At 39.5% G+C, this 230,686-nt stretch carries 192 protein-coding genes, 6 tRNA genes and 1 riboswitch (2 of these 199 cut by a window edge); of the genes, 101 read left to right on the forward strand and 97 right to left on the reverse strand.

Annotated features, from left to right (window positions below; translation table 11 throughout):
* A protein-coding gene (locus tag MED217_RS04210) for an adenosylcobalamin-dependent ribonucleoside-diphosphate reductase (RefSeq protein WP_009779239.1) crosses the window boundary here: on the reverse strand, window positions 1-1,955 show its 5' portion. Its footprint begins 604 nt before the window's first position; only the first 1,955 of its 2,559 coding nucleotides appear in the window; the start codon lies at window positions 1,953-1,955; its stop codon lies beyond the left edge, outside the window.
* Window positions 1,956-2,596: 641 nt separating this feature from the next.
* Here MED217_RS04210 and secDF point away from each other — a divergent pair.
* Window positions 2,597-5,611, forward strand: coding sequence for a protein translocase subunit SecDF (secDF, locus tag MED217_RS04215; RefSeq protein ID WP_009779240.1), 3,015 nt, complete (start codon window positions 2,597-2,599; stop codon window positions 5,609-5,611).
* 69 nt (window positions 5,612-5,680) lie between these two features.
* On the opposite strand, the gene MED217_RS04220 is transcribed toward secDF, so the two are convergent.
* The 9 genes from MED217_RS04220 to MED217_RS19320 all read right to left on the reverse strand — a co-directional run bounded on the left by MED217_RS04220 (window position 5,681) and on the right by MED217_RS19320 (window position 14,177).
* Window positions 5,681-6,598 carry a glutaminase gene (locus MED217_RS04220; protein ID WP_009779241.1) on the reverse strand — a complete coding sequence of 306 codons (918 nt, stop codon included), beginning with the start codon at window positions 6,596-6,598 and terminating at the stop codon, window positions 5,681-5,683.
* On the reverse strand, window positions 6,595-7,323 hold the full coding sequence (locus tag MED217_RS04225) for a hypothetical protein (RefSeq protein WP_154648903.1): 729 nt from the start codon (window positions 7,321-7,323) through the stop codon (window positions 6,595-6,597). Before MED217_RS04225 ends, MED217_RS04220 begins: the two co-directional genes overlap by 4 nt.
* The gene (locus MED217_RS04230; RefSeq protein WP_009779243.1) at window positions 7,275-7,760 is read right to left on the reverse strand and encodes a DUF192 domain-containing protein; all 486 of its coding nucleotides are present in this window, start codon (window positions 7,758-7,760) and stop codon (window positions 7,275-7,277) included. The genes MED217_RS04225 and MED217_RS04230 overlap by 49 nt, the downstream gene beginning before the upstream one ends.
* Before the next feature lie 12 nt (window positions 7,761-7,772).
* Entirely contained in the window at window positions 7,773-8,702 is a 930-nt protein-coding gene (gene lgt / locus MED217_RS04235) for a prolipoprotein diacylglyceryl transferase (RefSeq protein ID WP_009779244.1), read from the reverse strand.
* 48 nt (window positions 8,703-8,750) lie between these two features.
* Window positions 8,751-9,017, reverse strand: a complete 267-nt coding sequence (gene yidD, locus MED217_RS04240) for a membrane protein insertion efficiency factor YidD (RefSeq protein ID WP_394330415.1) — start codon at window positions 9,015-9,017, stop codon at window positions 8,751-8,753.
* A 9-nt stretch (window positions 9,018-9,026) separates the two neighbouring features.
* Complete coding sequence (cysS, locus tag MED217_RS04245) at window positions 9,027-10,514, reverse strand: cysteine--tRNA ligase (protein ID WP_009779246.1); 1,488 nt, start codon at window positions 10,512-10,514, stop codon at window positions 9,027-9,029.
* 68 nt (window positions 10,515-10,582) lie between these two features.
* Window positions 10,583-11,263 (reverse strand): GTP cyclohydrolase I FolE, encoded by a 681-nt coding sequence (gene folE, locus MED217_RS04250; RefSeq protein WP_009779247.1) that lies wholly within the window; start codon window positions 11,261-11,263, stop codon window positions 10,583-10,585.
* 190 nt (window positions 11,264-11,453) lie between these two features.
* On the reverse strand, window positions 11,454-12,950 hold the full coding sequence (locus tag MED217_RS04255; protein WP_009779248.1) for an OmpP1/FadL family transporter: 1,497 nt from the start codon (window positions 12,948-12,950) through the stop codon (window positions 11,454-11,456).
* A gap of 30 nt (window positions 12,951-12,980) precedes the next feature.
* The gene (locus MED217_RS19320; RefSeq protein ID WP_009779249.1) at window positions 12,981-14,177 is read right to left on the reverse strand and encodes a hypothetical protein; all 1,197 of its coding nucleotides are present in this window, start codon (window positions 14,175-14,177) and stop codon (window positions 12,981-12,983) included.
* A gap of 131 nt (window positions 14,178-14,308) precedes the next feature.
* Here MED217_RS19320 and proS point away from each other — a divergent pair, with 131 nt between their 5' ends.
* From proS to rpsT, 4 genes are all read left to right on the forward strand, one after another.
* Complete coding sequence (gene proS, locus MED217_RS04265) at window positions 14,309-15,781, forward strand: proline--tRNA ligase (RefSeq protein ID WP_009779251.1); 1,473 nt, start codon at window positions 14,309-14,311, stop codon at window positions 15,779-15,781.
* A gap of 76 nt (window positions 15,782-15,857) precedes the next feature.
* Window positions 15,858-15,929: transfer RNA gene (locus MED217_RS04270), tRNA-Glu, on the forward strand.
* A 43-nt stretch (window positions 15,930-15,972) separates the two neighbouring features.
* Window positions 15,973-16,044: transfer RNA gene (locus MED217_RS04275), tRNA-Glu, on the forward strand.
* A 22-nt stretch (window positions 16,045-16,066) separates the two neighbouring features.
* Window positions 16,067-16,315, forward strand: coding sequence for a 30S ribosomal protein S20 (rpsT, locus tag MED217_RS04280; RefSeq protein WP_009779252.1), 249 nt, complete (start codon window positions 16,067-16,069; stop codon window positions 16,313-16,315).
* A 249-nt stretch (window positions 16,316-16,564) separates the two neighbouring features.
* Here rpsT and rho read toward each other — a convergent pair whose 3' ends face one another.
* Window positions 16,565-18,313 (reverse strand): transcription termination factor Rho, encoded by a 1,749-nt coding sequence (gene rho / locus MED217_RS04285; protein ID WP_009779253.1) that lies wholly within the window; start codon window positions 18,311-18,313, stop codon window positions 16,565-16,567.
* A 210-nt stretch (window positions 18,314-18,523) separates the two neighbouring features.
* Here rho and MED217_RS04290 point away from each other — a divergent pair, with 210 nt between their 5' ends.
* Window positions 18,524-18,934, forward strand: coding sequence for a DUF4293 domain-containing protein (locus MED217_RS04290; protein WP_009779254.1), 411 nt, complete (start codon window positions 18,524-18,526; stop codon window positions 18,932-18,934).
* A gap of 162 nt (window positions 18,935-19,096) precedes the next feature.
* Here MED217_RS04290 and MED217_RS04295 read toward each other — a convergent pair whose 3' ends face one another.
* Window positions 19,097-19,588: a metallophosphoesterase family protein gene (locus MED217_RS04295; protein ID WP_009779255.1), complete on the reverse strand. Its 492-nt coding sequence runs from the start codon at window positions 19,586-19,588 to the stop codon at window positions 19,097-19,099.
* 52 nt (window positions 19,589-19,640) lie between these two features.
* Here MED217_RS04295 and truA point away from each other — a divergent pair, with 52 nt between their 5' ends.
* Window positions 19,641-20,432, forward strand: coding sequence for a tRNA pseudouridine(38-40) synthase TruA (truA, locus tag MED217_RS04300; protein WP_009779256.1), 792 nt, complete (start codon window positions 19,641-19,643; stop codon window positions 20,430-20,432).
* Complete coding sequence (locus tag MED217_RS04305; protein WP_009779257.1) at window positions 20,422-22,191, forward strand: ABC transporter ATP-binding protein; 1,770 nt, start codon at window positions 20,422-20,424, stop codon at window positions 22,189-22,191. The genes truA and MED217_RS04305 overlap by 11 nt, the downstream gene beginning before the upstream one ends.
* Here MED217_RS04305 and MED217_RS04310 read toward each other — a convergent pair.
* Together MED217_RS04310 and cdaA are read right to left on the reverse strand one after the other, a co-directional pair.
* Entirely contained in the window at window positions 22,188-23,036 is an 849-nt protein-coding gene (locus MED217_RS04310; protein ID WP_009779258.1) for a DUF3667 domain-containing protein, read from the reverse strand. The two genes, MED217_RS04305 and MED217_RS04310, sit on opposite strands and share 4 nt — an antisense overlap.
* Before the next feature lie 6 nt (window positions 23,037-23,042).
* Window positions 23,043-23,825 (reverse strand): diadenylate cyclase CdaA, encoded by a 783-nt coding sequence (gene cdaA / locus MED217_RS04315; RefSeq protein ID WP_009779259.1) that lies wholly within the window; start codon window positions 23,823-23,825, stop codon window positions 23,043-23,045.
* Window positions 23,826-24,066: 241 nt separating this feature from the next.
* On the opposite strand from cdaA, the gene MED217_RS04320 reads away from it, so the two are divergent.
* The 3 genes from MED217_RS04320 to MED217_RS04330 all read left to right on the forward strand — a co-directional run bounded on the left by MED217_RS04320 (window position 24,067) and on the right by MED217_RS04330 (window position 27,332).
* On the forward strand, window positions 24,067-24,426 hold the full coding sequence (locus MED217_RS04320) for a BlaI/MecI/CopY family transcriptional regulator (protein ID WP_009779260.1): 360 nt from the start codon (window positions 24,067-24,069) through the stop codon (window positions 24,424-24,426).
* A 1-nt stretch (window position 24,427) separates the two neighbouring features.
* On the forward strand, window positions 24,428-26,671 hold the full coding sequence (locus tag MED217_RS04325) for a M56 family metallopeptidase (protein WP_009779261.1): 2,244 nt from the start codon (window positions 24,428-24,430) through the stop codon (window positions 26,669-26,671).
* A gap of 508 nt (window positions 26,672-27,179) precedes the next feature.
* Window positions 27,180-27,332: a hypothetical protein gene (locus MED217_RS04330; RefSeq protein WP_009779262.1), complete on the forward strand. Its 153-nt coding sequence runs from the start codon at window positions 27,180-27,182 to the stop codon at window positions 27,330-27,332.
* Here the strand turns inward: MED217_RS04330 and MED217_RS04335 are convergent.
* Window positions 27,329-27,889 (reverse strand): adenine phosphoribosyltransferase, encoded by a 561-nt coding sequence (locus MED217_RS04335; RefSeq protein ID WP_316906982.1) that lies wholly within the window; start codon window positions 27,887-27,889, stop codon window positions 27,329-27,331. The genes MED217_RS04330 and MED217_RS04335 overlap by 4 nt on opposite strands.
* A gap of 112 nt (window positions 27,890-28,001) precedes the next feature.
* Between MED217_RS04335 and MED217_RS04340 the strand changes: the two genes are divergently transcribed.
* Window positions 28,002-28,394 carry a DUF423 domain-containing protein gene (locus MED217_RS04340; protein WP_009779264.1) on the forward strand — a complete coding sequence of 131 codons (393 nt, stop codon included), beginning with the start codon at window positions 28,002-28,004 and terminating at the stop codon, window positions 28,392-28,394.
* Window positions 28,395-28,524: 130 nt separating this feature from the next.
* Here the strand turns inward: MED217_RS04340 and MED217_RS04345 are convergent, their stop codons facing one another.
* From MED217_RS04345 to MED217_RS04370, 6 genes are all read right to left on the reverse strand, one after another.
* On the reverse strand, window positions 28,525-30,528 hold the full coding sequence (locus MED217_RS04345; RefSeq protein ID WP_009779265.1) for an autotransporter outer membrane beta-barrel domain-containing protein: 2,004 nt from the start codon (window positions 30,526-30,528) through the stop codon (window positions 28,525-28,527).
* A 360-nt stretch (window positions 30,529-30,888) separates the two neighbouring features.
* Complete coding sequence (tenA, locus tag MED217_RS04350; RefSeq protein WP_009779266.1) at window positions 30,889-31,542, reverse strand: thiaminase II; 654 nt, start codon at window positions 31,540-31,542, stop codon at window positions 30,889-30,891.
* A complete protein-coding gene (gene thiD / locus MED217_RS04355; protein ID WP_009779267.1) occupies window positions 31,529-32,362 on the reverse strand; it encodes a bifunctional hydroxymethylpyrimidine kinase/phosphomethylpyrimidine kinase in 834 nt (277 codons plus the stop codon). Before thiD ends, tenA begins: the two co-directional genes overlap by 14 nt.
* 3 nt (window positions 32,363-32,365) lie before the next feature.
* Entirely contained in the window at window positions 32,366-33,028 is a 663-nt protein-coding gene (thiE, locus tag MED217_RS04360) for a thiamine phosphate synthase (protein WP_009779268.1), read from the reverse strand.
* 2 nt (window positions 33,029-33,030) lie between these two features.
* On the reverse strand, window positions 33,031-33,825 hold the full coding sequence (gene thiM / locus MED217_RS04365) for a hydroxyethylthiazole kinase (RefSeq protein ID WP_009779269.1): 795 nt from the start codon (window positions 33,823-33,825) through the stop codon (window positions 33,031-33,033).
* A gap of 54 nt (window positions 33,826-33,879) precedes the next feature.
* A riboswitch (TPP riboswitch) is annotated at window positions 33,880-33,973 on the reverse strand.
* Between the two features lie 49 nt (window positions 33,974-34,022).
* Window positions 34,023-34,496 carry a hypothetical protein gene (locus tag MED217_RS04370; RefSeq protein WP_009779270.1) on the reverse strand — a complete coding sequence of 158 codons (474 nt, stop codon included), beginning with the start codon at window positions 34,494-34,496 and terminating at the stop codon, window positions 34,023-34,025.
* 110 nt (window positions 34,497-34,606) lie between these two features.
* Between MED217_RS04370 and MED217_RS04375 the strand changes: the two genes are divergently transcribed.
* On the forward strand, window positions 34,607-36,505 hold the full coding sequence (locus MED217_RS04375; protein ID WP_040532577.1) for a tetratricopeptide repeat protein: 1,899 nt from the start codon (window positions 34,607-34,609) through the stop codon (window positions 36,503-36,505).
* Here MED217_RS04375 and MED217_RS04380 read toward each other — a convergent pair.
* From MED217_RS04380 to MED217_RS04430, 11 genes are all read right to left on the reverse strand, one after another.
* Window positions 36,502-38,928: a glycoside hydrolase family 2 TIM barrel-domain containing protein gene (locus tag MED217_RS04380; protein WP_009779272.1), complete on the reverse strand. Its 2,427-nt coding sequence runs from the start codon at window positions 38,926-38,928 to the stop codon at window positions 36,502-36,504. The two genes, MED217_RS04375 and MED217_RS04380, sit on opposite strands and share 4 nt — an antisense overlap.
* A 72-nt stretch (window positions 38,929-39,000) precedes the next feature.
* The gene (locus MED217_RS04385; RefSeq protein ID WP_009779273.1) at window positions 39,001-39,228 is read right to left on the reverse strand and encodes a hypothetical protein; all 228 of its coding nucleotides are present in this window, start codon (window positions 39,226-39,228) and stop codon (window positions 39,001-39,003) included.
* Window positions 39,229-39,381: 153 nt separating this feature from the next.
* Window positions 39,382-39,455 (reverse strand) — tRNA-Arg (locus MED217_RS04390).
* 138 nt (window positions 39,456-39,593) lie between these two features.
* Window positions 39,594-40,463: a M57 family metalloprotease gene (locus tag MED217_RS04395; protein ID WP_040532579.1), complete on the reverse strand. Its 870-nt coding sequence runs from the start codon at window positions 40,461-40,463 to the stop codon at window positions 39,594-39,596.
* 174 nt (window positions 40,464-40,637) lie between these two features.
* Window positions 40,638-40,913: an ATP-dependent Clp protease adaptor ClpS gene (locus MED217_RS04400; RefSeq protein WP_009779276.1), complete on the reverse strand. Its 276-nt coding sequence runs from the start codon at window positions 40,911-40,913 to the stop codon at window positions 40,638-40,640.
* A gap of 25 nt (window positions 40,914-40,938) precedes the next feature.
* Window positions 40,939-41,775: a 50S ribosomal protein L11 methyltransferase gene (gene prmA, locus MED217_RS04405; protein WP_009779277.1), complete on the reverse strand. Its 837-nt coding sequence runs from the start codon at window positions 41,773-41,775 to the stop codon at window positions 40,939-40,941.
* Between the two features lie 8 nt (window positions 41,776-41,783).
* Window positions 41,784-42,533: a triose-phosphate isomerase gene (gene tpiA, locus MED217_RS04410; RefSeq protein ID WP_009779278.1), complete on the reverse strand. Its 750-nt coding sequence runs from the start codon at window positions 42,531-42,533 to the stop codon at window positions 41,784-41,786.
* Complete coding sequence (locus MED217_RS04415; RefSeq protein ID WP_009779279.1) at window positions 42,530-43,012, reverse strand: TlpA family protein disulfide reductase; 483 nt, start codon at window positions 43,010-43,012, stop codon at window positions 42,530-42,532. Before MED217_RS04415 ends, tpiA begins: the two co-directional genes overlap by 4 nt.
* Window positions 43,013-43,067: 55 nt before the next feature.
* Window positions 43,068-44,144: an ABC transporter permease gene (locus MED217_RS04420; RefSeq protein WP_040532582.1), complete on the reverse strand. Its 1,077-nt coding sequence runs from the start codon at window positions 44,142-44,144 to the stop codon at window positions 43,068-43,070.
* Window positions 44,141-45,853: a BT_3928 family protein gene (locus MED217_RS04425; protein WP_040532584.1), complete on the reverse strand. Its 1,713-nt coding sequence runs from the start codon at window positions 45,851-45,853 to the stop codon at window positions 44,141-44,143. Before MED217_RS04425 ends, MED217_RS04420 begins: the two co-directional genes overlap by 4 nt.
* Before the next feature lie 2 nt (window positions 45,854-45,855).
* Window positions 45,856-46,410 (reverse strand): DUF1599 domain-containing protein, encoded by a 555-nt coding sequence (locus MED217_RS04430; protein WP_009779282.1) that lies wholly within the window; start codon window positions 46,408-46,410, stop codon window positions 45,856-45,858.
* A 137-nt stretch (window positions 46,411-46,547) separates the two neighbouring features.
* Between MED217_RS04430 and folP the strand changes: the two genes are divergently transcribed.
* The gene (gene folP / locus MED217_RS04435; protein ID WP_009779283.1) at window positions 46,548-47,384 is read left to right on the forward strand and encodes a dihydropteroate synthase; all 837 of its coding nucleotides are present in this window, start codon (window positions 46,548-46,550) and stop codon (window positions 47,382-47,384) included.
* A 53-nt stretch (window positions 47,385-47,437) separates the two neighbouring features.
* Complete coding sequence (locus MED217_RS04440) at window positions 47,438-48,388, forward strand: calcium/sodium antiporter (RefSeq protein WP_009779284.1); 951 nt, start codon at window positions 47,438-47,440, stop codon at window positions 48,386-48,388.
* 68 nt (window positions 48,389-48,456) lie between these two features.
* Here MED217_RS04440 and MED217_RS04445 read toward each other — a convergent pair whose 3' ends face one another.
* Window positions 48,457-49,473, reverse strand: coding sequence for a glutamine synthetase beta-grasp domain-containing protein (locus MED217_RS04445; protein ID WP_009779285.1), 1,017 nt, complete (start codon window positions 49,471-49,473; stop codon window positions 48,457-48,459).
* A gap of 201 nt (window positions 49,474-49,674) precedes the next feature.
* Here MED217_RS04445 and MED217_RS04450 point away from each other — a divergent pair, with 201 nt between their 5' ends.
* The 11 genes from MED217_RS04450 (at window position 49,675) to MED217_RS04500 (ending at window position 61,665) form a co-directional block, all read left to right on the forward strand.
* Window positions 49,675-51,858: a glutamine synthetase III family protein gene (locus tag MED217_RS04450; protein ID WP_009779286.1), complete on the forward strand. Its 2,184-nt coding sequence runs from the start codon at window positions 49,675-49,677 to the stop codon at window positions 51,856-51,858.
* Between the two features lie 400 nt (window positions 51,859-52,258).
* Window positions 52,259-53,287, forward strand: a complete 1,029-nt coding sequence (locus MED217_RS04455; RefSeq protein WP_009779287.1) for a hypothetical protein — start codon at window positions 52,259-52,261, stop codon at window positions 53,285-53,287.
* 85 nt (window positions 53,288-53,372) lie between these two features.
* Window positions 53,373-53,843, forward strand: a complete 471-nt coding sequence (locus tag MED217_RS04460) for a hypothetical protein (RefSeq protein WP_154648904.1) — start codon at window positions 53,373-53,375, stop codon at window positions 53,841-53,843.
* A 5-nt stretch (window positions 53,844-53,848) separates the two neighbouring features.
* The gene (locus MED217_RS18455) at window positions 53,849-54,622 is read left to right on the forward strand and encodes a CsgE family curli-type amyloid fiber assembly protein (RefSeq protein WP_083777978.1); all 774 of its coding nucleotides are present in this window, start codon (window positions 53,849-53,851) and stop codon (window positions 54,620-54,622) included.
* 4 nt (window positions 54,623-54,626) lie between these two features.
* Window positions 54,627-55,028 carry a curli production assembly/transport component CsgF gene (locus MED217_RS04470; RefSeq protein WP_009779290.1) on the forward strand — a complete coding sequence of 134 codons (402 nt, stop codon included), beginning with the start codon at window positions 54,627-54,629 and terminating at the stop codon, window positions 55,026-55,028.
* Window positions 55,029-55,035: 7 nt separating this feature from the next.
* Window positions 55,036-56,448, forward strand: coding sequence for a CsgG/HfaB family protein (locus MED217_RS04475; RefSeq protein WP_009779291.1), 1,413 nt, complete (start codon window positions 55,036-55,038; stop codon window positions 56,446-56,448).
* A gap of 20 nt (window positions 56,449-56,468) precedes the next feature.
* A complete protein-coding gene (locus tag MED217_RS04480; protein ID WP_009779292.1) occupies window positions 56,469-57,962 on the forward strand; it encodes a carboxypeptidase-like regulatory domain-containing protein in 1,494 nt (497 codons plus the stop codon).
* 78 nt (window positions 57,963-58,040) lie between these two features.
* The gene (locus MED217_RS04485; protein ID WP_009779293.1) at window positions 58,041-59,219 is read left to right on the forward strand and encodes an AIR synthase related protein; all 1,179 of its coding nucleotides are present in this window, start codon (window positions 58,041-58,043) and stop codon (window positions 59,217-59,219) included.
* Window positions 59,220-59,243: 24 nt separating this feature from the next.
* Window positions 59,244-60,242, forward strand: a complete 999-nt coding sequence (locus MED217_RS04490) for a DUF3078 domain-containing protein (protein WP_009779294.1) — start codon at window positions 59,244-59,246, stop codon at window positions 60,240-60,242.
* Between the two features lie 85 nt (window positions 60,243-60,327).
* Window positions 60,328-61,068 (forward strand): hypothetical protein, encoded by a 741-nt coding sequence (locus MED217_RS04495; protein WP_009779295.1) that lies wholly within the window; start codon window positions 60,328-60,330, stop codon window positions 61,066-61,068.
* A gap of 69 nt (window positions 61,069-61,137) precedes the next feature.
* Window positions 61,138-61,665 (forward strand): hypothetical protein, encoded by a 528-nt coding sequence (locus tag MED217_RS04500; protein ID WP_009779296.1) that lies wholly within the window; start codon window positions 61,138-61,140, stop codon window positions 61,663-61,665.
* A 122-nt stretch (window positions 61,666-61,787) separates the two neighbouring features.
* Here MED217_RS04500 and rhaM read toward each other — a convergent pair whose 3' ends face one another.
* The 10 genes from rhaM to MED217_RS04550 all read right to left on the reverse strand — a co-directional run bounded on the left by rhaM (window position 61,788) and on the right by MED217_RS04550 (window position 80,242).
* Window positions 61,788-62,111, reverse strand: coding sequence for an L-rhamnose mutarotase (gene rhaM, locus MED217_RS04505; protein ID WP_009779297.1), 324 nt, complete (start codon window positions 62,109-62,111; stop codon window positions 61,788-61,790).
* 1 nt (window position 62,112) lies between these two features.
* Window positions 62,113-63,405 carry a DUF4861 family protein gene (locus MED217_RS04510; protein ID WP_009779298.1) on the reverse strand — a complete coding sequence of 431 codons (1,293 nt, stop codon included), beginning with the start codon at window positions 63,403-63,405 and terminating at the stop codon, window positions 62,113-62,115.
* Between the two features lie 41 nt (window positions 63,406-63,446).
* Complete coding sequence (locus tag MED217_RS04515; protein WP_009779299.1) at window positions 63,447-64,832, reverse strand: sulfatase-like hydrolase/transferase; 1,386 nt, start codon at window positions 64,830-64,832, stop codon at window positions 63,447-63,449.
* A 213-nt stretch (window positions 64,833-65,045) separates the two neighbouring features.
* Complete coding sequence (locus MED217_RS04520; RefSeq protein ID WP_009779300.1) at window positions 65,046-66,797, reverse strand: RagB/SusD family nutrient uptake outer membrane protein; 1,752 nt, start codon at window positions 66,795-66,797, stop codon at window positions 65,046-65,048.
* A 21-nt stretch (window positions 66,798-66,818) separates the two neighbouring features.
* Complete coding sequence (locus MED217_RS04525; protein ID WP_154648906.1) at window positions 66,819-70,010, reverse strand: SusC/RagA family TonB-linked outer membrane protein; 3,192 nt, start codon at window positions 70,008-70,010, stop codon at window positions 66,819-66,821.
* 20 nt (window positions 70,011-70,030) lie between these two features.
* Window positions 70,031-71,485 (reverse strand): fasciclin domain-containing protein, encoded by a 1,455-nt coding sequence (locus tag MED217_RS04530; RefSeq protein WP_009779302.1) that lies wholly within the window; start codon window positions 71,483-71,485, stop codon window positions 70,031-70,033.
* Window positions 71,486-71,521: 36 nt separating this feature from the next.
* Window positions 71,522-73,210, reverse strand: a complete 1,689-nt coding sequence (locus MED217_RS04535) for a fasciclin domain-containing protein (RefSeq protein ID WP_009779303.1) — start codon at window positions 73,208-73,210, stop codon at window positions 71,522-71,524.
* A gap of 6 nt (window positions 73,211-73,216) precedes the next feature.
* Window positions 73,217-74,710 (reverse strand): RagB/SusD family nutrient uptake outer membrane protein, encoded by a 1,494-nt coding sequence (locus MED217_RS04540; RefSeq protein ID WP_009779304.1) that lies wholly within the window; start codon window positions 74,708-74,710, stop codon window positions 73,217-73,219.
* A gap of 17 nt (window positions 74,711-74,727) precedes the next feature.
* Complete coding sequence (locus tag MED217_RS04545) at window positions 74,728-78,006, reverse strand: SusC/RagA family TonB-linked outer membrane protein (RefSeq protein WP_009779305.1); 3,279 nt, start codon at window positions 78,004-78,006, stop codon at window positions 74,728-74,730.
* A 1-nt stretch (window position 78,007) separates the two neighbouring features.
* The gene (locus MED217_RS04550) at window positions 78,008-80,242 is read right to left on the reverse strand and encodes a fasciclin domain-containing protein (protein WP_009779306.1); all 2,235 of its coding nucleotides are present in this window, start codon (window positions 80,240-80,242) and stop codon (window positions 78,008-78,010) included.
* Between the two features lie 482 nt (window positions 80,243-80,724).
* On the opposite strand from MED217_RS04550, the gene MED217_RS04555 reads away from it, so the two are divergent.
* The 12 genes from MED217_RS04555 to MED217_RS04610 all read left to right on the forward strand — a co-directional run bounded on the left by MED217_RS04555 (window position 80,725) and on the right by MED217_RS04610 (window position 93,828).
* Window positions 80,725-81,951, forward strand: a complete 1,227-nt coding sequence (locus MED217_RS04555; RefSeq protein WP_009779307.1) for a glycoside hydrolase family 88/105 protein — start codon at window positions 80,725-80,727, stop codon at window positions 81,949-81,951.
* Between the two features lie 21 nt (window positions 81,952-81,972).
* Window positions 81,973-82,977 (forward strand): DUF4861 family protein, encoded by a 1,005-nt coding sequence (locus MED217_RS04560; RefSeq protein ID WP_009779308.1) that lies wholly within the window; start codon window positions 81,973-81,975, stop codon window positions 82,975-82,977.
* A 243-nt stretch (window positions 82,978-83,220) separates the two neighbouring features.
* On the forward strand, window positions 83,221-84,054 hold the full coding sequence (gene kduI / locus MED217_RS04565; protein WP_009779309.1) for a 5-dehydro-4-deoxy-D-glucuronate isomerase: 834 nt from the start codon (window positions 83,221-83,223) through the stop codon (window positions 84,052-84,054).
* A 7-nt stretch (window positions 84,055-84,061) separates the two neighbouring features.
* Window positions 84,062-84,823 (forward strand): SDR family NAD(P)-dependent oxidoreductase, encoded by a 762-nt coding sequence (locus MED217_RS04570; protein WP_009779310.1) that lies wholly within the window; start codon window positions 84,062-84,064, stop codon window positions 84,821-84,823.
* Window positions 84,824-84,844: 21 nt separating this feature from the next.
* On the forward strand, window positions 84,845-86,272 hold the full coding sequence (gene uxaC, locus MED217_RS04575) for a glucuronate isomerase (protein ID WP_009779311.1): 1,428 nt from the start codon (window positions 84,845-84,847) through the stop codon (window positions 86,270-86,272).
* A 6-nt stretch (window positions 86,273-86,278) separates the two neighbouring features.
* The gene (locus MED217_RS04580; RefSeq protein ID WP_009779312.1) at window positions 86,279-87,292 is read left to right on the forward strand and encodes a sugar kinase; all 1,014 of its coding nucleotides are present in this window, start codon (window positions 86,279-86,281) and stop codon (window positions 87,290-87,292) included.
* 11 nt (window positions 87,293-87,303) lie between these two features.
* The gene (locus MED217_RS04585; protein WP_009779313.1) at window positions 87,304-87,975 is read left to right on the forward strand and encodes a bifunctional 4-hydroxy-2-oxoglutarate aldolase/2-dehydro-3-deoxy-phosphogluconate aldolase; all 672 of its coding nucleotides are present in this window, start codon (window positions 87,304-87,306) and stop codon (window positions 87,973-87,975) included.
* Window positions 87,972-88,964 carry a TRAP transporter substrate-binding protein gene (locus tag MED217_RS04590; RefSeq protein WP_009779314.1) on the forward strand — a complete coding sequence of 331 codons (993 nt, stop codon included), beginning with the start codon at window positions 87,972-87,974 and terminating at the stop codon, window positions 88,962-88,964. Before MED217_RS04585 ends, MED217_RS04590 begins: the two co-directional genes overlap by 4 nt.
* A gap of 1 nt (window position 88,965) precedes the next feature.
* Window positions 88,966-89,433, forward strand: coding sequence for a TRAP transporter small permease (locus tag MED217_RS04595; protein WP_009779315.1), 468 nt, complete (start codon window positions 88,966-88,968; stop codon window positions 89,431-89,433).
* The gene (locus tag MED217_RS04600) at window positions 89,433-90,719 is read left to right on the forward strand and encodes a TRAP transporter large permease (protein WP_009779316.1); all 1,287 of its coding nucleotides are present in this window, start codon (window positions 89,433-89,435) and stop codon (window positions 90,717-90,719) included. The genes MED217_RS04595 and MED217_RS04600 overlap by 1 nt, the downstream gene beginning before the upstream one ends.
* Window positions 90,720-90,748: 29 nt before the next feature.
* Entirely contained in the window at window positions 90,749-92,188 is a 1,440-nt protein-coding gene (locus tag MED217_RS04605; RefSeq protein ID WP_009779317.1) for a tagaturonate reductase, read from the forward strand.
* Between the two features lie 23 nt (window positions 92,189-92,211).
* Window positions 92,212-93,828: a UxaA family hydrolase gene (locus tag MED217_RS04610; protein ID WP_009779318.1), complete on the forward strand. Its 1,617-nt coding sequence runs from the start codon at window positions 92,212-92,214 to the stop codon at window positions 93,826-93,828.
* Window positions 93,829-93,870: 42 nt separating this feature from the next.
* Here the strand turns inward: MED217_RS04610 and MED217_RS04615 are convergent, their stop codons facing one another.
* Window positions 93,871-94,905, reverse strand: coding sequence for a LacI family DNA-binding transcriptional regulator (locus MED217_RS04615; protein WP_009779319.1), 1,035 nt, complete (start codon window positions 94,903-94,905; stop codon window positions 93,871-93,873).
* Between the two features lie 271 nt (window positions 94,906-95,176).
* Here MED217_RS04615 and MED217_RS04620 point away from each other — a divergent pair, with 271 nt between their 5' ends.
* From MED217_RS04620 to MED217_RS04645, 6 genes are all read left to right on the forward strand, one after another.
* Entirely contained in the window at window positions 95,177-96,628 is a 1,452-nt protein-coding gene (locus MED217_RS04620; protein WP_009779320.1) for a glycoside hydrolase family 28 protein, read from the forward strand.
* 103 nt (window positions 96,629-96,731) lie between these two features.
* Window positions 96,732-97,688 carry an alpha/beta hydrolase gene (locus MED217_RS04625; protein WP_009779321.1) on the forward strand — a complete coding sequence of 319 codons (957 nt, stop codon included), beginning with the start codon at window positions 96,732-96,734 and terminating at the stop codon, window positions 97,686-97,688.
* 92 nt (window positions 97,689-97,780) lie between these two features.
* Window positions 97,781-98,566, forward strand: a complete 786-nt coding sequence (locus MED217_RS04630; protein ID WP_009779322.1) for a rhamnogalacturonan acetylesterase — start codon at window positions 97,781-97,783, stop codon at window positions 98,564-98,566.
* Window positions 98,567-98,589: 23 nt separating this feature from the next.
* Window positions 98,590-99,405 (forward strand): SDR family oxidoreductase, encoded by an 816-nt coding sequence (locus tag MED217_RS04635; RefSeq protein WP_009779323.1) that lies wholly within the window; start codon window positions 98,590-98,592, stop codon window positions 99,403-99,405.
* A 15-nt stretch (window positions 99,406-99,420) separates the two neighbouring features.
* The gene (gene uxuA / locus MED217_RS04640) at window positions 99,421-100,590 is read left to right on the forward strand and encodes a mannonate dehydratase (RefSeq protein WP_009779324.1); all 1,170 of its coding nucleotides are present in this window, start codon (window positions 99,421-99,423) and stop codon (window positions 100,588-100,590) included.
* Window positions 100,591-100,594: 4 nt separating this feature from the next.
* A complete protein-coding gene (locus tag MED217_RS04645) occupies window positions 100,595-100,936 on the forward strand; it encodes a cupin domain-containing protein (RefSeq protein WP_009779325.1) in 342 nt (113 codons plus the stop codon).
* Between the two features lie 34 nt (window positions 100,937-100,970).
* Here MED217_RS04645 and MED217_RS04650 read toward each other — a convergent pair.
* A protein-coding gene (locus MED217_RS04650) for an IS3 family transposase (protein WP_230199236.1) occupies window positions 100,971-102,208 on the reverse strand; the annotation gives its coding sequence in 2 pieces (ribosomal slippage) (window positions 100,971-101,866 and window positions 101,866-102,208; 1,239 coding nt in all).
* Window positions 102,209-102,375: 167 nt separating this feature from the next.
* Between MED217_RS04650 and MED217_RS04660 the strand changes: the two genes are divergently transcribed.
* The 5 genes from MED217_RS04660 (at window position 102,376) to MED217_RS04680 (ending at window position 105,970) form a co-directional block, all read left to right on the forward strand.
* The gene (locus MED217_RS04660; protein WP_154648907.1) at window positions 102,376-103,083 is read left to right on the forward strand and encodes a DsbA family oxidoreductase; all 708 of its coding nucleotides are present in this window, start codon (window positions 102,376-102,378) and stop codon (window positions 103,081-103,083) included.
* A 173-nt stretch (window positions 103,084-103,256) separates the two neighbouring features.
* Window positions 103,257-104,030 carry a molybdate ABC transporter substrate-binding protein gene (modA, locus tag MED217_RS04665; protein WP_009779328.1) on the forward strand — a complete coding sequence of 258 codons (774 nt, stop codon included), beginning with the start codon at window positions 103,257-103,259 and terminating at the stop codon, window positions 104,028-104,030.
* Entirely contained in the window at window positions 104,008-104,427 is a 420-nt protein-coding gene (locus tag MED217_RS04670) for a TOBE domain-containing protein (protein ID WP_154648908.1), read from the forward strand. The genes modA and MED217_RS04670 overlap by 23 nt, the downstream gene beginning before the upstream one ends.
* Window positions 104,424-105,095, forward strand: a complete 672-nt coding sequence (modB, locus tag MED217_RS04675) for a molybdate ABC transporter permease subunit (RefSeq protein WP_009779330.1) — start codon at window positions 104,424-104,426, stop codon at window positions 105,093-105,095. The genes MED217_RS04670 and modB overlap by 4 nt, the downstream gene beginning before the upstream one ends.
* Window positions 105,092-105,970, forward strand: a complete 879-nt coding sequence (locus MED217_RS04680) for an ATP-binding cassette domain-containing protein (RefSeq protein WP_009779331.1) — start codon at window positions 105,092-105,094, stop codon at window positions 105,968-105,970. The genes modB and MED217_RS04680 overlap by 4 nt, the downstream gene beginning before the upstream one ends.
* 65 nt (window positions 105,971-106,035) lie before the next feature.
* On the opposite strand, the gene fbp is transcribed toward MED217_RS04680, so the two are convergent.
* Window positions 106,036-107,043, reverse strand: coding sequence for a class 1 fructose-bisphosphatase (fbp, locus tag MED217_RS04685; RefSeq protein WP_009779332.1), 1,008 nt, complete (start codon window positions 107,041-107,043; stop codon window positions 106,036-106,038).
* Window positions 107,044-107,346: 303 nt separating this feature from the next.
* Between fbp and MED217_RS04690 the strand changes: the two genes are divergently transcribed.
* The 5 genes from MED217_RS04690 (at window position 107,347) to MED217_RS04710 (ending at window position 125,630) form a co-directional block, all read left to right on the forward strand.
* Complete coding sequence (locus MED217_RS04690; RefSeq protein WP_009779333.1) at window positions 107,347-108,615, forward strand: NAD(P)/FAD-dependent oxidoreductase; 1,269 nt, start codon at window positions 107,347-107,349, stop codon at window positions 108,613-108,615.
* A 558-nt stretch (window positions 108,616-109,173) separates the two neighbouring features.
* Window positions 109,174-120,765 carry a T9SS C-terminal target domain-containing protein gene (locus tag MED217_RS04695; RefSeq protein WP_009779334.1) on the forward strand — a complete coding sequence of 3,864 codons (11,592 nt, stop codon included), beginning with the start codon at window positions 109,174-109,176 and terminating at the stop codon, window positions 120,763-120,765.
* A gap of 33 nt (window positions 120,766-120,798) precedes the next feature.
* Window positions 120,799-121,722, forward strand: coding sequence for a PorP/SprF family type IX secretion system membrane protein (locus MED217_RS04700; RefSeq protein ID WP_009779335.1), 924 nt, complete (start codon window positions 120,799-120,801; stop codon window positions 121,720-121,722).
* Between the two features lie 12 nt (window positions 121,723-121,734).
* Window positions 121,735-123,657 (forward strand): OmpA family protein, encoded by a 1,923-nt coding sequence (locus MED217_RS04705; protein ID WP_009779336.1) that lies wholly within the window; start codon window positions 121,735-121,737, stop codon window positions 123,655-123,657.
* A 491-nt stretch (window positions 123,658-124,148) separates the two neighbouring features.
* Window positions 124,149-125,630: an SLC13 family permease gene (locus MED217_RS04710; RefSeq protein ID WP_009779337.1), complete on the forward strand. Its 1,482-nt coding sequence runs from the start codon at window positions 124,149-124,151 to the stop codon at window positions 125,628-125,630.
* 302 nt (window positions 125,631-125,932) lie between these two features.
* Here the strand turns inward: MED217_RS04710 and rpe are convergent, their stop codons facing one another.
* From rpe to tamL, 11 genes are all read right to left on the reverse strand, one after another.
* Window positions 125,933-126,592, reverse strand: coding sequence for a ribulose-phosphate 3-epimerase (gene rpe, locus MED217_RS04715; protein WP_009779338.1), 660 nt, complete (start codon window positions 126,590-126,592; stop codon window positions 125,933-125,935).
* A gap of 250 nt (window positions 126,593-126,842) precedes the next feature.
* Window positions 126,843-127,706 carry a sigma-70 family RNA polymerase sigma factor gene (locus MED217_RS04720; RefSeq protein WP_009779339.1) on the reverse strand — a complete coding sequence of 288 codons (864 nt, stop codon included), beginning with the start codon at window positions 127,704-127,706 and terminating at the stop codon, window positions 126,843-126,845.
* A gap of 193 nt (window positions 127,707-127,899) precedes the next feature.
* Window positions 127,900-130,620 carry an ATP-binding protein gene (locus MED217_RS18460; protein ID WP_009779340.1) on the reverse strand — a complete coding sequence of 907 codons (2,721 nt, stop codon included), beginning with the start codon at window positions 130,618-130,620 and terminating at the stop codon, window positions 127,900-127,902.
* A 210-nt stretch (window positions 130,621-130,830) separates the two neighbouring features.
* A complete protein-coding gene (locus MED217_RS04730; RefSeq protein WP_009779341.1) occupies window positions 130,831-132,030 on the reverse strand; it encodes a glutamate-5-semialdehyde dehydrogenase in 1,200 nt (399 codons plus the stop codon).
* Window positions 132,031-132,085: 55 nt separating this feature from the next.
* Window positions 132,086-132,856, reverse strand: coding sequence for a glutamate 5-kinase (proB, locus tag MED217_RS04735; protein ID WP_009779342.1), 771 nt, complete (start codon window positions 132,854-132,856; stop codon window positions 132,086-132,088).
* 4 nt (window positions 132,857-132,860) lie between these two features.
* On the reverse strand, window positions 132,861-133,667 hold the full coding sequence (proC, locus tag MED217_RS04740; protein ID WP_009779343.1) for a pyrroline-5-carboxylate reductase: 807 nt from the start codon (window positions 133,665-133,667) through the stop codon (window positions 132,861-132,863).
* 382 nt (window positions 133,668-134,049) lie between these two features.
* Window positions 134,050-136,275 carry a polyribonucleotide nucleotidyltransferase gene (locus tag MED217_RS04745; RefSeq protein ID WP_009779344.1) on the reverse strand — a complete coding sequence of 742 codons (2,226 nt, stop codon included), beginning with the start codon at window positions 136,273-136,275 and terminating at the stop codon, window positions 134,050-134,052.
* Between the two features lie 259 nt (window positions 136,276-136,534).
* Complete coding sequence (rpsO, locus tag MED217_RS04750; protein WP_009779345.1) at window positions 136,535-136,804, reverse strand: 30S ribosomal protein S15; 270 nt, start codon at window positions 136,802-136,804, stop codon at window positions 136,535-136,537.
* Window positions 136,805-136,900: 96 nt separating this feature from the next.
* On the reverse strand, window positions 136,901-137,758 hold the full coding sequence (gene accD / locus MED217_RS04755; protein WP_009779346.1) for an acetyl-CoA carboxylase, carboxyltransferase subunit beta: 858 nt from the start codon (window positions 137,756-137,758) through the stop codon (window positions 136,901-136,903).
* 127 nt (window positions 137,759-137,885) lie between these two features.
* Window positions 137,886-138,953: a class II fructose-bisphosphate aldolase gene (fbaA, locus tag MED217_RS04760; RefSeq protein ID WP_009779347.1), complete on the reverse strand. Its 1,068-nt coding sequence runs from the start codon at window positions 138,951-138,953 to the stop codon at window positions 137,886-137,888.
* A 68-nt stretch (window positions 138,954-139,021) separates the two neighbouring features.
* Window positions 139,022-141,616: a translocation and assembly module lipoprotein TamL gene (tamL, locus tag MED217_RS04765; protein WP_009779348.1), complete on the reverse strand. Its 2,595-nt coding sequence runs from the start codon at window positions 141,614-141,616 to the stop codon at window positions 139,022-139,024.
* Between the two features lie 5 nt (window positions 141,617-141,621).
* Between tamL and MED217_RS04770 the strand changes: the two genes are divergently transcribed.
* The gene (locus MED217_RS04770; RefSeq protein ID WP_009779349.1) at window positions 141,622-142,335 is read left to right on the forward strand and encodes a TrmH family RNA methyltransferase; all 714 of its coding nucleotides are present in this window, start codon (window positions 141,622-141,624) and stop codon (window positions 142,333-142,335) included.
* Between the two features lie 50 nt (window positions 142,336-142,385).
* On the opposite strand, the gene MED217_RS04775 is transcribed toward MED217_RS04770, so the two are convergent.
* The 3 genes from MED217_RS04775 to ubiE are packed head-to-tail and all read right to left on the reverse strand — an operon-like array spanning window position 142,386 to window position 144,569.
* Window positions 142,386-143,135: a class I SAM-dependent methyltransferase gene (locus MED217_RS04775; protein ID WP_009779350.1), complete on the reverse strand. Its 750-nt coding sequence runs from the start codon at window positions 143,133-143,135 to the stop codon at window positions 142,386-142,388.
* Window positions 143,135-143,836, reverse strand: coding sequence for a type IX secretion/gliding motility protein PorT/SprT (porT, locus tag MED217_RS04780; RefSeq protein ID WP_009779351.1), 702 nt, complete (start codon window positions 143,834-143,836; stop codon window positions 143,135-143,137). The genes MED217_RS04775 and porT overlap by 1 nt, the downstream gene beginning before the upstream one ends.
* A 4-nt stretch (window positions 143,837-143,840) precedes the next feature.
* Window positions 143,841-144,569, reverse strand: a complete 729-nt coding sequence (ubiE, locus tag MED217_RS04785) for a bifunctional demethylmenaquinone methyltransferase/2-methoxy-6-polyprenyl-1,4-benzoquinol methylase UbiE (RefSeq protein WP_009779352.1) — start codon at window positions 144,567-144,569, stop codon at window positions 143,841-143,843.
* 214 nt (window positions 144,570-144,783) lie between these two features.
* Between ubiE and trkA the strand changes: the two genes are divergently transcribed.
* The 4 genes from trkA to MED217_RS04805 all read left to right on the forward strand — a co-directional run bounded on the left by trkA (window position 144,784) and on the right by MED217_RS04805 (window position 149,372).
* Window positions 144,784-146,133 carry a Trk system potassium transporter TrkA gene (gene trkA, locus MED217_RS04790; protein WP_009779353.1) on the forward strand — a complete coding sequence of 450 codons (1,350 nt, stop codon included), beginning with the start codon at window positions 144,784-144,786 and terminating at the stop codon, window positions 146,131-146,133.
* 6 nt (window positions 146,134-146,139) lie between these two features.
* Window positions 146,140-147,648, forward strand: a complete 1,509-nt coding sequence (locus MED217_RS04795; protein ID WP_040532589.1) for a TrkH family potassium uptake protein — start codon at window positions 146,140-146,142, stop codon at window positions 147,646-147,648.
* Window positions 147,649-147,745: 97 nt separating this feature from the next.
* On the forward strand, window positions 147,746-148,723 hold the full coding sequence (locus tag MED217_RS04800) for a YpdA family putative bacillithiol disulfide reductase (protein WP_009779355.1): 978 nt from the start codon (window positions 147,746-147,748) through the stop codon (window positions 148,721-148,723).
* Between the two features lie 88 nt (window positions 148,724-148,811).
* A complete protein-coding gene (locus tag MED217_RS04805) occupies window positions 148,812-149,372 on the forward strand; it encodes a fasciclin domain-containing protein (RefSeq protein ID WP_009779356.1) in 561 nt (186 codons plus the stop codon).
* Window positions 149,373-149,443: 71 nt separating this feature from the next.
* On the opposite strand, the gene MED217_RS04810 is transcribed toward MED217_RS04805, so the two are convergent.
* Window positions 149,444-150,640, reverse strand: coding sequence for a pyridoxal phosphate-dependent aminotransferase (locus MED217_RS04810; RefSeq protein ID WP_009779357.1), 1,197 nt, complete (start codon window positions 150,638-150,640; stop codon window positions 149,444-149,446).
* 17 nt (window positions 150,641-150,657) lie between these two features.
* Window positions 150,658-151,764: a fatty acid desaturase family protein gene (locus MED217_RS04815; protein ID WP_009779358.1), complete on the reverse strand. Its 1,107-nt coding sequence runs from the start codon at window positions 151,762-151,764 to the stop codon at window positions 150,658-150,660.
* Window positions 151,765-151,905: 141 nt separating this feature from the next.
* Between MED217_RS04815 and rsmG the strand changes: the two genes are divergently transcribed.
* A complete protein-coding gene (gene rsmG / locus MED217_RS04820; protein ID WP_009779359.1) occupies window positions 151,906-152,535 on the forward strand; it encodes a 16S rRNA (guanine(527)-N(7))-methyltransferase RsmG in 630 nt (209 codons plus the stop codon).
* A gap of 48 nt (window positions 152,536-152,583) precedes the next feature.
* Here the strand turns inward: rsmG and MED217_RS04825 are convergent, their stop codons facing one another.
* The 5 genes from MED217_RS04825 to MED217_RS04845 all read right to left on the reverse strand — a co-directional run bounded on the left by MED217_RS04825 (window position 152,584) and on the right by MED217_RS04845 (window position 157,796).
* A complete protein-coding gene (locus MED217_RS04825) occupies window positions 152,584-152,865 on the reverse strand; it encodes a hypothetical protein (protein ID WP_009779360.1) in 282 nt (93 codons plus the stop codon).
* Between the two features lie 156 nt (window positions 152,866-153,021).
* The gene (gene pruA / locus MED217_RS04830) at window positions 153,022-154,647 is read right to left on the reverse strand and encodes an L-glutamate gamma-semialdehyde dehydrogenase (RefSeq protein WP_009779361.1); all 1,626 of its coding nucleotides are present in this window, start codon (window positions 154,645-154,647) and stop codon (window positions 153,022-153,024) included.
* Between the two features lie 230 nt (window positions 154,648-154,877).
* Entirely contained in the window at window positions 154,878-155,264 is a 387-nt protein-coding gene (gene apaG, locus MED217_RS04835; RefSeq protein WP_009779362.1) for a Co2+/Mg2+ efflux protein ApaG, read from the reverse strand.
* 3 nt (window positions 155,265-155,267) lie between these two features.
* Window positions 155,268-156,506, reverse strand: coding sequence for a DUF3667 domain-containing protein (locus MED217_RS04840; RefSeq protein ID WP_195891554.1), 1,239 nt, complete (start codon window positions 156,504-156,506; stop codon window positions 155,268-155,270).
* A 30-nt stretch (window positions 156,507-156,536) separates the two neighbouring features.
* Window positions 156,537-157,796: a type IX secretion system plug protein gene (locus tag MED217_RS04845; protein ID WP_009779364.1), complete on the reverse strand. Its 1,260-nt coding sequence runs from the start codon at window positions 157,794-157,796 to the stop codon at window positions 156,537-156,539.
* A 243-nt stretch (window positions 157,797-158,039) separates the two neighbouring features.
* Between MED217_RS04845 and MED217_RS04850 the strand changes: the two genes are divergently transcribed.
* From MED217_RS04850 to MED217_RS04885, 8 genes are all read left to right on the forward strand, one after another.
* Window positions 158,040-159,392 carry a Na(+)-translocating NADH-quinone reductase subunit A gene (locus tag MED217_RS04850; protein ID WP_009779365.1) on the forward strand — a complete coding sequence of 451 codons (1,353 nt, stop codon included), beginning with the start codon at window positions 158,040-158,042 and terminating at the stop codon, window positions 159,390-159,392.
* 5 nt (window positions 159,393-159,397) lie between these two features.
* A complete protein-coding gene (locus MED217_RS04855; protein WP_009779366.1) occupies window positions 159,398-160,609 on the forward strand; it encodes an NADH:ubiquinone reductase (Na(+)-transporting) subunit B in 1,212 nt (403 codons plus the stop codon).
* Window positions 160,610-160,611: 2 nt separating this feature from the next.
* Window positions 160,612-161,346, forward strand: a complete 735-nt coding sequence (locus MED217_RS04860) for a Na(+)-translocating NADH-quinone reductase subunit C (protein ID WP_009779367.1) — start codon at window positions 160,612-160,614, stop codon at window positions 161,344-161,346.
* Between the two features lie 2 nt (window positions 161,347-161,348).
* Window positions 161,349-161,996, forward strand: coding sequence for an NADH:ubiquinone reductase (Na(+)-transporting) subunit D (locus tag MED217_RS04865; protein WP_009779368.1), 648 nt, complete (start codon window positions 161,349-161,351; stop codon window positions 161,994-161,996).
* Window positions 161,997-162,045: 49 nt separating this feature from the next.
* A complete protein-coding gene (gene nqrE, locus MED217_RS04870; RefSeq protein ID WP_009779369.1) occupies window positions 162,046-162,777 on the forward strand; it encodes an NADH:ubiquinone reductase (Na(+)-transporting) subunit E in 732 nt (243 codons plus the stop codon).
* A 2-nt stretch (window positions 162,778-162,779) separates the two neighbouring features.
* Window positions 162,780-164,087 (forward strand): NADH:ubiquinone reductase (Na(+)-transporting) subunit F, encoded by a 1,308-nt coding sequence (gene nqrF, locus MED217_RS04875; RefSeq protein ID WP_009779370.1) that lies wholly within the window; start codon window positions 162,780-162,782, stop codon window positions 164,085-164,087.
* An 86-nt stretch (window positions 164,088-164,173) separates the two neighbouring features.
* Window positions 164,174-164,536 carry a hypothetical protein gene (locus MED217_RS04880; protein ID WP_009779371.1) on the forward strand — a complete coding sequence of 121 codons (363 nt, stop codon included), beginning with the start codon at window positions 164,174-164,176 and terminating at the stop codon, window positions 164,534-164,536.
* Window positions 164,533-165,549: an FAD:protein FMN transferase gene (locus MED217_RS04885; RefSeq protein WP_009779372.1), complete on the forward strand. Its 1,017-nt coding sequence runs from the start codon at window positions 164,533-164,535 to the stop codon at window positions 165,547-165,549. Before MED217_RS04880 ends, MED217_RS04885 begins: the two co-directional genes overlap by 4 nt.
* Here MED217_RS04885 and MED217_RS04890 read toward each other — a convergent pair.
* The 9 genes from MED217_RS04890 to MED217_RS04930 form a co-directional block, all read right to left on the reverse strand.
* A complete protein-coding gene (locus MED217_RS04890) occupies window positions 165,542-167,629 on the reverse strand; it encodes a T9SS type B sorting domain-containing protein (protein ID WP_009779373.1) in 2,088 nt (695 codons plus the stop codon). The two genes, MED217_RS04885 and MED217_RS04890, sit on opposite strands and share 8 nt — an antisense overlap.
* A 5-nt stretch (window positions 167,630-167,634) precedes the next feature.
* Window positions 167,635-168,402, reverse strand: coding sequence for a class I SAM-dependent methyltransferase (locus MED217_RS04895; RefSeq protein WP_009779374.1), 768 nt, complete (start codon window positions 168,400-168,402; stop codon window positions 167,635-167,637).
* Window positions 168,399-168,938 carry an HNH endonuclease gene (locus MED217_RS04900; RefSeq protein ID WP_009779375.1) on the reverse strand — a complete coding sequence of 180 codons (540 nt, stop codon included), beginning with the start codon at window positions 168,936-168,938 and terminating at the stop codon, window positions 168,399-168,401. The genes MED217_RS04895 and MED217_RS04900 overlap by 4 nt, the downstream gene beginning before the upstream one ends.
* A 20-nt stretch (window positions 168,939-168,958) precedes the next feature.
* Window positions 168,959-169,777, reverse strand: coding sequence for a type I methionyl aminopeptidase (gene map, locus MED217_RS04905; protein WP_009779376.1), 819 nt, complete (start codon window positions 169,775-169,777; stop codon window positions 168,959-168,961).
* A 123-nt stretch (window positions 169,778-169,900) separates the two neighbouring features.
* A complete protein-coding gene (locus tag MED217_RS04910; protein WP_009779377.1) occupies window positions 169,901-171,307 on the reverse strand; it encodes a TolC family protein in 1,407 nt (468 codons plus the stop codon).
* Window positions 171,304-172,662 (reverse strand): HlyD family secretion protein, encoded by a 1,359-nt coding sequence (locus MED217_RS04915; RefSeq protein WP_009779378.1) that lies wholly within the window; start codon window positions 172,660-172,662, stop codon window positions 171,304-171,306. The genes MED217_RS04910 and MED217_RS04915 overlap by 4 nt, the downstream gene beginning before the upstream one ends.
* A 6-nt stretch (window positions 172,663-172,668) precedes the next feature.
* Window positions 172,669-174,336 carry a peptidase domain-containing ABC transporter gene (locus MED217_RS04920; protein ID WP_009779379.1) on the reverse strand — a complete coding sequence of 556 codons (1,668 nt, stop codon included), beginning with the start codon at window positions 174,334-174,336 and terminating at the stop codon, window positions 172,669-172,671.
* Between the two features lie 6 nt (window positions 174,337-174,342).
* Window positions 174,343-175,017 carry a TetR/AcrR family transcriptional regulator gene (locus tag MED217_RS04925; protein ID WP_009779380.1) on the reverse strand — a complete coding sequence of 225 codons (675 nt, stop codon included), beginning with the start codon at window positions 175,015-175,017 and terminating at the stop codon, window positions 174,343-174,345.
* A gap of 128 nt (window positions 175,018-175,145) precedes the next feature.
* On the reverse strand, window positions 175,146-176,006 hold the full coding sequence (locus MED217_RS04930) for a ChaN family lipoprotein (protein WP_009779381.1): 861 nt from the start codon (window positions 176,004-176,006) through the stop codon (window positions 175,146-175,148).
* 159 nt (window positions 176,007-176,165) lie between these two features.
* On the opposite strand from MED217_RS04930, the gene MED217_RS04935 reads away from it, so the two are divergent.
* Entirely contained in the window at window positions 176,166-177,284 is a 1,119-nt protein-coding gene (locus tag MED217_RS04935; protein WP_009779382.1) for a DEAD/DEAH box helicase, read from the forward strand.
* A 155-nt stretch (window positions 177,285-177,439) separates the two neighbouring features.
* Window positions 177,440-178,921, forward strand: a complete 1,482-nt coding sequence (locus MED217_RS04940) for a T9SS type B sorting domain-containing protein (RefSeq protein WP_009779383.1) — start codon at window positions 177,440-177,442, stop codon at window positions 178,919-178,921.
* Here MED217_RS04940 and trxA read toward each other — a convergent pair.
* Complete coding sequence (trxA, locus tag MED217_RS04945) at window positions 178,918-179,214, reverse strand: thioredoxin (protein ID WP_009779384.1); 297 nt, start codon at window positions 179,212-179,214, stop codon at window positions 178,918-178,920. The two genes, MED217_RS04940 and trxA, sit on opposite strands and share 4 nt — an antisense overlap.
* A gap of 170 nt (window positions 179,215-179,384) precedes the next feature.
* On the opposite strand from trxA, the gene MED217_RS04950 reads away from it, so the two are divergent.
* On the forward strand, window positions 179,385-180,032 hold the full coding sequence (locus MED217_RS04950; RefSeq protein WP_009779385.1) for an SDR family oxidoreductase: 648 nt from the start codon (window positions 179,385-179,387) through the stop codon (window positions 180,030-180,032).
* Window positions 180,033-180,044: 12 nt separating this feature from the next.
* Window positions 180,045-180,539 (forward strand): cupin domain-containing protein, encoded by a 495-nt coding sequence (locus MED217_RS04955; RefSeq protein ID WP_009779386.1) that lies wholly within the window; start codon window positions 180,045-180,047, stop codon window positions 180,537-180,539.
* 98 nt (window positions 180,540-180,637) lie between these two features.
* On the opposite strand, the gene MED217_RS04960 is transcribed toward MED217_RS04955, so the two are convergent.
* From MED217_RS04960 to MED217_RS04970, 3 genes are all read right to left on the reverse strand, one after another.
* Window positions 180,638-180,720 (reverse strand) — tRNA-Leu (locus MED217_RS04960).
* Between the two features lie 58 nt (window positions 180,721-180,778).
* Window positions 180,779-180,854 (reverse strand) — tRNA-Lys (locus MED217_RS04965).
* 58 nt (window positions 180,855-180,912) lie between these two features.
* Window positions 180,913-180,985, reverse strand: a tRNA-Lys gene (locus MED217_RS04970).
* Between the two features lie 122 nt (window positions 180,986-181,107).
* On the opposite strand from MED217_RS04970, the gene MED217_RS04975 reads away from it, so the two are divergent.
* Window positions 181,108-181,626, forward strand: coding sequence for a shikimate kinase (locus MED217_RS04975; protein ID WP_009779387.1), 519 nt, complete (start codon window positions 181,108-181,110; stop codon window positions 181,624-181,626).
* Here MED217_RS04975 and MED217_RS04980 read toward each other — a convergent pair.
* The 3 genes from MED217_RS04980 to MED217_RS04990 are packed head-to-tail and all read right to left on the reverse strand — an operon-like array spanning window position 181,618 to window position 183,093.
* Window positions 181,618-182,121 (reverse strand): phosphoribosyltransferase family protein, encoded by a 504-nt coding sequence (locus MED217_RS04980; protein ID WP_009779388.1) that lies wholly within the window; start codon window positions 182,119-182,121, stop codon window positions 181,618-181,620. The genes MED217_RS04975 and MED217_RS04980 overlap by 9 nt on opposite strands.
* Window positions 182,121-182,720 (reverse strand): methyltransferase, encoded by a 600-nt coding sequence (locus MED217_RS04985; RefSeq protein ID WP_009779389.1) that lies wholly within the window; start codon window positions 182,718-182,720, stop codon window positions 182,121-182,123. The genes MED217_RS04980 and MED217_RS04985 overlap by 1 nt, the downstream gene beginning before the upstream one ends.
* Window positions 182,710-183,093, reverse strand: a complete 384-nt coding sequence (locus tag MED217_RS04990) for an RNA-binding S4 domain-containing protein (protein WP_009779390.1) — start codon at window positions 183,091-183,093, stop codon at window positions 182,710-182,712. The genes MED217_RS04985 and MED217_RS04990 overlap by 11 nt, the downstream gene beginning before the upstream one ends.
* Window positions 183,094-183,178: 85 nt before the next feature.
* Here MED217_RS04990 and MED217_RS04995 point away from each other — a divergent pair, with 85 nt between their 5' ends.
* The gene (locus tag MED217_RS04995; RefSeq protein WP_009779391.1) at window positions 183,179-184,081 is read left to right on the forward strand and encodes an FKBP-type peptidyl-prolyl cis-trans isomerase; all 903 of its coding nucleotides are present in this window, start codon (window positions 183,179-183,181) and stop codon (window positions 184,079-184,081) included.
* Window positions 184,082-184,162: 81 nt separating this feature from the next.
* Here the strand turns inward: MED217_RS04995 and MED217_RS05000 are convergent, their stop codons facing one another.
* The 3 genes from MED217_RS05000 to MED217_RS05010 form a co-directional block, all read right to left on the reverse strand.
* A complete protein-coding gene (locus tag MED217_RS05000; protein WP_009779392.1) occupies window positions 184,163-184,747 on the reverse strand; it encodes an outer membrane beta-barrel protein in 585 nt (194 codons plus the stop codon).
* A gap of 111 nt (window positions 184,748-184,858) precedes the next feature.
* Window positions 184,859-185,812, reverse strand: coding sequence for a transketolase family protein (locus MED217_RS05005; protein ID WP_009779393.1), 954 nt, complete (start codon window positions 185,810-185,812; stop codon window positions 184,859-184,861).
* 86 nt (window positions 185,813-185,898) lie between these two features.
* Window positions 185,899-186,744: a transketolase gene (locus MED217_RS05010; RefSeq protein WP_009779394.1), complete on the reverse strand. Its 846-nt coding sequence runs from the start codon at window positions 186,742-186,744 to the stop codon at window positions 185,899-185,901.
* Between the two features lie 197 nt (window positions 186,745-186,941).
* On the opposite strand from MED217_RS05010, the gene tgt reads away from it, so the two are divergent.
* The 9 genes from tgt (at window position 186,942) to MED217_RS05055 (ending at window position 195,742) form a co-directional block, all read left to right on the forward strand.
* Entirely contained in the window at window positions 186,942-188,072 is a 1,131-nt protein-coding gene (gene tgt / locus MED217_RS05015; RefSeq protein ID WP_009779395.1) for a tRNA guanosine(34) transglycosylase Tgt, read from the forward strand.
* Window positions 188,073-189,149, forward strand: coding sequence for an LptF/LptG family permease (locus tag MED217_RS05020; RefSeq protein ID WP_009779396.1), 1,077 nt, complete (start codon window positions 188,073-188,075; stop codon window positions 189,147-189,149). It begins immediately after the preceding gene.
* Complete coding sequence (locus tag MED217_RS05025; protein ID WP_040532594.1) at window positions 189,136-190,050, forward strand: DMT family transporter; 915 nt, start codon at window positions 189,136-189,138, stop codon at window positions 190,048-190,050. The genes MED217_RS05020 and MED217_RS05025 overlap by 14 nt, the downstream gene beginning before the upstream one ends.
* Window positions 190,051-190,136: 86 nt before the next feature.
* Complete coding sequence (locus MED217_RS05030; RefSeq protein ID WP_009779398.1) at window positions 190,137-191,090, forward strand: acetyl-CoA carboxylase carboxyltransferase subunit alpha; 954 nt, start codon at window positions 190,137-190,139, stop codon at window positions 191,088-191,090.
* 170 nt (window positions 191,091-191,260) lie between these two features.
* Complete coding sequence (gene dnaB, locus MED217_RS05035) at window positions 191,261-192,823, forward strand: replicative DNA helicase (protein WP_009779399.1); 1,563 nt, start codon at window positions 191,261-191,263, stop codon at window positions 192,821-192,823.
* A 264-nt stretch (window positions 192,824-193,087) separates the two neighbouring features.
* Complete coding sequence (locus tag MED217_RS05040) at window positions 193,088-194,272, forward strand: hypothetical protein (RefSeq protein WP_040532596.1); 1,185 nt, start codon at window positions 193,088-193,090, stop codon at window positions 194,270-194,272.
* A complete protein-coding gene (locus MED217_RS05045; protein WP_009779401.1) occupies window positions 194,272-194,811 on the forward strand; it encodes a DUF922 domain-containing protein in 540 nt (179 codons plus the stop codon). Before MED217_RS05040 ends, MED217_RS05045 begins: the two co-directional genes overlap by 1 nt.
* Window positions 194,812-194,908: 97 nt before the next feature.
* Window positions 194,909-195,118, forward strand: a complete 210-nt coding sequence (locus MED217_RS05050) for a hypervirulence associated TUDOR domain-containing protein (RefSeq protein WP_009779402.1) — start codon at window positions 194,909-194,911, stop codon at window positions 195,116-195,118.
* A 6-nt stretch (window positions 195,119-195,124) separates the two neighbouring features.
* Window positions 195,125-195,742, forward strand: coding sequence for an L-threonylcarbamoyladenylate synthase (locus tag MED217_RS05055; RefSeq protein ID WP_009779403.1), 618 nt, complete (start codon window positions 195,125-195,127; stop codon window positions 195,740-195,742).
* Window positions 195,743-195,831: 89 nt separating this feature from the next.
* Here MED217_RS05055 and MED217_RS05060 read toward each other — a convergent pair whose 3' ends face one another.
* The 3 genes from MED217_RS05060 to MED217_RS05070 all read right to left on the reverse strand — a co-directional run bounded on the left by MED217_RS05060 (window position 195,832) and on the right by MED217_RS05070 (window position 198,194).
* Entirely contained in the window at window positions 195,832-196,662 is an 831-nt protein-coding gene (locus tag MED217_RS05060; RefSeq protein WP_009779404.1) for an OmpA/MotB family protein, read from the reverse strand.
* A 90-nt stretch (window positions 196,663-196,752) separates the two neighbouring features.
* Window positions 196,753-197,751, reverse strand: a complete 999-nt coding sequence (locus MED217_RS05065) for a glycosyltransferase family 2 protein (protein ID WP_009779405.1) — start codon at window positions 197,749-197,751, stop codon at window positions 196,753-196,755.
* The gene (locus tag MED217_RS05070; RefSeq protein ID WP_040533248.1) at window positions 197,748-198,194 is read right to left on the reverse strand and encodes a type I restriction enzyme HsdR N-terminal domain-containing protein; all 447 of its coding nucleotides are present in this window, start codon (window positions 198,192-198,194) and stop codon (window positions 197,748-197,750) included. Before MED217_RS05070 ends, MED217_RS05065 begins: the two co-directional genes overlap by 4 nt.
* A gap of 102 nt (window positions 198,195-198,296) precedes the next feature.
* On the opposite strand from MED217_RS05070, the gene holA reads away from it, so the two are divergent.
* Entirely contained in the window at window positions 198,297-199,328 is a 1,032-nt protein-coding gene (gene holA / locus MED217_RS05075) for a DNA polymerase III subunit delta (RefSeq protein ID WP_009779407.1), read from the forward strand.
* Here the strand turns inward: holA and MED217_RS05080 are convergent, their stop codons facing one another.
* Together MED217_RS05080 and tsaD are read right to left on the reverse strand one after the other, a co-directional pair.
* Window positions 199,329-200,042 carry a 16S rRNA (uracil(1498)-N(3))-methyltransferase gene (locus tag MED217_RS05080; RefSeq protein ID WP_009779408.1) on the reverse strand — a complete coding sequence of 238 codons (714 nt, stop codon included), beginning with the start codon at window positions 200,040-200,042 and terminating at the stop codon, window positions 199,329-199,331.
* 2 nt (window positions 200,043-200,044) lie between these two features.
* Window positions 200,045-201,082 carry a tRNA (adenosine(37)-N6)-threonylcarbamoyltransferase complex transferase subunit TsaD gene (tsaD, locus tag MED217_RS05085; RefSeq protein WP_009779409.1) on the reverse strand — a complete coding sequence of 346 codons (1,038 nt, stop codon included), beginning with the start codon at window positions 201,080-201,082 and terminating at the stop codon, window positions 200,045-200,047.
* Between the two features lie 267 nt (window positions 201,083-201,349).
* Here tsaD and MED217_RS05090 point away from each other — a divergent pair, with 267 nt between their 5' ends.
* The 4 genes from MED217_RS05090 (at window position 201,350) to MED217_RS05105 (ending at window position 208,877) form a co-directional block, all read left to right on the forward strand.
* Entirely contained in the window at window positions 201,350-205,708 is a 4,359-nt protein-coding gene (locus MED217_RS05090; RefSeq protein WP_009779410.1) for a translocation/assembly module TamB domain-containing protein, read from the forward strand.
* 220 nt (window positions 205,709-205,928) lie between these two features.
* Window positions 205,929-206,915, forward strand: coding sequence for a 6-phosphofructokinase (gene pfkA, locus MED217_RS05095; protein ID WP_009779411.1), 987 nt, complete (start codon window positions 205,929-205,931; stop codon window positions 206,913-206,915).
* Window positions 206,916-206,944: 29 nt separating this feature from the next.
* Entirely contained in the window at window positions 206,945-207,946 is a 1,002-nt protein-coding gene (gene gap / locus MED217_RS05100) for a type I glyceraldehyde-3-phosphate dehydrogenase (RefSeq protein ID WP_009779412.1), read from the forward strand.
* 70 nt (window positions 207,947-208,016) lie between these two features.
* Window positions 208,017-208,877, forward strand: a complete 861-nt coding sequence (locus tag MED217_RS05105) for a BadF/BadG/BcrA/BcrD ATPase family protein (protein WP_009779413.1) — start codon at window positions 208,017-208,019, stop codon at window positions 208,875-208,877.
* Between the two features lie 101 nt (window positions 208,878-208,978).
* On the opposite strand, the gene MED217_RS05110 is transcribed toward MED217_RS05105, so the two are convergent.
* Window positions 208,979-209,359, reverse strand: a complete 381-nt coding sequence (locus MED217_RS05110) for a RidA family protein (RefSeq protein ID WP_009779414.1) — start codon at window positions 209,357-209,359, stop codon at window positions 208,979-208,981.
* Window positions 209,360-209,382: 23 nt separating this feature from the next.
* Complete coding sequence (locus MED217_RS05115; RefSeq protein ID WP_009779415.1) at window positions 209,383-212,190, reverse strand: putative LPS assembly protein LptD; 2,808 nt, start codon at window positions 212,188-212,190, stop codon at window positions 209,383-209,385.
* A 139-nt stretch (window positions 212,191-212,329) separates the two neighbouring features.
* On the opposite strand from MED217_RS05115, the gene MED217_RS05120 reads away from it, so the two are divergent.
* Genes MED217_RS05120 through MED217_RS05140 form a run of 5 tightly spaced genes read left to right on the forward strand, consistent with a single transcriptional unit; the run spans window position 212,330 to window position 217,076 of the window.
* On the forward strand, window positions 212,330-213,427 hold the full coding sequence (locus MED217_RS05120; RefSeq protein WP_009779416.1) for an N-acetylmuramoyl-L-alanine amidase family protein: 1,098 nt from the start codon (window positions 212,330-212,332) through the stop codon (window positions 213,425-213,427).
* Window positions 213,428-213,486: 59 nt separating this feature from the next.
* A complete protein-coding gene (locus MED217_RS05125) occupies window positions 213,487-214,437 on the forward strand; it encodes an MlaD family protein (RefSeq protein ID WP_009779417.1) in 951 nt (316 codons plus the stop codon).
* 5 nt (window positions 214,438-214,442) lie between these two features.
* Window positions 214,443-215,786, forward strand: coding sequence for a 4Fe-4S dicluster domain-containing protein (locus MED217_RS05130; RefSeq protein ID WP_009779418.1), 1,344 nt, complete (start codon window positions 214,443-214,445; stop codon window positions 215,784-215,786).
* A 33-nt stretch (window positions 215,787-215,819) separates the two neighbouring features.
* Window positions 215,820-216,254 (forward strand): LNS2 domain-containing protein, encoded by a 435-nt coding sequence (locus MED217_RS05135; protein WP_009779419.1) that lies wholly within the window; start codon window positions 215,820-215,822, stop codon window positions 216,252-216,254.
* Window positions 216,255-216,284: 30 nt separating this feature from the next.
* Window positions 216,285-217,076: a (Fe-S)-binding protein gene (locus tag MED217_RS05140; RefSeq protein WP_009779420.1), complete on the forward strand. Its 792-nt coding sequence runs from the start codon at window positions 216,285-216,287 to the stop codon at window positions 217,074-217,076.
* 49 nt (window positions 217,077-217,125) lie between these two features.
* Here the strand turns inward: MED217_RS05140 and MED217_RS05145 are convergent.
* Window positions 217,126-218,363 (reverse strand): IS3 family transposase gene (locus tag MED217_RS05145; RefSeq protein WP_230199236.1). Its coding sequence is split into 2 segments (ribosomal slippage): window positions 217,126-218,021 and window positions 218,021-218,363, totalling 1,239 coding nucleotides; the frame shifts between segments, so codons are not numbered across the junction.
* A 385-nt stretch (window positions 218,364-218,748) separates the two neighbouring features.
* Between MED217_RS05145 and MED217_RS05155 the strand changes: the two genes are divergently transcribed.
* From MED217_RS05155 to bshA, 6 genes are all read left to right on the forward strand, one after another.
* Window positions 218,749-219,339 carry a hypothetical protein gene (locus MED217_RS05155; RefSeq protein WP_009779421.1) on the forward strand — a complete coding sequence of 197 codons (591 nt, stop codon included), beginning with the start codon at window positions 218,749-218,751 and terminating at the stop codon, window positions 219,337-219,339.
* A gap of 16 nt (window positions 219,340-219,355) precedes the next feature.
* Window positions 219,356-219,961 (forward strand): hypothetical protein, encoded by a 606-nt coding sequence (locus tag MED217_RS05160; RefSeq protein ID WP_154648911.1) that lies wholly within the window; start codon window positions 219,356-219,358, stop codon window positions 219,959-219,961.
* Window positions 219,962-219,974: 13 nt separating this feature from the next.
* Entirely contained in the window at window positions 219,975-220,601 is a 627-nt protein-coding gene (locus MED217_RS05165) for a hypothetical protein (RefSeq protein WP_009779423.1), read from the forward strand.
* 89 nt (window positions 220,602-220,690) lie between these two features.
* Window positions 220,691-221,176, forward strand: a complete 486-nt coding sequence (locus tag MED217_RS05170; RefSeq protein ID WP_009779424.1) for a hypothetical protein — start codon at window positions 220,691-220,693, stop codon at window positions 221,174-221,176.
* A gap of 8 nt (window positions 221,177-221,184) precedes the next feature.
* Complete coding sequence (locus MED217_RS05175) at window positions 221,185-224,100, forward strand: serine hydrolase domain-containing protein (RefSeq protein ID WP_009779425.1); 2,916 nt, start codon at window positions 221,185-221,187, stop codon at window positions 224,098-224,100.
* Window positions 224,101-224,173: 73 nt separating this feature from the next.
* Window positions 224,174-225,325 (forward strand): N-acetyl-alpha-D-glucosaminyl L-malate synthase BshA, encoded by a 1,152-nt coding sequence (bshA, locus tag MED217_RS05180; RefSeq protein WP_009779426.1) that lies wholly within the window; start codon window positions 224,174-224,176, stop codon window positions 225,323-225,325.
* 82 nt (window positions 225,326-225,407) lie between these two features.
* Here bshA and MED217_RS05185 read toward each other — a convergent pair whose 3' ends face one another.
* Entirely contained in the window at window positions 225,408-225,899 is a 492-nt protein-coding gene (locus MED217_RS05185; RefSeq protein ID WP_009779427.1) for a hypothetical protein, read from the reverse strand.
* A 139-nt stretch (window positions 225,900-226,038) separates the two neighbouring features.
* Between MED217_RS05185 and MED217_RS05190 the strand changes: the two genes are divergently transcribed.
* Window positions 226,039-228,966 carry an FAD-binding and (Fe-S)-binding domain-containing protein gene (locus tag MED217_RS05190; RefSeq protein WP_009779428.1) on the forward strand — a complete coding sequence of 976 codons (2,928 nt, stop codon included), beginning with the start codon at window positions 226,039-226,041 and terminating at the stop codon, window positions 228,964-228,966.
* On the opposite strand, the gene MED217_RS05195 is transcribed toward MED217_RS05190, so the two are convergent.
* Complete coding sequence (locus MED217_RS05195) at window positions 228,963-229,736, reverse strand: aldose 1-epimerase (protein WP_009779429.1); 774 nt, start codon at window positions 229,734-229,736, stop codon at window positions 228,963-228,965. The two genes, MED217_RS05190 and MED217_RS05195, sit on opposite strands and share 4 nt — an antisense overlap.
* Window position 229,737: 1 nt before the next feature.
* On the reverse strand, window positions 229,738-230,211 hold the full coding sequence (locus tag MED217_RS05200) for a hypothetical protein (RefSeq protein WP_009779430.1): 474 nt from the start codon (window positions 230,209-230,211) through the stop codon (window positions 229,738-229,740).
* 133 nt (window positions 230,212-230,344) lie between these two features.
* Here MED217_RS05200 and MED217_RS05205 point away from each other — a divergent pair, with 133 nt between their 5' ends.
* Window positions 230,345-230,686, forward strand: partial view of an OsmC family protein gene (locus MED217_RS05205; RefSeq protein ID WP_009779431.1) — the 5' portion only. 78 nt of this gene lie beyond the right edge of the window; only the first 342 of its 420 coding nucleotides appear in the window; it begins with the start codon at window positions 230,345-230,347; its stop codon lies off the right edge, out of view.

The following is a 230,686-nucleotide window of genomic DNA, read 5'->3' on the forward strand; positions in this document are numbered from 1 at the left end:
AAAACGCCAGAGCGCGAGCCGTCACGATAGACAGTAACACCTTTGCAGCCTGCTTGCCACGCTTCGAGATAGAGCTGCCCTACAAGTTCTTCATCTACATCATTAGGTAAGTTTATGGTAACACTTATGCTGTGATCTACCCATTTTTGAACAGCGCCTTGCATGCGCACTTTATTGAGCCAGTCTACATCATTTGAAGTTGCCTGATAATACGGAGATTTGGCAACGATAACATCAAGCTCTTCCTGACTGTAGTTTTTATCGGTTGCAATGCCATTTATCTGCATCCATTCTTTGAAGCGATGGTGAAAAACAACATATTCTTCCCAAGAGTCACCTACCTCGTCAACAAAATCTACGCGTGCTTCCTTATCGTTAGGATTTACTTTTCTTCGGCGTTTATAGACCGGTAAGAAAACAGGTTCGATACCTGATGTAGTCTGGGTCATTAAACTTGTTGTGCCTGTAGGAGCGATCGTTAGCAAAGCGATGTTACGACGACCGTACTCCAGCATATCGTAGTATAACTTCTCATCAGCATTTTTTATACGCTGAATGAACGGATTATCCTTTTCTCTTTCTGAATCAAAAATTGGGAATGCACCGCGTTCTTTGGCTGCATAAACCGAAGCACGATAGGCTTCTACCGCAATTGTTTTATGTATTTCTACTGAAAATTCATTTCCTGCTTCACTACCATATTTGATGCCAAGAGCAGCAAGCATGTCTCCTTCTGCAGTGATTCCTATTCCGGTACGGCGTCCTTCTTCAGCTTTCTTTTTGATATTTAACCAAAGATTACGCTCTACATTTTTTACCTCGTCATTCTCTGGGTCTGCATCAATTTTGGCCAAAATCGCATCTACTTTTTCCAACTCCAGATCGATGATGTCGTCCATTATGCGTTGCGCTTTGGCAATATGTTTTTTGAACAACTCAAAATTGAAAGAAGCCTCTGGTGTAAACGGCTTTTCTACATAAGAAAATAAATTGATAGCCAATAGGCGACATGAGTCATAAGGACAAAGTGGAATCTCGCCACACGGATTTGTAGAGACTGTTTTATAGCCTAGATCAGCATAGCAATCAGGTACAGATTCGCGAGCGATAGTATCCCAAAATAAAATTCCGGGCTCTGCAGATTGCCAGGCATTGTGAACGATTTTCTTCCAGAGTTTTTCAGCATCGATCTCTTTCTGTTTAATAGGGTTTGGACTAAAAACAGGATATTTCTGCGTATAGGGTTTGTGATCTTTAACTGCCTGCATAAAGCCGTCGTCAATACGTACCGAAACATTGGCGCCGGTAACTTTACCCTGCTCCATTTTGGCGTCTATAAAATCTTCAGCATCCGGGTGATTTATCGAGACCGAAAGCATCAAAGCGCCACGTCTTCCGTCCTGGGCCACTTCGCGTGTAGAGTTTGAATAACGTTCCATAAATGGAACCAAGCCTGTTGAGGTTAAGGCTGAATTTTTTACAGCAGAACCTTTGGGGCGTATATGTGATAAATCGTGACCTACGCCACCGCGACGCTTCATCAATTGCACTTGCTCTTGGTCAATTTTCATAATCCCACCGTATGAGTCAGAGCTACCATCATTGCCAATTACAAAACAGTTAGAAAGTGAACCTACCTGATATGGATTTCCAATACCTGCCATTGGGCTGCCTTGAGGAACGATGTATTTAAAGTTTTTAATAAGATCAAAAACTTCATCTTCTTGCATCGGATTGGGGTAGCGTGCCTCAATGCGCGCAATCTCTTTAGCGATGCGTGTGTGCATATCATCTGGCGTTTTCTCATAAATATTTCCGTCAGAATCCTTAAGCGCATATTTGTTTACCCAAACGCGAGCAGCCAGATCGTCTCCTTTAAAGTATTTTAAAGAGGCTTCAAAAGCTTCATCTTGGGTGTATGTTTTAGCAATGGGGTCGGTGATTTGTGTAGACATTGTGTTTTAGGCTTTAGTGCGGTTAAATGTTTGCTTCGGTTGTGTGAAGTTAGTAGAAATATCGAAATTATAAAACCTGTGATATTCAAAAGTTTACAGTAAAATAATATAAGTACTTGAAAAACAGTATTTTGAAAAATTATCAACATTAAAAAGTTGACAATTTTTTCAATTTTTGATTTTTAAATCTTTGATGTGATGTTTTTATTTGAATGGCTTGATTTGTCGTTTTAATGATTGAAATAGGAGGAGATTTTGAAGAAGTTTTTATCAGGGAGGCCTAGAATATCCAAATCTCATAAAACTGATTTTTGACCGCTGAAAACCTATGGTAAATTGGGCTAATTGATGTATGTGTTCTAATCGTTTTGACTCATTGGTACATCAGAACGGATGAAAATTGAAGGAAATAGATTTAAATGAACCTCTTTTAAGTAGTCTAATCTGGTGTGGTTGAGAGTGTTAAAACTATGAAATTAATTCAATTTTCAGGGGTTATTCTATTGATTGTTAATCCTTTAAAAGGTTAAAGAAATCAAAAAGATATTTATTGGCATTTCTAGGTTGAAACCCTATATTTGCACGTTTTACAAAATCGCCTGAAAAAGGTTCGGGAAGAATTAAATAAATATTAAAGAGTAATGCAAAATAAAGGACTCATTAGAGTATTTGCGATTTTATTTGGGTTGGTGTGTTTATACCAGCTTTCGTTTACGTATTTCACTAATCAAACTGAAGAAAAAGCTGCTGCTTTTGCGGCTGATCAAGTTGCTACTACTGTAGAGGACTATGTTGACAGAAGAGGTGAGGTTGAGCGTCGTTATTTAGATTCTATAGGTAATGATCCAATCGCTTTGGGAATTACGTATAATGACGCAAAAGAGAAAGAGCTTAATAAAGGTCTGGATCTTAAAGGAGGTATGAATGCAATTCTTGAAATTTCTGTTGCAGATATTTTAAGAGGTTTGAGTAACGACAGTACAGATCCTGCTTTTAACCAGGCTTTAGATCAGGCGGCAGAAGCGCAAAAGGATAGTCAAAATAGCTTTTTAGAAGATTTCTTTGATGCTTTTGAAGCGATCCCTGGAGATAACAAATTAGCATCGCCAGATATTTTTGCGAATACGACTTTAGGTGAGAAGGTAAACTTCAATATGACAAATGACGAAGTGGAGCCTATTTTAGCAAAAGAAGTAGAAGAGTCTATCAATTCTGCTTTTGAAGTATTGCGTAATCGTATCGATAAATTTGGTGTTACGCAACCTAACATTCAGCGTTTAGATAATCAATCACGTATCTTGATCGAGCTTCCCGGAGCAACAGATATCGAGCGTGTAAAATTTCAATTAGAAAGTACAGCGCAGTTAGAATTTTATAAAACACATTACGCTTCTGAAGTTGCACCTTATTTATTGCAAGTAAATGCTGAGCTTAAAGAGCTTGTTGCTCCAGCAGAAGAAGAGGAAGCGGTTGCTGAAGTTGATTCATCAGAAAGTACAGATGACTCTATTGAAGAGCTTTTGGCTAGTGAAGAAGATTCTATTAGTCCGGCTCAGGCAAATAACCCATTATTTGAAGTGTTTAGCTTCAATCCTGCTATTCAGCAGTATGCGCAAGCACCTGTTGTAGGATATGCTCAGGTTAAGGATACGGCAACGATCAACCGCTATTTTGCAATGCCAGAAATTGCAAGATTACGTCCACAAGGATTGCGTTTTGCTAAATTCAGATGGGGGATTACAGAAGGGGAAACTGATGTTGTGCCGCTTTACGCATTGCAATCAGATAGAAGTGGATCTCCTGCAATGGACGGTGATGTTGTACAAGATTCACGTCAACAATATACACAAGCAGGTCAGCCTTCTGTAGGTATTGATTTTGAAGGTCAGGGTCCTGGTCAGTGGGCTAAATTAACCGGAGAAGTTGCTACCGAAGGAAATACAATTGCTATTGTGCTTGACGGTACTGTATATTCTGCAGCTTCAGCAAAAGCAGAAATCAAAGGTGGTGCCACTGAAATCTCAGGAAGCTTCACCGTAACAGAGGCACAGGATTTAGCGAATGTTCTCAAAGCGGGTAAACTTCCTGCTTCAGCTAAAATTATTTCTTACGACGTAGTTGGGCCTTCATTAGGTCAAGAGGCAATCAACAGTGGTTTAATGTCATTTGTAATTGCTTTAGTCTTAGTTCTTATTTGGATGGTGTTTTACTATGGTAAAGCAGGTCTTTTTGCAGATGTTGCACTAGCGGTAAACATTCTTTTTATCTTCGGTGTTCTTGCAGGATTAGGAGCGGTTCTAACCTTACCTGGTATTGCAGGTATTGTGCTTACGATTGGTATGTCGGTAGATGCGAACGTACTTATCTTTGAGCGTATAAAAGAAGAGATCGCAAAAGGAAAGTCTCAAAAAGATGCTATAAAGGACGGTTTCAGCAACGCATTGTCTTCAATTCTTGATGCTAACATTACAACCTTCTTAACGGCGTTGATCTTATTCTTATTCGGTACAGGACCTATTCAAGGTTTTGCAACTACTTTAATGATAGGTATTGGTACTTCGTTGTTCACTGCAATTTTTGTAACACGTCTTTTCATTGACGGTTATGGTAAGAATGGTAAGTCATTACAGTTCTCTACAGGAGCAACACGTAATCTATTTACCAACTTCAATAGAGATTTCCTTGCTAAACGTAAGATTGCTTATATAATTAGTGGTGTTCTTATCGTTGTAAGTTTGATCTCTTTATTCACTAACGGTCTGGATCAAGGTGTTGATTTTGTTGGAGGTCGTAATTACACGGTGCGTTTTGAAAACCCTGTAAATGCAACAGAAGTTGAGCAAAAACTTATCGCTGAACTCGAAAGTGCTCAGGCAAAAACGTACGGTGAAGCAAATCAATTAAAGATTACTACAAAGTATCGTATTGATGAAGAAGCTTCAGAAGTAGATGATGATATTCAGCAGAAATTATTTACTGCTTTACAAAGCTATCTTCCATCAGATCTTACCTTCACGCAGTTTGTAAAAGGTGGTTCAACTGAAGATAAAGTAGGTATTTTAGAGTATAACAAAGTAGGGCCAACTATTGCAGATGACATTAAGAAAGATTCTTTCTGGGCTGTTTTAGGTTCGTTAGTAGTTGTGTTCTTATACATTTTATTACGATTCAGAAGATGGCAATTCTCATTAGGAGCTGTTGCGGCAGTATTCCATGATGTTTTAATTGTTTTAGGAATTTTCTCATTGACCTATCAATTTATGCCATTCAATATGGAAATTGATCAGTCATTCATCGCGGCAATTCTTACGGTTATTGGTTACTCGCTTAACGATACCGTGGTTGTTTTTGACCGTATTAGAGAGTTTATGAAAGAATACGGCACAAGCCGTAAAATGGGACTTATAATCAATCAGGCAATCAATAGTACCATTAGTCGTACGTTGAATACGTCTATGACCACTTTAATTGTATTATTGGCTATTTTTATCTTTGGTGGTGCGAGTATAATGGGCTTTATGTTTGCCTTGATTGTAGGTGTCCTCGTGGGTACTTATTCTTCGATCTTTATTGCAACTCCTGTAATGTTTGATACAATACAGAAGAAAGCATTAAAGCCAGAAAAACAAAAAGAGGAAGAAGAGCCAGTGGCTTAACTTGATTAAGTTCGCAAAACAAAAAAGCTCGATTCATTTGAATCGAGCTTTTTTGTTTTTTAACAGTTTCTAAAAAACCGAAATACCTGTTCTGGATGTAAAAAGTTCGAGAACTTTCATTCCTAATTCAGAATTGCCTTTTGCGTTCAAAGGAGGGCTCCAAACCGCGATACAATACTGTTTGGGGTGTAGCGCTACGATGCCTCCTCCTACACCACTTTTGCCGGGAAGACCTACACGGAATGCAAACTCTCCAGATTCATCATAAAAACCACAGGTAAGCATCAAGGCGTTGATGCGTTTTGCAAGAATGGGTTCAAGCGTGCGCGCTTGTTTGCTATGGTCTCCCTTAGGATAGTTTAAAAAAATAGTAAAGGCTTCTGAAAGCTGTTTGCAGCTCATGGCGATGGCGCATTGATGAAAATAAAAATCCAGAACATCATCAACGTTGTGCTGTAAATTGCCAAAGTCTTTCATTAAGTTGGCAAGAGAGGCATTACGAAATTTATGCTTCATTTCTGAAGCTGCGACGCTTTCGTCGTAAGTTATTGTTTGGTCATTTGCGATGTCACGCACGTAGTGTAAAAAGTCTTCTTTTGGTTTTTTGAGGTGTCCCATAAGAATATCTGTGATGACCAAAGCCCCGGCATTGATAAATGGATTGCGGGGAATGCCTTTTTCGTATTCCAGTTGAACTAAAGAGTTGAAAGGGTCTCCTGAGGGTTCAACATCAACACGTTGCCAGATGCTGTTTCCTGCTAATTTTAAAGCGTATGAAAGGCTTATGACCTTAGAGATGCTTTGTATTGAAAAACGCTCTTCTGCATCGCCTAAAGCGAAATGTTCACCAGTTACGCATTGAAGATGTAAGCCAAACTTATGAGCATCCACCTTACCAAGCTCCGGAATATAAGTGGCCACTTTTCCGGTGTTCTTGAATGAGCTTATTTCCTTTTGGATGCTATCTAGAATGCTTTGATAATTCATTCTTTAGGGAAAAATAAATTCCAATTTCTATCTTCTATTAATTGTATTCTGCTGGGAATATATGATTCTCCATTATGAACTAAAGTCTCGCCGTTGGGTTTTATCAAGGCTTGTGAACCGCACCAAGCAGGAGTTCTAAACATTAGTTCTCTTAAAAAATCTTCTTTATCAGAATAGTAGTATTCTGTACTATCATTGGGATTGTTCTCAAGTGTTATGCCTGATTCAAAGAACTCTAGAATAACTATGTTTGGGTAATTTTCTTCGATAAAAGCTTTGCTATTGTCGGTGTAATTTTTCCAGTGTTTTATAACCTTTTTAGTATAGTTGTTTGTTGAATATTGGCTGCACAGATCATTAACATACGTGTAGCAGATGAAAAAAATTGTGCTCTTATCAAACTTCTTGTGCGTGACTTTTTCTAAATACTCTTTGAGTTGATTACGGTTTACAACACCTTGTGTGTATTGCGGGATTAGTCGCGCCACACGGCTGCTGTCTTTAGTTTCATAATCCCACCTTGAATATGCCGAATCGCGATCACGCCAAAGTTTGTCAAATTCCTTTTCTTTTATTTCTTTTCCCTCTATATCAAAATGATATTTTACCCGTTGGGCGGTAGTAGAAATGCTATATAATACAAAAAATAAAAAGAGAATTCTAGAGGTCATATTTGCTATCTCATTAGCTTCCAATCCACCTTGTCGCCTTCTTTGATATCCCAAAGTTCGGCAATACCTGCATTCGTTTCTAAAACATACATTACTGGCACTTCAGAAGGAAGGCTAGTTTCATCCATTGGCTTCGCATTTTCAATGATGGTCGCTATGGTTTTGTCTTTGGTAATGAAAAATAAGTCTAGTGGAATGTAAGTGTTTTTCATGTAGAAGTTGTGCGGGCGCTCATCGTCAAAAATGAAAAGCATAGCTCTGTTTTGTGCCATCGACTCCCGATACATTAAGCCGGTTTCGGTCTCGTACTCCGTTTCTGCTACTTCAATGTTTAAATATACTTTTTCTTGATTCTCTTTAATGATTTGAAGTTTTCCGTCTTGGGTAAAGGTGATTTCTTCCTGAGAAATTTCAGTAGGTTCAGCTTCTTTGTTTTTGCACGAAATGATCGATAAAACTAAAGTAAGCAGGAGAAAGGCTTTTTTAAGCATAGCTGATTAGTATTACGGAGTGTTCTTTTGCTGAAGTGCTCTAATGATTAAAAATACACCTATAATTATAAATGGAATACTTAAGATCTGACCGGTGTTGAAGCCGAAGATCCAGTCTTCACGATTTTCAATTTGGGCACGTTTAAAATATTCTACGATAAAGCGAACGGTCCAGAGTAATACTAGGAAAAGGCCAAAAAGGAAGCCTTCTTTTTTGCGTAAACCGGTTTTCCAGTAAACCAACATAAGAATTAAGAAAACAAAAACGTATCCAAAAGACTCCATCAACTGCCCGGGGAAACGGTAAGGAATATCTGCAATATAATTTGCAAATTGAGGGTCATCAGTCAGCGCTTGATATGCTTTATGTTCGTTAGGAATTCCTGTCAAACGCTGCACTTCATATTTGTTATATTGATCTTGAACAAATTTAATTCCTAGATTCGAATCGGTTATTTTACCCACCATTTCAGAGTTGAAAAAATTCCCAATTCTCACAAAAATAGCGCCTAGTGCTACCGGTAAAATCACACGGTCAAGCAGCCAAAGCACGCTTTTATGCAGTACTTTTTTGTTGTAGAGGTACATCGCAACGATCATTCCTATCGCAGCGCCATGGCTGGCTAAACCTTGAAAACCGGTATACTCGATCTCCGGTACAAATCTAAACGGAAGAAAGACGGAGAGTGGATCTTGCCAAAGCAATTCGGTTTGATAGAAAAAAACGTGCCCCAAACGCGCGCCAATCAGTATAGCTAAAACCGAATAAATGAATAAAGGATCAAGTTTTTCTTCTTCAACCCCTTCATTTTTATAGACCTTTTTCATCAGGTACCAGCCCAAAGAAAAAGCGATGACAAACATTAAACTGTAGTAATGAATTGTGAAAAATCCAAGATCTAAACCTGTTGAAGGATTCCAGGTCATTTTTAAAGGCAGCATAAGCTTTATAAATTTTATGCTGTAAATATAACAAAGCCTAAAAGCTATTTAATCTTTTTTAGGCATTTTATGTGACTTTTCATCACCTGCCGGTGGAACGGGATCGTAACCTGAGCCTCCCCAGGGATTGCAGCTTGCAATGCGCTTTATGGCGAGCCAGCTGCCCTTTAGTGCGCCATGCTGTTGAATCGCTTCTACGCTATATTGAGAGCACGTGGGGGAATACCTGCAGGCAGGCGGGAGAAGCGGAGATAAAAATCTTTGATATAGCCGAATGGGGAAAATGAGTACTTTTTTAGCTAAACTTTTCACCAAACTAGAGTTTTAAGATAGAGTATAGGTTGTTCCTTCACGACCATCCTTAAGTTGAATACCAAGCTCTAATAATTGATCTCTAATTTGATCGCTGGTTGCAAAATCTTTGTTTGCGCGCGCTTCTTTTCTAAGCTGAATCAACAATTCTATGGCTCCGTTTAATTTATCGGTATTGGCTTCGGCGGCTGCATTTACATCCTCTAATCCTAAAACATCAAAAACAAAGGCTTTTATGGTTGTTTTGAAATCTTCAAGATCGGTTTGTGTAATCGCTGCTTTGCTGTCCTTAATTTGATGAATAAACTTAGCAGCTTCAAAAAGTTGCGCAATCAAAATTGGAGAATTGAAATCGTCATTCATCGCATCGTAGCACGATTGCTTCCAGATTTCAACATCTATACTGCTCTTTTCTGAGGTTGGTAATGCTTCTAAAAGGTTTACGGCTTCCATAAGTCGATTGAAACCTTTTTCACTTGCAAGTAAAGCGTCATTGCTAAAGTCTAACACGCTGCGATAATGCGCTTGCATCACAAAGAATCGAGCAACGCTAGGCGAGAAGCCTTTAGTTAAAAACGGACTGTCGCCGGTAAAGATCTGTGCGGGAAAGATGTTGTTCCCGTCGCTTTTAGACATTTTTTTACCGTTAAGTGTAAGCATATTGGCATGTAGCCAATAATTCACAGGATTCTTGCCGTTTGAAGCTTCAGATTGGGCGATCTCACACTCGTGATGCGGAAATTTCAAATCCATCCCACCGCCGTGAATATCAAATTGTTCGCCTAAATATTTGGTGCTCATCGCGGTGCACTCTAAATGCCAACCTGGGAAACCATCACCCCAAGGCGAAGGCCAGCGCATGATGTGTTGCGGTTCTGCTTTTTTCCAAAGTGCAAAATCCTGAGCATTTTTCTTTTCGCTTTGCGCAGTCAATTCGCGCGTATTTGCGATCATATCTTCAAGATTACGACCGCTTAATTTTCCGTAATCGTGACTTTCATTAAATTTTAAAACGTCAAAATAAACCGATCCGTTTTTCTCGTAAGCAAAACCATTATCAATAATCTCTTTGATGATTTCTATCTGCTCAATGATGTGCCCCGTTGCAGTGGGTTCGATGCTGGGAGGAAGGCAATTGAATTTTTGAAGAATCGTATGAAAGTCGATGGTGTACTGCTGCACCACTTCCATGGGTTCTATTTGCTCTAAACGCGCTTTCTTAGCGATTTTGTCTTCGCCTTCATCAGCATCATCGGTTAAGTGACCGGCATCTGTAATGTTTCTCACGTAGCGCACTTTATAGCCCAAATGTTTGAGGTATCTAAAAATCATATCAAAAGACATGAATGTGCGCACGTTGCCCAAATGCACATTGCTATAAACCGTAGGGCCGCAGACATACATCCCAACATTGCCTTCTAGAAGCGGTTTAAAAGTTTCTTTACTTCCGCTTAGTGAATTGTAAACTTTGATTTCTTGCTTCTGGTTTAAAGGCGCCATAAACTTAAAAAGTGCTTAATTTTTTATTGGAATGCGAGTTCTAAAATCTTAAAAATAGAAAAGTAAGATTAAAATGGAGTTTCAAGTTTGATGTAATCTAAAAATTCACGTCTAACCGCTTCTTCTTTAAATTTACCGCCAAACTCACTAGTGACCGTGCTGCTTTCAATGTCGCGAATTCCGCGGCTGTTGACACAAAGGTGTTTTGCATCGATAACACAAGCTACGTCTTCTGTGCCTAAAACTTTTTGAAGTTCTTGAACCACTTGCATTGTTAAGCGCTCTTGAACCTGAGGACGTTTTGCATAATAATCTACCACACGATTCATTTTTGAAAGCCCTACGACGGTTCCGTTAGAAATGTAAGCTACGTGTGCTCTTCCTACGATAGGAAGTAAATGATGCTCGCAGGTAGAATAGACGGTGATGTTTTTTTCTACAAGCATCTCGCCGTACTTATAGTTGTTTTTGAACGTTGACGCTTTAGGCTTTCGTTGAGGATTTAGACCTCCAAAAATTTCGTTTACAAACATTTTTGCAACACGATTAGGAGTTCCTTTAAGACTATCGTCTTCAAGATCCAGACCTAAAGTTTGCATAATGCGTGTCACATCTTCTTTGATTAATTCGATCTTTTCAGAGTCGCTCAGCTCGAAGGCATCGTCTCTTAACGGAGTTTCTGCCGATGTATTGTGGTGATTATCACCTATTTCGTCAATTGCTTTCAATTCTTCGTTCTCAATATTCATTTTCATAGAGCTATTAGTCGCCGCTTGGGCTAAAGGCTTGCAAAGATAGTTAAATTAACAATTTAAAATACTCAAGAAAAAGCACTCATTTTATGAATTACTGCTTTCTAGTTTTTAAGAAGAAAGACCTTCTGAAATTGCTTTCAGAAGGTCTAATTTATCTAATCATAAAAATCTTTTTACTACTTATCTAAAGCTGAAAAGATACCGAAGCCAAAATACTGCTATTTATAGTGTCAATAAATGCTGTATTTGTAAATGCGCCATCATAAAGCGATGGGTTTTGATCTTGTTTTGCCCAGTCGTAAGCTACGTCAATTCTGGTGTTGCCAAAAGAGTATCCAATACCTAAAGAGTACCCGGTGATATCTCCAAGAGTATATTCATTTTCATAAGGGCTTTCAATAAGGCGATATCCTCCTCTAAAACTCCAATTGCTGGCGATGAATTCTCCTCCTAATTTAAAGCTGGAGACTGGTTTTAGTTGGTTGTTGACTTGATTGTTCAGATCATCAAAAAAGGGATCGCTATCAGGTCTAAATCGAATTGAGCCATAATCTTGATAAGAATAATCAAAGCTTAAAAAGCCTCTTTGTCCAAAAACATAAGCGATGCTAGCGGTTAATTTTCCTGGTGTTACTAGATCGTAGTCTTCATAAATATTGATAACATCAGGATCGAGAATAATATTGCCATTTGCTCCTGCCGTCGATAGGTATTGTTCAGTTTCTTCTGAAATCGTGTAAAAGGTAGGTGTGTCATAAGATGCTCCCAAACGCAAGCTGGAAGAAGCGTGATAGATCGCTCCAAACTGTGCAGAAACTCCTGTTCCAAAAGCTCTGTATTCATTATCAAAACGCACGTTAGTTACGGCGTTGTTGGTGCCTGTATTGCTTTCATAAAAAATGGTATTCCTTGTGAAATCAAATGTATGTGCGTTAAGATTAAGTCCTAAATAAAATTGATCACTCAGCTGTGCTGCAGCATTAAACGAAAACTTGCTGCTGTTACCAAAAGTTGTGTATTGATAATCTTGATCAAATGTGTTTCCATTTTGTGCATTGGTGTATTCCGTATTGCTTAGGTCTGAAGAAACAGGATCGATTAAGTAACCCTGATAACCTAGAAAGGCTTGTTGGGCACCAAAACTTGCACTTTCTCCTAGATATTGATATAGATCATCAATGGTTTCGTCAGATTGTAGCTCCAAGAGGTCTAAAGAAGTACCTTGTGCATAACCTAAAAAATAATCAGAAATGGAATTGTTGCTCGTGCCGGAAGCAATAAAGCCATTGTCAAAATCGGTAGTGCGGTCGTAATTAAAGCCGAAAGTCAATTTGCGTAATCCAGCGGCTCCATTCGATACAAATACGCCGCCAAACTGATTCAGGTCAAGATCTGAATCTTCAGTTGCAGTAATGCCATCATTATAATACGTTTGATTATCAAAAGTATCTGAGGATAAGGATAGCGATACAAAACTTCGGTTAAATATTGCAGAACCTGCCGGGTTTACATTAATCGCAGAAACATCACCACCAAGCGCTCCAAAGGCGCCACCGGTACCGCGAAATCGTGCAGTACCTGTGATGTTTTGAGTGCTATAGCGCACGGCGTCTGCTACATTTTGAGCAAAAGTGTATTGAGCACTTATCCCAATAATTAGGAGTGTGAGTAATTTTTTCATCTCTTTAATTTGAAAATATCAAACAGAATTTTATCCGCGACCTCCGCGACCGCCACCTCGTGATGAACCACCGCTACTACGGCCGCCACTACTACGTCCACCACCGCTAGATCTTGCTGGTGAAGCGCTTCGTGTAGGGGTAGAGCTTCTAACCGATCTAGATGATGATCTTGTAGGAGTGCTTACAGAATTTCGTGAGTAAGTGCTAGAGCGTGTTGCGCGTACAGGAGTTGAAGATCTGCTAGAATTTCTGGTAATGGTATTACTAGAGGTTCTTCGGGCATTACTTCGGTATATTGAAGAGTTGCTAGAAGTACGTGTTGCGTTAGTAGCACGAGAAGAATTGCTCGAATTTCTGCTTAATCGGTTGGTATTAACACCAACATTATTTCTGCTGTAAGTTCTGCTGGTTCTTGCATAGTTTACATTAGATCTACGCGAAGATCGTGTTGCAGAACTTCTGGCGTTTGACCTGCTGCTGTAAAGGCTATTTGCACGTCTTGAATTAGAATAAGCGACTCTACCTGTGTTGTATCTTGCGTAGTATCTGTTTCTAATGAATGGAGCTCCAAAATAAATATTGTAGCCATAATATCCATAGAAAGGTGCATTCCAGCCGAAGCCCCATCCACCATATGGATAACCCCAACCGCCAAAGCCCCAGCCGTTGTAAGCATAGCCAAAATATGGGTTACCCCAACCGCCCCAGCCGTAGCCATTGTAAGGATTCCACCAGCCGCCCCAACCAAAGCCGCCATTAGGGTAGCTCCAGCCACCCCAGCCCCAACCGGTATTCCAGAAAGGTCTGTAAAATCCGCCAAAACCTATACGATTATAAAAGTTTGGATAAATGTTTATAGTAATGTCGTCAACGACATCACCCCAACCCGGTTGTGCTTGATAAGCTAAACCTTCATCTAGTATTGCTTCTTCAGTTGTATATTCAGAATTCGAACTGTATGAATCGATGTCTGTAAAAATATCTCCTGACTGTTGTGCAGCATCTAGATCTGCAGCACCTTGATTAAAGTAATTTGCATATACACCGCCATTTGCAGTAGTGCTGGCAACTTCTTGGGTAGGCTCTTCATAAACTGTTGATCGACCGCCGTAAATGCTGTCGTTCATTGTATATTGAGAAGGCCCGCAAGAAATTAACCCTACAAGCGCAAGTAAACCTAAAGCAGGTTTTAAAAGTGTATTTGAAGTAATTGTCAAGCCGCGCATATCATCAGTTATTTATTGTTATACATTGTAAATTTAGCTAGTTTTGCCGTCAATTTTGTGCATTTAACAAACTTGTTGCAAAACTTTAAAATCATTTATAAAGACACAATATTTGTGCCAAAGAAATAATTATGGGAAAGAATTTAACCACAAGAGCAGAAGATTACTCAAAATGGTATAACGAACTGGTTGTTAAGGCAGATCTAGCCGAGAATTCCGGTGTTAGAGGCTGTATGGTAATCAAGCCTTATGGATATGCTATATGGGAAAAAATGCAAGCAGAGCTGGATCGCATGTTTAAAGAAACCGGTCACGAGAATGCGTATTTCCCGCTATTTATTCCTAAATCCTATTTCAGTAAAGAGGCGAGTCACGTAGATGGTTTTGCAAAAGAATGTGCTGTTGTTACGCATTATCGATTAAAGAATGATGAGGATGGAAGTATCATTGTTGATCCGGAAGCCAAGCTAGAAGAAGAGCTTATCGTAAGACCAACTTCAGAAACGATTATCTGGGATACGTATAGAAAATGGATTCAATCGTATAGAGATTTACCAATTAAAGTAAATCAATGGGCAAATGTGGTGCGTTGGGAAATGCGTACGCGTTTGTTTTTACGCACAGCTGAATTTTTATGGCAAGAGGGGCATACTGCTCACGCAACTAAAGACGAGGCTATTGCCGAAGCTGAACAAATGATGCGTGTGTACGCTGATTTTGCTGAGCATTTTATGGCGCTTCCGGTAGTACGCGGTACAAAAACCGAAAGTGAACGTTTTGCAGGTGCTTTAGAAACCTATTGTATCGAAGCTTTAATGCAAGACGGAAAGGCTTTGCAAGCTGGTACTTCGCATTTTTTGGGGCAAAATTTCGCAAAAGCTTTTGATGTAAAGTTTGCTACTAAAGAAGGTGGGCAAGAACATGTTTGGGCAACCAGTTGGGGAGTTTCTACACGATTGATGGGGGCTTTAGTGATGACACATAGCGATGATAACGGATTGGTGCTTCCGCCTAAATTGGCACCTATTCAAGTGGTGATCGTTCCTATTTATAAGGGGGAAGAGCAACTAGATTCTATCTCGCAGGTTGCAAAAGAGCTTAAACGCGAATTACAACTTTTGGGAATAAGTGTGAAGTTTGATGATAGAGATACACATAAACCGGGATGGAAATTTAATGAGTATGAGTTGAAAGGAGTTCCATTGCGTATTGCAATTGGTCCGCGTGATCTAGAAAAGCGTACCGTAGAATTAGCGCGTAGAGATACGCTAACTAAAGAGACGGTTTCTAAAGACGATATTGTAAGCCGCGTACAGGATTTGTTGGTTGAAATGCAGAAGTCCTTGTTTGATAAGGCTAAGAGCTTTAGAGATACGCATATTACCGAAGTAGAAACTTATGATGAGTTTAAAGATATTCTTGAGAATAAAACCGGATTTGTAAGTGCCTTTTGGGACGGAACCAAAGAAACTGAGGAGCGCATAAAGACCGAAACTAAAGCGACAATACGCTGTATTCCTTTGAATGTTAAAGAGGAAGAAGGTGTTTGTGTTTATAGTGGGAAGCCCGCTAAAATGCGTGTTTTATTTGCAAAAGCATATTAATTTAAAAAAAGTTTGTTTTGCTATTGTGCGATAATAAAATATGTGTATTTTTGCATCCGCAATTAAGCAAAATAATGGTCCGTTCGTCTAGGGGTTAGGACGCCAGGTTTTCATCCTGGTAACAGGGGTTCGATTCCCCTACGGACTACGAAAAGATTCACACCTAACGTGTGAGCGTTATTAAACTTAATGGCCCGTTCGTCTATCGGCTAGGACGCCAGGTTTTCATCCTGGTAAGAGGGGTTCGATTCCCCTACGGGCTACAATTTAAAACAGAGCAAGGTAATGGCAAATCACAAGTCATCTTTAAAAAGAATTAGAAACAGCGAGACTAAGCGTTTAAGAAATCGCTACCAAAGTAGAACTACACGTAATGCAATGAAAAAATTACGTGAAGCTGATAAGAAAGAAGCAGAGACTTTATTTCCTTCAGTAGTTTCTATGATCGATAAGTTAGCTAAGAACAATATCATTCACGATAACAAAGCTTCTAACTTAAAGTCTCAACTTGCAAAGCACGTAAACGCGCTTTAATAAGTCCTGTTTAAGAATTAAGAGAACTCCCTCGCAAATTGCGTGGGAGTTTTTTTGTTATCTATATTTTTATATGCTTGTTTTCAGTAATGCGAATTAATCGGTTGCTGAAAGTTATTTTAAATAGGACGGTTGTTTCTATTTTAAGTGGTTCTTGCATTGTACGAATTTTGCTTAGCCTAAATAAGAGCACAAAAAAAGCGGCACCCGATAAGATGCCGCTTTTTATATTTAAGATGAGATTGGTTTCTACCCGTTCATAGAGATTAGAAACTCCTCGTTGTTTTTAGTTTGTTTAATGCGATCGCTGATGAATTCCATAGCTTCAATAGGGTTCATATCTGCAAGATATTTACGCATCACCCACATACGCTGAATGGCGTTCTCATTAAGTAACAGGTCATCACGGCGCGTGCTTGAAGAAGTCAAGTCGATCGCAGGGAAGATTCTTCGGTTAGCGATCTTGCGATCCAACTGAAGTTCCATATTACCGGTTCCTTTAAATTCTTCAAAAATTACTTCATCCATCTTAGATCCGGTTTCAGTAAGCGCAGTAGCGATGATTGAAAGAGAACCTCCGTTTTCAATATTACGAGCAGCACCAAAGAAACGTTTTGGCTTGTGAAGCGCGTTGGCGTCAACACCACCACTCAGAATTTTACCAGAGGCCGGCTGAACCGTGTTGTAAGCACGAGCCAAACGCGTGATAGAATCTAAAAGAATAACCACATCGTGACCACATTCTACCAGTCGCTTTGCTTTTTCAAGAACGATATTGGCTACGCGTACGTGCTCGTGAGCTTCCTTATCAAAAGTTGAAGCAACAACTTCACCTTTTACGTTACGTTGCATATCGGTAACTTCCTCAGGGCGCTCATCGATAAGTAAGATCATTTGATAAACCTCAGGATGGTTGGCTGCGATTGCATTGGCAACATCCTTTAGAAGCATCGTTTTACCGGTTTTAGGTTGTGATACGATCATACCACGTTGTCCTTTCCCGATAGGAGCAAACAAATCCATGATGCGTGTTGAGATCGTGCTTTGACGTTCAGCAATATTGAATTTTTCCTTAGGGAATAGCGGAGTCAAATGCTCAAAAGAAACACGGTCGCGTACCACACTTGGGTCCAAACCATTGATTTTTGAAACCTTGATCAAAGGAAAATACTTTTCACCTTCTTTAGGAGGGCGAATAACTCCAAGAACTGTATCTCCGGTTTTTAAACCGAACAATCTAATTTGAGATTGTGAGACATAAATGTCATCTGGAGACGACAGGTAATTATAGTCACTTGAGCGCAAAAAGCCATAACCGTCTTGCATAATGTCAAGAACACCTTCGCTTTCAATTAAGCCGTCAAACTCATAATCAGGCTCTCTGTAACGGTTACGGGTGTCTTTGTTCCCGTTGTTATTATTCGAGTTATTGTTGTTGCGATTGTTGTTATTGCGGTTGCTGTTCGAATTGTTGTTGTTATTCGAGTTGTTGTCCTTAGAATTTCTATTGTTATTCGAATTATTATTTGAATTCGAATTGTTGTCTTTACGAGAGCGGTTATTTTTTGATCTGTTGTTGTCAGATTGCTTCGTGTTGTCGTTGTCTGAAGAAGCCTTTGTTTGTCTTGGTTTGCGCTGTGGCTTTTCGGTTTTTTCTTCAGTTTTACCGCTGGTTTTAGCTTCGTTTTTTTGAGAAGATTCTTTTTGAGGGGTGTCCTTAGAAGAATCTTTTTTCTCGTCATTAGATGCTGAGCGGGTGTTTTTCTTAGGGGCGCTTTTTTGAGTTTTCTTTTGAGGCGCTTTTGATTTTGTAGGGGTTTCAGAAGAAGTCTCTTCTATAACTTCTGCAACCGCTTTGGGGTCTGCGGCTTGATGATCAAGAACTTTATAAACCAGATCTAACTTCTTGAGCGATCGGTATTTAGGAATGTCTAATCCCTTTGCGATTTCTTGTAATTCAGGCAGCTTTTTAGCTTTTAATTCTGAAATAGTAAACATTAATTATAGGTATGAAATTCTGTAATTGAATTGGTTTGAATGCGAACAAAAAAATTTGAGAGAAGATCTAATAATTTTTTTGGCAAGATAAGTAACCTACATAGAAGCGGTTACCATTATGGATACAAGTATACAACAATATTTTTTAATTATTTGGCTCTAGTCTAAAAGAAGTTTTTATTTTTGTCACCCGCAATGCATACATAAGCAATGATTCAACGTATTCAAAGTATTTACTTATTTCTTGCAGCTCTTGTTGCTGCTGGTTTGCACTTCGCAATTCCGGTATATAGTACAGCAGAAGGAGCGCCTGTTTACGCTGTAGATCATCTAGAGTTGGTAACTATGTTTTTTGGTAGCGCGTTCTTATCGTTAATTGCGATTTTTTTATTTAAAAATAGAAAGCTTCAGTTTGTTCTGGGCAGACTTAATATAATATTGAACTTTATTTTGCTAGGTGTATTGGTTTACCAGTCACAACTCTTATCTGGAGGGGCGGCGGCCCCAGAGAAAGGTATTGGGATGCTTATTCCCCTCATTTCTATCGTTTTTATCGCTTTGGCCAACAAAGCAATCAAGCGGGATGAGGATCTTGTAAAATCTGTTGACCGGTTGCGATAGACCTACTATCTTAGTTAATTAGTGCGAAAAACCTGCTAGTATGCCAACTAGCAGGTTTTTTTATAGGATTCTTCATTGAATTTTAATACGCTCAGATTACTTTAGAATTGAAGATTTGTTTCTATAACGCATGCTTTGAGCGCTTTTTCTGCCGTAATTCATTTAGCGTTTCATCTCAATGACTTCGAGATTATCAATCTTGCCTTGATCTACTGTAAACCGAAGCATCGTACGTACCTTATGAAAACCATGTTTTCCAATAGCTCCGGGATTCATATGAAGTAAATTCAATTTGCGATCTGGCATAACTTTCAAAATATGCGAATGTCCGCAAATAAATAATTTAGGAGGATCAGCCTTTAATTCTTCTCGTATTGCCGGAGAATATCTGCCCGGATAGCCGCCTATGTGCGTAATTAAAACATCAACACCCTCACAAGAAAACCTATTGTTCAAAGGGAACTCCTTCCTGATCTCGTGATCATCAATATTACCAAAAACCGCTCGTAGAGGTGCGACATCTTTTAAAGCTTCAGTCACTGCGAGATCTCCAATATCTCCGGCGTGCCAAACTTCGTCTGCTGCTTTAGCATGTTTTAAAATTTGGTCGTCGATGTAACTATGCGTGTCGCTAAGTAAAAGTATTTTTTTCATAACAAAAGTATCAAGCAGGCTCTACTTTCAGAGCTGCTACAAAGATGTATCTTTGCACCTTCAATCACAAACAAGAGGCTTGCGGTATTTCATTGAGATAGCATACGACGGAACATCATATCACGGCTGGCAAAGGCAGCCGCAAAGTATCACAGTTCAAGAGGTTTTAGAGGAAGCCTTATCAACTTTATTACGGTCTGAAGTTCCTGTGGTGGGTGCCGGCCGAACAGATGCCGGGGTTCACGCGACACAGCTTTTTGCACATTTTGAGATTGAAGAATCCTATTCCTTTGAAGCCTTATCGCATTTAAAGTTTAGGTTGAATCGTTTTTTGCCGGAAGCTGTCGCTGTAAACGCGTTACTACCGGTTTCTGCCGAAGCGCACGCGCGTTTTGATGCGGTACGTCGAAGTTATGAATACAAAATTCATATGGTCAAAAATCCGTTTTTGGTCAATCAATCGTATTACTTTGAAAAACCTTTGAATGTTGATGCGATGAATGAAGCGGCTGCATTCCTTTTGGGAAGACAAGATTTTAAGTGTTTCAGCCGTTCAAAAACAGACGTTAAAACGTACATTTGCGAGATTACTGAAGCGAGATGGGATCAAGATGGTGCGCAATTGAAATTTAGTATTTCTGCAGATCGTTTTTTACGCAATATGGTACGGGCAATAGTAGGCACGCTGCTTGAAATTGGGCAGGGCAAATTAAAGCCTGCAGCTTTAAAAACGATTATAGCTAGCAGAACGCGATCTGAGGCTGGAGCATCGGCTCCGGCGCACGGTTTATATCTTACTGAAGTAGCTTACCCTAAAGAAATTTTTGAAAAATATGGCGAGTAGTAAAGGAAATGCATTTGATTTTGGCTTATTTAAAAAGCTTTTAAGCTATACCAAGCCGTATCAAGTACGCATGTATTTTGTTGCAATATCTGCGGTATTGATATCTATTTGTGCTGTACTTAGACCCATATATATCGAGTATGCGATCGATGAGGGGATGCAGCCCAAAGATATGGATAACCTGATCTACTATATTGGTTTGAGCCTGCTCGTACTTTTGGGCGAATCTATCTTTCAGTTGCTTTTTATCTACTTTGCCAACTGGCTGGGGCAGCAAGTGGTACTTGATATTCGTGCCAAGCTTTTTAAGCATATGATCTACTTCAAAATGCAGTACTACGATAAATCTGCTGTAGGAAGGTTGGTAACTCGTGCCGTAAATGATATTGAAACCATTGCGAGTATTTTCAGTCAGGGGTTGTTTATGATTATAAGCGATCTGCTTAAAATGCTTGTCATTGCAGGTGTGATGCTTTATAAGAGTTGGCAGTTGTCGTTGATCGTTTTTGCGATACTTCCGTTTATTCTTTATGCGACCCGCGTTTTTCAGCAGAAAATGAAAGTAGCTTTTGAAGAAGTGCGTACGCAGGTTGCCAATCTTAATTCGTTTGTTCAGGAGCGTGTGACCGGAATGAAAATCGTTCAGATCTTTTCGCGTGAAGCGGTGGAACGTAAAAAGTTCAATGAGATCAATCAAAAGCATATGAAGGCGTGGAATAAGACGGTCTGGTACAACTCAATCTTTTTTCCCATAGCAGAAATGGTCACTTCAATAACCATTGGTTTGCTCGTGTGGTATGGTGGTTTGCGAGCAGCACAAAGCGATGTGATCACTATAGGTCTGGTAACTGCGTTTATTCAATTTTCTCAAATGCTTTTTACGCCTTTACGTCAAATTGCAGATAAGTTTAACACACTGCAAATGGGAATGGTTGCGGCAAATCGAGTTTTTGGTATTCTAGAAACTGAAGCGCGTATAGAAGATAAAGGTACGCATTTATTAAGCGGCATAAAAGGTGATCTCAGTTTTGAAGATGTGCGTTTTAGTTATGTGCAGGATGAAGAAGTTTTACGTGGGGTCAATCTTGAAGTAAAAGCAGGCGAGACGGTTGCAATTGTAGGTTCTACCGGTGCCGGAAAATCTACGATCATCAATCTTCTTGGACGTTTTTATGAAATAGATAGCGGTACCATTAAGATCGATGGTGTTGACATTCGAGATGTTCAGGTGGCTTCTTTGCGTTCTGAAATTGCAGTGGTGTTACAAGATGTATTCTTATTTGCAGATTCTATATTGAATAACATCACGCTTAATAATCCTGAAATCAGTGAGGAAGATGTCGTTGCCGCCGCAAAGGCCATTGGTGTAGATCAATTTATAAGCAGTTTGCCTAATGGCTATCATTATAATGTAAAAGAACGCGGAGCCATGTTATCTAGTGGTCAGCGTCAGCTTATCGCATTCTTAAGGGCTTATGTGAGCAATCCTAGTATTCTGGTTTTAGATGAAGCGACTTCTTCAGTAGATTCTAACAGCGAATATTTAATTCAGAAAGCAATCAATAAAATCACAAAAGGCCGCACATCTATTGTGATTGCGCACCGTCTTGCAACCATCAAAAAAGCAGATAAAATCATCGTGATGGAAAAAGGTCAGATCGTTGAAATGGGAAGCCATAAAGAACTTCTACAAGTAGAGAACGGTCATTATCGCAATCTGCATGAAGTACAGTTTGCAGCCAATCAAGAGCCGGCTTAAGCTTTGCTAGCTTCGGCTTGCTTTATACTTTCAAAAAGTTCGTCAAACATCCCCATCTTAACCATAATGGCGATGGAGATCACTGAAATTATGATCAAGAAAACACTCCCGATTACAGCAAATAAGGAGGTTTTTAAAATAAGGTTGAAGATATTTAGACGATAAAGGCGCTTGAGTACATAGCAGGTATAGAAAATATAGGCAAACATCGCCAGAAAGCTAAACATGCTATATAAAGATGACGACCACATGGTTAAAATAACCAAAAAATAAAAAGTAAGGTTGATGTGGCTAAAAGCATACAGATAGATCACCATATGCTCTAAGTAATTGAATTGTTTGTAATTCCAGAAAACAAGGCGTGAAATTAAAGCATAAATAGGGATGCTAAGTATGCTCAATAAGGCTTGATATTCTGTTAAGCCAAGGGTTATTTTTTTGACCAAATTCATCTGAATTTGATTTTGAGTAGCGGGTACTGCCATTTCATCAAAAAAATCGTCTATAAAATATTCTTTAATCACAAACACGTAAATACCCGCAAAAGAAAGTGATAAAGCAAAATAGCCAAATGCAGAAATGTATTTTTTTCTTACCCCGTTGATGTAACCTCCAATAACATCTTCAGGTTTGGTAAAAAGCGCTAGAAATGTTTTAGGGAAGGCGCCGTCAATACTCAAAAACCGATCATTAAAATCCTCGAGAAGATTTTTAAAAGTGATGCGATTCTTGATTATTTTGCCACCACAACTGTCACAAAAGGCCGCATTAGGAGGAAGGTTTTTTAAGCAGTTTCTGCAATAATCAACAACCACCAGTTTGCTATCTGATTTTTCGGTTTTCATAGGAGTTTAGCTAAGGTCCTTTCTCAAAATCTCAATAAGTTCGGTTAAGTTTTTAAATAAGACAAACTCACCATCTTTAAGGTAACTAATGTTTCCGGTCTCTTCGCTCACTACCAATGCAACCGCATCTGTTTTTTCAGTAATGCCTACTGCAGCGCGATGTCGTAAGCCAAAACGCAAAGGAATATTACGCTCATTAGAAACCGGTAAAATTGCCCGTGTGGCGACAATCGTGTTATCTTCAATTATGGCAGCCCCATCGTGTAGTGTCGAATTTTTAAAGAAGATACTTTCAAGAATGGGACGATTCACTTCTATATTCATTTGATCTCCCGTTTGCTTGACAAAATCTAATTGTGTGGTTCGCTGAATTACAATTAGCGCTCCGGTACGCGTCTGTCCCATTTTATCGCATGCATCAATAATTTCTTCGACTTTTGTTTTAGAAGTGTCTTGTGCTTCGTCCTGAAGAAATTTGATGTGTTTTAAAAGGCCTGTCTTACGACCAATATTGGTAGACCCAATCATAAGTAGAAACTTTCTGATTTCCTGTTGAAAAACCACAATAAGTGCAAACATTCCAGCACCTATAAACTGTCCCAGAATGGTACTCAGCATTTCCATCTGGAGCAATTGTGTGATTTTCCACATCACCCAAATGATACAAATTCCCAGAAAAATATTTATGGCGACAGTTCCCTTTACCAGTTTATATAAGTAGTAGAGTAGGGTAGCCACCAAAACAATATCGACAAGATCGAGTATTCTGAAATTTTCGAGTAGATCCAAAGGTTAGCTGTTTTTGTAAAAATAGGGTAAAAGTTGCGGTTGTCTAAGTTAAACAATAGGATAATATCTGCTTGAAATAAACCGCATCAAAAACCAAAATCTTAACATAACTATAAAAATAGTTGTGTAACTAATTTTTTCGTTTTATGTTTGTTGAAAGGAAATATGTATAAAGGCTCGTTGAGATTTAGCTCTTTATATTTTTAATTAGTTCACCAAGAATCAACTTAAAAACCTCCAGATGGAAAAATTGACCAATAAAGAAGAAGAGATAATGCACATTATATGGAAGCTTGAGAAAGCCTTTGTAAAGGAGGTTCAGGCAGGTTTAGAGGATGAGAATTTGCATTATAATACGGTTTCTACAATCGTGCGTAATCTTGAAGAAAAGGGTTTTGTAGGGCACAAGGCTTTTGGAAAAACACATCAATATTACCCGGTAATTAGCAGAGAAGCTTATGGGAAACGCTTTTGGAATGAAGCGACCCGACGCTTTTTTGACAGTTCGTACAAAAACATGGTTTCATTTTTTGCAAAGGAAGAAAAAATCACTGCAGATGAACTTCGCGAAATTTTAGAAATCATAGAAAATAAAAAATAAGATGGAAGCACTCATATATCTTTTTAAAGCCGGTGTGATACTGTTGTTCTTTTATATGATCTACATCTTTTTATTGAAAGATGAAACCTTTTTTAGATCAAACAGACAGTTCCTGTTAACCGGAATTATAGCTTCTTTCCTGGCTCCGTTGCTCGTGTTAAAGCGCACGGTCTATAAAGAAATGCCTGCGATGGATTTTGATTTCTTATCTGACGTAAATACACAGGTAGCTGTAAATGCTTCAAATGAACCAAGTATAGATTTCTGGCAAATAGCAGCACTAATTTATGGGGCAGGACTGGCGGTTATGCTGGTCGCTTTTGGGAGAAAACTTTATCAGATTTTTTCATTTATAAAATCATCAAGACAATATACTTCTAATGGTTTTCGGTTTGTACAGGTTGATGGTTTAGATTCTCCGTTTTCGTTTTTCAATACCATTGTGCTTGATGCGCGCGCACATTCTGAAGAAGATCTGGAGATGATCATTATGCACGAGCAGGAACACGCCCGTCAAAATCATAGTATAGACGTTTTGCTGGTACAGCTGGCACTTACGGCACAGTGGTTCAATCCTGTGGCTTGGCTTTATAAAAACGCGGTAATAGAAAATCTGGAATATTTGGCAGATGCAGCGACCGTAAATCAAGTTCAAAATCAAAAGAGTTACCAACTCGCGTTGGTTAAGGTAGCAGCGCCCAAACTGGCGCCGGCTTTGACCAATTCCTTTTATCAATCATTCATCAAAAAACGAATAGTTATGTTAAACAAGCAATCATCAAGCGAATTTAGAAAATGGAAAATGCTCCTCGTCGTGCCCATACTTGGCGCATTTATGTGGAGTTTTAACGTGAAGGAAGAGATCAAGTACACTTCAGAAAAGGCATTGTCGACTACAGAAAACACGGCTGCTGTAATGTATTTAACTTCCTCAAGTAATGTTGAAGAACTGTTGGCAATAGAGCAGTATTTTGAAACTGAAATTCCTCAGGTAGATTTAAAAATACAAGAAGTGCAGCGTGATGCATCAGGCACAATTACCGGCTTTGCCATTTATACGCGATTTGAAGGAGAGAATGATTTTAAAAAGAATCTGGAGTTAAAAACTGAAGACGCGCAAACCGAAGCATTTGAGTATGCTTTAGGTTATGATGATTCGAGTATAGCAATCGTAGACGTCAAAAACGGAATAACAAAAACGCTCATTACAAAAGATGGTGTACAAGGATTTGTATTAGATGCTAAGGTTAAAAATGCCTTGTCTTCGCCTTCTCAAAGTACAGCAAAAATGAGCCTGCCAGAGATTATAGAAGATGCTCCGTCCAAATCATCCAAAGATACCCAGCGATCGGGATCTAAGCCTTTTAAAAAGATTATAACACCGTCAACTTCTGAAAGTGAGATCAAAGCTATCGTGAGTGAGTTAGACACCGAGTATGATGTAGCTATGCGATTTTCTAGACTGAAATATAATGATGCAGGAGAAATCTCAAGAATTAAAATTGAGGTTGAGGATCGCAAAACCGGGAATAAAGCTTCTGCTAGTTACAACAGAGACGAAAACGCAATCGTACCTATCGCTGTTTACAGAAGTGCGGATGGGACTTTTGGAGTGGTATCTGGTCAGAATTCAATAGTGCAGCGCAGTGCAATGGCTAAAGAAGAACTTGAACAACGCCGCGCAGAAATGGAGCTTCGACGTGCGGAGATGGAAGAGCGCAGAGAAGAGATGATGCTGCGTAGAGAGGGGATGATGGAAAAGCTAAAGGATTCTACTGAGTGGAACACAGAAATGAAGGCTAGAATGGAAGAGCGCCAGGCTGAAATGGAAAAACGCAAAGAAGAAATTGAAGCACGTATGGAAGAACGTCGTGTTAAAATGCAGGAGCGTGAAGAAGAACTGCGTATTAGAGTGAAAGAACGGATGCTTCTGGAGGCAGATAGTGTTTTTGTTGAAAGAGAGCGCCCTATAAATGCTTCAGAGTATAGCAATGCTAATAACAAACAAACTCAAAACATATATTACAGAGTGCGCCAACCGCAGCATGCTTCAAACGTAATTTTTGTTATTGATGGTAAGGTAATCGAAGATAAAGACTTTGACTTTAAATCAATAGATATAAAAACCATCGAATCTATAAGTGTTCTAAAAGGAAAAGAGCCAACAAAGAAGTATAAAAAGTATATAGATGATGACACAGAAGGTGTTATTGAGATCAATACTAAGAAATCAAAAAAGGATTAAAATAACCCATTCATCAATCAAAATTGAAAACCGATGTTACACTTACTAACATCGGTTTTTTTGTGCTCAAAAAGATGAAAATCAATTTTTTCAATTAAAAAGAGCGCTTTTTTGCCTTGAGAATTTGAAAAGTACTTAAATAACGTCTTGAAATGTTTTAATTATAAACTTCAACTTCGTTTTTAATTGACGATTGAAATGCGGATTAAACTGTTGGGGTTTTATTTTTTTAGAATACGCATTTTTTTAATTACAATACTGTATTTAAATACATTAATATTTGATGAAAACCTTGTAGATATTGTTTTTACTTCCGTATTTGTGGTCAAATAAATTTTTAACAATCAAAAAATCAATAGTATGGTCACTTTAGTTTTAACAATCATCGAGACAATATTTGGATAATCACAAATAAGTCTTAACATATTCTGGAAGCGCGCACAGAGTACTGTTAAATGTCTAAATTTGAGTAATCTGAATCTCTAATTTGTTAGAAGCTATCGCAACTATGAAAAAACGATTTTTTAAAACATTAGCCAGGATCAATAAAAAAATACTACCTAGCCTTACCAAAAAAGAAGTAGACTTAGCCAAAGCCAGTAAAGTACAGTTGGCTCTTTTTGGTTATAAACTATGGGTCACTAAAAATGCATTAGACTAATAATGCATTAAGCTATGTAAAGCATAATCTTCAAGTTTTGCTCTTCCATCTAGAAAACCTAATTCTAGTAAAAAATTACATTGCACTACGGTGCCTCCACATTGCTCTATCAATTTGCAAGCAGCAGCAGCCGTCCCGCCGGTAGCTAAAATATCATCGTGAACTACTACCTGATCACCTTCTTGAATCGCATTCTCCTGAATTTCGATAGTGTCTTCACCATATTCTAAAGCATAAGTTTCCTTGATAATTGCTCCGGGTAATTTACCGGGTTTTCTAATAGGAACGAAACCAACTCCCATCTTTTGAGCAAGAGCCAAGCCTAGTAAAAAGCCTCTACTCTCAATGCCTACAATTTTTGTCACATTGATTTCGTGTAAACCTTTGGCGAGTTGATCAATCGCATAGTTTGTAGCTTTTGAAGAAGCGAGAAGTGGGCAAATATCTTTAAAAATAATTCCTTCTTTAGGAAAGTCCGGGACGTCCTTGACGTATGTTTTTAAGTTCATATGTAGAATATAGAAATTTTCTAGCTTATGCTTTATAAATTTAATCATAAACTCAGTCAATTGGTAGCGCTGCAGAATAGAAGATTGATTTGTTTCTTTCAAAGCAGCCTTTACTAAATGTAAGCGATTACCTTTGCATTCCTCAAAATTGAAGACTTATATGGAAACTATTTTACTCAGTCAGTTTTTTGCAGCGTTTTACGGTTTTTTGGCCATCGTTCTTGGCGCCTTCGGAGCGCACGCGTTGAAAAAGCGTTTTACAGCCGATCAAATGGCTAGTTTTGAAACGGGAGTGAAATACCAGATGTATCACGCCATACTGCTTTTGATTTTAAGTTTCAATCTAAATTTTAATACCGTATTAGAAGAAGTGATGATCAATTGCTTTGTTTTCGGAACGCTTTTATTCTCGTTCTCCATTTATGGTTTGTGTATAAGTGGAGCTTCTGGTAAGAAATGGAAATTCTTGGGACCGGTAACACCTTTAGGTGGTTTGCTGCTTGCTACGGGATGGCTCTTGCTGCTGTATTCTTTTATTGAAGATTTTTTATAGTAGCCCCTCCAAGCATTCGTAATAAAAAGAATCGATTTTTTAGGAATACTTCGGGATATCAATTTCTAAGCGATATCAATAAAAAAGGCCTCATTTGAGGCCTTTTTCAATTTTAAGAACTACAACTAGTTTAATTGTTGTAAAGATAAAGTGACGAAGCCGAAGCTAATGTATTGTTCACTGAAGGCGCAATATTTCCACTTGTGGTAAGTGCATTACTGAAACCAAGGACTGCACCGGTAGCAATATCTGAAACAAAGATGGTCTTTGTTTTATGATCGTAAGCAACATCGATAGGATTATTCATTAAGGTGCTTAATCCTTCAATGATGTTCTGATCTGCAGTGCTAATCGTTCCACCATCACTGGTCGCATCTATTACCGTTGAAAAATCTGCGATCACGTTAATTCCACCGTCAATGGCACCACCTGCAGCAAGACCAATATCTGTCATTACCAGAACATCATCAGCAGCACTATAAGTAATTCCATGAGTACGCGTGATTCCTGAAATCGTAACACGTTTAGTAGGTGTTATGCTTCCATCCATTGTATTACTGAAGAAATCTTCAAAAATGGCTAGGTCGCTCGTGGTATCAACAACTGCTAGCAAATCGTCTCCTTTGAAGGCAACGCCCCAAACCGGAAATCCGGGATCAAAGGTGTTTTCTAAAGTAAATGAACTACCATTGTAAGAATACACATAGAACATATTTGCAGGATTGTCTGCAACTACTACCTTGTTGCCGTACACCGCAATTTCACGTGGACTTGAAGTCGCTAGATCTGCTGTGAAAGCAGCTGTAGCACTTGCACCGCTGGTAAGGCTTGAAAAATCACTATAATATTGTAACTCACCTTCTGAGCGAGATCCTAACAACAGCGCATCATTTAAAGCATTATAATAAATACCTTCAGAACTTGAGGAAGCACTGCTTATCATATTGACCATAGCACCTGTTTCATCGTAGACTGTAATAGTTCCGTCTGCGGTAGAGGTGGTGTATAAACGCGTCATTTGATTCATTGACGCCATACCTGTATTTCCATCGGTTTCATCGCTTGAAAAGTAAATTGAAGAAGCTGTCGCCAAATCAATCTCTAAGCTTGGACTTATATCTCCGCCATCACCATAATTTGTAAATCCTAGAATTTTACCGTTACCTACTTCTGCAATATAAACTGCACCGGTTTCAGAATCATAAGCGACATCAATAGGATTTCCCATTAAGGTTGAAGCACCTGCAATACGGGTTTGCATCCCTACAGGCAGCACATCTCCATCAGAAAGCGCATCAAATTTTGTTGAAAAGTCATTAATCACGTGGAAGCCTCCATCATCTGTAGCATTAGATGCTGCACCTATGTCGGTCATAATCATTACATCATTGGTTCCATCATAAGTCAGACCATGTGTGCGCACGATACCTTCAATGGTAACGCGTTTGGAAGGATTCATCATACCGTCCATCGCATTTACGATAAAGTCTGAGAAGACTGCAAGATCACTTGTTGTGTCTACTACAGCGTAGAGGTCATTTCCTTTAAAAGCGATTCCCCAAACCGGGAACGGAATTTCAACAGTATAGTAGAGCGCAAAGCTGTTTCCTACTTTATAGTATACAAAGAACTTGTTTTCGCCATTATCTGCAACTACATAATAATCGCCGCTAACAGCCAGTTCACGCGGACTATTCAAATCTGTAAAAGTGCTGAACGAAGCATTTATGGTTGCATTACCAAGAGTACTCGTACCTGCATACGCGTCAAGCATCAAATCCGATCTTGAAGCTTGTACAAGGAGGTCTGCATCTGCGTCGTAATAAATACCTTCAGCGGCTGTTGAGGTTGTGGTGTAGGTTACAATAGAGTCACCAGACACACTATACTTTGTAATGTTCCCATCAGTATTATTGGTTACATAAAGGTCTGCGCGTCTTCCTGGATTGGTTGCCATTTCGCAAGGCATACACGAACCACCGCAATCGACGCCGGTTTCATCTCCATTCATAATACCGTCACTACATGTTGGTTCTTCAATCACGATCGTGTTGGTATCGTCGTCGTTATTACATGAAGTAAGCGTGAAAACCGCGATTGCGATTACGCTAATTTTTGTAAAAATTGTTTTCATAAAATGCTGATTTTGATTAGAAATTTTGAAAAATCTTTTGTTTAATTCAATAAGACTTACGGAATCAGCAGTGAGGTGGGTTTTTGAAGTAATGCTAAAATTAAGTTAAAAGATTAATGTTGAGTGGTTTAAACGATTTAGCCTAATTCTGAATTCCTAAATGAAAAAGCCCCAAGCTAAGTAGCTCGGGGCTTTTGAATATATAATTAACGCTAAATTTAATTTTCAATTCTGATGGCGGCTAATCCAAATAAATAAAATGAAAATCACTTTGTTAATTGTAACACTACTTAAGAGACGCTGCTTTTTGATATGCGTGACAATTTTTTATTTGAATTAATAATTATTTAACAATAGCCGTTAAAATGGCCATTTCCGTAAGGCTGAAGCACTATCCCAAAACATAAATTCTAGTTGGCTCGCAGTGTAAAAAGCAGCGTGCATACGTTCTTGCTGTTGTGAAGTGCAGGTTGCAGCGACGCGATCACAAGTTTTAATGGCCTGATCAACTAGAAGTCCAAATTCTTCACCGGCATAAGTATCAATCCATTTTTGATACGGGTTGTTTTTTGTTTTCTGATTCTTGAGAATTTTATCGCCTACTTTTTTATAAATCCAGAAACAAGGTAAAACCGCCGCCATTGCAACTTCGACCTGATCTAGAGCAGCTGTACTTTTTAAAAAGTGCGCATAATGGTGTGAGGTAGGTCCTATGGGCCCGGTTTTATCAATATTGAATTCCTTGAAAAAAGATTCGTGCAACGCATTTTCAACAACGATGGCACCTTCAGCAAAACGGGTGAATGTAAGTATGTCTTCAACATCGTGTGCACGTGCAGCAATCAAAGCAAGAGCTCGACCAAAATTTTCCAGATAACTGGAGTCTTGTAAAACATAAAATTGAAACTGTTCTAGCGGAAGTGTGCCTTCAGTTAATTGTGTGATAAAAGGCATATTTAGAATTTCGGTATAAATGCCTTCAATACGCTTCCAGCTTTCTTTACTCCAACTCATATTTGACTAATTTTTGAGGATTGAAAAAATGATTTAAAGGTCCGTTGCCTTTTCCGATTTTGACCTCTTTAGCGTGATAAATTGCCTGATGTACATATTCCTGAGCTTTGGTGACCGAATTCAAAAGGCTGTTCTTTTGTGCGAGAAAGGAAGCTATAGCAGAAGAAAGCGTGCATCCCGAGCCATGCATATTTTGAGTTTCAAACTTTTCAAATTCAAACTCATCTACGGTCTTATCAGGACCAAAGAATAGCGAGGTCAAAAGATCAGATTTTAAATGTCCACCTTTGAGAAGTACAGATTTACAACTTAAATCAAGGATTTTGTTTCCTGCGATACGCATGTCTTCAATGGTTTCAACGGGCATCTGAGCAAGAATTGCGGCTTCGTCCATGTTTGGCGTAATCACATCTGCCAGCGGAAAAAGCAGTTCAGTAATACTTTTTATTGTCTCATCTTCGATGAGTTTATGTCCGCTTGTAGCGACCATCACAGGGTCAAAAACCACTGGGATTTTTGGATAATTTTTGAGTTTTGCTGCGATCGTTTCTACCAACTCCGGCGTGTGAACCATTCCTATTTTTATAGCGGAAGGCTGTATATCGTCAAAAATAGAATCGAGTTGTTCTTTTACAACCGAGGTAGGAATACTGAAAATCGATTGAACCCCGGTGGTATTTTGTACCGGAAGCGCAGTAAGAACAGTTGTTGCATAACAGCCCAAAGCAGAAATGGTTTTAAGATCGGCTTGAATACCTGCGCCACCGCTTCCATCAAATCCAGCAATACTCAGAACTGTGGGATACTGATACTTTTTCATAGACTAAAGATTAAGGAGATTGGCTCTGTTTTTTAATCCTTTCTGAATTTCTTTCCGAAGGAGTTGCGCTGCGTTTTTAGGTTTTGGTGCTGCACATATTGCCGAGACCACCGCAATACAGTCAGCGCCGGCTTCTACCACTTGTCTGGCATTAGACGCATTCATATTGCCAATTGCAACCAAAGGTTTTTGTGTAATAGACCTGACTTTTCGCACTCCGTCAAAACCCCAAGTCGTCACCGTATCGGTTTTTGTTGAGGTGCTAAATACCGGACTTATTCCTAAATAATCTGAAGTATAGGTTTGTTCATTATACAGTTGCTCGAGGTATTCTATGGAATAGCCTAAAAGCCTGCAAGATTCCCAAGACTTTCTGATTGTTGTAGGCGGCATATCAGAATTACCTACGTGAATTCCAGCCGCTTTACATTGTGTCGCAATTTCCAGATTATCATTGATAATGAGCGGCACCTCGTAGCGGTCAAGAAGTTCTTTAAGTTCAAAAGCTTTATTCAAAAAGGCTTGAGGCGTATCATTTTTTTCTCGTAATTGAACAAGATCGACACCACCTTGAACCGCAGCTTCGGCAACTTCTAAGAAGTTTCTGCCAAGACAGGCTTCTTCAGAAATAACCAAGTACAACTGGTATGGAAATGGTTTTTCCATAATTAAGCTAAGATTGTAGTGGTATTTAAAAATTCAGTTTCTGAAATGTTGTGCAATTTGTCTAGAATTCCAACTTGCAAACTTCCGGGGCCCGTACTGTTTTGAGCTGCAAGTTCACCAGCAACCGCCATCAAAGCCGTAGCTGCAACAGCTGCTTCCGTTCTATTCGGAATAACAGCGATAAAAGCGGCCAAAAGTGCTGTGGCAGAACATCCCATCCCAGTGATTTTAGTCATCAGTGGATCGCCGTTTTTCAATTGGGTGATGCCTGCTTCAGAAACAATGATATCTACAGCACCTGAAATAACTACAACAGCACCAAATTTTTCATTCAGAAATTGCGCTGCCTCAACGGCTTCAAGACTTGACGAAGTACTGTCTACACCTTTAGTTGCTGTTTTGTTGTGCTTTGCCAAGGCTAGAATCTCTGAAGCATTCCCACGTATCGCTGTGGGTTTCATTGTAAGAAGTTCGCTTAAAACTTCATCTCGGTAAGCGGTCGCTCCAGCACCTACAGGATCCAGGATCCAGGGTTTGTTGTTTTGATTTGCAGCAGTAACTGCAAGTTTCATCGATTCAACCCAATATTCATCAAGGGTACCAATATTGATCACCAGAGCTTGACAAATAGCTTGCATGCTTTGCATTTCGGGATGTGCGTGTGCCATAATTGGTGAAGCGCCTGCAGCAAGAAGTGCATTTGCCGTGTTGTTCATTACTACATAATTGGTGATGCTTTGTACCAGTGGTGCTTGTTTGCGAACGTTTGTGATATGTTTCCAGAGTAACTCTTTCATAGTCTTGTTTTAAAAATAGTAAACGGCTATAGAGTTACTTCAAAGAAGAAGTGAAGATAAAAATATACTTTTCCCTACGCTGGTATTAACCAAACAGGTTCAAAGGGACTCTCTCAATTCTAAATTTAGAATACCCCTAAAGCCAGATCAAATATAAAAGTTATATGCTGAATGCAGCCAGAGATTTTGCAATAATTCTATAGGAGCGCTGCTGAAAGTTGATGAACGGGTTGCTTGTTTTCAAATTCAAAAAGTTTAGAATAGTCCATTACATTCTCAATACCATCAAGCTTACACATAAGCGCAACAGCTTCGCACATACCATTAAACATAACCTCTTTTGAGGTACGGTCAACTTTAGATTCAGAACGTCTTGAAAGTGGCAATTTGTAGCCACAACCTTTTAAAAAAGCAGCTTCAATTTGTAGCAATTCAAGTGGGGCATAGCCTCCAAAAGTTCTACCCAGCGATTGATGCACTTTGCCTACGTAGGTCAATTTGTGACTTCCGTGCCCTTCGGTAAGATGCTTCCAACTGTCTGTGTTGTCTAGAATATTACCCACAGCACAATGTTTGCAACATTCAGGATTGAGACTCTCGTTGTGAAAGGCGGTATAGAGTTTTTGTATAGCCTGATCAAATCTTTTTGAAGCTTGCATCATCTTTTTCATTTTTGATAAAGTTACAAAATTTGAGAGGTATCTTTTTAGCTTTCAGTAGGTCATACTTATAAATTTGCTCTATTTTTGAGTAGCGCTTAACTCAATCCCTAACTTATAGAATGCTTTTTTATAGAAAAATAACCTTCCTTATTGTTTGTTTATTGTTGCTGTCTACCTCTGTTTTACCCGCAGCGGTTGTGCAGGAAGATAACAATGAACAAATAGAACAACTCCTCGAGGAGTCTCAAGCCTTGGCTTATGATAATTTTTCGGCAGCATTATTAAAGCTTCAAGAAGCGTACGATTTATCAAAAAAAGTTGAAGATAACCTTTTAACTGCCGAAGTCTTATACACTTCAGGTTGGGTTTATTATGTAAAGGGGAAATATCAAGAATCATTAATTCATTTTAATGAAGGGCTCTCTTTATTTAAACAACAAGATGCCCAGAAAGGTGTTGCCAAATCCTTAATAGGAACGGGTTTAGTTATACAAGCTATTGACCGTCATAAAGAAGCTATTGCGCTATTTGAGCGCGTTCTAGGTATTTATACTACCATTAAAATGCCAGAGCGAAAGGCGCCAACGTATATAAACCTGGCCATTTCCTACATTGAATTAAAAAACTACATAAAAGCTCAGGAAGTTCTAAATCTCGCTTTTGATCTCGCCAATCAATATGATTTGGAGCAAATCAAACATCATTATCACAATAAAGCAGGAGAGGTCGCTTTTCAGACAGGTCAATATCAAGCAGCGGTAAAGCATCATTTGGCAGTCTTAGAACATCCTACAGAACCCAATGCTTGGGAAAAATCATATGCGCACGCCGGTCTTGCTCAAGCGTATTTAAAACTGAATGCTATTAGCAAGGCAGAATTTCACGGCATAGAAGCGCTAAAGTTTGCGGAAGGATCAGAATCCCTTTGGGAACTTGAACGGAACACGGCAATCTTAGCAGCAGTCTTTGCAGCAAAAGGAGCAACAGAAGAGGCCTATCAGCAATTAAAAGCAAGTCAGAAATACCATGATTCACTTTATGATCTGAAAACTTTGCAACTGGTTAACATTCTTCAATTAGAGGAGAAGGAGAATGAAAATAAACGCTTAACTTCTGAAGTTGCCCTTAAGGAAAGTGAATTGCAAGCCACCCGATGGCAACTTATAGGATTAGTGATTCTGGCATTGTTGCTCTTATTTATCTTGTTTTTACTGTGGAAGAATAACCGGCAAAAAGCATTTTTTGCTAAAGAATTGGCACAGAAAAATAAGACTATAGAACACAACCAAGAGCTCATTCTAAAGCGCAATATTGCTTTAAATAAGATCAATGCTAACAAGGATAAATTTTTTGCGATAATCTCACACGATCTTAGAGCTCCAATGCTTTCTATAAAGCAAATGCTGGATCTGGTAGAACAAGGGGTTCTCAGTATAGCAGACTCTAAAAATCTGGAGCAAGAGTTGAAAATGCAAGTAGAGAAAACACTGGTGATGATTGACAACTTGTTGAACTGGTCGCAATCACAACTTGACGGTGTTTTAGTCAAACCTATTGCCATTGATTTACCCAAAACTGTTGCTGAAATAATTGAAATTCATCAAGTATCTGCCGATTTTAAAAACATTGCGATCATTCACAAAGCAGTAGCAGAAATTCCATTAATACGGGTAGATTCAGGACATTTGTCTGTGATTCTTCATAATCTTATTTCAAACGCTATTAAATTCACTTACGAAGGGAAAAAGATTTTTATTGAATATCACATTACCACAAATAAGGTAAACCTTCATATTCGAGATCAGGGAATGGGGATAGCTCAAGATAAATTAGAGCCGCTTAAACAAACACAAGAACAAATTTTGTCGAGTATTGGTACCGCAATGGAAACCGGTACCGGCTTAGGGCTTATGCTTGTAAAACAGTTTTTAAAACTCAACGATGCTCAGCTCGATGTGCAAAGTATACCCGGTGAAGGATCAGAATTTATTTTGTCATTCAATATGGCCAATCGCTAATTTGAAGTTTTGATTTTAAGCGAAGCGTTTTGAAGCTTTTTGCCTGTAACTTTTAACTCCATTGTTCCTGCTTTATCTGTACTTTCAACAAGCACGACAAGCTTACCACTGAACAATTTCATTTGAGAAGCATAGAAAGAAGTTAAGGACGTTGGGTCGCCGTTGCATACTGCTTTAAAACTTCCTTTTCCCGAAACTTTGAATGCTAACTCGTTTGTTGCTGTAGGGCAGGGGATTCCATTTTTGTCTACTACTGAAACGGTCACAAAAGCAAGATCCTTTCCGTTTGCTTTTAAAGTGGTGCGATCGGCTTCTAGTTTTATTTTATGTGGCTTACCTGCAGTTTTAACGGTTTTTTCGGCAGTTTTATTTCCGTTTTTGTCAAGAGCCACAACCTTTAAGATTCCCGGTTCATAAAGAACATCATTCCACATCAGGCGATAGCGTGTTTGTGGTGTTGAATCATTTTTTACGCGAATTCCCTGGCTTTTTTCATTGACAAATAGTTCTGCACGGTCATAACTTGTATACACAAAAACCGGAGTTTTCTTACCCTCGCGACCTTCCCAGTTCCAATGCGGTAAAATATGCAACGTTTCATCTTGGGTATTCCAACGACTTCGGTAGAGATAATAACGATCCTTAGGAATTCCGGCGAGATCAATCATCCCAAAATAAGAGCTTCGCGAAGGCCAACTCGTATCGTAAGGCGTTGGTTCGCCAAGATAATCAAAACCCGTCCACACAAACTCGCCAATAACCCAGGGTTTGTCATCCTGCATTATAAAATCGGTTTCAGGAAGATTAGACCAACTGCAATATTCCAGATCGTAAGACGAACTTTGAAAATCGGGATATTCTTTCATTTTAGCTTTAACAGCAGGGAATTTATAGATACCTCGCGAACTCACAGTTGAAGCGGTTTCTGATCCTAAAATGAATCCCTGCGGAAATTTCTCATAGGCTTCTTCATAAAGATGCACGCGATAGTTGAGCCCGGGAATGTCAAGAATGGCTCCAAAACCTGATTCCATTGTCGCGTTTACCTGATCCATACCTACGGTTACCGGTCTGGTGGGGTCTTCACGATGAAAAATATTTTGTAACCAAAGCGCACGTTTTACGCCCGCGCTCCCATATTGATCAGGAACTTCGTTGCCGGCACTCCACATCACAATAGAAGGATGATTGCGCGTAGCTCTAACCAGATTTTCTACGTCAAGCTTAGCATACTCGTCAAAAAAGCGATTGTAGCCATTTTTGACTTTGGGCTTTTTCCATTCATCAAAACTTTCTGCTAAAAACATAAAGCCCATTTCATCAGCCAACTCGAGTTGCTCAAAAGAAGGCATATTGTGCGCACTACGAATGGCATCGCAACCCAGATCTTTTAGAATTTGCATTTGACGTCGAAGCGCCGATTTGTTTACCGCCGTTCCTAAAGGTCCCAAATCGTGATGCAAACAAACCCCTTTAAACTTTCGGGTTTTACCATTAAGCTGAAAGCCATTTGCTGCAGAATATGAAATGGAGCGAATACCAAATGTCGTCGAGACTTCATCTTTGAGTTCGTCATCAGCATATAATTTTGTTACTGCCGTATAGAGATAAGGATTTTCAGGACTCCAAAGTTGAGGTGACTGTATCTTTATGTTTTGTTCAAATTGCTTTTGAATCGCTTCGGAAGTTTTACTATTTGCAATTTCCTTACCAGATGCATCATTAATGGTTGTGACTAAACGAAGGTTTTTGCCTGAGAAGTTGGTTTTCACATTTACCTGCGCGACTTCCTGAGTAGCAACCGGCGTAGTGATCGTAGTTCCCCACTGATTGATGCTTTCAGGATTCTTGATAATTAAACTCACAGGTCTGTAAAGACCGGCTCCGGGATACCAACGTGAGGAAAATTCTTTATTTGAAAGTTTTACAGCTAAGGTATTTTTGCCCTCCAGTAATTTGTCGCTTATGTCAAAATAGAAATACGCATAGCCATAAGCCCATTCGCCAACTTTTTTTCCATTGAGATAAACCTCTGGTTCACTCATTGCACCCTCAAAAAGCAGCAGGATTTTTTTATCAAGATCCGCTGCTGGTATGTTGAAATTTTTACGATACCATCCTGTTCCAGTAAATGGAAGCGCTCCTGTGCGTCCTGTTTTTTCCGTAGGAACTTTTTCGCCATTTTGAGTGATGGCAACCGTTTGTTTATCGATCTCTTTATCAAAAGGCCCGTAGATCGCCCAATCGTGAGGCACGGTAACATCCTGCCATTTTGAGTCGTCAAAGGCAGTAGTTTCAGCATCAGAGGCTTCCCCCTTATAAAACTTCCAGCCGTCTTCTAAGTTTAAAACTTTGCGAGGCTCCTGAGCAAAAAGAGCAAGGGAGAGGAGAAAGAAAATGAAGAATGAACTTTTTTTGAGCATAATAGGACTATTTGCAAATAGTGCTCTAAAATAGAAATAATTAAATGTAATAAATACGTTTTATTTATTTTCTTACGGAAACATATCGCAGCGGCAGGCATACCATTGTTTAGTAAAATTTTCGAGCGAGTCGAGGTAGGTGTTGATCTTGGCTTCACCACATAGTTCTTTTCCGTCATCAAGAAGTATAGGCGCTTTAAGCGCTTCATCAATCTTAAATTCTGATGGGATCAATAGCGCAGCGACACGAGCTTCGAGTGTTTTAAACACTTCAGCATTTGGAAGGATCAAAAGCAGCATGAATGAAGTTTGAAATTTTCAAAGCATAAATTAAGAAAGCCAAAGTATTATTTCAAAGAATTTCTACTAAACGCGATGTAAATCTGAGAGGATATCTACTTATAAACAGTTCTAAATGAAAAAAGCCACTCGAGAAGAGTGGCTTTTGTTTTGTGACCTCGGCAGGATTCAAACCTGCAACCTTCTGAGCCGTAATCAGATGCGCTATTCAGTTGCGCCACGAGGCCTTTTGTATATCAAAATAAGTAACCAAGAGTTGCCTTATTTTGCGGGTGCAAATATAAACCTTTTTTATATATCTGCAAGCATTAAATGAAAAAAAGCCGTTTTGTGGAGAAACGGCTTTTAACTTGGCTAATCAGTATCTAGTACATATTGTTTAATGCGGTAATATCATTGGCATTAAATTCGCCATCTTCATTGGCACTAAAGCAAGCTAGCATAATTGAAGTCGAGTCGTAACCTGTTGGGGTTCCCGAAACGTGATTTGCGTCACCACCTTCATAAACGTTCTGTCCACAGCTTTGTCTACTAAACCAATCTGTGTGTCTAAATCCAACCGAATGACCTATCTCGTGCGTCATTACGTGTTCAACAACATTGGTGTCGTAATTAGCGAGCCCATAGATCTGAACAAATTTATAAGGAAGTCCATTACTCGGGAAACCGGCACTACCACCTGCGCCACTTGGGTTATTTACCGTGTTGTTGTAAACTACCATGTCTTTGTTTTGATAGTCGGTACCAAATGTCAAATTGAAGCTGATGCTTACACCGCTTAACCGATTGTAATTTGCAACAGCCCATTGTAAGGCGGTACGCTCTTTTTGGCTTAGCGCCTGACTACCGCCGGTATAACCGATGATAGAAATCGTTCTTCCCTGACTTACCAAAGCAGAAGTGCGATATTGTTTAGAATCACCTTTTCCTGATTTTGATTCTTCAACGTTAGCGGACATTGAGGATAATTGTTCAGGAGTTACGACAACATCTTCTTCTAAAAATAGACGAGGTTCAGAAGAACCATCAGGAAAATAAAAATCATCCCAACGCACATAATTAGCGTTCATGCCTAAATCTTCAACTTGCTGGATAATTTCTGAAGAAACCTCAAGGTTGGAAGTAGGTTGTGCTTCTGGCAACGTAGTTTGCTCAGCATCTTCTGAACAAGAGGTCATCGCCAATGAGAGTCCCAGGCTTAAAAAGCCTACTTTTTTAAATGTTTCTGATAACATATAATAATAGTTAGTATTAATAATACTTGTAAATTATTATAAAAAATCAATAAAACAAATTTTAAACGACAAAATATGATTTTAATCGATAATTATTTTCTTAAATAATTTAATTGGGTAAGAAAAAAGCCTCTAAAATAGAGACTTTGATTGAATTTTATATTAGCAGAATTTTTAAATTATTTCGGCACTTAGACCGGCATCTAGTAATGCTGAACAACGTGGTTCCAGATATTCATAGCTTCCGGTTTTTACTGTGCATTTGCCTTTGTAATGTACTATAAGTGAACATTGCTCTGCTTGAATTGGCGTGTGGTCGCAAACTTCAATCAACGTATCGATCACGTGATCAAAGGTATTTACATCATCATTATATACTACGATCTCATTGTTGCGATCTTCAGCTTCGAGGACATCAACTTCTTCCTGTAACTTTTCTCTTGTGCTCATAGGTAAAAAACTTAGGTTCAGGGAATTAATTTTTTACAAATTTACACGCTACCCAATTATTTTTTTCAAAATTCATGATAAAATTTAGCCCGTGTTGGTTACAAATACTCGTAATTGCCGGGATATCTTGAGTATAAAAACCACTAAGAAGTAAAATTCCATCGTGATTTAGACAGTTAGCGTATGTTGGGATGTCGTTGATTAGGATATTGCGATTAATATTTGCAATGATTAAATCGTAATGTGTGTCACCTAAAATTGAAGCGTCGCCTTCGTAGGCTTTAATAAACCCTACATCATTTCGATCTTTATTCTCCACGGTATTTTCATAACACCAGGGATCGATATCAATAGCGTCTACAGGTTTTGCGCCCTTAAGCGCGGCAAATATTGCTAGAATACCGGTGCCACAACCCATATCGAGCGTGCTTTTCTCTTGAACATCTATTTTAATAAGATGCTTAATCATTAAATGAGTCGTCTCGTGATGCCCGGTGCCAAAAGACATTTTGGGCTCGATCACGATATCAAATTCCATATCAGGTTTGGGATGGAATGGCGCGCGTACCGAGCATATGCCGTCTACTTCAATGGGTTCAAAATTTTTCTCCCATTCCTCATTCCAGTTGACCGGCTCTATAGTATTAACCGAATACGAAATTTTAAATTCGGGATTGTTGAGAATATTGACGTCGTCGAGTATATTCTCCTTATTTAAAGAAGCGAGGATGTAAGCCTTTACACCCTCGTCTGTCTCGTCAAAACTTTCAAAGTCAAGTTGGCTCAACTCTGCAATGAGAATTTCGGCACCGGGATTTACCGGCGCTACCTTAAACTCATATTCAGCATATATTTCTGCCATAGATAAATTTAAAATGCATTTACAATAGCCATAAAGTCTTCTGCTTTTAAAGAAGCACCACCTATAAGGCCACCGTCAACATCTGCTTTAGAGAAAATCTCTTTTGCATTTGCAGGCTTTACACTACCTCCGTAAAGAATGGTCACATTATCTGCAACCTCTTGAGAATACTCGTCTGCAATGGTTTTTCTAATAAAAGCGTGCATCTCTTGCGCTTGCTCAGGACTAGCTGTCTCTCCAGTCCCAATAGCCCAAACCGGCTCGTAAGCCAATACAATATGCTTCCAAGCATCGGCGTCCAGATGAAAAAGCGCTTGACTAATTTGCTTATTTACTACTTCAAAATGCTCTCCAAAGTTTCGGTCTTTTAATTCTTCACCAAAACAGTAGATCACTTTCATTTCATTTTCTAAAGCAGCGTTTACTTTTTCGGCAAGTAAATCTTCTTTCTCACCAAAGTAAGCACGACGCTCACTGTGCCCAAGAATTACCGTTTTAATTCCTACGCCTTTAAGCATTGATGCGCTGATCTCACCGGTAAATGCGCCCGAAGAAGATTGGTGCATGTTTTGTGCCGCCACTTCAATATCAGAATCTTTAAGAGTCTCAAAAGCTGTATAAAGATTGGTGAACGGAGGAGCGATGATCACCTCTGCATCAGAAGTTTTTGCTATTTTTTTAAGACCGCCGATGAGTTCTTGCGTGTCTGCAAGATCGGTATTCATTTTCCAGTTACCGGCTACGATATTTTTTCTCATTGTATTTGATTTAGTAGTTGATTGTCTTTTGTGGTTATTGCTCTGTAAACTTTTATACTTCCGGATGCATCGAGCAAGATGTAACGCGGAATCCAGTCAAGATCGATACTGCTGCAAAGCGGACCTTTCCAGCCAGATTTGATGTAGTAATGATCTCCTTCAAGTTTATATTTTTCGATTCCTGCTTTCCAGCGCGCTTCTTCCTTATCTAGCGAAAGAAATACATAATCAATTTCAGGATTATCTTGTTGAAGTTTTTTAAGATCAGGAAATCCTGCGATGCAATCTTTACACCACGAAGCCCAGATGTCTATAAGAACAGGTTTTCCTTTATGTTGCTCAAGTATTTCTTGAAAGGTAATTTCAGTTCCATCTAAATTCAGTAGATGATCTTGTAAAGCTTCAGCTGAAAATGATTTTTTTTGTGAAAAGGCAACCGAAATAAACAGGATTGCTAAAATTGTAAGCGTATTTTTCATAAAATGAAATAAAACATAAAATTAGGATTAGTCGGCGTATTCTACAACATTTGGACTATCTAATACGCACTTTGGGGTCAAGAATTCCGTAAATAATGTCTACGAGAATATTGATGAGAATAAAAGTGGTGGCGATTACTAAAACCGCTCCCATAATAATTGGTAGGTCTAAGGTGTTGAGTGCATCTACGACTTCTTTGCCAAGACCATTCCACCCAAAAATATATTCTACAAAAACGGCGCCGGCGAGCATAGAAGCAAACCATCCCGAAACAGCCGTTACTACAGGGTTTAGTGCATTTTTAAGCGCGTGACGCCATACGATTTGCGTCTGGCTTAAACCTTTGGCTTGTGCGGTGCGTATGTATTCTTGATTGTAAACTTCGAGTAAGGAATTTCGCATCAATTGAATAACCACGGCTAGCGGTCGTATTCCCAAAACGATCGCCGGTAAAATGATGTTTTTAAGTTGAATATGAATGCCTTCGCCAAAATCGTCCATCTCATAAAGGCTTCCGGTCATATTCAAGTTGGTATATTTATTCAATACAAAACCGAATAACCAGGCAAACAGAATCGCACTAAAAAAACTGGGGACACTCATCCCAAAAGTACTGATCACTTGAATGGTTTTGTCGAGCCAGGTATCTCGCATATTTGCGGAAATGATACCAAGCAGAATGCCTAAACTGATCGCGATAAAAATAGCGCTCACTGCAAGTACAATGGTATTGGGCAAGGTTTCTGAAATGACCTCTACAACCGTTTTGCCGGTTTTCTGAAACGATTCTCTGAGGTATGGTTTTTTTAAAACCAAAGAACGTGTACCAAAATCTATAAGCTTTGTATATGCGTATTTTTCTGAAGTCAAACTCGTATACCCATCTCCGGTATTTTGATGAATAGAAATCGGCGAGAGATCGTTAAGGTAGTATCCGTATTGCGTGAGTACCGGTTGGTCAAAACCATATTTGTGCTTGATGATCGCGAGTTGCTCAGGGTCTTCATTTTGATCGAGCATCATGCGTGCAGGGTCACCCGGTAAAACCGTGAACAATAAAAACACAACGGTGATCACCCCGAAGAGGGTGAGTACTGCGTATCCTAATTTATTGAGTATATAAAAAATCAGAGTCTCTTAATTTCAGAAAGTTTAAGTGCTTTAAACGTGGCATCTTTACCCATCAAGTCGGCTACATATTCTTCGATACTGCGTTCAAAACCTGCAGCTTTTCTACGTTCATTAACCATAGCAACATCTTTGATGGGCCAGATAAAAAAGCCATTGGCGGCTGTGATCTGCGCCTGACTTCCGTAGAGTTGCTCTTTGTCTTGCATCATCAAATATTTGTCTTCAAGAACAGCCACACGGGTTTTGGGAATTTCACCGGCTGCGGCCGCTTTTTTAAACAAATCAATGTATTGCTCAATTTGAATAGGATTGTGCTCAATAACCTCGAGCGCAATAAGGTTTGAAGGCTCGCCTACGACTGATTTGCCGGGATAGCCTTGCGTATCAAGAATTCGTTTTACGATTTTTAAATTACTGGTGTCAAGCATACGCTGTTTCTTCCACAGGTCACCGGAGTAATCTTCAGGTTTTAGGCCTAGTTCTTCAGCAAGTGCTTTGCGTTTTTGCTCATCGGTTTCTTGTAAAATAGGGCGATAGAGTTGATCGTAACGCGCGATACTGTCAAGACGATGTTTCAGTTTAAGATCAAGTGAGGTATTTGCCGAAGGAAGCATTTCGAGTTCAATCTCATCGGCGTCATTCCAGTGTCTTTTTTGAATAATGGTTCCGTTATGCAGTTTTACAATCCCCGGATTGCTGCGTACTATCGTTTTTAAGGTAGTAGCATCAGTGAAGTAAAAATCAAAATTGATGTTTTGCTTTTCTTTTAGATCATTCACTGAAGCATCTCCGGAAGCCGTTAGTCCAATAACCGAATATCCTTTTTTCAGCGCGTCATTCGTTAGCTCTTTGATCACCGGCCAACCATTCCATTCGGTTTTGTTGAGGTCGTAAGCGATGATCACGATGAGGTCGGGCGTGTTTAAGAATTTTTCAGTGAAATTCTCCCCGTCTTTTTCAATTGTGAAATCGTGAATGGGAGGGACGTAGCCTTCTTCTACCACTTCGGTTTCTACGCCTATAAATTCGCCTTCGCTAGAGGGATATTCCCCCTGCGTTGTAATTATTTTTTCTTCTCCGTTAATATTGAATCTCCAGTTGTAATCAAACACGGCTTCTGGCGCACCTTCTGGGATCGTCATTCCTTCGCTGATGTTTACCCCTTCTTTATACGCTCTAAAATCAATTGCCGGTAAGTGCATTAAAACGTAATATCCAAAGCTTAAGCAGGCGATAAACGTCGCAAAGATGATAATAGATCTGCTGAAGTTTGAAAAGAACGGTTTGATGTGTTTGATATTGATGAATAGAAAAACGATCATAATCAGTAAAACCACATCTTTGGTGAAGGATTGCCACGGCGTAAGCGGCAGCGCATCTCCAAAACAACCACAATCTGTCACTTTATTGAAATAGGCCGAATAAAATGTGAGGAAGGTAAAGAAAATGATCATTAATAACAGCAGCCACATTGTGAGGCGCTTGTAGTACCCGATAATCAGCGCTACACCCAGAACGAGTTCGACGATAACGAGAATGATCGCGAGTCCCAATGCAAACGGACTCAAAAATTCAATATTCAGGACATCTGGAGCAAAATACTCTTGAAGTTTAAATGAAAATCCAACAGGGTCATTGAGTTTTACAAAGCCTGAGATGATAAACAGAATGCCTACAAAAACGCGTACAAAGCCGATGAGTTTTTTCAAGATCAAGAGTTTTTTGAGTTGATTTCTTCTAATAATATCAAGGCAAAAACAGCATAATTGATCATATCTTGATAATTAGCGTCAATGCCTTCAGAAACTAAGGTTTTTCCTTTGTTGTCTTCAATTTGTTTTACGCGCAACAGCTTTTGTAAAATAAGATCGGTAAGCGAACTGATGCGCATATCGCGCCACGCTTCACCATAATCGTGATTTTTATTCATCATCAGATCTTTGGTGATCTTGATGTGTTTATCATAGGCCTCTAATGATTCTTCAAGATTGAGATCCGGTTGTTCTACAACACCTTTTTCAAGCTGAACCAATGCCATTATCGAGTAATTGATGATGCCAATAAACTCTGAAGCTTCTCCTTCATCAACTTTATGTACCGCATTTTCCTGTAATCCGCGTATGCGTTGCGCTTTGATAAAAATTTGATCGGTGAGCGATGGCAGTCTTAGAATACGCCAAGCGCTCCCGTAATCACTCATTTTTTTTGAAAATAAATCACGGCAGGTTTTTATTACCGCGTCGTATTGTGCTGAAGTTTTCTCCATTAACTCGTAAATAATGCAATTTATTTCTGAAAAGAAAAAAGATCTAATCCCAAACCTATGCTTTGATGCTTCGAGGTCGTCTAATTTCTGTAAATTTCGCCTAAAATAAGCAATCTAGAAAAACATAGGCTTAATTCATGGTAAGCATTAACTGTAAAGGGACCCTTATAGATTTTGATTCCCCAAAAGTGATGGGGATTTTAAACGTAACTCCAGATTCTTTTTATGATGGGGGATCCTATAAAAACGAAAAAGATATTCTTGCGCAAGCAGAAAAAATGCTGAATGATGGAGCTACGTTTATAGATGTTGGCGCGTATAGTTCTAGACCTGATGCCGAGGATATACGTGTGGAAGAAGAGTGCAACCGACTCATTCCCGTTGTAGAACTGTTGCTGAAGAATTTCCCAGAAGTATTATTATCAATAGACACCTTCAGATCTAAAGTTGCTCAGGAAGCAGTAACCGCCGGAGCAGCTTTGATAAATGATATTAGTGCCGGTTTGCTTGATCCCGAAATGCTACCCACTGTTGCAAAACTGCAAGTCCCGTACATTTTGATGCATATGCGCGGAACGCCACAAACAATGAAAGGTCTTACTGATTATGATGATTTGGTAAAAGAGGTGCTTTTTTATTTAAGTGAACGTGTGGCGGCTGCACGTGCTTTGGGATTGAATGATATTATCGTAGATCCCGGCTTGGGATTTGCTAAAACCATTACGCAAAATTATGAGTTACTCAATGCTACCGAAAAATTACAGATTCTTGATTTGCCTATTTTAATTGGGCTTTCACGTAAATCAATGATCACAAAAACCTTGGGCATTGATGCAGCGTCAGCCTTAAACGGTACCACGGCATTAAATATGGTTGCTTTACAGAAAGGAGCTTCAATATTGCGTGTGCATGATGTAAAAGAAGCTGTAGAAACAGTTAGCTTGTATCAAGCCTTAAAAGCCGAGTCCTTGTAACAACAGCCTTTTTCTAATAGGTTGTTTATATTCGCAGCCACAAAAAAGAATCGATGAGTATTGTATTTGTTTTGTTAGGCTTGATGCTGCTGGTTGTAGGTGGGGAGTTTTTGGTTAGAGCTTCGGTGGGACTTTCTTTCAAATTGAATCTTTCTAAAATGGTCATTGGTCTTACGGTGGTTTCCTTTGCAACTTCAGCACCAGAACTTTTAGTAAGTCTACAAGCAGCTTTAGATGGTTCGCCAGATATCGCCTTAGGAAATGTGATTGGCAGTAATATTGCCAATATTGCTTTGGTTTTAGGGCTCACCGCAATTATTTCAACTTTAGGAATTGACAGTGATTTTTTCAAATTCAACTGGCCGGTGATGGTTTTGTTTTCACTTGGTCTTTATTTGGCTTTGGTCAATGATGCAATGATCTCCAAGTTAGAAGGCTTTATTTTATTCTTTTCGCTCGTGGCCTATCTTGTTTTGCTTATTCGCAGAGCTAAACATTCCCGCGTTACTCAAGAAGTGCAGAATGGCGAGGTAGATGCAAATTTAGCTACAACCTCATATTTCAAGATCGTGATCTGGCTGCTCATAGGGGCTTTTGCGCTTTATTTTGGTTCAGAGTGGTTAGTTGTTGGCGCTAAAGACTTGGCAAAATCTGTTGGAGTAAGCGATTATGCGATTTCGGTAACTGTAATTGCAATCGGGACGAGTGTTCCGGAGCTGGCAGCGTCGGTTATTGCAGCCTTAAAGAAAGAGAAAGCTATTTCTCTGGGAAATCTTATAGGGTCTAACATTTTCAATATTGCTTCGGTTTTAGGGTTGACTTCGATGATCACGCCGATCCAAGTGCTTGATGATAGTATCCTAAACAATATGTTCTGGTTACTAGGCTTTGCAATTGTATTACTTCCGCTAGGATATCTTCCATTAAAATTAGAATTGAATCGCTGGAAGGGCTTTATTCTTTTTGCAGCCTATTGTGTGTTTATAGGTCTGGCATTTAGTTAAAAATTGAAAAATAATATTCAATAAAAAAGCCCGCTATTGCGGGCTTTACTAATTTACATTAGAAAAAATTAGATTTTTTCTTCAGCTCCTTTTACCGTCTTAACGATACGACCAGCTACTTTGTATGGGTCTGCGTTAGATGCAGGACGACGATCTTCTAACCATCCTTTGTATCCTTTTTCAACAGTGATAATTGGGATACGGATTGAAGCTCCACGGTCAGAAATTCCGTAAGAGAAGTCGTGAATAGAAGCAGTCTCGTGCTGACCAGTTAAGCGCTGATCGTTAAACTCACCGTATACTGCAATATGCTCAGCAGTTACAGGGCGGAAAGCTTCACAAATCGTGTCGTAAACTTCTTTAGAACCAGCAGTTCTTAAAGTTGTATTTGAGAAGTTGGCGTGCATACCAGAACCGTTCCAGTCACCTTTGATTGGTTTTGGGTGATATTCGATGTAGTAACCATACTCTTCAGTAAGTCTTTGTAATAAATAACGAGCTACCCAGATTTCATCACCTGCTTTTTTAGCTCCTTTTGCAAAAAGTTGGAATTCCCACTGACCACTAGCAACCTCTTGGTTAATACCTTCAAAGTTAAGACCAGCATCGATACAAAGATCTGCGTGCTCTTCAACAAAAGCTCTACCGTGTGTGTTTTTACCACCTACAGAGCAATAGTACATACCTTGAGGACCAGGATAACCACCTACAGGGAAACCTAATGGTAGCTGAGTCGCTTTGTCCATAATGAAATATTCTTGCTCAAAACCGAACCAGAAATCATCATCTTCATCATCGATTGTTGCTCTTGCGTTAGACTCGTGTGGAGTACCGTCTGCATTAAGAACCTCAGTCATTACCAAGTATCCATCTCTACGAGCTGGATCTGGATATATTGCAACGGGCTTCAATAAGCAATCAGAAGAGCCTCCTTCGGCTTGTTTAGTTGAAGAACCATCAAACGACCAAACAGGACAGTCTTCTAACTTCCCGCTAAAATCTTCTTCTACTTTGGTTTTACTTCTTAGATTGGCAGTTGGTGTATAACCGTCCAACCAGAGATACTCTAATTTTGATTTGCCCATAATAAATTGATTTAAATTTTTTTTGAATTAAACTAATAACAAATATAACATTTCTTTAATATCTGCATCTTGAAAAATATGGGGGTGAGCCTACTTATTAACGGAATAAATTTAATAAGCCCCCTAAAAAGTAGGGGTGTATTGTGAAATCATATATTTTTGCACGGTTCAATTCTGAATTTCATAAAAATTAGCCGAAAAATGGAGACTTTGCGATTTTTTGCCCTTAAGGAAAGCCTAAATAGAAAGCCAAAGCTTGTGTTAGAAACTCAAAAGCGTTCTGAGTTATACGGAAAGCACGTTTTTGGAAAAGATGCGATGCGCCAGGTACTGTCGCAAGACGCCTTTGAAGCTGTGGAAGATGCCATAAATACAGGAGCTAAAATAGACCGACTGATGGCTGATAGTATCGCTGCAGGTATGAAACAATGGGCGCTTGAATTGGGAGCAACACATTATACGCATTGGTTTCAACCCTTAACAGGAGCAACAGCTGAAAAGCATGATGCTTTTTTTGAACGAACTTCAGATGGGCGCGCTATAGAAAAGTTTGAGGGAGCAAAGTTGGTTCAGCAGGAACCCGATGCATCTTCTTTTCCCCACGGCGGAATAAGAAATACTTTTGAAGCTCGAGGATATACCGCCTGGGATCCTACATCTCCGGCTTTTATTTTAGATACGACACTCTGTATTCCTACAGTTTTTGTTTCCTATACCGGGGAAGCGCTTGATAATAAAACTCCGTTATTAAGGGCGTTAAATGCAATTGATCAAAACGCCACTGAAGTAGCAAAATATTTTAATAAGAGTGTGACCAAAGTAACGGCTACTTTAGGTTGGGAACAGGAGTATTTCTTGATCGATTCTGCACTTGCAGCGTCTCGGCCTGATATTATGCAAACCGGTAGAGCTATGTTGGGGCACGCGCCGGCGAAGGGCCAACAATTAGATGATCATTATTTTGGTTCAATTCCTGAGCGTGCACTTAATTTTATGAAAGAATTGGAGCAGGAATGTATGTTGTTGGGAATTCCGGTGAAAACAAGGCACAATGAAGTGGCTCCTAATCAGTTTGAATTGGCACCTGTTTTTGAAGAAGCAAATCTTGCTGTTGATCACAATTCACTCATTATGGATTTGATGGATCGCGTTGCTGGTCGTCACAATCTGAAGGTGTTATTTCACGAGAAACCATTTGCCGGAATAAACGGTAGCGGGAAACACAATAATTGGTCGCTTGCAACCGATACCGGTGTAAACTTGTTGAGTCCGGGAACCACACCGATGAAGAATTTGCAGTTTCTTACCTTCTTCATCAATACAATTAAAGCGGTTCAGGAAAACGAAGAATTGCTTAGAGCTTCCGTCGCTTCAGCCTCCAACGATCACAGATTGGGAGCTAACGAAGCGCCACCCGCAATTATGTCGGTTTTTATAGGAAAACAGCTTACCGCTGTTCTTGATGAACTCGAGAAAGTAACCGATGGTAAATTATCTCCACAAGAGAAAACAGATCTAAAGCTCAATGTAGTTGGTAAAATCCCTGAAATATTACTGGATAATACCGATAGAAACAGAACATCACCTTTTGCATTTACCGGAAATAAGTTTGAGTTTAGGGCAGTAGGTAGTACTACAAACTGTGCGCGGCCCATGGTTGTTTTAAATACTATAGTAGCCAAACAGCTTAAAGATTTTAAGACTGAAGTAGATAAGCTTATTGACAAAGAAAGCATGAAAAAGGATGATGCCATATTTAATGTGCTGCGTGAGTATATCAAGTCTTCTAAGAAAATCAGATTTGAAGGAGATGGTTACAGTGCAGATTGGGAAAAGGAAGCAAAAAAGCGAAAGCTGAGTAACAATAGAACTACTCCCGAGGCACTAAATGTTCAAATAGGTAAACGAGTGATAAAACTGTTTGAAGAAATGGAGGTGATGAATGCCATCGAGCTCAAAGCACGCTACGATATCGAACTTGAAGAGTATATCAAACGCATTCAAATTGAAAGCCGTGTTTTAGGCGCAATCGCCGGAAATCATATAATTCCTACAGCGATTAGATACCAGAATCTTTTAATAAAGAATGTTAAAGGACTAAAGTCGATTTATGACTCAAACTATAAGGATTTTGCTGAAGAGCAAATAGAGCTTGTAGAAAAGATTTCGGGGTATATAAGTACTATTAATCGCGAAATCAATTATATGATTGAAGCAAGAAAGGAAGCCAACGCGCTTGAAACCAAAGATCGAGCAGATTTATACAGAACAAAAGTGCTTCCATTTTTTGATTCCATTCGGTATGCTTCAGACAAGTTGGAATTGGTGGTAGAGGATAAACTTTGGCCACTCGCTAAGAATCGGGAATTACTTAATTTGAATTAAAACGATAGATTTTTTAATTAAGAATCTTATTAAAATGTTAATTTAAATTCATTTAAAGTTTAACCTCTTACAATTCTTGTAGGAAAAGTATTTCAATTCAATTCTTCATTAGAGAAAGGGTATTTTTCCCTTTTAGCCGCTTAGGGCGCATAGGATATGGCTTTGGATACTATAACGTTTTCGCTTCAAGCTTAATTTCATCGAAAAGTTATATTCTTCTTAAAATCTGAGGTTTAGTTTTTTAGAAATTAGCATCGCATTGAGACAGGATTTATAAAGCAGTCTCAACTCCCCTTATAAAATTTCTTTCGGATTGAGTCCCCTCACTCTTAGAAGCCGAGAGACTGAAATAGCATTTTATTAACCATTCTATATATTATTAATTTAAAACTTTTCTATTATGAAAAAAGTAGTTTTATGCGCGAGTGCGCTAATGTTTGGGGCTGTTGCTTTTGCGCAATCCAACGTAAGTGATGTCGTGCAATCGGGAGCAGACAATACTTCAGATGTTACACAGACGGGTACTATGAATGACTCAGATGTAATGCAGTCAGGTACAATTAACCGCTCTTCGGTAAACCAATTAGGTGCAGACAACTATAGCAGCGTTAGCTCTACAGGAAGACTCAACTCATCGCAGGTTCAACAGGTACATAACAATAATGAAAGTTATGTGACTCAAACAGGACAGCAAAACGGTTCAAGAGTACTTCAAGGTTTTGTGAATAGTGGAGGAACAATTTCACGCGTAGGTAACGATAACTATAGTGAAGTTACTCAAACAGGTTTCCGCAACTCATCTTATGTTGCACAACAAGATCTGGCTTCAGACCCAAGTGAATTTAATGATTCTTATGTTGTTCAAATAGGAGATTTAAATAGCAGCTCTGTTGCGCAGTTAGGGGATGTTAATTTCTCAGATGTTATTCAAAATGGTGATGGTAACGAAGGAACAGTTTATCAAAACGGTGATGGTAACTTTTCTTATGCACACCAAGGTGGATTTGGTTTTACAAGTAACGATAATTTAAGTCAAGTATCACAAGTTGGAGACGACAACTATAGCCACGTAGATCAATATGGCACATTAGGAACAGATGGTAGCATGTCTATGGTAGCTCAATTAGGTGATGCAAATCAGGCTCTCGTATGGCAAGATGGAGATAGCCATAACTCTGTTATAACCCAAACCGGTGATGCAAACCTTGCTTATACTCAGCAAAACGGGGATAACTCTGATTCTGAAGTAATGCAAACTGGTGACGCAAACTGGAGTGAAGTTTATCAATTAGGTTCTGGTCATATGAGTATTGTGACTCAAACTGGAGATATGAACTCTAGCTATGTATCTCAAACCGGAATGACCCATATGAGTACTGTTACGCAATTGGGTAACTCTAATGTTTCTTCTGTAGTGCAGATAAACTAAAAGAGTAATCATTCAAATGAGGATGAAGGGAATAGGGATATCTTATTTCCTTCATCTTTCTTTCAGTAAATCAAAAGAATAGACTATGAGTTGCTTTTTTAAAACCATATGCATTGTTTTTTTTCTGATGTTTTCCATAATTGGTAAAGCTCAAGAAGTAGGTCCTAAAGTTTTAAATCAATTAGATCTACTGAGTTCGCAAAGAGCAAATCAAAGTGCTGGCGATATATTTATTGAACAAATAGGAGATAGAAATACGGTGCAAACAATTCTAAGTAGTTCTGAGACCTCTATTAACCTAAGTCAAATAGGTGCAGGCAATGTTATTAATGTATCAGACAATTCTGAAAATTTAAAGTTAACGGTGCTTCAAAATGGAACTAATAATCAAATCTCCAAATACGGCTTATACGCATTGAAGGAGTTCAGTGCAGTACTTATTCAAAACGGAGAATATCAAAATCTAGATATTTTCGGTTCAAACGAACTCTCTAAAAATATGAAAGTAGAGATGCAGGGTTTAGGTCAAAGTATTGTAATAAGAAACTTCAACTAGTCTAAATGTTTAAGAGTAAGCATTTTTTATGGTTTATATGTTGTCTGAGTTCAATGTGTGTATACTCTCAATATTACAATAAAGAAATTCAGGCAAATCTTAATGCGCAAGAAATAAATGGATTGATTCAATTAGATGCTTTTGCTACCAATAAAACTGAAGTTAATTCTAGTGTGCGTTATGTGTTTTCAATCATTTATCCCAACAGTAAAAGCGATACGTTAAAAAAAGAAGTTACCGAAGGTCGCTTAGTTATTAACCCCAATGAAAAAATTGAAGTCTTATCAATCACACTTGATAAGGAAGTCGATGAAAAAAAAATTATTCTATTTCTAATTTATGATACTGAAGATAACATCGTAGGTAAAGCAAGATTAGTGTTTGAAGGAGGAGAGCTTGTAGAAGATGACACAAAAGTAAATGTAATACAACGGCAAAATAACTTAGATGTTCAAGCTTCTAAAGCAGATGGTATAAGCCTTACAGGAATTGTTGTAGAAGATACTAAAACAAAGCCGGGAAGTGATTTCTATAAAGAATTCTACTCCGACTATCTGTCAAAAAATATAAATGGCAAGTTTATCGTAACCATTAAGGAAGTTTTGGCGATAGGCCGAAATACAAAAATAGAGGTGCTCGTTGCCAATACTAAAGTTCTTGAATTTATAGTAAGACCGTCAATGGCTTATTTACGAGAAATGAAAAATTACGCCATTCTTAGGGTAATCAAACAATTAGAATTAATGAATAAAAACCAAAATACTGTTCAACACTATTGAAACCATGAAGTACATACTTTTTCTGCTTTTTTTAATAGCATCTTCCACCACGTTTGCACAACAGCTAACGTATCAACCTAAAAATCCAAATTTTGGAGGTGAGACTTTTAATTATCAATGGCTTTTAAGTTCTGCAAATGCGCAGAATTCCTTTAAAGATCCTGAAGAAAATGCAGCCAAAGACCAATCAGAATTAGAAAGTTTTGCGAGCAATCTGAATAGGCAACTATTAAGTCAAATATCAAGAGGACTATTCACCGCGCAATTGGGAGAAGGGCTAGAGGCAGGGACTTACAATTTTGGCTCTTTAGCTCTAGAAATATACGATTCAAATGAAGGATTGGTGATCAATATTTTAGACACCAATACGGGTGAACAAACCCAGATTATTGTCCCAAATCAATAAGATTACAATGTTAAAACATCATAGTTTATACGTCTTACTTCTACTTATTACCTTAAGCTCTTGTGGATCCTATTTTAACCAACCATTATCTCAGCAGGATGCGCGACTTGGAGAAGTAACCAGTCATACAACAACCTTAACTCAATTTCCTGAACCTGCTGAGCCGGTGGTTGCCGGGGTTTACAACTTTAAAGACCAGACAGGGCAGTATAAGAATGTAGAAAACGGAAGTACATTTAGTACGGCTGTTTCTCAGGGAGCAACCACCATGTTGATAAAAGCGCTAGAAGATTCTAAGTGGTTTACACCTATTGAACGTGAGAACCTGGGAAACCTCCTGAATGAGCGGAATATAATTAGGTCTACACGGGATGAATATAGAAAGAATAACAATCCAAATGAACCTAATTTACCTCCGTTGCTGTACGCAGGTGTTTTGCTTGAAGGTGGAATCATCAGTTATGATTCTAACATAATTACCGGTGGTTTGGGCGCGCGTTATTTTGGTGTAGGCGGTTCAACGCAATATAGACAGGATCGTCTTACAGTTTATTTAAGAGCAGTTTCGACTTCAAGCGGAAGAGTGCTTAAAACGGTATATGTTTCTAAAACGATTCTTTCACAGGCTATAGATGCTAGTTTGTTTAGATATGTGAATTTTCAGCGACTTTTAGAGGTAGAAACAGGGTATACTAAAAATGAACCGGTTCAGTTGGCCATGAAGGATGCCATAGAAAAAGCTGTAGAATCTTTGATTATTGAAGGTATTAAAGATAACCTATGGTCTTCAAAAGAAGGTGTGACCGTAAATGAGGCTTTGATTGAAAATTATGAAAAGGAAAAGGAGCTTGAAGAATCAACGCGTCTTTATGAGCGAGCATTTTTTACACAAGAATTTAAGCAATCTATAGCACTCAGTTTTGCCGGAGCATTACTAGATGGAGATTATGGTAATAAGCAATTTGCTCCATTGGGAGGATTAGGATATACGAGCAGTCTCAATGAGTTTTTAGCTATAAATGTCAATGCCAACCTTTTCAAGCTTTACGGGGGAAGCGATTTTTCTGAAAGCTACGGAAGCGCCAACCTCAATTTAGAATTCAGAATACTTAAAAACGATAAGCTTTCCCCGGTGGTCTATGGTGGAGGTGGCTTGGTCACGAGACTTCAGGGATCAGGAGAAAATGGAAGTGAAGATTTAACAGCGGCAAAAGTTCAATATGGTTTTGCGGTAGATTATCAACTTGCACCAAGGTTTAGTATGAGACTTTTTGCAGAGCACAATTTGACCTTTACCGATGAGTTAGAAGCTGCAGTAAGCGGCAAGCGCGACGACTATTACTATAACGTAGGACTAGGACTCAAGTATCATTTCAATTTTGGTAATAGTTCTGATAAGGAGAATACTTCTATAGAGTGAGATTTAATATAAATCGAAAAATGAAAAAAGCATTACTTATAATTTTAGCTATACTGGCATTTTCTTGCAGTGAGGATCCAATAGAAGATACCGGATTTGGCACCATCTCAGGAAGCGTTGTTTTAGATGGTGAAAACACGCCATTAGCCAATGTGAAAATTAGTACCAACCCTGTTACAAACACAGTTTTTACAGATGCTAATGGGGCATTTATAATTGAAGAAGCTCCGGTAGGAGACTATTCTGTTCAAGCCGATTTGGAAGGGTATATCACTGCATTTGAGGCTGCACGTGTAGAAGAAAATAGAACAAATAATATCGTCTTCGAACTTGAGGTTTCTACGGCAAATAATAAAGCGCCCTTAAAGCCGGTACTCGTGACACCAGAAGATACTAGTGTAGATGTGGCTACAACTGTTGATTTTGTTTGGACCTCTGGCAGTAACGATGAAGACGAACTTACATATACTCTGGAACTACGGAATATTACGGCAAACACTTCAGAGTATTTTGAGAACCTGATAGACACAACACTTACCGTTTCTAGCTTGCAGCGCGGCGCTCAATACATCTGGCAAATAACGGTTACAGATGACATTAATCAAGAAGTTTTGAGTGAAGTGAGTCAGTTCTCAACCATTCCTAATCCTGCAAATGCTTTTCATTTTGCACGGGTAATAAACGGTAATTCTGTGATTTTTTCTTCAGATCAAAACGGGACAGATGTTGTTCAGTTAACGCATAGTTCTCATAACAGTTTTAGACCTCGCAAGAATACACAAGCAGGTAAAGTTGCCTTTTTAAGAACTGTAGGTGGAGATACACATATATTTACAATGAATTTAGATGGTACAGCTACCAGACAGATTACTGCTGCTATTCCTGTAAATGGTTTTAGACTGAGTGCAATCAATTTTGCTTGGGCACAAAACGGGAGTAAGATCTACTATCCTAATTTTGACAAATTATACAGCATAAATCCTGATGGATCTGGTCGTGAACTATTATACCAAACCACAAATGGCTCTTTAATAAGTGAAGTTGCAACAACCGATCTTAATGACAACATTATCGTGTTGAAAACCAACAACACTTTAGGTTATGACACCCGAATTTTTACAGTAAGTCTAAGCGCTGGTACAGAAGAGACCATTATTTTAGAAAATGAAGATGGAGCTTCTGGAGGAATAGATTTGTCAGCAAATGCAGATGAAGTTATTTATACAAGAGATATAAGCGGTTCAGAAAATTCAAGTTACCGAATATTTCAAAGTAGACTTTTTAAATATGATCTAAATTCAAGCACCGAAACTCAAATTCAAACAGATGTTGATCAGGGAGAAAATGATCTTGAGGCAAGATGGTCGCCTTCAGAAGGAGAAATTATTTTAACCCGTAAAGGAAATAATAGTGCTGCTGAACCGGCGGTTTATATGATAGATTTAAACAGTTCTTCCACCAGCGGGAGTGACATACAGCTTTTTCCTAATGCATCTATGCCCGATTGGGAATAGTAATAAAAAGCTTTTTAAAACGTCCTGAAATATCAGGACGTTTTTATTTCTTACTTTTGCCAAATAATTAACAATTCGATGAGTCAAGAGATTTCTAAGCGCTACGCACAACGTGGTGTTTCCGCCGGTAAAGAAGAAGTGCATAAAGCCATTAAAAATGTAGATAAAGGCTTGTTTCCTAAGGCATTTTGTAAGATAGTGCCAGATTATTTAACAGGGAGTGAAGACCACTGTTTGATCATGCATGCTGATGGTGCCGGGACAAAATCTTCACTGGCGTACATGTACTGGAAGGAAACCGGTGATCTTTCAGTATGGAAAGGGATCGCTCAGGATGCGTTGATTATGAATATTGATGACTTGCTTTGCGTAGGTGCTACAGATAATATTTTGCTTTCCTCTACAATAGGTCGAAATAAGAACCTGATTACGGGAGAAGTGATTTCTGCAATTATTAATGGTACTGAAGAATTAATAGCAGACCTTGAGCAACACGGGGTTTCTATTAAAAGTACCGGAGGAGAAACGGCAGATGTGGGCGATCTTGTGCGCACGATTATTGTTGATTCTACGGTAACAGCAAGAATGAAGAAGGAAGATGTAGTTGATAACGCTAATATCAAACCAGGTGATGTGATTGTAGGGTTGGCTAGTTTTGGCCAGGCAACTTATGAAAGCGAATATAATGGCGGGATGGGAAGTAACGGACTTACTTCGGCACGCCACGATGTTTTCAATAAGTATTTAGCTGCAAAATACCCTGAAAGTTTTGATAAAGCTGTGCCTGATGAATTGGTCTACAGTGGGTCAAAAAAGTTGACAGATACAGTTTCAGAAAGCCCTCTTGATGCCGGAAAACTTGTGTTGTCCCCAACACGTACGTATGCTCCGGTGATCAAAAAGATCTTAGCTTCTGTAGATAGAAGCTTGCTTCACGGGATGGTGCATTGCAGTGGCGGCGCACAAACCAAGATTTTACACTTCATAGAAAACTTACATATTATAAAAGACAACCTGTTTGATATTCCACCGCTTTTTAAACTTATTCAAGAGGAAAGTGGTACCGACTGGAAAGAAATGTATCAGGTTTTTAATATGGGGCATAGAATGGAGTTGTATGTAGAGCCTAGTCTTGCCGATGAAATTATTGCGATCTCAAAATCATTCAATATTGATGCGCAAGTAATTGGTCGGGTTGAAAACGCCGATCAAAAAGAGTTGACAATTAAATCACCTTTCGGAACGTTTACTTATTAATACTGAAACCGTAAAGCTATTAATTTGAAAAAAGCACTATTCTTCACGAGTTTAATCGCAATACTTTTATGTTTTGAAGGAATTCAAGCCCAACACGTGGCCTTTCCGCTTCCTTTAAAAAAGAATTTAGTAAAGCGTTTAACTGAACAATTGGCGCCAAAGCCTGAGACCAATTGGAAAAAATTAAACCGTGTAGGAGTAGATTTAAGTGAAGTTGCTTTTGTAAACTGGAATGCCGGTGGTAGTAATTCGATCTCCGGTTTAGCTGAAGTTGTACTTGAACGAAATTATTCTGATAGTAATAAAAAATGGCGTAATAAACTGGTCACGCGGTACGGTGTCAATAGTCAGGAAGGGCAGGAGATTCGTAAGACTGACGATATGTTGGAGCTTACTTCAGATTTTGGTTATCGTAGAGATACTTTATCTAATTGGTATTATTCGGCAAAATTTAGATTTGCTTCTCAATTTACAAACGGTTATAAATATCCAGACACCAGTACGCCTATCTCGCAGTTTATGGCTCCTGGTTATGTCTTTGTCGGAGTAGGAGGTGAGTATGGTCAACGTTTAGATAACCTTTCTATTTATGCATCTCCTTTAACCTACAAATCCACATTTGTTTTAGATCAAAATCTAGCAAATAATGGTGCCTTTGGGGTTACGCCTGCCGTACGGGATGCAGACGGAAACATCATAAGAGAAGGCTCTAATTTCAATAGTGAACTCGGTATTCTACTCCAAAGTTCGCTCAAGGCTAGGGTAATGGATAATATAAATCTTACCAATCTCGTAAATCTCTATACAGACTATTTGAACAGCTTCGGTAATATTGATATTGACTGGCAGCTTAATTTGAATTTTAAGGTCAACAGTTTTGTGCTGGCAAAGGTCGGGTCTCATCTTAAATACGATAACGACATTAAGATCACAGAGACCAATGTAGATGGTGATGAGGTCACGATGGGCGCTCGTACACAGTGGAAACAGCAGTTAGGAATAGGTGTGATAGTTGATTTTTAAAAAAAAAGTCAACTATTTAGAAAACCTCAGTTCCATTTTTTTCGTATGTTTTATTCAATCAAATTCCACTAGTGAACCTAAAACTATGAAGTCTAAATTTAAGCTGGATGATAACAACCTTTTTATCATCTTAATTGTAATAGCCGCCATTATTAATTTGGGGGTTATAGCTTTCATGGAATTAGAATCCAGCAGACTTACACGACTGGTAACTATTGTACTTCTATTTTGCTACTATCTTTTCAAAAAGGAGAAGATAAACCTCTGGACCGTCGTAGCCTTCGTATTTTTTATAAGTAGAGATGTATTCTTTCAATTTTATGAAGAAGCTTGGGGCTATAAAACCTATCTCATTTTGGGGACTCTCTGCTATCTAACTATTGTTTTAGAACGTTTGCCAAAAATTTCAGAAATCAATTTTAAGCCGGGTGTAGTTTTAGTGACACTTTTTCTGGTAGCAGCAAACACGTATACACTCTATGTGATTATGAATATGAGTATGGTTACCTATACCTTTCATGACGGTTTAGAACCTATTCTATTATATGTTTATGGCGCTGCAATGATGATTCTTGGTGTACAGGCGATTGCTTATAATAACAAATACAACAGCAACAGATCGTTGTTGTATATTTTCTTCGCATTCGGGTTTATTTTTTCAGATATCGCGGCTTTATTTGCATACTACTTTGAATTTGGTTCATTTTACTTCCTTGATCGCTTTTTCTTTCTTGGCGCAATGGCGCTTTTTATGAATTACGGTCTCAACTACGAGAGTGTGAAAGAAGAGTATTATCAATATGAAATGATTGATAAAAAGCTCTAAATAGTTGCGCATAATTTCTTTTTTGCTGAACATTGATAGCATCAAAATCAATGAATAAATAAGAACTATATGGCGAGTTTATTAGGAATAGGATCAAGACTAAAACATCACGAGTATGGCTTAGGCGTGGTTACCAATGTTACCTCAAAGCACTATTGGGTTACTTTTATTGATAAGGGTCTGGAAACTATTGACCTGGACGAAGAGATAGAAGTGATCGAAGCTGTCGAAGATGAGGTTGATACGGTAAGCTTTTATGAAGTAGAAAGCACACTTAGAACCTTGCTAAAGAAATATTCCGACATCTCTGAAATTGTACCAATAGCCGATAAATTTAAAGGTGGAACAATTACCTTAAATCCCGCTGATTCCAATTTGACGAGTAAAGAAATTCCCATCGATACGTTTTTTCATAAAATCGTGATGGTGCGGGATCGTGTGCGAGTGATGGAGCAAAAGATCAACTCGAGTAAAAATCTCGATGATCAGGAGAAAGTAGACCTTCAGCAGTATATATCCCGTATTTATGGGAGTTTAACCACCTTTAATATACTGTTTAAAAACAGCTCTCAGAATTTTAAAGGAGCAGGAAAGTAAAAGCTTTATAACAACAAAAAATCCTGAATTCATATTCAGGATTTTTTGTTTGACACCGTCAAAGTGATTAATACCTTAAGCTTGCTTTGAGCTTATTGGTTATGAACTGCTTTAGCAGAAAATTAGTCGTTTTTTTGCAGCTCAAAAACCTCCTTTAGCGGAATTTCCACCGGCGAATGATCTTCGTGGGTTTCCATAATATCAGCCATATAAGCCCACCATTTTTTTACGATAGGGTTTTGTGGAAGCCCCTGAGTGGTATGATTTGCTTTTAGTTTTTGAAAAGCAAAAAGCTTCAGGCTTTTTTCGTCTAAAAAGATATGATATTCTTCAATTCCCGAATCGTTTAAAAGCGCTTGAAGATCTGGCCAGATGAGGTCGTGACGACGTTTATATTCCTCCTCAAAACCGGGTTTAAGTTGCATAGTAAAGGCGTGTACAGGCATTTTATTTGTTTTCTATATTAATGTCAATTGGTGTGAAAAGTTGGTTGGCCAGTTGTTCTACGTAAGCTTTAAAATAAGCTGCATCTTTAAACTTTGGGTTCTGACTAAGTTCCCAACCGGAAACCCCATAATACGTAACGGGCTCTTCGTTTGCTACATTCATTTTTGCCAGATAAGACTGTGTGAATTGTCCAGTCTGGGGAGCTTCGGTGTAGCTGCTATAAGCATCAGCAGGGAGTATTAGTGCTGTGCCCATAATCCATTTTCTATCGTAAGTTAAAGAATCGTGTTGCACCAGTGCAACCCATTTTTCAGTTTTGATTTCTTCAACTCCATTTTGATTATTGATGTTTGAAAGACCAATGGCAAGCGTGTCATTTTCTTTCAATCCACTAATTGAAACAGTATTTTGATAGGCATACATTCCCGGCCAGATCGTTACTGTTTCTTTTGCCTGATATGTGTTTCCGGCTGTATTCCAATTAGAATAGTCAATATGCATCGTAGATTTAACCGGTCCTTTTTCAACAATTTTGAAATGTGTTTTTTCAATATTGCTCAGGGTGTCGGTTACCAGAATTCCCAAACGTCTTATAGTATCGTTTGCGATTACCCCAAAACCGCCTAAGCCGGCCGAATTACCTACCGGAAAAACATCACGTCCCCAAGCTTCCATTGTGTGGTAATTGTCAACAACCGCTTTCGATTCATCTAAACCTACATTCTCAGGAGTGATCGCGGCACTCTTTTTACCGTAAACATCTTTAGCATTACGACCATCCAGATAATGTCTAAAAGCCACTTTATCATTTTCCCAAGTTGGCCCGTCTGTTTGATACTTTTGAAAGCCAAGCGCTTTGGGCATATCTGTTGCTGAAAGTGTCTCTTCTAATGCAGGAGCGACAGGCTCTTCTAGCGCCTCGCGTTTACCAAAGCGGATGTTGGTTTTAACTTTATACTGGGGCGCTTCAGCTATCCACTTAAACTGAATCTTTTTGGTTTCTGAAGGCTCAAAATCAGTAACAAAAAACAACTGATCAACTTTTCCGTTAGCATTGCTGTCAACCAATTGTGAAGCAATAGTGTCTCCTTCAAAAGTGAGTAGGGGATGCATTTCTGCATCAGCTTTATAATCCAATTTGGTCAACCCGATCGCAATGGCCTTATCAGAAAGTGAAGTGTTCTCAGGATTAGTAAGGGAAATTTGAATATTGTCTTCTACATTTTGGTCACAACTTGACAGAAGAAGTATTGTAAGGATGGAAAGAAAATAGGTGCATTTGATTTTAGGCATAGCATAAGTTTTTGATGAAAAGTAGAGAACATCTTGGTTTCCTAGTTTTTTAAGCCAACGTTGACCTCAGGCGTATCTTTACTAAATTCTTGATTTAGGTATGCTGTAAGTTCAGCAACTTCAGCTTGATTTTCTGAAGCAATATTGTTTTCTTCAGAAGGATCTACTTCAATATTATACAATTCAAATTCCGGTGGATCTTTAAGGTGTCGCGTGCGAATGAGTTTAAAAGGTTTCAGAATTATAGATTCTTGTAAATGTCCTCGTGTATAAATTGGTTTTTCACGTGCAACTGAAGCAGTTTTTAGGAGGTGCTGTGCATTTACTCCTTCAACCGTGCTCGGAAGCTCTTCTGCATTTGCCCAATTCAAAAACGTAGGCATCCAGTCGGTCACATTGATATAGTTTGTAGAAGTACCCGAATTGAGATTTTCCGGCCAGGAGATAATCGCAGGAACACGTAGGGCTCCTTCATAATTGGAAGTTTTAAAGTCCCTTAGCGGGAGATTGCTTCCTAACGAATAGTTAGGGCCATATTTACCGTCGTATTGCGTATTAGGAACCCATTTTTCCTGAGCGCCATTGTCGCTTACAAAAAGAACGACCGTATTTTTTTCTAAATCTTTGTCCTTGAGTTTTTGTAGAATTTCCCCAATTCCGGCATCCATATGCGTCATTGCTGCGGCATAAGCCCGGCGTGAAGAATCTTTAATACCCGTGTATTTTTCAAGCCACTCTTGTGGTTCTTGCAGTGGAATATGAGGTGCACTGTAAGCTACTTGTAAGTAAAAATTCTGGTCAGTTTGCAAGGTGTCTATATAATGTACCGCACTTTGCGTAAGGAGATCGGTGACGTGACCTTTTTCAGAAATGAATTTCCCATTGCGATACCACGTGCTGTCACCATTTTTATAGGTGTGTGCGTATTGATCCAGCTGCCCATGGAGAAAACCATAGGAAAAATCAAAACCATAAACCTCAGGGCCGCTTTCAGGTTTTAAACCTAAATGCCATTTACCCATTAAGGCTGTTTTATAATTGAGTTTTGAAAGCGCCTGCGGAAGCGTGGTAATGCTGTCGGGGAGATTGAGTTCGCTTCGGCCACTTATGGGAGCAACAATACCCATTCGGCTAGCAGGTCTACCCGTGAGTAAGCTAGCTCGAGCAGGCGAACAGGTAGGGTAGGTGTAAAACCGATCTAAGGTGAGCCCTTTACCTGCTAATTGATCCAGGTTAGGCGTTTGAATTTCAGAACCATGAAAGCTAAAATCATTCCATCCTGCATCATCTGCAATGATGACGAGGAAATTTGGTGTTTTTTTATCGTCTAAAATTTTATCCTTGTTTTCATTTTTACAAGCTGAAGCCAATACCAGTGCAGAAAGAGCTATAAAAAGATGTTGAAAATGAAAACGGGATGGAATCATATTTAAAGTTAAAACTGTTGATTTATATAGAAGTAAAATGTGCTCTCTCAAAGTTAACCGTACAGCCTGTATAAAGTGTCCTGTTCTAACCTGATTGTAAAAGAGAAGGAGCGTGGCTTGATTCTTTATTAAAACAACAATGCTACGATGTAAACCGTAGCATTGTCCTCTCAAAATTAGAATTAAATCTAAACACAAACAAAGTCGTTATATTTATTCTTCATCGTTCCATATAAACGGTAAATACCAGTTTTCTCTTGACATCAATTTGGTACGTACGGCAGAAGCTTCAGCATTGCCATCGGCGTTAAGCTTGGCATACACGCGGTCTGCAAGAAAAGCAGGGTCGTTACGGTGAATCGCTACACGCACGAGATCACCCCATCGGTTTCCTTCAAAAGCCAGTTCTAAGGCAGCTTCTTCAATTAGATTGTTTTCAATGCTGATCAAACTATCTCCTAAAACCGGAGCGCGTTCGAGATAAGCACGTCCACGTACTCCACCATTACGATGCCAATCACCGCGATAGTATGGGAAATCTCCTTGTCTCGCATCAAAGTTGTATGGGAATGGTAGATTGGTTTGTTCAATATCGGTCACATCTTCCTGGCCCGGTACGGTGTATTCCCCTTGAAGTCCAAAATTTAAAAGTGCATCTGCCAGACGATGTTGGCCGTCTCTGTTGGCAGCTTCGGCATAGCGTAAGTGCAGTTTAGCAGCACGGTAGAGATGCCAGCGCCCGTCTCTTTGAAATACATCTACAGGAAGCTGTGTTGCAGGGTCAAGGTAATTGTACAAATACTTCATAATGACCGGCTGCTCATTAATAATATTATAGGAGAATTTTGAACCTCGAGCATCATATGGAAAACCATTACGTTGCGTTTGATCCTCCCATAAATTCATCACATGCTGAGAAGGTTTAAGTAGATATTCACCATCACGATTTGAAAACAGATCTATAAATGGATTCTCTGGAGCAAAACTTGAGTCAAAAGGTAAAGACCAGATCCATTCTGTATTCCAAAGCGCGTCTGGCTCTCTGGAAAACATAGAGCGCCACCCTTGGTTATTGTTGTTAACTAAAGCTTGTGCATCTTGCTCACGATAACGAATATAACCAACAGCTAAGTCGTTGTTGCTCGCAATGTCTGCATACTTTACGCGATACGTGTCAAAACGCTCTGTGTCACTACCACTGCCTGTAGCAGTCTCCATCACTACTTTGTAATGAGCCGCAGCTTGTTGATAATTACCTTCCCATAACTGTAAATCTCCTAATAAACATTCTTTATTGATAAAGAATTTACCGGTATTGTACCCGTCCACGTCAATAACAAGCGTACTGTTTGTACTGTAAAGATCGGTATACGGTAAAGCTTCGGTAAAGTTTATGAGTTCATCAAGTAACTCTTCAAATGAGATACGTGGAAATTGATTAAGATCTCTTACATCGTCTAGGTTTTCAACAGGCTCAGTGATATAAGGAACGCGCCCGTAGTGAATTCCTAATTGAAGGTATAACCAACTTCTTAAGGTTCCAATATCTGAATAACGCTCGTTGTACTCATTGCTGTCCAGACGGTTGTCTGCACGCATTAAATCAAAGTTCTTAAGAACATCGTTACAGTTATTGATCACTTCGTAAAAATCCTTTGGGCTGGCATATGGATTTTCAGGAGTTACGCGGTGCTCACTCAATTGTTGTAAAAACGGACTAGAATTGTAGGTTGTGCTGGTAAGGTCTGCACGTAGTTCGTTAAGAATAACATATTTTTCGGCAAGTCCCATAAATTGGCCGTAGATACCTACGACTGCTGCATCTGCATCAAATACGTCACGGTAAACCTGGTCTTGATTGAGTTGATCTTTGGGCTCAACATCTAGATATTCTGAACAGGATCCCAGGCTTAATAATAAAGCCAATGCGCCCAATCTTAATGTATGTTTTGTATTTCTGATCATTGTCATTATTTTTTCTCTTAATTATAGTCCTAGTCTTAGTCCCATTTGTATTGTAGTAAATTGTGGCATTAGCCCTAAATCTGCTCCCTGACCAAAGATTGATGAGGTTGCGCTAAACTCAGGATCATAACCTAAATAGTCTGTAAGGGTAAATAGGTTGTTTGCACTTGCATAGAGTTTTACCGACTTGATATACTCAAGATCTAAGGCAATATCATACGCTACTACTAAAGTTTTTAAACGTAAGAAGGAACCATCTTCGATCCAGCGGTCTGAAAAAGAAGCGTTACCTAGCGGATCTCCCCATACCGCACGTGGAATTGTTGTTTGCTGTCCTTCGGCAACCCAACGATTTCTAACTGCGATACTTTGGTTTTCGTAGCCGCTCATTTTTTCAAGATTATTGCGAACCCCATTATACAGATCATTTCCTACTGAGAAGTTGAATAAACCTGAAATGCTTAAACGTTTCCATTTAAAATTGGCACTAAAGCTTCCGAAAAGATCCGGATTGGGGTTTCCTATAACTACGCGGTCATCATTATCTATCACCCCGTCATTATTTACGTCTGTGAAAATCACATCACCACCTGTAAAGGCTTCTAAAGCACCATTGTCTAGGCGTCTGCTTAAACCGGCAGCCTGAGCTTCGGCAGTAGTTGCATAAACACCGTTGGTCTCGTAGCCGTAGAATAAGTTGGCATCCTGACCTTCGTGTGTGATGTAGGTTGCTCCACCAAATTCAGTAACTATAGGTCCGTCAGGTAATCCTGTAACTTCATTTACATATCGAGACAGGTTAAGCCCTAGATCAAGATTAATATCAGCCGTATGAATGAGTCGTGTGTTAAGACTTAAATCAATTCCCTGAGTTTTCATATCACCACTGTTTGAAACCACGTAGTCAAAACCACTTGTAGTATTTACCGGCTCGTAAGTGATCATATCTGAAGTCTTATTTTGGTATACATCAACCGAAGCATTAAAGCGCTCATTGAATAGTGCCAGATCAAGACCAAGATTCAGTTTGCTTACGGTTTCCCATTTTAGTTCAGGGTTTCCGATGTTTCCACGGACTAAACCTTGAATTCCTAACAAGTTTTGAGAAACGTAAAGTTGTTGTGCAGTGAAGTTGCCTATATCATCATTTCCGCTTACACCAAAACTTGCTCTTAGTTTCAATAAATCTAACGCTGAAGCATCTTTTAAGAATTCTTCTGACGAAATTAACCAAGCTCCGGAAGCCGAACCAAGTGCTGCAAATTGCGAATCACCAATGCTGAATCCTCCATTTTGAATATTGTCGCCAAAACGGCTTGAGCTGTCGATAGAACCGTTAAAGGTCAAAAAGTACTTGTTAAGGTAATCGTATTCTGCACTTAGGTAAGCATTTACCCAGTTCCATTCTCCTAAAGAACCTCCTACTACACGTAGCAAGTTGCTACCTGCACCTACAGTTGTAAAATCATCTGTAGCAGAGTTAAAGCCTAAACCTAGATCACTTTCAGACTCGTTGCTTTGGGTACGTAACCCTAATCTTAAGTCAAGACCATGTTTGTAATTAAAACGCTTGCCATAATTTAAATAGGTATCTGTATAGAGTGTGTAAAGACGCTGCACTTCACTACCACTGCGGTTATTTCCTATAGCAGTAGGTAAGATCACATCGGCTACACCAAAGTCTGGTATAAAGAAAGATTCACGCTCTTTATTATACGTAAGACCTGCGAGCATATTCGCTTCAAGATTATCAGAAATCTTATAGTTAAAATCAAGGTTTCCGTAAAAACGATAGTTTTTGTTGATCCCAATACCATTGTCAAGAATAGCGACCGGGTTACCCACATTAAAAAGATCTACATCAGAAAGGTTAGGAGATACTTCACCGCTAGCATTAATTGCATTGATCGCTGTAAAAGGCGCTTTGGTTAATGCTAAATACATTGGGCTTGTTTTGTAAGCTAACCCTTGATCTCTTAGATTTTCAGTATTGTGAATGAACGATAGGTTTGCATTTACTGATAACTTTTCGGTAAGGCGTAAAGCTGCGTTAAGTCGGGTGTTGTAGCGTTCCAGATCTGTTTCTCTAATAATTCCTTCACTTCTAAGATAGCCTACAGAAAGGCCATATTTTGCGATGTCATCACCACCTCTAATCTTTAAGAAATAGTTTTGATTGGCGCTACTTTTAAATACCTGATCTTGCCAGTTGGTTTGATTGTGGTATTGGTAATAGGCTTCGTTCTGTCTATCATCGATCATCCAAGGCATATTTGCAATTTGTTGTTGCGAATCACCACGGGTTGCAATAAGTTGAGATAAATAGGTTCTATAATCTCCGGCACGCATTACAGGCAAATCGTCTGGCTTCTGGTTGATGCCGCCGTACATTGTAAAATCTATTTTAGTACTTAGATCAACCGGGCGGGTAGTGGTAATAATAATTACCCCATTAGCGCCTTTGGTACCATAGATTGAAGAACCATCTTTTAACACGGTTACATCTTCAATATCTTTAACTTCAAGCATTGATAGCGGAGAAGAGCTGGTATACTGAATGATCCCAGAACCATAGTCTTCATCATCGTAGATCATTCCATCTACAATAAGTAAGGGTTTGTTTGTAGCATATAGCGAATTGAAACCTCTTAATGTAAGGTTTGCTCCGGCACCGGGAACACCAGATTTACGGGTACTGTGTAAACCGGCAACACGGCCTTGTAGAAAATCGCCAACCGACTCGTTTACCGGATTTCCCCATTGGCCTTTAGAAAAATCTACTGTTGTCGCAGCTTTAGGATTGGTATACTGCAGCTGCTTACCACCCGGTAGTTCAGACTCTTGATAGAATTGCGAGTAGCTTGTTTCAAAGAGTTCGATCTCCAGGTTGCTAGACTTATTGTTTAAAGGAAACACTTTGGTCTGAAATTCTTGTCCGCTGATGGTGAGTAGTGTATTAAGGTGAGGTACATTAATAGCAAATGTTCCATCCTCGTTACTAATCGCTGCAGAGAAGTTTTTTACCGCAATATTGATTCCCGAGATACCGGTGTTTGTGGCGGCATTTTTTATGATACCGGTAACCTCAATGCCTTTTTGAGAGGTGCTATCTACCGGGGTAGAATCATTGGTATCTTGAGCATACAATCCCTGCGTTACTCCGCTGCAGAGCAGTACACTTAGAATACAGGTTAGTTGTAATATTTTGAGCATAACAATTGGTTTAAAAGACATTACTTAATTACAGGTACTAGTTTTAAATAATCTAAGGTTAGTGTATTTGCACCTGCAGATCCGGTGTTGGCAGCAATAAGTGAGATTAGATCCAGCATACCTGCTTCGTCTAAAGTAAATTCACCTATGTACCGCTCCTGATAATCGTTTGGAGGAACATCGGTATAATCTAAGGTCGCAATAGGATCTGCAACCGTACCATCCTCTTGAAAAGTACCACCGAAACGTAAGCGTTGTGAGAAGGTGTTGTTTTGAATATCGTTAATTGCGCGCCAGTAAACCTGATAGGTTGTGCTGTAAAGGTTATTGGCATTGTAATAAATAGCAAACAAGGGTTCCCCGTGATTCTGAACCATAATGTCATAGAACATTTCTCCGGTAGGATCTTCTTTTTCGCGATAATACGTGTTTCCGCGCTTATCATCCTGACTGAAACCGGAAGGTTCTTCGCCTTCAATCCTTGTTGTAAGCAGGCGTGTTTCTAAAGGAACATCCAGGCTGCTCATCACATACACAATCCCATTACTTAGCTGAACTTCTTCAACAATATTATCTGTATTGATCGGGATTTTTACTCCAAATTTTGACGTAAGCGTGTCGGGTAAATTTTCACGTGCAATAGCTTTGTGCAAAGCCATATCTCTTACCGCAAAATAGCTGGCATATGTAGTTGTAGAATCCTCATTACTCTTAATAAGATAAGGCTCCAGCTTTTCTACTTCAGCATCATAAGCATCATCTTGTAATAAGAAAAAGGTGTATTTATTTTGCTCGTTGTTTAAGTTATAAACGTTTGTGAAAAACGAGTTTGTAAGAGAATCAGCAAACATCCCAGGCATATCTTCAGCATTTGCTTTGGCTACACTATCTCTGCGATATAAATTGAATTCATCAAGTTCAATTAAGAACGAACTCATTTTATTATCGGCAGTTGCGTTGATGTATTCCCAAATGTTTTGCTTAGGCGCAAGGGCTTTATCAACAATATGAAAAAGACCATTGGAAGCATATTGATCTGCGGTTACTACCTGAGCATCAGACATCACCGTACCGTTTTTAAACTCAAGGTACTTGTTAGAAAGCATTTGAACCGTTACTGTATCTGCTTCGGTTACCGATGAAACTGCGGTAAGCGCTATGTGGTTTTCTACAAAAAGTCTTTTTGCAGCATCACTCGCTAAAGCTTCACTCGCAACATTAGATAATGCTTCGTTAGTTGGTGCCCAAACCGTGTAGGTTTTAGAACCGGCCAGAATAGCGTCATAACCGGTTTCTTCTAAAAGTGCTCCAAAATCTGAAGTTTGCGAGCCAGATACGATCCTTTGCGTTAAGTTTTGCCCCAGATTATCATCTGTAGTGCTACTGTGATCTTCCCAAGGGTCTGAGCAAGCTGCTGTAGCAAGAAGTAAAAGTCCTGCTGCAAAAGCTTTAGTATATGTTTGTAATCTTATCATCCTCGTTTGGATTAATTTAGTTTAGTTGTTTTTGATTTATTCATCGATTAGTCCGTCACCACCTGCTTCCATTTTTGGATACAGTTGATCCATATCAACAGGTCTGAACTCTATAACGTCTATCCAAGATGGGCCACCAGCGTATGCCAATGATTCTAATGTTATAGTATGTCTTCCTGTAGTTGGAACTTCAATGATACCTGCTAATCTCGAGTTGAATCTGCTTGTTGTAATATTTAAGTGGCGTTTGTAACCCTGTGATTCTAGTACGCGTTCTGGTAAATCTGTGTTTCCGTACTCTGTGAAATTTATAAGTCTAGGTAAAGCTTCCCCATTAAATAAAGCGCGCACAGAACTTGAGGCACGACCATTTTGACGATAGGAAACCCAAACTTTATAGCGCCCTTTGATAAGTACAGGGGTTGTGAATTCCAAATTATTTATAACTCCGGTTCTATGTCTGAGAAGTTCAACAACGTCACCGTGCCAAGCCTGAGAAAGTTGAGCCCCATCACCTGTGGCAGCAGCTAAGTAACCCAATCTAAATGCTGCGTTTCCTTCCCAAGTTACTTCAGATAACTCTGATCTGGAAAGATCTGCATAGTTACCCGGCTTTCTAAATACCGAGCTCAACTGTCTAAATTCTGGTTGATCTGCAACATCGAAATATACGGGAGCAGGAAAACGTTTTTTGATAAAGAAGTTATCGTTTACATAATGTAGCACTCCGTTTGACGCAGTTACATCACTTTGAGATCTGTTGATTTGAACACCGGGTTCAAAAACGCCATTAAAAGTTTCTTCGTTAAGTAGTAAAGAATCGCTTGCAAGTTTAACGCTTATTACTTCAAGAGGTGCTTTAGTAAGAACCACAGATTTTACAGCAAGATCTGCCAAGTAGTCTAATTCTGGAATTATGCGATAAGCCACATAAAGATTAAGACTGTCAAGCGGGTTTGTAGGGTCATCAAGATGACTATAGCGCTCTTTTAAATCATTTAAAGTATTAAAACCTGCTTCTTGAAAAACCTCGTTTGTTTGAGCCAATACACTCACATGGCTAGAAATACTATCCTGATCGTAAGTTAACGGTTCATCTAAAGTGTCGTACCAGCCTGTTTCTCTGATCAGTTCGGCAAACAGCGATAAAGAAGGGTCTTCGTCAATAGTTTCGGCTAAAGTTTGATCTGCTACTTCCAAAGCTTTGTCAATCACGTGTATTACACCGTTACCCACTTCAACATTAGAAGAAATGATACGCGCATCTTTATTAACGGTAATATTAGACTGCCCGTCACGGTTTACAGCACCGGTGATCAAAAACTGACCTTGTAAACTAGGTGTGGCAATTTTACCATCATTAAATTGAACTGTAGTAAACACTTCATCGATAATATGCAATTTGGCTAACTCTTGCAGGTCTTCCATTGGGACATCTGCAACGTTTGAAGCTCCTAGATCACTTAGGTATTGATTTACTGCGTCATTTGTTGGTAAGAACAGCGTGTAGGTGCCATACGTATTCATAAATGATGCGTAATCTGTTACATCAAGAATTTCTAAGAACAGAGAATACTCTTCTTCATTAGCTCTTAGAAACTCGGTGATGTTCAACGTTTCGTCAGTTGATTCTTTATATTTTTCTTCTGTACAACTTAGAACCAAACCGGTAAAAACAACCAGTAGTGTAAGTGTGTATAACGAGGGTCTGAATAGTGTTTTCATAGCTTTCTAGTTATAAAATGGGTTCTGTGTTAAGGCTTTATTGGTAAACAGTTCAAATGTATTTATAGGTAAATAATGACTGTTGGGATCTCTCAATTTAGCAAGAATACTTTGCTGTTGACTCGCAGGAGCACTACGTAAAGCGACACCGAGTAAAATGTCTAGATTCTCGTAATTGTTCTTACGTGCATTGCGCAATACATCAAACCAGCGTTTACCTTCAAAGGCAAACTCACGAGCACGTTCTGCTAAGATGTATAATCTAATGTTGTCTTGATCTTCTGGAGTAACAAACTCCTGTGTTTGATCGATAGCTTCTCGAGTTTCTCTAAGATTCTCAATAATAGCAATCGCTTCTTCGCCGTTTCCTAATTCGTTGAGCGCTTCAGCTTTCATTAACAGGACATCAGCATAACGGTATACAAACCAGTGGGTGTCTGATTCCTGAAGGGCTTTTCTTTGGTTTTCGTTAAGTCCGGTAAATTTGTAAATCTCATTAGTTCCGGGTACAAGGGAAGCACGCTCACCACGTACATCTTTGTTTTCAGGGTCATCAAAATCAACACCAAAAACTTCTTCCAATACTGGTGGAGCAGCCAAATACTGAGGCTGTTGCAAGAATATTTGATAGAACGGATTACGGTTTTCAGGCGTGTATTGTAGTTCAAAAATACTTTCGGTAGAATTTCCTTGTGCAAACACAATGTTGAACCATTGCGGACTCGCATCAATCAATTCAAACTGTCCAGAATTTATTACTTTATCGGCAGCAACAATCGCTTCCTGATAGTTTTCCATCCATAAATGCACATCGGCTTGCATCGCGTTGATCGCATATTTTGTTATACGCCCTTTATTTTCAGGAACGTTACCATAATCTTCGACACTTAAGCGTTCGGCTTCATTTAAATCTGTTAGAACCTGAGCAAATATCTGATCCTGTGGTGTCGCAGGAAGTTGAAAATTATCACCATCAGACAAAGTTGCATCTAGCTTTAACGGAACATCTTTAAAAGATCTTGCCAGAGTAAAGTAGAGATACGCTCGTATGGCTAATGCTTCAGAGATGTAGTTGTTTAATTCACTTGACTCAATTGTAGGATCAATTTCAAGCACTCCCGGTGCTAGGTCGATTACCGTGTTGCAATAGTTTATGATTCGGTAAAACTGAGACCAGGTAGTGATACTGTTAGAAGGTAAAATATTTGTAGTAATGATATCACTCTGGTCATTTGAGGTAAACGCTCCAGGAGCAACCATACCTCCTCTAAGCTCACCATACATAAAAATGTATTCGGCTAGTGTAAGATCGTTTTCAGACGGAGGTGTATTAAGCATAGCAGAATAAATACCTACTACAGCAGCCTGAACATCTTCTTTGGTTTGCCAAAACTCCTGGCGTACCGTACCATTCTCAGGTCGAAGGTCTAAATAGCTATCGCAAGACAAACTAAGTGCTGCCAGAAGGATAGCGAGTATATGTGTAATTCTAGTGTGCATAGATCAATTTTTTCTAATTAAAATCTTGTTTGTATTCCTAAAGTAAATCGACGTGTTGGAGGCGTACGTGAATAATCGATAGCCATTCCAAAAGGATCACCTCCGCGCATGTTTACTTCCGGATCCTGACCGCGATAGTTTGTGAATGTAAGCAGGTTATCTGCTGTTACATATACACGTAAGTCGTCAAGTTTCCATTTTTTAAGGAAGGGTTTTGTGAAATTATAACTGAAGGTCGCAGAGCGAAAACGTACAAAAGAAGCGTCTTCTACATAGCGGTCAGATCCTAACCAGTTATAACCAGCTCCATAAATCGCACGCGGCATATCGGTTTGATCACCAGGGTTTCTCCATCTTGAAAGTACAGCGGTACTTTGATTATCGTAGGTGTACATATTAGTGGTTAACATATCGGTACCGTTTACGATATCGTAATCAAGGCGATAAGTAAAGAACAATAACAACTTAAACTGATCATTAAATGTTACCGAAGGTCCAAAACCACCGGTGAATTTAGGGTTACTGTTTCCTAAATAAACCACGTCACGACTGTCGATGTTTCCATCTTTGTTGATGTCTTCGTAGATTGCATCCCCAGGTTGAAATACATAATCTGTATTTGGATAGTTAAAACGCATATAAACGGTTTGACCATTAGGACCGGTAATTACATTGCCATTAGCATCACGCGCCTGTGTAGACTCAAGATCCGGGTAAACTCCTTTAAAGCGATATCCGTAGAAAGAACCAAATGGATTATCTGTTTGTAAGAATCTTTTGAATTCTCCATTACGGTCAACGTTACCACGCTCGTTAGGATAGAACTCAGAGATCTCACGAATGATATTCTGGTTACGTGCAATGTTGAAATTGAAGTCTACTTTCCATTTGTCGGTTTTAACCGGAGTGGTATATAAACCTACTTCCCAACCTTGGTTGTCTAGCGTACCTACGTTTTGGTCAGACAAGTTGTTGTAACCTGATACTGTGGTCAAATCAACATTTTGGAATAAAAGATCTTCGGTTCTGTTTTTGTACACGTCTACATCAAGCATTATTCTTCGGTCGAACAGCTGTAGATTTAAACCAATGTTTTGTCCTGTTAAGGTTTCCCAACGCAGATTCTCTAATTCAATATTTTGAGGGTAAACTCCGCTCATTCCTAAATATTCAGAATTGAAGTTTCCGTAGATATTAAAATATCGGTAATCATATCTTGGTGCGCGACCTGACTGCCCGTAACTAGCTCTGAAACTAAAGTCATCAACAAAATCAAAATCTTGCATAAAAGGCTCGCCAGAAACTCTCCATCTCGCTGATGCAGAAGGGAAAAGGGCATAACGGTTACCCGGGCCAAATTTTGAATTCCCGTCGCCACGTACACCTACGTTAAGAATATAACGGTCTAGAAGGCTATACTGCGCGTTTACTAATGCCGCTACGTTACGCGACTGACTGTTATTGTTATAAAGTTGCAATTCGGCATTTTGCGTTCTTGAAGGAACCGAAGGATCTGTAAGCAATGAAGACGCTGTGTTTGAAGTCAATGCTTGGTGTGACTCGTATCTAAAATCATTAGTTTGAATAGAAAGGAGCGTTTGTAAACTATGGTCTTTTCCTATATCTGGAGTATAAATGAAATTGGTTTTAGAAGTCACACTCGCAATATCAACATCTGCATCTGAAGCTTGGTTTACCACCGTTTCAGTAAAAGGTCTTCCAGTCGCATTTTGCGGTAAAAAGGCTTTAGCTTTTGTACTGTTGAAGTCAAACTGTAAGTCGAATGTAGAGATCAAACGACTTGGGATCAAGTCAACTTTCAAGTTAAAGTGCGGTACGATACGTTCACCGGTTTGCTCATTAGAGGCATACTCTGCCATAGCCACCGGGTTATAGGTTCTGCTGTAAGCACCTTGAATGTTTTGAGCAGGGGAGAAGTAGTTAGGAGTTAAGTCTCCTACATCGTCATATTCAAAAATACTCATGTTTGGCATTTTTGTATAAGCGACACTTCTTAAGCGATCTCCATTACCGGTTCCGTTTACGTAGTTACGATCTGTAACCGTATGCGTATAGGCAATATCTGCTTTAAATCGAATACGGTCAGAAACCACATAGTCTAAATTTAGACGACCGTTGATACGCTGAAAAGCGGTTCCCTTAGTAACCCCTTTAGAATCATAATATCCTACAGAAGTATAATATCTTGCTTTCTCACCACCACCTTGTAATGAAAGGTTGTGTTCTCCAGTTAGACCTGTTTGAGAAATAGCATCTACCCAATTGGTGTTGTTTCCGTAATTTTTAAAGAAATACACTTCTTGAGGGTCGTATTGAAATTCTTTAACGGTAAGCGTATTCAAAGGAGTACCATTACGATTCATAAATTCCTCCGGAATCAATTGCGAATATTGATCACCGCTAAGCATAGGGATCGTCTGTGGTAATTGCATATAAGTACCTCTAAAGGTGTATCCAATTTTAGGAGCCCCTATAGAACCACGTTTCGTGTTGATCACAAGTACACCACTTGCTGCACGCGCTCCCCACATTGCAGTAGCAGCGGCATCTTTTAAAATAGTAATACTTTCAATATCAGATGGAGCAATATTCAATAAGGCAGCATAGCCTTGTTCATCTGCTGAACCAAAGTTGAAATCCTCAGGGATTGAAGTTTCGTAGGGCATTCCATCTACAACAACTAAAGGGTCTGAAGAACCTGTAATCGATGAAGTACCACGTATACGTATTTGCATCCCTGCACCAGGGTCACCTGAATTTGCTGTAATATCTACACCGGGTACACGCCCTTGAAGTGCTTCATCAATAGATGCAGCTTGTGTGTTTTCTACATCGGCAGCTTTAACGGTAACCGTACTGGTCGTCATGTTCCGTTCAGAAATGTCTAAAAGACCGCTTTCTGTTGGTTTTTCAACGCTAATCATAACTTCATCCAACTCATCTACAGAAGGTGTAAGGTTGATGGTATAGCTGGATTTACCGGTAAGCGGTATCGTTTGCGAGGTATACCCTAAGGTTGAAATTACCAGTTTGTTGTTTCTGTTTTTTATACGAATTGCAAAGTTTCCATCAAAATCTGCAATCACCCCGGTTACGGTACGATTTTCCGCATCTTGCTCTGCAATCGTTGCTCCGGGAATAGGTTGGTTATTTGAACTATCTAAAATGGTCCCCCGAACTACCATATTGGCGTCTTGCCCATAGAAAGGATTAGCGGCAAAAACTATAAGGAGTACGGTGAAACAATAAAATATAGTTGTGTTAAGTTGTCTCATCTTATTCGGTATATAAAAGGTAGTTGTCTACTAGGTGGATTAAACTTCGGTCTGCGAGATTGTTACTTTCGCTTGGGATATAATTAACGATACGGCCTGCTGAATCGACAAAACTTAATTCTCCCGGACTGGTGACTAAGCCTATGTAAGTCTTTTCTCCAATACCATCACGACGTAAGGTTTCGATTTGGCCGCTTAATAATCCATCATCAGAAGCGGTGCGTGTAGCAAGAATATGGTAGCGTATAAAGTCTGCCACTTGATCTTGTTGGCCCGAAAGTGGAGGATTAAACTCAGGAGTTCCTGTAGCCGGATCGCCGGGCAATATGCCATCGCGTACAGCTTGTTCAATTGCAGCATTATTAGGAATCACAAAAGTATATGAAGTACCTAGTTCTACTCCGGTTATGGTGCCTGCAGCTGGATCATAAAGAGGAGAGTTTCTTAAATAATTGTAGAAATTTGCATATTCAGATCCTGGCTCTTCAGCAAGACGCATAATATCCATTCCTTGAGCCTCTTCACTAAACTGAAGAAGATTGTCTATATAATACGTGCGTCCGTTGCGTTGATCTTCAAAGCCAATGATGTTTACACGATCTCCAATAACTTCATTTCCTGCGGCGTAAACCGTATTGTTTTCCCATTTAATGTATTCTCCAGGAAGATCAAAGTCTCCTGATCGTATAATACCCGAACCAGAAAGGTCATTCAGTTCGTCATTAGGTGTAGGTACGATGCCATTATAAAGAATACGTAGTAAGCGAGATCGAGCTATAGTACCAGTAACAACATTTCCTGTTGCCGGGTCTGTAAACACCCATTCTTCTCTGTTGATATTGTAATCGTATCCTAAATCTCTCAACACGTTGTCAGAAGGAAGAAAAAGCGTGTACCTACTATTAATATTGCTTATGATCTCACGATATCCTGATCCGTCATTATAAAGACGTGTCGCTAAAGTGAATTCAGGATCCAAGTAAGCAGAGGTATAAACGCTAAAAAATAAATTGGACTCTTGTACTTTTGAGGTTCCGTAGAAAAATCCGTTGCTCAGTATTTCAGCCTCCTCAACTTCTGTATTGATGTCAATTCTTATGTCTTCTTCTAAAGCATTACTATAGGCTTCTGCAATCGATGGCCATACAGCATTTTGAACCATATGTGCATTTATAAAGTCTTCAAAAACATATTTTGGAAGTTGATCTAGAGATGGGTAATTTTTTAATAAAACTTCATCAATAAAATCTTGTAAAACATCATTTTGAGGAACAAACAGCGTATACGCATCGCTTTGACCATCATTGTCTGCTTCTTTAATAAAGTTTTCATTATTGGGTGAAAATGATAACGCAGGATCATAAACCTTTACATAAACCTGATCAGTATTTCTGGTGAAATTTTGATAGGTAGTTGTTGCATCCTGATCAAATACATAATTTACCAGATTGTCTTCGAGAAGACTTCTAAAAATACTGTAGTTGGGAGATTGTTCTAGTTTCTGATCTAAATTAACAAGAGGAAGTGAAACCTTATCTACCTCGTGAATTATTCCGTTTTCAGCAATAATATCTGCTGCGACAGTTTCTGCTGCTAATACATTAAAACCGGTGTAGGTTTCTTCAGGAAAGAAAAAATTATAGTCATAAGCACCTAAATTGTTGGTTGCCATGAATTCATCTACAAAGTAAGTAAGATACTTGTTATTGTTATCCCCCGGAATATAAGGATCACCTCCCGGCGCATTATTCCTATTAGAAGAAGCGACAACGATTTCGTTTCCATCTACTGTTTTAGTTTCAAAACCGTCATAATAAGCAGTTCTTCTTCTAAAGGCGTTATCTTCTTCCCAGCCTACGTTTGATTGGTAATCAGAAAGACGTTCTGTTCTAAATGCGTTATAAATAAGAGCGTATCTCACGATCTTATTTGCCATAACGGAATCGATTTCATTAACGTCTGAAATTCCTTGTTCTTGAAAGAAACGTTCAAAAGCCTCGTCGTTAGGCGCCATCATGGTCCAATATCCGGCTTTACCCAGAATATCTTTGTAATTGGCTTTTTCGATCAGACGCGTAAGGTTTGTAAAATTGCCCTGCGCTTCAAGTTGTTGATAGATAGGATCTTCAAGATCATCAGGCCTTGCATAGTACTCATCAAATTCCTTAGAGCTACAACCCGCGATAACGATTGCGCAAAATAGGTACGATAAGTACGAGAGTAATGGTCTATTCATTTAGTTGTTGATTATAGTAGTTATACTATGAATACAATTTAGCGTAAAATTAAATTGATTCAATATTATTAATCAGGATGTTAAATTAATTAACACTCAAATTTATAATGATGATCTTTTTTAAGTATCCTGCTCTAACCTGCTTATGCTTAACTAAATCCTTTAAGTATAGTTATTTGTTGAATCCTGAATCCTAGCTAAAGCCTTTGTTTGGTTGAGATACGTGTAAATTTTACATTAATAAAAAAATTAACAACTTTTTAGAGTTCAAGACTATATGATGATTAAAATGCCAATTTTAGAGTGTATTTGGAGTGGTTTTTTGGTCAAAATTGAGGGGCAAAATGATAAATCAGACCAATAACAGGGCTAATTTCAATCATTCTTTTGATAAGTTGAAAGAGAATATTAGATTTGTGTAATCGATTGTATTTTTATAAACTACAAAAGAAATCGATTTCGTATTTTAAAAATCGCTGTATATGAAGCAAAAGATTCCTTACCAAGCATTTATTCCTTTAGTCCTTTTCTTGTTTTTTATGGGCTGTAAAGAGCGTCGGCAAACCGAAAATATCTCCGCTTCTGTTAAAATGAAATCAGAACCTGTAAATCAAAAATGGTCTGAGCAAATGGCGCAGTCTATTATGACTCGGCATCCAGAGTCTTATCAGATCGAAGATCGAGACACTCCAAAATGGGGGTATACGCATGGTCTTGTGCTTAATGCTTTTTTACAACTGTATAAAGAGACGGGAGATGAAACATATTATAATTATGTAAAAGGCTATTTAGACGAACTCATCAATGCAGATGGTTCAATAAAAACCTACCCTTTTGAAGACTATAATATAGATAAGATCAATCCCGGTAAACTGCTTTTTACCTTTTATGAAAAGACTAGGGAAGAAAAGTATCTTAAAGCGATGCAGCTTTTAAGAAAGCAACTTGAAGAACATCCGCGTACATCACAAGGTGGTTTTTGGCATAAGAAGCGTTACCCAAGTCAGATGTGGTTAGATGGTCTTTATATGGGGGCGCCTTATTATGCGCAATATGCAGTCACTTATGGTGATGCTGAGAATTTAGCTGATGTTGCAAAACAGTTTGAACTCATTCAGGAACATGCAATTGATCCCGAAACAAAACTTTTATATCACGGTTGGGATGAAAGTAAAGAACAAAAATGGGCAAATCCCGTGACAGGGGTTTCACCCAATTTCTGGTCGCGTTCTTTAGGTTGGTACGCGATGGCTTTAGTTGATGTTCTTGATTACTTTCCCGAAGATCATCCTAAAAGAGCGCTGTTAATTTCGTACTTGAATCAGCTCGTAGAAGCGCTAATTCCTTTTCAGCATGAAAGCGGTTTATGGTACCAAGTGCCTACAATGGGTGATAAGGAAGGAAATTATTTAGAAGCTTCGGGATCAGCAATGTTTGCTTATGCCATTGCAAAAGGTGTGAATAAACGTTATCTTGACACTTATTTTAAAACGGTCGCGAATAAAGCTTTTGACGGGTTAACTCAAAAGCTGATCAAACGTAATGATGATGGTACCATTACACTTACCCAAGTTTGTGCAGTGGCCGGTCTTGGGGGAGATCCGTATCGCGATGGTTCTTATGAGTATTATGTTAATGAACGCATTCAAACTAATGATCCTAAAGGAACCGGCCCTTTTATTATGGCTGCGCTTCAATTAGGACGCTAACCATTTATATCTAATTAAATTATGAAATTAAACCTTGTTCTAGGTGCGGCATTGCTCGCTGCTTTTGTGTCTTGTAAAGAAAAAAAAGATAAGAATATTGTAGAAGAAATCGTAGAAATAGAGGAGGTGACTCCTGAAACTTATGCAGAGATTTCAATTAAAAAAGGAGGGTCTTGGAAGGAAGGCTCACGGGAGTATGATGGCGGAGCATTTGAAAATGTTGACGAACTAGTCGTTCCTGAAGAGCATACAGATCATTCTTGGTATATACGTTATGAAGGTCCGGGTTGGGAGAATAAACAAATCGCCTATCGCCTATATCTAGACTGGAGAAATGCAATGGATATTTTTGGTAAAAAAGTAGATACGCTGGTGCTTCCATACGTAGGGACAGATGGTTTTGATTCCTATCATAACAATGCACCTTGGGGGCAAGACATTCTTAAAGCCGGGAAATCTATGGGGATTGGCGGCTATGGAAGATTCACCGGTGACACGATCGCGCATTTTAACGAAGTAGCAAAAACAAGCGTTAAGGTGGCTAATGAGGAGGCACATTCTAGTGTAACTATTGATTATGAAGGTTGGAAAACCGGAGACGTCACTACCGATTTAAAATCGGTGATCAGTATTTTTCCTGAAGATCGTTTCCTTAAGGCAGAGCTTACGCCTAATACTTCCTTTGAAGGTTTGGCTACGGGTATCGTAAAATTTGATGATATTCCTGTAATGGAAGCGACCAGTGAAAGTGGTGCTTGGGCATACATTGCAACCTATGGTGTGCAAACCCTAGCCGGTGAAAATGATCAATTAGGAATGGCGATCTTCTATAAAACAGATCAGGCTAAAGCAACAGAAGGTCCGCACGACCACTTAGTCGTGTTCAATGCTTCAACAGAAACACAAACCTATTATATTTTAAGTGCCTGGGATCAAGAACAAGATGGTATCAAGTCTAAAGAAGCTTTTGAGCAGGATTTAAACGAAAAATTAGCAACACTTGATGCAAATGGTATGCTAGAATAGGTGTACCATACAGTACAGGATAAGCATCGTTCTTGTGATATTTATATTTGACTCATTGCGAACATTACGATCGTAACCTTAAGATAAAATGTAAATTTTACATTTATAAAATAGAATTGTAAATTTGAGAAAAGTCAGTGGCGCGATGAGACGCTTATGACCTTGTTTTATTCATAAAAGATTGCCGGTTTCTGAAGGTGATCATTGAAAAACGAATCAAATTTTAATCTGAAAAAACACAAAATGACAAAATCAGAATTTAGATACGCCCACCATCCAGAAGATGCAAAGCGATACACAACCCAAGAATTAAGAGATCATTTTTTGATCCCAGAATTATTTGTAAAAGATGAGATCAACCTTACTTATACAATGTATGATAGATACATTGCAGGAGGTGCATTTCCGGTGGATAAAGCCTTAAAACTTGAAGCGATAGATGAGTTGAAAGCTGAGCATTTCTTAGATCGAAGAGAGCTTGGGGTGATCAATGTAGGTGGAAAAGGTAAAATCACTGTTGATGGTGAAGCTTATGAAATTGGACATCGCGAGGCGGTTTACGTAGGTAGAGGTGTAAAAGAGGTGATTTTTGAAGCGACTGATGAGCAGCCGTATTTCTATATCAATTCTGCTCCGGCGCATAAGGCATACCCTACAAAAAAGGTAACCAAAGCAGATGCCGAGGTTGTTGAGTTGGGCGACACCAAGACTTCAAATAAGCGTGTTATTAATAAGCTTCTTGTAAATAGTGTGGTAGAAACTTGCCAGTTGCAAATGGGAATGACTGAGCTTCAAGAAGGAAATGTATGGAATACGATGCCGCCACACACGCACGAGCGTAGAATGGAAGTATATTTCTATTTCGACTTAGAAGAAGGGCAAACCATCAGCCATTTTATGGGGCAGCCACACGAGACCCGTCATATTTTTATGAAAAATCATCAGGCGGTAATTTCTCCGGAGTGGTCAATTCACGCAGGTGCAGGAACTTCTAACTATACCTTCATTTGGGGAATGGCAGGAGAGAACCTGGATTATGGCGATATGGATAAAGTAACTCCAGACGAATTAAAATAAAGACAGTATGAGTTTTTTTAGTTTAGAAGGAAAAACAGCTTTAGTAACCGGTTGTAAACGTGGAATTGGCTTCGCAATGGCAGAAGCTTTAGCAGAAGCGGGTGCAGATATCCTTGGCGTATCTGCGTCTTTAGAGACTTCGGGTTCTGCTATAGAAAAGGCTGTTTTGGCCACGGGTAAAAAATTTACAGGATATCAATGTGATTTTTCAGATCGCAAATCGCTCTATGCTTTTATTGAAAAAGTAAAGTCAGAGAACAGTAAGATCGATATTCTCGTAAATAATGCCGGGACTATTTTAAGAGCACCGGCCGCAGAGCACAGCGATGAGTACTGGGACAAAGTGATCGAAGTAAATCAAAATGCCCAGTTTATTTTGAGTCGTGAACTGGGTAAAGAAATGGTGAAACGAGGGAGTGGTAAAATCATATTCACAGCCTCTCTGCTCACTTTTCAAGGTGGAATTACCGTTCCCGGATACGCTGCTTCTAAAGGTGCTATAGGCCAGCTTACGATGGCTTTGTCTAACGAGTGGGCAGGTAAAGGAGTGCAGGTAAATGCAATAGCTCCGGGATATATCGCTACAGATAATACCGAAGCTTTACGTGATGATCCAGACCGCAGTGCCTCCATTCTTGCACGTATTCCTGCAGGTAGATGGGGAAAACCAGAAGATTTTAAAGGCCCTATAATTTTCCTTGCATCACCTGCAAGTGATTATATGAGCGGGACTGTAATGACCGTTGATGGCGGTTGGATGGGTAGATAATACCAAAAATAAAACAAGATTATGAGTACAGCAGATACAGCAAGCCGTGTGAAGAACACGTTTATTACAGATAACTTTCTTTTGCAAAATAAATATGCAGAAGAACTTTATCACAAGTATGCGGCACCACAACCTATAATCGATTACCACAATCATCTGCCACCGGCAGAGATTGTGGCAGATCGTCAATTTGAGACGATTTCTCAGGTGTGGCTTAGTGGTGATCATTATAAATGGCGGGCCATGCGCACGCTTGGTGTAAATGAGCGTTTTATCACTGGTGACGCTAGTGATGAGGAAAAGTTTTTAGCTTGGGCAAAGACTGTTCCCCACACGTTGCGTAATCCATTGTATCATTGGACGCATCTTGAGTTGAAGCGTTATTTTGATATTGATGAATTGCTTAATGAGCAGTCTGGTCCGGAGATCTATAAGGAAGTGAATCGCCAGTTACAGCTTAAAGAAAACAGCTGTCGCGGTTTGCTAAAGCAAATGAATGTAGAGACGGTTTGTACTACAGAAGATCCACTTGATACGCTAGAGCAACATCGTAAGTATGATGGTAAAAAGGCTGGACTCAATATGAGCACAGCTTTTCGTCCTGATAAAGCAATTTTGATTGAAGCTGAAGGTTTTAATGCTTATCTAAATGAGCTGGAGGATGTAGCCAAAATAAGTATTGCTACGTATACAGATCTGCAGGATGCCTTACGTCAGCGTATCGACTTTTTTCACGAGAACGGCTGCAGACTTTGTGATCACGGCTTAAACCAGATTTCTTGGGCAGAAGCTTCAGAAGCAGAGATCAAAGAGATCTTTAAAAAGCGCCGGGGAGGTGCAGATCTAGCACCGCAAGAAGTAGAGCAATTTAAAACGGCTATTCTGCTCTTTTTAGGAGAAACCTATCACGAATTAGGTTGGGTTCAGCAGTTTCACTTGGGAGCTTTACGCAATAATAATAAACGAATGCTGGCTCAATTAGGTCCGGATACCGGATGGGATTCGATAGGTGATTATTCACAGGCAGAAGCTTTATCTAATTTTCTAAACGCTTTAGACAGCAAAGACAAATTGACCAAAACCATCATTTACAATTTGAACCCTTCAGACAATGAAGTGATGGCGACGATGATAGGAAATTTTAATGATGGAAGCGTGAAAGGTAAAGTACAACTTGGTTCCGGATGGTGGTTTTTAGATCAGAAAGACGGGATGGAAAAACAAATGAACGCGCTTTCTAATATGGGGCTCATCAGTTGTTTTGTTGGAATGTTAACAGACAGCCGTAGCTTTTTATCTTTTCCGCGTCACGAGTATTTTAGAAGAGTTTTATGCAATCTTTTTGGTCAAGAAATCGCTTCTGGTGAATTGCCTAATGATATGGATCTGGTGGGGCAAACTATTGCTAATATTAGCTATCATAACGCTAAGGAATATTTCAACTTCTAGAATAGGATGGGTACAACTCAAAAAATAGTCACCTTTGGTGAAGTGTTGCTTAGGCTTTCTCCCGCAGAAAACCGAAAGCTATCACAAGCAAAATCCCTAGATTTTTTCTTTGGAGGTACCGAGATGAATGTAGGGGCTTCTTTAGCTGTTTTAGGCGAAGATGTGGCACACATTACCGCAGTTTCTGATGATATAGTGGGTGATGCTGCGTTAGCGAGTATGAGACAATATGGGCTTGATGTTTCAGCCGTTCAAAAAGTAGCACATCCTATAGGTCAATATTTACTTGAAGTAGGTTCTGGAATGCGCAGCAGTCAGATTGCTTACAATCGTTTGAATGGTTCATTTGCCAATATTCAGCCTGAAACTATAAACTGGGATCAGACTTTTGAAGATGCAGCTTTTTTTCATTGGACGGGTATTACACCGGCAATTTCTGAGGCTGCTTACCAAGCTTTAAAAGCCGCTTTGATTTCCGCGAATGCGAAAGGATTACAAATCACTGCAGATCCTGCATATCGAAGTAATCTGTGGCAATATGGGCGTAACGGTCAGGAGGTTTTGAAAGAACTCGTAGGGCTTTCAACCATTTTTATTGGTGGCGTAAACGAGATCAATGAAATTCTGGGAACTTCTTTTGAATTGAATCAGGAAGGCTTTATCGCCGCAAGCAAAAAGTTGATGACCGAATGTCCCAATATCAAGCAGGTTTTTGATAAAATACGAACCGGTTTAAGTGCTTCCTGGCAAAAGATTTATGGGCGAGCTTGGGTTGATCAAACCTATATAGAAACCAATGAACTTGAAATCACACAAGTGGTTGATCGCATTGGTACCGGTGATGCTTACGCAGCTGGTTTGATTTATGGTTTACTTCATTATGATGCTGAAAAAGCCTTGAATTTTGCTAATGCCGCGTGTGCATTGAAGCATACCATTTTGGGAGATGTGAACTTAGTTTCTGTAGCTGAAATAACCGAAGTTATGCAAGGCAATACAGGAGGAAGAATTAAAAGATAAAAAAATACTTAATGGCAAAATATACTCGAATAGAAGTAGTGCTTCAGATGAAAGAAAATGGGATTGTACCGGTTTTCTATAATGCAGATCTAGAGGTTTGTAAACAGGTTTTAAAGGCTTGTTATGATGGAGGATTACGCACTTTTGAGTTTACCAATCGTGGCGATTATGCGCACGAAGTTTTTGGCGAACTCAACAAATTTGCTAAGGCAGAACTCGACGGGATGATGATGGGAGTGGGTTCGGTTTTAGATGCCGGCACGTCATCGTTGTACATTCAGCTGGGAGCAGATTTTATTGTTTCACCGGTGGTTAATGCCGAAATGGCAAAAGCGTGTAACCGTCGAAAAGTAGCCTGGATGCCGGGATGTGGTTCGGTTTCTGAAATTTCGTATGCCGAAGAATTGGGAGCAGAAGTGGTTAAGATATTCCCAGGTGCGCAGGTAGGAGGTCCGGCTTTTGTTAAAGGAGTTAAAGGGCCATTACCTTGGGCAAGCATTATGCCTACCGGAGGTGTGAGCCCAACCGAAGAAAACCTTAAAGAATGGTTTGCAGCCGGTGTACACTGTGTAGGAATAGGATCAAAACTCTTCATTAAAAATGCTGAAGGCGCATTTGATTACGCTGCCATTAGCAGTAAAATTAAAGAAGCGCTTCAGCTGGTTAAAACCTTACGTTCATGAAAAGTTTAAAACACGTATTCGTTTTTACGCTGGCAACCGTATTGCTGTTAAGTAATTACAGCTGTACAGAGGCTTCTGATACCCGCGTTATCAAACTTGCTCACGGGCTGGATGTAACACATCCCGTACATAAAGCGATGGTCTTTATGGGCGAACGCCTGAAGGAAAAGTCAGCTGGGAAAATGAGTTTAGATATTTATCCCAGTCAGCAGTTAGGTTCTGAGCGTGAATGCCTGGAGCTTTTGCAAATAGGTAGTCTGGGAATGACAAAAGTATCTACCGGTGTTCTTGAGAATTTTGCTCCACAACTTAAAGTTTTTGGTCTCCCCTTTTTGTTTAGAGATGCAGAACATCGTTTTGCTGTATTAGAGGGAGAGATCGGCGAAAAGCTTTTGAGTTCAAGTATCCCGCAGCGTTTAAAAGGACTTACTTTTTATGATGCAGGAAGCCGTAGTTTTTATACAAAAGAGCCCGTTGAAACTCCAGAAGATTTAGAAGGCTTAAAACTTCGTGTGATGGAGAGTCAAACCGCTATGAATATGGTGAAAAACTTAGGAGGTTCGCCTACGCCTATTGCTTGGGGTGAGTTATACACCGCTTTGCAGCAAGGTGTTGTAGATGGTGCAGAAAATAACCTGCCCAGCTTTTACTTATCGCATCATTATGAAGTGTGTAAATATTTTGTGGTAGACGAGCACACGGCATTACCTGACGAACTTTTAATAAGTACATTGATCTGGAATGACTTGTCTGAAGAAGAACAAAAATGGGTGAAGGAAGCAGCCGACGAATCGCTCGAGTTTGAAAAGAAAATTTGGCACGAAGCAGAGATGGAAGCCCTTGCAGAAATTCAAAAGGCAGGAGTTGAAGTTATAACTCCAGATAAAGAACCCTTTCGCAATCGTGTGAAATCGATGTATGAGCAATTTTCTGAAGATCCTGATATGAAAGAACTCATTGAAGCAATTCAAGCGGTTAAAACCAATTAATATGAAACAAAAGTTAGACAAAATCCTTGGAGCTATTTTAGTTTTTCTAATGGCTTCAATCGTTATCGCAGTGCTTTGGCAAGTGTTTTCACGTTATGTGCTTCAGTCTGCGAGTTCGTTTACCGAAGAAATCGCGCGGTATTTATTGATCTGGATTGGTATTCTGGGAGCAGCATATGCCGCGGGCCAACAAGACCATTTGGCGATTAATATTCTTCCGCCTAAGCTCGATGAAAAAAGCCGAATCAAACTTCGTATTGGGATCAATATCCTGATTATGTTGTTTGCATTTTTTGCACTCATCGTTGGTGGTGCAAATTTGGTTTACGTCAATTTTGAATTAGGACAATACTCTGCAGCCTTGGGATTACCCTTAGGAGTTGTTTATGCAGTATTACCTATCAGCGGAATTTTAATTATCTGGTATAAAGCCATTGAATTGGCTAATCCTCAAAAATATTTAGCCTAATGATCGAAGTTTTAATTCTTGTATTGGTATTTTTTGTGTTGTTAGGTATTGGGGTTCCGGTGGCTTGGTCTATTGGTATTTCTTGCCTCTTAACCATTATGGTTTCTATAGATTCGCTAGCTAGTGTTACCACGATAGCCCAGCGTATGGCAACCGGTTTAGACAGTTTTTCACTCTTGGCAATTCCGCTTTTTGTACTTGCGGGGCAAATCATGAATCAAGGAGGTATCGCTCTGCGACTCATCAATTTTGCAAAAGCCTTAATGGGAGCTTTGCCAGGTGGACTCATCTATGTCAACGTCATTGCAGCGATGCTTTTTGGAGCGATCTCAGGATCTGCGGTAGCTGCAACTTCTGCAATTGGTGGAATTCTAGGGCCTTTTATGGAAAAAGAAAATTATTCTAAAGAGTTTGGGGCAGCGATTAATATTACTGCTTCAACTACGGGATTGATCATTCCTCCCTCTAATGTGTTGATCGTGTATTCTCTAGCGAGTGGTGGCGTTTCTATTGCGTCACTCTTTTTAGCAGGCTATATTCCTGGAATTTTAATGGGACTCGCTCTGATGCTTGTCGCTGCATTTTGGATCAAAAAGAAAGGATATCCGGCAGGAGAACGTAGTAGTCTAGGAGCTGTTTTGAAGACCTTTTTAGACGCTTTACCTAGCCTCTTGTTACTTGTAGTCGTAATTGGAGGTATTGTAACCGGTATTTTTACCGCAACTGAAGCTTCAGGGATTGCAGTTTTGTACTGCTTAGTATTGTCTTTTGCCTATCGCGAGTTAAAAGTATCTAGCCTAAAAAGTATCTTCTTAAATTCTGTGGGTACTACAGCTATTGTAATGCTTTTGATCGCTACTTCTATGAGCATGTCTTGGGTGATGTCTTTTGAAAATATTCCACAAAATGTAAGTGCTGCTCTGCTTTCACTTAGCGAAAACAAATTTGTAATACTCATCATCATCAACATCCTGCTTTTATTTGTGGGTACTTTTATGGATATGACTCCCGCAGTCTTGATTTTTACACCTATATTTTTGCCGGTAGTAACCAGCATGGGTGTAGAGCCTGTACAATTTGGAATTATGATGGTGATGAACCTGTGTGTGGGACTTTGTACACCACCGGTGGGCGCAGTACTTTTTATTGGAGTAGGAGTCGCTAAAACATCTATCCAGAAAATTATGAAGCCGTTGCTGCCACTTTATGCCGTTATGGCGATTATCTTATTAATGGTGACTTTTATCCCGGCAATAAGCCTTTGGTTACCGTCACTCTTTGAATAAAACTAACCTATTTCAACCTAGATTAACCTATGGAAAACTTAAACAGAACTAACGTGGGATATACCGAAAAACTACCTATAAAAGTCATTCAATATGGCGAGGGTAATTTTTTGAGAGCCTTCGTAGATTACATTATAGATAAACTGAATAAAGAAGCCAACTTTAACGCCGGAGTTGCAGTAATTCAACCTCTTGCAGGCGGAATGGTGGGGATGTTGAATGAACAGGACGGACTTTACAACTTGTTTTTAAGAGGTATTAAAAATGGGGAAGAGACCGAAGAGATTCATACCATTTCTTGCGTTCAAGACGGAATTAACCCCTACGACGATTATGAGCGGTATCTGGCCTTAGCCGAAGGTGAAGATCTAGAGTTTTTGATCTCAAACACTACTGAAGCAGGAATTAGTTTTGACGACAGTGATACGCTAGAGGGTACACCGCATTCTAGTTTTCCGGCAAAAGTTACTGCCCTTCTATATAAACGCTTCAATCATTTTGATGGAGCAGCAGATAAAGGACTTACGATCATCCCTTGTGAATTGATCAACCATAATGCAGATACGCTTAAAAAAATCATTTTACAGTATGCAGATTTGTGGGAGTTGGGGGATGCATTTAAATCATGGATAGAGACCAGTAATAGCTTTCACAATACTTTAGTAGACCGCATTGTGCCGGGTTATCCTAAAGATGATATTGATGCGTATCAAAGTCAGTTAGAATTTAAAGACAACCTTATTGTTTCAGCAGAAACCTTTTTGCTTTGGGTAATTGAAGGCGATGAGGCTTTAAAAGCTAAAATTCCGTTTGATCAGATAGACGATAACGTTTTGGTAGTTGAAGATATGCAGCCGTATCGCACGCGTAAGGTGCGTATTCTTAATGGCGCGCATACGACAATGGTACCGTTTTCTTTGCTCTACGGAAATGAAACCGTAAAAGAAACAGTAGACAATGAGTTTACCGGTAAGTTCGTGCGTGATGCAGTTTTCAACGAAATTAATCCAACCCTTGACCTTTCTGAAGAAGAACTGAATGAGTTTGCAGCTGCGGTTTTTGATCGATTCAGAAATCCGTTTATCAAGCATTTGTTATCTAGTATTGCACTCAATACGGTATCAAAATTTAAAGTGCGTGTGCTTCCTAGTCTTTTAGCTTTTGAGCAAGCGTACAATCGATTACCTGAAAATCTTACCTTTGCTTTAGCTTGTTTAATTCGGTTTTACAAAGGCACTTGGAAGGGTAAAGCATTGCCCATTAAAGACGATGCAGCCGTTGTTGCATTTTTTGATGAGGTGTGGAAAGAAGACAATTATGCGGCAGTTTCTCAAGCTGTGTTAAGCAATTTGACATTTTGGGATCAAGACCTGACCAAGATTGAAGGATTAGAAGAGCGCATCACTACAGCGCTTGCCTTAATTGAAGAAAACGGAGTAGAAGAAGCCTATAAAAAATATACAGTTTAAGAGCTGTTATTAAGATTAAAAGTATGAAGAGTAAGCTGATAAAAGTTCATCCTGATGATAATGTAGCAGTAGCTCTGGTAGATTTATTTGCCGGAGATGTTGTAGAGTTTGAAGGACAATCCCTCAAAATTTTAACCGATTCTAAAGCGAAACATAAAATAGCCTTGGTCAATTTAAAGGCTGATGATCCTATTTTTATGTATGGCGTTTTAGTGGGTAAAGCTTTAAGTGCAATCGATGTGGGTGGTTTGCTTACTACAGAGAACGTAAAGCACGAGGCTAATTCGGTATCTCAAAAAACAGAGACTACCTCGTGGACGGCTCCAGATATTTCAAAATGGAAAGACCGCACTTTTATGGGCTACCATCGTGAAGATGGCCAAGTGGGTACACAAAATGTTTGGTTGTTTTTTCCCCTGGTGTTTTGTGAAAACCGAAACATTGAGTTGCTTAAAGACGTTTTTGAGAAGGAACTTTCTTTTCATAAAGCGAGTAAGCAACGTCAACTCTTGCGCAATTTAATCAATGGCGCTCCAGAAGATACAGCTGTAGCAGAAATAGAGGAGGAGCAGGCTATTTTTGATAATATTGAAGTGAAATTTATCACCCATCAGGGCGGCTGTGGAGGCATTCGTCAGGATTCGGTTTCCTTATCAAAACTGCTCGCGGGTTATGTAAATAATCCCAATGTTGCCGGTGCGACCGTTTTAAGTCTTGGATGTCAAAACCTGCAAATAGATATTTTTAAAAATGCCCTTGCAGAGAAAAGTGCAGCCATCAAAAAGCCTGTGCTTATTTATGAGCAGCAACAAGAAGGCACGGTAGATGAAATGCTAGCTAAAATCATTAAAGACTCTTTTGAAGGAATCAAAAAAGCCAATCAGATCAAGCGTCAACCAGCGCCTATCTCTAAATTGAAAATGGGCTTAGAATGCGGTGGTTCTGATGGGTTTTCAGGGATTTCTGCAAATCCCGCTTTGGGTTATGCGTCAGATATTCTAGCTGCAGTAGGAGGTTCACCTATACTTTCAGAATTTCCAGAATTATGCGGTGTAGAGCAAGAATTGGTCAATCGTTGTGTTTCTGATGAAGATGCAGAACGTTTTATGCACTTGATGAAGGCTTATGAGAAATCGGCCGTAGATGCCGGTTCTGGCTTTGATATGAATCCATCTCCGGGAAATATCAAGGATGGTTTGATCACCGATGCGATGAAATCTGCCGGAGCAGCCAAAAAAGGAGGAACTTCACCTATTCAAGCAATTCTCGATTATGGTGAATATGTCACCAAACCGGGATTGAATTTACTTTGTACTCCCGGAAATGATGTAGAAAGTACCACGGCTATGGTGGGTTCTGGTGCCAGTGTTGTGGTGTTTACTACAGGATTGGGTACGCCTACAGGAAATCCTATCGCTCCTGTGCTTAAAGTGGCCTCAAACAGTACCTTAGCGCGCAGAATGCCAGATATTATAGATATAGATAGTGGTGCGGTTATACGCGGAGAGAAAACTATTGAGGAAATGGGAGAAGAAATTCTAGAACACGTCATTCAGGTTGCGAGTGGCGAAGTGCAATCAAAAGCTGATGCGCTAGGGCAAGATGATTTCATCCCCTGGAAACGTGGAGTATCTCTTTAAGACAACCCTATAGATTAAGAAAATTGAAAAAAAGGAGGCTGTTTAGCTTCCTTTTTTTGATGAGGTATCCCGAGTATAAAGTTCCGGGCTTAACACCACTTTTTTCTCAACTTGAACGTTTTTCTTAACATCAGAGATTTGTTCTAAAAATACTTGAGCAGCAATCTGTCCCATAAGAACCGGTGTTTGGCCCACAGTAGTCAATGGTCGTTCTAGATATTTTGTAAAGGGTTCGTTACTAAAACCTACAACCCCTATATCTTCAGGAATTTTAAAACCATGAGCGCGTAATTCACGCATGCCTCCCAGAGCAACATAATCACTTGCAGAAAATAGGGCATCAAAAGCGATCTTGCGCTTCATCAATAATTTTACGGCTTCAATACCTGCTTCAACAGTACTGCTTACCTGCATAATTAAGTTTTCATCAATAGCAATATTATGATCATTGAGTGCAGCAACATAACCATCATAACGATGCTTGTAAATCTGTAATTTATGATCACCGCCTATATGCGCTATTTTTTTATAGCCTTGCTCAATTAGATGGGTAGTGGCATTGTAAGCACCTTCGTAGTCGTTAATCGTAACCGAACTCACACCCGAAATATCTTTTTTACGATCAAAAAAGATAAGCGGTATGCCTTCATCACGTACTTCCTCAATATGCTTTACATCTTCTGTAGTTTTAGATACTGAAATGAAAATTCCATCAATATGTGTATTCAATAAAGTCTTAAGCTGCTTGGCTTCATTGTTTACATCTTCGTGAGATTGACAAATAATAACGTGATAACCTTTAGGCTCAAGTTCTTCCTCAATACCTCGTATTACCGAAGCAAAAAAGGTGTGATTGATGTACGGAACCACAACACCTACGTTAAATGTTCTACCACTTTTCAAGGCAAGTGCAAGTGCATTTTGTTGATAGTTAAGCGCCTTGGCTGTCTTCAGCACCAGCTCTTTGGTCTTTAAACTCACGCGGTTGCTGTCGTTTAGCGCACGTGATACCGTTGCGGCACTGATATTTAATTTTTTCGAAATATCATAGATGGTTACCTTTTCTTTTTGACGCATAACTTTTAGAGGATTGTAATCGTTTTCAATTTAGAGTTTTTTTTAATCATTTAATAGATTCTCAACTTTTTTCACTTCTAAGCAATAATCATAATTGGCTTTATCCATTATGAAATGATTGTTATTTTGAGGTTTAAAATCAATTTTCAATAAATCTCAGTGCTTTTTGTTTGCATACTCGTAATTAATATTTATTTTTATGCAATCGATTGCATTTTTGTTTACAGAATGTCTTCAATCCAAATAGCTTCTAAAATTTAAAAATCTATTTATGTCGTTACGTTTAATAAGAAATCGATATCGTAATATCTTACTGCTTGCTTTGGGATTTATGCTTGTAACGGTATTTTCATGCAAGAATGCTAAAGAAAAAACTCAGGATGAAGCAGTGCTGAAGGAAGACGTTTGGGCTCAAGCGGATGCGATCATTCAGGAAATAGGAAAGCCTAGTTTCGCTGATACAACGTTCAATATTCTGGATTATGGAGCTCAAGAAGGAGGTACTGTTTTAAATGCTGATGCAATTGCAGATGCCATTGAAGCTTGTAATGCCGCAGGTGGTGGAAGAGTTTTAATTCCGGCAGGGCGTTTTCTTACGGGGCCGATTCATTTAAAATCTAATGTTAATCTTCATTTAGAAGAAGGCGCAGAGGTGTTATTTACCACAGATAAGTCAGCTTACCTTCCTGTAGTGCATACTTCTTATGAGGGAATGGAGATTATGAATTATTCTCCGCTTATTTATGCCAAAGGGCAAAAGAACATCGCGGTTACAGGAAAGGGTACGTTCAACGGTCAGGCTGATAAAGAGAACTGGTGGCCTTGGTGTGGAGCCGAGCGTTACGGCCACAAAGAGGGAGCACCAAAACAAAAAGATGATCATAATATTCCGGCGCTTTTTACAATGATCGAGGATGGAACTCCGGTAGAAGAGCGCATTTTTGGTGAAGGACATCAATTGCGTCCTTTATTTCTTGAGACGCTGGAGTGCGAGAATGTATTGATTCAAGGAGTGACGTTCACCAATGCACCGTTTTGGGTAATTCATCCTTTAAAATCAAAATATGTGACCGTAGACGGTGTGACTGTAAATAGTCACGGCCCTAATAATGATGGTTGTGATCCTGAATATTCAAAGTATGTACATATTACCAACTGTAAATTCAATACCGGTGATGATTGTATCGCCATAAAATCAGGACGTAACGGTGACGGTCGACGTGTTAATATCCCTAGTGAAAATATTGTGGTCGAAAATTGCGATATGAAAGACGGCCACGGCGGAGTAGTTATGGGAAGTGAGATTTCTGCCGGCGTGCGTAATGTTTTTGTACGCAATTGTACGATGAACAGTCCTAATCTTGATCGCGCCATCAGAATCAAGACCAATACCTTGCGCGGTGGTTTTGTAGAGAATGTTTACGTAAAAGATATAGAAGTAGGACAGGTAAAAGAGGCGGTGCTCAAAATCAACACGTATTATGGGATTTACGGGAAGCAAGAGGGCGAATTTATACCAACGATTCAAAACATAAATCTTGAAAATGTTACCGTTGAAAATGGAGGGAAATATGGTTTGTTGATTCAAGGTAGAGAAGAGAAGCCTGTCACAGGAATTAGTTTTAAAAACGTAACTATAAAAAATGCAGACACGCCGTTAAAGGTGGAGCATTGCGAACCAATAAGCTACACCAATACAACGATAAATCAAAAAAGCTATTAATTCAATTTTGTAGTGAACGTCAATTCTTTTGATTTTAATTAAGCGTGAAAAAGGCTTGCCCGACCGGGTTAAGCTTTTTTCTGTTTAAATAAAGGCTTTGATAATGAAAACAAATTTTGGTCTCTTAATCGTTTATTGCTTCTGTTTTTTCAATGGAAATTCTTTGCTTGCGCAGGAGCAAAAGATAGAGGTTAGACCGTATACGATTCAGACAACTTATGAAAAGCTAAAAAACGATTATCCTTTTATAAAACCTATCGAAGCATTGAAGTCGGGGCCTTTTATATCTATGGAGAATCTAATTTACACAAGTATTGAAGGTCGTGATTTGAAGGCAGATGTTTTTATACCTAAAGACACTTCAGAAAAACGTCCGGCAATTTTATTGGTTTTTGGCGGCGGTTGGATCAGTGGAAGTAAAGCCAACGTAAAACCTCTTGCACAGCATTTTGCAGCCAATGGCTACGTTGCAGTTACTGTTGATTATAGATTAAGTACTGAAGCGGTCTATCCTGCGGCTGTAAAAGATCTTAAGGCGGCAATCCGTTGGATGCGAGACCACGCTGAAGAATTCCATATTGATTCAAAAAAGATAGCCATCTTAGGTAATTCGGCAGGGGCACAATTGGCCACACTAGTCGGTGTTACCGGAAATTCTGAAATTTATAAGGATGAGCAGAATACAACCTCAGATGTAGTGCAAGCGATTCTCAACATCGATGGCATCGTTTCTTTTACGCATCCCGAATCAGAAGAAGGAGCGATCGCGGCAAAGTGGCTCGACGGTAAACGGAGAGAGAATCTCAAGAATTGGGAAGAAGCTTCGCCTTTAACTCACGTAAGTGAGACGACGCCTCCTACACTTTTTGTAAACAGTGCCCAACCGCGTTTTCATGCCGGTCGTGATGATATGTTGCAGATTTTAGAGCAGCATAATATTTATAACGAAGTACACACGTTGCCCGATACTCCGCATTCATTTTGGTTGATGCAGCCTTGGTTCTATACAACGCTTCAGTATTGTTTGTCTTTTTTAGGTCGTGTTTTTAATACGGAATGAAATGGAAAAGCAGTACTACTTAAAAAACTGTCCACGCTTCGCTAGCGATAACTGGAAGCCAAAAGATTTAATTTCAATTTAAAATACATGTAATGAGTAATTTAAAAATGACAATGCTTCTTATTGCAGTAGTTCTAACTTCTGCTTTGAGCGCACAAGAAAATCCAACGCTTTATTTAATTGGAGATTCAACAATGTCAGATAAGAAAAATCCGGAACAGAATCCTGAACACGGTTGGGGGCAAGTGCTACCGGAATTATTGACCGAAACTATAAAGGTGAGTAATCACGCTGTTAACGGGCGTAGCAGCAAAAGTTTTATTACCGAAGGGCGTTGGGAAGCAGTTTTAAAAACGCTGAAAGCGGGCGATTTTGTGTTCATTCAGTTTGGGCATAACGACCAGAAGTACAAAGACAGTACGCGCTATACCAATCCGTTTACGCAGTACCGATATAATTTGGAGCGTTATGTGAAGGAAACCCGAGAAGCCGGAGCAACACCAATTCTTATGTCTTCAATCGTAAGACGAAAATTCAATGAATACGGCACACTCGAAGATACTCACGGAAATTATCCCCTGGTCGTGCGTATGGTGGCCAGAGATCTGGAGGTTCCGTTTATAGATATGCAATACTTGACAGAACGTTTAGAACGAAAGTATGGTCCAGAAAAATCAAAGTCGATTCACTTGCATTTTGAGCCAGGCGAAAATGACTATTACAAAAACGGAAAACACGATGATACGCATTTGTCGTATTCAGGAGCAAAACTTATTGCAAGCTTAGCATTGCAAGAAATTGCACGACAAGATTTAGCTTTAGAAAACTACATCAAACTTGAGGTTTTAAAAGCAGATATTGTTACTTTGAAAGACTAATCATTAACCAAAAAATACGGACTATGAAATCCTTGATTTCGGTAGAAAATAAAATTATTGTCATCAGTGGCGCAACAGGAGTTTTAGGCGAAGCGATGACGCGTTCGCTAGCAGCAGCCGGTGCTCACGTTGTAATACTGGGACGTAATCAGGCTAAAGTAGATGCGCTGGTAGATAGCATCAAGCAGGATGGAGATCAGGCTTCGGGAGTCGTTGCAGATGTAACGAGTAAAGCAGCTTTGATCGAAGCTAAAGACGAGATCGCCAATCATCTGGGATATATCGATGTGCTCATAAACGCCGCAGGCGGAAATATGAAAGGAGCGCTCATCCTCCCTGAGCAAACACTCGCAGATGCAGATGTAGAAGAAATGCGCAAAGTCATCGACCTGAATTATATTGGAAGCTTTTTACCTACACAGGTTTTTCTTCCGTTGCTCGAAAAGTCAAAGAAAGGAAGTGTTTTAAATATTTCATCTGTTGCAGCACATTTACCACTTACGCGTGTTATGGGTTATGCTTCAGCAAAATCTGCAATAGAAAACCTTACACAATTCTTAGCCATTGAATTTGCACAAAAACAGGAGAATCCTATTCGTGTGAATGCACTGGCTCCTGGATTTTTCTTGACCGAACAAAACCGCGAGTTGCTTACCAACAGTGACGGAAGCCTTACCGATCGAGGCGAGAAAATTATCGCGCATACACCTTTAGGTAAATTTGGTGATCCCCAAGATTTAAGCGGTGCTATTCATTGGTTGTGCAGTGACGCAGCAAGTTTTGTGACGGGTACAGTAGTTACTGTAGATGGCGGTTTTAAAGCTTTTGCAGGAGTTTAATTTTAAGTAAGAAAGATGATTCAAACAATGCGATGGTACGGGCATAAAGACCTCGTTACCTTACAAGATATTCGACAGGCCGGAGCCACAGGCGTAGTGCACGCCATGCACGAAATAACCAATGGTGAGGTTTGGTCTCTGGAAGCTTTACAGCAAAGAAAACAAGAGATTGAAGCAGCCGGTTTAGATTGGAAAGTTGTAGAAAGTTTACCCGTTACAGAGCCCATAAAAACCCGTAGCGGCGACTTTCAGAAGCATATTGATAATTACAAACAGTCTTTAATTAATCTAGGTAAAATAGGTGTTGAAGTCGTTTGTTATAACTTTATGCCGGTGCTTGACTGGACGCGCACCCAATTGGCCTATCCTTTAGAAAACGGAGCTACAGCTTTGCGTTTTGACTGGGCACACCTGGCAGCTTTTGATTGTTTTATGCTCAAGCGAAAAGACGCTGAAAAGGAGTACAGCGAAGCGATTTTAGCCGAAGCAAAACATTTTTTTGAATCTGCTACCACCGAAGAAAAACAGCAATTAGAAAATGCTATAATTGCCGGTCTTCCCGGAGCAGAAGAAGGATACGATCTTCAAGGCTTACAAACTGCTATAGATAAATATGCAGCAATAGACGAGATTCAGGCGCAGGAGCATTTAAAATTATTTTTGAATGAAATAATACCGGTTGCAGAAACCGCCGGAATTGCGATGGCCATTCATCCAGATGATCCGCCGCATCCATTTTTTGGACTGCCGCGTATTATGAGCAAAGCTTCAGATATAAAGCGATTATTAGAGGATAATGCGAGTGCGTTTAATGGTGTTACGTTTTGTACAGGTTCTTTTGGAGCACGTGCAGATAATGATTTGGTTCAAATGATCAACGATTACGGAAGCCATATTCATTTCATTCATTTACGAAGTACCAAAAGAGATGCTACAGGCAACTTTTTTGAAGACAATCACCTCGAGGGCGATGTGCCGATGCCGGCTGTTGTACACGCGCTATTAGAAGTAGAAAAGAGTAGAGGAAAGCAATTGCCTATGCGACCTGATCACGGTCACCAGATGCTTGACGATCTTAAAAAACCTTTGGCACATCCCGGCTATACTGCGATAGGTCGCCTAAAAGGCCTGGCAGAATTGCGTGGGGTAATTGCCGGAATAGAATTTATGCAAGACAAGAACTAAAACTATGAGTACAAAAACGGAAAGCGACGTGTTTTTTAAAACGAAAGAAACTGCGTGGGAGCAGGCCGATACGGGAATTACAAGACAGATCGTCGCTCACAATAGTGATTTAATGGTGGTGAGTGTCAAGTTTGAAAAAGGCGCTATAGGTACGGTTCACGATCATATACATACCCAAGGAAGCTATGTGGTTTCGGGTAAGTTTGAAATTACAATTAACGGTAAAAGTGAAATTCTAGAAGCAGGCGACGGATTTTATGTTCCGCCGAACGCACCTCACGGAGCAAAATGTCTGGAAGCAGGGATATTGATCGATTCGTTTAATCCGGCTAGAGAAGATTTTTGAGTCGTCCTAAAATAGGTTGACAGTTTTTAAAAGTTTAAATCAATCCGGTGAAGCTAGCTTCACCGGATTTTTTGTTGTGTATAAAATTAGGTGTTTTGTAGTTAAGGCTTAGATGTGGTCTTTCATTGTTATATGTTTTTATTGACTGCTGAATCAACAGTCTGAGTTCTTTACCTGTATTGCATTTGTTTATGAAGAACTCTTCCTTCAATATCCCGTTAATTCGTTCTGCTAACGCATTTTGATAGCAGTCATACCCATCTGTCATTGATGGTAATGCATTTGATCGCTTCAATTGAGTTTGATATAACGAGGAGCAATATTGCAAGCCTCTGTCAGAATGGTGTATTACCTCGCTTGATGTGGTTCTACTTTTATTAGCCATTTTCATTGCTTTAACTACATTTTCTGCACTCATATCATCACTTAGGTGGTAGCCCATTATTTTTCTGCTAAAAGCGTCTGTCACCAAGGAAAGATAGTGAGTTCTTTCTCTACTCTTGATGTAAGTAATATCGCTTACAAAGTATTGCTCTGGTCTTACGGGCGTAACATCTTTCATCAGGTTGGGGTGTTTTTTTAGCCAATGCCTAGAATCTGTTGTTCTTGTGTAATTCTTTTTTTGTTTTATAAGCATTGATTCTGACCTGAGATAGTCAAATAGGGCATCTCTGCCTATTTTAACTCCCATCTTTTGAAACTCAACCTTGAGTAAATAATACAGTTTACGAGTGCCTAGCCTTGGCATTTGCCGGCGGACCCTTAAAATCAGCGGTTTGATTAAAGCAAGTTCATCAGCTCTTATCTGTTCTCGCTTTTCTGATTGATAGACAGCCTGTCTGCTTATCCCAAACAATCTGCAACAACGTGACAGGCTTAGTCGGTGTTCTTGCCGGATTCGTTGGATTGATTGGGCAAATGCTTTTTTCGAATAGAAGTTCCGTATTGCTGATCTGAGATGTCGATCATCGTGTTGAGAATCTTATTTTTAAGCTTCTCATCTGATAGCTCTTTTTCAAGCCTCTTGATCTTTTGAGCAGGTGTTTCTTTCATTGTGTTACAGGTAAGTCTTGTCTTTGGTTTACTCCAGTCTAAGTTACCGTGTTTGCGTAACCAAACCAAAACAGTACTCCTTCCTTGAATACCATATGCTTTTTGGGCTTGCTTATAAGTCATTTCGCCCTTTTCTACCTGAGATACAACCGCCAATTTAAAGCCTAAATTGTAATCACGCTGAGTGCGTTTCTTCTCAGCTCCTTCTGAGTCTTTCATAAATAAGTCGAATTTGTGTCAACTTATTTCAGGACGGGACATTTTTAGAATAAGAAAAAGCAGCTTTTATGCTGCTTTTTTTGTTTTATGAGTTTCTTAGGTAATTTAATAGAATGCTTCACGACCAATCTCCAAATAGAAGAATTTAGATAATGGAACTAAATAAAATGAAAGTCGAAATCTGGAGTGATATTATGTGTCCGTTTTGCTACATAGGCAAACGAAACTTTGAAAACGCACTTGAACAGTTTTCGCAGCGCGATCAGATACAAGTGATTTGGAAAAGTTTTGCACTTGCTCCAGATTTGCAAACAGACACCAGCATAGATAGTAACCTATTTCTTCAAAAACATAAAGGGATGTCTGGAGCTCAGGCAACCGAAGCGATTAAGGGTGTTACACAGATGGCAAAAGCCTCCGGACTCGACTATGACTATGATAATGTTGTTGTGGCAAATACAAAAAATGGCCATCAACTGATTCATCTTGCAGCTCAAAAGGGTCTACAAAATGAGATGAAAGAACGCTTGCTAAAAGCTTATTTCATCGAAGGACATAATGTAGACGACACGCAAACTTTGATCAACTTGGGAACAGAGGTTGGTCTCGATGAGGTAGTTGTCAAGAAGACCTTAGAAGAACAGGAATTCTCAGCTTACATAGAACAGGACATTGCAGAGGCGCGTAACATTGGAGTTACCGGTGTGCCGTTTTTTGTTTTTGACAGAAAATATGCGGTATCAGGAGCACAACCCGAAGCAGCCTTTTTAGATATTTTGAACAAATCATTTTCAGAATGGTTTGCAAAGCAGGAGTTACCACATTTAGAGGTCTTAGAAGGACAAAGTTGTGATACTGATGGCAACTGTGACTAAAAGTCAATACAGGTTAAGATTGAAAAAACTCTCGATTATTGTCGAGAGTTTTTTGTTTTGTCTTGACCCTTCCGGTTATGATTCTTATTAAATATGTGAGAACCACGAGCGTAAAAGAAGAAGAAAAGCACAAGGATATTAAATAAGTAAAACGGTTTGTGGTAACTTCGATTATGCAGAACTTTCTATTGAAAACCCGCTTCCTTTTTATTGTAATACTTGCGGTGTTCACAGCTTGTAGAACAACAGAAGAACACAAAACAATTACTATCGCTACTGCCGCCAATATGCAATTTGCAATGCAAGAGTTGGCCGACACTTTTACTCAAAAAACCGGAACTTCTTGCGATGTGGTTATCAGTTCGTCGGGCAAGCTCACGGCGCAGATAAAAGAAGGAGCCCCGTATGATATTTTTGTAGCTGCCAATATGAAATATCCGCAGGAGGTTTATGCTGCTGGTCGAGCCAAAACTAAGCCTAAGATTTACGCCTACGGAAAGCTGGTGCTTTGGTCTTTAAATGAAAATATAGGTGTGGATCTTGAAACGCTAGAAAGCGAAGCGATACACCATATCGCTCTTGCAAATCCTAAAACTGCACCTTATGGTACCGCAGCAGTTTCGGCTTTGACGCAGTTGAAAATATATGATAGGATTCAAAATAAATTGGTCTTTGGAGAAAGCATTTCGCAAACCAACCAGTTTATTTTATCTGGCGCTGCAGAGCTGGGTTTTACTGCAATGTCTGTAGTCAAAGCGCCGTCTATGAAGTCTCGCGGAGTTTGGATAAGCGTAGTAGATTCTTTGTATGATCCTATAGAACAAGGTGTGGTTTTGATTGAACACGATGCCACAACTAAACCTGAGGCAGTCGCATTTTATGAATATCTTTTTTCTGAAGAAGCGCAGGAAATTCTTCAAGATTTTGGATATTCGATACGTGAATAGTTTTAACGGACATATACAAACTATCGAAGTAAACGGAAACTTGAGTTTAGTTCGGGTTTCGATTACGCCCAAGCTTCAGCTTAAGGCTATTGTGATCGATACGCCAGAAACCGCTGCTTACCTTCAGCCTGAAGCTTCCATCACTGTACTTTTTAAGGAAACCGAAGTGATTATTGCAACCGCAGAAGTGCCAGAGATCAGTTTACAAAATCGAATCCCCGCAAGTATTAGTTCAATAGATCAAGGAAAACTACTCACTAAACTCAAATTACAATCAGATGCCGGAGTGTTCACTTCGATCATAAGTACAGATTCAGCATTACGATTACAGCTAAAAGAAAAAATGATGGTCATCGCAATGATCAAGTTAAACGAAGTAATGCTACGTGCTTTATGAATTGGGAACCGCTAGTACTCACGTTTAAATTAGCTTTGTTCACGACCTTAATTCTTTTGGTCGTCGCATTGCCTTTGGCACGCTGGCTGAGCTCTACACATTCAAAATTAAAACCGGTAATAGAAACTTTGGTCAGTATGCCGTTAGTACTGCCACCTACAGTTTTAGGCTTCTATTTTTTAATAGCTTTTAGTCCAAATAATTTCTTCGGAAACTGGCTAGAGGAATGGCTGGGAATAAAATTGGTGTTTTCATTTACAGGCTTGCTGGTCGCTTCGGTTTTATACAGTTTACCTTTTATGGTACATCCTATTCAGTCGGGTTTAAGCAGCATTCCAAAGTCGGTAACCGAAGCTGCTTATGTCATGGGAAAGTCGCCGTTAGAAACGCTTTTTAAAGTTCAGCTCCCTCAAATTAAGCCGGCATTACTTACAGGTATTGTATTGTCTTTTGCACATACTGTTGGAGAATTTGGTGTGGTTTTGATGATAGGAGGTAACATTCCCGGGAAAACAAAAGTGGCTTCTATCGCTATTTATGATGAGGTAGAAGCGCTTAATTATGAGGCTGCACATTTATATTCCTTTATTCTTTTTGCCATTACCTTTTGCATTTTACTCGCGATTTATCTCATCAACGGAAATCATTTTAAAAGCCTTTGGAAATGATTGAAATTGATTTTAAAAAGAAACTTAATGGAGGAGATGGAGTTTTTGATCTGGCGCTGAAGCTACATATTGAAGCTTCAGAATTAGTGACGATTTATGGCCCATCTGGTGCAGGCAAAACTTCAACCTTGAGAATGATAAGTGGTTTGATGAACCCAGATTCCGGAAGTCTGGTAGTTAAGAAAGAAATCTGGTATGATAGCGCAAAAGGGATCAATAGGAAACCTCAGGAGCGTAGTATAGGTTACGTTTTTCAAGATTATGCACTGTTTGCCCATATGACGGTTTTTGAGAATTTGAAGTTCGCCAGAGGAAAAAGAGATGCACATAATCCGATTGAAGAACTTTTGGAGGTGATGGAACTGCAACAGCTAAAACATCGCAAACCTGAAACCTTAAGCGGCGGACAAAAACAACGAGTGGCACTTGCTCGAGCGCTTGTGCAAAAACCAAAACTGCTATTACTTGACGAACCTTTTGCGGCTTTAGATAATACCATTCGGTTTAAGCTTCACGAATATTTAAAACGCGTGCAAGAACACTATCAAGTGACAACAGTTTTAATTTCGCATGAAGTAGGTGAAATTATAAAATTGGCAGATCGGGTAGTGGTTTTAGAGGTAGGTCAAGTCGTGAAAGCAGGGACGCCAGATGCGGTTTTTGCCAATCAAAACCTAAGCGGAAAGTTTCAGTTTCCCGGGATTGTTGTTAAGATCGAAAACGAAGAAGTGCTTAGTGTAGTGACAGTACGCATACATACACAGATAGCTAAAGTTGTGGTTCAACACGAGGAAGCGCAAGCACTTAGTCTAGGCGATCAGGTTATGGTGGTTTCAAAAGCATTCAATCCTATTCTCTACAAATTAGAAGCCTAGTCATAAAACAAAAAAAATCCGGAATGCATATCCCGGATTTTGTCTAATCTTTTAAAGGTGTCGTTTCAGTCTTTTTGTTGTAAGAACCATTCAATTTTTTCTACTTCAGTTTTACAACCGCAATAGAATGGTGCACGCTCGTGCAATTCGTTAGGGATTCGTTCCATTATGCGGCCATAACCGTCAGATGCTTTTCCGCCTGCCTGTTCCGTTAAAAAGGCCATTGGATTACACTCGTAATTCAATCTAAGTTTTCCTTTAGGCGCTTTGGTTCCTTCGGGATAAAGGTATACTCCGCCTAAAAGCATGTTGCGATGAAAATCTGCTACTAACGAGCCAATATATCTAGATGTAAAGGGTCTGTTTTCTTCTTCATTAAGTTCTTGCGCCCAGCGTATAAATTTTTTGATCCCCTTTGGGAAATGTACATAGTTTCCTTCATTTACCGAATAAATACGCCCGGAATCAGGATATCGCATATTGGGATGCGACAGAAAAAAAGAACCAATTCCCGGGTCAAAAGTAAAGCCGTGGGTGCCGTTACCCGTGGTATAAACCAGCATTGTTGAAGTCCCATAAATAAGATAACCGGCAGCCACTTGATTGATGCCTGGTTGTAAAAAATCGTCTAAGGTTACCGGAGTTCCCATAGGACTAATTCTACGGTAAATACTAAAAATGGTTCCCACGGTTATGTCGACGTCAATATTTGAAGAACCGTCCAGCGGATCTATAAGCACTACATAATTTGCGTTTTTATGCTGTTCTTCATTAAACACAATAAAATCTTCAAGCTCTTCTGATGCGAGACCGCAAATATCACCACGGTCGCGCAGTGTACTTATAAACATATCGTTTGCAAGGATGTCAAGCTTGGCTTGTGTTTCTCCCTGAACATTTTCTTTACCGGCCTTACCACGTATTTCTGCCAGTCCGGCTTTATTGATTTCTTGATTCACCATTTTTCCTGCAAGGCGTATAGCACTCAAAAGCGCGGTGAGTTCGCCTTTGGCATACGGAAAATCTTTTTGGTTTTGAACAATAAATTCGCCTAGTGTGGTGTGTCTTTCCATAAAATTGTGTTCTGGTTGGTCTGTGTAGAAAATTTAGGTTTTCATTAAAAAATGTGTCAAATACATTTTTTACAATCAATTACTTTTCGTTTTTAGTGATAATTACGCAATAAATTGCAAGTAAAGTTAATTTAAAGTTTTGTGATAAGTGATCTGCAGATTGATAATTAATCTAGGCTTAAAACTTATAAAATCGAATTATTTGCACAAGAATTAGGAATACTTAAATGAAGCATTAAAATTGTTTTAAAACCTGAGCTAACTCGATCAAAACTGCTAATTTCGAGCCTAATACTAGATTTTATGAGTAAACATATTGTAATTATAGGTGGAGGTTTTGCCGGAATCAATCTCGCAAAAAAATTAGGTAAAGTCTCCAGCTACAAAGTGACCTTGGTAGATAAGAATAATTACAATTTTTTCCCTCCATTGTTATATCAGGTATCAACAGGATATTTAGACCCGTCGAGTATAACTTTTCCGTTTAGGAATCTGTTTCGAGGTCAGGTTAATCTGCGTTTTAGAATGGGAACCTTTGAAGAGGTAAAACCTGAAGAACAGAAAATCATTTTAAACAATGGCGAGTTGACTTATGATTATCTCGTATTGGCTACGGGAACGCAAACCAATTATTTTGGGCTTGATCAAATAGAAAAGCATGCGATCCCGATGAAGACTTTAGAAGATGCGCTTGACATGCGCAATCTTCTTTTGCAACGCTTGGAACAGGCTACGCGTATCGATGATACTTCCCAGCGTTTGCCGTATTTAAATATGGTCATTGCCGGTGGAGGGCCAACCGGAGTCGAAATTTCAGGAGTTTTTGCAGAATTGCGTAACCATACTATAAGAAAAGAATTTCCTGAGCTTATAGGTTCAGGAAGTCGTATTTATCTAATAAATGGCGGAGGAGAACTGCTTTCTCCTATGAGCGAAAAAAGTCAGAAATATACTTTAGAGCAGTTGCAGTCGATGGGTGTTGAGGTGTTACTCAATACGCGCGTAGTAGACTTTGACGGGGAAAAAGTCTTGATGAAAGATGGTTCGCACATTTACAGTAAAAATCTAATTTGGGCTACCGGAGTTACGGGATTTCGATTTAAAGGTATTCCAGACACATCCTATGTCCGCGGAAATCGATTAAAAGTAGATGAAGTTAATCGCATAGAAGGACTTAAAAATGTTTATGCGATAGGGGATTCTTCATTGAGTGTTTCAGATCCAAAATTTCCAACAGGACACCCGCAATTGGCTCAGGTGGCTATGCAACAAGGACGCGTGCTGGCCAAAAATTTTAAGCGCATGGTAAAGAACAAGCCGCTTAAACCCTTTACTTACCTAGATAAAGGCTCAATGGCGATTATAGGAAGTAACAAAGCTGTTGCTGATATGCCCAAACCTAAAATGCACTTCAAGGGTTTTATGGCGTGGTTCATTTGGTTATTTGTACATCTGTTTGCTCTTATCGATTATCGCAATCGCGTGCGTACTTTTTACAATTGGTCAACCGAATATCTTACCAAAAACCAAGACTTACGACTAATTATAAGACCGAGTCGTAAGAAGCTTTGATTTACATTCACAATCTAAGCATAATGATGAACTTATTTAACAAGTAAAAACGTACATAAAATTTAATTGAATACAGCTTGCCTTCTAGGGAGTGTTCTAATGGCTTAAATTAAACGATTTACTAAATGGATTAAATTGAATTTAATTGTAACTATTTGTATGCGTGTCTATTAATAATTTTATTTACTTGTAAAAAAAGTATTTTTTTAATTTGATTTCCTATCGAAAAAATCTTAAACAATAAAAATAAACTTGTAAAAAATTAAAAAAATAAAAAACTAAACCGATAAAGTTTTGTATTTAATCTACATTTTGTGCTTTTTGTGGAATTCTTATATAGTTTAGTATAAAGAAAAACTAATAACTCTCATTTTCTTCTCCAAAATTGACGTTCAATCTTGTTTCTGCTCATAGTTTGTCCTGAGCGTTAGCAGGATTTTTCTCACCCCTAAGTATTGGTAAAATATTGATTGTTAGAAGCTTGTATTTTCAGGCCAGATCATCTTATGCCTAAACTTAGTGTTTTAATTAACCTCTCAACCTTAAAACAACGTGATTATGGTGAACTTTACTTTTCGAAATTTCTTTTTCAAAACTGTTCTTTGTTTCCTCTTTCTATTTAGTGTAGGACAAAAGCTTTATGCGCAAACGCAAACGTTTGCTACAGAACTGGTTGATGTAGATCCAGATTATGTAACTAATGCATCTTTCGCTGTAGATGGTGATTTGAATACCACAGCAGAGCTTGATGCCTCAAGTGGTATCGTGGCAGGGATTGGAGCTTACGACAGTTTTATAGAAATAGGTTATGCTGCCCCGGTACCGGCAAATACAACCACTTTTGTACGAATCGATACTGAAGATGAATTGCTGCGTGTATTGCTAGGCGGTGGATTAGGTAACCTCCTTGGTGATGTGCTCGGTGTTGTTTTAGTAGGAAATCAAGAATTCACCATAGAGGCGCGCTCAGGGAGTACAACGGTTCTAAGTGCAGACTCATCAGACCCTAATACATTTGATTCGGCGCGTGTGCGTGTGGTTACTGATGCTGACGGTGCAATGTACATCGCAATGACTCCAGATCAATCCTACAGTAGTATATACATTACAAACAGTATTGGATCTTTATTAGGTTTAGGAAATACAAGAACTTTAAATGTTCGAGGAGCTTTTTACACAACAGGTTCTGCGGTTTGTAATGATGCTAATTATACTTCTTTTGATGGTGATGGCCTTAGTTTAGATTTATTGACAATTGGTGGTGCCGGCGTTACTAATCCTGAAAATGCGATTGATAATGATCCCAATTCGTTCTCAGAACTAAGTTTAGGGATTTTAGATGTTACCGCTTCAATCGAGCAACTTATTTATTTTGATACCCCTTCGCAACCAACTGAAGATTTTAAAATTGGTTTAAGCGTAGACCCAACATTGTTAGCCTTAGGTGTGGTAAATAATATCACATTTGAAGCTTACAATGGACCTACATTAGTCTCAAGTTCGAGTCTTTCATCCCTATTAAATCTTGATCTGTTGGGATTATTGCAAGGCGGTGCTGTCGTGCAGGTTCCTTTTGACGTCGCGGGACCTGCAGACCGCATTGTGGTACGATATACTTCTTTGTTAGGAGTGAATGTCTTACAAAAGCTAGATTTATATGACGTGGCGATTACACCTGCTATTCCCGTAATCGACCCAGCCTCAGAGGATATTGAAGTTTGTGCGGGCGATAGTGCTTCTTTAGTAGCTACAACTGCTTCCTCTGGAGCTGAACTTCGCTGGTACGATAGCGCTTCTGGCGGAAGTTTATTAGCAACCACAGCAAGTGGCGAGGCTTTTACCACGCCAACATTAACTGAAGATACGACCTTTTATGTAGCTTCATTTTTAGCAGGTTGTACCGAAGAATCAGCACGGGTAGCTGTAGAAGTAACCGTAAACCCGTTACCAGAATCAGGAGACATCACTGTTTTAGGTTTTGATGCACCTATTTGTATTCCTGAGATTCTAAATATCGTTCCAACGACCACGATTAACGGAGACTTCAATTATTACTTAGATGCAAACGGAACCCTGCCGATCACAGACGGATTGGTAGAAGACGGCATTACGTATAGCATCAATGCCGATGGCGAACTGGAAGTTGAAGGATTAACCGAGGCTGATAGTCCGTTTAGAGTTTATGTGAGTGTAGTAGATGCAGTTACCGGATGTGAGAATGCACCTGGAGACCTTCAAGTTGTAGACATAACTTTAGATGGCGGCCCAGAACCAACGATCACTCTAGATCCTGTTACGGCAGATAATATCATCAATGCAGCCGAGGCCGGTACTACCATTGCAGTAAGCGGAAGCGTAGGAGGCGATGCCGAAGCTGGCGACCCTGTGGTGGTTACCGTAAACACCTTTACTTACAATACCACAGTAGCCGGCGACCTTAGCTTTTCGGTAGATGTAGCAGGAGCACAGTTGGTGGCAGATGATGACCTTAGTGTTGATGCTTCGGTAACCGCACAAAATCTATTACTGTGTGAGACTACAGTAGCAACCACGCAGGCTTATACAATAGATCTTGATGATCCTACACTTCCTACAGTAGATTTTCAGATCACCAATACAGACACCCCAACCATTACCGGAACAGCAGATTCTGTAGATGAGCTTACGGTTAGCGTAGACGGAATCACCTACAGCGAAGGAGATGGTAATTTGATAGATAACGGTGATGATACCTGGACGCTTATTATTCCGGGTGCTAATGCGCTTGATGATGGAGTTTATGATGTAATAGCCACAGCAACTGATGCTGCAGGCAACAGCAGCAGTGATGCTACTACCGATGAACTTACGGTAGACACCACAGCACCTACAATCCCCACGGTAAATACTCAGGAAACCAGCGATACCACACCTACGGTGACCGGAACCGCAGATTCTGAAGATACTATTGTAGTTACGTTAAACGGAGAGACCTACAGCGAAGGTGATGGGGATCTAACAGACAATGGTAATGATACCTGGACGCTGGATGTCCCTGCCGGAAACGAACTGGCAGATGGCACCTATGATGTAGCGATCACCGCTACCGATGCTGCCGGCAATTCTTCTTCAGATGTTACTGTAGATGAATTGGTGATCAATACGACGCTGCCTACCCAGCCTACGGTAGTGTCACAGGTGACCAGCGATCAAACCCCAACGATCACGGGAACTGCAGATTCTGCAGACGACCTGACCGTTACAGTGAACGGTGTAGTTTATGCCGAAACAGGAGCCTACCTTACCGATAATGGCGATAACACCTGGACATTGGTAATTCCTGTAGCGCTTGCTGAAGGGGTTTATGATGTAACGGCAACAGCAACACAAGGTATCCAAAGTGCTACCGATCCTACAAATGGAGAACTTCCAATAGACATCACAGCACCTGCAATCCCAACAGTAGATTTCTTGACCACAAATGACAATACGCCAACGATCACTGGTACAGCAGATTCTTCAGCAGATTTAGTAGTGACGGTAAATGGAGTCAATTACCCGGAATCAGGAACCGATCTTACTGACAACGGAGACGGTACGTGGAGTTTAAATATATCTGTGATTCTAGCAGATGGCATCTACGATGTAGTAGCCACTTCAACAGATGCAGCCGGAAACTCCAGTGTAGATGCAACAGTAGATGAACTTATCATCGATACCGTACTACCAACAACTCCAACAGTAGACTTTTTAACAACTAACGACAACACACCAACCATCACAGGTACTGCAGATTCTGTTGATGATTTGGTGGTAACTGTTGATGGTGTTGCTTACCCGGAAAGTGGTTCAGATTTAACAGATAATGGTGATGATACTTGGACGTTAGTTATTCCTTCTCCACTTGTAGAAGGTACTTACGACGTAGTAGCTGCTGCAACCGATGCCGTTGGCAACAGCAATGTAGACGCTACAACCGATGAACTTACCATAGATCTCACCGATCCTACAGTTCCAACCGTAGACTTTTTAACAACAAATGATAATACTCCGATAATTACTGGTACTGCAGATTCAATAGATGATTTAGTGGTGATTGTTGACGGTATTACTTATCCGGAAAGTGGTTCAGATTTAACAGATAATGGTAATAATACATGGACGTTAGTTATTCCTTCAGCTTTAGCAGATGGCACTTATGATGTGCAAGCTACTGCAACCGATGCGGCAGGCAACTCGAGTGTTGATACTACTACCGATGAACTTACAATCGACACTTCCGCACCTACTGTACCTACTGTTGATTTGCTATCAACCAGCGATACGACACCAAGACTTACGGGTACGGCAGATTCTGTAGATGATCTTACGGTTGCAGTAGACGGAGTGATCTATACTGAAGGCGATGGGGATTTAACTGATAACGGTGATAATACGTGGACTTTAGATATACCTGTAGCACTGGCTGAAGGGACTTATGATGTGGTAGCAACTGCGACCAATACTTTAGGCACTTCAAGTGTAGATGCTACCACCGATGAACTTACTATAGATCTTATGATTTGTAATAGTCCGTCGTTTACCACTACCAGTGTAAGTGGATTAGGTCTGCTAGGAGCCGGAGTCACAAATCCAGATAACGCGATAGATGGAGATGTAAATACATTCTCTCAACTAACGCTCGGTGTGGTGAGTGTGGCAGCTTCGGTAGAACAAGAAGTTTACTTTGATGCTGCGACTCAGGCAACCGAAGATTTTAAAGTAAGCCTCAGCATAGACCCTAATTTATTGGCTGTAGGCGTGGCAAATAATATCACTTTTGAAGCTTATAATGGAACCACTTTGGTATCCTCATCTACGCTTTCCAGCTTATTGAGTTTAGATTTGTTAGGATTATTAGAAGATGGTGATATAGCAGCGATACCTTTTGATGTAGCCGGCCCGGCAGATCGGGTAGTGGTGCGTTTAAATGCACTTCTAGGAGTAAGTCTTGTACAGAGTCTTGACTTTCACGATATCGCAATTACGTCAAGTCTTCCCGTAATCGACCCAGCCTCAGAGGATATTGAAGTTTGCGCGGGCGATAGTGCTTCTTTAGTAGCTACAACTGCTTCTTCTGGAGCCGAACTTCGCTGGTACGATAGCGCTTCTGGCGGAAGTTTATTAGCAACCACAGCAAGTGGCGAGGCTTTTACCACGCCAACATTAACTGAAGATACGACCTTTTATGTAGCTTCATTTTTAGCAGGTTGTATCGAAGAATCAGCACGGGTAGCTGTAGAAGTAACCGTAAACCCGTTACCAGAATCAGGAGACATCACTGTATTAGGTTTTGATGCACCTATTTGTATTCCTGAAATTCTAAATATCGTTCCAACGACCACGATCAACGGAGACTTCAATTATTACTTAGATGCAAACGGAACCCTGCCGATCACAGACGGATTGGTAGAAGACGGCATTACGTATAGCATCAATGCCGATGGTGAACTGGAAGTTGAAGGTTTAACCGAGGCTGATAGTCCGTTTAGAGTTTATGTGAGTGTTGTAGATGCAGTTACCGGATGTGAGAATGCGCCTGGAGACCTGCAGGTTGTAGACATAACTTTAGATGGCGGCCCAGAACCAACGATCACTTTAGACCCTGTTACGGCAGATAATATCATCAATGCAGCCGAGGCCGGTACTACCATTGCAGTAAGCGGAAGCGTAGGAGGCGATGCCGAAGCAGGCGACCCGGTGGTGATTACCGTAAACACCTTTACTTATAATACCACAGTAGCCGGTGACCTTAGCTTTTCGGTAGATGTAGCAGGAGCACAGTTGGTGGCAGATGATGACCTTAGTGTTGATGCTTCGGTAACCGCACAAAATGTATTACTGTGTGAGGCTACAGTAGCAACCACGCAGGCTTATACAATAGATCTTGATGATCCTACACTTCCTACAGTAGATTTTCAGATCACCAATACAGACACCCCAACCATTACCGGAACAGCAGATTCTGTAGATGAGCTTACGGTTAGCGTAGACGGAATCACCTACAGCGAAGGAGACGGTAATTTGATAGATAACGGTGATGATACCTGGACGCTTATCATTCCGGGCGCTAATGCTCTTGATGATGGAGTTTATGATGTAATGGCCACAGCAACTGATGCTGCAGGCAACAGCAGCAGTGATGCTACTACCGATGAACTTACGGTAGACACCACAGCACCTACAATCCCCACGGTAAATACTCAGGAAACCAGCGATACCACACCTACGGTGACCGGAACCGCAGATTCTGAAGATACTATTGTAGTTACGTTAAACGGAGAGACCTACAGCGAAGGTGATGGAGATTTAACAGACAATGGAAATGATACCTGGACGCTGAATGTCCCTGCCGGAAACGAACTGGCAGATGGCACCTATGATGTAGCGATCACCGCTACCGATGCTGCCGGCAATTCTTCTTCAGATGTTACTGTAGATGAATTGGTGATCAATACGACGCTGCCTACCCAGCCTACGGTAGTGTCACAGGTGACCAGTGATCAAACCCCAACGATCACGGGAACTGCAGATTCTGCAGACGACCTGACCGTTACAGTGAACGGTGTAGTTTATGCCGAAACAGGAGCCTACCTTACCGATAATGGAGATAACACCTGGACATTGGTAATTCCTGTAGCGCTTGCTGAAGGGGTTTATGATGTAACGGCAACAGCAACACAAGGCATCCAAAGTGCTACCGATCCTACAAATGGAGAACTTACAATAGACATCACAGCACCTGCGATCCCAACAGTAGATTTCTTGACCACAAATGACAATACGCCAACGATCACCGGTACAGCAGATTCTTCAGCAGATTTAGTAGTGACGGTAAATGGAGTCAATTACCCGGAATCAGGAACCGATCTTACTGACAACGGGGACGGTACGTGGAGTTTGAATATACCTGTAATTCTAGCAGATGGCACCTACGATGTAGTGGCCACTTCAACAGATGCAGCTGGAAACTCAAGTGTAGATGCAACAGTAGATGAACTTATCATCGATACTGTACTACCAACACTTCCAACAGTAGACTTTTTAACTACAAACGACAACACACCAACCATCACAGGTACTGCAGATTCTGTTGATGATTTGGTGGTTGTGGTAAACGGAGTGACCTATAATGAGGGAGGCGGTATTCTTTTAGATAACGGCGATGATACTTGGAGTTTGACCATTCCCGATGTGAATATTCTTTCAGATGGAATATATGATGTAGCAGCCATTTCAACTGATGCAGCAGGAAACAATAGTATGGATGCTACAGTAGACGAATTGACGATCGATACTACAGATCCAACGCTTCCTACGGTAGACTTTTTGACGACAAATGACAATACACCTGCCATTACAGGAACTGCAGATTCCGTAGATGATTTGGTAGTTGTCGTAAACGGTGTTACCTATACTGAAGGCGATGGAAATTTGGTTGATAATGGCGATGACACTTGGAGTTTGACGATTCTTGATGCCAACGCGCTTCCTGACGGAACCTACGATGTGATGGCCACAGCAACCGATGCTGCAGGCAATAGCAGCAGCGATGCTACAGTAGACGAATTGACAATTGATACGGTAGCACCAACACTTCCAACAGTAGATTTCTTGACTACAAATGACAATACGCCTACGATCACAGGAACTGCAGATTCCGTTGATGATTTAGTGGTTGTGGTAAATGGAGTGACCTATATTGAAGGAGATGGAGATTTAACTGATAACGGTGACGACACTTGGAGTCTGACAATACCGGATGCGAATGCACTTCCTGACGGGATTTATGATGTGATGGCCACAGCAACCGATGTTGCTGGAAATAGCAGTGTGGATGCTACAGTAGACGAATTGACTATTGACACCGTAGCACCAACACTTCCAACAGTTGATCCTCTGACTACAAATGATACTACACCAACGATTACGGGTACTGCAGATACCGATGATAATTTGGTAGTTGTAGTCAATGGAGTAACTTATGTAGAAGGAGATGGAAGCTTAATCGATAATGGGGATGATACGTGGAGTTTGACGATTCCTGAAATCAACGCACTTCCTGATGGAACCTATGATGTTATTGCTGTCGCAACTGATATAGCCGGTAATAGCAGTAGTGATGCAACTGTTGACGAACTTACCATTGACACCGTAGCACCAACGCTTCCAACCGTAGATTTCTTAACAACGAATGACAATACGCCTACGATCACGGGTACTGCTGATTCCGTTGATAATTTGGTAGTTGTAGTCAATGGAGTAACTTATGTAGAAGGAGATGGAAACTTAATCGATAATGGCGATGATACTTGGACTCTGACGATTCCTGATGTCAATGCGCTTCCTGACGGGACATATGACGTTCTGGCCACAGCGACAGATGCAGCCGGAAACTCAAGTGTAGATGCTACAGTAGACGAATTGACTATTGATACGGTAGTACCAACACTTCCTACAGTAGATTTCTTAACAACAAACGACAATACGCCTACGATTACGGGTACTGCAGATTCTGTTGATGATTTGGTAGTGACCGTAAATGGAATCACTTATACTGAAGGTGACGGAAATTTATTTGATAATGGAGATGATACTTGGACTCTAACGATTCCTGATGCTAACGCACTTCCTGACGGAACTTTCGATGTGATGACCACAGCAACCGATGCTGCAGGCAATAGCAGCAACGATGCGACAGTAGACGAATTGACTATTGATACGGTAGCGCCAACGCTTCCTACAGTAGATTTCTTGACTACAAACGACAATACACCAACAATCACAGGAACTGCAGATTCCGTAGATGATTTGGTAGTTGTAGTAAACGGAGTTACCTATACTGAAGGTGATGGTAATTTGGTTGATAATGGCGATGATACTTGGAGTTTGACCATTCCTGATGCTAATGTACTTCCTGACGGAACCTACGATGTGATGGCCACAGCGACTGATGCTGCGGGTAACAATAGCAGCGATGCTACAGTAGACGAATTGACTATTGATAGGGTAGCGCCAACGCTTCCAACAGTAGATTTCTTAACAACGAATGACAATACGCCTACGATTACTGGTACTGCTGATTCCGTTGATGATTTAGTGGTGACCGTAAATGGAGTTGATTATGCCGAAACGGGTACAGATTTGATTGATAACGGAGACGATACGTGGTCGTTAAATATTCCTTTTGTACTTCCTGATGGGATCTATGATGTTATGGCCGTTGCAACCGATGCAGCCGGAAATAGCAGTATGGACGCTACCATAGATGAATTGACGATCGATACTACAGACCCAATCCTTCCAACGGTAGACTTTTTGACTACAAATGACAATACCCCTACGATTACGGGTACCGCAGATTCAGTTGATAATTTGGTAGTTGTAGTCAATGAGGTAACTTATGTAGAAGGAAATGGAAGCTTAATCGATAACGGCGATGACACGTGGAGTTTGACCATTCCTGATGCCAACGCGCTTCCTGACGGAACCTATGATGTTATGGCGGTTGCAACTGATATTGCCGATAATAGCAGCAGTGATGCTACAGTAGATGAATTGACTATTGATACGGTAGCACCCACACTTCCAACAGTAGATTTCTTAACAACGAATGACAATACACCAACGATCACAGGAACTGCAGATTCCGTTGATGATTTAGCGGTTAGCGTAAACGGTGTTACCTATGCTGAAGGTGATGGTAATTTGGTTGATAATGGCGATGATACTTGGAGTCTGACAATACCGGATGCGAATGAGCTTCCTGACGGAATTTATGATGTGATGGTCACTTCAACAGATGCAGCCGGTAATAGCAGTATGGATGCTACAGTAGACGAATTGATAATTGATACGGTAGTACCAATACTTCCAACAGTAGATTTCTTAACAACGAATGATAATACGCCTACGATCACAGGAACTGCAGATTCAGTTGATGATTTGGTAGTTGTAGTAAACGGAGTGACGTATACCGAAGGTGATGGCAATCTGGTTGATAATGGAGACGATACTTGGTCTTTGACGATTCCTGATGCCAATGCACTTCCTGACGGAACTTATGATGTGATGGCCACAGCGAGCGATGCAGCCGGTAATAGCAGCAGCGATGCTACAGTAGACGAACTGACTATTGATACGGTAGCGCCAACACTTCCAACAGTAGATTTCTTGACTACAAATGACAATACGCCTACGATTACGGGTACTGCAGATTCCGTTGATGATTTAGTGGTTGTGGTAAATGGAGTGACCTATACTGAAGGTGATGGAAATTTGGTTGATAATGGTGATGACACGTGGAGTTTGACCATTCCTGATGCTAACGCGCTTCCTGACGGAATTTATGATGTGATGGCAACCGCTACTGATGCTTTTGGTACCAGCAGTATGGATGTCACAGTTGATGAATTAACGATCGATACAATCGTTCCAACGCTACCTACAGTAGATCCTTTAACTACAAATGACACTACACCAACGATTACGGGGACTGCTGATTCTGTAGATGATTTGGTAGTTGTAGTAAACGGAGTGACTTATACCGAAGGTGATGGCAATCTGGTTGATAATGGAGACGATACCTGGAGTCTTACGATCCCTGATGCTAATGCACTTCCTGATGGGACCTATGATGTGATGGCGACAGCTACTGATGCTGCGGGCAACGTCAATATGGACGCTACAATAGATGAATTGACTATAGATTCAACCGCGCCCGGAATTCCAACAGTTAATAGCCAGACGACGGCTGATGTAACACCTGAAATTACAGGTACCGCAGATTCTTCAGGAAACTTGACGGTTTCTGTTAATGGAGTGACCTATACCGAAGGCGATGGAAATTTAACCGATAACGGTGATGATACTTGGATCTTGAGTATTCCTTTAGGAAATGAAATTGAAGAGGGTGTTTATGATGTGGTCGCTACCAATACTGACGCCTTGGGGAATTCAGCTACAGATGCTACTGTTGACGAACTAACTATTGATTTGGGCGTTCCTACAGGAAATCAAAATCAGACATTTTGTGCTTCAGATCAGCCTACTGTCGGTGATCTTGTTTTAGACCAAGATACTATCGTGTGGTATGCTTCAGAAACTGGCGGAACTCCTCTTGCAGACTCGACTGTTCTGTCTAATAACACCACATATTATGCAGCATTAGTTGTTGATGGTGTGATAGGTATGACTCGATTAGCAGTTACGGTATTGCTTACAGATCCAATTTCTGCAACTATCGATGCTTCGGCAGCGGTGGCTTGCCTTGGTGCTGAAATTACTTATACCACTCAGCCGGGAATGAGTAATTATATGTGGATGATCACTCCCGGTGGTAGTATAGTATCCGGTGGAGGATTAGATGATAATTTTATTACCGTAGTCTGGGACTTACCTGGTGACAATACAGTAGACGTTTCATTTGACAGTTCGTTAAGTTGTATTGTAGATAACACAGCATCATTGGATGTAGTTGCAGAAGCTTGTTCTGATCTTACAATTTCTAAAACAGTGAACAATCTTGTTCCGGCGATTGGAGAGCAAATTACCTATATGATAGAAGTGACCAATACCGGTCAAACCACATTGACATCGGTACAAGTAAGTGAAGTATTGCCTTCTGGGTTAGAATTTGACAGTTTTACCGCTCCGGTTGGAACGTATAACCCGCTTACAGGAATTTGGATTCTTCCAGAGCTTGCCGCAAACAGTAGTGCCACCTTAACGATTACAGTTACGGTACTCGAGACCGGGAACTATAGAAATGTGGCAGAGATCATCACTTCAAATCCTGTAGATAGCAATTCAGATAATAATTCAGATGAAGTAGAGATCGATCCAGATTGCTTGATGGTCTTCAATGAATTCTCTCCTAATGGCGATGGAATGAATGACCTGTTTACGGTTAGATGTATTGATAAGTATCCTAATAATGTGGTAAATATTTATAACCGAGTAGGGCAGTTGGTCTTCACGGCAAATGGATACAACAACACTTGGAACGGAGTTTCTAATGTTGCTAATTCAATAAACAAATCAAGTGGTCTACCGGCGGGAACCTATTATTATGCAATAGAGCTAGGAGATGGTGATCGCACGCTTACCGGATGGGTTTATATCGCACGATAATTTTTAATTCTCTCATTTTAAAATTTAGTTACCATGACAAAAGTAGTAACCTATTTAGTTGAAATTATAATTGTGTTCTGCAGTGCCTATAGTATCTATGGGCAGCAGGATCCCAATTATACACAGTATATGTATAATACGATGACCGTGAACCCGGCATATGTAGGGTCATCAGATAATTTTAATATCACAGCAAATTATAAAGCACAGTTTACCGGGATTGATGGTGCACCAGAAACCATAAATCTTGGTCTCGAGACTCCGGTGACCTATAATGTAGGTTTAGGATTAAACATTACGCGAGATGCTTTAGGACCTTCTGAAGATTTGAACATAGATGGTAATTTTTCTTATTCTATTAATATGTCAGAAAGAACCTATTTGTCCTTCGGTCTTAAGGCTGGTTTTAGAGTACTCAATGTGGATTTTAGAAAAGGAATATTTGATAATCCAAACGATCCTGCGTTTATGAATAATATCAACAACCAATTTCTTGGAATTCTAGGTGCAGGAGCTTACTTGTTTTCAGAAGATTGGTATTTGGGATTATCTACGCCAAACTTCTTTTCTCAAGAGTATTACAATGAAGAAGATACAATGGTTGATACCGAAGAGTTACATATGTATCTCATAGGAGGATATATTTTTGATATAGGCGGCAATACCAAATTCAAACCGGCTGTATTATTTGATTATACCGAAGGTGCTCCGTTACGAGCAAATCTTTCAGCAAACTTTTTATTCTTAGATAAGTTTACAGCAGGTATCGGTTATAGTTTGGACGCTTCTGTGAGTGGACTTGCCGGTTTTCAAGTGAGCGACAATATTTTTATAGGCTATGCTTATGATTATAATACCTCAGACTTCAATCAATACAATGATGGGAGTCACGAGATTTTGATCAAATTCTCATTAGCCCGCAGACGTGGCGCAACCTTCTCACCTCGATTCTTCTAAAAACTCAGCTCTATGAAATATCTATATATACTTTTTATTTTTTTACTGAATTTCTCAGTTTACTCTCAGAAACAGTTAGAGGAAGCTAATAAACTTCACGATCGGCACCTCTATGTTGATGCCGCAACTGAATACGAACTTTATCTGGATAAAGCAGAAAATGTAGCTCCAGAAACCTATATGAATATTGGTGATACGTATTACAATCTAAAGGATTTCAACAAAGCAAAGGAAGCCTACGAAAAATGGTACCGAGCGGTAGGTCCTAATCAGGATAATGCACAAGGGTATCAATACTACGATTCTTTGCGAAGCTTAAAACTATATGATGAGGCCCACGAGGTGGCAGAACGTTATTATAAGACTAGAGGTGCAGAAGCGCTTAGTAGTTATTATGAGGAGCGGGCTCGTTTTCAAGAATTGCTTAAAGGAGATACGTTATATGATATAAGAAACCTTGATTTTAATTCTGCATATGCAGATTTTGGTGGCGATTTTGACGAGAATGGCGCTTTCATATTTACCTCTGCCAGATATGATCGCGATAAGAAAATTTATGATCGAGATAATACCCCGTATCTTTCCATCTATAAAATAGGATTTCCATTAACAGATAGTTCAGAAATGGTAAATCTGTACAATAAGGATTTAGAAAGTCAGTACCATGACGGTACAGCAACCTTTTCTCCTAACAGTGACTATTTCTATTATGCTTCAAGTTATCAATCAGGAAAGCAAAAGGTTTATGAAGGTGATAAACGAAATTATTTTAAAATCTATCGTGTAGACTTGACTGCCAAAAGATTTAAGAAAGAACTTTTGCCTTTTAATGGCGATGCTTATTCTACAGGACATCCATTTATTACCGAAGATGGTACCAAGTTATTCTTCGCTTCAGATATGCCAGGAGGTTATGGTAAAGCAGATATTTATGTATGCGATATCTATGAAGATGGTTCGTTTTCTAAACCGAAAAACTTAGGTCCCAAAATCAATACCATTACAGATGATTTTTTCCCGTTTTTTGTAGATGATGTGCTTTATTTTTCTTCTGGTGGTCATGTAGGTTTTGGTGGCCTAGATATGTACAAATCTTATTTTAAAGACGGTATTTATGGTACGCCCATTAATCTGGGACCGGTCATGAATACCAATTCAGATGATTTTGCCTACCTAGAAGGAGACGAACCTAACAAAGGTTTCTTTTCTTCAGACCGTCCCGGAGGTAAAGGAGGAGATGATATTTATGCGTTCAATTATAATTTGGCAAAATGTGTACAATACATTTCAGGTACAGTCTATGATTTGGAGACCAAAGAACCCATTAAAGGAGCAAAAGTCACCGTATTTGATGAAGATGGAAAAGAATATGCTCGCATAGAAACCGGAGATGATGGTAGTTATTCGGTTGAATTATTATGCGAATCAACATATACCATTGAAGCCAGAAAAGCAGGGTATAGCGAAGATCAACTAGACTTTGAAACAGACGTTTTACCTGACCGTAAAATGAATATGGTTGATTTTAGACTGAAGGATCTTTCTGAAATTTTTGTGACCGATGGCGATATAGAAAAAATACGTATCGATCCAATTTACTTTGAATACTACCGCTACAATATTACCGATGTGGCTGCAATTCAATTGCGGCGTGTCATCGAAGTTATGGATGCTTATCCCGAAATGATCATCAAGATCGAGTCGCATACAGACCAGCGTGGTACAGATTATTTCAATAAAACGCTTTCTACAAATAGAGCAAACTCAACAAAAGATTGGTTAATCGAGAACGGTATAGATCCTTCTCGTATTCAAAGTGCTATTGGTTACGGCGAGTCCCAGCCCATTAATATTTGCGACGAAGAAGGAAAAACCTGTACAGAATTAGAATATTCTGAAAACAGAAGGTCTGAATTCATCGTTGTAAGCAGGTAATGAGAGGCGTTAGAATCTTTATTCTTCTAGATTTTGACGTAGAAACTCCCTCAATTGAGGGAGTTTCTTAGTTTTTAGAAGTGTAGAAATAATAAAGCAGGTTTAACAAAAATTGTTAAACCTGCTTTATTGTCAAAAATGAGTTAGTATCTTTAATCATACAAAATGAATAATTTCAAGTATTTGTATTTTATATAAAAGCAACTGGTAAAATTGTATATAAGCAGGCATTTATGCTGATTTCAACTCTGATTCATTAGCTGTAGGGGGCTCATGGATTTGTTGAAATTTGGTAGCCTGCTTTTTCTTTTGCTTAAAACTGAAAATACTCAACACAATATCTTTTCAAGAGTATTGCTTAAAATAATTACTTAGCAAGGCTGGTATCAAAGCGCAAATCAAATTTTAAAGGGCTGCCTAAATTTTATATTTAATTATAGTATTTTAAGCGACGTATAGAAGCTAAACCTTCTAAAGTCTGTGCTATAGTTATGAAATTAAACAAGTCGATATTTTTAGTTTTAGGTCCTTTACTTTTTGTAATCCTTCAGCAACTTGATCCTCCGGCAGAAATGCCTGAGTCTGCTTATGATATTCTTTGTGCAACCTTATGGATCGCCCTCTGGTGGGTCACCGAAGTTGTTCCTATTGCCGTAACCGCGCTTTTGCCAATCATATTATTTCCGCTTATGGGAGCAGTAGATATTTCTACTACTACAGCATCATACGGTCATAAATATGTGTTTTTGTACTTGGGTGGCTTCATCCTAGCAATCGCTATAGAAAAATGGCAACTTCATAAGCGTATTGCGTTGCACATCATACAACTCATAGGAACCAATGTCAAGAATATCATTTTGGGTTTTATGGTCGCCACCGCGTTTTTGTCTATGTGGATTTCCAATACAGCGACCTCTGTGATGATGTTACCTATAGGAATGTCAATCGTATCACAACTAAAAGATAACCCCAATACTATAGAAGATGAGAATCGCATTTTTGGTAAAGCCCTTATGTTGGGAATTGCTTACAGCGCTTCAATTGGGGGGATGGCCACGTTAATCGGTACGCCGCCCAATCTGGTTTTTGCAGGTTACATTCAAGAAGTCTATAATATAGATATCAGTTTTTTTCAGTGGTTTAAATTTGGTTTTCCTATTAGTATTGTGCTTTTGGCTATTTCCTGGCTGTACCTTACCAATGTTGCTTATACATTTAAACAGAAAGAATTCCCCGGAGGAAAAGCAGAAATCAACCGACTTTTAAAAGATTTGGGACCGATGCAAAAGGAAGAAAAAGTTGTACTAGCTGTTTTTATAGGAACTGCTTTTTGCTGGATCACTCGATCTTTTCTTTTAGAAGCTTGGCTGCCCGGTATTGATGATACCATCATCGCTATAGCTGCCGGAATTTTATTATTTATGCTGAATGCCGGTGAAAAAGGAGAACGTATCTTAGATTGGAAAGAAGCGACAAATATTCCTTGGGGCATTATTTTACTTTTTGGCGGCGGAATGGCTTTGGCGGCAGGTTTTGAAGAAACTGGTTTAGCGAGATGGTTTGGTTTGCAGATGACCTTATTAGAGGCGTTACCGCTCCTATTACTTGTTTTACTGGTGATATTCAGTGTGAATTTCATTACTGAATTGACATCTAACCTAGCAACAACGGCGATGCTCTTGCCAATTTTGGCTCCAATAGCTTTAGAGCTTGACCTTAATCCGTATATGCTTTTAGTAGCAACTACTGTGGCGGCATCGTGTGCTTTTATGCTTCCGGTAGCGACTCCGCCTAATGCAGTTGTTTTTGGTTCAGGATATCTTAAGATTCCAGATATGGTAAAAGCAGGATTTTGGATGAACTTGGTTTCAATAGTATTCCTGACTTTAGTGGTGTATTTTCTGCTTCCGTTTGTTTGGGATTTTGAGCCTTTTGGATTTACATCAAAATTTGAATTACCTCCTGCAAATTGATCTCGAGATTGAGGTAAAAGATGTGATGGTTAGATGTAGCTTCTGCATCTTAGCGTTAGAACTTTATTATTTAGGTGTTAAATAGGACACTATTACGGAATTCCGTAAAGCATATTCTGGTCAATTTTATTTCTTTGCTCCCGGATAAGATTAAAAAAACGAGCAGGTAACGTAAAAGGAGTCGAGAATTTTGTTTGCTGTAGGGGGCTTTACAGAAGAATTGATTTTCAATACGTATCTGCTCTTTTTATAGGTAGCCTGTACGATGAATTGATCAGTACTTCTTTGTTGAAATCACGCAATTAGGAAATGAGCTTTTTTAAATTTTCTATAGTATTTACCGGGTCTGAAGCTTTAAAAATATAACTCCCGGCAACCAATACGTCTGCCCCACAATTAATTAATTCTTGCGCGTTAGCATCTGTAACACCACCATCAATCTCAATGCGTGTTGAAGCATTATGGGTAAGAATGATCTCTTTAAGTTCCCGTACTTTTTTATAGGTGTTTTCGATAAACGATTGTCCGCCAAAACCGGGATTCACGCTCATAATGATCACTTGATCTATGTCGTTTATGACATCTTTAAGCAAGCTCACAGGAGTGTGTGGATTTAGCGCAACGCCAGCTTTCATGCCTTCAGCTTTTATCGCTTGTAATGTGCGGTGCAAGTGGGTGCAAGCCTCATAATGCACTGTGAGATTGTTACTGCCTAGTTGAGCGAAGGTTTTGATGTATCGGTCTGGATCTACGATCATAAGATGTACATCCATCACTTTTTTATTATGTTTTGAAATGGCTTGTACAACGGGCATCCCAAAAGAAATATTAGGAACAAAAACTCCGTCCATTACATCTACGTGCAGCCAGTCGGCATCACTTGAATTGACCATTTTGATTTCGCTTTCGAGATTTGCAAAATCTGCTGCAAGAATAGAAGGGGCTACATATTTTGGAGTCATGAATTCTTATTTTGATAGGTAAATTTAACCAATACTTATGGATAAGCATTTTTTGAAAGCGAGTAAGTACAAAAATTGCTACCATGAAAAATCCCCGGTAATCAGCCGGGGATTCATTCATCAATCAAAAAACGAACAGTTATGATGAACTGTTGTTACTTTAAATATTTTATTGGGGTTACAATTATAATGCAATTTAGTAAAAACCTAGCGAAACACCCCATATTTAACGAATTCTTGTAAAAAAGACTTAACCTAAATAAGTTTTTAAAATTTTACTTCTTGAGGTATGCTTTAATCTACGGATCGCTTTTTCTTTAATTTGTCTCACACGCTCGCGGGTAAGATCAAAGGTTTCTCCTATTTCCTCCAAAGTCATAGGGTGTTGATGTCCTAGACCAAAATATAAACGAACCACATCTGCTTCGCGAGGAGTTAAAGTCTCTAGAGCACGTTCAATTTCGGTACTTAGAGATTCACTTAATAACTCACGATCGGGATTAGGTGATTCTCCAGAGCGTAGTACATCATAAAGGTTAGAGTCTTCTCCTTCGATCAAAGGCGCATCCATACTCACGTGGCGGCCCGCGTTCTTGAGAGATTCTTTTACCTCATTTACGGTCATATCAAGCTCTTTTGCGATTTCTTCAGGGCTAGGCGGGCGCTCATTGGCCTGCTCTAGAAAAGCAAAAGTCTTGTTGATTTTATTGATGCTACCAATTTTATTTAAAGGCAAACGTACAATTCGCGATTGCTCAGCTAGGGCTTGAAGGATAGATTGTCTAATCCACCATACAGCATAAGAAATGAATTTAAAACCACGTGTTTCATCAAAACGCTGTGCAGCTTTGATGAGGCCTAAATTACCTTCATTGATCAAATCGGGTAGGGTAAGGCCTTGGTTTTGATATTGTTTTGCAACAGAAACCACAAAACGCAGGTTAGCTTTGGTTAATTTTTCAAGAGCGCGTTGATCGCCTGCTTTGATGCGTTGGGCAAGTTCTACTTCTTCATCAGCAGTAATAAGATCTACTTTACCAATTTCTTGTAAATACTTGTCAAGTGAAGCGGTTTCTCTGTTTGTAACCTGTTTTGTAATCTTAAGTTGTCTCATAGGACTATCACGTATTAAAAAATAGTTCCACCGGAATTACCGGTACTCAATGTTAAATGCTCTGCCACTGTTTTGGACAGATACACTTATTATACGTAGGATCACTAAGAAAGGTTACAGAATTTTTTAATTTTTTTTAGAAAATTTTAACACTTGGTCGAAGTGTTATTTTTTCTCGGTAAAAGATTGACTTTTAGCCTTCTTTTAATTTAATGAGCTGCAGGTTGACATCTAGAAGCGCTTTATTATACAAATTCTCAAAAGCTTTTAAATGCGCTTTAGCATCCGTTACCTTGTCAGGCTTGGTTATATATGCTTCAATTTTTTGCAAATGATGACCGGGTTGCGTCATCCCAAGGTTCATAAAGCTTGATTTCATTTTATGTGCAAGTGTACTGGCTCGAGGATAATACTCGCGCTCCACACAATTACGCAGACTGTTTAGATCTTCAGGTGTTTCGGTGATGAATACTTCAAGCAGCGAGATCACAAAATCTTTATCATTATCAAAGATTTCAAAAAGGTTTTGGATATCTACAGAAGTAGGTTCATTTTTGGGCGTACTATCGTCCTGACCTTTTTTTGGAATTGGTTTATTGGTCTCGGTATCTTCAGAAACTAACCAATATAAAACCTCTTTCAAGGCTTCTTCTTTTAAGGGTTTTGTAAGGTAAAAATCAATACCGGCTTTGATGGCATTTTTACGGGCCTCAGGAAAAACATCTGCAGAACAAGCGACTATGGGTACTTTTTTTAGAAGATTTTTTTCAGATTTTCTGATCAAAGCGATTGCATCAAGTCCGTTCATAACAGGCATATGCATATCCATCAAAATAAGGTCGTAGTTTGTTTTGTTATTGGTGTAAATCGCAACAGCTTCCTCGCCGTTTTCGGCGATATCGGCTTCAACGTTTAAGCCATATAATAATTGACGAATATAGAATTGATTCATCTTATTGTCTTCAGCAACCAGGACTCTTAAACCTTTTAGACTTTGATTTTCAGTATCTGCGTGCTGCTCAAATTTTTGAATCTTTTGTCGTGTACTCTTTTTGTAATTCAGTTTAAAATGAAAGCTAGAACCTTTGCCGGGTTCGCTTTCTACAAACAAAGAACCTCCTTGCAGATTGATCAACTCGTGAGTAATAGAAAGCCCTAGGCCGGTTCCATTAATTTTGGCGTGTTCAGGCTCATCTACCTGATAAAAACTCTTAAAAATATGAGGCAATTGATTTTTGGGAATCCCAATTCCGGTGTCGGTAACAATAAAGTTGATGGTTACCTTATCTGTTGTTTCTTCGATCAATTGAAGCTCCAATGTGATTTTACCTTGCTTGGTAAATTTAATGGCGTTTCCAATTAAATTAGTAATAATTTGATTGAGGCGATATTGGTCACCTACTATAATGTCAGGGATACGCTCATCTATTGTGGTAATAAGTTGAAGCCCTTTCTCACGCGCTTTAATTTCAAACGTACTTGTAAGATTAGATAAGACTTCCTTTAAGTTAAAATCCAGCGCTTGTAAAGAGAGTTTTCCGGCTTCAATTTTTGAAAAGTCAAGTATATCGTCAACTATAGAAAGCAAATTCTTTGCTGAAAAAGAGATGCCTTCAAGATTTTTCTCCAGCAGCTTTTTATCGTCTAAACCATTTTTTATGAGTAATTCAGACAGTCCAAGAATCACGTTTAAAGGAGTTCGTATTTCGTGACTCATATTGGATAAAAAGGTGGACTTTGCTTCAGCGGCGCGCTCTGCACTTGCTTTTGCACGTAAAGTATCGTTGCGTTGCGTGATATCACGTATAAAAATACTGAAGGTTTCAACCGGCTCAGAATAGTTATTGCTGAAACTTATTTCATAAGGTTCAATATTTCCTTTCTTATTTTTAAGATCAACTTCTTTACGATTGCCCAGTAGTTTGGGCAGTTTATTTTGATGCAGCGAACTGATGTCACTTTTAAAAGCACTGGTTACATCTTGCGGAAGCAATGCGTAAATAGAGCTTCCTATTAATTCTTTTTTAGAAAGTCCAAAAATGTTTGTGCTGAGTGTGTTACAGTCTTTAATGGTGCCCTGTGCATCAAAAAGGATGTAGCCGTCGAGCAAATTTTCTAAAACATCTACGTGAGTTGTTTTGGGCGCGTTGGCAGAATCAACCTTTTCCTCGGCTGCTTCAGTCGGTTCTAAAGGAGTATTGAAGAAGTTCTTTTGAGGAGACTCATGAAGTAAGGAGGTAAATAGCTGCGGAATGATGTCGTTAATTGAAACGACGGCTGGTATTTTCTCATAAAAGCTCAAGAATTCCTCTTTAGTTCCCGAAAAAGCCGAGTCGACAAAATCTTGCCCAAATAAAGCTCCAAACTCCTGATTGATTCTCAACGCATCATCCTTAATTCTTCTAAATGTATTGATTTGTTTAACAATGTCATCTGAAACAGGAGCTTTAAACGCCTTTGTAAGCGCATTGAGCCAAGAAATAGTATTAGTAAGCTCAGGGTCTTCATCTTTAAACTTTTTCAGAAGGATTATAAGAAAAAACTGCGCCAAAAGTACTTCCTGATTTTTACCACTTACGTAAAGTGGAGCAAACGCATCAGAATTTGCAATCGAAGGAAAATTGAGCTTAATTTCTTGTCTAAGCTTTTGCTCTGTGCTGATGTATCGGGAGTCATGATGAAGCAAATAATATTCAAGATCTAAATAAAAACTTGCAACACAAATTTCAGCGAGGTATTGATCCTCGGGAAATTCAAAGTTTTCAAGCTTAGATTCAATAAGCTTAAGGCGCGCTCCGGGTGTTCCCTGACCTATCAAATAATCAAAGAAATTTTTAACCGGATCAGTGTCAGATGGACTCTGATTTATTTTGCTAGCCCTATGCGTAAAAAGACGATCTATAAATGAGCTCATAGGGTGTTATGCTTTTAACGAATAGCTAATTTCGTTTAACTGCTAAAATACTGATTTTATATGAATCATACATGATTTTATTTGTAGGAAAACTTTGATTATTAAAGAATTAAGGGATTTCTATTAATAGTATATAATTTTTAATATAAATAAAAAAAAGAGGAACTTTTTAAATTAAAAGTTCCTCTTTTTGTTTTGTAAATCAGTTGTTTAGACTCTTACGTGCCCATCACCGAATACATAATATTTATTAGTCACTAATTGTTTAAGACCTAAAGGTCCTCTATGGTGTAATTTATCGGTACTAATTGCTAATTCAGCACCAACTCCCATTTGTCCACCATCGGTAAAACGTGTTGATGCATTGTGATAAACTGCAGCTGTATCTATGTTTTCCATAAAGGTTGTTGCAGCTTCTTTATCTGTAGTCATAATAGCACTTGAGTGTCCTCCACTATAGGTGTTGATTTTTTCCATCGCTTCGTCTATACTATCAACTGCACCAAGTACGATTTTCATTGCTAGAAATTCTTCATACCATGTGTCTTCATTAGGAATTACAGCATTTTCAGAAAGTACTTCTTTTGAGGCCTCGTCTGCCAAAACTTCTACACCTTTTGCTTTTAAGATTTCATCCAGCTCTTTAATTTTTACTTCGTAATCTGCGATATTTTTATCTACTAAAACTTTATCTAGCGCGTTACAACCTGAGATCTTATCTGTTTTAGCATTGATAATTACTTCAATAGTTTTAGCCCAATCAGCCTTTGGATGCACGTATAAAAAGTTGTTTCCTCTACCGCTTACTAAAACAGCACATTTAGCGTGTTCTTTTACAAATCCAATTAAGCGCTCACCTCCACGAGGCACAATCAAATCTAAAGGTTGGTCAGGGTTCTTTAAGAAAGCCTGAGTTTCCTCACGATTCATTTGTAACATCGTTATCCAAGACTCATCGAGATCATTTTCGCGTAAGGCTTGTTTCCAACAATCTACAAGAACCACATTACTGAGATAAGCTTCTTTACCACCTTTAAGCAAAATCTTATTGTTTGCTTTAAATGCTAAAACAGCTGCTTCGATGGTAACATCTGGCCGCGATTCATAAATGATCATTATGGTTCCAAATGGAGCCGTCTTGTTGATGATTTTTAATCCACTTTCTAACGTGGTGTTTGAAATTTCTTGACTTACCGGATCCTCTTGATCACGAACCTCTTTAATCGCCTGAATCATACCACTAATTTTGGCATCATTCACGACTAGCCGGTCGTAAAGGGCTTGGTCATCACGATTAAAAGCTTCTAAGTCTTTTTTGTTTGCTTCTAAAATTTCGTCTTTTCTAGACTCAATAATCTGCATCATTGAATCTAAAACTTTATTTTTTATATCTGTATTGAGTAATTGCATTTTACTTGTTTTCTTAGTTAATATTTAAACTGAATAGCACTATTCAATTAAATGTTTAAGCCTGAAACTTTGTACCAATTTCTTTTCCCTCTAACAGGTCTACGATCACATTTGGTTTTTTACCGTTTGCGATGTAACAGGTAATGTCTTTACGAGCGGTTTCTTTGGCTATTTTTAGCTTAGATTTCATTCCGCCGCGACCTTCACCTTCAGCTTTATTATTTTCCTGAACATATTGTTCAACTTTCTGCTCTGGATGAACTTCAGTTAATTTTTCTGAATCATCATCATCTGGATGACCAGTGTAAAGTCCGTCTGTATCTGTAAGCAGAATTAATGCATCTGCGTTGATCAATTCAGCTACAAGACTTGCGAGTTCGTCATTGTCCGTAAACATTGACATGGTTAGTGAAACTGCATCATCCTCATTTGCGATAGGAATAATACCTTCTGAAAGAAGACCTTCATAACAATTGATCATATTTTCGCGGTGCTTACCTGGCGCAAAATCACGCTTAGTGGCAAGCAACTGGGCGCAATGCATACCAAAACTATTGAATAGTGTATAGTAATGACGCATCATTCGAGGTTGACCAACTGAAGAGAAAATTTGCCTACGGGTAGAAGCATCTTCATAATTACATTCTCCTAAGACTTCCTTACCAGCAATTGCAGAACCTGAAGAAACCAGAACAGGCTGATAACCTTTCTCATAAAGCTCTGCAATTTGTCTTACAAGCTCATGAAGAACAGGTCCAACAATTCTGTTGTTTCTGTTGGTCATTACATTGGTTCCTACTTTTATAACTACACGTTTTGTGCTCATAGTTTTATTTTTCTTTACCGAGTTCTGTTGCACGGTCAAATGCTGCATATGCAGCTTCCTTAATTAATTCTTTTACATTATTGTCTTCCATAGAATCTAGTGCGGCACGTGTTGTACCTCCTTTAGAGGCAACGCGGTCCATCCACTTTTCCGGAGTAAGATCTGATTCATTAAATAATTTTACAGCGCCTTCAAAAGTTTGTGAAACCAGTACTTTTGAATCATTTGGAGAGAAGCCCATTTTTAAAGCTGCTTCTAACATAGATTGCATAAAATAGAATACATATGCAGGACCACTACCAGAAATACCGGTAGAAGCATCAATAAACTGCTCTGTTTCAACGTGAATTGATTCTCCTGTAGTGTCTAATAAACTGCGAACAGTAAGTAATTCAATTCTACTAACTTCTTTAGATTCTGTAAACGAAGTAACACCTTTACCTACTTTCGCAGGAAGGTTAGGCATGGTACGTATTACTTTTTTAACACCCAATCCTTCTTGAATGGTATTGATAGTCACACCCGCCATTAAAGACACAAATAATTGTTCTTGGTTGATGTAAGGTTTAATACTGTCAAATAAAGATTGACTGTGGTACGGTTTTACCGCAATAAAAATAACGTCTGCTTTTGGCACACATTCTTCGATGCTGTCATAAGCATCAAACTGCGCCATGGTTGACAAAGCTTCTGTTTTTTGAGGTGAGACATCGAATATCATAAGCTTGCGCTTATTTAAGAATGGGGAGTTCGCCATACCTTCGGCGTAAGTAAGTCCCATATTGCCAGCACCTAATACTAATACTTTCATTAAATAGTTTTTAATTAATTAGTTCGCCCTATTTAGTGCAAGTATCATGCGAGACTCTTTAAATCGGAAGCGTAGCCTATTTGGAAAATAAAAAAAGCGTGGTAGGGTAGATGAGGTATAGCCTAAGCCGGGTTTATTAACTATATGTTAAAAAACAGCTGAGAATTCTGTAATTCATTTTTGGCAGTTTTTCTGCCAAATGCTGTATTTCTGTCAGTTTTTTGTCAGTTGTGAGTAGTATCAAGTAAATAGTATCAATTGAAATCTATTTTTATTGATAATAAGTCTAATATTCAAGCTTGTGAGAATTAAGCTGATTTTAGATAGAAAACATAAAAAAAGGGAGCAAAATGCTCCCTTTTTGAATAAAATATGCAAGAAATTAGTCTCTTTTACGATCTCTATTTCTGTTATCACGACCTCTGTTATCACGAGATCCGCGATCTTTATTGTCGTTGTTACGTGGCGCACGCTCTTTAAAACCTTCCGGTTTTGGCAGTAATGCTTTGCGAGAAACTTTTTCTTTACGTGTACGAGAATCGATTCCGAAGTATTTTACTTCAAACTCATCTCCCATATTTACCACATCGCTCACATTCTCTGTGCGTTCCCAAGCAAGCTCAGATACGTGAAGTAAAACTTCATTACCCGGTGCAGCAAGATATTCTACCACAGCACCAAAGTCAAGCATCTTGATTACTTTCACTTTGTAAGACTCACCAACTTTTGGTTTAAAAGTGATCGAATCTATTTTTGCAAGAACCGCGTTGATACCTTCAGTTCCTGTTCCTAGTATTTCAACAATTCCTTCTTCGGTTACCGGATCTTCGTTGATAACAATCGTAGTTCCTGTTTCTTTCTGAAGTTCTTGAATTACTTTTCCGCCAGGTCCTATAAGCGCACCAATGTATTCATTAGCAATGCGTGTAGTAACCATTTTAGGAGCGTAATCTTTAACATCCTCACGAGGTTCTGAAATAGTATCGGTAAGGTGATTTAAGATGTGTAAACGTCCGTCACGTGCTTGGTGAAGTGCTTTTACAAGAATCTCATAAGAAAGACCTTTTACCTTAATGTCCATCTGGCAAGCAGTGATACCGTCAGCAGTACCTGTTACTTTAAAGTCCATATCACCTAAGTGATCTTCATCTCCAAGAATATCAGAAAGTACAGCGTATTTACCAGTTTCAACATCAGTGATAAGACCCATTGCGATACCAGAAACTGGTTTCTTAAGTTTTACACCGGCATCCATAATCGCCATGGTACCTGCACAAACAGTTGCCATTGAAGAAGAACCGTTAGATTCTAAAATCTCAGAAACAACACGTACGGTATACGGGCAATCTGCTGGGATCATCCCTTTAAGCGCACGTTGTGCTAAGTTACCGTGACCTACCTCACGACGAGACGTTCCACGAATAGGACGCGCTTCACCGGTTGAGAAAGGAGGGAAGTTGTAGTGTAAATAGAATGTTTCTTCACCTTCGTAAGATGGCATATCAATTTGATTAGCCTCTCTCGAAGTACCTAAAGTTACAGTAGCAAGCGCCTGAGTTTCCCCACGTGTAAAGATCGAAGATCCGTGTACTGATGGTAAATAATCAGTCTCACACCAAATTGGGCGAATCTCAGTAGTCTTACGACCATCAAGACGTAAACCTTCATTTAAGGTAAGATCGCGTACCGCAGCCTTTTCAGCCTTGTAGAAATATTTAGAGATCAAATCTCCAAACGCTTCCAGGTCTTCTTCTGAGAAGGTTCCTTTTACTTCTTCTTTAATGGCGTCAAAAGCAGTGCTTCGCTCGTGTTTAGAAGAACCAGCTTTGGCTACTTCATACACTTTGTCATACGTTAAATCGTAAACTTTTTTCTCAAGTTCTGCGTCTTCAACTTCTGGTTCGTACTCACGGGTTGGTTTTTTACCAAAAGCTTCCGCAAGACGAATTTGAGCCTCACACTGAACTTTAATAGCCTCGTGAGCAGCTTTGATGGCTTCGGTCATTTCTTCTTCAGAAATTTCGTCCATCTCACCTTCAACCATCATTACAGAGTCAGCCGAAGCACCAATAACCATATCGATGTCAGATTCTGCTAACTGTGCGCGAGAAGGGTTGATGATAAATTCACCGTTTACACGACCTACACGTACTTCAGAAATCGCACATTCAAATGGGAAATCTGAAAGTTGAATCGCTGCAGAAGCTGCAAGACCCGCCATAGCATCAGGCATCACTTCGTCATCATGAGACATCAACTGAATCATAACTTGTGTTTCTGCGTGATAATCTTTTGGGAACAATGGGCGAAGTACACGGTCTACAAGACGCATCGTTAATACTTCACCATCACTTGGACGTGCTTCTCTTTTGAAGAAACCACCAGGATAGCGGCCGGCAGCAGCAAATTTTTCACGATAATCTACCGTTAACGGAAGAAAATCAACATCACTTTGCTTGTAGTTTGAAACTACGGTACAAAGCAACATACATTTACCGGATTGAACAACAACAGAACCATGTGCCTGTTTTGCTAATTTTCCGGTTTCGATAGAGATCTCTCTACCATCACCAAGGTCAATGACCTCTTTGAAAGTCTTTGGAATCATATTTTGATTTTTCATCTGTATCCTACATCGAGGATACTGTTAAACATAAGCTGCAAACCAAAAAGGTTAGCGGCAAGGTCGTTGTGTTGTTGTGTGTAGTGTTTGACCAATGAAAAACCTAAGGATAGCTTTCTTTGCCCTTTCGGGACTTAACCAAAAATATGGTTTTTATTTTTACTGAAGCTTCAAATGTTAGTCTGAAACAAACAGATTTTAAAAATAAAAGGGACTGAAAAACAGCCCCTTTTATAAATAAGAATTATTTTCTTAAACCTAATTCTTTAACGATAGCACGATATCTATTGATATCTTTCTTAGTTAAATAGTCAAGTAATGCTCTACGCTTACCAACTAATTTTACTAGAGAACGCTCTGTGTTAAAGTCTTTGCGGTTCTTTTTCAAGTGTCCCGTTAAGTGGTTGATGCGATGTGTAAACAACGCAATCTGTCCTTCCGCAGATCCGGTATCGTTTTTGTCTTTACCGAACTTGCTGAAAATTTCATCTTTCTTTTCTTGAGTAAGATACATGCCAATATTATTTAAATAGTTTTTATGTATTCAACGAGGCTATCTCGTTGAGCCGGCAAAGATACAATTAATTTATCAATCTTAACCTAACTTTTTTTAATTGCGAATTGCCTGATTAAGAATCAAGTCTATATAAAGATTGATGTTCTTTTTAAGTTCTTTACGGTGTGAGATGAAATCTAAGAATCCGTGCTCTTTTAAGAACTCTGCAGTTTGAAAATCTTCTGGCAATTCTTGACCGGTTGTATCGCGAACTACACGTGGTCCTGCAAAACCAATTAAAGCTCCAGGCTCAGAAATATTAATATCTCCTAACATTGCAAATGAAGCTGTTGTTCCACCGGTTGTAGGATCTGTGCATAATGAGATATATGGAATTTTTGCTTCGGCAAGTTGCGCCAATTTAGCAGAAGTTTTTGCCAATTGCATCAAGGATAGTGCAGCTTCCATCATACGTGCACCACCAGACTTTGATATAATTACTAGTGGTACGTTGTGTTTAAGCGAGTAATCTGCGGCACGCGCGATTTTCTCACCTACTACAGAACCCATAGAACCACCGATGAATTTAAAATCCATTGCGGCAACAACAAGGTCTTTACCCATACTCTTACCTACAGCAGTACGTACAGCGTCTTTTAAGCCTGTTTTTGACTCGGCATCTTTTAAACGATCAACATACTTCTTGGTGTCTTCAAAATTTAAAGGATCTTTAGAAGTGAGGTTTTTATCTAACTCTTTGTATTTATTATCGTCAAAAAGTATTGAGAAATATTCATTACTACCAATTCTTACGTGGTAATCATCTTCCGGGCTTACATAAAAGTTTTTTGCAAGCTCTTCTGCGTCAATAATTTTACCGGTAGGAGATTTGTACCAAAGTCCTTTAGGTACATCTTTTTTATTTTCGGTAGCAGTTTGTATTCCTTTTTCTTTCCGTTTAAACCAAGCCATAATTTGTGCTTTTTAGTTTTTAAGCTTTAGGGGTTGCCTCGTAAAATTAAGAGGCTGTTTTTAAAGGTTGAAAAACCTCAGAATATAAATCCTGAGGTTTTAAAATTTCTTTTTCGCGGATGCGAAATTACAAAGTATTTACGTTATTCAAATCTTCAAACGCTTTTTCTAATCGCGCAACAAAAGATTCTTCACCTTTACGTAACCAAACGCGTGGGTCGTAAAACTTCTTATTTGGGCTATCTTCTCCGGTTGGGTTACCTATTTGTGTTTGAAGATAGTCTGCATTTGCATCAAAATATTCACGAATTCCTTCAGTAAAGGCCCACTGTAAATCGGTGTCGATGTTCATTTTGATAACACCGTAGCTAATACCTTCACGAATCTCTTCTACAGTAGAACCACTTCCTCCGTGGAATACGAAGTCGATATGATTTTCTTCAACACCATATTTTTCTGTGATATATTCCTGAGAGTTCTTAAGAATTTTTGGAGTCAATTTTACGTTACCAGGTTTGTAAACCCCGTGAACGTTACCAAAAGCCGCAGCGATAGTGAACTGGTCGCTTACTTTGCTCAACTCTTCATATGCATAAGCAACTTCTTCTGGCTGTGTATATAGTTTAGAAACGTCAACATCAGAGTTGTCTACACCATCTTCTTCACCACCGGTGATACCAAGTTCGATCTCAAGAGTCATTTCCATTTTACTCATACGCTCAAGATACTTTTTACAAAGCTCAATGTTCTCTTCGATTGGTTCTTCACTCAAATCGATCATATGAGAGCTGAAAAGAGAATGACCGTGTTCTTTATAATATTCTTCTGAAGCGTCTAGAAGTCCGTCAATCCAAGGTAAAAGTTTTTTAGCACAGTGGTCTGTATGTAAGATTACAGTTGCACCATAGCGCTTTGCTAATTCATGAACGTGTTTTGCTCCTGCAATTGCTCCTGCAACTGCTGCTTGTTGATTGTCATTAGAATATCCTTTTCCTGCATTAAACTGGGCTCCTCCGTTAGAAAATTGAAGAATAACAGGCGCATTTAATTTTGCAGCGGTCTCTAAAACACCATTAATAGTGTTAGAACCAATAACGTTTACTGCCGGTAGGGCATAACCGTTTTCTTTTGCATGTTTAAAAATAGCCTGAACTTCTTTTCCGGTAGCAACTCCAGGTTTGATACTATGACTCATAGGTTGTTGTTTACTTAGTTAAAGGGCATAAAATTAATAAATAATTGGGGTTTAACCAGCTTATTTGATTAGAAAGGATAGTTAATACCCACATTGTAGACGGCATTGGCAAAATTTGTGTTTTTAAACCAGCGTTCGCCATTGGGTAAAGCAGGATCATAGGTTTTAAAACCTACATCAAACCGCAATACAAAAAAGCTAAAATCATAGCGTAGACCAAAACCGGTTCCTACCGCAATATCCTCTAAACTTTGGAAGCCTGTAAAGGTAGCTTGTGGGTCTTCTACATTATCTAGAGCATTCCAGATATTTCCAACATCTGTAAAAATGGCACCCTTTAAATCGCCCAGAAAGGTAAAGCGCTGTTCTAAATTAAAAGCAAGCTTCATGTTTGCTTCGTTAAAGTCGTTTGGGCTGTCTGTGCTACCAGGTCCTAATCTATAGGCCTGCCAAGCGCGGTTATCGTTAGAGCCACCACCAAAGAAACTGCGTATGAATGGAATACTATTGGAGTTTCCGTATGGGATCGCGATTCCGCCGTAGGCTCTAAAAGCAAGAATATTATCACTGCCAAAATCCCAATGCTTTATAAAATCCAATTCGGTTTTTACATATTGAGAAAATGTTACCCCTAGAATTCTTGACGAACCGTTCTCATTCTCTTCAAGTCCGATCAAATTACTTATCGCACTCAGGGTGTTTCCTGCAACTTCGAGCTTGGCTCTAAAACTGGTGAATTCATCATCAAAAAGATTGTCTCGGGTATTTTTATAATAGGTAAAACTCGAGGCGAGTATCAGGTTATCTTCAGTCAATCTTTGACGGCGTTCTTCAATATTCACGACATCATTAAACTCGGTTGTGGTGACGCCAATTGTTCGGTTTTGTACTTCATTAATAAATCCAAGTGCGCCATCAGGTATCGAGAGGTTGCCCGCATCATTATAATAAGAACCCGCTTGAGCCGGATAGTTTAAAGCGATAGCGTTCAACTCATCGTACGAATTCTCATAGACATTGAAATAATTAGGGATGTTTAGATTCCGAATATATTGAATGTCAAAAAGGTCAAAACGGTAATTTAAATTTGCTGAAGGTGTCCATTTGTAATTGATGCCGCCGGTGATGTTTTGCTTGTCAAGACCTATGTTTTGTTGAATTCCTATACCGGTAGTAAAACTTGTAGAAGGGGACATTTCTGGAGCGATAAAACCGGTGCGAATAGGAAAAAAGATACGCGGAATTGTTAAGCTGATATCTGCGCCAATTTCAGTAATATCAAAAAGCTCTGGGCTGTTACTGCCCGCAGCAGTCCTGGAATCACCTATACTCGCCCGTCCAGAAATTTGCAAGGTTTCCATTCCGCCAAGAACGTTACGTATGCGTAAAGAACCTCCACCTGCTATCCCGAAGGTTTGAATATTTGAGGTAGAAACATCAAAATCTGCTCTCAAATTGAATTTAGGCAGGGGCGTAAGCAGAATATTTGCAACAAGATCAGTTCCGTCGGGATCATCGGGATCTTCAGAAAACCGAAGGTCAGGATATCTAAAAGTTCCTAGTTGACTCAGGCGTATTAATGTTTGATTGCGGGACTCATCGCTATACGTTTCGCCCGGCTCAATAAAAATAGCGTCTATAAGACGTTTGGGTTTGTATCTGATCTTATCATAAGCATATAGATAATGATCATCACGTTCTAAACTGTCTGTAAAGGTATCGTTGCGCAGGGAATAACCATAATCTGTAGTGACTTTTACCTTGCTTATTTTATGCACTTGTAGAGGGAGTTCATAAACCGAATCACGCCCGCGTATTTCGCGGTTTCTGATGTTTAGCTCTAAATTTACCCGATGATTGGTATTAACCGAATCGCCTACAAAACTGATGAACTCCTGATCAAAATGAAACAAACCGTTATTACGCATCAATTCGGTAATACGGCTGGTTTCTGCATTGATGTCTAGCAGTTCATATTGTGCTCCGTTTTTTATAAACGCGTTTTCTTTGTGTGCTTGATAGATTGAATCTGCTGCTGGGGATTTGATAAATGTTTTTACAGAATCAATGATATAGGGTCTCTTAGTGTCAACTGCATAAACTATTTTTCCGCGTTTGTTGGCGCTGTCTTTTTCTATCGTATAGGTTGTTTCGGCATTAAACCATCCTTTACTGTTGTAGTATTCTGTGAGTCGTTCTGCTGAGCGCTTCGTGAGATTCTCAGTAATTATGGCAGGTTCTTCTCCAAAATCGCGCAGCACTTCATTAAACCCCAATTTAAATTTTATGTATTGGTCAAGTTGTTTGCGAGATAGAATGCTTGTCCAAAAATTTAAAGTACGTTGATTATTGTCATTAAGTTTGGCTTGAAGAATGGAATCTAGATTGGGTCGCGCCCAATTGTAAATGTATAACCGCGTAGGTGTGCCCAGCAAAGGCACTTTGCTGTTGGGCTGTAAATAAGGAATATTGTTGATGTTGTATTCTGTATTTACTTCGCCATTGACTACGATTTCATTTTCGGTTAATAAAAGTCGGCCTTCGGGTACTCGCTTTACCGCATCACAAGCTGCCAGGGTAGACAGTAGTATGATAATTAATCCTATTTTTGCGGAAAGTTTTTGCAAGGGCTTTTTTATAAAAATAACTTCAAAAATACACATTAGACGTGGTTAGCAAAAGCCAAATAAAATTAATAACGAGTCTGGCTCAAAAAAAGTACCGACAGCAAAACGCTTTGTTTGTTGTAGAGGGAATTAAAGGAATACGCGAATTTCTAGATTCGAGCTACGTATTACACAGTCTTTATGCGCTTGAAGGTGTTTTTGAAGATCAGGATACAACTGAGGTTTCACCTGCAGAACTCAAAAAAATATCGTTTTTAAAAACACCACAAAAGGCTTTGGCGCTTTTTGAAATCCCAAAACAGCGTTTAGAAATAAAATCGGGCTTTCAGTTGGTACTTGATGAGGTGCGTGACCCGGGAAACTTAGGTACTTTGATAAGGCTTTGCGACTGGTATGGTATTGAGCATCTTATTTGTTCTGAACAGACGGTAGATTGTTTTAATCCTAAAGTGGTGCAAGCGACGATGGGATCATTAACACGTGTAAACCTTGTGTATACCGATTTAGAAACTTATTTGTCAAAACAAAAGCTTCCGGTTTACGGCGCGTTTATGGATGGAGAAAATGTTTACCGCTCCCAATTGCCAGAGGAAGCGATTTTGGTTTTAGGTAACGAGGCTAATGGAGTTTCGGCGGCAGTTTCAGAAAAAATTCAGCAAAAAATAAGCATACCCCAATTTGGTTCAAGCACTACCGAAAGCCTTAATGTAGCCATTGCCGGAGCTATTTTAGTAAGCGAATTTAAACGCGGTTAGATTTTCTCGATCGTCGATATTAAATGTTCTGAGACTTACCTCAGGAAAATTTATTTGATCGCGCAAATACGTAAGCGCTTGTAGTCTGCATAATAATGACCGTCTTGAAATAGCGCCTCATGCACATTTTCCTGAACTTCTTTTCTAATAGCGTCTGCCTCATGCTCAGGAATGTCTGTGAAGTAGTGTTTAGCAAACATTTTGAGCCAATCGATAATGCCTGTTTCAGGATCTTTCAATTTAGTAGGGCGCTCGTATAAATGCGCAAAAGTTACCTGAAAGCCCGATTTTTCAAGAAAATAGCAGTAGGTTCCCAATTTAGGAAAGTACCAATTGATCGTTCTGGATTGCTTAAAATAACCTTTTTCTTCTAAAACTCTACTCAAAGCTTTGATAATGGTGTCGATATTTCCTGCGCCTCCCATTTCTAAAAGTAATCTTCCGCCGATTTTTAGATTGCTGTACATCGCAGAGATTGCTGCTTCAGGGTTTAAAATCCAATGCAGGGTTGCATTACTAAATATCGCATCGTAGCGTTCTTGATCTATAAAACTTTCTCCGCGAGCGGTTATAAATTCAATGTTTTTAAACTGCGCTTTTGCTGCATCAATCATCTCTTGAGAAGCATCAATACCTACAAGTTGCGCTCCGCTTTCGGCAATAGCAGCAGTGAGTTCACCAGTACCACAACCCAGATCAAGTATGCGTTCGTCTTTTTGCGGATTAAGCATACTAATGAGGTCTTTCCCGTAGTTAAAGACAAAGCCGTGTTTTTCTCTATATAAATCTGCTTCCCACATTATTGAAAGGTAAAGTTTAAAAATATACCGCGAGATTGCATGGTTTCAATATTTGAAGTGTATAAACTGTTTGGGTTTTCATCCCTAACCAGTTCATCTGTCAATGCAAAAACACCGCGTATACTTGGTGAAAATTTGAAATAAGGTAAATATAAGTCAATACCAAATCCTACCTCATAGTAAAAGGTATTGTTGGTCATTCTAAATTGTCCCGAACTGTTGTCATCGGGATTTTTCTCATTACTCGATAAGTTGTGCGAGTAACTAAAACCGCCCACAACAAATGGTTTGAAGTTATTAAGTCGCTTGGTTGAAAATTTTAATAACAAAGGGAAGTGTATATAGGTCGAATTGAGTTCGCGAATTCTATCATTTTCTTCTCCCGGAATATCAAGATAAAACAGTGTTCGTGCATTGTAAACCAAACCGGGTTCCAGGCGTAAATCTAAAAATTCATTAATACGTTTGTTCCCAAGCAGTCCTACATTGAAACCGTAGTTTTGCTCGACAAAAATATCAGGCCTAGCTTCTTTATAATCAAAATTGAAGTCGTATCGATTGATGCCAAAATAGTATCCCCAACTCCATGGTTTTTTGTCAAAATTCTCATCATTAAGAATGCGCTCCCGAGTCAAAAATTGCGCTTGCGCTGTTGATGCTGAGAGTATAATAAGAAAGACAAAAACCGGTAGTTTGTGCATAGAATTACTTTGATGCCGAATAAATTGTGGCCACGCCCATCGTTTGTGGGTTGGCTTCAACATGAGTAAACCCTGTTTTTCTCAAAATATTGTTGAGCTTTTCACCATAGGGAAAAACAGAAGCGCTTTCACTTAAATACCCATAAGCATCGCGATCTTTTGAAAATACCCGACCAATTAATGGGAGTAAGGTTTTGGTGTACAATCCGTAGCCTTGTTTAAACGGGAACTTAGTAGGTACTGAAGTTTCTAGGATCACAAAAATTCCGCCGGGTTTAAGAACGCGTAGGATTTCAGCCAGACCTTTTTCTAGGGTTTCAAAATTGCGAATTCCGAAGGCAACGGTGATGGCGTCAAAATAATCATCTTCAAACGGAAGATTTTCAGAATCTCCCTGAACCATTTTGATACGATCATCCAGGTTTTTTGCAGCAACTTTTTCTTTTCCTACGCTGAGCATTCCTGCAGAAATGTCAAGACCTATAATTTCTTCGGCATCGGTTTTAGCCAGATTGATAGCGAGATCACCGGTTCCTGTTGCGACGTCCAGGATACGCTTAGGTTTTGTGGCAGCTACTTTGTTTACCACTTTCTTACGCCATTTTACATCAATTCCAAAAGAAATCACACGGTTGAGTCCGTCGTATTCTTTAGAAATGGTATCAAACATGCGCTCTACTTGTTCGCGCTTTGACTGGTCTGAATCTTTATACGGATTAACGTTGCCGCTCATATTTTAATTTTAGTGGCAAATATACTATTTGTTAGTCGATGAGGCCTGCTCTTTTAGAAGGCTGTTATAATTAAAGTTATCTCTATTAATTCTCCTATCTTTGCAAGGTTTTGCTCACAAAGTGAGCGCCGCAGGAACTCGATGATTCGTGTTGCGGTCTACAAACCAAATGCCTTGCGGACTTGCCCCAAGGTAGTTTACTTTAAAATTGACTATGAAGATTGTAATTGCAGGTGCCGGGGAGGTAGGCTTTCATTTAGCCAAACTTCTCTCTTTTGAATCACAAGATATCACGCTTATAGATGTTGATAAAGATAGTATTGCGTACGCCGATACGCATCTTGACATACGAACCATACGTGGAGATTCTACCTCGATTGCAGTTTTAAAAGAAGCGCGTATAGATACGACAGATCTTATAATTGCAGTTACCTCTAGTGAAACCACCAATATTACAGTGTGTGTGCTTGCAAAACAAATGGGAGCAAATCGCACCATCGCACGTATTTCAAATACAGAGTTTATAGAGAATCAGGAGGTAGCCGGTTTTAAGAAATTTGGTATTGATGAATTGATCTCGCCAGAAAGTCTAGCAGCTTCAGAGATAGAATTGCTGCTCAATCAGTCGGCATTTAACGACAGTTACGAGTTCGAGAACGGAGCGCTTACAATGGTAGGAACTTCCTTGAGCAGAACCGCTTCTTTTGTGGGGAAAAGTGTAAAAGAGGCAGCGCGCATTTTTCCTACGTTGCATTTTATGCCTATTGCAATTCAGCGTGAAGGCACACAGTATACGTTAATTCCGCGAGGTGATACCATTTTTAAAGAAGGGGATCAGGTGTATTTTATGACGGTAAAAGAGGGTGTTGATGAACTCTATAAGCTTACCGGTAAGATGAAGCAGGAGATTAAAAATGTAATGATTTTAGGCGGAAGTAAAATAGGATACAAGACCGCCCGTGATCTTTGCTCGCATAATTTTAAGGTCAAGCTCGTAGAGAAGGATAATGATAAAGCCTATGATCTTGCCGAAAATTTACCTAAAACCTTAGTGATCAATGGGGACGGAAGAAACGTAGAACTTCTTGAAGAAGAAAATATCTACGATATGGACGCTTTTATCGCCGTGACAGGAAACAGTGAAACCAACATTATGTCGTGTTTGGTGGCGAAGTCTAAAAGCGTTAAAAAAACCATCGCCTTAGTCGAGAATATGGATTATTTTCAGCTTTCTCACAGTATTGGTATCGATACGTTGATCAATAAAAAGTTACTTGCAGCCAATAATATTTTTAGATACATAAGAAAGGGCGATGTGGTCGCAATGACCAAACTCAATAATATGAATGCTGAACTTTTAGAATTTAGCGCTAAGCCTAATTCTAAAGTCATAGGAAAACGTATTAAGGATTTAGATTTTCCTAGATCGGCGACTATTGGAGGTATTGTTAGAGACGGAAAAGGTATTATTGCACTTGGAGAAAATCGTATCGAAGTAGGCGATCGTATTGTGGTGTGTTGCCTGTTACGATCGATCAACAAAGTAGAACGCATGTTTATCTAAGACTCTATGCCTAACAGACCCAGACTCAATCTAAAAATCATTTTTCATTTAATGGGCGTATTGCTTCTGTTTAACGGGGGCTTTATGTTTATTTCTGCAATTGTTGGCTATTTCTATGATGAGGTTTCGGTGGCTTTAGGGATCATTTCTGCTGGTTTGTTAACGATTTTTCTCGGGATGGTTTTTATGTTCTTTACCCGAGACCATAAAAAGGAAATTCAAAAACGGGAAGGGTATATCGTTGTTACCTTTGGATGGATTTTCATGTCATTGAGCGGTTGTTTGCCTTATTTGTTTACAGGTGCGATCCCTTCATTTACCAATGCTTTTTTTGAAACCATAAGTGGGTATACCACAACGGGTGCGTCGATTTTAAATGATATTGAAGCAATACCTGACGGAGTTTTGTTCTGGCGTAGTACCACGCATTGGATAGGAGGGATGGGAATTATTGTTCTGGCAATTGCCATTTTGCCTTTACTGGGAATAGGTGGTATGCAACTTTTTGCTGCCGAAGCACCCGGCCCAAATGCCGATAAATTGCACCCAAGAATTACAGATACCGCAAAACGTTTATGGCTTATTTATTTTGGCTATACGGTAGCTGAAACCATACTTCTAAAAATCGCAGGAATGTCATTTTTAGATGCTGTGAATCACGCGATGAGTACGCTTTCTACTGGTGGTTTTAGTACAAAAAACGCGAGTGTAGCCTATTGGAATGATAATCCGGCGGTTCAATATATTATCATTCTCTTCATGTTTTTGGCGGGAACCAACTTTATTCTGAGTTATTTCGCCTTCAAAGGAAAGCTGCGTAATGTCTGGAAGGATGAAGAGTTCAAATTATATTCAGCCTTTACTGTGGGGTTCACAGTGCTTGTCGTATTTATAATCATATTACGTGCTGATGTATCAATTTCTTCAATAGATCATCCAATGGTGTTTGGAGAGTATGAGAGCGCGATACGCCACGGATTGTTTCAAGTGATCTCTGTAATTACGACCACCGGTTTTGTTTCAGCAGATTTTACGATGTGGGCACCGTTTGCGACAATTATTTTCTTTGGTTTGATGTTTTTAGGGGGCTCAGCAGGTTCTACTTCAGGTGGAATTAAAGTAGTGCGCCATCTTATGATCATCAGAAATGGGGTACTCGAGTTTAAACGTACACTGCATCCAAATGCCATTTTGCCGGTACGTCACAACGGTAAAGCGGTTAAAAAAGAGATCGTATTTAATATTCTTGCCTTCTTTATTCTTTACCTTTTGGCTTGGATCATTGGTGCCTGTGGTTTGGCTTCGATGGGACTCGATTTTCCTACAGCTTTGGGAGGTGCAGCTTCATCATTGGGTAATGTGGGGCCTGCTTTTGGGATTTTAAGTCCTGTAAATAATTTTGATGCCCTGCCGATTTTAGGAAAGTGGTGGTGTGCATTTTTAATGTTGATCGGCCGACTTGAACTCTTCACTGTTTTGATTCTGTTAACGCCGTTCTTTTGGCGTAATCGCTAGTAAGGGTTAACTTTGTTAAGCTTTAAATTTAGTTGAAGTTAGAAGTTATGTTGCTTTTATTTTTCGACTAATCCCAACCAACCCAAAAATAATTGTTTTGAAAAATTACGATCTTATCATAATAGGTGGCGGCCCCATAGGTCTTGCTTGCGGAATCGCAGCCACAAAAGCAAAACTCAATTATATTATTTTAGAAAAAGGCGTTCTGGTTAATTCGTTGTATAATTTTCCTGAACAAATGACTTTTTTCTCTACTTCAAATCTGCTCGAAATAGGTGATGTGCCTTTTGTGGCTCATAATGATAAGCCTACGCGTAAAGAGGCTTTAGAATATTATCGTCGTGTTTATGATAGCTGGAAATTGAATGTACAGCTTTATACGCCCGTAGAGGCAATGACGAAAACCAGCGATGGATATGTGCTCAAAACCCCTAAGGAAGAATTTAAAACTTCAGCAGTAATTGTTTCTACAGGGTTTTACGATACCGCAAGAATGCTGAATGTTCCCGGAGAGGATTTACCTAAGGTGAAGCATTTCTATGACAGTCCGCATCCTTACGTAAATCAAAAGATCTTAGTGGTGGGCGCTGCAAACTCTGCCTGTGATGTGGCTCTAGAAACTTATTATAAAGGAGCAGAGGTTACGATGGCCATTCGCAGTAATGAGATTTATCCTAAAACCAAATATTGGATCAAACCCAACATCGAAAACCGAATTAAAGAAGGATCGATCAAAGCGTATTTTGAAACTACAGTAAAAGAGATCAAACCGCATAGTGTGATCCTAAATACTCCCGAAGGAGAGGTGGAACTTGAGAATGATTTCGTTTTAGCGATGATAGGTTATACGCCAGATTTCAGTTTGTTTGAGCGTCTTGGGATTCCGGTAGATGAGGAAAATCACAAGCGACCTATACACGACGAAGAGACTTTAGAAACTCCGCTTGCTAATGTATATGTCGCAGGCGTAATTAATAGCGGTCTTAAAACGAGTAAACTCTTTATAGAAAATACACGTGTACACGCTGATATGATTATGGAGGATCTGAAGACCAAATTAGCCATCCCTTCTTAATAGTTAATACTTTCTTAAAGCCTGAAAATTGAAAAACCGAAGGTGAGTTTCTCCACGTAAGTGTATTGTAACTAAAAAACTTTACACTATGAAAATGAGAAATTTATTACCAGTTTTAGCTTTAGGTCTTTTTATGATCACAGGTACCGCAACTTTTGCACAGGAAACAAAAATGGTGGGTGGTGCTGCAATGTATCCTTCAAAAAATATTGTTGAGAATGCCGTAAACTCAAAAGATCATACGACTTTAGTAGCTGCGGTAAAAGCTGCGGCTCTTGTAGAAACCTTGCAAAGTGAAGGGCCTTTTACAGTATTGGCGCCTACAAATGCTGCTTTTGAAAAGCTTCCTGATGGGACGGTGGCATCTCTTTTAAAACCTGAAAATAAAAAGGCTTTACAAGGCGTTTTGACGTATCACGTGATCGCGGGCAAAAATTCTGCAGCAGATATTATTCAAGATATAAAAGATGCTGGTGGAACTGCAGAGTGGACTACCGTTAACGGGCAAATGTTATGGGGAATGCTTGATGGAGATATGGTTAAAATTAAAGATCAAGCAGGAAATATAGCAACGGTTACGATTGCAGATGTATATCAATCAAATGGAGTGATTCACGTAATAGATACAGTGTTGTTACCTAAAATGTAATAGAGATAATTTTAAAAGTAAAAAGCGACCCAATGGGGTCGCTTTTTTAGTGATATAAGCTGAAATTTCTTTTAAGAAACCGCTTTTTTAATTCGGGCTAAAGCCTCTTTAATTTGGTCTTGACTTGCTGCATAAGAAATACGAATGCAGTTAGGATTACCAAAAGCTTCACCGGTAACTGTAGCTACATTGGCTTGCTCTAAGATATACAAGGCAAAATCAGAAGCATTGTTTATCGTTGTTCCGTTAAGGGTTTTGCCAAAATAATGCGAGATATTAGGGAAAACATAAAATGCGCCTTCAGGTTCATTACATTCAAAACCTTCAATATCGTTGAGTAGACCTAGAATTAATTTTCTACGCTCTTTAAACTCATCAACCATATATTGAATTTTGCTCACAGGAGCTTCTAGGGCTGTGATCACCGCGCGTTGAGCAATACAGTTTGCACCGCTGGTTACCTGTCCTTGAATTTTGTTACACGCACGCGCGATGTATGCCGGAGCGCCTATGTAACCTATTCGCCATCCTGTCATTGCAAAGGCTTTTGCAACACCATTTACGGTTACTACACGATCATACATATCTTCAAACTGCGCCATACTTGCGTGACCTCCTACATAATTAATATGCTCATAGATCTCATCACTTACTACTACAATTTGAGGATGCTTTTGAAGCACATCAGCAAGGGCTCTTAATTCAGCTTCGCTATAGATAGATCCACTTGGGTTACATGGCGAACTGTACCAAAGCATTTTGGTCTTTGGTGTGATTGCTGCCTCTAGCTGTTCTGGAGTCATTTTAAAATCGGTATCCAAAGAAGTTTCAACTTCTACGGGTACACCTTCAGCAAGCTTTACTATGTCTGAATAGCTTACCCAATACGGGCAAGGTAGCAGCACCTCGTCTCCCGGGTTCAGGCATACTTGAGCTACATTGTAAAGTGATTGCTTAGCTCCTGTTGAAACTACGATTTGAGAGCGATCATAAGTAAGATTGTTGTCGCGCTTAAATTTTGTAATGATGGCATCTTTCAGCTCAACATAACCGTCAACAGGTGTGTATGAATTGTAGTTGTCGTTTACAGCTTGTATCGCTGCATCTTTGATAAAATCTGGTGTGTTAAAATCTGGTTCACCAAGGCTCAAGCCTATGATGTCCTTTCCTTCAGCACGTAACTCACGCGCTTTTGCCGCCATAGCAAGTGTAGCTGAAGCAGCCAGATTATTAATTCTATCAGATAGTTGGTTGGTAAGTGTATCCATTTAAAAAATGTAAATAATTAAGCAGGTTGAAGAGCGGGTTGCATCCCCATCTCTTTTAAATATTTAAAATGAGCAATGATCGCTTTACGCGTCGTTTTATACTCATTATAGGGTAGGTTAAACTCCTGAGCCGTTTCTTTAACGATTTTTGAAATCTTAGTGTAGTGAATGTGGCTGATATGCGGGAAAATATGATGCTCAACCTGATGATTAAGTCCGCCGGTAAACCAGTTCACAACTTTATTTTTTGTTGAAAAATTCACTGTGGTAAATAACTGATGTATTGCCCATGTATTTTTCATCGTTCCGGTTTGATCAGGAAGCGGCATATCTGCCTCGTCAATCACGTGTGCCAACTGAAATACCACACTTAGAATTACTCCGGCAGTATAATGCATCACAAAAAAGCCTAATAAAACCTTCCACCAGGCAATATCTAAAACAAGTAGTGGTAGAATGATCCAGATACTTAAATAGATGAGTTTTGTGATCACGAGTTTAGTCCATTCCAATTTTGGATTTGGGAATTCTCCATAGGATAATTTACGTTTCAGATAACGCTTCATTTGAAGGAAATCTGTAGTCAGCGCCCAGTTAAATGTTAATAATCCGTAGAGGAAAATAGAGTAAAAATGCTGAAAGCGGTGATGCTTATACCATTTTGCGTGTTTTGAAAATCTTAGAATACGCCCCGCCTCAAGATCTTCATCGTGACCGTGAATATTGGTATAAGTATGGTGAAGCACATTATGTTGTACTTGCCAATTATAAACGTTCCCGGCAAGAATGTAGATGCTGCTTCCCATAATTTTATTTACCCATTTTTTCTTTGAGAATGAGCCGTGGTTACCATCGTGCATTACATTCATACCTACGCCGGCCATACCAACACCCATTACGATCGTAAGAAGCAATTGTGCCCAGCCCGGTAGGTCGATGCTGAGTAATAAGAAGTAAGGGGTAAGAAACAGCGAAAACATAATAATTGTCTTCAAGTACAATTTCCAGTTTCCTGTTCTTTCTACATTGTTCTCTTTAAAGTACGTGTTTACACGCTTGTTGAGGGTTCGGAAGAATTTTGCCGAATCTACTCTCGAAAATTTTATTGTCTTTGTATTCTCCATAATTTAAAGCTTAGCGTTAAAAAGCATTTTTTTAAGTCTTTTTTAACGCGACCTCAAAAATAAGATTTATATCGTTTTAAGGTCTGAAAATCCTTTAATTTAACGCCCGAAATCCTAATTTTGTTGCCATAAAAGTCGAATATGGAGCTTATCAAGCATTATTTCTCAGATCTTAGTGATACTCAGTTAAATCAGTTTGAAAAACTGAACGATTTGTATCAAGATTGGAATTTAAAGATCAACGTAGTTTCTCGTAAAGACATTGATGAGATCTATTTGCGTCACGTTTTGCATTCTTTGGGAATAGCGAAAGTGCAGAAATTTAATCGCGGAGCTTCAATTCTTGATGTTGGAACAGGGGGTGGTTTTCCTGGAATTCCGTTGGCGATATTATTTCCTGAAACGCAATTTCATCTGGTAGATAGTATCGGTAAAAAGATCAAAGTTGTTGAAGAAGTTTCGGCTGGCTTAGGTTTGAGTAATGTAAAGATCACAAACGATCGCGTTGAGAATATTGATGGGCAATATGATTTTATTGTAAGCAGGGCTGTGGCTCAGATGGAAACTTTTGTGCGATGGATCAAAGGCAGAATTGCAAAGAAAAGTGAGCACGAACTCAAAAACGGAATTCTATATCTGAAAGGTGGGGATTTAACTGAAGAATTGAAGCTCTATACTTCGGCAACCATTTATGATCTAAACGACTACTTTGAAGAAGAATTTTTTGTAACCAAAAAGGTAGTGCATTTACCGTTGAAGTATAAAGGCTAGATTAAGCACAAATAAAAAATGCGACTCAAATTGAGTCGCATTTTCTTTTTAAGTCCTTAGCATGTTGAGGTACGTGCGGTTGCATCGAGTGCCAAATTTTCTTAGAAATTCCTGTGCACGTTCTATAAGCGTCGCGCGTTGTTCTTGATCGATCTCAAGTAATGTATCTTCTAATTCTTTTAATTTATCGTCGATACTTTCAGGATCGCGCACGAGATATAGTTTCTCTTTTTTACGCGTAATTCTTCTTTTACTTTTCTTTTTTGACACATCGATTACCGAATATTTTACTTTCAGTACATACATCTTGCTATCCTCCGTCGTTGTCATGGTTCTTCCTTTTTGATTCTATACAAAGTTAAAAAAACAAATTCAATTAACCTTAAGGTTAACTTTAGGTAACGTTTAGTTAACATTGGGGTTTGATCAAAAATAAAGCTATCGCGTTGAATACGATAGCTTTATTGAGTTATCTCCTGAGGTCGTTTATTCTCCTAAGAATGGATATCTGTAGTCTTCTGGAGTTACAAATGTTTCCTTGATCAAGCGAGGAGAAGCCCAACGCAATAGGTTAAGCACACTTCCTGCTTTATCGTTTGTACCAGATGCACGAGCACCACCAAAGGGTTGTTGACCAACAACAGCTCCTGTAGGTTTATCATTGATGTAGAAGTTACCCGCTGCATTTTGTAACGCATCTGTAGCTTCGGTGATCGCATATCTATCGGCTGCTAGAACGGCACCAGTTAAGGCATATTCGCAATCGTCTACAAGTTCTAAAGTCTTTGACCAATCTGCATCTTCATATACATAGATCGTTACCACAGGTCCAAAAAGTTCTGTAGTCATCGTGGTATATTTAGGATCGGTAGTTACGATAACTGTAGGTTCTACAAAATACCCTTTTGACTTATCGTAATTTCCACCGGCAATAATTTCTGCTTCGCTATCTTCTTTAGCTTGGTCAATGTATTTGGCCAGTTTGTCAAAAGAGCCTTCGTGAATAACAGCAGTTATGAAGTTGCTCATATCTTCCGGAGAACCCATTTTGAAAGATTTGATGTCTTTTAATAAAGCATCTTTTACTTCAGACCAGATCGACTTGGCAACATAAACGCGGCTTGCAGCACTACATTTTTGCCCTTGAAATTCAAACGCTCCTCTTGAAATAGCTGTAGCCACTTGTTGAGGTTTTGCAGTTGGATGCGCAAGGATGAAGTCTTTACCACCAGTCTCACCTACAATACGAGGATACGTTTTATAGTTGTGAATGTTTGCACCTATTTTGGCCCAGATATTTTTGAATACGTGTGTTGAACCTGTGAAGTGAATCCCGGCGAAGTCAGGGCTCGCTAAAACCGTGTCGGTGATCATTTCAGGATCTCCCATCACCATATTGATCACACCTGCAGGAACACCTGCTTCTTCAAAAACTTCCATAATTACCTGAGCAGAATACACCTGACTGTCACTTGGTTTCCAAACAACGGTGTTACCCATAAGTGCCGGAGCTGCCGGTAAATTTCCTGCGATCGCAGTAAAATTAAATGGAGTGATAGCGTAAACGAAACCTTCGAGTGGGCGATGTTCTACACGGTTCCAGGCAGCTGCTGAAGATTCTGGTTGCTCAGAATAAATTTCACTCATATACTGTACGTTAAAACGTAAAAAGTCTATAAGCTCACAAGCCGAGTCAATTTCAGCTTGAAAAATATTCTTAGACTGCGCCAGCATAGTAGCTGCATTAATCTTGTAGCGGTAAGGCCCTTGTATAAGTTCTGCAGCCTTCAAAAATATTGCAGCGCGCTGTTCCCAAGGCATTTTTGCCCATTTTTTGCGAGCTTCTAATGCGCTTGCAATAGCATCTTCAATATGTGATTTTTCAGCAAGGCTGTAGTTTCCTAAAATGTGTTGGTGATCGTGAGGCGGAGCCATTGTAGCGGTATTGGCCGTTTCAATTTTCTCTCCATTTATATAAAGTGGCACATCAATAGTGCTGTTGTATAAATCTTTATAAGCGGTTAATACTTCATCTCGTTCTGGAGTTCCTGGCGCGTAGCTTTTTACAGGCTCGTTAATCGCAACAGGTACTTCAAAAAATCCTTTTGACATATAATTATTTTTTTGATTTTTTATTAATTGTTCTCTTGAACATTGAATCCGCTAAAGTTACAAAATATAAAAGGCAATACCTTAGCGGAATACTACAGTATTTTTTGGTATCGCCAATGGATTTTAGATCCTTTGGTTTGGCTTGAAATAGAAAATTTGTTTTGAACGAATGGCCAAGAACTTTACTCGAAGTGGCTTGTGAATTTGTAGAAAGAATTTGTCGAATCCTGCTAGTTAAGCAAATGTGTTGCACTTAATTTGAAGGTAGGGATGTATACTTGAAATTGAGAGGAATTGGTAAAATTGATCATGGTGTAGTAACCGTTCATCGCGCCAAAAGGTGAGCGTAGCAAACAACCTGAAGAGTAGGTGTGTGTTTGTCCAGGGTTGAGTACCGGCTTTTTTCCGATCACACCTTCACCTATAACTTTCTCTTGTGCATTTAAGGCGTCGTAAATATCCCAAGAGCGACTTAGGAGTTGTACTGTGTCTGTGCTGTTGTTTGTGATGCTTACTTTATAACCAAAAGCGTAGAAGAGCAGTCCCTCTTTTGAGAAAGAGCCTTCAAAATAAGTGTCTACAGAGACGCGAATGCCTTTGGTTACTTGTTCGACCATAATTTAATATAATGCAGCAGTGAGTATAAAAAATACACTACCCACAACTAAACCTAGCAATAAAAATACGCTATTTAAAATGAAAAACTTAAAAATTGTACGTAAACGACTTTCTTTGTAGAAATTGCGTAGAGCTTTATAAAAGTAAAACGGAGCGATTACCAGGATGAAAATTCCGGAAAGAACTTCGGAGCCTATTAGGAATTCAGGTATTAATAAAATGAGTAATACTAAAAAGAGGAATGTGAAAATGTGAAAGATGAAGATCACATGTTCCATATAGTTGTATTTGCGTTTTACCACAAAGAACTTCCTGAAGCAGGCTATTAGGTTCAAGCAAAAAGGACCTAGGTACGGGATTTTGTACAACCGACTAAATACCTTGTGATTGGTGTTTTTCAATTCTTCTTTAATGTATTTAAAAGAGTATCTTTTAAAATAAAGCAAGAGAAAAAAGCAAGCGAAAATCGGTGCGAGGAAGAATAAGAACACCGGAATTTTTTCAGCCAAATACTGACCAAATTCTACAGGATTTTCTTGTATGCGTTCAAAGCCATTTTCTCGCTCATACAGCCAAATATTAAATCTGCTTTTGGAATACTCTAGGCTATCAAGTGCTTGATAAGGATTTTTGATTTGAGTTTGTAATGAAAAACCTTGAAACATTTTAAACTTAAAAAAGCTGCGTTCAAAGAAATTTGTCGTGTCTAAGCTTTGTTCACGAGCATATACAAAAGGAAGACGCTCTAAGCTGTCTTGGTTTTTGGTTTTTAATGCAAGGTCTTTGTAATAGGCAATCGAATCTAATGCGATTTCCGGCTTGTCTTTATCCTTTTGAAAATTGAATAAATTCTGAAGCGAAGAATTGTTTTCAGATTCAACTTCATTGATTTGCATAAAATCGATAAAACCACTGATCAAAAAATAAATAATACTTACGCTTAGAAAAAACCTAAAGGGGTTTGCGTAACGCATGCGCTTACCGGAGGTGAAATTGCGAGTGATCACGCCGGGTTTAAAAAGTAGATCTTTAACCGTATATCTAAAACGAGAATCATAATTCACAATACTTATGATGAACTCATTTACATAATCACCTAAGGATAACCTTTTTGTAGAATTGAGTTGCCCGCAGTAGGAACAGTATCTGTCGCTTAATTCTAGAGGATGCCCGCAATTGAGGCATTCATTACTGCGATAACTGAGTGATTTTCTCGAAGATTGTTCTAGTTTGTCATTCACAATTTAAAGATAAAACGATTTTCTTAGAAATCAATCGCAACGCACATTAGAAATAGAAGTTGAAAGCGCATTTCCGCGACCTATGAGCTCATCAAAACGGCTGCCGGGAGCTCTATAGTATATAAGGACATCATAGATATTTTCAGTTTGCCAAAAATCTCCATCTACAGGATTAAAGGGAAGTAAGCTGCCATCTTTTACTACAACATAGCGATAATTGTAATAGCCTTGCTTTAAAAGTAAGGGCAATTCATAGCGCTTGCTTTCAGGGTTATACTGCATTTTGGTTGCGTCTTCGATCACATAATTGTTAAAATTTCCATAGACGTGAATTTCTTCATCTAATGCGCGCTGTGGATGATCTAGACTAAAATGAATCCAGGCATATTCTGCATTAACCTTGGGTTCATCGCCTTGAATGGTATTGATCTTGAAATTACCATTCAGGTCAGGGTTGTATGTGTAGACTGTATTGTCTCTCGTGATGTTTCCGAAGAGGTAATTGTGGTATAAATCTATAAGTTCGATATATTGAACTCTGTTGGTTGCGGCGCGAATGTCTTTGTTGTCAAAGTCAAAAAACTCGTTACCGGCAAAAAAAGACGTCTCTTCATCATAACGGTATTGCAGCATATTACCAATGCTAAATTGTGGTTTGATAGGACCGATGGCTCTTTTGAGGTCGTTATTCTGAATGATAAGCGGTTTGACCGTGTTTTCCGGGTTAATAAGAATGAGGTCGCCACCATCTACATTAAAGTTTACTACTTGTTTTTCTTCGATGTATTCAAGGTTTCGCGTGCGTAAAATTTCTACACCTACCGTTACCTGAGGATCATAAATCATAAACTTACGTGAGAAAATAAGTTCGTCCTCATTGTTAAAAACACTAAGCAGATAATTTCCAGATTTCAATAAAGCAGTAGTGTATTGGTTTGGGATTTGAAGTTCGTAATGGGTGTAAAGTTGAAGTGTGCTTACCGAATTTGTATAATTCATAATGCGCACGTCATCGACTCCTTTTAAATATTCGGTTTTAGCAAGTACCGAAGGTGTCCAGTCATAATTGTGGTGTGTAATGGTGTAATAATAGTCTGCTTCATCACCTATAATATCATCAAAACTTAAATTAAGCGGGTCACCAAGTCGCAATACCGGGAGCTGACTTTGAGACGTATTGCTATAAAATTGAACCGATTTTATGTAAGGTGGTGCAGCAACTTCAACAGCTACCTGACTAAAAGCGAAGTGTGAGAGCACCAAGAGTAAGAATGTCGAAAACGTTTTCATTTTGAAATTTCAGGTTTAAAGCGCCGTGAACGAAGCAAACAGCCCTTATTTGGAAACAGTCTGAATAAGGTCTAAAACTAGGTGTTATAAGCGGTTTGAGCGCCTTCAAATGTAACGAAAATAATGCCGCTTTATTTTTATATTATAGTTTGTGTTAGAAGCTTGTAAAATTTGTAAATTCGCACACCTCAATTCAAGCATATAAAGGGTTGAGAATAACAAGAACTTTAACATATACTTCCTATGTCAAAAGACATTAAGATCAAAAAGGGTCTTGATATTAAATTGGTGGGCGAGGCTGAAAAGTCGATCGCCGAGGCACCAAAATCAAGAACTTATGTGATCAAGCCTTCAGATTTTCATCTGGTAACACCTAAGATGTTATATAAAGAAGGAGCTAGCCTAAAAGCAGGAGAGCCACTTTTCTACGCTAAAAAAGATGAAAGTATCAAATTTGTTTCACCTGTAAGTGGAACACTTACTGAAATTAAACGAGGAGCAAAACGCGTTATTACACATTTAGTAATTGAAGCAGATGGTAAGGATACTACGGTAGAATTTCCTACGCTTGATGTAAATGCTGCAAATGCCGAGGCGATCAAGGCGCGTATGCTAGAATCTGGTCTTTGGCCATTTATCAAGCAGCGTCCTTATGATATTATTGCCAACACAGAGACGACTCCTGATGCTATTTTTATTTCAGGACACAACAGTGCTCCATTGGCGCCTGATTACAATTTTAGTCTGAAGGGTAAAGAAGCATATATACAGGCTGCAATTACCGCGTTGAGTAAATTGACTTCAGGTAAGATCTATTTAGGAGTAGGTAAAGCTTCAGATTCTGTTTTTGCTAACATAAGCGAAGTAGAGATGCATACGGTTTCAGGACCACACCCTTGTGGAAATGTAGGTACGCAAATCAATAAAATCGCTCCAATAAATAAAGGAGAAACCGTTTGGACCGTAGCGCCTGAGAATTTAGCGATCATCGGAGAGCTTTTCTTAACCGGGAAGTTTAACCCTGAGCGCGTGATTTCAGTTTCAGGATCTGGTATTAAAGCGCCTAAATATTATAAGACTAAGATAGGAGCTGAAGTTTCAACATTTGCATATTCAGCAGGTATTGAAGGTGATAACGTACGTATGATCTCAGGAAATGTGTTAACTGGAGATCAAGTAAATGCAGACGGGCATTTAGGGTACTACCACAATGAATTTGCTGCTATTCCTGAAGGAGATGATTACGAACTCTTTGGGTGGAATAAGCCGGTATTCAACAAGATTTCTTCATCAAGAGCTTTAACTTTCTCTTGGTTGTTCCCAAATAAGAAATACGATCTAGATACCAATACAAATGGTGAGCATCGTGCATTTGTAGTGACTGGTAATTATGAAGAGGTTTTTCCTTTGGATATTTACCCATTGCAATTATTAAAGGCTTGTATGGTACAAGATCTTGATGCGATGGAAGCTTTAGGGATGTATGAAGTAGCTCCTGAAGATTTCGCGCTTACCGAGTTTATTTGTGTGTCAAAACAACCACACCAAGCAATAATTCGTAAAGGACTTGATTTAATGTACGCTGAAATAGGATAAAAGCTATGGGATTAAAAGAAAAATTACACGGAATTAAAGAGGATTTCAAGGGCAAGAAAATGGCGCCTGCATTTAATGCATTGCACACCTTTCTTTATACGCCTAATGAAACCACGCATAACGGAGCTCATATTAGAGCCGTAGATGATTTAAAGCGTACCATGAACACGGTGATCATGGCGCTTATCCCTGTTTTAATATGGGGTATTTTTAATGCAGGTTACCAACATTATGCGGCAGTTGATGCAGCAAATGGAATTGTTAGAGAAGCAAGCCTTTTTGGTAACTTTTTTACTTGGGACAATTTTACGATGGGTGCAATTACGGTGCTTCCATTAGTGATTGTTTCTTATGGAGTTGGACTTTTAGTTGAATTCATTTTTGCTGTAATCAAAGGACACGAAGTAGAAGAAGGATATCTTGTAACAGGTATGCTTGTACCTTTAATTGTACCGGTAGATATCCCATTATGGATGCTTGCTGTTGCAATTGTTTTTGGTGTTGTAATTGGTAAGGAAGTTTTTGGAGGTACCGGGATGAATATTTTGAATCCTGCACTTACGATTAGAGCCTTTTTATTCTTTGCTTATCCTACCTGGATGAGTGGTGATAAAGTTTGGGTTCACGGAGCTAAAGAAGCAGTAGGTACTCCAGACGCGATTTCAGGAGAAACAATTTTAGGTTCTTATGCGCAGAATTCTTCTGTAGTATATGATTTTGCTGATAAGTTTTTTGGGTTTATTCCTGGTTCTGTAGGAGAGACTTCTACATTCTTGATTTTACTAGGAGGTTTGTTCTTAATGTTTACCAAGATCGCAAGCTGGAGAATTATTCTAAGTGCGATCGTTGGAGCTGCAGTAATGGGATTGATCTTTAACGGTGTTGCAGATGCTGGTTGGATAACAGAATCAAGTAAATTCTATGGATTGATGAGTACTCCATATTGGGAGCACCTGATCATAGGAGGAATTGCTTTTGGTATCGTGTATATGGCCACAGATCCTGTTTCTGGATCACAAACCAATACCGGTAAATATTGGTACGGTTTCTTAATCGGGTTCTTCTCGATCATGATTCGTGTATTTAACCCTGCATATCCAGAAGGTGTATTCTTAGCGATCTTATTAATGAACGTTTTTGCACCTACAATTGATCACTACGTGGTACAGGCAAACGTTAAAAAACGTATGAAACGTTTAAAACTTAAAACTGCTTAATAATGGCAAATACAGATAAAAACAGTTACACGATAATTTTTGCTATAGTGATGGTGCTTGTAGTGGGAGCATTATTAGCTTTTACCGCATCAAGCTTGAAGCCAACGATTACCGAGAATGAGCGCTTTGAAAAGCAACAGAACATCCTTTATGCTATGGGCGTAAATGAGAATGTTGAAGGCGCAGTGAATTTTATTCCGGCAAACGAGGTTGAGGCTGAGTTTTCAAAATATATCAAAGAACAATTGGTTATCCAGAACGGAGAAGTGAAAAAAGATAGTTCTGCATATTTGATTGACCTTAAAGGTGAATTAAGCAAAGATATGTCAGAGCGTAAGCTTCCATTGTTCGTAGGAGAAAAAGAAGGTAAAGATTATTACATTATACCGCTTTACGGTAAAGGACTTTGGGATGCGATCTGGGGCTTTGTGGCTCTTGATGCTGATTATGTTGTTCAAGGTGTATTCTTTGATCACAAAGGTGAGACTCCAGGACTTGGTGCAAACATCAAGGAGCGTTATTTTATGGATGACTTCACCGGTGAAGAAATTATGAACGGTACGCAGTACTCAGGGATCACTGTAGCAAAAGGAAATAACGACCCATTAAACGAACGTAAGGATGATGGAAAAGTTGATGCCATTGCTGGAGCAACCATTACCGGTAACGGTGTGACTGCTATGATCAATAGTACCGTTAAGCTTTATATACCTTACTTAAAAGATATTAAATTATAATTATGGCACTACTATCTAAAAAAGACAGAGGTCTCATTCTAGATCCTCTAGCAGATAACAACCCAATTACCATTCAGGTATTAGGTATTTGTTCGGCGCTTGCAATTACAGCTCAGTTAAAAGCTTCGATAGTGATGGCACTTTCGGTAGTGTTTGTACTTGCAGTAGGTAATGTCGTGATTTCTTTGATGCGTAATATCATTCCGTCAAAAATTAGAATTATCGTACAGCTGGTTGTTGTAGCAGCTTTGGTAATCATCGTTGACCAAGTGCTTAAGGCATTTGCTTACGAGTTGAGTAAAACGCTTTCGGTTTTCGTAGGTCTTATTATTACCAACTGTATCATTATGGGACGTTTTGAAGCCTTTGCATTAGGTAACGGTCCTTACAGATCGTTCTTAGACGGTATTGGTAATGCTGCCGGTTATGGGTTGATCTTGATTATCGTAGGTTTCTTTAGAGAACTATTAGGTTCGGGTACCTTATTAGGATTTAAAGTACTAGGAGATCCAATCGCAAAAACAGGACTTTATGCAATTGGGTACGAAAACAACGGTTTTATGTTGCTTTCGCCAATGGCACTTATAGTGGTGGGAATCATCATTTGGGTACAGCGTTCTAGAAACAAAGAGTTAATCGAAGAAAACTAAAGATTACGAATGGAGGTTTTCCTCTTTTCTAACTTCTTATTATAAAAAAATGGAACACGTAGAGTTATTTTTTAAATCAATTTTTATAGACAATATGGTATTTGCCACCTTCCTTGGGATGTGCTCTTACTTGGCAGTGTCTAAAAAAGTTTCTACCGCTGTGGGTCTGGGTGCTGCAGTAATCTTTGTACTTGCAGTAACAGTACCTATGAACTGGTTATTAGATCAGTATGTATTGCGTCCGGGAGCCTTAACGTGGTTAGGACCAGAATATGCAGATTATGATTTGAGCTTTTTATCTTTCATTCTCTTTATTGCGACCATTGCAACAATGGTACAGCTCGTAGAGATTGTAGTTGAAAAATTTGCACCATCATTATACAACTCCTTGGGTATTTTCTTACCGCTTATTGCTGTAAACTGTGCGATTTTAGGAGGATCATTATTTATGCAGTCTAGAGATATTCAAACTTTAGGTCTGGCATTCAATTATGGTCTTGCTTCAGGGATAGGTTGGTTTCTAGCGATTTTAGCAATTGCTGCTATCCGTGAGAAAATTAGATATTCTAATGTGCCTGCTCCTTTGAGAGGATTGGGAATTACCTTTATCATTACAGGTCTTATGGCTATTGGTTTTATGAGTTTTGGAGGAATGCTTACCGGAGGTGAGGAGAAAACCGAAACGACTGATGAGGTAGCAAAAGTAGAAGTTCAAAGTCAAGATACGACTGAAGAGGATGAATCTTTAGCTGAAGTATCTCAAGAAATAAACAACAAGTAAATATGTTTTTAGCAGCAAGTACAGGAGGAGTTATCGCAGCAACTGTAGTAGCGTTTTTAGTACTAACACTTGTGTTAGTAGGATTACTACTTTTTGCAAAAGAAAAATTATCTCCATCAGGTCCGGTAAAAATTACCATCAACGGAGAGAAAGAAATTGAAGTAGATTCAGGTAGTTCATTACTTTCTACTTTAGGTGGAAAAAAAGTATTCTTACCATCTGCTTGTGGTGGTGGTGGTACTTGTATTCAGTGTGAGTGTCACGTTTTAGAAGGTGGTGGTGAAGCACTACCTACCGAAACTCCACACTTTACCCGTAAAGAATTAGCAGCAGGAGCACGTCTTGCTTGTCAGGTAAAGGTGAAGCAAGACATGAATATCACAATCCCTGAAGAGGTATTTGGTATTAAGAAATGGGAAGCAACTGTTGTACGTAACTACAACGTAGCATCGTTTATCAAGGAATTCGTTGTTGAAATTCCTGAAGATATGGATTATAAAGCGGGTGGATATATTCAAATCGAAATTCCTGAAACTACAGTGAAGTTTGAAGATATTGATATTACTGCGCATCCAGAAGAGCACGAGACTCCAGATAAGTTTCAGGAAGAGTGGGATAAGTTTAAACTTTGGCCACTTGTGATGAAAAATAACGAAACTGTAGAGCGTGCGTATTCAATGGCTTCTTACCCTGCAGAAGGACGCGAGATTATGTTGAATGTACGTATCGCAACACCACCATTTGATCGTGCTAAAGGCGGTTGGATGGATGTAAATCCTGGTGTAGCTTCTTCTTATATCTTCAGTAGAAAGAAAGGTGATAAAGTAATTATTTCTGGGCCTTACGGTGAATTCTTCATCAACGAGTCTGAAGCAGAAATGCTTTATGTAGGTGGTGGAGCAGGTATGGCGCCAATGCGTTCGCATTTATATCACTTATTCAAAACCTTAAAGACTGGTCGTAAAGTGACGTATTGGTATGGTGGTCGTTCTAAGCGTGAGCTATTTTACCTTCAACATTTTTATGACTTAGAAAAAGAGTTTGAAAATTTCAGTTTCTACTTAGTGCTTTCTGAGCCATTAGAAGAGGATAACTGGAAGGTAAAAGAAGACATTCATAGTGAAGGTGACGGTTTTGTTGGTTTTGTTCACAACGCTGTAATTGAGCAGTATTTGAGCAAGCATGATGAGCCAGAAGAAATAGAATTGTATTTCTGTGGGCCGCCATTAATGAACAAAGCAGTTCAAAAAATGGGAGAGGATTTTGGTATCCCAGATGAGAATATTCGTTTTGATGACTTTGGAGGTTAATCTTCTAAAGTTTATAAAATGCAAAAGCCGTTACGAAAGTAGCGGCTTTTTTTCTACTATAATTTAGAGCGTAGTATCTTTGTAGCATGGCAGAATTATTAAATAAACAGGAGCTTCATAACCTTGCGATGAATATCGTAGGGAAGGATTTAGAAGAGCAAGGTTTTGAGTTTTTAGGGGTGAATAGCCAGTTGAAGCGTAACCCTCAGTTTGTGGCTTTAAAGAATAAAAAGCTGCATTTTGTTATTGTACGTGCGGTGGGCTATCCTGAAAACGCCAATACCTATGACGAAGGTTTTATGAGCGAAATGAAACTACATGCCGATAAGTTTAATGCCCGAACTTTTTACGCGGGTGTAGGTTTAGGTAGTGCTGAAGATTATGGTAAGCCTGTGGAAAAAGGAGATGCTTACACGGTAATTTATAATGGTTTACAAGAAATAGAATGATGAGATCTTTAACATTACTAGTTGTTGTTTTATTGATGATTGGCTGCAAATCAGAACCAAAATTGGTGGTTTTAAGCGGGCAAGCTTTAGGTACCGGCTATCAAGTGCAGTTTTACGCAAATGAACGTTTTGAAGTTGCTCAAAAATTTGATTCAACCGTTACTGCGATTAATCAATCGATGAGCACTTATCAACCAGATTCTGACATTTCGAGAATAAATGCCGGAGATACTTCGGTTGTTGTTGATGAGATGTTTAAAGAAGTTCTGGCTTTATCCAGAACGGTGTATCAGGCTACTAAGGGTTATTACGATCCAACCGTTGGTATTTTGGTAAATGCTTATGGTTTTGGTCCGGGAAAACCGCTCAAACAGCTTGATAGTGTGGTTTTAGATTCTTTAAAGGCCTATGTAGGTTTGGATAAAATCAAAATTTCTGAAGCAGGGAAAATCCTTAAAGAGAATCAGTCGGTTTATCTTGATTTCAACAGTATCGCAAAAGGATATTGTATCGATCGTATTGGAGTTATGCTGGAACAAAACGGAGTAGAAAATTACTTGATCGAATTGGGAGGGGAATTGTTGGCAAAGGGAAAAAACCTGGATAAGGATAAGCCTTGGCGTGTAGGAATAGAAAACATTAATGCGCCGGTAACCGATCGTGATTACACCGAAGCGGTTACGTTAATAAATAAAGGGATGGCGGGCTCAGGAAACTACCGCAAGTTTCGTGTTGATACTGTGACCGGTCAGCGGTATGTGCATACGGTGAACCCATTAACGGGTTTGGCAGAAAAAAGTGATGTGCTCAGTGCTACGGTAATAGCAAATAGCTGCGCAGAAGCCGATGCCTTTGCAACTGCTTTTATGGCCTTGGGTTATGAACGTGCCAAAGAGGTACTGGCAAATGTAGCAGGAATTGATGCCTACTTGCTTTATACGCAAACTGAAGCAGACAGTGTTCAGGTTTTTATGTCAGCTAATTTTCAGCAGTACTTAGTACCTTCTAATTAACTAAGCTAAAGTGACCTGTAACACGCGCTCCTTCCGGTAAAAGAAGTTCAAACCAATAATCATCGGCTTGGAGTAGTTTATCTAGGTAGGTGCCGTCCCAGCTGGCATTTTGTGCGCCTAACTCTTTCAAAAGTTTTCCGTAGCGGTTATATATACGTACGATAGCACCCGGATATTCTTCTAAACCTATCAACTCCCATTGATCGTGAATTCCGTCGCCATTAGGTGTGAAATATCTTGGGTAATCAAGAATTAAGAAGGCTTGAGAAACCACCGTTCCGCAGCCATTAATGTCTCGAACAGCAATGTTGTGATAGCCTCTTGAAAGACCGCCAAAAGTAGGATTGGACCCAAAAGGACCACCGTCAAGAGCGAACTCATACGATCCTAGTCCGGTTACTGTGATCGTGGCTTCATTTTGAGGGTAGTTTAAGCCTACAACTTCTATTTCTGTTATTGTGGCTCTTTCAGACTCAAATACCTCAGTTGACATTGTTGTGCTGCAGCCATATGAATTGTAAACCGTCACGTCATACACGCCGGGTTGATCAATAACAATCTCATTTAAATTGGCGCCGCTTTCACCAGTACTCCATTCATAAAACGCAAATCCGGAAGCGATCGCTAACGTAAATGGATTAGGGTCATCGATACATAAATAGTGAATTTCAGCAAGCTGGAACACTGGAGGATCAACAACTAAAATGTCAAACGAGCCATCAGAATAGCATCCGGTCAAGAGATTGATACTTCTAAAATAAATAGTTCTTGAGTCTGCTGAAGCTTGCCAGTTCAGCGGTAATCTGTTGCTGTCATTGGCGCGGTCTTGTATGGACTCATAAAGATACGTGTCGTAATCATCGGGATCAAGACCATTTAGGGCTTCGGTTTCAATATTTGAAAAGTCATAAGTAAGGGCGTTGTTCCCATCTCGACACGCAATTATTGTACTGGGTTGGCTTAAGGTAGGGCCAAACTCATAATCGATTCTAAAACTATCGGTAACGACACAGCTTGTAGCGTTACTTCGTATAGTGAAGAAAATTTCAATTCCGCTTTGCGGAACATCTACAGCAGTTATAGCACCGCGATTAGTAAACGCATCAATAGACGACCTGTAATAGGTGATATCTAAATCGGTACCTTCCTGAGTTATTTGCTCATTTAAGGCTGTGAGATCGTAATTTTCAATACCTGAAGCATTACAAATATAAAGTTGGTCGGGATTGTTGTAAGCCGGACTTCTGTTTACAATAAGATCAAATTCTTCGATAGAAGAGCAGGGTCCTGTTCTGCTGGTTATACGAGCATAAACAGTTTGAGAATTTGCGCGGGTATTGGTGTAGCGGTTAGGTAGGCTATTCTGATTTAAATTAGCGTCACCTAATGATGCGTGAAAACTTACTTCAGAATCCGGATGTCCGCTTATAATAGTTGAAGCGTGACTTGATAGATCAAAAGAATAAAAACCATCATCGTTTCCATCATCATCACAAACCTCAAGATCCTGAACGGTATTGTAATCGGGTGTTTCTGGTAATTTGGCGGTTCCATTTAAATTAATTTCAAAACCTTCGGCGCCGTGAGCGCGATCAACAAGCAAGTAGTAGCGCTCACCGGCATTAACTGTTAATTCTTGAAGATAACCATTGCCGTCACCACCAGGTCCTTCTGAGAGGTCTGTTTCGGTGGAATTTAAACCGGTGTTAGCGCTTACTCCAGCGGCCTGAGGGTTGGTGCTACTGCAGCGGATAGACATACCTAAGTTGGCGCAATCGGTCACCGGACCATAAACTGCAAAGTCAAAATCATCGGTTCCGTTTTCAGGAACGATATCAAAGCCTAAGCTTCCTCCTTCTTCAATATTGATCTCAAACCACACGGTGGCATTATTGAATTTATAGCAAGGTGGGACAAAATTCCCCGGTAAACTGAATTCATCAAAACCAACACCGTTTGGTTCAACGCCAACGGGTGTGTTTCCGCAGAGAATTATTGCATCGGTACAATCATTAGCTTGACTGTAGGTCCAATTGCTGTAAATAACTAAAACAAGTAAGAAGATATAGTTTTTGAGCATACATATTATTTAAAGCAAACCGGTAAAATCTCGCCTTTTGCAAGTCGGTATTTATCAACTTCTGCAGCATCTAACTGCGCGGTATAATCGACCTCATGTACTTTGAAACCGATAGTACGTAATTTATCAAAATAATCGCGACCGTAAATACGCACGTGATCGTATTGCCCAAAAATTGCTGCACGTTCGTTTCGGTCTGTGATACTGTTATCTTCAAAAGTATCTGCTCGCTGCAAATCCTGCGGAATTTGTAAAATAGCCATTCCGCCGGATTTTAGAATACGATAAAGCTCTTGCATTGCTTTTGTATCATCGGGAATATGTTCTAAGACGTGGTTACAGAAAATAACATCGTAAGAATCATCTTCGAATGGCAAGTCGCATATATCTGCTTTCACATCTGCCAGCGGCGAATTTAAGTCTGTAGTAGTGTAGTCGAGATTTTTCATGGCTCTGAAGCGCTTGTAAAAAGCTTGTTCCGGTGCGAAGTGCAACACTTTTCTAGGAGCTTTAAAAAAATCTGTTTCGTTCTTTAAATAGAGCCAGAGCAACCTGTGGCGCTCGAGAGAAAGCGTAGAAGGGGAGAGCACATTTTCGCGTTGATTCTCGTAACCATAAGGTAAAAACTTTTTAAAAGTCTTTCCGTCTATGGGGTCTTGATAGGTGTCTCCGCGCAAGCTAAGCGCCAGAAAAGGACGTGCAACATAGCTCAAACGGATTAAAAGCGGTCTGGGAACTAAATTTAGAACACGTTTAAAAAGCTGTGCAATCATACTTGAAGATCACCCCAGTTTTCACCGGTCTTGATACGGTGCAATTGCATTTCAGAAACGCCAAACTGTTTTGCCAATACTTTTAAGCGTGTACGACGGTTAGGGTCTAGCAATTTTTTCTTGAGCACTTTAGCTTCAGCATAGCTTAATTTGGTGTAATGGCGTTCTCCCGAGGTACGACGTTTTATATCTAACGGACTTGTTTTTTGATGCGCATAGCGCTCTTTATGCGTTGCCCATTTTAGGTTGGTAATACGATTGTCTGTCTTGTCGTGATTGAGATGTAGAACAGCTTTTTCGTTCTCACCGGCTTTAAGAAATGCTTTTGCCAATAATTTGTGCAGATAGAAGTTGCGACGTTTACCACCTGCGAGTTTAATGTTTACCGTGATGTAGCCGTTAATATGCCCACCTTTGATAATATTTCCTTTAGGGTTTTTATTGTAACTACGTACTTGACCGTAATTTGAAAGCCCAATTTTATAGCCTTCTTCCCAGTTTTCTTCACGGTAGTCGATCCAAGTTTCTAGCTGCATGGCACTTGGTATTTTGTTAGTTAATTGGTTATAGGTTGCGCTCTAAAAGCGTCTTCTTCATCACTTACGATTCCTAGGGCGTCATAAATATACTTAAAAGTAGAAAGAAGCTCAGGTTTTCCATCAACTAATGCAACATCGTGCTCAAAATGAGCACTTGGCTCCCCATCACGTGTGGTGATCGTCCAGCCATCACGATGCTGTTTAATACGGTGTGTACCGCGATTGACCATAGGTTCGATCGCTACGACCATACCTTCAATAAATTTTTTACCACGACCGCGACGACCATAATTAGGCATTTCGGGATCTTCATGCATAGAAGCACCAACACCGTGACCTACCAGTTCGCGTACAATTCCGTAGCCGTGCGCTTCGCAATATTGTTGAATAGCATAGCCCACATCACCTACGCGATTGCCAAACTTAAATTGCTCGATTCCTTTGTAAAGTGATGCCTTAGCAACTTCCAAAAGTTTTTTTGTTGCCGGTTCAACTTCACCTACTTCAAAGGTGTAGGCGTGATCACCATAAAATCCATTTTTGAGTGCGCCGCAATCAATAGAGATGATGTCTCCATTTTCAAGAGGTTTGTCATTAGGAATACCGTGAACCACTTGCTCATTAGGACTCATGCAAAGCGAATTGGGAAAGTCGTACAGACCAAGAAATCCGGGTACAGCCCCGTGATCGCGAATGCAGGTCTCTGCAATTTTATCGAGTTCGAGCGTGGTTACTCCTGGTTTAACTTCTGGTGCAAGGGCTCCTAGAGTTTTTGAAACGATTAATGCGCTTTCACGCATAAGTTCTATCTCTTCTCTGGTTTTTACAATGATCATTAATCTCTTTTTTGGAGCGCAAAGTTACGAAGATTAGCGAGAAAATCGCGGTATTTAGATGGTGGGTTTAAACCATTTTTAGGTAGAATAATACCTCAAAGAATTCAGGCAATTAAAAGTCTTCTAAATATTATCTGGATTGGTAGCAAGCGTTTTGAATAGCTTGGCTTTAGCCTTTTGTAATTTATAGGTAATCTCGATTTGTTTCAATTGTGAATCAATAAGCTTTAACTCGCGCGAATTGATCAAGAAAATTGAACTTTCTCCCACCTGATATTTGCGCTCTTCTGCATTGAGCATCGTGGCGTAATTCACGACAAGTTCTTCAGCTACGATATTCTGCTCTTTAAGCGTGATGAGTTCTGTATTCACGGCTCTCACCTTGTTTTGCAATTCTAGTCTGGAGTTGGTTAATTCTAATTCAGAATCTTGAAGTTTAAGCTTCGCAAGTTGAAGATCTCCGCGTTCTTTCCGAAGGAATAAAGGCATTTTAAAGTGTAGCCCGGCTTTATAATTTTGGGTATAAAAGCTATCCAGATTATCAGGTTCTGAAGTGATAAAATTATAATTAACATCAATCACCGGAAGCAACTTATTTCCTTTCAAACGCTTTTCGATCTCGAGACCTTGTACTTTGTAGGCAAGCGAACGCATTTTAGGATGTTCTTCTATCTGAAAGTTTGCAATATCAAAGCCTGTGATTTTAAGGGTTTCATCAACTACGTATTGTAAATCTTCCTGCGGATAGACGGCTTCTTGCAGTTCTACAGGAATATTGTTACCCAGCCATAAGAAGTTGGCCAATTCTAGCTTTTTCTGAATGTATTCTAAGCGCACTTCTCTCAGGCTCAAATCCCTGCTCTGAACGCTTATTTTAGCTTCGGTAGTATCGATCAAAGGAATATCTCCTGCGAGCGCACTTCGCTTGATTCCTCTAAATCTAATGATTGAATTTTCTAAGGCACGCTCGTAGAGCAGTACTTTTTTATAAGCTTGAAGCCAGTCAAAATAAGCGATAGCAGCATTGTACAAAACCTGGTTTACCGCAAGGTCGAGATCTGCACGAGCTTGTTGCCGGTAAACCTTTGCCTGTTTAAGCGTAGCCATACGCTCATTAATCCATAAACCTTGTCCTAAAGATGCCGAAATTCCTGCGGTATACAATCCGTTTTCAGGTACGGTTTTCTGCGGATTTAAATAATAGCCTTCATTTTCTTCAAACTGCGCTTTTAAGTCAATACCATACCAGGTTGGGACTTTAAAAGTAGCGTTGAGTAAATTGTAATATTCGGTCTCTTTAAAAACCTTTTGGTCAAAATCTACTTCTACTTTAGGATCAAACCCACCACGGGCTTTAAGCAGTTTTGCGTCCCCGGTTTCTAAGATAAGGTTTGCCTGCTTAGCCACCGGATGGTTTTGCTTTACCAAGCTTATATATTCTTCAAAGCTTAAGATTTGCAGTTCCTGATCTTGAGCAAAAAGCCCAGAACCGTAGAGGAGTAGTATGAGTAAAACTAGAGGCTTTCTCATTTCTTATCTTTTTCTTTTGAATCGTTAGAATCACTAGGCGTGTAGTAATTTGGCGGGAAGCCATTCAGTTTTCGCCATAATTCATACCAGATAGGCACATCTTCAAGAAGTGCCAAGGTGCTCGCGCCGGCGCCTATACGTAAGGCTTCAGGCCAAGGTTGCTCATCAGGATCTGGTGCCAGAAGTACGCGGTATTTTCCGTTAGGACTAATGAAGCGTTCAATAGCGACTACTTTACCTCCAAAAGTTCCGAAGGAATTATAAGGCCAACCGCTGAACACAATAGATGGCCAACCATCAAACTGAATACGTACTTTTTCGCCGTTATGAATTAGGGGTAAATCTATAGGCTTAACATAGGTTTCAACGGCGATGTCAAAGTCAGAAGGCATAATGCTTACCAGTTGTTGCCCTTCTTTAAACGTTTCTCCGATACCGCCTATGATAGCTTTGTTAATGTATCCACTTTGCGGTGCACGTACGTAATATAACGCGTTGCGTATTTCATAATTCGTTCTGGTGTTTTCTAATTTGCTTACCGCTGCTTCAGTATCAAGTTGTGTAGAAAGGGCAGTAGCTTGATCACTTTGTGCTTTTGAAATTTTATCAGCATAGGTCGCTTCAAGACGATTTAGCTCGATTTGAGCATTGAGCAGTTCGTTACGACTTGCAAGTAATTTATTCTCTTGAGAAATGATTTTTGCCTGAGCTTCCTGAAGTTTTAAGCGTTTTTCTTCAACATCGGTGACCGCTTTTAGACCTTCTTGTTGAAGACCTAACGTACGCTCATATTGACGTTCTGCAATACGAAGATTAGTTTTTGTAGCTTCAAAATCGATACTGTCGCTTTTGATTTTAAGTTCGGCCTGAATACGTTTATTTTCTGCTTGTTGCAGTTTTAGAACGCGTTCATTACGCAAGGCTTCAATTTGATTTCCTAAAGCGTTTACTTTATTTCTGTACGATTCAACAGAACTTGCTTTTGCACGTACCTGTTGATCGGTTCGTTCGACAAGGTTTGGGTCAAAGTATTCATTTTTTACTTCAGTAATAAAGAGAATAGTGTCTCCTTTCTCTACAAAATCACCTTCACGTACATACCATTTTTCTATACGGCCGGGGATAGGAGATTGTATGGTTTGCGGGCGTTGTTCTGGGGTTAGGGTGGTGACATAACCTATACCAGAGATCGTCTGCGTCCACGGTAGAAAAAGTACAATGATCAGAATAATGCTGAATACCTTTAAAAAGCGGTTGAAGTAAGCATAATGCTTTTTCTCAAGGACTTTCTTTGATGCCTTGTAGCCCGAAATATCAACCTTTTCGTTTATTTTATCTTGAGATATATTAAGCATAGGTTTCTAATTTGAAGTTGAAAGTTTACCGGAGTCAAGCCATAAGGTTCTCTCGCAGCAATTTTGCCATGCCTTGTCTTTACTGGCAACAATGATGGCCCACGGATTTGACTTATCAAATAAAAAGTTTACAATGCGTTCTTTTTCTTCTGTCGAAAACTTTGTGAGTGGTTCTTTGAGAATAAGCAGTTTAGGTTTGCGCACGATACTACGCGCCATCACGATTTTATCTGCAATCGTTTTTGATAAACGCTGTCCTTCTGGCTTGATCAAGGTGTTGAGTCCGTTGGGTTGATCTTTTACAAAATCAGCAAGGCCCATTTTTTCAACCGCCCAGTCGATGTTTTTCTGAGGAACCGTTTTATCACCAAACGTGATATTGTCGAGAATGGTGCCTTCAAAAGGAGTTTCTTCAGGAAAAGATTGCCCAAGTAATGCCCGGTAATGATTCAACTGAATACCTTTAACCGATTTGTTGTTGATAAAGAATTCCCCGCTAGTTGGTTCTAAAATTCCTGCGATGATCTTAAGCAGTGTAGACTTGCCAGATCCGTTAGGGCCATTTACAAGCACGTGATCTCCTGGATTGATTTTAAGAGAGACTTTGTCGAGTATGGTGACTTCATCGGCGTGATCTTCATAGCTTACATTGCGCAGTTCTAAGTGAAGATTATCTTCTGCTTCAAAGGGTTTAGAAAGTTCCTGGTCTTCCAGTTTCTTATCTACGACCTGTCCCACCTTTTCCAACGCGGTAAGCAAGTCATAAAAATTCTCTAATCCTAAGATGAGCTTTTCTACAGAACCTATGATAAGAACGATAATGATCTCTGCAGCCACAAATTGACCAATGTTCATCTGTTGATTGAGTACCAGAATTCCACCTATAAGCAAAAGACCTGCGGTTACCAAAACCTTAAACGCGATCATTTGTATAAACTGAATGCGTAAAATTCTAAAGTGACTTTCACGCGAGTCTACATAATCACTTACCAAAGCATCGTTTTTATCTAATGCCAGACTCGATCTTCCTGAAAGTTTAAAGCTTACCAGAGCACGCGCGATTTCTTGAATCCAATGCGCGATTTTGTATTTATATTTTGATTCATTCAAGCTCGTTTGCAAACCGGTATTTCCTGTGAATTTAAATACCAGATAAATAAGCAAAATGAGTAAGATTCCGTAGAAAATAAAAAACGGATGATAAAAGGAAAGCAGAATAAGACCAAAGATGATCTGTACCAAAGCCGCCGGAAAATCAAGTACCAGTTTATACAAACTTTTCTGAATCGTAAGAATATCAAAAAAGCGATTGGCCAATTCCGGAGGATAATAATCTTTGAGTTCGCTCATTTTAATTTTAGGAAATCTATAGGTGAACTCAAAAGAAGCGCGTGTAAAGATCTTCTGCTGAATGTTTTCAAGTATGCGTATTTGCATCAATTGTAGTGCGCCAACAAAAGCAACGCCAAGGGTAACCAAAATCACAAGAATGATCCACGACGTGGTGATTTGTGCACCTTGGATAAGATTTACAATAGCCTGAATCCCTAACGGAAGCGAGAGACTCACAATTCCCGCAAATATGGCGTAATAGAGAATCTGCAAAAAATCTTGCTTCTCTAATTTTAAAAGCCGTACAAAACGTTGCCAGGGCGTTAATGTTTTAGAATCCATATATAATTAGGAGTTTAATAAGTTTGAAGTGAGGTGTATAAAATACTGTGAAGGTGAAGTCTTTTTACTACAATCGGTCAACGAGGTAAAATGATCTTTCAAAAAGTGTTGGTGCAAAGATCCTGCGAGAATAGTGCTGGCCAAACTTGCAGGATACGGATAGCCCTCATTCACATCGGCAATCATTTCTTTTAAGCGTGTGGTGAGCCGTTTATAAATCACAAAATATCCCTCTTTATTTTCATCGTCAACTTCTTTAGTCAAATAGGATTTAGAGTACTCGTTAATCACGATTTTGTTTAACGCCACCTCATTAATATGATTGAACGAATGATCTTCTTCTACTTCGCGCGTTAATATTTCTATCGCTTGTTCTAATTTTTCTTTAGGATCGTGGATGTTTGCAGTTGCAAAAGCCAGTTGGTATTCTTTCCAGCCCCAATACCAATTGGTTAAGTAGATCAAAAATTTATGCTTATTCTCAAAATACCGGTATACAGAACTCTCGTTAGATTCTATACGCTCTCCGAGTTTTTTAAAAGTGAAATTATCAAAGCCTAAATCATTGATGAGTAGAATGCCATGTTCTACGATGCGTCTTCCTAACGAGGAAGATTCCGGGTCTTTTAAATAGACGTTGTCATTGATAGTGATCTTCAAGTTACGAAGTAACTCATCCATAAAAGAATATTTTAATCGCTAATTTAATAGTAATACTATTAATCTTGAAAATTTTACAATTATTTTAGTCTATAACGTTATAGTGTTTAAGGATAGAATTTTGAAAATGAGAAGCTTAAAAAGGAGTTCTAATAGGTTTTAGTCATATCTTCATCAATAACGATAATGAAATCAGCTTGATTTAGATAAGCTTCTTCAAGCGTATCGAGGTCTTTTTGAGCAACACTGGTGATGGTGGTATAATTCAATTTAGGCGCTCCGTTTTTGAGATACCACAAGATTCCTTCGTGAAAATCGCTATGAAACGAACCGTTATAATGAATAAAAACCTTGTTTTCTTCTATGTTTTGCAAGATAAAATGTGCCATCGTGGCATCTTTTATAGCTTGAGCCATAACCAGTTTAGGAGAGCCGTGATCTCCCATCATTTTTAAAATTTCTTGATAGCGTGGCAGTTCAGGATCAAAAGCGATAGGCAGCGGAGCAATCCATTCTTTTTCTTCAGAAGGCAAACTGTCTAATACTTCAAAACCTTCTTTGTAAACCATACTGGCATATCTTCGGGGAACATTTGTAGCAATAAATTGTAGGGAATTGTTCTTAGCAAAATCTACCAAGGGTTGATAGTCTGTTTTATGATTTACCCAAAGGCGTGCGGTAGAATCGAGCTGTTTTAAATTGATGCTATCGCTTAAATAAGCATTCAGTTGCTTTTGATTATCTGCCTCGATCATTTCGGCTCCTAGAATAAGTGTTTTGGTAGAAGCCAAATCTTGAGTCACTTCCAATTCCAGCCAATGCGCAATGGGATTGTCGTGCATTTCACCAAATAAGATCACATCTTTTCTGTTATTTAAGGTGTCAAGCATAGCTTGGTAGGTTGTAGGTTTTCCGCTGCTATCAAATAAAGCATAAGCAGGTTTGTCCTGTGCAATAAGCTGAATACTCACAAAAAAGATAACAAGTGGAAAAAGGTAAAGGGCGCGCATAGTGGTGTTTTTGTCGTTTAAAAATACAAGATTTATTGCATCATTTTTTGTGATAGTCAAGATTTAAAAAGAATGATTAATCAATTGTAGATCAAACTTTAGCTATCTGCATTCATTTGGCTACCTGCTTGCGTATCTTTGCAACTCTAAAATCACAGCATGGTACAAAATTTTAAGAGCTTAGGGCTCAACAAGAATTTGATAAAAGGGTTAAATGAACTTGGTATTCAAACACCTACCGAAATTCAGGCTCAAGTGATCCCTTTACTTCTTGAGGGAGCCACGCATCTCGTTGGGCAAGCACAAACCGGTACCGGAAAAACGGCTGCTTATGGTTTACCTATTTTAGAACAGATAAATCCCAATCAGAAAAGTATTCAAGCGTTGATCTTGTGCCCAACGCGAGAGTTGAGTCAGCAAGTGGCCAAACAACTATTCAAATTCACAAAATACACAGATAAAATTTTTACCGAAGCCGTCTATGGAGGTGAAAAAATAGACATTCAGATCAAGAATCTTAGTCGGCCTACTCAGATTGTCGTGGCTACTCCCGGCCGATTGATCGATCTGTTGAGTCGTAAGGCAATCGATCTTTCTCAGGTAAATACCGTAGTGCTTGATGAAGCAGATGAAATGCTAAGTATGGGCTTCAAGCAACAATTAGATGATATTCTGAGTCATTTGCGTAATGTAGAGAACAAATGGTTGTTTTCGGCAACAATGCCACACGGGATCAAGCAAATTGTAAATCAACACATGGCAGAAGATGCACATCGCATTCAGATAAGCCGCGATGTGGTTAATAAAAATATTGAGCATAAATTTTTGCAATGCGAAGAGGTTGATAAACTTCCGATTTTATTAGATTTTCTAAAAACTAAAAAGGGAGAGCGCGGTATAATCTTTTGCAAAACTAAAGCGGCTACCGCAAAACTAGCTAAGCAGCTTATAGCAAAAAATATCGCTGCAGAAGCTCTGCAGGGCGATATGTTACAAAAAGAACGCGATAAAGTTATGCGTGCTTTTAAAAATGAAAGCTTACGCGTTTTGGTAGCTACCGATATTGCTGCACGTGGTATTGATGTTCAGGATTTAACGTTTGTTGTGCATTATCAAATGCCAGATCAGGAAGAATATTACACACACCGAAGCGGTCGTACGGCCAGAGCAGGTAAAGAAGGACTTTCGTTAGCATTGGTGACTTCAAAAGAATTACGCATTTTAAGGAGTTATGAGAAGGCGTTGGGAATTGGCATTAGTGAAATTCGTGCTAAATAGGTACGGATTCCGCAAGTTGTAGTTTGTCAACTTGTTTATAGTATATTTAGGAGTTATTACTCTCGTTAATGTTTTATAAAAGTTTATTAGTCCTAGTTGTTGTGCTTTCTAGCTTTCATGCTAAAGCGCAAAGCGTTAATTCGGCATATCTCTGTATGTCTGACGGATCGATTGTTTTAGCTGATTTTGACACTTGTAGTGTGCAGGATGTAGTTACTCAAAATAACTATCTGCTTGGTGATATAGCCGAAGGCGATACCCCAACCTCTTTATACGGTGTAGACTATTCCAATATTTACACTATAGATTTGATTGCTCAAGAAATGCGGCCACTGGGAGCGCTTAGCTTTATAGGCACTAGCGGGGCTTATTTAAACTCTTTGGTTAGAGAATCTGAAGGTACGCTACTCGCGGTTTCTGGTGACAGCACAGGTTCTTTATATCGAATTGACGTACAAAACTTAACAGCAACACTTTTAGGCGCAACAGGTTATGCTTCAGCCGGAGATCTTACTTTTTATGAAGGCGAACTCTTCTTATCGGCAACCGGGGGTGGTTTAGTGCGTGTGGACATCGAAAATCCTTCTTCAAGCGAATTGATAGGTTCAATGAATGCCGGAGGTTTTGCAGATATTTTTGGTGTGGTTACCGTAATACAGGGAGATCCTTGTGCGGGAGACGTAAATTATGAAATGATCGCTACCGGTGGTAGAGACACACGCGTTGTTGATGTGACTACAGGTGCGACTTCTGCGCTTTGTTCAAATCTTTTTTCAGGAAGAAGCATTTTTGGTGCTGCCGAAGTGACTGTGGCTACTTTGTGTCAGTTAAATTTAGAGTTGAATGCGGTGAGCCCGGTATGTTCTGGAGAAACGCTAACTGTAGAAAGTACGGTAGATCCTAATGAAGCAATAGGGACTTTTACGTATGAATGGTATGAAGTGGGAAGTTCTCAGGTATTGAGCACTCAGCCTAATTTTACGGCGACTTTTGACCGTACTACGGTTTTAGAATGCGTGGTAACCGATGCAGACCGAGTAGCGCCTTATCAAACCGCACGTGCTGAAATTACAGTAGAAGTTACGCCTTCTCCAGTTATTGACGCTATCGAAGATGTGGTAGCTGTTGATACGTTTACACTGCCTAACATTACAGGTATAGCTATTCCTGATAATATGGTTTTTACAACCGAGGCTTTGGGTGAGGGGACTGTGTATAGACCGGGTGAGCAAATTACAATTGCTGATTTTTCTAGTTTTCCTGTTCGGTTGTATATGTATGCTGAAAATGAACTAGGCTGCAGTGCTCAGGAGTCCTTCGAACTTATGATCTATAGTGCCGAAGATGTTACCGACTTAGGGAAATTTTTAATAGATGCGCCTGCGTTTTTCACACCCAATGGAGATGGGTATCACGATTTATGGAGTGTTGATTTTCAAGAAAATGTATTGCTGTATGAGGTTTCGATTTACGACCGCTTCGGGAAATTGCTCAAACGCTTAAATCCAAATAATTTGAATTGGGATGGGAAGTATAACGGTGTCGATATGCCTAGCAATGAGTATTGGTTCAGTATCTATTACCGTTATCAAGAAAGACAATTAGAATATCGAGGTCATTTCACTTTAAAGCGTTAATGACTTGCAATCACATTTTTGATATCAGCACGGCTAAGCACACCACTTTGGCGCCATACTTGTTTGCCGTTTTTGAAAAGCATTAACGTGGGCACACCACGCACCTGAAATTTTTGAGCCAAAGCTTGATTCTTGTCAACATCTACTTTAACGATTTTCACGTTTTCGCCTAAATCCTTTTTTACATCTTCAAGAATAGGCGCAAGCGTTTGGCATGGTCCACACCACGTCGCAAAAAAATCGATTAGCACAGGAATTTCAGAATCTGTAAGGTTGCCAAAACTTGTTTTCATACTGCAAAATTAGGAGTAAAGAGCCAAATTAGAAAAGCCTTTAACGACATCTTAATACTATGCTAAGATAGGGCGTTTGCAGCGTTAAATGCCGTTAATCTATGCGCAGTCTTTGGCGGTTGTTGATAACTTGAGCTTTAATATAAATTCAATCTATTAAAACGATAAATATGGAGACCAGCAAAGAAAATGTTTTAGTTGCCGGCGCAAACGGTACAACAGGAAAATTGATTGTAAGCTATTTGAGAGAATCACAATATTATAATCCTGTAGCTATGGTGCGTAAACAAGAACAACAAAAACAGTTTAAGATTCAGGAGGTTGATACGGTACTCGGTGATCTGGAAAAAGATCTTTCTCGTGCAGTTAAGGGAATTGATAAAGTTATTTTTGCTGCAGGTTCTGGCGGACATACTGGGCCTGATAAAACTATTGATGTTGATCAGGAAGGAGCAAAAAACTTAATCGATGAAAGTAAAAAAGCAAATGTCAAAAAGTTTGTGATGCTTAGTGCGATCAATGCAGACAATCCTGAAAGTAGCGATTCCCTAAAGCATTATTTAGAGGCTAAACGAAATGCTGATAATTTTTTAAAAAATAGTGGTCTGAAATACACAATTGTGCGTCCTGGAGCTTTGACTAATGAAACCGGAACACGCAAGATAGAAGCGGCCTTAGATGTTGAGCGAGGAGAAGTTACTAGAGATGATGTTGCTTACACCTTAGTTCACGTGCTCAACGACGATGTTGCCCAGAATGCTACTTTTGAAATGATCGAAGGTGATCAGAGAATAGAGGATGCAATTAAAGAATTTTAAAACCACGCAACTATGAATAGAAAATACATTGCAATTTATGTTACTGTTTTCTTGTTAACGATGTTTTCCTGTGCTGAAAGCAAGCAAAAGGAAGCAGAAGCAGAAACAGAAGACCAAGCTGAAACACCAATTTTTGAAAAGGGAAACCTTACTTCAAAAGAAAAATTTGTCGGTGATGTTTATATGAATTTATTGGTTCCTGAAGATTCAACCTATACTACAAAATCAGGTAGTGTTACGTTTGAAGCGGGATCTCGTACCAACTGGCATTACCATCCCAGCGGTCAAATTCTAATGGTAACTGAAGGAACAGGATATCACCAGATCGAAGGTCAGGTTAAAGAAATTATTGCTAAGGGAGATGTGGTTAAGGTGCCAAAGAATGTAAAACACTGGCGCGGTGGTTCAAAAGAAGAGGCTATGACGCATATTTTTGTGATTCCAAATACCGAAATGGGAGCTTCAGTATGGTTTGAGCCTGTAAGCGATGAAGAGTTTTCTGAGTAGCAATTACAAGTATTTCTGCATTCTAAAAACAGAAATAAACTCGATATAAAAAGAAAAAGCCAGTGAATTTGAGTTCACTGGCTTTTTTAGTTTAGTTGTACCCGGGATGGGACTTGAACCCACACGTACGAAGTACACACGGCCCTCAACCGTGCCTGTCTACCAATTTCAGCACCCGGGTCTGTTTAATTCAAAATTACTATAAAATAAAACCAGATGGTAAAATCTGGTTTTAATTTTGGTGACTTGGCTGGGGCTCGAACCCAGGACCCTCTCCTTAAAAGGGAGATGCTCTACCAACTGAGCTACCAAGTCTGGTAAAAAAGCTTCTAAAAAACAAAACCAGACGTCAAAATCTGGTTTATGTTGCTTGTGACTTGGCTGGGGCTCGAACCCAGGACCCTCTCCTTAAAAGGGAGATGCTCTACCAACTGAGCTACCAAGTCTTTCCTTAAATGCGGCTGCAAATATACATCCATTTTTTTAATCTACACAAGCCTTTTTGTGATAAATTTGAATAAAATTGCAGAAGCTTCGATAGGCTTTTGAAAATCAGTATTTTTTAAGAATGAAAATTTATTTAATCGGCTATATGGGCTCAGGGAAATCTACTTTAGGTAAGATTTTGGCTCAGGAACAGGATATGAATTTCATCGATTTTGATGATTTTCTAGAAGAAAAGGAAGGTAAATCCATCTCGGAGATCTTCAATGAGCAGGGTGAGATTTATTTTAGAAAAAAGGAAGCCCTTTATTTACAAGAACTTTTACAAGGATATGATAATAGTGTTATAAGTCTTGGTGGAGGGACTCCTTGTTATGGTGACGCGATGCAACGCATCAATGAAGCAGAAGGAACTTCGGTTTATATCAACGTTCCGGTAAAAGAACTTGCAAGCCGCTTATGGTCACAACGGGAACATCGCCCGGTATTGAAGCATCAGGATACGCCTGAAAAACTCGAGGAATTTGTGCGTAAACACCTTTTTGAACGCAGCTTTTACTACAACCAAGCAGTAGTAAAAATAATGGTGAAGGAGCAAGGTGTAGACGAACTCATAAAAGCCTTAAAGACTAAGTTATTCTAAGATAGCAGAATCTTGCTCTGGTTTAAAGCGCACTTTTACCCGCTCATTTAATGAGGTGCTTAAAGAAATCCCTTTAAAGTCAGCTTTTACAGGATATTTCTTGTGATTTCTATTGACTAGAACTGCAGTTTTGAATTGTTTCAGAGGAACATCAAGAAAATGCTTAACACCGTAAATTAAAGTAGTTCCAGAGTTTAAAACATCGTCAATAAGTACGAGTGATTTATCTTGATAGTCGGCAGGATCAAGAGAGGTGGTTACCGTGCCTTGTGGTGCTGTTTTGTTCATTTTTACTTTGCACAAAACACATTTTAGATCAGAAACTTCTTCAAGAATCACCTTGAGACGCTCTGCGATAACATAGCCGTTTTGAACCACCCCGGCGAGAATAATTTCTTTTTCGTCAACATTGCTTTCGTAGATTTGATACGCAATGCGGCGTATTTTATTTTGAATGTCTTGGTGATCTAAAATGGTTAGCACTTCGGTTTTCATCAGGATTCTTGATTTGATTTTTCAAAGATAAAAAAGAGTTCGTTGCCCAATCGTGGTTTTATCGAATTATAACAGGCTTCTAATGTTTTGATGTTGAAGTATTCTGAAAACAACTTCTTGTATTCCTCAGAGCTGCCACCAAACGGAGGGCCTTTTTCCGTGAGCGGAAAATTAAATAAAACTCCGCTAATCTTTCCTGAATCTTTAAGTAAAGAAGCTGCATGCGCAGCATAATCGGGTCTTTTATCAGGTTCTAAAGCACAGAAAAAAGTTTGTTCTAAAATAAGATCATAGGAGGTGTGATGCTCAAAAAAATCCCCTTCGATAAGTTGGTAAGCTGTAGTATCTGGTAAGGCTTTTTTTAACTGAGTCAACGCCGATACAGATAGATCAATAACGTCTACATTTTTAAAGCCTTGCTGCGCCAGATAACGTACTTCGTGACCGTAGCCGGCTCCCGGAACAAGAATTTGAATGTTCTTATCATCGATCTGGTCTATGTATTCTTTCAGCGGTGTAGAAACCGAACCGATATCCCAACCTGTTTGCTGGTTTTGATAACGGTCTTCCCAATACAATTTGTTTAAATCAGTTTTCAAAAAAGTCGTCTTTTTCGTAGAAATCATCTAGGTCGCGACGGTCTTTCTTGGTAGGACGTCCGGTACCTTTTTTGCGATAATAGTCTTTAGAATATTTGAGTAAATCTAATTTTTCAAGATTTTCTGCAGGAGTTTTGTCAACATAATACAAACCAACCAATTTAGCACCAACACGGCTTGGTGGGTGGTCTAAAACCTCAATAATATAATTCACTTGATTCTTTCTAATTTGAATCGTATCTGAAGGAAAAACTTCTCTAGAGGGTTTAACTGCAACATCATTTATTTTTACCTGTCCTTTTTTACAGGCATTTGTAGCGATAGAACGGGTTTTAAAGTACCGCACACACCACAAATATTTATCAACACGCATAATCTATTGCTTTAAAGCTCGTTTTTAACAACACAAAAATAGCGTAAAATTGTATCTTGCGCGACCTAAAAGCAACATGATGACTATGATGAGAAACATATTTTTGGCTGCAATGGGCCTAGTATTTTTTATCTCTTGTAAAAACGATGATGACAATACCGTAGAAATTGAGGTGCGTGATCGGGGGGAAGTGCAGGTAGAAAGTTCGGCAAATTTGACCGCCTATTTAGATACTCATTTTTATAACTACGAGGAGTTTGAAACACCACCTGCAGATTTTGATTACAAAATACGCTTTGATACGATAAGTGGTGATAATGCAGACAAGACGCCGCTTTCTAGTCAGGTCATTACCCGCCAATATACTTTTGAAGAAACAGAGTACGAGCTTTACATTTTAAAAGCACGTGAGGGCGAGGGTGTTCAACCTACATTTGCAGATTCTACGTTCTTAAATTATGAAGGTCGTGTAGTAGGTGGCAATCGTTTTGATGTTGCAATTTCTCCGGTTTGGTTTGATTTATCTCAAGTTGTTTTTGGTTTTGCAAATGGGGTTAGTGAATTAAAAGCAGGAACTCAGTTTACTCAAAATGCTGACGGAACTTTTGACTTTGGAAATGACTATGGAATAGGGGCTGTTTTTATTCCAAGTGGTTTAGGATATTTTAACGGGTCAGGACCTGGCTTTGGTTCGTATTCAGATTTGGTATTTACCTTTGATTTGTTTCGTGCAGTAGAGGACACCGATAATGACAGAGATGGAGTACCTAACTGGATGGAAGATATTAACGGAAATAATTATGTAAACGAATTAGGAGATGATACCGATGGAGATCGCGTTCCTAATTATTTGGATACTGATGATGACGGTGATGGGACGTCTACCCGAGAAGAAATAAATTTAGATGAAGATGGTAATTTAGTTTTACCATTTCCAGATAGCGACAATGACGGAACTCCAGATTACTTAGATCCTGAGATTAGTTAAATGCTATACATATCACATAAAAGAAAAGGCCCGTTATCAACTTGATAACGGGCCTTTTTTATTTCAACAATTGTGCGACTATTATAAATTAAGCGAAAGGCTTAAGATCAATTGATCGGGTCTTGTGTCAATACGATCCCCTCTAGTGATAATGCCATTATTATCTAAGAACTCAGCTTCATTGTCTCCAAAACCACGCTCATAGCGTAAATCAATTCCAAGTTTGCCTAAAGCTAAACCTGCGCCGATATTCAAACCTACCGTAAAGTCGTTTTTAACATCACCTAGCGTAATCCCATCATATTCTGTATCTAGAATATATTGAAATGCAGGACCTGCAAAAACCTGTAAAGGACCTAAAACTTCAAGTCCAACAAGAACGGGTAGATCTAGCTTTTGCATGCTAAAATCGTCATCCTCGTAGGTTGAATTAAGTTTGGTGTACACAAGTTCTGGTCTGATATAAAGTTTTTCTCCGGCACGGCCAAAAACTCCAACGTGATATCCTATGTCACTGCCTGGATCTTTATAAGCATTTTCCGCAGAGACTGTAATGTCTCCTGTGCCTCCGTAGTTAAGCCCGGCTTTAATACCAAAACCCGGATCTGATTGCGCGTGTGCAAACGACACGACTAAAAATAAAATTCCTAAAAATGTTCTTTTCATAACGGTTAAGTTGTGCCCTGTTAAGAGCGGTTTAAATAAATTTAATCAATTACGATCGATTTATTCTAGCCGATAGAAGTAAACATTTTTAGGAATCTAGTATAAAAGTGCTTACTTCTTAGCTAGCACTCTATTAACGGCTTCTACTATAGATTTAGTATTAAGACCGTATTTTTCCATAAGTTGAGCAGGCGTACCGCTCTCTCCAAAAGTATCGTTGGTTGCTACAAATTCCTGATAAACAGGATCGTTTTTAGCAAGTAAACCAGATACACTCTCACCAAGACCACCTAGGTAATTGTGCTCTTCACAGGTTACTACGCAACGGGTTTTCTTAATTGAATTTAGAATCGCTTCATCATCAAGCGGCTTGATGGTGTGAATGTTGATCACTTCGGCTTTGATTCCTTTTTCTTCAAGTTCTTCGGCAGCTTCTAGTGCGTGCCATACCAAATGACCGGTTGCAAGAATAGTTACATCAGAACCTTCCACAAGGTGTAATGCCTTACCAATTTCAAACTTTCCGTCAGCTTCGGTAAAGTTAGGAACGCTAGGTCTACCAAAACGTAAATAAACCGGACCTTCGTGATCTGCAATCGCGATGGTAGCGGCTTTAGTTTGGTTAAAATCACAAGGATTGATCACAGTCATTCCCGGTAACATTTTCATAAGACCTAAATCTTCTAGAATCTGGTGAGTCGCACCATCTTCTCCTAACGTAAGACCAGCGTGAGAAGCACAAATTTTTACATTTTTACCCGAATAAGCAACGCTTTGACGTATTTGATCGTAAACACGACCAGTAGCAAAGTTTGCAAATGAAGTAGCGTAAGGTATTTTTCCGCCTATAGTCATACCGGCAGCCATACCAATCATATTAGCTTCTGCAATACCGGTTTGAAAAAAGCGCTCTGGGTGATTCTTAGCAAAGTCGTTCAATTTTAAAGATCCGGTAAGGTCTGCACAAAGGGCAACAACATCTTCATGAGTTTTTCCCAGTTCGTCCATACCTGCACCAAAACCAGAACGAGTATCTATATTTCCTGAATTTGTGAATTTTTTCATATTTCTGACCCCATTTTATTCAGTAATGAGTAAAATATATTCGGGGTAATTTTTAAGGTTAATAGTTTCTTTTTGATGGGTACCAATTAGTAGTCGCCTAAAGTCTCAGGGTTTTGAGCTAGTGCTTTTTCTAATTGCTCATCATTAGGAGCTTTACCGTGCCACGCGTGACCATTCATCATAAAGTCAACACCGTGTCCCATAATGGTATGTAATAAGATACAAACAGGTTTTCCTTTACCGGTGCGTGATTTTGCTTCATTAAGACCAGCGATAATCGCTTCGATATCATTTCCTTTTTCAACGTCTAAAACATCCCAGCCAAAAGCTTCAAATTTAGCTTTAACGTCTCCCATATTTAAAACGTCATCCGTACTACCGTCAATTTGCTGACCGTTTAAGTCAACTGTTGCAATAAGGTTATCTACTTTATTACCAGCAGCATATAAGATCGCTTCCCAGTTTTGACCTTCTTGCAATTCACCATCACCGTGAAGGGAATAAACAAGACTGTCATCACCATTGAGTTTTTTGGTTTGAGCAGCACCTAAAGCAACACTCATTCCTTGTCCTAATGATCCTGACGCGATGCGAATTCCCGGAAGTCCTTCGTGCGTAGTAGGGTGTCCTTGCAGACGAGAATCTATTTTTCTAAACGTGTTTAATTCTTCAACCGGAAAATAGCCAGAACGAGCCAAAACGCTGTAAAATACCGGTGAGATATGACCATTAGACAGGAAGAATAGATCTTCGTCTTTTCCGTCCATATCAAAACCTTCTTTACGTTTCATTACTTCTTGGTATAAGGCTACAAAAAATTCTGTACAACCTAAAGAGCCTCCCGGATGCCCAGAACTCACTTGGTGTACTTGCCTTACGATGTCTCTTCTTACCTGAGAGACAAAATCTTCTAATTGTTTTGTGTTTGGCATTTTGATTAAGTTAAAATTTGATTTTCAAAAATACCCATTTTAGACAGGTATTACAATCAATAACCCATATATTACTAGTCTTTTAAGGAAATTTAAGAAGTTTTATATTTTAAGTGTAAAATCCGCACTTATTATGCGGGATTTGCAGCAAACACTATCTATTAAATAGTTTTATCTTTGCCGCTCTAAATTATACTATGCAATTTAATCTTGTTACAAAAGACGCTGCCAGCAAGGCACGTGCAGGAGCAATAACGACAGATCACGGAACCATTGAAACCCCCATTTTTATGCCGGTGGGAACTGTTGCTACCGTTAAAGGGGTGCATCAACGTGAGCTTGAGCAAGATATAAATCCAGACATTATCTTAGGAAATACTTATCATTTGTACCTAAGACCACAAACCGAAATTCTCGAGAAGGCAGGCGGGCTGCATAAGTTTATGAATTGGGACCGAAATATTCTTACCGATAGCGGTGGTTACCAGGTGTATTCGCTTTCAGCCAATAGAAAGATCAAAGAAGAAGGTGTCAAGTTTAAGTCACACATCGATGGCTCATTTCATATGTTTACGCCAGAACGGGTGATGGAAATTCAGCGAAGTATCGGGGCCGATATTATTATGGCTTTTGATGAATGCACGCCCTATCCTTGCGATTATAATTATGCAAAACGTTCTATGCATATGACGCATCGCTGGTTGGATCGATGTATTGATCATTTGGCCAAGACGCCGGTGAAATATGGTTATGATCAGGCGTTTTTTCCTATTGTTCAGGGAAGTACGTATAAAGATTTACGGAAGCAATCTGCAGAATATATAGCCAATTCAGGAGCGGTAGGTAATGCCATTGGCGGACTTTCAGTAGGGGAGCCTGCAGAAGAGATGTATGCAATGACCGAAATTGTGACCGATATCCTTCCGGAAGATAAACCGCGTTATTTGATGGGCGTGGGAACTCCAATCAATATTTTAGAAAATATTGCGTTAGGTGTAGATATGTTTGACTGTGTGATGCCTACGCGTAATGGCCGTAACGGAACTTTGTTTACCCAACACGGAACCATAAATATTAAAAATAAAAAGTGGGAAGATGATTTTTCTCCCTTAGATCCAGACGGAACGACCTGGGTCGATACCGCGTATTCTAAAGCTTATGTAAGACATTTATTTAGTGTAAATGAGATTTTAGGCCGTCAAATAGGTACGATTCACAACCTTGGATTTTATATGTGGCTGGTGCGAGAAGCGCGCAAACATATTATTGCAGGTGATTTTTATACCTGGAAAGAAAAAATGGTAAAACAAATGGATAAGAGACTCTAGATGAAAATCCTAGATTGGTACATACTTAAGCGTTATCTGGGTACTTTTATCACGATGCTCTTGTTGTTTATCCCTATTGGGATCACGGTAAATCTGGCAGAGAAGATCGATAAGATGCTGGCTAATGAGGTGCCGTTTGTAGAAATCGCACTGTATTATCTAGATTTTACCATCTACTTTGCAAACCTCCTGTTTCCGTTATTTTTATTCTTATCGGTAATTTGGTTTACTTCTAAACTCGCAAACAATACCGAGGTCATCGCTTTTTTAAGTAGTGGTGTTTCGTTTTATAGATTTTTAAGACCGTACCTTATCGGGGCAACAATCGTATGTGTTGGCGCTTATATTTTAGGAACATATCTGGCGCCTGCGGCGAGTCAGGGTTTTAATGAATTTACCTATGAATATCTCAAAAATGGTAAAGCAGCCCGTGAAACCCGAAACGTATATCGCCAGATTAATGATAACGACTATATTTATGTAAGCCGCTTTACGCCTTCGAGTAAAATGGGGCAAAACTTTACGTTGGAGCATTTTGAGAATAATACCCTTCAGTATAAAATACAGGCACGAAGCATTGTTTACAGACCTGAAGATACCTTGTACCGACTCAATGGTTACAAAAAACGAATTGTAGGCAAAGAAGGGGATATTTTAATTTCAGAGCCTAAGTTAGATACCTTGTTTTCGTTTGATCTTGAAGATTTAACGCCGCTTGAATATATCGCTGAAACCCTAACGACACCTCGATTGAGAGAGTTTATAGATAAAGAGCGAGCCAGAGGTTCTTCTGCGATAAATAGGTACGAGGTGGTGCTATATAAACGCTACAGTTTGCCGGTGAGCGCCTATATTTTGACCATTATTGCAGTCGCGGTTTCTTCTATGAAGCGCCGCGGTGGAATGGGGATCAACCTAGCCTTGGGGATTTCTCTAGCGTTTATTTTTATCTTCTTTGATAAGGTTTTTGGTACTATTTCAGAGCAATCTGACTTTTCTCCAATGGTTGCCGTGTGGTTGCCTAATGTGCTTTTTGGTATCTTAGCTATTTATCTTCTCAACCGTGCAAAACGATAGTCTTAAAAGTTACTTCCATTTTCACGTCATTGTGTTTATTTGGGGGTTTACGGCAGTTCTGGGTGCTTTAATCAGTATTGGGGCAACGGAATTGGTTTGGTATCGTATGCTCATTGCTTCGATAGTCATTTTTGGCTATATAAAATTTAAAGGGATTTCGCTCAAGGCGAAAGGCAAAACGATTTTAGGTCTGGCAGGTGTGGGAGTTCTTATCGCTTTGCATTGGTTAACCTTTTTTGGTGCGGTTAAAATCGCAAATGTTTCGATCACTTTGGCGATGATGAGCACAGGAGCTTTTTTTACGAGTATTTTAGAGCCTATTTTTTATAAACGGAAGTTGATCTGGTACGAGCTCGTTTTTGGCTTGCTTGTAATTTGTGGTTTGTATCTCATTTTTGAGGTAGAAACGCGTTATACTGAAGGAATTATCGTCGCACTTATTTCTGCATTGCTAGCTGCGCTGTTTACGCTATTCAATGGCAAGTTTGCAAAAAAGCACAATTCTGTGATGATTTCTTTTTATGAATTACTCACCGGAGCCTTGTTTATAACCGTTTTTCTGGCGCTTAGCGGAACGTTTGATGCTTCCTTTTTTCAACTACAGCAAATGGATTGGGTGTATCTTTTGATACTTGCGACCGTTTGTACTGCATATGCGTTTATCGCTTCGGTAAAAGTGATGAAACATTTAACGCCATACACCATTATGCTCACCACAAATATGGAACCCGTGTACGGAATCATCCTAGCTTTTCTCATTTTAGGCGATGCCGAACAAATGAATACCGGCTTTTATCTGGGCGCAATACTCATTTTATGTACCGTGATTTTAAACGGAATTTTAAAGAATGCCCGCAGACGCAAGGCTGCACGCGCATTAAAGAATTTAGAAACAAATTAAAAATAGACCGGCTAAAAACCGATAAGGGTTTGGGAGAAGCTTTTTAAAACCTTTATATTTGTCAGCTAACTAAAATTTTCCCCTAAATGGAATATTTAGAATTTGAACAACCCATTAAAGAGCTTGAAGAACAACTTCAAAAATGCTCGCTTATAGGAGAGGAAAGTGATGTAGATGTCACCAATACCTGTAAGCAAATTGAGAAAAAACTCAACGATACCAAGAAAGAGATTTATAAAAATCTTACACCTTGGCAGCGTGTACAGTTGTCACGTCATCCTAACAGGCCCTATACTTTAGATTATATCAAAGCGCTTTGTGGCGATACCTTTCTAGAGCTTCACGGCGATCGCAATGTTAAAGATGACAAGGCGATGATAGGTGGTTTAGGTAAAATAGGGGATCAAAGTTTTATGTTGATCGGTCAGCAAAAAGGCTTCAATACTAAGACACGTCAGTATCGTAATTTCGGTATGGCAAATCCTGAAGGTTACCGCAAAGCATTGCGTCTTATGAAGAGCGCAGAGAAGTTTAATCTTCCTGTGGTATGCTTCATTGATACTCCGGGAGCTTATCCTGGTCTTGAAGCTGAAGAGCGTGGGCAAGGAGAAGCAATTGCGCGTAATATTCTTGAGATGACACGTCTTAAAGTGCCCATCATTGTTGTGATCATAGGTGAAGGAGCAAGTGGCGGTGCTTTAGGTATAGGTGTTGGAGATAAGGTGTTGATGCTTGAGAATACCTGGTATTCTGTGATCTCGCCAGAATCGTGTTCTTCGATCTTATGGAGAAGCTGGGAGTTTAAAGAGCAAGCAGCAGACGCATTGAAGCTTACCGCAAAAGATATGAAGAAGCAAAAGCTTATTGATGAGATCGTAAAAGAACCATTAGGGGGAGCACATAGCGATCGAGAAGCGACCTTCTCTACAATAAAAGAAGAGATTTTAAAAGCATTTAATGAGTTCAAAAACTTATCACCAAAAGATTTGGTTGAAAAGCGTATGGATAAATACTCAAATATGGGGGTGTTTAAAGGTTAAAACAGTTAAACATCACTTGCGACAAAATTCCGGAGATTTGCTCTCCGGTTTTTTTTATGCTTGTTAACAAGATTATTTAGTTATCAACATGCTATTTGTTAACTTATGGTGGATAACCACAGCTGCAAAAAGTTGAACCCGCCTTAACAAATTTTTTACATTCGTCCTCTATGGAAAATCTGCAGACTAAACCTAATTATATTAATCCTAAAAAAGACGTGATCTCCCTTGAGCGTGGTAAATTACCGCCTCAAGCTATTGATTTAGAGCAAGTTGTTTTAGGTGCGATGATGATTGATAAAAAAGGGGTTGATGAAATTATAGATATTTTAAGCCCTGAAGTTTTCTATAAAGATGCGCATCAACACATTTATGATGCGGTTCGTGCCTTGTTTGAAAATGGGGAGCCTATTGACTTATTAACGGTTTCTCAGCAGTTGAAGCAAATGGGGAAATTGGATCAAGCTGGCGGGGACTATTATTTGATTCAATTAACGCAAAAAGTATCCTCATCAGCGCATATTGAATACCACGCCCGTATTATTCTTCAGAAGTATATTCAGCGGAGCTTGATCAAAATTTCTAACGAAATTATCGAAGAAGCTTACGATGAAACTACCGATGTATTCGACCTACTCGACAACGCCGAGAGTAAACTTTACGAAGTAACTCAAGGTAACATCAAGCGTAGTTCTGAAACGGCGCAGAGTTTGGTAATTCAGGCAAAAAAGAAAATTGAAGAAATTTCAAATAAAGAAGGACTTTCTGGTATACCTTCTGGTTTTGATCGTCTTGATAAATTAACTTCGGGCTGGCAGGCGAGTGACTTGATCATTGTTGCTGCACGTCCTGGTATGGGTAAAACGGCACTTACGCTCTCCATGGCGCGTAACATTGCAGTTGGTCAGGGAATTCCCGTAGCGTTTTTCTCGCTGGAAATGGCTTCAGTACAGTTAATCACGCGTTTGATCTCTTCAGAAACCGGCTTGTCTTCAGAAAAACTACGTACCGGTAAACTTGAGAAACACGAGTGGGAACAGCTTAATGTTAAAGTAAAAAGCTTAGAAAAAGCACCTTTATTTATTGATGATACGCCTTCGCTTTCCATCTTTGATTTACGAGCAAAGGCGCGACGTCTGGCTTCGCAACACGGGATCAAAATGATCATTATTGATTATTTGCAGTTGATGACTGCAGGAGGTAGTCAAAAAGGTGGGAACCGGGAACAGGAGATCTCGATGATCTCGCGTAACCTTAAAGCACTTGCAAAAGAATTGATGGTGCCGGTAATCGCACTATCACAGTTATCACGTGCGGTAGAAACACGTGGGGGAAGTAAACGACCGCTGCTTTCTGACCTCCGTGAATCGGGTGCGATCGAGCAGGATGCCGATATTGTATCCTTTATTTACCGTCCGGAATATTATAAAATTGATGAGTGGGATGATGAGGAGCGCAGCCCAACAGAAGGTCAAGCCGAATTCATCATTGCAAAACACCGTAACGGTGGATTGGAAAACATCAGGCTGAAGTTCTTAGGACACCTTGGTAAATTTGACAACCTTGATGACTTTAGCACTCCGTACCAGTTTGAGTCTGCGATGAATCAAAATGCTGCGGCTAACGATGATACCTTTACTCCAGACAGTTTCCCAACGCCTGATCAGGCATTTGGAAGCTCGATGAATGATGGTGGTTTTGATAAGAGTGGAGAAGATGAGGTTCCATTCTAGAATCTAAAGAAAGATATTAGAAAAGGAAGTCAGTTTTGACTTCCTTTTTTTATTGATACAACCAAAGGGTATTGTCTCTCAATAGTATTTAAACAATCAAGTGCTCTAAATACTAGGCATAGTCTTTGAATCGTTGTAACTTCAACAGCATAAAATACAAGACTTTTGAGATTGAAATCATACTTTTTATTTAGACGTTTCTGGCTGTCGCTTTGTTTTAGTTTTTTAATTGTTCCGGCATTCGCTTCCTATGTTTTGATTCCTATGGATGCCGAAAGTCAAAAGGAACATTTAAAAGCCTACGGAATCACGTATTGGACGCTCAACCAGCAGCAAAAAGTAAAATGGTTGCTCAATTATCGTGGAGGTGCGTTTTTACTGCCCGATACCGAAGCACTCCAAAAAGAATGTATGATTCGCGGGGTGTCGTTTGAGGTTTTAAGCGATGCAAAAACCGAAGCTATTCTGGCAGAAATCGAGAGTCCGTCCCAAAATATGGAGGCGATCGTTTTGGAGAAAGCGCCTAAAATCGCGGTATATACGCCAGATGGTTCGGTGCCTTGGGATGATGCCGTGACTATGGTTTTAGAATATGCTGAAATTCCTTATACCAAAATTTACGACCGGGAAGTATTGGCAGACGAACTCGTACTTTATGACTGGTTGCATTTGCATCATGAAGATTTTACCGGTCAATACGGGAAATTTTATGGATCCTACAGAGCGACTTCTTGGTATATCGAAGAAAAGAAACAAGCTGAAGCCTTAGCTACAGAATTAGGTTATGATAAAGTCTCTCAAGAAAAGCTAGCCGTGGCAACAAAGATCAGTGATTATGTCATTGGAGGCGGTTTTATGTTTGCGATGTGTAGCGCGACCGATAGCTTTGATATTGCGCTTTCGGCAACGGGTGTTGATATCTGCGAGCCGATGTTTGACGGAGATGCTTCAGATGCAAATTATCAAGCTAAAATCAGTTATGATCGTACCTTTGCATTTACCGACTTTACACTGGTCAAAAATCCGCAGCAATATGAATTCAGCAGTATAGATACCACGCCTTTTCGTAGAGTTCCCGCAGACACCGATTATTTTAGTCTCAAGGAATTTTCAGCAAAATGGGATCCGGTGCCTACAATGCTTTGTCAAAACCACACAGCTTTGGTTAAAGGCTTTATGGGGCAAACCACAGCCTATAATCCCGAAGAGATCAAAGCCAATGTTTTGGTGCTGGGAGAGAATAAAGCCAACGGCGAAGCACGTTATATACACGGTGTAAAAGGGAAAGGCTTTTTTACTTTTTACGGCGGTCACGATCCTGAAGATTATCAGCATCGTGTAGGTGACGCTAAAACCGAATTGAAATTGCATCCTACAAGCCCCGGCTATCGTTTGATTTTGAATAACATTTTGTTTCCCGCAGCTAAAAAGAAAAAGCAAAAAACCTGATGAAACCGCTTGTTCTTATAGGATTTTGCCTCTTTGTTTTATTTGGCTTTCAGCGAAAATCTGCACGTATGTCGTGGCGCGATGGACATACGTTGAGCTGGTCTGATTTTCAGGGATTACCTTCAAAAGGCAGCGCGTTTTCAGCCAGTTCTAATACCGGGATCAGTCATCGGTTTACGATTAAAAGCACTGGGATTATTGATAAATCCAAATCGATCATTAAAGCCAATTTCTATCCGAAACTGTCTTGGTATAAACCAGAACTTATTGATGAATTTACCTTAAAGCACGAGCAAACGCATTTTGATATTTCTGAAGTACACGCGCGAATGTTTCGCAAAGCGGTAGCTGAATTTCACTTCACTCGAAATTCTAAAGCAGAAATACAGAGGATCTATAAAAAAATCGAAAGCAGCCGGCGCAAAATGCAAAGTCAGTTTGATGCCGAAACCGAACACTCCGTAAACCGCGAGGCTGAAAAGTTATGGGAGGTAAAAGTGCAGGCTTTACTTCATAAGTATCAACCTTGGGCGGGCTGAAACGCTTAATTTTAAGTTTTCTTATGCAGTGCACGTTAATCTTCTGTTAGAAAATTATGGTTTCCTTCAGTTCTCATCTAACTTTAAAAGAAAAACTATGATACGAGAAGGAAGTACTGTAAAATGGAAATGGGGTAACGGGACTGCAACCGGTGAGGTTAAGGAGTCTTATTCTAAAGAAATTACCAAAACTATTGATGGTAGTGAAATCACCCGAAAAGGAGAACAAGGAAATAAAGCACTTTTAATTAAACAGGAAGATGGTTCTACTGTTTTAAAATTAGAAAGCGAAGTAGAGAAAGCATAACAGCTAATGGCAGAGTTTATAAAACTTTATGATGAAAACCCAAGCGAGCGCGAGATCAAGCGCATTGTTGAGGTTTTAAAAAATGATGGGGTGATCATTTACCCTACAGACACGGTTTATGGTTTAGGTTGTGATATTACAAGCAACCGGGCGCTCGAACGTGTTGCACAATTGCGTGGAGTGAAATTAGCAAAGGCAAATTTTTCATTCATCTGTGAAGATCTGAGTAATCTTTCAGATTATGTGCGGCAGATAGATACGCCAACGTTCAAATTGTTAAAGCGCGCATTGCCGGGACCATATACTTTCATTCTTCCGGGAAACAACAACTTACCTACTGTTTTCAAGAAAAAGAAAACCGTGGGAATACGGGTGCCAGATAATAACATTGCACGCGCAATTGTGAGTCATCTTGGCAATCCTATCATTTCAACTTCAATTTATGATGAAGATGATGTGATCGAATATACCACAGATCCTGAATTAATTCTGGAAAAATGGGATAAGCTTGTAGATGTTGTGATTGATGGTGGTTATGGAGGTAATATTCCGTCTACCGTGATTGATTTGACCAGTGGCGAGGCGGTTGTATTAAGAGAAGGAAAAGGGGAACTTACCATTTAAATACAAATCCTAAATAGAAAACCCTTTGATGAAAGCAATAAAAAACCCGGTCGCAAGACCGGGTTTTAATATTTTAAAACTAACTGTTCTTAGTTTTTAGGCATTCCTTCTTCAATCATTTTGTAGAATTGGTCTAGCTTAGGAAGAACAACAATACGTGTTCTACGGTTACGCGCACGACCTTCTGCAGTATCATTACTTGCTAAAGGCACGTAGTAACTTCTACCTGCTGCAACCATACGCTCTGGTGGTACACCAAACTCTTCTTGAAGAATACGTACTACACTTGTTGCACGCTTCACACTAAGATCCCAGTTATCTTCGATTACAGAAGTGCTGATAGGCTGGCTGTCTGTATGACCTTCTACCATAAACTCGATGTCTGGCTTGTTTTTCACTACAGTAGCAACTTTACCAAGAACTTCCTTAGCACGGTTAGTTACATCCCAACGACCACTGTTGAATAAAAGTTTATCTGAGATAGAAACATAAACCACACCTTTCTCAACATTGATCTCGATGTCTTCATCGTTTAAGTTACCGATAGCTCCTTTTAAACTTGTAACAAGTGCAAGAGTTACAGAATCCTTACGGTTCATCGCATCACGGAAAGCTTTGATCTGAAGATCTTTTTCTTTCATTTGCTCAAGAGATTTTTCTAAGTTCTCAGCACCTTTTGCTGAAAGTGTAGTTAAATTTCCTTGAGTATTGATGAGATTATTATTCGCGTTTCTAAGATCAGTGATTTGCTCTTTCATCGTTTCACTTTGTGCTAAACAAGCATTAAGTTTAACGGTAGCTGTATTAAGCATATCCTGCGTTTCTTTTTGTTTAGCCTCTAATGCCGCATATTTCTTCTGAGATACACAAGAGGAAAGAAGTACCAGCGCTGATGCCGATACAATCATTAATTTTCTCATAATTTTAGTTGTTATCTTTAATTTTTAGTAACGTCAAATTTATTAAAATTAGTGCCCAATTGCCCAACCTTAACAATACTTTAAATTTTGTTAAAATAGGTCGGTGTAGTGCTTCTTTTGCCGTATGAAATACGCCCAGACGATAGATTTGACTTTGGCGTAAGGCCGATTTCCGGCGGTATGACTACGGATTTTAAGCAGTTTTGGAGTTTGGGCATAAAAATTGAAATGTGCTTGGAGCACCGCTGTAAAATGCTTCGGTTTTCCTTCAGCTAAAAATTTAAAAGCGGCGATCCCGTCGAGACACATTCGCGTAAATAAAATAGGGTAGACTTTAAATCCGGCTACATTTTTAAGCAAAAGCATCAGGTTGTTTCTAAAATTCAAGTAGGTTTTCTTCGGATTCATCTGTTCCAGAGTCGCTCCGCCTAAATGATACACCGCACTTGCTCCTAGGTATTTAATGGAATATCCCAAATTTTTTATCCGCCAGCAAAGATCGATTTCTTCTTGATGCGCAAAGAAGTTTTCATCTAGCGCGCCGGCTTCCCAAAAAACGGACTTGCGCACAGCTAGACAAGCACCACTCGCCCAAAAAATCTCTAAAGTATCATTGTATTGCCCGGTGTCTTTTTCGCAGGTGTCAAAAATGCGTCCGCGACAAAAAGGATAGCCCAGAGAATCGAGAAATCCTCCGGCGGCGCCTGCATATTCAAAATGGGTTTTCTTTTTTAAGTCTAAAAGTTTAGGCTGTGCAGCACTCAAATTTTTATCGCTTTCAAAAGCCTTGATCATAGGTTCTAACCATCCCGGAGTCGTTTCAATATCACTATTCATCAGGATGAAAAGTTCTTCTTCCAGATGTTGAAGCGCATCATTATAACCTTTAGCATATCCGCCATTTGAAGTATTCTGAATGATCTTCACCTGCGGAAATTCAGCTTGTATAAAAGAGACAGAAGCATCGGTTGAAGCATTATCGGCGACGTAAATGCTTGCTAAATGCGCGCTGTGCTTGATGACGCTGGGCAAAAATTCTTGAAGCAGTTTTTTACCGTTCCAGTTGAGTATGACGATGGCTGTTTTCATAAGCTGTAAACCGGGATATCTCGTAAAAAGATATATTTTTTAGCTTCATAATCCATTTGACAATAGTAGTGATTGAGACCGTTGGTAACCATTAAATATTCTGCTTTTACCGCAAGATTATAGCGCGCGATCTGGTCAAAAGTCTCTTGTGTGATTTTAACCTTAGGCGCTTTACATTCAATAATTAGAAAAATACTTCCGTCAGGATTAAAAATAACCCCGTCATAACGCTTTGAGGTGTTGTTAATCTTTAATTCTTTCTCAACATTTATAAGCGATAAAGGGTATTTATAAACGCTCAAAAGATGTTTTACTACGTGTTGGCGTACCCATTCTTCAGGGGTGAGTACCACAAATTTTTTACGAATGGGGTCAAATATAAGCGGTTTATTTTCGCTACTTTTGAGCCTGAAGGCATATGGAGGAAAATTCAATTCTTGCATCGTTTCAAAGGTAATCAACCTTCGGAATTTTTAGGCCTGCATCAGTTTTAAAACTTCGTCCCCATCGGGATAAGCATATAAAAAAAGAGATTCAATACAACCTTGGTAGAAGAAGTTACACGCATTGTAAAGGATATTAAAAAAGGCAATCTAAGACCTATTTATTTTTTAATGGGGGAAGAACCTTATTATATAGATCAGCTCGCAGACTATATTGCAGATAATGTGTTGACCGAAGAAGAAAAAGGGTTTAATCAAATGGTGCTTTACGGTCGCGATGTGTCTCTGGATGATGTATTATCGCAAGCCAAACGTTTCCCGATGATGGCAGAGCGTCAAGTGGTCATCGTAAAGGAAGCTCAGGATATGTCACGCGAAATTCTGGCGCAACCCGATAAAAGCAAGAACAAACTTGAGGCTTACGCCGAAAATCCGCAGCCTACCACCGTTTTGGTGTTTTGCTATAAATATAAAAAGCTCGACAAGCGCAAACGCGTGTATAAGGAGATCGCTAAGAGCGGACTCATCTTTGAAAGTAAGAAGCTGTATGAAAATCAAGTGGGCGATTGGATTCGCCGTGTGATGTCTGGCAAAGGCTACACCGTAGAACCCAAAGCCGCGCATATGCTCGTAGAATTCCTTGGTACCGACTTGTCAAAGATCAATAATGAATTAGAAAAACTTCGACTAATTCTTCCCGAGGGCAGCACGATCACGCCACTTGCGGTAGAAGAGAATATCGGGATCAGTAAAGACTTTAACAACTTTGAGTTGCAGCGCGCCATTGGTGAGAAAGATGTGGTGAAAGCGCATCGTATCATCAATTATTTTAGTCAGAATCCTAAGGATAATCCTATGGTCGTAACCATTGCTTTGCTTTTTAGCTTCTTTCAAAATTTATTGATCTATCACGGTTTGCCGAGTAAAGACAAAAGCACCGTCGCAAAAGCGCTTAAAGTGAATCCTTATTTTGTAAGTCAGTATGTAGATGCGGCGCGCAACTACCCGATGAAAAAAGTGAGTCACATCGTTAATTTACTACGCACGGCTGATGTAAAAAGTAAAGGTGTGGGCGCTTACAATCTTTCGCAGGGAGATTTGCTCAAAGAACTTTTGGTGCAAATAATGTCTTGATTAGACTTCGTTTACAAAGGCAACACTGTGCGTGGCTACGATCGCAGCAGTTTCGGTGCGCAAACGGCTTTCTCCAAGCATTACGGGACTGAATCCGGCTTGAATCGCTTGTTCTATTTCGCTGGGTGAAAAGTCGCCTTCAGGACCTATCAAGATCAAAACGTCTCTTTTAGGCTGAAGTTTTTGCTTCAGTGAAAATCTGTTGGTTTCTTCGCAATGCGCGATAAAGCGATCTCCGTTGAAAGTTTTTGTAGTCTCTAAAAAATCACTGAAGGATTGCGCTTCATTCAGTTTAGGAATATGCGCTTTCAACGACTGTTTCATCGCACTTTGAATGATACGCTCGTAACGCTCTTCTTTAATGACCTTGCGCTCGCTATGATCGCAAATGATAGGAGAGATTTCAGAAATTCCTATTTCAGTCGCTTTCTCGAGAAAAAGCTCAAAACGATCATTCAACTTTGTTGGCGCAACAGCCAAATGTAAATGATAGGGTAGTGGCTGTTCTGAGGTTACTTCTAAGATCTTAACCGTACAGTTTGACGGACTTGCCGAAATGATTTCAGCCTTAAAAAAGTTTCCGCTTCCGTTAGTGATATCCAGCACGTCACCGGTACGTTTGCGAAGTACTTTTACGATGTGCTTGCTCTCGTCTTTAGGAAAAGTTGCTTCTTTAGCTTCCGCAGCAATTTCAGGATGATAAAAGAGTTGCATACTTAAATTTTAAGTCGTGATTGCGCCATTACTTGAGTATCGGTGTAACCGGTTTCGGCAAGGTTTTCTTCTAGATATTTAAGGTAGCCCACAATCCCGATCATTGCAGCATTGTCTGTGGTATATTCAAATTTGGGTACAAAAGTTTTCCAGCCATATTTTTGTTCAGCTTCTTTAAGTGCTTTGCGAATCCCGCTATTGGCTGAAACCCCACCGCCGATGGCAACGTGTTTGATTCCGGTTTGTTTTACCGCTTTCTTGAGCTTATCCATCAAGATATTGATGATCGTATACTGAATGGAAGCACAGATATCATTCAGATTTTTATCTACAAATTCAGGATCTGCAGCGATCTCCTTCTGATAAAAATATAAAACAGCAGTTTTAAGTCCGCTAAAGCTGAAATCAAGCTCGCCTACTTTGGGTTTTGTGAATTTATACGCTTTAGGATTTCCCAGTTGCGCGTACTTATCGATCAAGGGCCCGCCGGGATAAGGGAGGCCAAGAATTTTGGCGCTTTTATCAAAAGCTTCACCTACAGCATCGTCTAAGGTTTGACCAATGACAGTCATTTCAAAATAGCTGTCAACCCGAACAATTTGCGTATGTCCACCGGAAATCGTCATTGCTAAAAACGGAAACTCGGGTTTGTCATAACCTTCTTCTTCAATAAAATGTGCAAGAATATGCGCTTGCATATGGTTCACATCGATCAAAGGGATGTCTAATCCCATCGCAAGAGATTTGGCAAAAGAGGTTCCTACGAGTAATGAGCCCATAAGTCCGGGACCGCTGGTAAAAGCGACCGCATTAAGCGCTTCTTTTTTTACATTTGCCTTGCGCAACGCCTCGTGCACCACAGGAACAATATTTTGCTGATGTGCGCGTGATGCCAGCTCAGGAACAACACCGCCATATTGCTCGTGAACAGCCTGACCCGCCACAACATTTGCAAGGGTTTTGTCGTTGTGAAGCACAGCAGCCGCTGTATCGTCACAAGAAGATTCTATAGCAAGGATATAGGTGTTATTTTTTGACATTAGGTCGCTAGGTATAGGGAATGTTAATGTACTTTTACCCAAACAGGGATTAAATATGTTGAGGTTTATCTCAATGATTAATTTTTAAGCAATACAACATCAAATAGTAATGTTGATGCTAGAAGTACACACGTACTGTTTCAATAAAATTAGACTTTAGTTTTTGTTATGAAGCTAAAGCGGGACAAAGTTAAAACTTAAAAACGTATCAGAAAATTTAGAAAAATAATTACGCGAACCCTATTTATTTTAATAGGTGTCTTTGCATTGCTTTTAATTATTTTTTCGATTCCTGCGGTACAGACTTCGGTTGCAAAAAAGGTGACCAGCGCGCTGAACGAAACCTATGGTACGGATATTTCCATTCAAAAAATACGTTTAAAATATAACGGGAATGCGCTCATTAAAGACGTGTATATCGCAGATCATCATCAAGACACCTTGATTTATGCCGAAACGGTAGAGACAAGCTTGCTGAGCATACGTGCCTTGATCAAAAATGAAATGCCTTTAGGTGGTGTTTTTCTGGATGAGGCAAAACTCTATGTGAAAAAATATCAAGGAGAAGAAAATGATAACCTGTATATTTTTTCTCAGAAATTCAACACGGGGAAAACCGGAGGCACGCCTTTTAAATTGTCTTCTTCTGAAGTTGAGATCGATCATATGCATTTCAAATTTATCGATGAAGATCTAGACACGCCAGAAGTTGTTAATTATAGAGACTTGCATCTTTTAGCCGAAGATTTTGATCTTGACGATGTGACGGTTTCCGCACAGATTAAGGAGTTGAGGTTTGATGCCGACAGGGATTATCACTTGAGAGGTCTAGAAGCCGACTTTAAATACAGTCCTGACGAAATCATACTCAACGGGATGGTGCTTTCAACAGAACACTCGGTGATACGAGGAGATGTATACCTTGATACCCGTAATAATGCCTTTGAGGATTTTAATAATCGGGTGATTTTCAATATTGATTTTGAGCCAAGCGAAATTTCAACTACAGATTTACAAGCGTTCTATGCTGAATTTGGTGCAGGAGAGAAAATAATGCTTTCCGGGATAATGCAGGGAACGTTGAATGATTTTAGAGTAACCAATTTTGATTTAGCGGGGTTCAATACCAGTAGAGTGCAAGGTGACGTGAAGTTTGAACAACTTCTTAGTGATGTTAATGCTTTTAATATTGAAGGAAACTACCGGCAGTTAAAAACGAGTTATCTTGACCTAACGGCCTTACTTCCTAATGTTTTGGGTAATAACCTACCTGAAGAATTGGTGCGTTTGGGAACTGTAGACCTTAATGGCACACTTAACGTTACCGAAAACACGGTTTATGTAAAAAGTATTGTTCAAACCGATCTCGGACTTCTGGAGACCGATATTGACCTGAAAAACACGCAAAATATTCAAAATGCTTCCTATGTAGGAATGCTGCGCGGAGAAGATTTTAACATGGGCCGCTTGCTCAAAGTTCCGGAGTTGGAGAATATCACCTTTAATGTTCAGGTAGATGGTTCTGGAGTTGAGCCAGAAACCTTAGATACCCAGGTAGAAGGTACGATTAGCAGTGCTCGCTATAATAAGTATACCTATCAAGGAATAAGCGTTGCGGGAAATTTGCAAAACCCCAATTTTGATGGGCGTCTCACCATAACCGATCCTAATGCCAATTTCACCTTTAACGGTTTGATAGATGTATCTAAAGAAATACACACTTATGATTTTACCGCAGAGATTGACCATATCGATTTAGGAAAGCTCAATTTCTTACAAGATACTTCAGCAGTTTTAAAAGGAAAAGTGGTGATGGATATGCGAGGTACTAACATCGATGATACAGGTGGTGTGATCGCTTTTACCGAAGCAAGCTTTGAAAATTCAAATGATCTGTATGAATTTCAGGATTTTGTGATCACTTCAGGATTTAGACGTGGCATACGCACGATCACGATGAATTCACCAGATATTATTTCGGGACAGGTTTCAGGAGTGTTTAAAATAGGAGATCTAAAAGCCTTATTTCAAAATGCAGTAGGAAGTTTGTATACCAATTATGAGCCGCGAAAAATCACTGAAAATCAGTTTATGGATTTCAATATTCAGATTTACAGTAAGATTGTTGAGGTTTTGGTCCCTGATATCGAATTAGAGCCCGATACCTTTGTGCGGGGTAGTGTGGTTTCAGATGATTCAGAATTTAAGCTAACCTTCAGATCACCGCGCATAAAAGCTTTTGGAGTTTTAGCCGAAGCAATAAACGTACGCGTAGATAATAAAAATCCGCTCTTCAATGCGTACGTAGAGGCAGATAGTATTGGTACAGGAATTTATGGCGTGAGTGATTTCAATTTGATCAATGTAACCTTAAAGGATACACTCTTTATACGTTCAGAATTTAAAGGAGGTCCGCAAAAGCAGGATAATTATGACTTGAGTTTTTACCATACGATCAACGAAGAGAATAATTCGGTAATTGGATTTAAACGCAGTAGTCTCAAATTTAAAAATAACGAGTGGTTTTTAAATGAGACAGATAATAAGGATAACAAGCTTGTTTTTGATAACAACTTTTTAGATTGGGAACTTAAAGAATTGGTCTTGTCTCACGAAGAGGAGCGCATTTCTTTAAAAGGTGCTGTTAAAGACAGTACCTATAAGGATATAAAAACAAATTTTGAGAATGTACGCTTATCTCACATCACACCTTATATAGACAGTTTAGACTTGCGTGGTTTAGTGAATGGGAATCTGGATATCCTTCAAAAGGAAGGCGTGTATTTGCCCAATAGCTCTGTAAATATTGCAAACTTCACCATAAATGATATTTTGATGGGCGACTTGGATTTGGCAGTTGAAGGAGATGAAAGTCTAACCAATTATCAAATAGACACCCATTTAAATAACGATAATACCAAAGTCCTTTCGGCATTAGGAACGATTAACGTCGCAGCAGAAAATCCGGCAATAGACCTTGATGTACAGCTGCGAAAATTAAATATGAAAGCATTTAGTCCTTTGGGAGGCGACGTGATCTCAAAAATTCGTGGCTTGGCTAGTGGTCGCGCCCGCGTGACGGGCGACTATCGCAATCCGGATATTGATGGCGAAATTTTATTGCGCGAGGCCGGTTTGGGGATTCCTTATTTAAATACCGACTATGACTTTAGAGGGACAGCTCGGGTAACCCTCGACAATCAGGAATTTCGATTTGGTTCTGTTGCGTTGGTAGATACTAAGTTCAAAACAACCGGAACCTTGAGTGGTACCATAAGTCATCAATACTTTAGAGATTGGGATTTAGACCTGGATGTCAATACAAACCGACTTGTTGTTCTAGATACAGAACCCGACGACTTTGCCTTGTATTACGGTACAGCTTTTATTAGTGGAGATGCCAGTCTTACCGGGCCTACAGATGAACTCGTGATCGACGTGACAGCGACTACCGAAGAAGGAACCGTCTTTAAAATTCCGCTGAGTGATACAGAATCTTTTGGCGACAACAGCAATATTTACTTTCTAAGTCCCGAAGAAAAGCAGGCGCGCCTGGAAGGTGAAGAAGTGGTTATTGAAGAAATAAAAGGGCTCGAGTTAAATTTTGATCTTGAAGTTACACGCGATGCTGAAGTAGAGATCGTTGTGGATGAGGTAAACGGAAGTACTTTAAAAGGACGCGGAGCAGGGTATTTGCTTATACAGATCAATACCAACGGTAAGTTCAATATGTTTGGTGACTTTACACCGTACTCAGGGACTTACAACTTTAGATATAGTGGAGTTGTGCAGAAACAATTTAATATTCTGCCGGAAGGTAAAATAAGTTGGGACGGAAATCCTACAGAAGCCTTGCTTGATATCAGTGCAGTCTATAATACACAAGCAAACCCATCGATCTTGCTTGAAAATCCTTCCATTAACCGAAAGATTCCGGTGGATGTGATCATCAATTTGGACGGCGAACTCGTACAGCCGGAAATCACCTTTGATTTTGAATTCCCGAATACGAGCTCTATCGTAACTTCAGAGCTGGCTTATCGTCTTGACAACAGAGCCACTCGAGAGCTTCAGGCATTTTCATTAGTTACACAAGGGGCGTTTTTTAGCCAGAGCGGTATAGATGCGCAATCTGCAGCCTACGGAAACCTGATAGAAACCGCTTCGGGCATTTTTAATGATCTACTATCTGATGAGGATGGTAAATTTAATGTAGGACTAGATTATGTGCAGGCCGATAATCGTCCAGATTTACAAACTTCAGGGCGTTTTGGTTTTACGCTTTCTACCCAAATTTCAAAGAAAGTATTGATCAATGGTAAAGTGGGTGTACCTGTGGGAGGCATCAGCGAGCAAGCGGTTGTGGGTGATGTTGAGGTGAATTTCCTATTGAATGAAGACGGAAGTCTGCGGGCCACCATTTTCAACCGCCAGACAGACATTCAATTTGTAGCTCGAAACAACGAAGGCTATACGCAAGGTGCAGGATTATCTTATTCGGTAGACTTTAATACCTTTAAAGAACTGATTCAAAAAGTTTTTAAGGGTAAAGCTCGGGAGGTCGAAGAAGAAATCAAGGTTATTCAACCAGATTCTGAAATTCCCTACAACGGTTTCGAGCAATAGGTAGATTTTAAATTCTTTTGAGAATATGATATTTTGAGGATATCTAAATTTTTAATCTACTAAAAACAGCCTATTTAGATTATAAATACCCCAAATTTATCCACTTTTAAAAAATAGTTGTTAACGATAACGATTGAAATTGCGAAAGCCACGAATTTCATTAAGAATGGCTTAGGAATATGCAATTCAATTGCTATTTTTACTTCTCATTCAACAGTAAATGGCACAAAAAATTAGAAAAATCGGAGTTTTAACTTCTGGTGGAGATTCCCCTGGAATGAATGCAGCCGTACGTGCAGTAGTACGTACCTGTGCATATCATAAAATAGATTGCGTAGGTGTTTACCGTGGGTATGAGGGATTGATTGATGGAGATTTTGAACCTATGGATGCGCGAAGCGTACGCGATATCATTAATAGAGGTGGTACAATGCTTAAATCGGCACGCTCTGACCGATTTAGAACACCCGAAGGTAGAAAAATTGCCTTTGATAATTTAAAAGAGAACAATATTGACGGCCTTGTCGTTATTGGAGGAGACGGTACTTTTACCGGTGGTCTTATCTTTAATAAAGAATACAACTTTCCTATAATGGGAATCCCCGGTACTATTGATAATGATATTAGTGGTACAGATAAAACTTTAGGCTACGATACAGCATTAAATACTGCGGTAGAGGCTATCGATAAAATACGCGATACAGCGAGTTCGCACAACCGTTTATTCTTTGTAGAGGTGATGGGGCGTGATGTAGGCCATATTGCACTTAACGCAGGTGTCGGAGCAGGGGCAGAAGAGATTTTGATCCCTGAAGAGAATTTAGGTTTAGATCGTCTTTTAGAATCTTTATTACGCAGTAAAGCCAGTGGTAAAACTTCTAGTATCGTGGTAGTAGCTGAAGGAGATAAGACCGGGAAAAATGTATTTGAACTCAAAGATTACGTAGATGAAAACCTTGAAGGTTACGATGTACGTGTCGCGGTTTTGGGGCATATGCAACGTGGAGGTTCTCCAAGTTGTTACGATCGTGTTTTGGCTAGTAGAATGGGCGTAAAAGCTGTAGAATCACTTTTAGCCGGAGAAAGCAACTACATGGTAGGAATTCAACACGAGAAGATGGAGCTCTACCCGATTGAGAAAGCGATCAAAGGAAAAACGCATATAAATAAAGAACTCGTTCGTGTGTCTGAAATAATGACCACATAATTAGTAATACAAATCAAATAGTAAATACAATGGGAAATTTAAAATTAGGTATTAATGGTTTTGGCCGTATAGGTCGTATCGTTTTTAGAGCAACTGTAAAACGTGATAACGTAGACGTTGTGGCGATTAATGACTTATTAGACGTTGAGCACCTTGCATACCTTTTAAAATACGACTCAGTACATGGTAATTTTGATGGTACTGTTGAGGTAAAAGATGGTAATCTTGTGGTAGATGGTAAAACAGTACGTATTACCGCAGAGCGTGACCCTAAAAACCTTAAGTGGGATGAAGTAGGAGCAGATGTTGTTGCAGAATGTACAGGTATCTTTACTTCTATGGAAACTGCAGATTATCACCTGCAAGCAGGTGCTAAGAAAGTTGTGATCTCTGCACCGTCTAAAGACGTGCCTATGTTTGTTATGGGTGTAAACCACAAAGACGTAACTGCTGATAACAATATCGTTTCTAATGCTTCTTGTACAACAAACTGTCTTGCTCCATTAGCAAAAGTGCTTAACGACGCATACGGAATTGAAGAGGCTTTAATGACAACTGTTCACGCAACTACAGCAACTCAAATGACTGTAGACGGTCCTTCTAAGAAAGACTGGAGAGGTGGTCGTTCTGCATTAGCAAACATCATTCCTGCAAGTACTGGTGCTGCAGTAGCAGTAACTAAAGTAATTCCTGAATTAAAAGGAAAACTTACCGGTATGGCATTCCGTGTTCCTACTCCAGATGTATCTGTAGTAGATTTAACGGTAAAACTTTCTAAAGATACGAGCTATGAAGACATCAAGAAGACCTTTAAGGCAGCTTCTGAAGGTGAAATGGCTGGTGTATTAGGTTATACTGAAGAAGCAGTAGTTTCTCAGGACTTTGTAAGTGATCCACGTACAAGTATTTTTGATGCAGGTGCTGGTATCGAATTGAATTCTAAATTCTTCAAGATCGTTTCTTGGTATGATAACGAGTTTGGATATTCAAACAAGTTAGTTGACTTAGCGGAATACGTTAATTCACTATAATCGTATTAACTGAATATATGCCCTTTAAACCTCCTCGGGTTTAAAGGGTTTTTTAAACTCTCACAAACACATGATATTATTAGTAGATAGCGGATCGACCAAAACAGACTGGATCGCATTAAATGCCGAAGGTGCAGAGATTTTTCAAACACAAACTTTTGGGCTTAACCCACAAGTGTTGTCTGCAGAAATCTTGACAGAGCGTATCATCAACAATTATGAATTGTACAAGCATCGTCACGATGTAACGCACGTTCACTTTTATGGGGCCGGTTGCGGTACTCAGAAACCCAAGGAGTTAATTCAAGGTGTATTTCAGGACTTTTTTGATAAGGCTCAGGAAATCGACATTAAAGAAGATACCTATGCCGCACTTTATGCTACTACTAAAAAAGATGAAGCTGGTATTGTTTGTATTATAGGAACAGGATCTAACTGTAGTCTTTATGATGGTGAGAATATCGAGCAGAAAGTAACTTCTTTAGGATATATTTTGATGGATGACGGAAGCGGTAACTATTTTGGTCGCCAATTGCTGCGTGATTTCCATTTCAATAAAATACCAAAGGAACTCGCTTATGAATTTGCTAAGCAGTTTGATTTAACAGCAGAAAGTATAAAGAACCATTTATACAAAATGCCTAACCCAAACACCTATTTAGCACAGTTTGCTCGTTTTGTGATTACCAATAAAGATCACGATTACTGTAAAAAACTAATACGCAAAGGGTTTAAATTATTTATAGAGCATCAAATTCTTCAGTTTGATAACGCTAGAGAAATTCCTGTTCACTTTGTAGGATCGATTGCATTCTATCTACAAAGCGAACTCAAAGAGCTTCTTGAAGAATACGATCTTAAAATAGGAAAAGTATTGAAGCGTCCTATCGAAGGTTTGGTAGCTTATCACAAAAATTATATGATGGTGTAATGCACTATCATTACTCAATAAAAAAAGCCTGAAAGTTTTCTTTCAGGCTTTTTTTATGGGCTACTGCCAAATATTTGATATACGTGTTTTTTCCTCTTGTGTTATTTGATCGCGATCATTGAGATCTCCACATTTACAAATTTTGGAAGGTTTGCAACTTCTACAGTCTCACGCGCAGGAGCTGTTTCTTCATTAAAGAAGGTTCCATAAACCTCATTTACTTGAGCAAAGCTGTTCATGTCGCTTAAAAAGATCGAGCTTTTAACCACGTTTTCAAAAGTAAGTCCGGCTTCGGTTAAAATAGCTTCTAAATTTTGCATTACCATTTTGGTTTCCGCAGCAATATCCCCGCTTACAAGTTCGCCGGTTTTAGGATCTAATGGAATTTGACCGCTTACAAAAAGCGTATCGCCTGCAAAAACCGCTTGATTATAAGGTCCTATGGGTGCCGGAGCGTTGGTTGTGCTGATAATTTTTTTCATCGTATTTGGTTTTTTAGATTGGTTTAAAGTTGTTGGTCTGGCGTACGGCGCTGCTCGTATTTGAGGTCGCTCAACACGCTAGATTTGATTCCTATAAAGAAGTTCCAAGATGCATAGGTGCCAAAGGGTGTCCAGGCAAACGTCATATTAAAACTCTCTAAATCCCGAGCAAAACGCAATTGCGTAGGAGTGAATTTGCCTGTGGTCAGGTCAATACCCGATGAAGCTCCTACAAACCATTTTTCGCCCAATTCTACATCACCACTAAAGTTGATCGCGTGCGAAGTGATCGCATTTTGGCGTGCCGCATTCCCATAATTCACATTATAATTCACACGTAAATTCCAAGGGATGGTGTAGTTGTAAAGTTCTTGATTTTCATCAGGGTCTTCATCTGCACCTTCGGTATCGTTAAATTTATTCTGAAGCTGCCTGCTGTCTTCACCAAGGAGGTTATCGCGCCTCCCGCCGTTACGGGCTGTTTGCGTGTCTTCTCCTTCACGGTCATCATTTTCCTTTCCAAAGCTTTTACTGCTGAAGGAATAGCCAAAGTTGGCACTCGCATTGGTAAGTCTAAATAAGCTTCCGCCGTTGGCGATATTCAGTTTGTCAATACGTCTGTTATTGTTATTTAGCGCATAAGGGTCAAGGATCATATTAAAATTGACACTTAATTTGCTTTGAATAATAGGAATGGTACCACGCACTGATACCGGACTCAATTTTAGACTGTCTGCCAGAAAGTTATAATTTGTCGAGATCGCCAAGTTGCTGATGAGGTCGATCTTTTTGGGTTCTACAGCCGTACTGTCTTTGTCTCGTACTTTGGCCTCAACGGTGTTATTGATGCTTAAACTTACTCCACTAGAGCTAAAATTACTTGGAGCACCATAAAAACCACCTTCAAATCGAGAATAGCTTACCTCACGGGTTAAATTTCCATTGGGGTTGTTGAGTTCGGACGCGAGAAACGTCTCGTAATATTGATCAAAACCCGGGTTGTAATTAAAAGAAAGCGAAGGCTTCATCGTATGCCGTATGGCTTGTATTTTTTTATCGTCGCCGAAGTTAGCCTGCCCGTAAACCGTGGTACCTACGCTGGTGCTAAAATTATAAGTTGTAAAACGATCAAAACCACCTATGGTATCTTGCACAATTTCGCGTAGCGTAGGATCAAAACGCTGATCGATAGTTTCAAAAACCCAGCTTTCCTGAACGTTTGTACTTGCCGAAACACTAAAGTGCTTGAACAGTTTAAAGTTGGTAGTGATAGGGATACTATGGCGTACGCCTAACTCAGCATCTCTAAACATTTGCGGTGTAAAAAATAAACTATCTGTGGTTTCAAAGCGGTTTTCGCCGCTCATACTGTAGTTGAAATTTATATTTTGAAAAAAGCCCTTTTTGCTGCCTGAAGAAGGTGCGAAAGGGTAAATTCGATCTACGTTAAGCTGTACACTGGGCAAGGTCATATTAATTGCTTGCGTTCGGGTGTTTTGAGAATGTCGTGCGGTTAACGCCAGATTGACCTGCGGAACCGTTTGAAAGGTTTTAGAATAAGAAACCGAAGAGCTCAAAGTATTTGTTAATCTACTCGCTGTGTTATCGATGTTTGTAGATTGCTGGAAATAATTGCTACTTCCCAAGTTTACCGAAGCAGAAAAACGCGAATTAGGACTCGCCTTGGTATCCTGACTATGTGACCACTGAATGTTATAGGTGTTGGTTTCAGAGAAGTCGGGTAAACCGCGCTCACTGTTGAGCAGGCGTTCAAAACGAATGTTCACGTTTCCGCTAAAGCTGTAGCGCTTCCTGTAACTGCTGGCTGCCCGTAAGGCGTAGCTTCCGTTAGTATAATAATCTCCTGTTAAGGTGAGATCCATATAATCGTTTACCGCAAAATAATATCCCCCGTTCTGCAGGAAATAGCCACGCTCATTATTCTCCCCGGGAGAAGGCATAATAAATCCCGAAACGCTGGTTTCTTTTTCCATAGGGAAATAAGAAAACGGTACTCCTAAGGGTATGGGAACATCATATACGAACATGTTCACAAGACCGGTGACAATCTTTTTGTTGGGTACAAATTTTACTTTGCGCGCATAAAAATAATATTCGGGGTCGTCTTCATTTTCACTGGTGGTGAAGCGCACATTTTTCATGAACACTACAGAGTCGTTCACCCGTTTACTTACTTCATTTTTAATATAAAATTCTTGCTGCTGTGTACGCGAACCGTAAATAAGCGCTTTTTCGGTCTTGAAATTATATTTGATCGAATCGGGTTCTACGGTATTTGGGCCTTGAACAAAAACAGGCGGCTGGTTATAACCCGTAGAATCGGTTATTCCTTTAGCAAAAACCGTGTTGGTATTGTTGTCTACAATTATTTGACCGGCCGTGATGGTAATATCGGTATAAGCAACCTTTGCCTCATTGTAGAGATAAAGCTTATTCTCGCGGCGGTCAAAAGTAGAATAGTCTGTGGCGCTGTATTTTACAATATCGGTAAGCGCCTCGCGAGGAGCTGCGATACTATCTTTTAGCGTACTATCTTGTTGCTGTTCTGTAACTTGTTCGGGAAGTAAAGACCCGGTAGGCTTGAGTCGGTTGTCTATGTTTGCCGTGTCTGCAGGGATCGTTTTTAAAGTATTAATCGGTAGGTCTTGAGCCCACAAAGACCCATAGCAAATAAGGCTTAAGCCTAAAATGAGCAGTACGGAAAGGATCTTTGTTTGCAATGGGATTAATACTATTTTTGTAAATGTAAGGGCAAATTTCAAAGTGCCAAAATTACATCTATTTTTTAGAAGCCCTAAAGTAATGCGCATTAAATCTGTGCGCTTAAAACTTTAGTGATGTTCTAATTTTTTTGATTTTTGATGAATGATAAAATCTAAAGCGCTACCTATAATTTAATCTGGCCTGCAATTTGCAAAATACAAGGTGGTTTTAAGACGTTACCCAAATATGAGAACGACAACAATCTATATATTAGTATTTTTAATTACACTTCCTTTTCAGCGAGCTTTAGCTAATCTTAAGCCTGTTGACTCTAAGCGATTTGTAGTGGTGATAGACGCCGGACACGGTGGTAAAGATCCGGGTAAAAATGCACGAGGAGCAATCCTTGAAAAAGATATTGCGCTTAAAATCGCATTGCTTATAGGCGAAGAATTGCAAAAACAAAAAGATATAGAAATCGTTTATACGCGTAAAACCGATGTGTTTGTTGAATTGGATGAACGTGGTGCGATTGCTAACAGAGCGGAAGCAGATTTGTTTATTTCGGTGCATTGTAACGCGCATAATTCACAGGCTTCAGGAGCCGAAACCTATGTTTTAGGATTGCACCGAAACAAAACCAATTTTGAAGTAGCAAAGGCCGAAAACGAGGTGATCTATCTGGAGGACAACTACGAGGAGAAATATGCACAGTATAATTTAAATTCTCCCGAATCACTTATCGGGTTGACCTTGATGCAAGAAGAATTTCTAGATCAGAGTATTCAGCTTGCGAGTTATGTGCAAGATAATTTCCGTCAGAAATTGCACCGCAAAGACCGAAGCGTCAAACAGGCGGGATTTGTGGTTTTGCACCAAACCGTTATGCCTAGTATTCTTATTGAAACCGGTTTTATCACCAATACCGAAGAAGGGCGTTATCTTAATTCTTCAAAAGGTCAGCGTGATATTGCACACGCAGTAGCACAGGCGGTGGTAAAGTATAAAGAGAATGTGACCACTAATGATTTTTTAGGCGTTAAAAAAGTAGTGCCTGCAGTAGAGGTAAACGATGTGGTGGTTAAAGATGCCATTTTCAAAGTACAAATAGCGGCTAGTAGCAGAAGTTTAGAAACAAAGCCTTATAACTTTAAAGGCTTGCGAGGTATTCAGCGCAGTAAAGAAGGCAAGCTTTATAAATACTACTACGGCGACACTTCAAATTATACCGAAATAGAACGTATGCTTCGGGAAGCCAAGGCTAAAGGTTATACTACGGCATACATTGTGGCCTTCAAAAATGGAATCAAGCAAAACGCTAATGATTTTATAAATAAAAGTTAGGGCGTAAAGCCTTAATAGAATTTATTCCTAAATTTGAGGCTCATCAAAAAAAAATTACATTGAACATTTCTAGAGAAGTAAAAACAGGACTTCTGGCGGTAGTGGCCATAGCTCTGCTGATCTTCGGTTACAGTTTTTTAAAAGGGAATAATCTTTTAAATAACGACCGTACATATTATGCCATCTACGATAACGTAGAAGGCTTATCACCGGGTTCAAATGTCACAATAAATGGCCTTGTAGTAGGTAAGGTATTGTCTATAGATTTTGCAGATTCAAGAGGAGACTTGCTGGTCACTTTTAATGTTCAGAATGATTTTCAGTTCTCAACAAGTAGTAAAGCTCAAATTTATGGTGGCGGACTCATAGGCGGTAAAAACCTGTCTATTGTTCCGGATTATGAGCGAGGTGAAACTGCACAATCAGGAGACACGCTTGAAGGCACTATTGATGAAGGTATTTTTGAACTCGTTAATGAGCGTTTAACACCTTTACAGGCAAAAGTAGAAGAAGTGATCAATAGCACAGATTCTGTGTTGGTTGGCGTTTCTGATGTTTTAGATCAAAAAACCAGAAAGAATCTACGGGAAACGATTGCTCAAATAAGTGAAACTGCAACCAATTTTAATCAGGCTTCCCAAAATTTAAACAAACTACTTGCAGATAACGATCAAAAGCTCACCCGTACTTTTACCAATCTTGATGAGATGTCTGCCAACTTTAATAAGGTAAGCGATAGTCTTTCTAAAGTAGACATTAATGCACTTGTCTTGCGTATGGAAAGCGTGCTTGCAGACTTTGAAAGCATCTCTTCAAAAATTGAAAACGGCGAAGGAACTCTGGGACAATTCATCAACGATGACCAGATGTATAATAACCTAGAGCGTGCTACCAAGCAAATGGAAGAGTTGATGCAAGACATCAAACTTAATCCAAAACGTTACGTACACTTTTCAGTATTTGGAAAAAATCCCGGACCTTACGAAGAGCCTAAAGATTCACTTAGATAAACCTTATGCAGTATTTACCTAATATTTTGTTTGTTATTGCCCTACTGGCAGGAGTTGGTTTTTTTGTGTTCAATATCAAAAAGCTAATTCGCAACATTAAGTTAGGTCGTGAAGAAGACCGCAGTGATAACAAAGGGCAGCGGTTTAAGAACATGGCCAAGATCGCTCTGGGTCAATATAAAATGGTCGTGCGCCCGGTGAGCGGTATCATTCACGTTTTAGTGTATCTCGGCTTTATCATTATAAATATTGAAGTGCTCGAGATTATCATCGATGGGATTTTCGGTACGCATCGAATTTTTAGTTTCCTCGGAGGATTTTATGATTTCCTGATTGGAGTCTTTGAGATTTTTGCGCTTTTGGTACTAGTAGGTGTGATCATATTTTGGATCCGCCGAAACATACTTCATATCAAACGCTTCTTGAATAGAGAGATGAAAGGTTGGCCTAAGTTAGATGCGAACCTCATTCTTTATTTTGAAGTTGTACTGATGCTTTTGTTTTTAACAATGAACGCAGCAGATCTAAGCTTACAAACCAAAGGTGCCGAGCATTATGCAAGTGCAGAAGGCATCGTAGGAGCTTTCCCTGTAAGTCAGTTTATCGCACCGCTTTTTGAGAATATGAGCGTTGCATCATTAATATTAGTTGAGCGAGCGGCGTGGTGGATTCATATTTTAGGAATTCTGGTCTTTTTGAATTATTTATATTATTCTAAGCATTTACATATTCTGCTTGCTTTTCCTAATACATATTTCGCACGATTGAAACCTCAGGGACAATTTGACAATTTAGAGGCGGTTACCAATGAAGTAAAATTGATGATGGATCCTGATGCTGATCCATATGCAATGCCTGAGGAAGGTGCAGAGGAAGAGGTTCCTGCGAAGTTTGGAGCGAGTGAGGCAACAGATTTAAGTTGGGCACAATTGCTTAATGCCTACACGTGTACAGAATGTGGTAGATGTACCAGCGAATGTCCTGCCAATCAAACCGGCAAAAAATTATCTCCGCGTAGAATTATGATGGCGACGCGCGATCGTATTGAAGATATTGGTAAAAATATAGATGCTAATAAAGGAACCTTCAAAGAAGATGGTAAGCAATTATTAGATGACTATATTAGCCGAGAAGAATTATGGGCGTGCACGACCTGTAATGCTTGTGTTGAAGCTTGCCCGGTAGGTATTAATCCATTATCTATTATTATGGACATGCGTCAATACCTCGTAATGGAGCAAAGTGCTGCGCCAACAGACTTGAATAATGCGATGACCAATATCGAAAATAATGCAGCTCCTTGGCCGTTTAATCAAATGGATAGAGCCAATTGGATCAACGAGAATTAGTAAACCAACCAGTAAAATCAAAATAGAGAACTCATGAAAAAAGAGGAAGTAGACAAAATGTTAAGCGACAAGCTGCAAGACGGAGAACACGTAAGTCCGGTTTTGCCAGAAGGTGTTAAAAACTACCTCATTGACATAGACGGAACCATCACAGAAGATGTTCCTAACGAAGAGCCAGAGCGTATGGCGACCTGTAAGCCGTTTCCAGATGCTTTAGCAACTTTAAACAAGTGGTATGATGAAGGTCATATTATTTGCTTCTTTACTTCACGTACTGAAGAGCATCGCGAAGTGACCGAAAACTGGCTTAACGAGCACGGTTTCAATTATCACAGTTTGTTGATGGGGAAACCACGTGGAGGTAATTACCACTGGATAGACAATCACCTGGTACGTGCTACACGTTACAAAGGGAAGTTTACAGATCTTGTAGAGAAAGATGTAACTATTGAGGTCTTTAAAGATTAATTCTTTTAAATAAGAGCTAAAAATTAAATTATGGCAGAAGCGATCAAGGTACCTACGATGGCCGAATATATGGCTCAGGGCAAATCCCCAGAAGTTTTATTTTGGGTGGGCTGCGCCGGAAGTTTTGACGATCGTGCCAAAAAGATCACAAAGGCCTTTGTTAAACTCTTAGCAAAAGCCGAAGTTGACTTTGCAGTACTCGGTACCGAAGAAAGCTGTACAGGAGATCCTGCTAAACGTGCGGGAAATGAATTTTTGTTTCAAATGCAGGCGGTTACCAATATTGAAGTTTTGAACGGATATGAGGTAAAAAAAATCGTTACTGCATGTCCGCATTGTTTCAATACCATTGCCAATGAGTATCCTGGTTTAGGCGGAAATTATGAGGTGTTGCACCATACGCAGTTTTTAAAAGCCTTGATCAACGAGGGCCGACTTACCGTCGAAGGCGGAAAGTTTAAAGGTAAGCGTATTACTTTTCACGACCCTTGTTACTTAGCAAGGGCCAATCGTATTTACGAAGCGCCACGGGACCTTCTAAAAAAACTAGAAGTAGAACTTGTAGAGATGCGACGTTGTAAAACCAAAGGGTTTTGTTGCGGGGCAGGAGGGGCACAAATGTTTAAAGAGCCAGAACCCGGTACTCAGGATGTAAATATTGCTCGTACAGAAGAGGCGCTCGAGACCAAATCAGAAGTGATCGCCGCGGGTTGTCCATTTTGTAATACAATGATGACCGATGGTGTTAAGAATAAAGAAAAAGAAGATAGTGTACAGGTGTTAGACATCGCAGAAATGATAGCATCTGCAGAAGACTTGTAAAATATCTGTCTCTGAGTCGTCCTAAAATAGGTTGACAGTTTTTAAAAGTTTAAATCAATCCGGTGAAGCTAGCTTCACCGGATTTTTTGTTGTGTATAAAATTAGGTGTTTTGTAGTTAAGGCTTAGATGTGGTCTTTCATTGTTATATGTTTTTATTGACTGCTGAATCAACAGTCTGAGTTCTTTACCTGTATTGCATTTGTTTATGAAGAACTCTTCCTTCAATATCCCGTTAATTCGTTCTGCTAACGCATTTTGATAGCAGTCATACCCATCTGTCATTGATGGTAATGCATTTGATCGCTTCAATTGAGTTTGATATAACGAGGAGCAATATTGCAAGCCTCTGTCAGAATGGTGTATTACCTCGCTTGATGTGGTTCTACTTTTATTAGCCATTTTCATTGCTTTAACTACATTTTCTGCACTCATATCATCACTTAGGTGGTAGCCCATTATTTTTCTGCTAAAAGCGTCTGTCACCAAGGAAAGATAGTGAGTTCTTTCTCTACTCTTGATGTAAGTAATATCGCTTACAAAGTATTGCTCTGGTCTTACGGGCGTAACATCTTTCATCAGGTTGGGGTGTTTTTTTAGCCAATGCCTAGAATCTGTTGTTCTTGTGTAATTCTTTTTTTGTTTTATAAGCATTGATTCTGACCTGAGATAGTCAAATAGGGCATCTCTGCCTATTTTAACTCCCATCTTTTGAAACTCAACCTTGAGTAAATAATACAGTTTACGAGTGCCTAGCCTTGGCATTTGCCGGCGGACCCTTAAAATCAGCGGTTTGATTAAAGCAAGTTCATCAGCTCTTATCTGTTCTCGCTTTTCTGATTGATAGACAGCCTGTCTGCTTATCCCAAACAATCTGCAACAACGTGACAGGCTTAGTCGGTGTTCTTGCCGGATTCGTTGGATTGATTGGGCAAATGCTTTTTTCGAATAGAAGTTCCGTATTGCTGATCTGAGATGTCGATCATCGTGTTGAGAATCTTATTTTTAAGCTTCTCATCTGATAGCTCTTTTTCAAGCCTCTTGATCTTTTGAGCAGGTGTTTCTTTCATTGTGTTACAGGTAAGTCTTGTCTTTGGTTTACTCCAGTCTAAGTTACCGTGTTTGCGTAACCAAACCAAAACAGTACTCCTTCCTTGAATACCATATGCTTTTTGGGCTTGCTTATAAGTCATTTCGCCCTTTTCTACCTGAGATACAACCGCCAATTTAAAGCCTAAATTGTAATCACGCTGAGTGCGTTTCTTCTCAGCTCCTTCTGAGTCTTTCATAAATAAGTCGAATTTGTGTCAACTTATTTCAGGACGGGACACTCAAAGAATACTAAAAGCCACCCATTTGGGTGGCTTTTTTTGTTGGCACCGCCAAAGGGTCAAATACTTTGAGGCAAGCCTCGAAATTAAACGTTCGTTTCCAAACCAGGGGCTTGCCTTGAGGTGGTTTACTTCAAATAGGGAGACGTCTTTTGGCTCAATTGATTAAATATGTTTGTAGGCTTTTTCCTTTCGTTTTATGCTATTTAAAATTTAATAAACGCTTTTTATCGATTAAAATGTGTTTTTAATCTTGTTTATTCTTACTTTTGTTAAAATAGTCTAAAATTTGAAGGCAGCCCATACATACGTTTTTCGTTTTAGTATAGTTTGTTTTTTCTCCATGATATCGCCTGTTCTGTTTGCGCAAACGGCAAGGGTAGGAATCGGTACAAGTAATCCTCAAGCTACACTTCACGTTGTAGGTGATTTGGTTTTTGAACCAGATGCTACCATAGTGCCTACACGTCTGGTAGGTGTAAGTGTTGCGGGTGATTTAACACATTTACAGCTTTCTGCAGACTTGAATATTGTTGATGGCGAACTTCAGGTTATCGAAGACAGTACAGATGATAATATTTTATTTGTAGGTGAAGTTGATCAGAGCGCTGATGCTGCAACCACGGTGATCTATAATAATTATGATATAGGTATCGATTCTTATAATAATGAAAATGCTGTATTACGCATTACAGGCGAATCTAACGGTTACAATATGACGGGATTTGCCAACGGTTATGACGGGCGTATATTTTACCTCTACAATGCACAGGGTAACAATGTGACTTTCTTCAATCTTAATGCAAACAGCAGTCCCGAGAATCAAATAATTACAGGTTCTGGTTCTAATGAAGGTATTAACGGGGAAGGTGTAGCCGAGTTTATTTATGATGGTGTTCAGGAAAAATGGATTTTAGTCAACATTCGAAGCTAGGAAAATGCGATACTTTTTGAACTTACTTCTTTTTTTGAGTACGCTGGGTTCTTATGCGCAGGTAGGAATTGGTACGACCAATCCTCAGGAAACTTTGCACGTGGTGGGTTCTGTACGCGTCGAAAGCAGTCCTTCAATTACAGCGCCTTTGGGACTTATAGGAGCCGATGATGAGGGAACTTTAACTACGATCAACATTCAGAATACGCTAACGCTCACAAACGGAAAAGTAAATGTGCAAGGCAATGTTCTTTATGGTATTGGCAGTCAGGATCTGGGTGGCATTACTTACGATGGTAATTTTATTCATGATTTAGAATTAGGCCTGGGGCCGGGCGAACCTAATGAGGGGATGTCTGTCGTTAAGGTTTATAATTTACCGGCTAATGGCAAGCTTACAGGAATACAAGATGGAGTAGACGGTTTGCACTTGTTTTTTTATAATGTAGATACGGGTAACATTCAATTTATGGATGAATCAGACACGGATTCTGCAGGATCTCAAGCCGAGAACCGCATCAAAGTACTCGCAGGTTCAGAAACGATTTCAGGTAAAGGATGTGTAGAACTGCTATATGATGGTACTGCGCAACGCTGGTTATTCCTTTCAATACACGATTAACTCAAGGCCTTATATGATAAGAAAACTACTCGTATTATTTTTACTTTTTCAAGCCACAGGCTTTGCTCAGATTGGTATCAATACCAATACTCCAGATGCAACACTTGATGTAAATGGTACAGTGCGTGTTGAAAATTTAATTGACGCATCGGGTGTAGCGGTTTCCCTTACCGGAATTTCATCAGCAAATAGATTGAGTAGGACAACTACCGGAGCCGGACTTATCGTTAACGAAAACACTCTCGAGTTAGCACCGGTAACGCGTAATATTGGTGAACTAGATCTAAGTCCTTTAATAGCTGTTGAAGGAACAACATTAAATAATGTCAGTGCTTTGCTTGGTGTAGGAGAATCTAATGAGGCAAGCACCTTCATTCGTGTATATGGCTACTCCAGTACCATAAATTTGACAGGAATCTCTGGAGGCTTCCACGGAAGACGAATCACATTGTATTTTTCAGAAGAACAAAACTTAAGACTTAAGGAAGAGGATGGGGCAGCAGCACCCGAAAATCGTTTTGTAACCCTAGCAACTTCTCAAATTACAGTAAGCGGAACGGGCTTTGTTGAGTTGGTCTACGACGCAACAGCTGGGGTAGATGGCCTAGGCAGGTGGCTTGTTCTTAAGTTTAGACCCTAAGGTTTCAATTTGAGAGGCTTTTAACATTATCTTTTTCAAGGAGCCCTTGAATAAATGTTAAGTTTGTGAGAATAAATTTCACAAACACTATGTTGACTCCATTTCAAGAATTATCAGATACATCAAGACTTTGGATCTACCAAAGCGACCGCAAATTTACCGAAGAGGAACTTCCTAAACTTGAGCAATATCTAAGTGCATTTCTAGAGAAATGGACCGCTCACGGAGCTGCACTCAATGCGGGATTTGAAATAAAATATGACCGCTTCATCATCATTGCTCTTGACCAAACCCAAAGCGCAGCCAGTGGTTGCTCGATAGATACGCAGGTACGTTTTATTCAGGATCTTGAAAAAGAATTTGAGGTTTCGCTTCTAGACAAAATGAATGTAACCTACATCCAAAACGACCGTCTGCATTTTAAACCGCTTACCGATTTTAAAAAGATGGCAAAAGATGGTGCTGTAGGGAAAAAGACGATCGTTTTTAATAACCTCGTGAATACCAAAGAAGAATATTTAGAACATTGGGAAGTGCCTGCAATAGAAAGCTGGCACAGTCGTTTCTTTAAATAAAAGAACATATGCTTAAAGAACGTTTTGTACTGGTAGTCGTTCTACTGCTCACATTTACAGGTTTTGCACAAACCAGAAATCCGTTAATTGCTAAAGAATTGACCGAGCAACAAGCTTGGGTCGACAGCATTTATGATGGGATGACGCTCAAGGAAAAAATTGGTCAGCTTTTTATGGTTGATGTTTTTTCGAGGGATCCCAAATCGGTAACCGATGCGGTAAAGCCACTGATCGAGAAACATCACATAGGTGGACTTATTTTTTCTAAAGGTGGTCCCGTGCGCCAGGCAAGACTTACAAACGAGTATCAAGCTTTGAGTAAAGTGCCTTTAATGGTAGCGATGGATGCCGAGTGGGGACTTGCTATGCGTTTAGATTCAACCTATGCGTTCCCGTGGAATATGACGCTAGGAGCGATAAGCGATAATAAGCTTGTAGAACAGGTAGGTAAGCAAATCGGTTTACATAATAAACGCCTCGGGGTGCATATCAATTTTGCCCCGGATGTCGACATCAATGTAAATCCAGAGAATCCTATTATCGGCAATCGTTCCTTTGGCGAAGATCGGGATAATGTAACCGATAAAAGTGTAGCCTTCATTCGTGGTATGCAAGGTGCAGGAGTTTTAGGAAGTGCAAAGCATTTTCCGGGACACGGCGATACCAATCAGGATTCGCATAAAACCCTTCCTACGATTCCATTTTCGCGTAAGCGTTTAGATTCCATAGAAATGTATCCGTACAAGAAAGTGATCGATGCGGGTATTGCAAGTATTATGGTGGCACATCTTAACGTGCCGGCGCTAGACAATCGACCGGGATATCCAACCTCCTTGTCTAAAAAGGTAGTAACCGATATTCTCAAAGACAGTTTAGGTTATCAAGGACTTATTTTTACTGATGCGCTCAATATGAAAGGAGCTTCAAATTACGATGCTCCCGGGGAGATCGATTTGGCGGCTTTTAACGCCGGGAATGATATTTTGCTGATGAGCGAAAATGTGCCTAAAGCGATTGCCAAAATTGAAGAAGCTTATAATAAAGGCGAAATTACCGAAAAGCGCTTATCCCGATCGGTGAAGAAAATACTCTTTGCCAAATTCAAAGCCGGACTTAATAATTATAAGCCTATTGAGCTACAAAATCTTTATGAGGATCTCAACAAGCCTGAAGATGAGGTGGTGTACCGCAAAGCGATGGCGAGCGCGCTCACCGTATTAAAGAATGATCAGGCAATTTTACCTGTAAAGAATATTGAAGATAAAAAGATCGCCTATATCGAACTGGGCGATGACAGCGGGACGCCGTTTTATAATGCGCTTAAAAAATATGCTGAGATCACAAAAATTGAAGCGGCTTCGGCTTCAGAATATAGTACAAAGCTAGAGGCGTTTAATTATGTGATAATTGGTTTTCACAGGTCGAATGACAACCCCTGGAAGTCCTACAAGTTTACCTCCCGTGAAATTGAAATTATAGAAACGATAGCAGCAGCCAAACCAACGGTGCTGGATGTTTTTGTACGACCATATGCGCTTTTTGATCTGGAAAATACCAGCAACCTTGAAGGGGTTGTGATGTCTTATCAAAACAGCAGCATTGCGCAGGAGTTGAGTGCACAGCTTATTTTTGGAGCGATTGAGGCTAAAGGTAAACTGCCGGTTTCGGTGGGTGAAGAGTTTAAGATCAATACCAGCTACGAGATAGGAACCTTGCGTCGTTTGAAATATGGGATTCCTGAGGAGGAAGGAATGGATTCTGAACAATTGAAAGGTATTGATAACCTGATGAAAGAAGGTCTTACCGATGTGATGTTTCCCGGCGGTCAGGTGTTGGTTGCACGTCACGGGAGGGTGATCTACGAGAAGGCTTTTGGCTATCATACCTATACCAAAAAGCAACCGGTACAACTGGATGATGTTTATGATCTGGCTTCGATGACCAAAATTTTGGCAACCTTGCCCATGCTGATGAAACGTTATGATGAGGGTAAATTCAAATTGGATGATAAGCTGGGAACTCTGCTTCCTGTGCTACAAGGTTCAAACAAACAAAACATCACGGTTAAAGAAGTATTGTCGCACTACGGTAGACTCAAACCTTGGATTCCTTTTTATACGGCAACTTTTGATGACTCCGGAAAGCTTTCAAAAAAATATTATCGTACGCGACCCGAAGAGAATTTCAGTCTTAAGGTAGCAGAAGATCTGTATTTGCGTAACGATTATCCCGATTCTATCGTGAAAATTATTGCCGACTCAGACCTGCTCAGCAGAAGGGTTTATAAATACAGTGACCTTTCTTATTTCTTATTCAAAGAGTATTTGGAGAATACCGGAGGAAAAGATTTAGATCATTTAACGCAGGAAAATTATTATCAATCCCTTGGGGCACATACCATGGGATATAAACCGCTCAGTCGCTTTGCAAAAAGCAAGATCGTTCCCAGTGAGAATGACACCTACTGGCGTATGCAACAAGTACACGGTTATGTGCACGACATGGGTGCAGCTATGGAGGATAACATTGGTGGACACGCCGGTCTTTTTAGTAATGCCAATGACGTGGCAAAAATGATGCAGATGTATCTTCAAAACGGCTACTACGGTGGGAAGCGCTATTTCTCAAAAGAAACGATGAACGCGTTCAATACCTGTTATTATTGTAAAGACGATGTGCGCAGAGGTGTTGGCTTTGATAAACCTCAATTAGGAACAGTAGGACCTACCTGTGGTTGTGTGAGTATGGAAAGTTTTGGGCATTCAGGATTTACAGGAACTTTGACCTGGGCAGATCCTGAGTCGGGTATTATTTATGTGTTTCTATCCAACCGCACGTTCCCTACAGCCGATAACAGAAAATTGATTTCTTCAGATTTGCGCACACGTATTCAGGAAGTGATTGAGAATGCGGTGATTCCTTAATGTTGTCATCCATCGCTAATATTGCGCACTTTTTCTGGTACGTAGTGCACGAATAAATTGGTATTTTTACATCATGAAAATAGCTATTGTTTGTTATCCTACCTTTGGCGGAAGTGGCGTTGTTGCAACCGAACTGGGGATCGCGCTTTCTAAACGCGGCCACGAGGTGCATTTTATTACCTACAAGCAGCCGGTACGCCTCGATTTATTAAATGAAAAGATTTTCTTTCACGAGGTAAATGTGCCGGAGTATCCTTTATTTCATTTTCAACCCTACGAGTTAGCACTTTCAAGCAAACTGGTAACCATTATCAAAGCCTACCATATAGACGTGTTACACGTGCATTATGCGATTCCGCACGCGTACGCGGGATATATGGCAAAGAAAATGCTTCAGCAAGAGGGAATCACCATCCCGATGGTAACTACACTTCACGGGACAGATATTACCTTAGTAGGAAATCACCCGTTTTACAAACCCGCGGTAACCTTCAGTATAAACAAAAGTGATGTGGTGACTTCGGTTTCTCAAAGCCTGAAAGAAGACACAAACCGACTTTTCGACATCAAACGCAAGATCAAAGTAATCCCCAATTTTATTGATCTGAGTACGGTAAAAGATACCTTTACCGATTGTCAACGCGGTTTGATGGCACACGAAGATGAACGTATTGTTACACACATCAGTAACATGCGCGAGGTAAAATGCATTCCCGATGTGATTAAGACCTTTTATCACATTCAGAAGGAAATTCCATCTAAACTGATTATGGTAGGAGAAGGTCCTGAACGCGCTCCTGCCGAAGCTTTAGCCGAAGAATTGGGCATCGCTTCTAAGGTGATCTTTTTAGGAAATAGCAATGAGATCGATAAAGTATTGTGCTTTTCAGATCTGTTTTTACTTCCTTCTAAAGCTGAAAGTTTTGGCCTTGCAGCATTAGAAGCAATGTCGCACGGCGTTCCTGTGATTTCCTCTAATGCCGGTGGATTATCAGAAGTGAATACCCACGGAGTTTCCGGTTTCTTAAGCGAGGTAGGCGCAGTAGAAGAAATGGCTAAGAATGCACTCGTAATCTTGAAGTCAGATGCAGAATTGGCACAGTTCAAAAAACAGGCAAGAACACAAGCACAACATTTTGCGATCGAAAATATCGTACCGATGTATGAAGAAGTTTATGAAAAAGCAATTAGGAAAAATGAACCTAAAAAAGCTTCACTTTCTTAAAGATAAAGCCGTAGTTGTAAACAACGGCAATAAAAAAATCCCGCTTGTAAAAGCGGGATTTTTTATGCTGTTCATTCAGTTCTTAAAACTGGTAACGAATTCCCAATGCGATATCAAAATCTAGGTCGTCATTATCGTAATAGTTATTTCCGTCTCCAAAACCAATTTCCGGTCTAAAGTCTAAAGAAAGAACTAAGGGAATATCAAAGTCATACTCGATACCTATATCACCTGCTGCAAACACAAAGGTATCATCGTCATAATCGTTGCGATCATAATCGTAAGATGCAAGACCACCACCTACACCGGCATACCAGTTAAAACCACCGTCAATATTCCATACCCATTGGTACAAGCCGGCAAGTTTAAAACCGTCATAGTTATTTCCGTCTCTGATACCTAAATCAAGCTCTAATCTGTTGTTGCTTCCTAGGGCTCTTTGGTAAGAGATTTCAGCTCCAAAACCGTCGCTATCTCCTAAACGAAGACCTAACGCGTTAGGGGCTATATCTTGAGCTTGTGAGCTAAAAGAAAATCCGGCGATGCAGACAAATGCTATAAGTAATTTTTTCATAATTATAATTTTTAAAATTTTTGTTTCACAAATGTAATCCTAGTTAAGCTTAGTGTTTACAGGGGTTGCGCCAATCTTTTGTTAAGCTTGTCTAAGGTTTTGTTAACTTCAAAACACTTAATAGTTGTACCTTTAGCTTATGATTACACAGCTCACAGAACCCTTATCTGAACTCAGAGATTCTCTTGACGGAGATCTATTTTTTGATGATTTGCATAAAACCTTGTATGCTACAGATGCTTCGGTTTATCGTCAAATTCCTGTTGCAGTTGCGTTTCCGAAGTGTGAGAAAGATATTCAGCAACTTATTCTTTTTGCTGAAAAAAATAAGATAGGGATCATTCCGAGAACTGCAGGAACTTCCCTGGCAGGACAATGTGTCGGAGACGGTCTTGTGGTAGATGTGTCTAAATATTTTACTGAAATCATCGCGCTGGATGTGCAAAACAAAACGGTGACCGTACAACCAGGTGTGATACGTGATGAGTTGAATCGCTTTCTTGAACCGCACGGCTTATTTTTTGCACCCAACACTTCAACCTCAAACCGCTGTATGATCGGCGGAATGGTGGGGAATAATTCATCGGGAACTACCTCTATTCAATTTGGCGTAACACGCGATAAGGTGGTAGAAGTAAAAACTATATTGAGCGACGCAAGCAGCGTCACTTTTAGTGCGATTTCAACTGAAGAGTTTAAACAAAAGTGCAAACTGAACATCCTTGAAGGAAAAGTATACAGGAGCATTTATGAGCAATTAAGGGATGAACAGGTGCAAGAGGAGATTCGTTCTACATTTCCCAAACCGGAAATCCATCGCAGAAATACGGGATATGCGCTAGACGCCTTGCTTGATAATTCCGTTTTCGATAACAAAAGTGAGCAACCGTTCAATATGTGTAAGCTGCTTGCAGGAAGTGAAGGAACGCTCGCGTTTAGCACAGAAATAACGCTACAATTAGATGTACTACCTCCAAAGCACGGAGTGATGGTTGCAGCGCATTTTGAAAGTATTACGGCTTGTTTGGAAGCGGTAGTCCCAGCGATGCAACATAAGCTGTATGCTTGTGAAATGATGGATAAAGTAATTCTTGATTGTACGCTGAATAATCGGGAGCAGCAAAAAAACCGCTTTTTTATCGAAGGCGATCCCGCTGCGATTTTGATGCTAGAAGTGCGTGCAGATACGTTAGACGACGCGCGCAAACAAGCTCTGGAATTAATCGCGACTATTGAAAATTCTGGGTTGAGCTATGCTTATCCTACTCTTGAAGGTTCACAGATCAATCAGGCTTTAGAATTGCGTAAAGCAGGCTTGGGCTTATTAGGAAACATTGTGGGCGATCGCAAGGCAGTAGCCTGTATTGAAGATACTGCCGTAGCGTTAGAAGATCTTGCACCCTACATCAACGAGTTCAGCGCATTGATGGCCGACTTTAAACAGGATGCGGTGTATTATGCGCACGCAGGAGCCGGGGAGCTGCATTTGCGACCTATTCTCGATTTAAAGAAAGCAGATGATGTGGTGCTTTTTAGAAAGATCACAACGGCGGTAGCCAACCTGGTCAAAAAATATCAGGGTTCGATGAGCGGAGAGCATGGCGACGGACTCGTACGTGGAGAGTTTGTAGAGATGATGATCGGTAGTGCCAACTATGAGCGTTTAAAACGTATAAAAAGTAGCTTTGATCCTCATAATGTTTTCAATCCTGGGAAGCTGGTCAATGCCAACCCGATGGACGAAAACCTGCGCTATACTCCAGATCGTGAAGAACCGGAAATTGATACGTTACTCAATTTTGACGATAGCCAAGGAATTTTACGCGCTGCAGAACAATGCAACGGGACAGGCGATTGCAGAAAGTTACCGGCTGCCGGCGGAACGATGTGTCCCAGTTATCGCGCTACACGCGATGAAAAAGATTCCACACGTGGAAGGGCAAATGCCTTACGTGAGTTCTTAACCCAATCAGAACGTAAGAACAGTTTTAATCATAAAGAATTAAAAGAAGTTTTTGACCTCTGCCTAAGCTGTAAAGCTTGTGCCAGCGAATGCCCAAGTAATGTGGATGTCGCGGCCTTAAAAGCTGAATTTGAATATCAATATAAGAAGGAAAATGGGAGCTCGCTACGCACACGTGCGTTTGCATTTAATGCCTATTTGAACAAAGTAGGAGCCGTGCTTCCGGGGATTACAAATCGATTGTATAAAGCTAAACTGAGTGGGAGATTTATCAGGAAAACCCTCGAAGTTGCTCCCGAACGCAGCCTTCCGCCGCTGTCCAAACGCACGTTAAGAAAGCGTTTTAAAAAGCTTAAGGCTTTCAATCCACAAAACCCGATCAAGACGGTCTATTTATTTGCCGATGAGTTTACCAATTATCTAGATGCACAAATTGGTGAGGATGCCGTGATCTTATTGCAGCGACTCAACTATGAAGTGCGTATAGTGGCGCACGCCGAGAGTGGACGATCTTTTATTTCTAAAGGTTTTTTAAAAGAAGCGCGTAAGACTGCGCAGAAAAACATCAACACGTTTAAAGATCTTGTTGATGAGAAGCATCCTTTAATCGGAATTGAACCTTCAGCGATTTTAGGCTTTCGGGATGAATATTTGCGTTTGGCAAAAGATGTTGAGGAGGCAAAAGCTTTAGCTAAAAACACCTTTACTATTGAAGAATTTTTGAGTGCTGAAATCAAAGCAGAACGCATTAAAGCGACTTCATTTACCACCGAAGCCAAGAAGCTGAAGATTCACGGGCATTGCCATCAAAAGTCCTTAAGCGGAATAGAGCATACCTTTAGTATTTTGAACCTTCCGGTGAATTATACGCCTACGATCATTCCGTCTGGGTGTTGTGGGATGGCTGGCTCTTTTGGGTATGAAAAGGAACATTATGCGTTGAGTATGCAAATAGGAGAGCAAACGCTGTTTCCTGCGGTACGCAAAGCTTCAGAAGATACACTCATCGCCGCGCCGGGTACGAGTTGTAGGCATCAAATAAAAGACGGGACACAGCGCCAAGCACAGCATCCCGTTACTATTTTAAAAAATGCTTTGGTTTAGATCTTCAGTAAAACTGTAAAGGTGATTCCTTCCTCTGGTAAGTTTTGGAAACCTTCATTTAGGTTTTCCTGTGCAACAGCGTAGGGATAGAAGCTTACAGGTTCTACACAAACCATATTAGTCACTTCGGTCCACAGCATAATATTGCCAAAACCTTCAGATTTAAGCGTGATCGAATTTTCGTCGTTGAGCGTAATTTCAGAACAATCAGGAACCTGAAAGGCTCGGCTTCCTACCGCCATAATTTCAGCTAGACTAATTTCTTTTTTAGCATGGGTTACCGTTGGTTTTTCGGTACGCAATTTAAAGGCAGGATGATACCCTAGCATAAACGGCATTTCCGGTTCTCCACTAATGATGAATTCAATTTTTAGTCCATCTTCACTGAGACTGAATTGCTTTTTAAACACAAAATCATACGGCCAGCTCAGCCATTCTTCAGTAGATTTTTTAGGGTATTTCGAATTTTTGATCTTGGTTCCCGCAGTATACTGCTTTTCAAAAACCGCTGTAGTTGCTGTTGAAGAAGTAAGCGCGTAATCAAGTTCGCGCAACAACCCGTGTTGATCCAAGATCGCTTCTCCTTTAGGCGTTTTTACTTTAAAACCGGCTTCATCTGTGGGGCCGATTATAGGAAACATCTCATCGTCAGATTTTCCCCAGCCGGGACTTCCCACTTGATGAATATACTCATAGTCGTCTTTCTTAAAACTTGAAAGTTGACCTTTATCAATGCTAACGTTGAGGTTTTTTAGTTGTAGTTGTGTCATTTTAGTTCAGCTTTTCTAAGGCGTTATAATAATCGAGATGTAAATCTTCGTGTAAGGCTTCAATCTTTTTATGAATGTATTCAATTTGGCGTAAATACAAATTACGCAGCGTATTGTTATTGCGAATTGCAGGGCGTACGGCTTGCATTTTTTCGCAGAAATAAAGCAAAAGTTGTACTTCGGTCTCTTTATTGCCGGAATAGCGGATGTACTTTTTGGTCTCGCGCAAAATCTTTCTGATCGACTTTTTCATCCAGTAGTAATTGCGCGTGTTGAGCGCTTCAAACTGCTCATCGATGTTTTCTTTGATCAGTGTAACATAACCCGGTTCATAATCTGACTCAAAAAGCAAATACGTGAGCAGTTCTTTGTTCTCTTTTTTGAATTTGGAGAGCCTCAAACAAATGTTGAGAAGTTCGTCTTCATCTTTGTGTTTGAGTTCTTTTTTTAACTGCGTGACCGTAGCTGCTTTCATAACTGCAATTTAACCAAAATGCTGTTAAAGCCCGTTAATACTTGGGTTTTAAACGCTAAAATATCTCTAAAGAATTAGGAATAGGCGTGGTTGATGCCTAATTTTAATTCAAACCAAAAAAAGAAAACTACATATGAAATTTTCAAGAAAAGCATCAGCAAACTGGAAAGGGCAAATCAAAGCAGGAATGGGAACCATTTCTACTGAAAGTAAAGTTCTGGACGCATCAAAATATGGTTTTGCGACCCGTTTTGAAGACGGAAAAGGCACCAACCCCGAAGAATTGATCGGAGCGGCACACGCAGGGTGCTTCACGATGCAATTAACCGCATTTTTAGGCGAAGAAGGTTACACTGCCGAAGATTTGAAAACCGACGCTAACGTAACTTTTGAGGATGGTGCGATCACCAAAATTGACTTGACCTTAGTAGGGAAAGTGCCGGAATGTGATGCAGATACCTTTAAAAAGATAGCC

This window comes from Leeuwenhoekiella blandensis MED217, assembly GCF_000152985.1.
GTDB classification, from domain to species: domain Bacteria; phylum Bacteroidota; class Bacteroidia; order Flavobacteriales; family Flavobacteriaceae; genus Leeuwenhoekiella; species Leeuwenhoekiella blandensis.

Excerpts from the sequence above, each read along its gene's own strand:
- secDF (WP_009779240.1), top strand. The coding sequence starts at position 2,597 with ATGCAAAATAAAGGACTCATTAGAGTATTTGCGATTTTATTTGGGTTG.
- MED217_RS04220 (WP_009779241.1), bottom strand. The coding sequence starts at position 6,598 with ATGAATTATCAAAGCATTCTAGATAGCATCCAAAAGGAAATAAGCTCA.
- MED217_RS04230 (WP_009779243.1), bottom strand. The coding sequence starts at position 7,760 with ATGCTTAAAAAAGCCTTTCTCCTGCTTACTTTAGTTTTATCGATCATT.
- lgt (WP_009779244.1), bottom strand. The coding sequence starts at position 8,702 with ATGCTGCCTTTAAAAATGACCTGGAATCCTTCAACAGGTTTAGATCTT.
- cysS (WP_009779246.1), bottom strand. The coding sequence starts at position 10,514 with ATGGCGCCTTTAAACCAGAAGCAAGAAATCAAAGTTTACAATTCACTA.
- folE (WP_009779247.1), bottom strand. The coding sequence starts at position 11,263 with ATGAATATTGAGAACGAAGAATTGAAAGCAATTGACGAAATAGGTGAT.
- MED217_RS04255 (WP_009779248.1), bottom strand. The coding sequence starts at position 12,950 with ATGAAAAAATTACTCACACTCCTAATTATTGGGATAAGTGCTCAATAC.
- MED217_RS19320 (WP_009779249.1), bottom strand. The coding sequence starts at position 14,177 with ATGCGCGGCTTGACAATTACTTCAAATACACTTTTAAAACCTGCTTTA.
- proS (WP_009779251.1), top strand. The coding sequence starts at position 14,309 with ATGGGAAAGAATTTAACCACAAGAGCAGAAGATTACTCAAAATGGTAT.
- rpsT (WP_009779252.1), top strand. The coding sequence starts at position 16,067 with ATGGCAAATCACAAGTCATCTTTAAAAAGAATTAGAAACAGCGAGACT.
- rho (WP_009779253.1), bottom strand. The coding sequence starts at position 18,313 with ATGTTTACTATTTCAGAATTAAAAGCTAAAAAGCTGCCTGAATTACAA.
- MED217_RS04290 (WP_009779254.1), top strand. The coding sequence starts at position 18,524 with ATGATTCAACGTATTCAAAGTATTTACTTATTTCTTGCAGCTCTTGTT.
- MED217_RS04295 (WP_009779255.1), bottom strand. The coding sequence starts at position 19,588 with ATGAAAAAAATACTTTTACTTAGCGACACGCATAGTTACATCGACGAC.
- MED217_RS04305 (WP_009779257.1), top strand. The coding sequence starts at position 20,422 with ATGGCGAGTAGTAAAGGAAATGCATTTGATTTTGGCTTATTTAAAAAG.
- MED217_RS04310 (WP_009779258.1), bottom strand. The coding sequence starts at position 23,036 with ATGAAAACCGAAAAATCAGATAGCAAACTGGTGGTTGTTGATTATTGC.
- MED217_RS04320 (WP_009779260.1), top strand. The coding sequence starts at position 24,067 with ATGGAAAAATTGACCAATAAAGAAGAAGAGATAATGCACATTATATGG.
- MED217_RS04325 (WP_009779261.1), top strand. The coding sequence starts at position 24,428 with ATGGAAGCACTCATATATCTTTTTAAAGCCGGTGTGATACTGTTGTTC.
- MED217_RS04330 (WP_009779262.1), top strand. The coding sequence starts at position 27,180 with ATGAAAAAACGATTTTTTAAAACATTAGCCAGGATCAATAAAAAAATA.
- MED217_RS04335 (WP_316906982.1), bottom strand. The coding sequence starts at position 27,889 with ATGATTAAATTTATAAAGCATAAGCTAGAAAATTTCTATATTCTACAT.
- MED217_RS04340 (WP_009779264.1), top strand. The coding sequence starts at position 28,002 with ATGGAAACTATTTTACTCAGTCAGTTTTTTGCAGCGTTTTACGGTTTT.
- MED217_RS04345 (WP_009779265.1), bottom strand. The coding sequence starts at position 30,528 with ATGAAAACAATTTTTACAAAAATTAGCGTAATCGCAATCGCGGTTTTC.
- tenA (WP_009779266.1), bottom strand. The coding sequence starts at position 31,542 with ATGAGTTGGAGTAAAGAAAGCTGGAAGCGTATTGAAGGCATTTATACC.
- thiD (WP_009779267.1), bottom strand. The coding sequence starts at position 32,362 with ATGAAAAAGTATCAGTATCCCACAGTTCTGAGTATTGCTGGATTTGAT.
- thiE (WP_009779268.1), bottom strand. The coding sequence starts at position 33,028 with ATGGAAAAACCATTTCCATACCAGTTGTACTTGGTTATTTCTGAAGAA.
- thiM (WP_009779269.1), bottom strand. The coding sequence starts at position 33,825 with ATGAAAGAGTTACTCTGGAAACATATCACAAACGTTCGCAAACAAGCA.
- MED217_RS04370 (WP_009779270.1), bottom strand. The coding sequence starts at position 34,496 with ATGAAAAAGATGATGCAAGCTTCAAAAAGATTTGATCAGGCTATACAA.
- MED217_RS04375 (WP_040532577.1), top strand. The coding sequence starts at position 34,607 with ATGCTTTTTTATAGAAAAATAACCTTCCTTATTGTTTGTTTATTGTTG.
- MED217_RS04380 (WP_009779272.1), bottom strand. The coding sequence starts at position 38,928 with ATGCTCAAAAAAAGTTCATTCTTCATTTTCTTTCTCCTCTCCCTTGCT.
- MED217_RS04385 (WP_009779273.1), bottom strand. The coding sequence starts at position 39,228 with ATGCTGCTTTTGATCCTTCCAAATGCTGAAGTGTTTAAAACACTCGAA.
- MED217_RS04395 (WP_040532579.1), bottom strand. The coding sequence starts at position 40,463 with ATGTTATCAGAAACATTTAAAAAAGTAGGCTTTTTAAGCCTGGGACTC.
- MED217_RS04400 (WP_009779276.1), bottom strand. The coding sequence starts at position 40,913 with ATGAGCACAAGAGAAAAGTTACAGGAAGAAGTTGATGTCCTCGAAGCT.
- prmA (WP_009779277.1), bottom strand. The coding sequence starts at position 41,775 with ATGGCAGAAATATATGCTGAATATGAGTTTAAGGTAGCGCCGGTAAAT.
- tpiA (WP_009779278.1), bottom strand. The coding sequence starts at position 42,533 with ATGAGAAAAAATATCGTAGCCGGTAACTGGAAAATGAATACCGATCTT.
- MED217_RS04415 (WP_009779279.1), bottom strand. The coding sequence starts at position 43,012 with ATGAAAAATACGCTTACAATTTTAGCAATCCTGTTTATTTCGGTTGCC.
- MED217_RS04430 (WP_009779282.1), bottom strand. The coding sequence starts at position 46,410 with ATGGAGAAAACTTCAGCACAATACGACGCGGTAATAAAAACCTGCCGT.
- folP (WP_009779283.1), top strand. The coding sequence starts at position 46,548 with ATGGTAAGCATTAACTGTAAAGGGACCCTTATAGATTTTGATTCCCCA.
- MED217_RS04440 (WP_009779284.1), top strand. The coding sequence starts at position 47,438 with ATGAGTATTGTATTTGTTTTGTTAGGCTTGATGCTGCTGGTTGTAGGT.
- MED217_RS04445 (WP_009779285.1), bottom strand. The coding sequence starts at position 49,473 with ATGGGCAAATCAAAATTAGAGTATCTCTGGTTGGACGGTTATACACCA.
- MED217_RS04450 (WP_009779286.1), top strand. The coding sequence starts at position 49,675 with ATGGAGACTTTGCGATTTTTTGCCCTTAAGGAAAGCCTAAATAGAAAG.
- MED217_RS04455 (WP_009779287.1), top strand. The coding sequence starts at position 52,259 with ATGAAAAAAGTAGTTTTATGCGCGAGTGCGCTAATGTTTGGGGCTGTT.
- MED217_RS04460 (WP_154648904.1), top strand. The coding sequence starts at position 53,373 with ATGAGTTGCTTTTTTAAAACCATATGCATTGTTTTTTTTCTGATGTTT.
- MED217_RS18455 (WP_083777978.1), top strand. The coding sequence starts at position 53,849 with ATGTTTAAGAGTAAGCATTTTTTATGGTTTATATGTTGTCTGAGTTCA.
- MED217_RS04470 (WP_009779290.1), top strand. The coding sequence starts at position 54,627 with ATGAAGTACATACTTTTTCTGCTTTTTTTAATAGCATCTTCCACCACG.
- MED217_RS04475 (WP_009779291.1), top strand. The coding sequence starts at position 55,036 with ATGTTAAAACATCATAGTTTATACGTCTTACTTCTACTTATTACCTTA.
- MED217_RS04480 (WP_009779292.1), top strand. The coding sequence starts at position 56,469 with ATGAAAAAAGCATTACTTATAATTTTAGCTATACTGGCATTTTCTTGC.
- MED217_RS04485 (WP_009779293.1), top strand. The coding sequence starts at position 58,041 with ATGAGTCAAGAGATTTCTAAGCGCTACGCACAACGTGGTGTTTCCGCC.
- MED217_RS04495 (WP_009779295.1), top strand. The coding sequence starts at position 60,328 with ATGAAGTCTAAATTTAAGCTGGATGATAACAACCTTTTTATCATCTTA.
- MED217_RS04500 (WP_009779296.1), top strand. The coding sequence starts at position 61,138 with ATGGCGAGTTTATTAGGAATAGGATCAAGACTAAAACATCACGAGTAT.
- rhaM (WP_009779297.1), bottom strand. The coding sequence starts at position 62,111 with ATGCCTGTACACGCCTTTACTATGCAACTTAAACCCGGTTTTGAGGAG.
- MED217_RS04510 (WP_009779298.1), bottom strand. The coding sequence starts at position 63,405 with ATGCCTAAAATCAAATGCACCTATTTTCTTTCCATCCTTACAATACTT.
- MED217_RS04515 (WP_009779299.1), bottom strand. The coding sequence starts at position 64,832 with ATGATTCCATCCCGTTTTCATTTTCAACATCTTTTTATAGCTCTTTCT.
- MED217_RS04520 (WP_009779300.1), bottom strand. The coding sequence starts at position 66,797 with ATGATCAGAAATACAAAACATACATTAAGATTGGGCGCATTGGCTTTA.
- MED217_RS04525 (WP_154648906.1), bottom strand. The coding sequence starts at position 70,010 with ATGCTCAAAATATTACAACTAACCTGTATTCTAAGTGTACTGCTCTGC.
- MED217_RS04530 (WP_009779302.1), bottom strand. The coding sequence starts at position 71,485 with ATGATAAGATTACAAACATATACTAAAGCTTTTGCAGCAGGACTTTTA.
- MED217_RS04535 (WP_009779303.1), bottom strand. The coding sequence starts at position 73,210 with ATGAAAACACTATTCAGACCCTCGTTATACACACTTACACTACTGGTT.
- MED217_RS04540 (WP_009779304.1), bottom strand. The coding sequence starts at position 74,710 with ATGCACACTAGAATTACACATATACTCGCTATCCTTCTGGCAGCACTT.
- MED217_RS04545 (WP_009779305.1), bottom strand. The coding sequence starts at position 78,006 with ATGAGACAACTTAACACAACTATATTTTATTGTTTCACCGTACTCCTT.
- MED217_RS04550 (WP_009779306.1), bottom strand. The coding sequence starts at position 80,242 with ATGAATAGACCATTACTCTCGTACTTATCGTACCTATTTTGCGCAATC.
- MED217_RS04555 (WP_009779307.1), top strand. The coding sequence starts at position 80,725 with ATGAAGCAAAAGATTCCTTACCAAGCATTTATTCCTTTAGTCCTTTTC.
- MED217_RS04560 (WP_009779308.1), top strand. The coding sequence starts at position 81,973 with ATGAAATTAAACCTTGTTCTAGGTGCGGCATTGCTCGCTGCTTTTGTG.
- kduI (WP_009779309.1), top strand. The coding sequence starts at position 83,221 with ATGACAAAATCAGAATTTAGATACGCCCACCATCCAGAAGATGCAAAG.
- MED217_RS04570 (WP_009779310.1), top strand. The coding sequence starts at position 84,062 with ATGAGTTTTTTTAGTTTAGAAGGAAAAACAGCTTTAGTAACCGGTTGT.
- uxaC (WP_009779311.1), top strand. The coding sequence starts at position 84,845 with ATGAGTACAGCAGATACAGCAAGCCGTGTGAAGAACACGTTTATTACA.
- MED217_RS04580 (WP_009779312.1), top strand. The coding sequence starts at position 86,279 with ATGGGTACAACTCAAAAAATAGTCACCTTTGGTGAAGTGTTGCTTAGG.
- MED217_RS04585 (WP_009779313.1), top strand. The coding sequence starts at position 87,304 with ATGGCAAAATATACTCGAATAGAAGTAGTGCTTCAGATGAAAGAAAAT.
- MED217_RS04590 (WP_009779314.1), top strand. The coding sequence starts at position 87,972 with ATGAAAAGTTTAAAACACGTATTCGTTTTTACGCTGGCAACCGTATTG.
- MED217_RS04595 (WP_009779315.1), top strand. The coding sequence starts at position 88,966 with ATGAAACAAAAGTTAGACAAAATCCTTGGAGCTATTTTAGTTTTTCTA.
- MED217_RS04600 (WP_009779316.1), top strand. The coding sequence starts at position 89,433 with ATGATCGAAGTTTTAATTCTTGTATTGGTATTTTTTGTGTTGTTAGGT.
- MED217_RS04605 (WP_009779317.1), top strand. The coding sequence starts at position 90,749 with ATGGAAAACTTAAACAGAACTAACGTGGGATATACCGAAAAACTACCT.
- MED217_RS04610 (WP_009779318.1), top strand. The coding sequence starts at position 92,212 with ATGAAGAGTAAGCTGATAAAAGTTCATCCTGATGATAATGTAGCAGTA.
- MED217_RS04615 (WP_009779319.1), bottom strand. The coding sequence starts at position 94,905 with ATGCGTCAAAAAGAAAAGGTAACCATCTATGATATTTCGAAAAAATTA.
- MED217_RS04620 (WP_009779320.1), top strand. The coding sequence starts at position 95,177 with ATGTCGTTACGTTTAATAAGAAATCGATATCGTAATATCTTACTGCTT.
- MED217_RS04625 (WP_009779321.1), top strand. The coding sequence starts at position 96,732 with ATGAAAACAAATTTTGGTCTCTTAATCGTTTATTGCTTCTGTTTTTTC.
- MED217_RS04630 (WP_009779322.1), top strand. The coding sequence starts at position 97,781 with ATGAGTAATTTAAAAATGACAATGCTTCTTATTGCAGTAGTTCTAACT.
- MED217_RS04635 (WP_009779323.1), top strand. The coding sequence starts at position 98,590 with ATGAAATCCTTGATTTCGGTAGAAAATAAAATTATTGTCATCAGTGGC.
- uxuA (WP_009779324.1), top strand. The coding sequence starts at position 99,421 with ATGATTCAAACAATGCGATGGTACGGGCATAAAGACCTCGTTACCTTA.
- MED217_RS04645 (WP_009779325.1), top strand. The coding sequence starts at position 100,595 with ATGAGTACAAAAACGGAAAGCGACGTGTTTTTTAAAACGAAAGAAACT.
- MED217_RS04660 (WP_154648907.1), top strand. The coding sequence starts at position 102,376 with ATGAAAGTCGAAATCTGGAGTGATATTATGTGTCCGTTTTGCTACATA.
- modA (WP_009779328.1), top strand. The coding sequence starts at position 103,257 with ATGCAGAACTTTCTATTGAAAACCCGCTTCCTTTTTATTGTAATACTT.
- modB (WP_009779330.1), top strand. The coding sequence starts at position 104,424 with ATGAATTGGGAACCGCTAGTACTCACGTTTAAATTAGCTTTGTTCACG.
- MED217_RS04680 (WP_009779331.1), top strand. The coding sequence starts at position 105,092 with ATGATTGAAATTGATTTTAAAAAGAAACTTAATGGAGGAGATGGAGTT.
- fbp (WP_009779332.1), bottom strand. The coding sequence starts at position 107,043 with ATGGAAAGACACACCACACTAGGCGAATTTATTGTTCAAAACCAAAAA.
- MED217_RS04690 (WP_009779333.1), top strand. The coding sequence starts at position 107,347 with ATGAGTAAACATATTGTAATTATAGGTGGAGGTTTTGCCGGAATCAAT.
- MED217_RS04695 (WP_009779334.1), top strand. The coding sequence starts at position 109,174 with ATGGTGAACTTTACTTTTCGAAATTTCTTTTTCAAAACTGTTCTTTGT.
- MED217_RS04700 (WP_009779335.1), top strand. The coding sequence starts at position 120,799 with ATGACAAAAGTAGTAACCTATTTAGTTGAAATTATAATTGTGTTCTGC.
- MED217_RS04705 (WP_009779336.1), top strand. The coding sequence starts at position 121,735 with ATGAAATATCTATATATACTTTTTATTTTTTTACTGAATTTCTCAGTT.
- MED217_RS04710 (WP_009779337.1), top strand. The coding sequence starts at position 124,149 with ATGAAATTAAACAAGTCGATATTTTTAGTTTTAGGTCCTTTACTTTTT.
- rpe (WP_009779338.1), bottom strand. The coding sequence starts at position 126,592 with ATGACTCCAAAATATGTAGCCCCTTCTATTCTTGCAGCAGATTTTGCA.
- MED217_RS04720 (WP_009779339.1), bottom strand. The coding sequence starts at position 127,706 with ATGAGACAACTTAAGATTACAAAACAGGTTACAAACAGAGAAACCGCT.
- MED217_RS18460 (WP_009779340.1), bottom strand. The coding sequence starts at position 130,620 with ATGAGCTCATTTATAGATCGTCTTTTTACGCATAGGGCTAGCAAAATA.
- MED217_RS04730 (WP_009779341.1), bottom strand. The coding sequence starts at position 132,030 with ATGCAATTACTCAATACAGATATAAAAAATAAAGTTTTAGATTCAATG.
- proB (WP_009779342.1), bottom strand. The coding sequence starts at position 132,856 with ATGAGCACAAAACGTGTAGTTATAAAAGTAGGAACCAATGTAATGACC.
- proC (WP_009779343.1), bottom strand. The coding sequence starts at position 133,667 with ATGAAAGTATTAGTATTAGGTGCTGGCAATATGGGACTTACTTACGCC.
- MED217_RS04745 (WP_009779344.1), bottom strand. The coding sequence starts at position 136,275 with ATGATTCCAAAGACTTTCAAAGAGGTCATTGACCTTGGTGATGGTAGA.
- rpsO (WP_009779345.1), bottom strand. The coding sequence starts at position 136,804 with ATGTATCTTACTCAAGAAAAGAAAGATGAAATTTTCAGCAAGTTCGGT.
- accD (WP_009779346.1), bottom strand. The coding sequence starts at position 137,758 with ATGGCTTGGTTTAAACGGAAAGAAAAAGGAATACAAACTGCTACCGAA.
- fbaA (WP_009779347.1), bottom strand. The coding sequence starts at position 138,953 with ATGAGTCATAGTATCAAACCTGGAGTTGCTACCGGAAAAGAAGTTCAG.
- tamL (WP_009779348.1), bottom strand. The coding sequence starts at position 141,616 with ATGTGTATTTTTGAAGTTATTTTTATAAAAAAGCCCTTGCAAAAACTT.
- MED217_RS04775 (WP_009779350.1), bottom strand. The coding sequence starts at position 143,135 with ATGTGGGAAGCAGATTTATATAGAGAAAAACACGGCTTTGTCTTTAAC.
- porT (WP_009779351.1), bottom strand. The coding sequence starts at position 143,836 with ATGCACAAACTACCGGTTTTTGTCTTTCTTATTATACTCTCAGCATCA.
- ubiE (WP_009779352.1), bottom strand. The coding sequence starts at position 144,569 with ATGAGCGGCAACGTTAATCCGTATAAAGATTCAGACCAGTCAAAGCGC.
- trkA (WP_009779353.1), top strand. The coding sequence starts at position 144,784 with ATGAAGATTGTAATTGCAGGTGCCGGGGAGGTAGGCTTTCATTTAGCC.
- MED217_RS04795 (WP_040532589.1), top strand. The coding sequence starts at position 146,140 with ATGCCTAACAGACCCAGACTCAATCTAAAAATCATTTTTCATTTAATG.
- MED217_RS04805 (WP_009779356.1), top strand. The coding sequence starts at position 148,812 with ATGAAAATGAGAAATTTATTACCAGTTTTAGCTTTAGGTCTTTTTATG.
- MED217_RS04810 (WP_009779357.1), bottom strand. The coding sequence starts at position 150,640 with ATGGATACACTTACCAACCAACTATCTGATAGAATTAATAATCTGGCT.
- MED217_RS04815 (WP_009779358.1), bottom strand. The coding sequence starts at position 151,764 with ATGGAGAATACAAAGACAATAAAATTTTCGAGAGTAGATTCGGCAAAA.
- rsmG (WP_009779359.1), top strand. The coding sequence starts at position 151,906 with ATGGAGCTTATCAAGCATTATTTCTCAGATCTTAGTGATACTCAGTTA.
- MED217_RS04825 (WP_009779360.1), bottom strand. The coding sequence starts at position 152,865 with ATGACAACGACGGAGGATAGCAAGATGTATGTACTGAAAGTAAAATAT.
- pruA (WP_009779361.1), bottom strand. The coding sequence starts at position 154,647 with ATGTCAAAAGGATTTTTTGAAGTACCTGTTGCGATTAACGAGCCTGTA.
- apaG (WP_009779362.1), bottom strand. The coding sequence starts at position 155,264 with ATGGTCGAACAAGTAACCAAAGGCATTCGCGTCTCTGTAGACACTTAT.
- MED217_RS04845 (WP_009779364.1), bottom strand. The coding sequence starts at position 157,796 with ATGAAAACGTTTTCGACATTCTTACTCTTGGTGCTCTCACACTTCGCT.
- MED217_RS04850 (WP_009779365.1), top strand. The coding sequence starts at position 158,040 with ATGTCAAAAGACATTAAGATCAAAAAGGGTCTTGATATTAAATTGGTG.
- MED217_RS04855 (WP_009779366.1), top strand. The coding sequence starts at position 159,398 with ATGGGATTAAAAGAAAAATTACACGGAATTAAAGAGGATTTCAAGGGC.
- MED217_RS04860 (WP_009779367.1), top strand. The coding sequence starts at position 160,612 with ATGGCAAATACAGATAAAAACAGTTACACGATAATTTTTGCTATAGTG.
- MED217_RS04865 (WP_009779368.1), top strand. The coding sequence starts at position 161,349 with ATGGCACTACTATCTAAAAAAGACAGAGGTCTCATTCTAGATCCTCTA.
- nqrE (WP_009779369.1), top strand. The coding sequence starts at position 162,046 with ATGGAACACGTAGAGTTATTTTTTAAATCAATTTTTATAGACAATATG.
- nqrF (WP_009779370.1), top strand. The coding sequence starts at position 162,780 with ATGTTTTTAGCAGCAAGTACAGGAGGAGTTATCGCAGCAACTGTAGTA.
- MED217_RS04880 (WP_009779371.1), top strand. The coding sequence starts at position 164,174 with ATGGCAGAATTATTAAATAAACAGGAGCTTCATAACCTTGCGATGAAT.
- MED217_RS04885 (WP_009779372.1), top strand. The coding sequence starts at position 164,533 with ATGATGAGATCTTTAACATTACTAGTTGTTGTTTTATTGATGATTGGC.
- MED217_RS04890 (WP_009779373.1), bottom strand. The coding sequence starts at position 167,629 with ATGCTCAAAAACTATATCTTCTTACTTGTTTTAGTTATTTACAGCAAT.
- MED217_RS04895 (WP_009779374.1), bottom strand. The coding sequence starts at position 168,402 with ATGATTGCACAGCTTTTTAAACGTGTTCTAAATTTAGTTCCCAGACCG.
- MED217_RS04900 (WP_009779375.1), bottom strand. The coding sequence starts at position 168,938 with ATGCAGCTAGAAACTTGGATCGACTACCGTGAAGAAAACTGGGAAGAA.
- map (WP_009779376.1), bottom strand. The coding sequence starts at position 169,777 with ATGATCATTGTAAAAACCAGAGAAGAGATAGAACTTATGCGTGAAAGC.
- MED217_RS04910 (WP_009779377.1), bottom strand. The coding sequence starts at position 171,307 with ATGAGAAAGCCTCTAGTTTTACTCATACTACTCCTCTACGGTTCTGGG.
- MED217_RS04915 (WP_009779378.1), bottom strand. The coding sequence starts at position 172,662 with ATGCTTAATATATCTCAAGATAAAATAAACGAAAAGGTTGATATTTCG.
- MED217_RS04920 (WP_009779379.1), bottom strand. The coding sequence starts at position 174,336 with ATGGATTCTAAAACATTAACGCCCTGGCAACGTTTTGTACGGCTTTTA.
- MED217_RS04925 (WP_009779380.1), bottom strand. The coding sequence starts at position 175,017 with ATGGATGAGTTACTTCGTAACTTGAAGATCACTATCAATGACAACGTC.
- MED217_RS04930 (WP_009779381.1), bottom strand. The coding sequence starts at position 176,006 with ATGCGCGCCCTTTACCTTTTTCCACTTGTTATCTTTTTTGTGAGTATT.
- MED217_RS04935 (WP_009779382.1), top strand. The coding sequence starts at position 176,166 with ATGGTACAAAATTTTAAGAGCTTAGGGCTCAACAAGAATTTGATAAAA.
- MED217_RS04940 (WP_009779383.1), top strand. The coding sequence starts at position 177,440 with ATGTCTGACGGATCGATTGTTTTAGCTGATTTTGACACTTGTAGTGTG.
- trxA (WP_009779384.1), bottom strand. The coding sequence starts at position 179,214 with ATGAAAACAAGTTTTGGCAACCTTACAGATTCTGAAATTCCTGTGCTA.
- MED217_RS04950 (WP_009779385.1), top strand. The coding sequence starts at position 179,385 with ATGGAGACCAGCAAAGAAAATGTTTTAGTTGCCGGCGCAAACGGTACA.
- MED217_RS04955 (WP_009779386.1), top strand. The coding sequence starts at position 180,045 with ATGAATAGAAAATACATTGCAATTTATGTTACTGTTTTCTTGTTAACG.
- MED217_RS04975 (WP_009779387.1), top strand. The coding sequence starts at position 181,108 with ATGAAAATTTATTTAATCGGCTATATGGGCTCAGGGAAATCTACTTTA.
- MED217_RS04980 (WP_009779388.1), bottom strand. The coding sequence starts at position 182,121 with ATGAAAACCGAAGTGCTAACCATTTTAGATCACCAAGACATTCAAAAT.
- MED217_RS04990 (WP_009779390.1), bottom strand. The coding sequence starts at position 183,093 with ATGCGTGTTGATAAATATTTGTGGTGTGTGCGGTACTTTAAAACCCGT.
- MED217_RS04995 (WP_009779391.1), top strand. The coding sequence starts at position 183,179 with ATGATGAGAAACATATTTTTGGCTGCAATGGGCCTAGTATTTTTTATC.
- MED217_RS05000 (WP_009779392.1), bottom strand. The coding sequence starts at position 184,747 with ATGAAAAGAACATTTTTAGGAATTTTATTTTTAGTCGTGTCGTTTGCA.
- MED217_RS05005 (WP_009779393.1), bottom strand. The coding sequence starts at position 185,812 with ATGAAAAAATTCACAAATTCAGGAAATATAGATACTCGTTCTGGTTTT.
- MED217_RS05010 (WP_009779394.1), bottom strand. The coding sequence starts at position 186,744 with ATGCCAAACACAAAACAATTAGAAGATTTTGTCTCTCAGGTAAGAAGA.
- tgt (WP_009779395.1), top strand. The coding sequence starts at position 186,942 with ATGCAATTTAATCTTGTTACAAAAGACGCTGCCAGCAAGGCACGTGCA.
- MED217_RS05020 (WP_009779396.1), top strand. The coding sequence starts at position 188,073 with ATGAAAATCCTAGATTGGTACATACTTAAGCGTTATCTGGGTACTTTT.
- MED217_RS05030 (WP_009779398.1), top strand. The coding sequence starts at position 190,137 with ATGGAATATTTAGAATTTGAACAACCCATTAAAGAGCTTGAAGAACAA.
- dnaB (WP_009779399.1), top strand. The coding sequence starts at position 191,261 with ATGGAAAATCTGCAGACTAAACCTAATTATATTAATCCTAAAAAAGAC.
- MED217_RS05040 (WP_040532596.1), top strand. The coding sequence starts at position 193,088 with ATGGATGCCGAAAGTCAAAAGGAACATTTAAAAGCCTACGGAATCACG.
- MED217_RS05045 (WP_009779401.1), top strand. The coding sequence starts at position 194,272 with ATGAAACCGCTTGTTCTTATAGGATTTTGCCTCTTTGTTTTATTTGGC.
- MED217_RS05050 (WP_009779402.1), top strand. The coding sequence starts at position 194,909 with ATGATACGAGAAGGAAGTACTGTAAAATGGAAATGGGGTAACGGGACT.
- MED217_RS05055 (WP_009779403.1), top strand. The coding sequence starts at position 195,125 with ATGGCAGAGTTTATAAAACTTTATGATGAAAACCCAAGCGAGCGCGAG.
- MED217_RS05060 (WP_009779404.1), bottom strand. The coding sequence starts at position 196,662 with ATGAGAAAATTAATGATTGTATCGGCATCAGCGCTGGTACTTCTTTCC.
- MED217_RS05065 (WP_009779405.1), bottom strand. The coding sequence starts at position 197,751 with ATGAAAACAGCCATCGTCATACTCAACTGGAACGGTAAAAAACTGCTT.
- MED217_RS05070 (WP_040533248.1), bottom strand. The coding sequence starts at position 198,194 with ATGCAAGAATTGAATTTTCCTCCATATGCCTTCAGGCTCAAAAGTAGC.
- MED217_RS05080 (WP_009779408.1), bottom strand. The coding sequence starts at position 200,042 with ATGCAACTCTTTTATCATCCTGAAATTGCTGCGGAAGCTAAAGAAGCA.
- tsaD (WP_009779409.1), bottom strand. The coding sequence starts at position 201,082 with ATGTCAAAAAATAACACCTATATCCTTGCTATAGAATCTTCTTGTGAC.
- pfkA (WP_009779411.1), top strand. The coding sequence starts at position 205,929 with ATGGCACAAAAAATTAGAAAAATCGGAGTTTTAACTTCTGGTGGAGAT.
- gap (WP_009779412.1), top strand. The coding sequence starts at position 206,945 with ATGGGAAATTTAAAATTAGGTATTAATGGTTTTGGCCGTATAGGTCGT.
- MED217_RS05105 (WP_009779413.1), top strand. The coding sequence starts at position 208,017 with ATGATATTATTAGTAGATAGCGGATCGACCAAAACAGACTGGATCGCA.
- MED217_RS05110 (WP_009779414.1), bottom strand. The coding sequence starts at position 209,359 with ATGAAAAAAATTATCAGCACAACCAACGCTCCGGCACCCATAGGACCT.
- MED217_RS05115 (WP_009779415.1), bottom strand. The coding sequence starts at position 212,190 with ATGCGCATTACTTTAGGGCTTCTAAAAAATAGATGTAATTTTGGCACT.
- MED217_RS05120 (WP_009779416.1), top strand. The coding sequence starts at position 212,330 with ATGAGAACGACAACAATCTATATATTAGTATTTTTAATTACACTTCCT.
- MED217_RS05130 (WP_009779418.1), top strand. The coding sequence starts at position 214,443 with ATGCAGTATTTACCTAATATTTTGTTTGTTATTGCCCTACTGGCAGGA.
- MED217_RS05135 (WP_009779419.1), top strand. The coding sequence starts at position 215,820 with ATGAAAAAAGAGGAAGTAGACAAAATGTTAAGCGACAAGCTGCAAGAC.
- MED217_RS05140 (WP_009779420.1), top strand. The coding sequence starts at position 216,285 with ATGGCAGAAGCGATCAAGGTACCTACGATGGCCGAATATATGGCTCAG.
- MED217_RS05155 (WP_009779421.1), top strand. The coding sequence starts at position 218,749 with ATGATATCGCCTGTTCTGTTTGCGCAAACGGCAAGGGTAGGAATCGGT.
- MED217_RS05165 (WP_009779423.1), top strand. The coding sequence starts at position 219,975 with ATGATAAGAAAACTACTCGTATTATTTTTACTTTTTCAAGCCACAGGC.
- MED217_RS05170 (WP_009779424.1), top strand. The coding sequence starts at position 220,691 with ATGTTGACTCCATTTCAAGAATTATCAGATACATCAAGACTTTGGATC.
- MED217_RS05175 (WP_009779425.1), top strand. The coding sequence starts at position 221,185 with ATGCTTAAAGAACGTTTTGTACTGGTAGTCGTTCTACTGCTCACATTT.
- bshA (WP_009779426.1), top strand. The coding sequence starts at position 224,174 with ATGAAAATAGCTATTGTTTGTTATCCTACCTTTGGCGGAAGTGGCGTT.
- MED217_RS05185 (WP_009779427.1), bottom strand. The coding sequence starts at position 225,899 with ATGAAAAAATTACTTATAGCATTTGTCTGCATCGCCGGATTTTCTTTT.
- MED217_RS05190 (WP_009779428.1), top strand. The coding sequence starts at position 226,039 with ATGATTACACAGCTCACAGAACCCTTATCTGAACTCAGAGATTCTCTT.
- MED217_RS05195 (WP_009779429.1), bottom strand. The coding sequence starts at position 229,736 with ATGACACAACTACAACTAAAAAACCTCAACGTTAGCATTGATAAAGGT.
- MED217_RS05200 (WP_009779430.1), bottom strand. The coding sequence starts at position 230,211 with ATGAAAGCAGCTACGGTCACGCAGTTAAAAAAAGAACTCAAACACAAA.